The sequence below is a fragment of the Flavobacterium sp. HSC-32F16 genome, assembly GCF_024171645.1.
Lineage (GTDB): Bacteria > Bacteroidota > Bacteroidia > Flavobacteriales > Flavobacteriaceae > Flavobacterium.
Map to the genome: position 1 here is coordinate 1 of NZ_JALKAC010000001.1, position 230,686 is coordinate 230,686.

The window sequence follows — 230,686 nt, forward strand, 5'->3', positions numbered from 1 at the left end:
TAATGCTCGGATGGTGAAATTGGTAGACACGCTGGACTTAAAATCCAGTGAACAGCAATGTTCGTGCGGGTTCAAGTCCCGCTCTGAGTACTAAAACTTCAATTGGCTTTGCTGATTGAAGTTTTTTTTTGGTCTAAGCTGATTTTTTTCTACCACTAATAATCCAAAATATTAGAGTGCAAAATCTATTTTAATCAGAAATTTTATATTTTTACTTCTCTTTTTAATTTTTAATACCACTTTCAGTTATGCAAAACGTCTTTCTTAAGCATGATTGCGATCAATTTATTGCCAGAATTAATAAGCTTAAAACTGATTCTCAGCCACTTTGGGGTAAAATGTCTGTTGACCAAATGCTGGCTCATTGCAACGTTACATATGAAATGGTCTATGATAATATTCATTCTAAACCAAATTTTTTCATGAAACTTCTGTTAAAGCTATTAGCTAAAAATAAAGTGGTAAACGAAGAGCCTTATCCAAGAAATCTTAGTACAGCACCGCAATTTATCATTAAAGGAGATTGTAATTTTGAAATGGAAAAAAGCAGGTTGATTTCTTATATTAGAAAAACGCAAGAATTAGGAGAAAATGAATTTGAAGGCAAAGAATCACTTTCTTTTGGAAAATTAACTGCTAAAGAGTGGAGTAATATGTTTTCAAAACATTTAGATCATCACTTCAGACAATTTTCAGTTTAACTAAAATCTTTTTTATATGAACAATTATTTGATTCTATTTTTTCTGTGTTTAGGATTAACGTCAAATGCACAAAAACAAGAAGTTCAAAAGACTGTTGAACTATTCTTTGAAGGTTTTCAACAAAGAGATTCTATGAAAATAAAATCAGTTTGTACAGATAAAATGATTTTACAATCTATAAGTGAAAGTGTTTCAAAAGGAAATAAATTATCTGATGAAACAGCCAAAGAATTTTATAAAACAATTGCATCTATTCCTTCAAATATAAAATTTCAAGAGAATATTTTGAGTTATAACATTCAAATCGATGGTTCAATGGCTCATGTTTGGGCTCCGTATGAATTTTACATAAACGATAAATTAAGTCATACCGGAATAAATACTTTTACTTTATTCAAAGAAAAAGATTTTTGGAAAATTATTTATCTGGTAAATACTCGTAGAAAATAGTCTAATTTTTTATTACTACAGTATTATAGTATAAACAGATGTCAGTTAAAAGACATTCTTCACATTTTGGTTTTGGCCTGCAGATTTCACGACCTAAAAATGAAATCGCCATTCCTATTTCTGACCAGATGTTTTTTGGTAATACCTGCATTAACTCTTTTTCAACTTTATTCCCATCTTTCGCTTCTTTTATTATGCCAATTCTGGGTGCAACTCTTATAACATGCAAATCGGCAATAATTCCCTCTGCAGGTTTGTTGGTTTCTCTTAAAATTACATTTGCAGATTTTCTTCCAATACCTTTTAGAGCAGTTAATTCAGACATTGTTAGAGGAATGTCTTTATCATTTTCAATTGTTTTTGCAATTTCTAATAACCAATTTGCTTTAGTCGTATGATTTCGCACCTTGCTTATATAAGGAATGAAAGTTTCGAAATCAGTTTTTGATAAACTTGTAAGAGTTGGATATTTCTCAAATAAAGCTGGAGCAATGTTATTAATATTAGCATCTGAATCCTGAGCTGATAAAACAACCATTCCCAAAAGCTGATAGGTGTTTTGATAATCTAAAGGATGTCTTTTTTCTTTATATTTTTTTAAAATTGGTTTTAATTTAGTTTCCCAATCTAATGTTTCTCCAAATAAATCCATTTTTTATACTCTTTAATATTTGATATTTAAATAGTTATATGTAAAGTTAATTGATTTTAATGAATTCTAATATTTTTTTGATAACATTTTGATTTCCAAGTATTTTCCTATGACCTAATCCTTCAGTTAAAAATAAATATCCATTTTGAAGATTTTCATGAATATGAATTCCAGCTTTTACAGGAACTTCAGGATCATTATTGTCATGAATTACCAATACGGGAATTTCAATTTTTTGTGCTGCACTATAAGCCGAAAAGTCATCCATTTTGACATGATATTTTTCTTCAAATAAATTTCTTAGATTATTACTTATTTCTTTTTTTAAACCTAATTTAAAAATAAATTCATCTAAAATATCCTCCACAATATCACCACTTCCAATTATTACGGCTTTATTTACTTCCAATCGGTCTTTGATTGCATTTAGAACAGACATACCTCCTAAAGAATGTCCAATTGCAATTTCAAAAGGTCCAAATTGCTTTTCAATTTCCAGAATTGAAGCAATGAACTCAGACATTATAGTAGTTTTTCCCTCTGATTTTCCATGTGCCGGTGCATCAAAACTAACTGTTGAATAACCGTTTAATAATAGTTCATCGGCTATTTTAAATAACTGTGTTCCTCGGCCTGACCATCCGTGAACTAATAATATCTTACGATTGGTATTTCCATATTCGTAGGTTACAATACTTTTATCAATTTCAGGAATGTAAACATTTTTTTGTGTGCTTTTACGATCCATTTCAAATTCGCGTTTTGGAACTTTATGTTTTATAGGACTTGTAAACAATCTTGCAGCAAATTTTGTAACCAGCTTTGTAGAGATAAAAGCGCAAATTTTGGCAGATATAATAATTATCTGTGGTATTTTTAATGATTTAGTAGGATTAATTGCCTTTTTTGCCATTTCAATAAAACTTATTTTGAAGCAGAACTTTGCTTATTTTTTGCTAAATTTAAAAAACATAAAAGTAGCATATTAATGATTGTTTGTTAAAAAATAATCACAAATAAATTTCTGAATGGAAATATTTCATATTAGTGCAGAATGTTATCCAATGGCAAAAGTTGGCGGTCTTGCCGATGTAGTTGGCGCTTTACCAAAATACCAAAATAATGCAGGGCATAAAGTTAGAGTTGTGGTTCCGGCTTATGATACAAAATTTAAACAAGAGAATAATTTTGATTGTGTGCATTGGGGCACAGTGAAATTAGGCAATTTCGATTTTACGTTTAGTGTTTTAAAAGAAAGTACAGATAAACTAGGTTACGAATTGTATCTAATAGAAATCAATGATTTATTTAATCGTCCAAACATATATGGGTATGAAGATGATATTGAACGATTTTTATCTTTTCAAATAGCCGCTTTAGATTGGATTATAGCTCGAAATAAAATTCCAGACGTAATAAACTGTCACGATCATCACACGGGATTAATTCCTTTTCTATTGCAGTTTGCTTACAAATATGAAATATTAAAAGATGTTAAAACGGTTATAACAATACATAACGGTTTATATCAAGGCTGGTTTGGCTTCGATAAATTGTATTATCTGCCAGAATTTGATTTAAAACATGTTGGATTTTTAGAATGGAATAATTCGATTAATTCATTGGCAGTTGCTGTAAAATGTGCTAATGCTGTAACAACAGTTTCTCCAAGCTATTTAAATGAAATTAATTATAGTGCAAATGGTTTAGAATCCTTGTTTAAATCGGTTAGAAATAAATCTAAAGGAATTTTAAACGGAATTGATATCGAAGTCTGGAATCCGTTAAAAGATGAAATGATTACAGAAAATTATTCGATAGAAAACTTTGAAATTGGAAAACAGAGAAATAAAGAAAAATTATGTGAACAGTTTGAACTTGATCCATCAAAACCTTTGTTTAGTTTTATTGGGCGTTTGTTTGAAGAAAAAGGGGGAGACTTGCTGCCTCAGGCTTCTGCTTTGGCATTATCGGAACATTTTGAAGATATCAATATTTTAATTTTAGGTTCAGGAAATTCAGAAATTGAATCGCAGTTAATTCAATTGCGTAATGATTATAAAGGAAATTACAATGTTTTTATTGGGTATAATGAAGAATTAGCACATTTAATTTACGCAGGTTCAGATTATATTTTAATGCCTTCAAGAGTAGAACCTTGCGGTTTAAACCAAATGTATGCCATGCGTTATGGAACAATTCCAATTGTTAGAAGAACTGGAGGGTTACGTGATACGGTTATTGATTTTGGCGATAAAGGAAACGGAGTTTGTCATGATCAGGCTTCGGTTGGAGATATCAGTTATTCAATAAATCGTGCCGTAAAGTTGTACGACGATAAAATAAATTTCAATAAAGTTTTACTAAGAGGAATGGAAGCTGACCATTCCTGGGAAAGTGTTTGCCAAGAATATATCGAGATATACAACCTAATAATTGAGAAAAATGAAATTTAAGAAGAAAAACGTAGTTGCCATTATTTTAGGAGGAGGACAAGGATCGCGTTTGTTTCCGTTAACAGAGACAAGATCAAAACCAGCTGTTCCAATTGGAGGAAAATATCGTTTGGTCGATATTCCAATTTCTAATTGTATCAATTCTGATATTTTTAAAATATTTGTCTTAACACAATTTAACTCTGCATCTTTAAATGCACATATCAAAAACACTTTTAATTTTAGCATTTTCAGTCAGTCTTTTGTTGATATTCTTGCTGCAGAACAAACTCCTGATAATCCAACCTGGTTTCAGGGAACGGCAGATGCTGTTAGACAATGTATGTCTCACTTTTTGAAACACGATTTTGATCACGCCTTGATACTTTCGGGCGATCAATTGTATCAAATGGATTTTAACGAAATGCTTGAAGCGCATATTGCAGCCGAAGCTGAAATTTCGATCGCAACTTTACCTGTAAATGCCAAAGATGCACCGGAATTTGGAATCCTTAAAACCGATCATGAAAATAATATTCATGCTTTCATTGAAAAACCAGATGCTTCATTACTGCCTGAATGGGAATCTGAAGTAAGCGAGCAAATGCAGGAAAAAGGTAAAAAATACCTTGCTTCGATGGGAATTTACATTTTCAATAAATCATTATTGGAAGAATTAATGGCAGATCAGGAAACGAAAGATTTCGGAAAAGAAATCATTCCCCAAGCCGTTGGAAAACATAAAATTTTAAGTTACCAATACGAAGGATACTGGACAGATATTGGGAATATTGAATCGTTTTTTGAAGCAAATATTGGTTTAACAGCTGATATACCAGAATTTAATTTATTTGATGATGAAAATAAGATTTTTACAAGACCTAGATTACTGCCTCCATCAAAATTTAGAAATTCAGTAATCAATCAATCATTGATTTCTGAAGGCTGTATTATTAACGCCAAAGAAATTAAAAGCTCAGTAATTGGTATTCGTTCCAGAATTGGTGCAGGTACCGTTTTAGAAAACTGTTATGTTATGGGTAATGATTTTTATCAGGATTTAGATGAACTAAATTACGAAAGCAGTATTAATAAAATTCATGTTGGCATTGGCGAAAATTGTTTTATACAAAATGCTTTAATAGATAAAAACGTTCGAATTGGAAACAATGTTCATATTAGCGGTGGAAAGCATCTGGATAATTTTACTAACGAATTATATAGTATTAAAGACGGAATTGTAGTAATTAAAAAAGGAGTTACGTTATCGGATAATTTTAGAATAGAATAATTTAATATCAATATCAATATCAATATCAATATCAATTTTTGCCTTAAAAAACAAATATGACTAAAGTAATCACACATTCTCTATTTACTGATTTTGATATAGATTTGTTCAAAGCCGGAAAACACTTCAAATTATATGAAAAATTAGGAGCGCATTTAATTGAAGTTAATGGAGTTAAAGGTGTTTACTTTGCCGTTTGGGCACCTACAGCACATTCTGTTTCAGTTGTAGGTGATTTTAATTATTGGAATCAGGGAGAACATCTTTTAAATGTTCGCTGGGATTCTTCGGGAATTTGGGAAGGATTTATTCCTGATGTTTCAAAAGGTGCACTTTATAAATATAAAATTCAATCGAATATTGATGGAATTGTAACTGAAAAAGCAGATCCATTTGCGTTATATTGCGAAAAACCGCCACATACTGCTTCTGTAGTCTGGGATTTAGATTATAAATGGAAAGATGAAAACTGGATGCAGAATCGTCAGGATAAAAATGCTTTAGATAAGCCTTATTCGGTTTATGAAGTTCATTTAGGTTCCTGGAAACGAGCAGAACATAATCGCTTTTTGAGTTATTTAGAATTGGCAGATGATTTGGTTAAATACGTTAAAGAAACTGGTTTTACGCACGTAGAATTTATGCCAATTATGGAATATCCTTATGATCCTTCATGGGGTTATCAGTTAACGGGATATTTTGCGCCGACTTCGCGTTTTGGAAAACCACAGGATTTTATGGTTTTAGTGGATAGACTGCATCAGGAAGGAATAGGCGTAATTTTAGATTGGGTTCCATCGCATTTTCCAGATGATGCACATGGTTTAGGCTATTTTGACGGCTCACATTTATACGAACATCCGGATCGTAGAAAAGGATATCATCCAGACTGGAAAAGCTTGGTTTTTAATTATGGAAGAAATGAAGTTCGTGCTTTTTTAATTAGCAACGCTGTTTTTTGGCTTCAGAATTATCACGTCGACGGATTAAGAGTCGACGCAGTAGCTTCTATGTTATATCTTGATTATTCCAGAAAAGAAGGAGAGTGGGAAGCTAATATTTTTGGCGGAAGAGAAAATTTAGACAGTATAAGTTTTCTTAAAGAATTTAATGAAGTTATCTATGCTAATTTTCATGGAGTTCAAACTATTGCAGAAGAAAGTACTTCATTTCCGATGGTTTCAAGACCAACATTTACCGGAGGTTTAGGTTTCGGAATGAAATGGATGATGGGCTGGATGCATGATACTTTAAAGTATTTTCAAAAAGAAACGGTTTACCGAAAATACCATCAAAATGATTTGACATTTTCAATGACGTATGCTTTTACTGAAAATTTCATGCTTCCGTTTTCTCATGACGAAGTGGTTTACGGCAAAAAGTCTCTTATTTATAAAATGCCGGGCGACGAATGGCAGCGATTTGCTAATTTGAGATTGTTATACGGTTATATGTTTACACATCCCGGAACTAAATTATTGTTTCAGGGAGCTGAATTTGGTCAAACTGGCGAATGGAATTTCGAACAAAGTTTAGACTGGCATTTACTGCAATATGATTTTCATTTGGGAATAAAGAAATTAATTACAGATTTAAATCAATTGTATAAATCTCGTCCTGCTTTGTATGAAAAGCAATTTACAGGCGAAGGTTTTGAATGGATTAATTATTCAGATCATCAAAATGCGGTTTTATCTTATATCAGAAAGGGAAATAATCCAGATGAAAATGTAATTGTAGTTTGCAATTTTACGCAGGTTGTAAGAGAAAATTATAGAATTGGAATTCCAAAAAAAGGTCAAATAGAAGAGATTTTTAATAGCGATGCTTTAATTTATGGCGGCAGCGGTATTGGAAATGGTAAAACATTAAAAGTTGAATTAAAACCTTATGATGGTAGAGATTTTTCTATTGAATTAATTTTACCGCCCTTAAGTGTAACCGTATATTCTTTCGTTTAGAAAAAATCTTACATTTAATTTTTCAAGTGCCTTTTTATCATTTTAACGTTCTTAAATTATCAATTTATCGATTTTTTGAGCTGGAATTTAAAACTCAATCAGAAAAAACGTTTTCGTTAATAAACCTTTTATTCATAGGGCTTTACTAACTTTTTTCGTATGTTTGAAATAGACGATTAGCGTTATATAATTAATTCATTAGCGATATGATTACAAACACATCATTAGAATACAAAGGCGATTTATATCCATCAAAAATTGTCTCTTATGAGCATGAAGGCGATTCGATTTTTTTTAATACAGATAACAAAGTAATTTTAAAAGTCACTATACTTCGAGACAGTTTAATTCGATTTCGATTTACAACAAAAGGATATTTCAGCAATGATTTTTCGTATGCAATTGACAAAACCCAGCTTCATGGATATAATTTTCTTGAACTGACTGAAGAAGAAACTTATTTTCAAATAAGAACGAGCAAAGTGAAATGTAAAATTCAGAAAGCAGATCTGCGTCTTTCTATTTACGATTTAAATGATTTCCTTATTCTGGAAGATGAGCTTGGTTTTCATTGGGAAGAAAGCTATGAATATGGCGGCAATATTGTAAAAATGAGCAAATCCTCTAAAGATGGCGAATGTTTTTATGGTCTTGGCGACAAAGCCACTCAAATGAATTTAAAAGGTAAAAGATTAGAAAATTTTGCCACGGATCAATATGCTTATCAAAAAGATCAAGAGCCACTTTACAAAGTAGTTCCTTTTTACATTGGTTTGCACAACAAACAATCTTACGGTATTTTCTTTGATAATACTTTTAGAACTTTTTTTGATTTCTGTCAGGAAAGACGAAATGTTTCAAGTTTTTGGGCAGAAGGTGGAGAAATGAATTATTATTTCATTTATGGCCCTCAAATGCAGGATGTTGTAACGACTTATACTGATTTGACCGGAAAACCGGAATTACCACCGCTTTGGGTTTTAGGATATCACCAATGTAAATGGAGTTATTATCCTGAAAGCAAAGTAAAAGAAATTACTTCAAAATTTAGAGAACTCAAAATTCCGTGCGATGCCATTTATCTCGATATTGATTACATGGAAGGATTTCGATGCTTTACCTGGAATAAAAACTATTTTCCAGATCCAAAAAAAATGGTTGCTGAACTAGCTGAAGACGGTTTTAAAACAGTTGTAATCATAGATCCGGGAATTAAAATTGATAAAGATTACTGGGTTTATCAAGAAGCATTAGAGAAAGATTATTTCTGCAAAAGAGCCGATGGACCTTATATGAAAGGGAAAGTCTGGCCGGGAGAATGTAATTTTCCTGATTATACAAATCCCGCAGTTAGAGAATGGTGGGCGGGTTTGTTTAAAGAATTAGTTGCAGATATTGGGGTAAAAGGAGTTTGGAATGATATGAATGAACCTGCCGTGATGGAGGTTCCAAATAAAACATTCCCAATGGATGTTCGCCACGTTTACGATGGAAATCCTTGCAGCCATAGAAAAGCGCACAACATATACGGAACGCAAATGGCAAGAGCAACTTACCATGGAGTTAAGCGTTTTACGTATCCAAAACGTCCTTTTGTAATTACAAGATCTGCTTATTCTGGAGCGCAGCGTTACACTTCTTCCTGGACAGGAGATAACGTGGCAACTTGGGAACATTTATGGATTGCTAATATACAAGTGCAGAGAATGTCAATTTCGGGAATGGGATTTACAGGTTCTGATATTGGTGGATTTGCGGAGCAGCCAACTGGTGAATTATATGCTCGCTGGATTCAGCTGGGTGTATTTCATCCGTTTTGCAGAACACATTCTTCCGGAGACCACGGAAATCAGGAACCTTGGGCTTTTGATGAAGAAGTGATTAATATTACCAGAAAATTTGTCAGCCTTCGTTATCAATTATTACCTTATTTATATACTATGTTTTGGCAGTATATAGAAGAAGGAATTCCAATGCTGAAGCCTTTGGTTTATTATGATCAGGACGATACGCAAACGCATTATCGTAATGACGAATTTATCTTTGGAAATCAAATTTTAGTTTGCCCAATTCTTGAACCTAACGCTGTAGGTAGACGTATGTATATTCCAAGAGGTGAGTGGTATAACTATTGGACAAATGATTTATTTGTTGGCGGAAGAGAAATCTGGGTTGATACTAAATTTGATGAGATTCCGCTTTTTGTTAAAGCTGGAGCTGTCATCCCAAAATATCCTGTTCAGCAATATGTTGGTGAATTAGAATTTGATGAATTAACGCTTGATATTTACTATAAAAACGGAAAAGAACAGTCAGCCGTTTATGAAGATGCTCAAGATGGTTATGACTATAAAAAAGGTCGATACAGTCATTTGTCGTTAAGATCGATTGGAAAAGAAAAAGAATTAATCATTCAGCTTCATAAAGAAGGAAAATATGATACGCCATACAGCAAATACAAAATTAATTTAATAGGATTGCCTTTTCAAGTTTCTGAAATCGAAATTGACAATGAAAAAATTGAATTTGATAAAATTGCTTTCGAATCAAATAATTTCTTAATCGTTGATAAAGAGTTTAATGAACTGCATATTATAGGCGAATAAGTAAAATTCTGATAGCGTTTTGAATAATTGTGTAAAATTTCAAATAATTTTAATTGTATTTTTGTTTGTGTTTAAATACTTAAGATCATGAAAAAACATTTAATTTCAGGGCTTTTTGCAGCTATTTTGGTATGCAGTTGTGCTACAAATCCAATTACGGGAAAACAAAATTTGAATTTTGTTTCGAATAGTGAACTGTTTCCATCGTCTTTTCAGCAATACAATCAGTTTTTGACTGAAAATAAAGTAATTACAGGTACAGCAGATGCAAAACGTGTAGAAACAGTTGGTTTTAAAATTAAAGCTGCAGCTGAAAAATACTTGACCTATTTAGGACAGTCTCAATATTTAAAAGACTATCGCTGGGAATATAAATTAGTTGATAATAAAGAAGTTAATGCTTGGTGTATGCCAGGAGGGAAAATTGTAGTGTATTCTGGAATTTTACCTGTAACTCAGGATGAAGCAGGTTTAGCGACAGTAATGGGACACGAAGTTTCGCACGCATTAGCAAATCATGGCGCACAGAGAATGTCAGCTGCACAATTACAACAAATTGGCGGAGCAGCATTAGGAGCAGCAACAAGCGGAAAATCTGAAACAACCCAGCAAATTTTTGCACAGGCTTACGGAATTGGTTCAGAAGTGGGAGTAATGCTGCCATTTAGCCGAAGCAATGAAAGTGAAGCAGATAAAATTGGTTTAACTTTAATGGCTATTGCAGGATATAACCCTGATGATGCGATTGCATTCTGGACTAGAATGTCGGCTAAATCTGGAGGAGCATCATCACCGGAGTTTATGAGTACACACCCGTCTGATGCTACAAGAATTGCTAATATTAAGGCTTTAATTCCAGAAGCAAAAGCCACAGCATTAAAAGTGGGTATTATCAAATAAATTGCATTTAAAATAGTATAAAGCTATTCGTTTTTCGGATAGCTTTTTTTGTTTTAAAACCTTTATAATTTAATAATACATGAATTAGTTAATTTCTATTTAATTATCATAAAAATTGAATAAATTCGTACCGCATTAACAAAATCATTTCAATGAAAAACCTACAAAAAGGAGATAAGAAATTATTAAATGCCTGGGCGTTTTACGATTGGGCAAATTCAGTTTACACTTTGACTATTGCATCAGCAGTATTTCCAATTTTTTACGAAGCATTATTCTCAGAAAGAGATCATTATATTGATGTATTTGGACTTCATTTAAAAAATTCGGCATTAATAAGTTTTATTACCGCTTTTGCATTTTTAGTGGTTTCTTTTATTTCGCCTTTATTATCTGGAATTGCTGATTATGTTGGAAATAAAAAATCCTTCATGAAATTTTTCTGCTATATAGGAGCTTTATCCTGCATGGGATTGTATTGGTTTGATCTTGATAATATTTATGTGGGATTATTGTTTTACTTTCTTGGTTTATTAGGGTATTGGGGAAGTTTGGTTTTCTATAATTCTTATCTTCCGGATATTGCTTTTGAAGAACAGCAGGACAGAATCAGTGCTAAAGGATATTCTTTGGGATATATAGGAAGCGTTATTTTATTGATTATCAATCTTGCCATGATTATGAAACCGAAGCTTTTTGGAATTTCGGGCACAGATGGTGAAGCAGCAATGAAAGCAATGCGTTATTCTTTTATAATGGTTGGAGTCTGGTGGATATTATTTAGCCAGTATACTTATTATTATTTACCGAAAGGAAGTAGAGAAACGACTCAAAAATTGACTAAAAATGTAGTTTTTAACGGATTCAAAGAACTTAAGAAAGTTTGGGCATTATTAAAAGAAAATGTGCCGTTAAGAAGATATTTAGGAGGTTTCTTTGTTTCGAGTATGGCAGTACAAACTGTAATGCTTGTTGCTACATATTTTGGTGCACAGGAAATTCAATGGTCATCAAAAGAAGAAAGTACTATTGGTTTGATTATCTGTATTTTATTGATTCAATTAGTAGCTGTTGCAGGAGCAATATTGACTTCGAGAGCTTCTGAAAAATTTGGAAATATTAAAACTCTAATTGTAATTAATTTTATCTGGGTAGTTTTTTGTGTGCTTGTTTACTTTATTTATTTACCAATGCATTTCTACATAATGGCAACTTTGGCCGGAATTGTTATGGGAGGAATTCAGGCTTTATCACGTTCTACCTATTCTAAATTATTACCTGAAACTGAAGATACAGCTTCGTTTTTCAGTTTTTATGATGTTGCTGAGAAAATAGGAATTGTAATTGGAATGTGCGTTTACGGAATTATTGATCAAATTACAGGAAGTCCGCGTGCGGCTATTGTAATTTTAGGTGTTTTCTTTGTTACCTCTATTTTCCTTTTAAGACGAGTACATAAAAAAGACGTTTCAAATTAATTGAAACGTCTTAGTAATAGTATATCACGAATTGCGGTAATTATTGATTGATGATAACTTGTAATTCGTGATATTTTCAATAATTAACCTTTTGAAATAGTTCCAGAACCCGAAACTTTTACATCACGTTTTTCTGGATTCCCTAAATATTTAATGTTTCCAGAACCCGAAACTCTTGCTGTTATACTTTCGGCACAGGTTACTTTACTATTACCTGAACCAGAAACATTTGCATCTACAATTTTAGATTTTAAACTAGAAGCGTCAATATCTCCAGAACCGGAAAGTTTGGTAGTAAATTTATCTGCAGTACCTTTTAAATGAATATTTCCTGATCCGCTTACGTTTAATTCTAAATTATTTGCGTCAACCGGAAGATTGAAATTCCCTGAACCAGCCAGTTTAATTGAGAATTTATCGTTTTTAATAATATCTTTTGACTTAATATCTCCTGAACCGGCTAAACTTAATTCTGAGATTTTTTCAAAAGGAACTGTAATTTCAATTTTATGACCTGAACTTGTACGGATTTGTGTTCCTTTTTGCACATAAATTTTTAGTGCATTATCTTCTACTTCAACTTTTACTGCCGATAATAAATTTTCTTCTCCTTTGATGGTGATTTTTCCCTCTTTCCCTGAAACTAAATCCACATCAAAAAAACCGGCTATTTTAATATTATCATAACCTGTAGTTGTTCTGGTTTCGGTAACCACTTTCCCGTTTCCGTTTATTTTTGATTGTGCATTAGAATTTACTGCAATAAAAAATACACTTGCAAAAAGTAAAATTGATTTTTTCATTGTTTTGATTTTTAGATGATTAGTTTTTTGTTAATGAAATATTTCCATAAGTCGAAGTAATATTGACTTTATTCTGTCCTTTTTTCTTATAGAAACCACTTATTCTTTTATTGTTGCTTTTTACCTCAGAAACTGAAATGTCCAAAGAATTATCATGTTTAATATTTGTATACCTTCCAGAAATATCAAAATCAAAAGCATAATTAGCATTATAACCTAAAGAAATATCGGTGTAACCAGAATTAATATTGACGTTTCCTGATTTGTCATTCATGGTTCCAACGGTAACTTTGCTGTAATTTGTATCCAGAGTAAAGTTGCTTGAAACTTCGGCAATTGAAATTGTTAAATAATTTCCAGATCCAGTTAATGAATTGATTTTCTGAAATTTTAAATTACCATAATTACAGTCGTATTTAATATTCTGTCCGTCATTAAGAGAAACATCAGTATAACTTGCATCCAGATTTAAGTTACCGGAATCATTAATTTTTAAACCGGAATAACGTGCTTCAATGTTTCCGTTTTTGATATAATCAATACTTGAGTTTTGGCAGTATGCAATTTCAACTCTATTGCTCGAACCATTCAATTTTGCCAGTGTAACTTTACCATATTTACAGCTTATATCTGTAGCAGCTTCTAAATTAAGTGTCGAAATATTTCCGTATTTATTAACCAGTTTTACAGAACCGTTTTTAGGAATTTTGATAATGTAATTAATTTCAAAACTGTTATTGCTTCCTTTGCTTTTAAGGCTGGAATTACCAATAGAAGTTACGGCGCTTACTAAACTTTTTAGTGCAGTAATATCTACATCAATACTGTTTAATTTTTCATTTACCCAGCTTTCGTTTGTACCATTTACTTTAATCGTAATATCAAGATCAATTTTATCTTCATCCCACGTAGATACGGTGATATTTCCATATTTATTATCGATGTCAATTCCGGCATTAGAATTTACGATATACGTTTTTTTGATTGTTTTTTGTTTTGTGATATAGGTATCATCATTTGAAAATCCTAAAAGAGGAATCAAAAGCAATAGGATTACTATTTTATAATGTTTTTTCATGAGTTGTGTTTTTTAGATTTTCGTTTTCTTCAATTCGCTGTAAGACTGTCTGCAAAAAAGAAATTCTAGTTTGCAGATTGCTTATCATGGCATAAATAATTTGCTTATTTTCTCCGTTTTTCTGAACCTCCTTAATGATCTTTTCATAATCAGCATCAAAAACTTTCATTTGTTTTAAAGCATCATTTATAATTTGTTCGTTTTCCGGAGAGCTTTTTTCTTTTAATTTAACTAGCTCATTATCAATTAAAATATTGAAAATAGAATCTGTGCGTTTGGTTTCCTGCGATGCAAATTTGAATTCTTTCGGTTTCTCGTTATTATTATAAAATACAGATATTCCTAAAAGCACTGCTATAGATGCGGCAATAGCCCAGCCGGCATAATTTCTTTTCCTTGGTGTTTTTTGATTTAATTTATTTAAGAAATCAATTTGATGATCTGGATCCATTTCATGAACATCCCATTGATTCTCAAACTTGTTAAATAAGTTGTCTAATTCTTCATTTTCCTTTTTCATAAATCCTCTAATTTTTTACGTAAACTTTCTTTGGCGCGGCTTAAAGTGGTTCTGCAGTTGGCATAGCTTATATTTAAGATTTCGCAGATTTCTTCCTGATCATAACCTTCAATATAAAAGAGTGTCAAAACCATTCTGTAATTGTCTTTCAGGCCCGAAATGGTATCTAAAACCTGTTTCACTTTAAGTGAATTCAGATCAATACTTTCAGACAATATAGAATCGTTTTCTTCTATTTTAAAAAGTGTTTTGTTTAGGTCTTCCATCTGGAAAGCATTATTTTTTTTATAAAAATCGATACTATAATTAATAACAATTCTTTTTAGCCATGCTCCAAAAGCGACTTCCTGTTTGTAATCGTTAATCTTTGTAAAAGCTTTCAAAAAACCTTCCTGCATGACGTCTTGTGCAAAATGCTCGTCTTTTACAATTCTGTAAGCTACGTTGTACATAGCTTTACAATAACGATTGTAAATTTCGAATTGTGCCTTTTGGTTATTGTTTTTACAAAGCGCGATTAATTCTTCGATATTTTGATTAGTTATACTCAAGTAATGGTTGCTAGTTTTTTATAATGACTTTAGTTATTTTGATATGTTACAGTTTAGGTAATGTTATTTTTTATTTTTTTTAAAAGAATCTCAATTTATAGGCTAAAAAAGTAAAAATAAAAATTTAAGTAATTGATTGTTAGTTTTTTAATTGTATTTTTTGATTAGGAATTATTTTGTTAAATATATGTGAAATATTTCAATGGTTTTGCTATTTTTGATTTACCATAAACCAATTTTAAACTATGAAAAAACTAAAAAGCCTAGCGCTCGTGACCTTATTTGTGTCAACATCATTATTTACATCGTGTTCAAGTGATTCTGGAAGCGATGACCAAACCCCAGAAGCTTCACAAGGAGATTATTGGCCGGCAGCCGTTGGTAATCAATGGGTTTTAAACCAAAGCGGCGCCGAAACTTCGATGAAAATTATTAGTTCAGAAAAAGTGGGTGCAGATACCTATTTTAAATTTGATAAACTATTTATCTCATCTTCAGACGTTGTAGCAGGTTCCGCATCTGCATCTATAAAAAAAGTACAAGGAGACTATTTTATTAAACTGGATGAGATTAATATTAGTGCAAATGGTTTTGCCGGAAAAATCAGCGGCTATGAATTTGTTTTCTTTAAAGATTATTTAGATGTAAATAAAACCTGGACAGGAAGCTACGTACAAGAAACAACCTATACAGGAATAGCAACTATAAAATCGACAACAAAGTATACAGGTACTATTGTAGAGAAAGGCGCAACAGCAACTATAAAAAATGTAACTTATAAAGATGTTATTAAATTTAAACTAAAATTAGAAACTTCGATAGAAGGACAATCTGCGGGCTCAACCGAAGCAGAATATTGGATTGCAAAAGGGGTAGGTATTATTAAATTTGGTTTTAATAATGCATATTCTGAATTAGTCTCTTACAAAGTGAATTAAAAATATTTGCAGATTATGATTTTAAAAGCCGAAATTAATTTCGGCTTTTTTATGCTTTTATTTTTTTAATCTAGATATTCATGCAAATCATAAATTTCAAAGCTTTCGATTTTGGATTTGGCATAATGATTGTCTATTTTTACGACCTGCCTTGTAAATAGGATGCGTATTAGAAATTACAGCATTTAAAAGATTATTTACAGGTAGTTTTAAACTTTTAATGACAAAACGACTTATATACTATTATGTCAAATCATAAAATCCTTACTATTGACAATCTGTCACTTCAAGAATTTGATTCAGAAGCAGAATTAATTCCATTATTAACTCCAGAGGACGAAGAGGAAATGAACAACGAAGAACTTCCTGTTTCTCTGCCAATATTACCTCTAAGAAATACTGTTTTATTCCCGGGAGTTGTAATTCCAATTTCTGCGGGAAGAGATAAATCAATTAAATTAATTAATGATGCCAATGCAGGCGGAAAAATTATTGGTGTAGTTTCTCAAATTAATGAAGAAGATGAAGATCCGTCAAAAGATGATATCCATAAAATAGGAACTGTAGCACGTATTTTACGTGTTTTAAAAATGCCTGACGGAAATGTAACTGTTATTTTGCAAGGAAAAAAACGTTTCGAAATTGACGAAGTGGTTTCAGAAGAGCCTTATTTGACTGCAACAATCAAAGAGGTTTCAGAAGAACGTCCTGATGAAAATGATACTGAATTTACGGCGATTTTAGATTCTGTAAAAGAACTGGCAATCCAGATTATCAAAGAAAGTCCAAATATTCCATCTGAAGCTACATTTGCCATTAAAAACATTGAAAGCCAATCGTTTTTAATCAACTTTGTTTCTTCAAACATGAATTTATCTGTAAAAGAAAAACAAGGTCTTTTATCGATAAATGGTTTAAAAGAACGTGCTTTAGAGACGTTGCGTTATATGAATGTCGAACTGCAGAAATTAGAATTGAAAAATGACATTCAGTCAAAAGTTCGTTTTGATTTAGATCAGCAGCAGCGTGAATATTTCCTTCACCAGCAAATGAAAACCATTCAGGAAGAATTGGGAGGGGTTTCGCAGGAAGAAGAAATGGACGAAATGGGTTTGAAAGCGAAAACCAAAAAATGGGACGAAAAAACGCAGAAACATTTCGAAAAAGAATTATCTAAAATGCGCAGAATGAATCCGCAGTCGCCAGATTTTGGAATTCAGCGTAATTACTTAGAGTTGTTTTTAGAGTTGCCTTGGGGCGAATATTCTAAAGATAAATTTGATTTAAAATTTGCTCAAAAAATATTAGATAAAGATCATTTTGGTCTTGACGAAGTAAAGAAAAGAATGATTGAACATTTGGCAGTTTTAAAATTGCGAAATGACATGAAATCGCCAATTATATGTTTAACAGGGCCTCCGGGAGTTGGTAAAACCTCTATTGGACGTTCTGTGGCCGAAGCTCTAGGTCGTGAATACGTACGTATTTCCTTAGGTGGATTACGTGATGAAGCTGAGATTCGCGGACATAGAAAAACCTATATTGGTGCAATGCCGGGAAGAATTATTCAAAGTTTGAAAAAAGCAGGAACTTCAAATCCGGTTTTTATTTTAGATGAGATTGATAAACTATCAAGCAGCAACAGTGGCGATCCTTCATCTGCTTTGTTAGAAGTTTTGGATCCAGAACAAAACAATGCTTTTTATGATAATTTCCTTGAAATGGGATATGATTTATCTAAAGTAATGTTTATTGCAACTTCTAATAATATGGCGGCAATTCAGCCTGCATTACGTGACAGAATGGAAGTTATTAAAATGTCAGGTTACACAATTGAAGAAAAAGTAGAAATTGCAAAAAGACACCTTTTTCCAAAACAATTAGAGGCACACGGATTAACGACTAAAGATTTGACAATTGGAAAAAAACAATTAGAAAAAATTGTTGAAGGCTATACAAGAGAATCTGGCGTTCGTAATTTAGAAACAAAAATTGCTCAGGTAATTCGTAATGCTGCAAAAGCAGTAGCAATGGAAGAGGAGTACAATAAAAAAGTAACCGAAGAAGATATCGTAAAAGTTTTAGGTGTTCCGAGACTGGAGCGTGATAAATACGAAAATAACGATGTTGCAGGTGTTGTAACAGGTTTAGCCTGGACAAGTGTTGGCGGTGATATTTTATTTATTGAATCTTTAATTTCTGAAGGAAAAGGAGCGTTGACGATTACCGGAAACCTTGGGAATGTGATGAAAGAATCGGCTACAATTGCTCTTGAGTATATTAAAGCCAATGCTAAAAAATTAGGTTTAGGTATCGAATTATTCCAAAAATACAATATTCACTTACACGTTCCTGAAGGAGCAACTCCAAAAGACGGACCAAGTGCCGGTATTGCAATGCTTACTTCTTTAGTGTCATTGTTGACTCAGAAGAAAGTGAAGAAAAACCTTGCTATGACTGGAGAAATTACTTTGCGTGGAAAGGTTTTACCAGTTGGAGGAATTAAAGAAAAAATTCTTGCGGCAAAAAGAGCAGGGATTAAGGAAATTATTCTTTGCCATGAAAACAAAAGTGATATTGACGAAATTAAAGAAGAATATTTAGAAGGTCTTACTTTTCATTATGTAAAAGAAATGAGCGAAGTTTTAACTTTAGCTCTAACAGATCAAAATGTAAAAAATGCTAAAACATTGAAATAATTTTTGATTTTACATTTCAATTTATAAAATCCAGATTCTAATTTTGCTATTGGAATCTGGATTTTTTTATTGGAATTTATTTAAGCTTTAATTTTATTTTTGGTGTTATATAATTTTATATTTGCACTTGCGTTATTTCCATACACAGGAACGCTCCAAAACGAATGTTAAAACACTATGTTTTATTTTTTATGATGCTAATTTGTTCGGTTTCTTTCGGACAGATTGGAGGGCGTTACACCTATCAGTTTCTTAATTTGACAACTAATCCTCGTCAGGCAGCGCTGGGCGGGAAAACGATTACGATTTATGATGAAGATGTTAATCAGGCCATGTCTAACCCCGCAGCTTTAAACGCAGATATGGACAGCAATCTAGCCCTGAATTATGGGAATTATTACGGAGAAGCTTCTTATGGAACGGCTTCGTACGCTTATACGTATGACCGGCACGTGCAGACTTTCTATGCTGGAGTCAATTATGTAAACTACGGATCTTTTGAAGGTTATGATGAAAATGGACAGAAAACATCAGATTTTACAGGAAGTGAAGGCGCACTTTCAGTAGGTTATGCTTATAATGTTCCTTTTACAGATCTTCATATAGGCGTAAATGGTAAGTTAATAACTTCAACTTTAGAAACTTATAATTCTATTGGAGGAGCAGTTGATTTGGGATTGTTGTATATTGATGAAAGAAACGATATAAATTATGCACTGGTATTTAGGAATATAGGCACACAATTCACAACCTATTCAGGAATAAAAGAAAATTTACCTTTTGAAATTACTGCCGGAATTTCACAGGAATTAGAGCATGTTCCTCTTCGCTGGCATCTTACTTTAGAGAATTTACAGCAATGGAATATTTCTTTTTCAAACCCTGTTCGTGGAGAAACCAATATTGATGGTTCAACAAGCAGTGAGAAAGTTTCATTTGTCAATAATGCTTTGAGACACGTTGTAGTTGGTATGGAGCTTTTTCCAAAGAGAGCATTCAACGTGCGTTTAGGATATAATTTTAGAAGAGGCGAAGAATTACGTGTTGAAGAACAGCGTAATTTTTCGGGGGTTTCGTTAGGATTTGGATTAAGAATGAATAAGTTAAAATTTAACTATTCGTATTCAAGATATACATTGGCAGCAAATACAAGTCTTTTTGGTCTAATTTTAAATTTCCAATAATTGATATGAAATTATTAAGTTTATTTTTATTTATGACTGTAGGGGTTTTTACGGGTTCAAAACACTACTTCAAAGAAAAATCTTCTATTACCAGTTTAGAGATCGAAAGAATCAATAACAGGGTAAGCGAATTAAAAAACATGATAAATGTCGATCATAAATACAATACTAAAATTGCGTTTTTAGTCGACATGAAAGTACCTTCAGGAAAAAATCGTTTTTTTGTTTATGATTTAGAAAAAAATGAAGTTATTGATCAAGGTCTTGTAGCACATGGTTCTGGTTCTGAAACCGGTATTCAGGGAATGCTTAAATTTAGTAATGAGCCTAATTCTAACTGTACTTCTCTTGGCAGATATGCAATAGGTAAAAATTACAAAGGAATATTTGGAAAAGCTTATAGATTAGCGGGTTTAGAACAAACTAACAATAACGCTTTAAAAAGAGCAATTGTACTGCATCATTATTCTGCAGTTCCCGCTGAAGAACAAAATTATTACATCAGCCGCAGTAAAGGCTGTCCAATGGTTAGTGAGCAATTTTTTAAACGAATAGAAAAGATAATTGATAGTTCTAAGTCGAATATTATATTGGATATTTATTATTAATATTTCGTAGATAAAACTCAGGAATAGTACTAATTTGTAAACCTTTTATAATCGAAGTGTTTTTGTTTTTCGATTTAGAAAGGTTTTTTTCTGCCGCATTTTCCATGAAAAAGATATTTATTATTCTACTTTTTATTCTTTTCTTTTTTAGCATTTATAAAATTTTTCGGAAGGTGGAGAATGTCAATTCTAAAACCATTTCCCGAATTGATTATCAGATGAATCAGCTAAAGAAAGTAATTAAAAGTGACCCGAAATTTAATAAAGAAGTTGCCTTTTTGATTGACATGAAAATACCATCAGGAAAAAATCGATTTTTTGTTTACGATATAAAAAATAATAAAATTATCGATAAAGGTATAGTAGCACATGGTTCGGGTTCTGAAACCGGTATTCAAGGAAAACTTAAATTCAGCAATGTATCAAATTCCCTAAGTACTTCGTTAGGCAATTATTATATTGGAAACTATTATTACGGTAAATTTGGTAAAGCATATAAATTATATGGTTTAGACAAAACAAACGACAACGCTTTTAACCGGGATATTGTTTTTCATTACTATTACGATGTTCCATATGAGGAGAAAGATGGTTACATTTGCAACAGCCATGGCTGCCCTATGGTCAATAAAAATTTTTTTGAAAAAATTGCCAAAATAATAGATAAATCAGATTCAAATATTTTGTTGAGTATCTATTACTAAAGCTTTAAAATAAGAATAAAACTAAAACATAAAAAATTGAAAAAAATTACAATTGCTATTGATGGTTTTTCATCTACCGGAAAAAGTACATTAGCGAAACAGCTGGCAAAAGAACTTGAATATGTATATGTAGATACAGGTGCAATGTACCGTGCAGTGGCTTATTTTGCTATGCAGAATCAGTTAATTGGAGCTGATTTTTTTAATAAAGCGGCTTTGATTGAAGCTTTGCCTAAAATTCAATTAGAATTTAGATTTAATAGTGATTTAGGTTTTGCTGAGATGTATTTAAACGGTGAAAACGTTGAAAAACAAATTAGAACAATTGAAGTTTCTAATTTTGTAAGCAAAGTAGCCGAAGTTTCAGAAGTTCGCACTAAATTGGTTGAGCAGCAACAGGAAATGGGAACTAATAAAGCGATTGTAATGGATGGCAGGGATATTGGAACTGTAGTTTTTCCTAATGCCGAACTAAAAATATTCATGACAGCCAGCGCCGAAACCCGTGCACAAAGACGTTTTGATGAATTACAGCAAAAAGGCGATAATGTCACGTATGAAGAGGTTTTAAAGAATGTAGTAGAAAGAGATTATATAGATACACACCGCGAAGATTCTCCTTTGGTAATTGCAGATGATGCAATTGAGATTGATAATTCCTACTTAAACAGAGAAGAACAATTTGCTGCTGTTTTAGAATTAGTGAATGATGTTGTTAAAACAATATAATTTTTTGTAGATATTATTTTTAATGGTAGTTTTACTGCTTCATTTTTACTTTAAAGACAATTTCATTATATGGGAATTAAAAATAGGTTAATCTTCATGAGCTTTCTTCAATTTTTTGTTTGGGGAGCCTGGCTTATTACAATTGCAAATTATTGGTTTGGAACCAAAAATTGGGAAGGAACACAATTTGGTTTAGTATTTGGAACCATGGGAATTGCTTCTTTATTCATGCCTACATTAACCGGAATTATTGCCGACAGATGGGTAAATGCTGAAAAATTATATGGAGTTTTACATATTGTTTATGCAGTAGTTTTATTTGGAATTGCACAAGTTACAACTCCTGATAATTTTATTTTTGTAATGCTTTTGGCAATGTGCTGCTATATGCCAACAATTGCTTTAAGTAACTCGATTTCTTATACTTCACTAAAATTAAACAATAAAAATATCGTAAAAGATTTCCCGCCAATTCGGGTTTGGGGAACTATTGGTTTTATTGTAGCCATGTGGATTACGAATTTGAGCGGAAGTAAAGCAACTGAATATCAGTTTTATATTGCTGGAGTAGGTGCTTTAATTCTTGGAGTTTATGCTTTTACTTTACCTAAATGTGAACCACAGCGTTTAACAAAAGAAAATGCAACGTGGATTGAAACTTTTGGCTTAGAGTCTTTCAAATTATTTGGAAACTATAAAATGGCCTTATTTTTTGTTTTTTCTATGTTTTTAGGAGGAGCACTTCAATTGACTAATGCTTACGGAGATGTATTTTTAGATGAATTTAAACATTTTCCTAAATACGCAGATTCTTTTGTAATTCAATATTCGACTATTATTATGTCGATATCTCAGGTTTCTGAAACGTTATTTATTTTAGCAATTCCGTTTTTCTTAAGACGTTTCGGGATCAAGCAAGTTATGCTTATTAGTATGCTGGCTTGGGTTTTGCGTTTCGGATTATTTGCTTTTGGAGATCCTGTAGGAGGTTTATGGATGATTATTTTATCTTGTATCGTTTACGGAATGGCATTTGATTTCTTTAATATTTCAGGTTCATTATTCGTTGAAAGCAACACCGATTCTAAAATTCGTTCGTCTGCGCAAGGTTTGTTTATGATGATGACCAATGGAGTAGGAGCAGTTTTAGGTAGTTTAACTTCTGGCTGGGCAATTGATCGTTTTTTTACAAAATCATTTGCTAATACAGCAGAATTGGCAGGATTTTTACAAACCGATGCATCTAATGAAAAAATGACTGCATTTGTAAAAAGTCAAGGAAATTCTATTTCTGCTGATGGTGTTTTTTCAAATCCGATTTTAATGAAAGACTGGCATACGATTTGGTTGTCTTTTGCATTGTATGCTTTGGTTATTGCAATTGCTTTTGCATTATTATTTAAACATAAACATGATCCGAAGGAAATTGAGAATTTGAATCATTAAATAAATATTATATCAAACCCAACAGTAAGCTGTTGGGTTTGTTTTTTAATTTCGGAGAATAAATTTTATGAAATTTGAATTAGAGTTTGATAAAGATATCTACAATCAGCAAATGGATTTATTGTATGATCTTGCTTGGAAAAAGAAGAAAGATTATTATAAAAATTCGCAATATCTTGGTTCAATCTTAATCATTATTGGAATTGCATTAATTTATACTCGGCCAAATATATTTGGAATCGGTTATGTTTTTGTTTTTTTCGGACTTTCGAATTTCGTCCCTTTTCTCTATTATTACTTCAAAATAAGATCTTTTTATAAAAGAATGGAAGAGCATAAGGCAAAAGAAATCAGTGCTTTTCATTATATAAAATATATGAATTTGGAGTTTACAGAAAATGCATTAATAATAAGCTCTGGAGATCATTTTAATCTTATTCAATGGTCAGAATTTATACAGTATATTGTCAAAGAAAATAATTTGATACTGATAACTAAAAATTATGAACCTTTTATTTTAGGCGAAATAGAAGTTGGTTCAGAAAACTTTGAGAAAATAATATCTTTTGTTAAAACAAAATTTGAGGCTAAAGAGAAAAACAGTTAAACTTTGGTATAGATATTTCATTGTAAACCCGGCAGGTTTTTAAAACCCGTTGGATTTATTTTTAAAAGAATTAATAGTTAAATTTCGAAAATCGTATTATGAAAAATATTAAACTATTTTTTTTAATTTTTACACTTTTTAATTTTGGTGTAATTTATGCGCATAAGGACAGAGTTGAAATTCCACAAAGATTTGTCTTTATTATGAGAAGTAAAGAAGTGGTTCGTTTTGAATCTACTGATTCGAAACTGGAAGGATTCTGTGAAGAAATTGTCAGTGGGAAAAAAGAAATTTCAGAAGTCCAATTGTACTATAAAACAGGTGAAATTGTTACTGTTCAATATGACGGTAAAAACTGGAAATTATTTAAAATTACATTTAAGGGAAAAAGTTTGTATGTTCCTCAGGATAAATTAAAAAAAATTCCTGAAATTCATTTTTCTACTTTGTATTTATTCTGGTCTGGAGAAAGCAATGCGTTTAACTCTCATTATCTATGTTTGAGATTTGATATAGGAACTAAACGTTCATTTGATATTTTACCAAATTTAGAACTGCATTTTGAAAATCATAAGTTTACGAAATCTGAAGTTTGGACACAAACAAATGAAAATTCAAGACATGGGAAAGAAATTTAGTTTTCAATTTTGATAATAGAAAGTGAAACATAATAAACCCGACAGGTTTTTAGAACCTGTCGGGAAAATATAGAATGTTATATTAAATATTTCTTTTAGGTAATTATGAAAACAAAAAGTTCTAATCTAGCCCCGATAGAGCGGTTATCCTTTTGTGCCGGTGTTCGGCATAAAAGATAAGAGTGAAAGCGAGACTTAAGGTCTTGATAAAATGAAATTTTCTGCTTCTCAATAAATACACAACAATGATCTGGATGAAATATGGTGATTTTTCTCTTTGATGAATTAGTAAGAATGTTTTTAATAATATTTTTGAAATGCAACTGAAAATATTATCTTGCGGACGTTTTAAAAAACGAGTAAACATTTAATTATTAAAGTATCTATGGAGAAATATTATAAGCCATCGGGCAAATTTTCATCAATTTTTATCTTATACTTTTTGTTGGTCAGTGTTATAGTATTTCCAATTTTGGGATTAATATATGCTTGCTGTATCTGGTATATTCCTTTTATATATATTAACTTTTTTATTACGATGGGTTTTGGCTTTCTGGCAGGATTTGTAATTGCTCTGTTTGTCATTAAAAAAGGAAAGGTCAGAAATCCGCTTTTAGGACTTGTTATTGGAGTGGCAGGTGCTCTTTTGGCATTGTATTTTCATTGGGCAATCTGGATTGATCTTGTTATTAATGCCGGAGAAAGCTATGGTTCTAATAAAGTGGGTATTACAGTAAGTAATATTGATTTTTTACAAGTTTTTTCATTAGTATTTCGACCTGATTTAGTTTTTGAATATATTGGTCAGGTGAATGAATACGGTACATGGGGTATTCGAGGAGCAACGGTAAGCGGTACATTTCTTTGGGTTATCTGGTCAATAGAACTTATTATTGTGATTGCGATTTCGGGTTTTTTGTCTTATTTAGAAGCAAAGAAGCCATTTTCGGAGTCAACTAATTCCTGGTATGAAGAAGTTATACTTCCTGCTTTTAACTATATAGAAAACAAACAGCAAATTATCGCATCTATAGCGCAAAGCAATCATGCTGATTTTGATTTTTTAAATAAAGACATTAATAGCGAGACAGATAATCATAGCATATTTACACTTTATAAATCCAGATCTGGAAAAAACTACTTATCAATAGATAACAAGACATCAAAAACAGATGATAAAGGTAATGTTTCATTTGATAATGATCAAATTGTAGAATATATCGCTATTAACAGTGAATTTTCAAAAATATTACTGGATAAATAATAAGTGGCTTATCTATTTGTAATTACAAATATTTGTAGTAATTTTGCAAACCTTTTGGCAGAGAAGAGTTTCCATTAGGTATCAACCATTTATGTAAAACAACTTCTGTATTTTCTATCGCATAGAGAAACTCGAGAAAAACAGAATACAAATTTTTTATCAGCATGTCTGAACAATTAAAATCACAAGAAGAGTTTTTAGCAAATTTTAACTGGCATAACTTCCAAGAAGGAATTGATGCAGTAGATGAGAAAAACTTACAAGAGTTTGAAGAACTAGTATCTAAAACTTTCATCGCTACAGATCAAGAAGAAGTAGTTGAAGGAGTTGTTGTTAGAATTACAGATAGAGACGTTATCGTTGATATCAATGCTAAATCTGAAGGTGTTATTTCTTTAAACGAATTCCGTTACAACCCAAACTTAAAAGTAGGTGACAAAGTTGAAGTATTAATCGACATCCGTGAGGATAAAACAGGTCAATTAGTATTATCTCACAGAAAAGCACGTACTATCAAATCTTGGGATAGAGTTATTGCAGCTAATGAAACTGGAGAAATCGTTAACGGTTTTGTTAAATGTAGAACTAAAGGAGGTATGATCGTTGACGTATTCGGTATCGAGGCGTTCTTACCAGGATCTCAAATTGACGTTAAGCCAATTAGAGACTACGATGTATATGTAAACAAAATGATGGAATTCAAAGTGGTAAAAATTAACCACGAATTCAAAAACGTTGTTGTATCTCACAAAGCTCTTATCGAGGCTGATATTGAAGTACAGAAAAAAGAAATCATCGGTCAATTACAAAAAGGACAAGTATTAGAAGGTGTTGTTAAAAACATTACTTCTTATGGTGTGTTCATTGACTTAGGTGGTGTTGACGGATTAATTCACATTACTGACCTTTCTTGGAGCAGAATCAATCACCCAAGTGAAGTTCTTGAATTAGACCAAAAATTAAACGTTGTAATCCTTGATTTCGATGATGAGAAAACAAGAATTCAATTAGGATTGAAACAATTAAACGCTCACCCATGGGATGCTTTAGATGCTAATTTAACTATTGGTGATAAAGTAAAAGGTAAAGTAGTTGTAATCGCTGATTACGGTGCATTTATCGAAGTTGCTGAAGGTGTTGAAGGTTTAATCCACGTTTCTGAAATGTCATGGTCAACTCACTTACGTTCTGCACAGGACTTCGTGAAAGTTGGAGATGTTGTTGAAGCAGTTATCTTAACTCTTGACAGAGATGATCGTAAGATGTCATTAGGTATCAAACAATTAACTCAAGATCCATGGACTGATATTACTTCTAAATACCCAGTAGGTTCTAAACATACAGGTATCGTTAGAAACTTTACAAACTTTGGTATTTTCGTAGAATTAGAAGAAGGAATTGATGGATTAATCTACATTTCTGACCTTTCTTGGACTAAGAAAATCAAACACCCATCTGAATTTGTAAATGTTGGTGAAAAACTGGATGTAGTTGTATTAGAATTAGATGTTGAAGGACGTAAATTATCTTTAGGTCACAAACAAACTACTGCTAATCCTTGGGATCAATACGAAGATTCTTTCGCTGTAGGAACTATCCACAATGGTGAAATTTCTGAAATCGTTGACAAAGGAGCTACTGTAGAATTCGGAGATGATATCGTTGCTTTCATTCCTACTCGTCACCTTGAAAAAGAAGACGGAAAGAAATTGAAAAAAGGTGATACTGCTGATTTCAAAGTAATCGAATTCAACAAAGAATTCAAAAGAGTAGTTGCTTCTCACACTGCTATCTTCCGTGAAGAAGAAGAGAAAAACGTGAAAGCTGCAACTGAAAATACTTCATCTAACTCTACTACTAATGCACCAGCTGCAACTTTAGGAGATAACAATGATGTATTAGCTGCATTAAAAGCTAAAATGGAAAAAACGGAGAAAAAATAATTCTTAGTTTTCTTTAAATAGAAAGTCCCACAGAAATGTGGGACTTTTTTTTGTTTTAATACTTTTATTTTATAAAATTTAACAAAAAAAGTTGTGTTATTGTCTTAAAAAGTTACTTTTGTTTGAAAATTCCTAAATATGAAGAAACTTTACTTTTTAATTTTGGCTTTATGCTTTTTTAATGGTTTGAGTGCACAGGTTCTTAATTTTCCTGATGCAGTTTTAAAAAATATTTTGATTTCTACAAATTGTGTCGACAATAATAATGATGGTATAGCAGATAGTGATGCTGATACAAATAATGATAATGAGATTGATTATAATGAAGCTAGTGTAATTAACAATCTATATTTGGATGGAAATATTAGCTCTTTAGAAGGTTTTGATTCTAATAATTTTTCAGGATTGAAAAACTTGAGTATTAAAAATACTTCTTTAACTAAAATAAGTCTTTCCTATTTTAGTTCATTAAAGATTTTAAAAATAAATAATAATTCACAATTAAAATCTTTGCTTTTAACTTATCTGACTTCTTTATCAACTCTTGATTGTTCTAATAATCAATTGAATTTTATTAAAAGAGATTTTACCAATAATATCGTTAATGTTAATTGTAGTTACAATAATTTGACTACACTATATTTTTCAGATATAAATGCATTAACTAATTTAAACTGTTCAAATAATAACATTTCAAGTTTATTTTTAAATCGACCATATAACGTTTTTAGTTCTCTAGAGTTTAATAATAATTTAAATTTAAGCTCTATTTGTGCATATCAAAGTGATATTTCATTAATTCAAAATAAATTAGCAGAATATGGAATTTCGAATGTTACAGTAGTAAATTCTTGTGCTTTACCTCAATGTGCGGCAGGAACTATATGTTTTGATGATGAAAATTTTAAAAATTCTATTTTAAACAACACAAATATTGATTTAAACTTTGATGGTGAAATTCAGTTTTCTGAAGCATTACAGGTAACTACAATGAGTATAGCTCAAAATGCTAAGTCAATTAATGCAATTAAGTATTTTACCAACTTAAAAAGTTTAACTATTGATAACACTCAAATAGGAGGAACAATAGATTTAACCAGTTTGGTTAATTTAGAAGATTTGACTGTACAATGGAACAGTATTTTCACAACATTAAAAATTGATGATTTAGCTAACTTAAAGACTTTAAATATTAATAATAATCATAATTTGTTCGGTTTGTATGCAAATGGACTTACAAATCTTAGCAGTGTTAAATGTAATATTAATCAATATTTATCTGTTTTTCAAATGAAAAACGCCTCTAATTTATTAACTATAGACTGCTCAAACAATGCTATTACATCTTTGGATTTATTAAACGGTACAAACATAAAATCCATTAAATGCAGTAATAATAATATAACTTATTTAAATACTGGCTCTACAACAAATTTAATTGATTTAAATTTTTCCGGAAATAAAATTACCTCTTTTAATTTTTTACCATTTGTAAATTTGCAAACGCTTAATTTTTCTGCAAATCCAATATCTATTTTTGATTTAACGGGGTTAAATAATTTGCAAAAACTTGAATGTCAAAGTGCAAAACTTTCAAAAATAGATATTTCCTATTTACCTGGTCTAAAAGAATTAAATTGTGGACATAATAATATTTTAACTGATATTTTTATTAAAAATAATAATCCTAATCAGGATTTAATAGCATTAAATATAATTGGAAATTTAAATCTTAAACATATTTGTGCAGATATTATAGATTTTAATGTTATTCAAAAAAGCATAGATTTAAGCGGTTTAAATAATGTTTTATTAGATTCTAGTTGTAGCTGCGTAGGTGCTTGCAGTGATGCAATTATTAATATTCCAGATCCAATTTTTAAAGCAAAATTATTATCTGCAACTAATCAAAATTATGTTGCAAGGAATTTATCTGGTTCTTATTTTAAAATTGATGCTAATAATGATAAAGAAATACAATTAAGCGAAGCGTTTAATGTTTATTCTTTGACTTTAAATGAAAGCAATATTTCTTCTTTACTCGGAATTGAATATTTTGTAAATCTTGGAGTATTAGATTGTTATATGAATAAAATTAAATTGCTTAACGTTAGTAATTTATCAAAATTAACTTCCATTCAATGTCAGATTAATGGCTTAACTTCATTAAATATAAGTGGTTTAACAAAAATTCAACGACTTATTTGTTCTACAAATAGTTTAACATCTTTGGATCTTAGCAATTTAACCGAATTAACGCATCTTGACTGTTCAGGAAACCAATTGTCATCATTAATGATAAAAAATGGAATAGATGAAGACCGACTTTATTTTACTCAAAATCCCAATTTAAAATACATTTGTGCTGATGAATCTCAAATTCCAGCTATACAGTCACAACTTTTATCAGCAAATATTAAAGATTGTAATGTTAATTCGTATTGCACATTTAAACCAGGAGGTAAGTTTTATGCAATTAAAGGAAATAATAGATTAGATTTAAATAATAATGGATGTGACAATGGAGATATTAAATTTCAAAATATGAAAGTTAATATTGCAAATCAAACTATAACAAACAGTTCTGCATCTGATGAAAATGGTGATTACAATTATTATGTTAAATCGGGATCTTATGATGTTACTCCAATACTAGAAAACCCAGCGTATTTTAATGTTTATCCAACAACAGTTAAAGTTAATTTTCCAACAGAATCCAGTCCATTTACTCAAGATTTTTGTATTACTGCAAACGGTGTTCATCCAGATTTAGAAGTTGTTTTATTACCAATAGAACCTGCTAGACCGGGTTTTAATGCTGCATATAAAATTGTCTATAAAAATAAAGGAAATACTACGCAATCTGGTTCAGTAAATTTAAGTTTTGATGATGCTGTTTTAGATTTCGTTACAGCAAAACCAATACCGGTGACTAATTCCTTTAATAATTTATCTTGGAATTTTGTTAATTTATTGCCATATGAAACTCGCGAAATTAAATTTACTGTAAATGCAAATTCTCCAGTAGAAAAACCAGCATTAAATATTGGGGATATATTAAATTTTAAAACAACAATAGCAGGCGCTGTAACAGACGAAACTCCAATTGATAATACATTTGTTTTAAATCAAACTGTTGTTGGTTCTTATGATCCAAACGATAAAACCTGCTTAGAAGGAACAGTTGTTACACCAAGTTTAATTGGTGAATATGTACATTACATGATCCGCTTTGAGAATACAGGAACCTTTGCTGCACAAAACATCGTTGTAAAAGACATGATTGATTTATCTAAATTTGATATTTCAAGTTTAATTACAACCAGTTCAAGCCATTCCTTTGTAATTAAAATATCAGAAGTAAATAAAGTAGAATTTATATTTGAAAACATCAATCTTCCTTTTGACGATGCAAATAATGATGGTTATATCGCTTTTAAGATCAAAACAAAACCTACTTTACGAGTTGGAGATACATTTACTAATGAAGCCAATATTTACTTCGATTACAATTTTCCAATCTTAACCAATAAGGCAACATCAACTTTTAAAACATTAGGAACTCAGGATTTTGAATTTTCTAAGTATTTAACTTTGTATCCTAATCCTGTAAATAATATTTTGAATGTGAATAGAACTCAGGATATAGAAATACAATCTTTTAAAATATATGATATTTTAGGTCAGTTGGTAATTGCGGTTCCAAATGCAAAAGAAGTTTCAAGTATTGATGTTTCTAGATTAAATTCGGGTAATTACTTTATAAAAGTAAAATCAGATAAAGGAAGTTCAAATATGAAATTTATTAAGTTATAATAATAGGTAACAGAAAGTCCCGCATAATGCGGGACTTTTTTGTTTGAATTTTCGATTTGTGCTTTATCATTTAGCTGCTAATAATTTTTTCTCTTCTGAAGTATAATAGTCAACAATTGAATAAGAATTTATATTTGTTATTCGGATTTCATCCAAAATATCAACTAAATTGCCATAGTTGGAATTTTTGCTGGGTTTTATAATTGCAGTAACACCTCTTTCAGGTCTGCCAAGTGCTGCAGAGTATTGCAAAACCTTTTTATTTCTTTCAAATAATTCCTTTCGAATCCCATTTTTACCATATTGAACTTGTTTAGGAGTTTCTATTGGGGCATAAATAAGTCCCGAATAAATAATTATCTTATTATTATCATCTAAAAGTATTGTTATGGTTCGATTTTCATCGGAATGGCTGCATCCTGCAAAAGGATGTTCTTCAGTGCAGCTCGGTATACTCAAATCCATAACTTTGGGTTTGGATAATTCCCCAACAACCATAAAAAATATAATCAGTAAAAAAGAAACACTTACCATTGCAGTTAAATCAACTCTTGAACTTAACTTTTTACTTCTAACTTTTTGACGTAAATTATTCATATGATTCAGTTGAAGTTATTTTGAAGCTAATAATTTTGATTCTTCGGGAGTAAAATCATCTACAATAGCATAAGCTTCTATATTTGCTAGTCTCATCTCATCTAGTATATCCACTAAATTTCCGTAATTACTTTTTTGAGATGGTTTTATAAAAACAACGACACCTCGGTTTGATTTACCTATAGCTGCCGAATATTCAAGGATCTTTTTATTTATACTTCTTAAATCAGTGCGAAATCCATTTTTACTATAATTTGTTTCTTTTGGTTTTCCTATTGGATTTTCTAAAAGACCAGCGTACGTTATTAATTTGTTGTTATCTCCTAACAATACAGTGTAAAAACGCTCTCCTCTGTAACATCCGATAGATGGTTCCCCACCGCATCCTCGATCTCGATCTGGTAAACCAAGAGCGAGAGTTTTGGGCTTAGATAATTCACCCACAACCATAAAAAAAATAATCAGCAAAAACGAAACGCTGACCATTGCGGTTAAATCCACTTTTGAACTCAATTTTTTACTTCTTACTTTTCTAGGTAGATTCTTCATAGATATTTTGGTTAAAAGTTAAATTGATACTTATTTTAAGGCTAAAAGTTTATATTCTTCCGGAGTAAATTCTGGTACGATTGCATAAGTCTCTATTTTTGCAATAGCCATTTCATCTAAAATGTCAACCAGATTTTTAAAGTTTGATTTTTTACTTGGTTTTATAATTACAATAATGTTTTCAGGTTTCAGGTTTCTTGAAGAATAGCCAAGTATATTTTGTTTTCTGCTTAATAATTCTTTGCGGATTCCTTCCTTACCGTATTGTATTTCTTTTGGAGCTATAATGGGAGAATCTAATAATCCCATGTAATAAATCAATCTATTATTTTTATCTAAAATTACTGTTATTGATCGGTTTTCCCCTTCGCGCATTGGCCCACAAGAAATTCTTCCGTCATCGTTATGAGGTAAACTCAAATCCATAATTTTGGGCTTTGATAATTCCCCAACAACCATAAAAAATATAATCAGCAAAAAAGAAACGCTGACCATTGCGGTTAAATCGACTCTTGTATTTAACTTTTTACTTCTTACTTTTTTAGGCAGATTTTCCATAAATGATAAATTTATTTACTAAAGTTAACAATAAATTTAACATACAGGCATAGTCAAATTTAAAAATAATTAAAAATAATTTTAAGCATTAAGTCCTTGTTTTACAGTCTTACTTGATGATTTTTTAATATTTATTAAAGTTTTTTGAAAATTCAATAAAACCAAAACAAATATATCACCGTAAATGAGCTTATAACTTAAAACATTTATTATGAAAACTAGAAATTTTTTAGCCACAGCAATTTTAGCATTAACATTCGGATTTACCTCTTTCGCTCAGAAATCAGTAATGGTTGGTGGAGCAGCGATGTATCCCAATAAAAATATAATTGAAAATGCCGTTAATTCAAAAGATCATACCACACTTGTTGCTGCTGTAAAAGCTGCAGGATTAGTAGAAACATTACAAGGTGCAGGACCATTTACAGTTTTTGCTCCAACTAATGCTGCTTTTGATAAATTACCAAAAGGAACTGTAGAGTCATTATTAAAACCTGAAAACAAAAAAACACTTCAAACGATCTTGACCTATCATGTTGTTGCAGGAAAAATGAATGCATCTGATATTGCAAAAGCAATAAAAGAAGGAAAAGGTAAAGCAACTCTAAAAACAGTAAGCGGTGGTACTTTGACAGCCTGGATGAAAGGAAAAGATTTATATGTTACGGATGAAAACGGAAATAAATCTAAAGTAACAATTGCAGATGTGAACCAGTCAAATGGAGTTATTCATGTAGTTGATGCTGTATTATTACCAAAAAAATAATAAAGTTCTCCAAAAACAGAATGCCTACAATGAAGAAGCCTTGCTGAAGATGCAGGGCTTTTTTTATTTCTTGGCTGTTAAAGTGCTTCCGGCAGAAGCTATTACCACACAAACAACTGCAAGAATTTCATAAAGATTTAAATTTTCCTGCAAGAATATAAAAGCACAGATAGAAGCTGCAGCAGGTTCTAAACTCATTAAAATACTAAATGTACGAGGAGGCAGCTGTCCTAAAGCTTTCATTTCTAAAGTAAATGGAATTGCACTGGATAAAAGTGCTAAGGCAATCCCCATTCCGAAAAGTTTTGGGGTAAGATTAGTCAATCCGCTTTCGATAAAACCGAAAGGCAAAATCAAAATCGCAGCAAATAACATTCCGGTTGATACCGCTTTTCCGCCATCCATTATTTTTGAAATTTTTCCGCCTAAAATAATATAGGCTGTCCAAAAAGCTCCTGCTAAAAGGGCAAACAAAATTCCTAAAGGATCTAAGCGGTCATTTGTCCAGGGCGCAATTAGTAAAATCCCGATTGCTGCCAATAGAACCCAGCAATAATCAATTAAGCGTTTTGAAGCTGAAATGGCAAGTAATAAGGGTCCAACAAACTCTAAAGTAACGGCCAGACCAATTGGAATTCTTTCAATGGAAAAATAAAAAATCAAGTTCATTGCTCCTAAAGACAAACCATACGGAATTACAATTTTCCATTGATCAGGTGTTATGGCTCTTAAATTTGGTCTGTAAGCCAATAATAATATTACTGCCGAAACTCCAATACGTATAGATGCTGTTCCCGCTGCTCCAATTGCGGGAAAAAGTGTTTTAGCAATTGCTGCGCCGCATTGTACACTAATAATTGCTAATAATACAGCAGGAACAGGAGGAAGGTTGATTTCTTTATTTTTCATAAAACAATGCTGCAGAAAACAAAGTGTTTTTTTCTGCCTAATAAAACAAATGTATTTCTAATTGATTATCCTAAAGCTCGTTTTGTTACAAAAGCACGATAGCCAATTATTGCCATTTGCCATTTTTTTGCTTTAGAAATATCTAAACCTTGTTTGGTAAAACTAGGAAGCAGAATTTTATTTAGTTTGGCTAAGATTTTATACATGGCAGATTTTGTTTTTTCAAAGATATAAAAAAAGACTTTGCTGTTAACAAAGTCTTTTTTCTAACTGTAGTAAGATGCATTTAAGATTTTCTGTTTTCTTTCTCCATTTCTTTTATATCTTTCTCATGTTGCTTCATGTCTTTTGCATGCTGTTTCATATCTCTTTCGTGCTGTTTCATGTCTCTGGCATGTTGTTTCATATCAAGTTCATATTTTTTCATGTCTCTTTCATACTGTTTCGCACTTCTTTCATATTCTTTAGAGTCTTTACCAAATCTAATTTCAAGATCTCGATCGTATTTATCCATGTCGCCATTAAATTTTTGCATTGCAATTTCGTATTTCTCCATTTGCTTTTCAAAGATTGCTTCTCTTTCAGCCATAATTGCTTCAATTTGATCTCCATAAGCCGAAAGCTGTGGTTCAATAGCTTCCATTTTTCTTTCAAATTCAGCCATATCTTTTTCAAATTTGTTCCAGCCCGCTTTATCATTGATGTTTTTTGGTGCAACAGGCGGTTTTGGCATTTTTGACATATCTATAGCGGGTGCCGGAGGAATTGGTCCCGCAGGATAAATAGGAGCGATTGGCGCTATAGGATGAATAGGTAATGAGCCATCTTCAGCATTAGCAGAATCATTAAAGTTTCGTATTACCACATTACGATTGTTAATTACTATTGGATGATCTATTTGATCATCTGTAATTATACTAACGCTTTTTGTGCCATTTTCATCTTTATCAATTATGATAGAACAGTCTTTTAAAGCTTCAGTACTATTCATTTCAATGACTTGTGCCTTACCATTTTCTTTTGCTACTTTAAGTTTAATACTTATAAGTTCATTATCACTATTTCTTTTAACATTAGAAACTTGAAGATCAATATTATGATCGGTTTTTAGTTTTGCAGATAAATCTTTAAGCTCTTGATCTGTAGTAGATTTTGTTATTTTAATGACTTCTTCATCTTGATTTTTGGATGTTAGAGCAGCCTTATTTCGCAATTCTTTTTTCTCTTGTGCGATTGTTTTAATTTGGAATGACAATACAAATAAAGCAAGTACAGGCAGTACAGCATAATATTTCCAGTAATTCCACTTTTTTGATTGATTTTTGTTTAACATGACAATTCGTTTTTTGATTAATGATTGATAAAAATGATTGGTAATAGCAACACAAGTTTCATGTGTTGTAATTTTTAAAAGCGTGTATTGATACGCTTTTTTATCTGATATTTTTTTAGCAGCTTCACTGTCGGCGATGAACTCTAGGTTTTGAAGAATTGCTTTTTTATAAAACCAGATTATTGGATTGAACCAGAATAAAATACAGAAGATTCTGGAGATTATTACATCAACTGTATGATGTTGATCGCTGTGGACTTTTTCATGCTCCAAAATGCTTTCCAATTCTGTCTCGCTGTACATTGATGAGTTGTACACGATATAATCAAAATAAGAAAATGGAGCAATATTTTCATTCACATCTACAAATTTAAAATCGGCCTGCTGTTCAACTTTTTTACCTTTTAAAACCGAATTCAAACTGTAAAAATCAATTCCGAATTTTATCATAAAAGCAGCAAATCCAATCCCGTAAACCGCTAGAGAAACTAAGTACCAGTTTATTTCAAAAGATTCCTCTTCTATAATTTGCGGACTGTAATTTGGAACGTAATGATAGTTCGCTGTCTGCACATAAGTAACAGGAGCAGGATCTACCCAAACTACTTTTGTATAAACAATCAAAGGCAATACAACTGAAGTAACTAAACCGGCCAGTAAAAACCATCGGCTGCTATTGAAAAAAGTTTCTTTTCGAAGTAGAAAAAAATACGCAAAATAAAACAAAGCGATTAAGCCACTCGATTTGATGATAAAAATGAAAAGTGCTTCCATAACGATTATTTTTCTTCTTTTGGGTTTTCGATCATATCCAGGATTTCGCGTAATTCATCTGCAGAGATTTTTTCTTCTTTGGCAAAAAACGAAACCATATTTTTATACGAGCTGTTGAAATAATTATCAATAGCGGTGTTCATATATTTTTTACTGTAACTTTCAAGAGTTACAGCAGGATAATATTGATGGGTATTTCCAAAAGCATTATGCGACACAAAACCTTTTTCTTCCAGATTTCGAACAATTGTCGAAAGCGTATTATAATGCGGCTGATCTTCGGTAATTTCGGCCTGAATTTCTTTTACAAATGCTTTTTTTAGCTTCCATAAAATGTGCATTATTTCTTCTTCTTTGTTGGTTAGTTTTTGCATTTTTTGGTTTTTGATATTAAATAAAGTGCTTATTTACGGGTTTCAATAACGATTACGCCATTTTTTCCCTTTTCGCCAAATTTATCAGCAGCCATTTCGCCTTTGAAAACATTCATACTCTTAATATCCTCTGATTTAAGATCATCAAAACTAAAAGTAGAAGGCATTTCTACACCGTCAACAATTACAAGTTTTTTTCCTGTGTAATTAACTTTACTAGAATTAGATATAACAATATTCGATTCTCCGTCATTGGTAGTTATTCTAGTTACGGTACTATTGTTACTGTCTGTATTTGTAGTTACAGTAGTGCTAGTATTTGTGTTAGTATTACTGTTAGTTTTTGTACTAACATTAGAATTATTGTTGCCATTAGTGTTTATTTTGGTTTGTTGTTTTTTGCTGGTTGCTTTTTTAGAATCTTTTGCTGTTTTAGAATCGTTTATTTCGTCAGATGTTTGAATGCCAATAGACTTATTACCATCTTTTTCTGTTATAATAATTACTCCAAAATCCTTAATCGCATGATTAGCGGTTTGAATAGATTGTGCCACCTGTTTACCTCTGGTAACGTTAACTTTAATCGAAATTAAATCATTATCAGAATTTCTTTTTATTTCAGAGGCTTCAAAATCAACATCGTGATTGGCTTTTAATTTCTCTTTAATTTCTTTTAAATCTGCGTCTGTTGAGTTTTTCTTGATTTTGTAGACATCTACAGATTTAGTTTCTCCCGAAACTTCTTTTGCATTTTGTTGTTTTTCTTTTGCAATTACTTCAACTTGAAAAAACAATACAAACGCTGCAAGTACTGGAACTACAACATAGTACTTCCAAGAATTTCTCTTTTTTGATTGATTTTTGTTTAACATAACAATTCGTTTTTTGATTAATGATTGATAAAAATGATTGGTGATGGCAACACAGCTTTCATGTGTTGTTATTTTTAAAAGCGTGTACTGATACGCTTTTTTGTCTGATATTTTTTTTGCGGCTTCACTATCAGCTATAAACTCTAAATTTTGAGTAATTGCTTTTTTATAAAACCAGATTACAGGATTGAACCAAAAAAGCATACAAAAAGCGCGGGAAATCAAAATGTCAATCGTGTGATTTTGATCACTGTGTACTTTTTCGTGTTCAATAATATTTTCCAATTCTGATGCCGTATACATTGATGAGTTGTACACGATATATTCAAAATAGGAGAAAGGAGCAATTTTTTCGTTTGTATCTATAAATTTAAAATCGGCTTGCTGCTGCATCTTTTTTCCTTTTAAAACGGAATTTAAACTGTAAAAATCGGCTCCAAATTTTATTAGAAGAACTAAAAAACCAATGCAATAAACAGCAAGAAGTATATATATCCAATTGATTTCAAGGGTTTTATTTTCTATATTTTTATTAAGAACAGCATTCGATAAATTTAAATTTGAAATTGGATCAGGATTTACCAGTACTATTTTAGTATAAACCACTAAAGGCAGTACCAGCGAAGTAAATAAACCCGTAAGTAAAAACCATCGATTACTAGTAAAGAAAGTTTCTTTTCGAAGTAAAAAATAATAAGCACAATAAAATAGAATGATCAATCCTGCCGATTTTGCGATATATAAAAAAAGTGCTTCCATAACTATTATTTTTCTTCTTTTGGGTTTTCGATCATAGCTAAAATTTCACGTAATTCATCTGCCGAGATTTTTTCTTCTTTGGCAAAAAACGAAACCATATTTTTATACGAACTGTTGAAATAATTATCAATAGCCGTTTTCATATACTTTTTACTGTAAGCTTCCAAAGTAACAATTGGATAATATTGATGCGTATTTCCAAAAGCATTATGTGCCACAAATCCTTTTTCCTCCAAATTTCGAACAATAGTCGAAAGCGTATTATAATGCGGCTGGTCTTCGGTAATTTCTGCCTGAATTTCTTTTACAAATGCCTTTTTAAGTTTCCATAAAATCTGCATTATCTCTTCTTCCTTGTTGGTTAACTTTTGCATGTTTTCTAATTTTAATTCAAACCTACAACTATTTTTCTAGTTACGCAACTATAAAAATAGTTATTTAACTAAATTTTTCGTTTTTAAAAAATTAAAAGCATAGGAAAGTCATTCAGAATCAAAGTTAATGATTTGAATTATAATGATTTATGTAAAATAAAGAAATTGTTACTTCTTTTCCTGAAGTAAAGCCTTTTTAATCCAAAGACAACATAGTGTAGCAAAGATTCCAATGCAGGCCATAAACAGCCAGTTAATTTGATAACCAAAATCAGAGATAATTTCGAAACCAACTTTAGAACTCACAATATGAGCAAGACTAAAACTCATCGTATATAATGCCATATATCGACCTTCCTGACCGCGCGGTGCTCGACTTAATGCAAATGCATTTGAGAAAGGAAAAGTCAGTATTTCACCAATCGAAATACAAATCATAGAAATTACCAGGATTCCGGCCCAAATATTAATCATTAATAAAATGAAACTAAAAGCCATTACAAAAGACCCTATAATAATGATCCTGATTTTAGGAAATGCTTTTCTTTCCATAAAACCAACCGTTGGCATTTCTAAAGCAAAAATCAAAAGACCGTTTAACGTCATTAAAAGTCCGGTTTGTAATTCGCTTAAACCGTATTTTTCATTATGATATAAAGGTAAAGTTGTAAAAAGCTGAAAGAAAATCATGGCTGTCACAAAACTTACAAATAAGAAAACCCAGAAAATTTTATCATGAAAAACCGATTTTACATTAGATGCACTTTCTGTTTTATCATCATGATCTGCTTTTTTCTTTTCTTTAACCAGCAAAGCAAAAATAGTAATCGAAAGTATGCAAGAAGCTCCATCAACCCAGAATAATCCCGAATATCCTATTCCCATAATAATCAAACCTCCAAGCGCAGGGCCAGCAGCAAAACCTAAATTTACTGCCAAGCGCACTAATGTTAAAGCACGTGTTCTGTTTTCGGGTTTTGCGTATGCGCCTAAAGACACGAACATTGCAGGTCGAAACATATCGGCAATAGCCATTAAAACGAACATTGCAACGCATAATCCTAAAAAAGTGGTAATATATTGTACCAGAAACATTGAAATTCCAGTCGTAAATAAACTAAAAATCATGATTTTGTAAAACCCGATTTTATCAGAAAGTTTTCCACCAAGCCAGGAACCCAGCATAGAACCCAAACCAAAAGAAACCATAATCCATCCAACCTGATTATAAGTAAAATGAAGATCTTCCTTTAAATATTTAGATAAAAAAGGCAGTACCATAGTACCGGCTCGGTTTATAAAAGTAATTAAAGTAAGTATCCAAATTTCTCTTGTAAATCCTTTAAAATTGTTGATGTAGTGGTTAAAAGCGGTTTTAAGCATTATAATTTAGTGTATTGGCGCAAAGTTAGGAAACTTTGTCATGTACAACGGTTGTTGCTTTGTTACTTTTAAACTATTTTTGCAGAAAATTTTCCAGATGAAAAAAAACGCCGTCCTAATCTTATTATTGGCTTTTAATTTAGGCTTTAGCCAAAAGAAATTTAGTCAGAGTGAAGCTGAAAAATTTCAAAACCAGATTAATTCAGAATATGCTGATGCTAAAACAAGTCCGTTAATGGAAGAAGACTTAAAGACATTTAAAACTTTAGATTTTTATCCAATTGAAGAAAAGTATTATGTGAATGCAAAATTTGAAAAGGCAAAAAACGAAAAAGTTTTTGAAATGAAAACTACAGGAACAAGAACGCCGCAATACATAAAATACGGTACTTTGTTTTTTACTCTGGATGGTGTCGAAATGCAGTTAAATGTATACAGAAACATCGAACTTTCTAAAAAAGAAGAATATAAAGATCATTTATTTCTGCCTTTCTCAGATTTAACCTGCGGAAAAGAAAGTTATATTGGCGGCAGATATATAGATTTGAAAATCCCAAAAGGAAAAACAATTGCAGTCGATTTTAATCAGGCATACAATCCATATTGCGCTTATAACCATAAATATTCTTGTCCGCTAGTTCCTTTGGAAAATGACTTGAAAGTAGAAATTAAAGCAGGAGTAAAGACTTTTCATTAATGGAATTTTTTAATTTTCATACCCATCAATTTACAAATCAGTTTAATACACTAGAATTGGTAAATCAATATCCGCAGGAGTTTGATGAATCGATTCCGTATTATTCAATCGGAATTCATCCGTGGTATATTAAGGAAGACCAAATTGATTTAGAACTGAAAATTATTGAAGACAAATTACAATCTGAAAATTGTCTGGCAATTGGAGAATGTGGTTTAGATAAACGAATCGAAATTCCTTTAGAGCAACAGATTATAGTTTTTGAAAAACAATTGGCTTTGGCCGAAAAATATAAAAAACCTGTAGTAATTCATTGCGTTGCCGCTTTTCAGGAAATTACGGCAGTTAAAAAGAAACTGAAAATTTCTGTTCCAATGATTATTCACGGTTTTTCAAAAAACAAACAACTTGCAGAGCAGTTAATTAAAGACGGATTTTATCTTTCATTTGGGAAGTATCTATTAAAAAATCCCGATTTAAAAACCGTTTTTCAGAACATTCCAAACGATCGTTTCTTTTTAGAAACCGATACAATTGAAGAAAATATTGAACTGGTTTACAATCTGGCTTCAGAATATAAAGGCATAACAGTTAAAGAATTACAGGGTATTATTTCAAGTAATTATAAAATTGTATTTGAAAGTAAAATGTGAAATGTAAAAAGTTGTCAACCCGAAACATAAACCTGAAACAAATAAAAACAAAAACAACAAAAAATATAATATGGCAGAGTGGACAGAAAGAGCCGAGCTTTTATTTACAAAAGAAGGATTAGAAAATTTGCGTAATGCAAATGTGTTAGTAGTAGGTTTAGGCGGTGTTGGATCGTTTGCAGCCGAATTTTTAGCAAGAGCAGGAGTGGGAAATATGACAATTGTAGACGGTGACGTTGTAGATATTACCAATATTAACAGACAATTGCCGGCTTTGCATTCTACAGTTGGAGAACCAAAAATTAAAATTGTCGGAGATCGTTTAATGGATATTAATCCGGAATTAAAACTAACTCGTGTTAAGGAATTTTTATCGCCGGAACGTGCTTTTGAAATCGTTTCTCCAGAATTTGACTATGTTTTAGATTGTATTGACAGTATTACCCCAAAACTGAATTTAATTATTGCTGCAAAGCGTAAAAGAGTTAAAATTATCAGCAGTATGGGAGCAGGAGGAAAGATGCTGGCTTCTAAAGTTAAGGTAGCTGATATTTCTAAAACTATCAATTGTTATTTTTCTAAAACAATTCGTAAGCGTTTAAAAGCGGTAAAAATCAATAAATTAAAAGTGGTTTTTTCATCAGAAATTCAAGATGAAAACAGCTTAAAATTAACCGACGGAAAAAACTTTAAAAAATCTTTCTACGGAACAAACAGTTATATGCCAGGTTTATTCGGACTTCATGCAGCAGAAACAGTAATTCGTTATTTACTTAAAAAAGAGTAGAAGTTTTTGTTTCAAGTTTAAGTTTCACGTTCTAAACGTATAAACTTTGTGAAAGTTACCAAAGCCCATTAACTTGAAACATGAAACAAAGAAAACCTGAAACAAAAAAACGTAGAATCTTAGCAACTTAAAAGAAATGATTAAAACAGTAATTTTTGATATGGACGGCGTAATTGTAGATACAGAACCCGTTCACCGTTATGCATACTACAAACAATTTTCAGAATTAAATATTGAAGTACCAGAGGAAATGTACACTTCGTTTACTGGATTTTCGACTCGAAATACGTTTCAGGCTTTAAAAGGAAATTTTCCATCAATTGAGCATGAAGTTGAAGATTTAATTCAGCGAAAAAGAAATCTTTTTAATGATGCTTTTGATACAAAAGAAGATTTGTACTTATTAGAAGGTGTAGACGATTTAATTAAAGATTTATACAAAAGCGGAATCCAGTTAATTTTGGCTTCATCGGCTTCAAAAGTTACGATCGAGCGTGTATTTACGAGGTTTAATCTGCATCAATATTTTTCTCATATTGTAAGTGGTGAGGATTTCCCGCAGTCAAAACCAAATCCGGCCATTTTTATTCATGCTGCATCATTGTCAACTGCTCCTAAAGACCAATGTATCATTATAGAAGACAGTACAAATGGTGTAAAAGCAGCAAAAGCTGCTGGAATATACTGTGTTGGTTACAACAGCGATCATTCATTTATGCAGGATCTTACTGAAGCCGATATGGTTATCAATAATTTCAACGAATTAAATGCTGAAAAAATATCACAGATCAAAGCTTGAATTATATAAAATTTAACATTTGTTCGATAATTGAATTCGTAAATTTGAAAAAAACAAATAAACTCAATAATGAAAAAAATACTTATTGCATTAGCCATCATTTTGGCTCCTTTTGCTGCTGAAGCTCAAGTTAAAACGCCGCAAGCGAGTCCAAAAGCATATATTAAACAAGCAGTTGGTTTAACTGACGTTGAAGTTACGTATTCAAGACCAGGTGCCAGAGGCAGAGCTGTTTTTGGAAATTTAGTTCCATTTGGTAAACTTTGGAGAACCGGGGCAAACGAAAATACAATCATTAATTTTAGTGATGATGTTGTAATTGATGGTAAAACTTTGAAAAAAGGAAAGTATGCAATTTATACAATTCCTAAAATCGAAAGCTGGGAAGTGATTTTTTATCTTTCTACAGACAACTGGGGACTTCCTGAAAACTGGAACGATCAATATGTTGTTTTAAGAACGACGGTAAAAGAAAATGCATTGCCAACTCCGGTTGAAACTTTTACAATTGGAATTAATGGTTTAGATCCAAATTTTGCTTATTTAGAAATGGCTTGGGAAAACTCTCACGTTGCTTTAAAATTTGAAGTTCCAACAGCTAAAACAGCTGTGGCTAGTATTGAAAAAACATTAGCCGGACCAACATGGAATGATTATTTTGCATCTGCACAATATTTATTCTCTTCTAATGGAAATGTAGAAACAGCAAGAACTTATGTTGATAAAGCTTTAGATATGAGCACTGAAAAGCCTTATTATGTTACAAGATTAAAATCTTTAATTCAGGCAAAACAAGGTGATAAAAAAGGAGCGGTTGAAACTGCAAAAGCTTCTTTGGCAGCAGCCGAAGCTGCAAACAACCAAGATTATGTAAAAATGAATAAAGACAGTATCTCTGAGTGGAGTAGATAAGGTTTAATTTCTAATAATACTAAAAAATCCAAATTCTAAAGACTTTAAAGCTTTTGAATTTGGATTTTTTATTTTAATTTTTATCAATTTATTTCAAAATCAACTGCATGAAAACCAGATCAAGCCAATGCTCAAATTTGTAGCCCACTTCGCGAATAGTTCCTGTTACGACAAAGCCAAATTTTTCATGAAAAGCAATGCTTCCTGCGTTATCTGCATCAATGGCTCCAATCATAACGTGAAATCCTTGTTCTTTGGCTAAACGAATTAATTCCGTCAATAATTTTGATCCAATGCCTTTTCCAATTACATTATCGACTACATAAACAGAATGTTCTACAGTATATTGATACCCAATTTTTTCTCTAAATTGGCCATAACTTCCAAAACCTACTACTTCGCCATCTAAATCGGCTACAACAATAGGCAGTTTTTTCATTTTTTTATCTTCAAACCACTTAGTTTGCACTTCAAGCGTTTGAATATCGTAACTATAATTTGCAGTTGTATGCAGGATAGAATGATTTACAATTTCCAGAATTTTTTCTAAATCATTTGTAGTTGCAGGTCTAAGTATAACGCTCATGTTTTGGTTGTTTTGAAAATTCACGGATTAATTGTGAAATCCATATTTTTTAAAGTTTTATTTTGAATTTAATTCAGCAAGTAAAGTATCAACATCTTTTGTATTCCAGCCCATTTCTTTACCGATTGCTTTGGCATCTTTTGCATATTTTAATGCCTGTTTTTTATCTTTAATTTTATTGTAAAGTCGGGCTAGGAGCAAATTTCCATCGAATGAATCATTTAATTCTAACGAATGTTTTACCCAAAAAATTGATTTTTTAAGACTTTCCGTATCATTAATATGTTTTAAATACGTCTGACCAATATCTTTTAAGAAACTCGCATCTTTCCAAACCAATTTCTCAGTTTCTTCGAGAGTAACTTTTTTATAGAAATTCCATTTTTCAGTTCGTTCAGCCAGCGTCAAATCAAATTTAAAAACAAGAGAATCGGTTTTTTGTAATTTTATTGATTTAGCCACTTCTCTTTGTTTATAATAGTTTAGAGTGTCTAAATTGTCCACCAAAGGTCGAAGCAATTCATTTACAATACTTTCTATTTTTCGGTCTATACGATTTTGAGATGCTACAGCAGCAAATTCTTTTTCATGTTTTAAAACATATTGAAATTCTCTCGAATTAATATCTGTAACACCATTTGCAATTACTCTCCAGTTCGTTTCACTTACCAATTGAGTATCAGATTGTGTCTGCAGGTAAATATGGGTTGGAATCGATAATTCAGTTCTGTCTTTTCCTTTCTTTAAAGTATTCAAATAATTAAAAAACTTGTTAGAATTACTCGGATCAGCCAAAAATTCCTTTTCTAGATAAGGAAGCTGAAATTTTGGATTTAAAGCATAACCAGCTTCAGCTAAAAACTCAGGTGTTTTCATTTCGCCTTTTAAAGCATATATAAGCGTTTCATTTGAATCTAAAAACAAAAATGCAGGAAGAGAAGTTGTTTTAAATTTATTTTTAAGAGCTATTCCTTCTTCTTTCTCCACATTTTTCCAAATACAGATGTAATTTTTATTTAAAAAATCCATCACTTTAGCATCACTGAAAACTTCTTTTTTCATTTGATTACAATGCGGACACCAATCGGCATAAAGCATAACAAAAATAGGTTTTCCATCTGTTTTAGCATTTTCTAATGCCGTTTTGTATGATATTCCATCAACAGAAAATTGATTTTGAGATTGTACGGCTTGGAGCGAAACGAAAAGGAAAAGTAAATATAAGAAACGCATAAACAGTTTATTTTAATAGAGAAAATTCTGTTTTACAAATATATCCTCTTTTTCTAAAAACAGTCTTAATATCTTCCTAATATATAAGTTAAATCAGGCGCGAAGTTTGTAACTTTGTACTTGTAAAAGAAAATATTTAAGCATATATTTTTTTAGAATATTATACACCATTTAGAATGATTTACCCCAAAATAGCGCTTGCACAAAGCATTATCGAGATCTGTGCAGCAAAAGGAATTTTCAATATTATAATTTCTCCTGGTTCACGAAACGCGCCTTTAACTATTGGTTTCGCTCAAAATCCGAATTTTAAATGTTACAGTATTGCAGATGAACGATGTGCAGCATTTTTCGCCTTAGGAATAGCACAACAGACTAAAAAGCCAACGGCGGTTGTTTGTACTTCTGGTTCGGCATTATTAAATTATTATCCGGCTGTAGCCGAAGCATTCTACAGTCAGATTCCACTAATTGTAATCTCAGCAGATCGTCCGCAGAGTAAAATAGATATTGGGGACGGACAAACCATTCGCCAGGAAAATGTCTTTTTAAATCATTCGGTTTTTAATGCTAATTTAACCGAAGATGCTTCTTTGGAAAATGACTTAAAAATTAATAAAGCCATAGAAACTGCGATTCTTCAAAAAGGCCCCGTACATATTAATGCCCCTTTTGAAGAACCTTTATATGAAACGGTTTCAGAACTTTCTGTTTCACCAAAAATTACCAATTCAGAGGAGATTCTCGGAACAAAAATCATCGAAAATGAAGCCGAAATTGTGTCAATCTGGAATTCGTCAAAAAGAAAATTAATTCTTATTGGAGGAATAAACGAAGTCAATTCTGTAGATCAGGAAATTTTGGAAAATTTTGCCAAAGACCCATCGATTGTAGTACTTACAGAAACTACTTCAAACCTCCATAATCCCAGCTTTATTAACAGCATTGATAGCTTAATTACGCCATTTGATGATTTTGATTTTAAAGAATTAGAGCCTGAAATTTTGATCACTTTTGGAGGTATGATAGTATCGAAGCGTATTAAAGCTTTTTTACGAAAATATAAGCCCGTACATCATTGGCATATAGATACATTACGAGCTTATGATACATTTAATGCTTTAAGTAAGCATTTTGTAATGGAACCGAATGATTTCTTCAAAGAACTGCTTCCAAAAACAGAATTTGTTTCGAGCAAGTATTTCTCAAAAATTGATAAAATTTACGATTTAAGAAAAATCCGGAAACAAGAATATTTAGACAAAATTTCTTTTTCGGATTTTAAAGTATTTGAAAAAGTAATAGAATCTCTTCCTAAAAACAGTCAGCTTCAAATTAGTAACAGTTCTGCAATTCGATATGCACAATTAATTGAAATTGATCCTTCAATCGAAGTTTATTGTAACAGAGGAACAAGCGGTATTGATGGCAGCACATCTACAGCTGTGGGTGCAGCAGTAGCAAACGCAAAGCAAACTGTTTTTATTACGGGTGATATTAGTTTCTTATATGACAGCAATGCGTTGTGGAATTCGTACATACCAAAAAACTTTAAAATTATTTTGATTAATAATGGCGGAGGCGGAATATTCAGGATTTTACCCGGTCATCAGGAAAAACCGGTTTTTAATACCTATTTTGAAACTGCACATCATTTAACTGCTGAACATTTGGCTAAAATGTATCAATGTAATTATTTCAAAGCAAATGATTTACCGTCATTAAATGAAAATTTGGAATTTCTTTATAATTCAAACGAAACGCCGGGCATTTTGGAAGTGTTTACACCTATGTTAGAAAACGATGCAATTTTGAAGCAATATTTTAAAGAATTAATCTAATTAAAAGTAGGTTAAATATTGTTAAATATTTTGTTTGACTTTTAATATTATTTATATTTGGTTCTATATAACCAATATTAAATTTATTATGAGCAAAAGAGAAGAATTAATTCAAAAGTATGCAGCAGATCTAAAGGACAAATGCGGAGTAACTCCAAATCTGGATTTACTAACAAAAGTAACCATTGGCTGTGGTCCGTCAATTTATAATGCTGATGCTTCTACGGTAGCGGGAAGCCAGCAATCTGAATTAGACACGGTTAAAAATAACTTTTTAATCAAGAAATTAGGACTTCCTGCGGGGTCGCCCTTAGATGAAGCCATACATTCTGTTTTAGAAAAATATGGCAAATCAAATAAGCATAAATACAGAGTTGTTGTGTATTATTTGCTGACTGTACATTTTAAAAAAGAAAGTGTTTACAAATAAAATTAATGCGTCTTTTTTGACGCTTTTTTTTTGTTTATTATTGAATTAATAAATCGGTTCGATCATTATTTGCTTTTGATAAAGCTTCAAAAAAGATTTCAAATAAATCTTTACCGCTGCTAGTTAGAAAATAATTTGATAAATTAGTAATTTCAGGGTTTATGTTATCTCCCCAAGGAGGGGTTAGACTCAGATTTTCAATATCCCAAATAATCTTTGAAGGGGGAATTTTTCCAAAATCTATCTGTATTTTTTTTAATTCATCAATAGCTTTATCAATATTTTTATTTTTTAATTCTCCTTGATAAAGTTCATTCATTAAAATTGGATATATACTGCCCCAATTTTCTTTTTCTAAATGATATGCAATGTTTGAAAAGAAACAATGAAAAAAATCTCCAGTTCCAATTTCAAACCAATAGTTGCTTACTTTTAATCCTATAGCCATTGCTATTTATTTTTTTGCAAATATAATAAGAAAAAACTTATATTTAGATTCGTTAAAATTATTAGCTGGCTATATAGCGAATTTTTCGCTTTCTCATTTTCAAACTTCGTACATTTGCACTTTAGAAATTCAGCTGTTAACAGCTTAGAACCTTATTATAATGCTTGAAATAGGAAAATACAACACACTAACTATATTACGTGATACTAAAGTAGGTCTGTTTTTAGGGAACCCTGAAAAAGATCCGGAAGGAATTCACGATGTTTTATTACCAAACAAATACGTTCCAAACGAATTTGAAATAGGCGAAGAAATTATTGTTTTCGTTTATCTGGATCACGAACAGCGCCCGGTTGCGACTACGCTTGAACCTTATATTTTATTGAATGAATTTGCTCTTTTAAGAGTAAACTACATAAATAACGTTGGCGCTTTTATGGATTGGGGAATGGAGAAAGATATTCTGGTTCCGTTTAAAGAACAAGCCCGCCCGATGGAAAAAGGGAAACGTTATTTAGTTTACCTTTATAAAGATGAGAAAACCAATCGTTTAGTAGCTTCGAGTAAAACGAATCAGTTTTTAAGTAATGATAACTTAACTGTTGAAAAAGGTGAGGAAGTAGATTTAATCGTATCGCACATTACAGAAATTGGAATAAATGTAATTATCAACGAACAGCACAAAGGACTTTTGTATAAGGATGAAGTCTATGACGATGCTATTAGAACGGGTGACAGAATGCGCGGTTATATTAAAAACATTCGTCCTGATAATAAAATAGACGTTGCACTGCAAATTCAGGGTTATCAAAGCATTGAACCCAATGCCGAAAAGATTTTAGACGAACTAAGAGCCAATAGGGGATTTTTACGTTTAAATGACAATTCACATCCTGAAGACATTAAGACCGTTCTAAAAATGAGTAAAAAGACCTTTAAAAAAGCCGTTGGAGCTTTGTATAAAGAGAAACTCATTGAAATCAAAGAAGATGGGATTTATCTTGTAAAAGAATAAAATTCTGTAATTTAAGATATATAACAAGAAAGGCTGCTCATTACAAGCAGCCTTTCTCTTTTTATTCTAGTTTTAAAAAAAATTGTAATTAAAAAAAAACAGAAATAAAATAATTCGAATTCATGTTGAAAGTAATAGCTTTATTAATTTTTGAAACTACTTTCTCGATAGTATGTCTTTAAACAATTGATGCGTTTATCTTAAAAACAAAAATTAAATTTCACGGCTGATCCATTTGGTTTAATAAAATAACTTATAGATGTTTTAGTTAGCATTTTTCCTCTTTTCGTAATCAATTTGATACTAATTACTAAACAATTCTAGCGTTTAACCTTAGGTGTTACTATTTTCTTTTTGCAGTCTTGACAAACGAATAAATCATTTGCTCATTTCTAATAGGTTTACTAATTAAGACCATAAAAAAATGAGCGACAAATTTTTTAAATTTTCTCAAAAAAATCATTTTTTAGGTTAATAAATCAGTGAAAGAAAATCAATCTTATATCAATAAAATAACTCGTATCTCATTGATTTCTAGGGTGTAAAATTACTCATTATTTTCCAAAACTAATGTTAAAAAGTGTTATTTTTTAGAACCTGATATCAATTCTTAACATTGAAAGCGGTATTAATGCCGACTAAAACAAAAATGAATAGGTGAAAATGTAAAAAATGGTTTATTTTTACACTATAATTTTTTTAAATAAAACAAATAGAAATGGATTGGATTACTGCCAGAGAATTTGAAGATATAACCTATAAAAAATGTAATGGAGTTGCCAGAATTGCTTTTAACAGACCAAATGTTAGAAATGCATTCAGACCTAAAACAACTTCAGAATTATACCAGGCTTTTTACGATGCACAAGAAGATACTTCAATTGGAGTAGTTTTGCTTTCGGCAGAAGGACCGTCTACTAAAGATGGTGTTTATTCATTTTGCAGCGGAGGTGATCAAAATGCACGCGGACACCAAGGTTATGTGGGCGAAGACGGTCAGCACCGTTTAAATATTTTAGAAGTACAGCGGCTAATTCGCTTTATGCCAAAAGTAGTTATTGCCGTAGTTCCTGGATGGGCTGTTGGCGGCGGACATAGTTTACATGTAGTCTGCGATATGACTTTGGCAAGTAAAGAACACGCTATTTTTAAACAAACAGATGCAGACGTTACGAGTTTTGACGGAGGTTACGGATCTGCTTATCTGGCGAAAATGGTTGGACAGAAAAAAGCACGTGAAATTTTCTTTTTAGGTAGAAATTATTCTGCTCAGGAAGCGATGGATATGGGAATGGTAAATGCTGTAATTCCGCACGATGAGCTAGAAGATACTGCTTATGAATGGGCACAGGAAATTCTTCAAAAATCACCAACTTCAATCAAAATGCTGAAATTCGCCATGAACTTAACAGACGACGGAATGGTAGGTCAACAGGTTTTTGCTGGTGAAGCCACACGTTTAGCCTACATGACCGAAGAAGCAAAAGAAGGAAGAAATGCCTTTTTGGAAAAAAGAAAACCAAACTTCGGTGAGAATAAATGGCTGCCATAAATAATTTTAGATTTCTAATCTATAATTTTTTAATCAGAATATAATAATCTAAAATCTATATTCTAAAATCTAAAATTAAAACATGAAACATTGGATTGAAGCCGCCAGACTGCGCACATTGCCTTTATCAGTTTCCGGAATTATAGTTGGAAGTATTTATGCACTTTCAAACCCAACAGAAACAATCAATACACCAACTGAAGTTTTCAGCTGGAAAATTTTTGGTTTCGCACTTTTAACAACACTAGGATTACAGGTTTTATCCAATTTTGCCAATGATTACGGCGATGGAGTAAAAGGTACAGATAATGCTGACCGAGTAGGGCCGCAACGCGCTATCCAAAGCGGTATTATTACACCGCAAGCCATGAAAAAAGCCATAATAATTACATCTTTATTGACTTTGTTATCGGCTGTAATCCTTATTTATTTTGCTTTCGGGAAAGATAATTTCGGATATTCAATCTTTTTCTTGTTACTTGGAATCGCAGCAATTGTGTCTGCCATTCGTTATACAGTAGGAAACTCAGCTTACGGATATAAAGGTTTTGGGGACGTATTCGTTTTCATTTTCTTCGGATTGGTAAGCACATTAGGCGTTAACTTTTTATATTCAAAAGAAGTAGATCCGCTTTTAATTCTTCCGGCAATTTCAATTGGTTTGCTAAGCGTTGGAGTTTTAAACTTAAACAATATGCGCGACGAAGAGTCTGATCGTAAATCAGGTAAAAATACTATCGTGGTGCAAATGGGCGGAACAAAAGCTAAAAATTACCATTTTGCATTAATTATTACTGCAATGGTTTTAGTGGTTGTTTTTGCAATTTTAAGTGATTACAATTTCGATCAGTATTTGTTTTTATTGGCTTATATTCCTTTAACCAAACATTTAATTACGGTTTATAAAAACCAAAATCCTAAGTTGTTAGATCCAGAATTAAAAAAACTGGCTCTTAGTACATTTTTACTTTCAATCTTATTAACAGTATGTATGATTTCTTTAATTTCAGACATTATTGTTAATCTTTTCCTAGGCGGAAGATAAACTTAAGTTCAACTTTAAAATTAAAAAAATGAAAATTACATTTTACGGGCACGCATCTTTAGCGATCGAAGTTGGAGGAAAACATATTATTGTTGACCCTTTTATTTCAGGAAATCCGCAAGCAGCAGCCATCGACATAAATACATTAAAAGCCGATTATATTTTATTGACTCACGCTCACAGTGATCACGTTTTAGACGTTGAAGCGATTGCAAAAAACACAAATGCAGTTATTGTTTCAAATGCTGAAATTACAAGTTATTATGCCAAAAAAGGATTTAATGCACACCCAATGAATCATGGCGGAAGCTGGAAATTCGATTTTGGAAAAGTAAAATATGTAAACGCAATCCATTCTAGTTCTTTTCCTGACGGTACTTATGGAGGAAATCCTGGCGGATTTGTAATTGAAGGCGAACATAAAAACATTTATATCGCAGGCGATACAGCACTTACTTACGACATGAAATTGATTCCGTTAAGAACAAAGCTGGATTTAGCAATTCTTCCAATCGGAAATAATTTTACAATGGATGTTGAAGATGCTATCATTGCATCAGACTTTGTAGAGTGCGATAAAATTTTAGGCTATCACTTTGATACTTTTGGTTATATCGAAATCAACCATGAAGAATCAATTCGTAAATTCTTTGATAAAGGAAAAGATTTGATGCTTTTAGGAATTGGTGAATCTATAGAATTATAATAATAGTCTTAAAAAGATCTAATTATTATTCTGTCATGGCATTCCGTGGAATGAGGAATCTTACTAGAAATTCCGCAAAGAAAAGAACCCTCTTTGTCGATCTCCCAGTGAGATTTCTCGTTCCCGGGAATGACAAAAATAAAAGTATAAATAGCATTTATTCAGAAATATGAATTTCAAAAGAATATTTTTAATCCTATTACTTGCTTCAGTATATAATTCTTTTGCTCAAAAAGATGGTTATTGGGATAAAGATCGTGCTACAACAAAAGAGATTTTAGTTTCTGCCGGTGATCGTATTGTTGTAAAAACAGAAGATTTACCTGTAGGAACAACTGAAATTGTTTACAGAATTACACTTCTGGACAAAAACCAGCAAATGGCCAGCAGTTTAGTCTCTCTTTTAAAATCTATTCCAGATCCTTACGGAATAGGGCAGGGCTCTGCCGGAGCTGTTTTCTTAATGTCTAACATTTCTGGTGACGATCAATGTACGTATTCGCTTTTTACTTCAAACGAAAGCACTAAAAAATACATCACTGATGGAAAAGTTGATGATGCGTGTTATTCACAAAAAGAACCAATTAGTAAAGATGCAAAACGTATTTCGTTAGACAAAAATTCTTGTTTAAAAGAAAATACAACTACAATTTGGTTTGGTTTTGAAAGCAAAAACTGGTTTTTAAGTCAAAAAGTAGTTTTAGAAGTTGTGCCTTGGGTTGATATTAAATTAAATCGCGGTTGGAACAAGGATAACAAAAATGAAATTATAAGTCTTTGTAAAACATCGACAATGGCTCAAAAAATGGCTAATTCAGATGATTTTTGTGTTTGTATTCTAGAAAAAATAATGAAGCAATATCGTTATTCAGAATTTCAAAAATTACTGGCAGTCGAAAAAACAAAAGTATACAAAGACTTCGGTAATGCGTGTTATAAAGATGCCGATATTTCTAAAAACGTTTATAACGACTTAAGAAATCAGATTTCAGGCTTAATCAAACAGCAAAAATACAATGAAGCTATTCCTAAATTAAATACTATTATTAGTGACGGAAAAGCCGCAGCATTAGATTATAATTCAATTGGCTACTGTTACATTCTAACAAAACAATATGCAAAAGCATTAAAATTTTTGCAAGAAGGCGAAAAGTTAGATGATACAGAATTATTGATTAAACTAAACTTAGCACACGTTTATTTGATAAGTGATAATTATGGCGACGCAAAAGCTATTTACAAGAAATATCAAAATCAGAACGTTACAGACAGCTTAAGCTGGAAAGACAAAACAAAATCTGATTTTACTATTTTTGAAAAAGCAGGTTTACCATCAAAAGACTTCGAAAAAGTTTTAAAACTATACAATTAAAAATTATTTCACCATATAAATTATATAGGTTCATTTAAATCTTTGACATCAAAAAACTTAAATTTACTTATATCACTTTTATGGCTTAAAAAACAGTACAGTGAAAGCGACTTACCACAAATATATGCTTGAGTTTAAACGTCCTTCCGGGACGTCACGAGGCATTATGACCGAAAAAGAAACTTGGTTTATTGTTCTTGAAGAAGATGGTCAAACAGGAATAGGAGAGTGTGGTATTCTTCGCAGCTTAAGTGCGGACGATCGTGATGATTATGAAGATAAACTAAAGTGGACCTGCGAAAACATTCATTTAGGCGAAAAAGAACTGTGGGAATCTTTAATAGAATTTCCATCGATTCAATTCGGAATAGAAATGGCTTTTTTATCATTAAAAAGTAAAAATCCGTTTTTACTTTTTCCATCTGATTTCACTACAAATTCTAAATCTATAGTAATAAATGGTTTGGTTTGGATGGGCGAGCCGGCTTTTATGAAAGAGCAGATTGAGGAAAAACTAGAAACAGGTTTCAATTGCATAAAACTTAAAATTGGCGCAATTGATTTTCAAAAAGAATTAGAATTATTAGCTTTCATTCGCAGTCATTTTTCTGCGGAAGAAATTGAAATTCGCGTAGATGCTAACGGTGCTTTCGCTTTAAATGAAGCTTTAGATAAGCTAAATCAATTGAATCAATTTCAATTACATAGCATAGAACAGCCTATTAAAAAAGGAAATGTTCAGGCAATGGCTGATTTGTGTAAAACAACTCCTTTTCCAATAGCATTAGATGAAGAGTTAATTGGCATTTTTTCATTCGAAGAAAAAGAAAAAATATTACAGGAAATTAAACCGCAGTACATTATTCTTAAACCAAGTTTTATTGGCGGTTTTAGAGGGACTCAGGAATGGATAACATTGGCAGAAAAACACAATATTGGCTGGTGGATTACATCTGCATTAGAAAGTAATATCGGGTTAAATGCAATTGCGCAATGGACTTATACTCTAAATTCAAAAATGCCTCAGGGTTTAGGAACCGGAGCACTTTACACCAACAATTTTGATTGTCCGCTTGAAGTTTTAAAAGGACAGCTCTGGTACAACGATTCTCAAAAATGGGATTCAGAAATTCTTGTAAAGATACAAACTAATAAAAATACAAAGTAATAAAAATACAAAGTAATAAAAATACAAAGTGACAAAGACACAAAACCTTGAGCCTTTGCCACTCTGAACCTTTGAGTCTTTTTTACTCTTTTCCTCCAAGTAAATTTTCGTGCCATTCTTTTAATTCCTGCCATTTTCCCTGATAAGCAAATAATGCTTGTTTGGCCCATGTACTTGGATTGTGAATAGCATAATTTTCACCTCCCGCGTCAAGGATTGACTGTAGTTTTTCAGTAGAAGCTTCTGATAGGTCATACCAGGTTTTAATTCCGGCTTCGTTAAACAAAGCCTCGATTTTGGGTCCAATACCTTCCACAATTTTTAAATCATCTTGTTTTATTTTCTTTCCTAATATGTTTGCTGCAAGCGCACTGTCAAACACTACAGTTGGAACATCTGCCACAAAAGATTTAGGTACAGATTCTGAAGCTTTCACTTTAAGATGAGCAGAAACCAATTCTGCTTCCAGAGAAGCTATTTTTGCATTCAAATTCTTCGTATTTGCTTTACAGGCATCTAAATCTGCCTGCAAAGAAACTGCAAGTGAATCATCTCTTTTCGAATTCAATTTTCCAAGCAGGTAACCTAAAATTCCGCAGATTAAGCCTACTATAATTGGTATTAAGATACATGGTAAATTCATAATAGTATATTTTTTAATTATTTGATTGTAATTACAGTTCTTCGATTGCTTGCTTTTCCTTCAGCAGTTGTGTTATCTCCAATTGGTTCATCAGGACCTTTTGATTCTGTTGCAATTTTAGAAGCTTCAATACCATTTTTAATTAAATAGTTTTTAGAAAAATCAGCACGTTTTTGCGCCAGAATTATATTAGCTTCTTTATTTCCAACATTATCACTATGTCCGACAATTAAAACAGATGCATCTTTTACATTTTCTAAATACTTAGAAATATCAGATATTTTTTGTTTTTCATCACTGCTTAAATTAAAGCTGGATTTATTAGTATTAAAATGAAGCGTTAAAGGATCGGCATTAATTTTATCCTTAAGTGCAGACCATTCGTCAGTTATCGAAGAAGTTGTGTCAGAAGCCTCAAATTTATATTCAACTGGACCAAGCAGCGTATCGGCACTTGTTTTCCAGCTATTTATAATTTTTCCTTTAGTATCAAATTGAGAAGCCGTTAAACCTTTAGAAACAAAATAAATTTTAACATTATTTGCCCTCGCTAAACCAAGATTTTCAAATTTAGTAGTATTGGTTTCATCAGAAGCTGCATAACCTGTAATCGTTACTTTTTGTTTTGGATTTGAAGCTAAAAAGGTATTTAAATTTTCAATTCCAATCGTCACAGAATCACTTACAGGCTGAATTAAATCTGAATTGTTTTTTAGAAATTTAAGATTATCATTTGTCTGATATTCAAATCCGGAACCACTCAATACAAAAGGGACAAAATTATCACTCTTAATTGCCGTTGGCGGTACTTTTTCGGTATCAGCATTGGGTTCGGTCACAACGCAATTGCAGCACAATTTTATGTACAAAATAGTACCTAAAATTATGGTTAAAGCAATGCCTAATAGATAAAATGCTTTTTTAGACATAAGTATAGAAATTAAGATTTACTCAAATTTAGCTAAAATAAAAACACGCAAAACATTAATAATCAGTTAAATTGGTTTCATTTTAGACCAGTTAAGGTTTAAAATGAAACCAATTTAAAAGTTTAGATTTTTGAAAACCCAATTTCATGACTGAATTAAATTGAGTAACTTGCAGTAAAATAAATTTAGATTAAAAATGCTCGAAATAGAAAGAAAGTTTCTTGTAAAATCGGATGATTTTAAAGAACAAGCATTTGCAAAAAATAAAATTGCACAAGGGTATTTGAGCTCAGTTCCTGAAAGAACGGTTCGTGTTAGAATTAAAGGTGAAAAAGCTTTTTTAACGATAAAAGGAATTGGACATCAAGGCGGTATGTCACGTTTTGAGTGGGAAAATCAAATTCCGCTTGACGAAGCCGTTGAATTATTGAGATTATGCGAAAAAGGCAAAATTGAAAAAACACGCTATGAAATTAAATCAGGAAACCATATTTATGAAGTTGACGAATTTTATGGAGAAAATGAAGGTTTGATAATGGCCGAAATAGAATTACAATCAGAAACAGAAAGCTTTGAAAAACCAGATTGGCTGGGTGAAGAAGTGACAAATGATCCAAGATATTATAATGCTTATTTGAGCAAGAATCCTTTTAAAAATTGGGAAAAAGAATAATTTATGACAGACCAATATGATTTAATTATTGTGGGAGGCGGGCCAATTGGGCTGGCTTGCGCAATAGAAGCTCAAAAGAAAAACTTACGTTATTTAATTATTGAAAAAGGCGCAATTGTAAATAGTATTTTCAATTATCCGTTGTACATGACTTTTTTCTCCACTGCCGAAAGACTTGAAATCGGAAATATTCCTTTTAACTGTTTAGCGCCAAAACCTGGGCGTCAGGAAGCTTTAGAATATTATCGAAATATTCACCGTTATTTTAATTTCAATATTAATTTATTTGAAAAAGTAACCGAAATTAAAAAAGTAGAAAGTTCTCTTTTTGTGGTTTCAACTGATAAAAGCTTGTATCAATCTAAAAATGTAATTATTGCAACCGGATTCTATGATATTCCGATTTTGATGAATGTAAAAGGAGAAGAATTGTCTAAAGTTCGCCATTACTATAAAGAAGCGCATGAATATGCTTTTAGAAATGTTTTGGTTGTTGGAGCAAATAATTCGTCTGTAGACGCTGCTTTGGAATGCTGGAGGAAAGGCGCAAACGTAACGATGGTAATTCGTAAAAACGAAATTAACAACAGAGTAAAATACTGGGTTAAACCCGATGTTGAAAACCGAATTGCTGAAGGAAGCATTAAAGCTTATTTTGAATCGAATATTACCGAAATCCGTGAAAATGAAGTTGAGATTGAGACTCCAAACGGAAAAGTTACTATTGAAAATGATTTTGTTTTAGCCTTAACAGGTTACAAACCAGATTTAAATTTTCTTGAAAATATAGGAATTCAGCTTTCTAATGATGAACTGAAAATTCCAGCGTATAACCCTGAAACTATGGAAACAAATGTAGAAGGTTTATTTTTGGCAGGCGTTGTATGCGGTGGAATGCAGACGCATAAATGGTTTATAGAAAACTCAAGAATCCATGCCAATAGGATTGTGGATTTTATTACTTCTAAATAATAGTTTGCCACTAATTACACGAATTTTTACGAATTATATTTTGTCATATTGAGCGGAGTCGAGACTTATTATTCTCGACTCCGCTCTATGTGACAGTTAGAAAAATTCGTGTAATTTATGGCAAATAAAACTTAAGAACTGCAAGAAAGCATTGAACAGCCAACTTTAGATCGTGCCCAATCTGGTCGTTTGGCGAACCAATTTTCGTATTCAGGCTGCTCGTCGTATGGTTTTTGCAATATAGTGTAAAGCTCGTTTATCAATGAATAATCCTCTTTATCTGCAGCATCAATAGCTAATTGCGCCATATAATTTCGAAGCACATATTTAGGATTAATCAAGTTCATTTTTAGTAAACGTTCTTCATCTGGTAATTCTTCCGTATTCAATCTTTTTAAATAAACTGCAAACCATTTTTTCCAGGCATCTAAAATATCTCCCGAAAGTTCTTCGATTTTATAAAATGCAAATTGAATTTTCTCAATTGCTTTTTCAACCGAGTCAGATTTTTCAACAGAACTTAAATTTCTAAAAAAAATAGTCATATCAGTTTCTGTTAATTGTAAAACAGCTTCTAAATTGTCAATTAAATCATTGTCAGTTTCAGTTGAAGTAAATATTCCTAATTTACTTAAAAACATTTGTTTATAATCTACAATAAAATTATCCATAAATGATTCCAGAATTTTTTCTAACTCTGCTGTTTCATTAATTAAAGGATAAATGGCATTCGCTAATTGATATAAATTCCAATGTGCAATCTGCGGCTGATTACCAAAACGATATCTTCTGTTTTGGCTGTCTGTCGTATTTGGTGTCCAGTTCGGATCGTAATTTTCAAGCCAGCCGTAAGGACCGTAATCAATTGTGATACCGTGAATTGACATATTATCTGTATTCATTACGCCATGAACAAAGCCCACACGCTGCCAATTCAGAATCATTTCTCTTGTTGTATCCGCTGCTTTTTTAAAGAACTGTAAATATTGTTCTTTTGGTTCGCCTGTAATCTCAGGGAAATAATGTTTGATATTGTATTCTACGAACTGCTTCAAATTTTTAAGTTCATTTCTGGCAGCCAGCATTTCAAAACTTCCAAAGCGAATAAACGAAGGCGCAACACGGCAAACAATTGCACCATTTTCGTAAGCAGGGTTTCCGTTATACAAAACATCACGCAAAACCTGATCCCCGGACAGCATTAAAGAAAGTGATCGGGTAGTGGGAACGCCTAAATGATGCATAGCTTCAGCGCATAAATATTCTCTTATCGAAGATCGTAAAACGGCCAAACCGTCTGCAGTTCTGGAATAGGGTGTTTTTCCGGCACCTTTTAATTGAAGCGTAAAAAACTGATTGTTATTTTCTATTTCTGTTAAATTGATGGCACGGCCGTCGCCTAATTGTCCGGCCCAATTTCCAAATTGATGTCCCGCATAACACATTGCGTAAGGTTGTGTTTCAGGAAGAATTTCTTTTCCTGAAAAAACATTCAAAAATTCGTCAGACTGAATTTCGTCCTTAGATATTCCAACTAATTCTGCAACTTCTTCAGAAGCATGAATTAGTCTTGGATTTGAAGGTTTTGTTGGATTTACATATGAGAATGCCGTATTTTTAACCTGGCGAATTTCATTTGTTAAATCAGGATCTGCAGGCAGCTCGGCAGTAAATCGATTATTTATTTTTAAATTTTTCATTTGAGTTTTTATATTGGGTCACAGATTACACAGACTGAATAGATTATCCAAAAAAGAAAATCCATTTAATTTGTATAATCTGCGGCCTAAAACTTTTAGCCGATTAATTTGTCAGCATACATTTTTTTAAGTTTTTGAACTTTCGGATCGATTACAACCTGACAATATCCAGCTTCCTGATTGTTGTTGTAATAATTTTGATGGTAATCCTCGGCTTCGTAAAATACTTCAAAAGGTTTTAATTCCGTTACAATAGGCTCAGCATACACTGGCTGCACTTCTTCAAAAACTTGTTCTGCAATTTCTTTTTGCAATTCGTCATGATACAAAACGATCGAACGGTATTGTGTTCCGCTGTCGCCGCCTTGACGATTTAAAGTTGTTGGATCATGACTTGTCATAAATACCGTGATTAAATCATGATATGAAATTATGTCAGAATCAAAAGTAACCTGAATAACTTCTGCATGACCCGTTCTTCCTGTGCATACCTCACGATATGCCGGATTTTTTATAAAACCATCTGAATAACCAGATTTTATTGTTTCAACTCCTTTTAAACGCTGAATTACAGCTTCTACACACCAAAAACATCCCCCACCAAAAGTGGCTGTTGATAAATTTCCCATAAATGCAATTGTTTAAGTTTACATGCCCTATTAATCCGATAGAATATTGTGATAATTTATCTAAAAAACATCCTTTTAACTAAAGATACCAAAAGTTTATTCAATATTTAAAGTTTATAATTGATAAATTCTCAATATTATAAAAAAGCGATATATTTGCAGTCAAACACAGGCACAACAAATGAATACCAAAAATAGTACCATCAATCTTGAAACTTATTTTCAGGAATTTAGGCAGCACATAGTTGGCATAGATCAGGAATTTATGTCACCTTTTGGCAAAAAAAATATTGTTTATACCGATTGGACTGCCAGCGGAAGGCTTTACAGGCCAATTGAAGAGAAACTTTTGAATCAATTTGGACCATTTGTAGCCAATACGCATACTGAAACTACCGTGTCAGGTACTGCCATGACAAAAGCATATCATCATGCGAGACATATTATTAAACGTCATACAAATGCAAATGATGATGATGTTTTAATTACAGACGGAACTGGAATGACAGGGGTTATCAATAAATTCCAGCGTATTCTGGGTTTGAAAATTCCTGAAAACCTTAAAAATTTCACGAATGTTCCTGCAGAAAAAAAACCTATTGTTTTTATTTCACACATGGAGCACCATTCTAATCAAACGTCTTGGCTGGAAACTATTGCAGATGTTGAAATTATTCCCTCTTGCGAAAAAGGTCTTTTTTGCCTGGAGAATCTGGAATTGTTATTACAGAAATACAGTGACAGAACTATAAAAATCGCATCGATTACTTCTTGCTCGAATGTTACAGGTTTAAAAACTCCTTTTCATGAAGCAGCAAAATTAATGCATCAATATCATGGTGTTTGTTTTGTAGATTTTGCGTGTTCAGGTCCTTATGTTCAAATCGATATGCACCCAAAAGATCCTGAATCTTACCTGGATGCGATTTTCTTTTCACCTCATAAATTTCTTGGAGGACCAGGAACTTCTGGCGTTTTAATTTTCAACAAGAAACTATATAATAATATGATTCCTGATTGTCCGGGAGGAGGAACCGTTAGCTGGACAAATCCTTGGGGTGAACATAAATATATTGATAATATAGAGGATCGTGAAGATGGCGGTACTCCGGGATTTCTTCAGGTTATTAAAACTGCTTTGGCAATTGAGCTGAAGGAAGAAATGGGAATTGAAAATATCTTACAGCGTGAACACGAAATAGTTGATTTTGTTTTTAATCAATTGGAACCTGTTGAAAATATTAAAATTTTAGCCGGACAGCATAAAAATCGTTTGGGCGTAATATCATTTTTTATTGAAGATTTACATTTTAATTTAGGTGTAAAATTATTAAATGACCGATTCGGAATTCAGACTCGCGGCGGATGCAGCTGTGCGGGAACTTACGGGCACTATTTACTGCATGTAGATCAGGAAACTTCTAATAAACTGGTCAATGAAATTACAATTGGTGATTTGATTAAAAAACCGGGATGGATCAGAATGTCTATTCACCCAACTACAACAGATGAAGAAATTGCTTTTGTCTGCGAGAGTATAAAAGACGTAGCTAAAAATCATAAAATATGGGCTTTAGACTATTCTTATAACAAAGACACTAATGAATTTGTACATACAAATGCGACTTCATTTGAAGATGAATTGGTAGAGAGCTGGTTTAAATCTTAAGAATTTTTTACCGTAAAGTCATAAATGTTATATAGTAAACCCGACAGGTTTTTAAAACCTGTCGGGTTTGTTATATTGTGTATAAACCTTCACAGTTTTAAACTTTGACAAAGGTCTTTGAGAAAATGAATTTGTTGATTTTATGAAAATGATATTTCTGGTTTAGCCCCGATAGAAGTGGAAATCTTTTTGTCCCGGTGTTCGGGACAAAAAATTGAAATGGATAGCGGGACTTTGGTTCTTGAAAGAACGAGTATTTTCTGCTTCTAAAAAAAAAAACTACATAATCAAGCGTACACCTCCAAGATCTGAAACACGATAAGAAAATTTGTTTCCGGGCGAACCTATAAACATGAAGTTTTTAGGTATTTTCCATTTCTGGGATAATTCGTCTATAATTTCGGGACCAAAAACGCCTTGAATTTCAAGGTATTCAATATCTATATTATCGTAAGCCCGATCTAGAACTTCTAAGTCTTTTATCAAAGCTTCGTTTGTCTGCCCGTCAGTTTTTACATAGACAATTTTTAATTTTTTGGTTGTTTCGTTTCCTTCAACATATTGCAGTACTTTGTTTAAAATGGCAATATTATCGCCTTTGGTAAAAAAGACAAATTCCTGCGAATTAATTTCGGTGCTTAGATTTTGCAGATAGCGATTGCTGAGAATTACCATTTTGCGAAGCGGCTGATAAAAATATTCTAAAATTTCGATTAGTACTTTTATCAATATAACTCGGTTCAGCATGATTCCGATAAAAATAAGGGCGGGAACCATATATTTCAAAAAAGTATAAAATGCATTAATATTCAATTTCATGTTTCCTATGAAAGCTGCGATGATAAAAGAAACAGCTGCAAAAACAGCCAAACCGTGAGCTCGTTCTGGTCTTGGCAGTTTTCGCCTTTTAAATTTGAGCAGTAAATTTCCGATTCCGAATAAAGCCATTACAGCCAAAAATGAAAAGGTATAAACTCCAGCTAAAGATTCTAAATGACCGCTTGTTGCAAAAAGAACAGATATACAAAGAATTAAAAAACTGATTACGATTCTATAATGTGAACCTCTTTTGTTTTGTTTTAAAAAATAATTAGGAAGGATTCTGTCCAGAGTCATTCGGTTTAATAATCCTGAAACCCCAACAAATGAAGTCAAAACGGCGCCGCATAAAACCAAAACGGCATCTATAGAAATAAGCCAGGCCAGCCATGATCCGCCTGTGGTTTCTCCTAAATGTGCTAAAAGTGATTCTTTATTCTCGCCAACTTGTGCAAGCGGAATTACACTTATTAATAAAATAGCAATTACGGGATTAAAAAAACTAACTAGTGCCCACATATTACGCAGGGTTTTTGGAAAAACGCCCGACTGCTGTTCTTCTACAAAATTGGCAGAACTTTCGAAACCTGAAATTCCGAGCATTGCTGCAGAAAAACCTAGAAAAAGTGCTGTTTTCATACTTCCAAAGGCTATGGGGGTTTGCCAATTGACATGAAAAACATCTAGTCCGTGATTTAAAATAAACCAAATCGAAGCCAGAACCAGTAAGCTTAAAGTGGCAATATGAGTTACAAAAATGATTACGGCCACGAATGCCGATTCGCCGATTCCGAGGATTGCCAGAAAAGTAAATAAAACTAAAACGACTACGGTGGCGATGGTGACATTTAATCCTTCAAAAATTCCGTGGAGATAATGCATACCCTCTGAAGCCGAAATTACGGCGGTTGCCATATAGGATAAAACGGTCAGCGTGGCAGCAAGCGATGCCAGACGTTTTGTTGACGTATTTAATAAAACATTGTAAGCTCCTCCGTTTAACGGAATTGCACCCACAACTTCTCCATAAATTTTTCTGAATAAAAATAAAACGACTGCTACAATTAAAAGAGAAATCCAGGCATATTGTCCGGCATACAAAATGGTAAGCGCAGAAACATAAAGGCAGGAAGAACTAATGTCGTTTCCGCAGATTGCCGTTGCCTGTAATTGATTTAACTTTTTGTGTATTATTTCTTTCATGTTTTTTAGTATTATAACACGATTAACTCAGCAGCAAGTAATTATAATCTTTACGGAAGGCAGGTATAGTAAATGTAAACTAAAAATATACTTTTAGTTAATGTGATATTATCTATTGAAGTTATACAAATTATTTGGATTATTTGGATTCCTGAAATTTCTTTAGAGATAACAATGCCTGTTCCTGAATTTTTTTATGAAAAAATCCCGTCCAGCCTAGTAAATATCCGGTTATTCCAAAAGCTTGTTTTGACCATTTCCAAACATCAAAATTATCTGTATGTTTGATGATTAGTCCATCCTGAAAAACAAATTGGGCAGAAACGGTATTAACTACTTTACGATTTGTTTTAGTGAAATTATAAGCAGCGATCCACCTTGCAGATCCAGTAGATTCATCAGCTGCCACATCAGAAAATTCAATTTTGATATTTCCTTTGCTTCTGGATAAAAGCATTTCCCACATTTTCGAAACTTGCTCTTCTTTTAATAAACCAAACGCAGGATCAATAAAATGAACTTTTGGATGGTAACATTCAGCCATTGTTTTAGCATCAGAATTAGCAAAAGCAGTATAGAACTTTGTGATTAAAGCTTCGTTGTGAGTCATAAATTTGAAATTAAAAATATAAATATAAGATTTATTTAATAAAATATTTTATTTATAAAACACTAATTTCTTTTGCAGTGTCGTAACTCTTCTTAGATTTATCGTAAGCAGTTGAAAAATAATTCTTTTTGTTATGCGCGGTAAAGTAACCGGTTTCGTTTCCAAAATTATTTGAACCTCCGTTTATAATAAAGCGAACAGCATAAATGTCGTTTTTTTTCAGCTTTGCAAATTCTGCAGGAGTGAAGTAGTAATAAGAAGTAGTTTTACCATCGGCAGATTCTTTTACGTTTTTGTCGACGCAGGCAATAACATCGGCGTTGGCCAAATCTACATAAAGCCCGCCGGCAATTCGGGCTTTATCATTTGAAGTTGCAATAGTAATTTTTAAAATGCCGCCTTTATCTGTTTTTGCAATCTGAATATTGGTTTCGCCTGTAAAAGCATATTTTTCGCAGATAAATGTATACTCTTGTGTAGCCGGAAATTGTGAGCCTTTTACACCCATCGTTTGCTGCGCATTTACATTTAAAAAGACTGAAATAAACAGTAATAAAAGCAGAGGCATTTTTAATTTCATATAGTTGTACTTTATTGTTCGGCTAATTTGGCATCAAACTTTTCATCCCAATCCATTGATTTTATCGCAGATATTAAATTTTCTTCGTTTACAAAAATTCGAAGTTCTTTGTTGGCTACTTTTTTGCTGTATAACGCATGATAGCGGTAAATCACTTCATTTTTGGTTTTGTAAACGCCGTCTAATTTTAAATCAATAAAACTTCCATAATATTGTCTAAATCTTGTACAGGTTTTGGTCAATCGTTCTTCGGTCGTATTTTCTCTAACAGACTGAGTAACTTCAGTTTCGTTAAAAGGTTTAAATTTTGATGTATTACAGGTTTCTAAAACTCTTTTTCCTAATTCATAAGCTTTTCTTTGCTGCTCTGAACTAATATCGGTGTTAGAAACTTTTTTAATTTTTAAATCTTCAGTATCTCTGCTTACAGTTTTAGATTTACATCCAATTAATAATAATAGCAAACATATAATCAATCCCGCTTTCTTCATAATCATTTAAGTTATTTTTAATAATAAGTTAGGGTCGGGACAATTTTCTATATAAAAATTCAAATCATTTGTGTTGCAGACTCCGGGATAATCACCCCATTTATCTTCCAGATTTTTTATAATCTGAAAATGAACATGCGGTGCATAATCTCCGTTAACAGTTGAATTTCCTAGGGTTGCAATTTGCTCGCCTTTCTTAAAAATTGTCCCAACGGTAAGGTTTTCTATACTTTCTAACGATAAATGTCCGTATAAAGTATAAAATTTTTCATTTTCGGCTACATGTTCCAATATAATAGTCGGACCATAATCGCCCAATCCTTCATTGTTTTTAAAACTGTGAACTTTTCCATCCAGCGGTGCTAAAACTGCTGTTCCCGCTTTTGCCCATAAATCCAGACCAATATGAATATTCCGCTCTGGCACAGAATCATTTTTAAAAATAGTACTCCTTTTATACAAATTTCGTCCTTCGATATAACCGCCATAAGCGACTTCAGAATTATTATCTTTTAGATAGCTAAAAATAAAACGTTCAAAATCAACAGAAGTTTCGGGTTTACTTTTAACTAAATCAGTATTAGTTATTGATAAATCTAAAGGAAGGTATTTTGAAAAATCAATAGAGGCATCAATAATTTTAGTAGGTGGTAAGGCTTTTAAGATAGATACAAAGGGTTTCATAAAAAATAAAAATTTAAGACTGCTTTTCGATTATTATTAATTCATTGTGTACTTCTATGCGGGGCAGCATTTTTGAAGTATAAAATTCCTGATTTATTTCTGACATATATTTTCTGTTTCGAACGTTATGTGCTTCATCTAAAATCATAGTATTAAATAATATGAAGCCCTGATTTTTTAGAAGAAAACAAACTCGTTCGCTAAAAAACTTTTCAAACAAAAAGTTTGGCATATTGGTATCTTCAAAAATATCAATAATTATTAAATCATATCTGTCTTTGGTTTTTAAAACAAACTCAAAAGCATCGTCAATCACAATTTCAAGCTGTTTTATTTCATTCAGTCCAAAATATTGATTAGCGATCTGAATCATATCAGCGTCAATTTCAACACCGGTTATTTTACCTTTAAATTCTATTTCATCAACCAGTGTTTTAATGACGCTTCCGCCGGCAACGCCCAAAACTAAAATATGATCCATGGTCAAAACTTTGTCATAACCAATATTTCTAAGGCCATACCTTAGTATACGTTGTAAACTTCCGTATGAATAATTTGTATTTTCAGAATCTAAAACCAATTCTCCATTTGCCCAGGTAACTTCGATTATTTTACTTCTGGCCGATTTTTTTTTGAATATTTTAATTGGATAAAGGTAACTGAATATTTTTTGAATCATTTTGTAATGCTTTTACTCAAAAATACCATTTTAAATCTTTTATTTTGCAAGAAATATCAAATTTTAATGAAGAAACGATTCTACAAATTCATCTTTTTTAAGCTAATGGGCTGGAAAATAGTGGGAATGGAAAATGCTGAAGTAAAAAAATGTATATTAATGGTTTTACCGCATACCAGTAATCATGATTTTTATATTGGATTATTCACCCGCGGTATTTCTGGTTTGCAAATGAACTGGGTGGGAAAGAAAGAATTATTCAAATTTCCGTTTGGCTATTATTTTAGAAACGTTGGCGGGGAACCGCTGGATCGTACGGGCGGATTAAATAAAGTAGATTCGATTGCGGCAATTTTTAACCGTAAGGAAATTTTCCGTTTGGCGGTTGCGCCCGAAGGAACCAGAAAAGGAGTAACCGAAATTAAAACGGGTTTTTATTATATTGCGCTTAAAGCAAATGTTCCAATTGTTCCTGTAGCTTTTAATTGGGGACAAAAAGAGGTTAGTTTTGGAAAGCCATTTTATCCAACAGGAAATTATGAAGCCGATTGGGAAATTTTAAAACAACATTACAAAGGTGTCTTAGGGAAAATTCCTGAAAATGGAATTCAAATCTAAATTTTGATATTTTTTCTGATTCGTGAGAATCTCTTAAATGAAAATTATTTTTAAAAATTTTCAAATACGAGAAAATTTCGACTCATGGTACATAAGCTTTAAAAGTTCCGTTTTTGTAGAAAAATACAATTTTCTCAATTTCGTCTTCTTCAAAACTTAAATTTGACTTTTTTGGTTCAGCCAAATTTTTAATTATTGGCTTTTCTTCTTCATATTGTAATTGAGAAAATAAATCTACTCCCGGATAATTTTCATTTGATGAAGCAAGGGAGTCTTCATTTTTTAAATCCGCTTTTGATCCAAATTGTAAAGTTTCATTTTCTGACTTAGGAAAATTTCCTTTTCCTATTAGAATCCAATATAAATCTACTTCAGGAAAAACATCCAGAATTTTCATAACAAAATCAAGACTTGGTTTATTTCTTCCTGATAATAGGTGAGACATACTAGATCGCTGTACGCCAATTTTATCTGCGAAAGAAGAAGCATTTAGTCCAAAATAATCCAGTATAATTTCCAGTCTTTTTACAAAATCATCGATGTTTACCATTGTAAATTATAATTTAAATTTGGCTTGTTTACAAATGTAACTAAAAAGATTTAATAATACAATTTTACACTTGTAAATAGTTGAAACAGTGGATTTATTCAGTAACTATAACTTTATATAAATGTATATAAGTAATTGAAATTAAGAATTTTAATATTCTATATTTAAAGTAATAACAATTGTTAACCGTTTTGGGATTAAAATCTTAAAATAGACTCAAACCCATGTTTACATTTCTAAATTCTTGCTCTTTTTTAATGTTTACAATTGTAAAAATAAAGATGTTTACTTTTGTAAACTAATCAAAACACAATGAATTTAGAAGAATTATTTAACCAATACAAAGAACAGTCAATAGAAGGACGCTATTTAACTTTAGATCACATTAAGCCTTTATTAGATAAATTAAATACTAATAATCAAGTTAAGGTTATTGGAAAATCAGTTTTAGGCGAACCTATATATAGTTACGAATTTGGAACAGGAAAAACTCGTATCTATTTATGGTCTCAAATGCATGGTAATGAAAGTACAACTACAAAAGCACTTTTTGACTTTATTAATGTATTAAACAGCAAATCTGATTTTGCTGAAAAAATGCTGAGTACATTTACTTTTTACGCTATTCCAATTTTGAATCCTGACGGAGCTAGACTTTACACACGCGAAAACGCTAATAAAGTGGATTTAAATCGTGATTCTCAGAATTTAACACAACCGGAAAGTAATGTTTTAAGAGAGGTTTTTGAGGCTTTTAAACCTGATTTCTGTTTTAACCTTCATGATCAGCGTACTATTTTTGGTGCAGACGATACTGGAAAACCTGCGACAGTTTCTTTTTTGGCTCCTTCTTATAATGAGGAAAGAGAGATAAACGAAAACCGTCAAAAAGCCATTAATTTAATTGCCGGAATCAATGATGAACTACAAAAATATATTCCCGGACAAGTGGGCAGATTTGACGATTCATTCAATATAAACTGTATAGGAGATACTTTTCAGTTTTTAGGTGTTCCTACTATATTATTTGAGGCAGGTCATTTCCCTAACGACTACGAAAGAGAAGTCACTAGAAAATACATATTTTTCTCACTAATTTCAAGCTTTAAGCTTATAAGCGAAAACGATTTAGTTGTCAATAGAAATTATGATTATTTGAATATTTCACAAAATAAAGTGGTTTTTTATGATTTTATGTATAAAAATATCAAAATAAATTATGATGGTATCGAAATTATTACGAATTTTGTCGCACAATACAAAGAAGAATTGATTGAAAATAAGATTCATTTTAATGCTTATATAGTTGAAGCAGGCGAATTGGAAAATTATTTTGGTCATTACGAATACGATGGAAGAGGAGCTGTGTATTCTGATGATTATTCTAATATTCCGAAAATGAACCAAAAAGCAGATTTTTATTTAAATAAAAACATTAAATTTGTTAACGGGTTGATAAAAAGTTAATTTTTATGTGAATTTGTTATTTTTTATATATATTTTTATACTTTGTAATAGCAATTAGTAATATTAATTAAAGAATTATGAGTAAATTTCGTTTAGATGAAGTAGATCACCAGATTTTAGATATGTTAATAGACAACACGAGAGTACCGTTTACTGACATTGCAAAAAAACTATTGATTTCTGCTGGTACAGTACATGTTAGAGTAAAAAAGATGGAGGATGCCGGTATCATCATGGGGTCTTCATTAGCCTTAGATTACGATAAATTAGGTTATTCATTTATTGCTTATGTTGGGGTTTTCCTTAACAATACATCACAAACAAAATTTGTATTAGAGCGCATCAATCAAATTCCGTTCGTAACAGTTGCTTCTGTAACGACAGGAAAATTCAATATCTTTTGTAAAATTAGAGCAAAAGATACTAAACACGCAAAAGAAGTTATTTTCATGATTGATGATATCGATGGTGTTTACAGAACTGAAACTATGATTTCATTAGAGGAAAGTATTAACGATAAGAAGCGTTTGATGCATACTATTTTTAAAAATATGTAAGAATCCCTCTTGAATGCTATATTAAAATATACCTCAAGTTTATTCTTGGGGTTTTTTTATGACTAATTAACCAACCAACTATAACACAATTATGTACACGTTGCCAAAAATAGAACGTTTCAACAAAGACGTTCTTTCTAAATATCACATTTACAATAGTGTTTTCATAACATTACCATTTGATTCTATAGATAATACGGGAGTTTTACTGCCTTTATTTACAGAAACTTGCGAAACGGGTTTTAAAAAACAGGAAACACCAAAAGAAATCTTTGATTTCTTTTCGAATAAATTTTTAAATAATTCATCAGAAACTGAGAAAATCGATCTTATGTTTCGATTTATTCAATATATTGAGCGTCAGATCGTATTATTCGATGCTATTGAAGATGCCGCTTTTCCAGAGGTCAATAATATGGAAGGACGCGGGTCTTTAAGAGATATTAAAGAAAAATCAGATGCCAAAGAAAAAGACGATGAATTGGTAGATTTCTTAGAAAACTTCAATGTTCGTACGGTTTTAACGGCGCACCCAACACAGTTTTATCCAGGACCGGTATTAGGAATTATAAACGATCTGACTGAAGCAATTCGTCAAAATGATTTATTGCAGATTAAACAATTGCTGGCGCAGCTGGGAAAAACACCTTTTATTCAGCATGAAAAACCAAATCCTTATGATGAAGCTGTAAGTTTAATTTGGTACCTTGAAAATGTATTCTACGCTACAGCGGGAGAAATAGTACATTATCTTCAAAAAAATCTTCACGATGGAAACCCAATTCAGAACCAATTGATCAAGCTTGGTTTCTGGCCGGGAGGTGATCGTGACGGAAATCCATTCGTTACAACAGAGATTACGCTTAAAGTTGCAGATCGTTTACGAACTTCAATTTTAAAGTGCTATTATGTTGAAATGAGAAATTTAAAAAGAAAACTAACCTTCTCAGGTGTAGATACTTTGGTGTCGGATCTTGAACATAAACTTTATCGTTCAGTGTTTTATTCTAAAGGTGAAATTTTCATCACTTTAGATGAATTATTGACACAGTTAAATACCATTCGTACTATAATTATTGAAAAGCACCAATCTTTATATTTAGATGAATTAGAAGCTCTTTTGGTAAAAATCAATTTATTCGGATTCCATTTTGCCACTTTAGATATTCGTCAGAATAGTAAAATTCATAATGTAGTATTTAAAGATGTTGTAAATTATTATTTGAATTCTGGTTCAGATGTTTTTCCAAAAAATTACTATGAATTAACTGAAGATCAAAAAATCGATGTTTTATCAAAAGTAAAAGGAAATCTAAATCCAGCCGATTTTGAAAATGAAATTACACAATCGACTTTAGAATCTGTTCAGGCAATTAAAACGATTCAGGGAAATAATGGAGAAGAAGGTGCTAATCGTTACATTATTAGCAACAATGAAAGTGCGCTGAATGTAATGGAGACTTTTGCGATGATTCGTTTAAACAATTGGGAAAATCCAACAGTTGATATTATTCCGCTTTTTGAATCTGTAGATGATTTGCAAAATGCGCATCAAATCATGGAACAGCTGTATACTAATCCTGAATATTCTAAACATTTAAAAGAAAGAGGAAACGAACAAACTATTATGCTAGGTTTCTCTGATGGTACAAAAGATGGTGGTTATTTAATGGCCAACTGGAGTATTTATCAGGCTAAAATTTCGTTGACTGAAATTTCAAGAAAATATGGAATTAAAGCTATTTTCTTTGATGGACGCGGCGGACCTCCTGCGCGAGGCGGAGGAAAAACACATAAATTCTACGCTTCTTTAGGACCAAAAATTGAAAATAAAGAAATTCAGATTACCGTTCAGGGACAAACGATCAGTTCTAATTTTGGAACTTTAGATTCTTGTCGTTTTAACATTGAAAACTTATTAAGTGCCGGTGTTACGAATCAGGTTTTTGGTAAAGAAAAAAATGAATTAACTCCAGACGAAACTCAAATCCTGACGCAATTAGCCGATTTAGGATATGAGAAGTATTTGAGCTTTAAAAATCACCCGAAATTTATTCCGTATTTGGAAAAAATGAGTACGCTGAAATATTATTCTAAAACTAACATTGGAAGCCGTCCATCAAAAAGAAGCAAATCTGAATCATTAGATTTTGCTGATTTAAGAGCAATTCCGTTTGTAGGTTCGTGGAGTCAGTTAAAACAGAACGTACCCGGATTTTTTGGAGTAGGAACTGCTTTAAAGCATTTTGAAGAATCAGGACAATGGGACAAAGTAAGTGATTTATACCACAATTCATTATTCTTTAAAACCTTGCTCGAAAATAGTATGATGTCATTGGCTAAATCATTTTTACCATTAACGGCTTACATGAGAAAAGATCCTGAGTTTGGTGAATTCTGGCAGATTATCCATGATGAATTCTCTGAAACTAAACGTCTTTTATTAAAAATTGCAGGACACAAAACCTTAATGGAAAATTACCCTGATGGTATAGCTTCAATTCAAATAAGAGAGCGTATTGTATTGCCATTGTTAACAATACAGCAATATGCATTGTCAAAAATAAACGAATTAAACAAACAGGATTCTACAGATGAAGAGCTTGTTAAAGTATATGAAAAGATTGTAACAAGATCTCTTTTTGGTAATACAAATGCAAGTAGAAATTCAGCTTAAAAAATTAAAAAAATGAGAGCCGCAGAATTATTAGATAATGAATACTCAGGTCATTTTGGTACTTACATCAAAGAAGCCGGCGACGGAATTTTGATTGAAGAATTAGAAATTTCTCTTCATGACTTTATTCGATTTGTTCAAAATATTCCAATGGATAAATTTGATTATCGTTATGCAGAAGGTAAGTGGACGATTAAGGATATCATTCAGCATATTATTGATACTGAACGTATTTTTGCTTATCGTGCTTTAAGATTTTCCAGAAATGATAAAACGCCTTTGCCAAGTTTTGAGGAAAGTGATTATGCAGATAACACAAATTCAAACAAAAGGAGCATTCAGGATTTATTAACTGAGCTATCTGCTGTAAGACATTCAAATTTATTATTTTATAAAAGTTTATCTGAAGAACAGCTGAAACGAATTGGAACGGCTTCTAATAATCCAATTTCGGTGCGAGCTTTAGGTTTTGTTTTAATTGGACATCAAAAACATCATCAAAAAGTTTTTGAAGAAAGATATTTATAAAGTTTGAAGTTAAAACATAAAGTAAACCCGACAGGTTTTAAAACCTGTCGGGTTTGTTATTTAGAAAAGTATGTATTCAACTTAATTATGTTTTCTCTCAATAAACGCTAAACCAAAACGAATTTTATCGTAAGACATTTTTTCTTCAAAATGATCAAAATAAGGTCTTAATGCATTAGGATTTTCTAATTCTATTTGAGCTTTTCCGATTGCGTTAATTTCTTCATCAGAAACAAATTGGCTTAAATCTAAATCATGTCCGTCAACATATAATTTAGCTAAATGAGAAACAATCGTAGTTTCTCCCAGATTTCTTTGTCCGGCAATTTCTTCAATAGAAAGCCCGTTTTTAAATAATTCTAATGTTTTAGAATACGTGCTGTCTTTTTTCTCTTTTTTAACAACTGATTTATTTTTTTGAAAATCAATAATTGCTTTAATGAAATCTGAGCCGTATTTTTCAAGTTTTGCCTTTCCAACACCTTCCACAGCAAGAAATTCATCATCAGTCAGTGGTCTCAAAATCTCCATTTGTCTTAATGAAGCATCACTAAAGATTACATATGCCGGAACTTCTTCTTGCTGAGCAATTTCGTAGCGCAATTTTCTAAGAGTTTCAAAAAGAGAATTTTTAACTGCTTTTGCTTTCTCTTGTTTTATTTCATTTTTGTCAATTACTTTCTTAACAACTGTTGTCAGTTTTACTTTTTCACCTTCAAACAAAACTTTTTTAGCAAAAGACGTCAATAATATTTTATTATGCTGGTGAAAGGCAATTTCACAATAACCTAAATTGATTAATTGAATTAAATATTGATTCCAGTCGTACCAGGAAATATCAGCACCAATTCCGTACGTTTTAAGTTCTTGATAATTTTTTTCGTAGATATAAGCGTTTTTCGAGCCTCTTAAAAAATCAACGATTACAGCGAGAGGTTCAGATTCCTGTAATCTCTTAATTGCTGATAGTGCTTTTTGCGCGAGAATCGTCCCATCGAAAAAAGTTGGCGGATTTTTACAAATATCGCAATTACCGCAATTCTCTGTAACCAATTCTCCAAAATAAGAAAGCAGAATCTTTCTTCTGCAGCTTACAGCATCGGCATATTGTTTCATCCGGTCCAGCTTAGCAAGCTGAACATCTGCATTTAATCCATCTGACGCAAATTTTTGAAGCTGAATTACATCTGCGTAACTTTCAAACAAAACTGTTTCGGCTGCGAGACCATCACGACCTGCACGGCCAATTTCCTGATAATAGCCTTCAATATTTTTAGGCAGATTATAATGAATTACCCATCGTACATTTGACTTGTCAATTCCCATACCGAATGCGATTGTGGCGCATACAACCTGACAATCGTCATTTATAAATTCATCTTGTGTTTTGGCACGGGTCGTATTATCTAAACCTGCGTGGTAGGCTTTTGCTGCGATTCCGTTTTTCGCTAATTTTTCTGCAAGTTCTTCGGTTGTTTTTCGACTTAAACAATAAATTATGCCGCACTCATTTGGTTTGTTTTCTACAAAATCAATAATTTGTTTTACTCTGTCTAATGCAGGACGTACTTCCAGACTTAAATTCTTTCTGTCAAAAGAAGCTACAAATGTTTTGGGATTTTTTAAATTCAGCTGTTTTGTAATGTCTACGCGTGTCGCTTTATCTGCAGTTGCAGTCAAAGCTAAAACTGGAGTAGAAGGGAAGCGGTTTTTTAAATATCCTAAATTAGTATAAGCCGGTCTGAAATCATGACCCCAGGAAGAAATACAATGCGCTTCGTCAATGGCAATAAGACTTATGGTTAACTCGTTGAAAATCGTATCTAAATAAGATAAGCTTTCCGGAGCAATGTAAACAAGTTTAAAAGTGTTTGATTTTAGGTTGTCAATATAAAACTGTTGTTCTTGCGAGGATTGACTGCTGTTTATGTAACATGCTGAAATACCATTTGATTTCAAACTATCAACCTGATCTTTCATTAAGGCAATTAAGGGTGAAATTACAATCGTAATTCCTGGCAGCACGAGCGCCGGCAATTGAAAGCATATCGATTTTCCGCCTCCGGTTGGCATAATCGCTAATGCATCCTGACCCGATAATACTGTAGTAATAATCGTTTCCTGATTGGGTCTGAATTTTTCAAATCCAAAGTTTTCCTTTAGTTTGGCGTGTAGTAGTTCTGAATTCATAAGGCGAATATTTATATTAACTAATAATTTGAAAATATAAATATAGTATTTTTCTTATAATTATGTATTTTCTTTTTCAGTTTGATTTCATAAAAAAAGGAACCCTAAATGAGTTCCTTAGTTTTATTTTAAAACGAAATGATTAATCTTCGTCGTCTTCATCTTCATCGTCAGCTATATCGTCTGGGTCTCTGTCATCATCATCATCGTCATCTCCGCCGTCAACATCTGGCTTATCCTGGTTATCATCTTCATCGTCATCATCAGCATCATCATCAAGATCAAGACCTTTTACTGGTTCGATTGTGTCAACATCAAGATCGATATCGTCATCTTCATCATAATTTTCAATTCTGTCAGCCAGTTTGGTACTGATTTTTACTAAATAAATAGTGTCTTCAGTACGAACTTCAACAGCTTCTACTAATTCGTTTTTAGCGTTTCTAAAACGGATAACATCCGAATCATCATAACCATCAGGAAATTTTTCAACCAAAAGGTTTAAAATTTCATTTGTCAGTTTGGCGTAGTCTACTATAACTCTTTTCATAAAAATATCCTATAAATCTAATAAATATGCAAAAATTAACGGTGCAACAATTGTAGCATCCGACTCTATAATAAATTTAGGGGTTTTGATATCTAATTTACCCCATGTGATTTTTTCATTTGGAACTGCTCCTGAATAAGAACCGTAACTAGTTGTTGAATCTGAAATTTGGCAGAAATAACTCCAGAAAGGAACGTCATGCATTTCCATATCCTGATACAACATTGGTACAACGCAAATAGGAAAATCTCCTGCAATACCACCACCAATTTGGAAAAATCCGATACCGTTTTGGCTGTTTTTTGAATACCAATCCGCAAGGAAAGTCATGTATTCAATACCAGATTTCATTGTTGATGCTTTTAATTCACCTTTAATAACGTAAGAAGCAAAAATATTACCCATTGTGCTGTCTTCCCATCCTGGTACAATAATAGGTAAATTTTTCTCAGCTGCAGCATACATCCAGCTGTCTTTTAAATCAATTTCGTAGTATTCTTCAAGAACGCCCGATAATAACATTTTGTACATGAATTCATGTGGGAAATAACGCTCTCCCTTATCATCAGCATCTTTCCAGATTTTATAGATATGTTTTTGTAAACGTCTAAAAGCCTCATGTTCAGGAATACAAGTATCAGTAACACGATTTAATCCTCTTTCCAGTAAAGCCCATTCGTCTTCTGGCGTTAAATCACGGTAATTAGGAACTCTTTCGTAGTGAGAGTGAGCTACTAAGTTCATGATGTCTTCTTCTAGATTGGCTCCAGTACATGAAATAATTTGTACTTTATCTTGTCTAATTATTTCAGCGAAAATTTTACCTATTTCGGCTGTACTCATAGCTCCAGCCATACTTACCAACATTTTAGACCCATTAGCCAATTGTTGTTCGTATTCTTTGGCTGCATCTACAAGAGAAGCAGAATTAAAGTGCAAATAATGTTTTTCAATAAACTGACTGATTGGTCCTTTCATCTTGTTTTTGTTTTTTGTTTTTTTTGAATTAAAAGTTTTTAACCTTTTTACTATATATGCAAATTAATAATTTTATAGGAACTAACTTTTTAATTTGCAGTTTTTTTTTTACAATTTTTTCTTGTATCCTAAAATCTTTAAAACATCGTCAGAAGTCTGCTGTTCTGAAAAAACTTCTGTTGCCAGAATACCGTTTTCATCACGATCTATTAAAATATGTTTTGGCTGCGGAATTAAACAGTGGTGTAAACCTCCATAACCTCCAATTGTTTCCTGATATGCTCCAGTATTAAAAAAGCCAATATATAATGGTTTCTCTTTGTTATACTTAGGCAGGTAAATAGCATTCATGTTTTGCTCTGAGTTGTAATAATCGTCGCTGTCACAAGTTAAACCTCCCAGCAAAACCCGTTCATAAGTATCATTCCAGCGGTTTATAGCCAGCATAATAAAACGTTTGTTTATAGCCCAGGTATCCGGCAGAGTAGTGATGAATGATGAATCGATCATATTCCATTTTTCTCTGTCATTTTGTTGTTTTTGATACAAAATTTGATAAATAGCACCACCGCTTTCGCCTACAGTAAACGAACCAAATTCTGTAAAAATATTTGGGACATCAACTTCAGCTTCTTCGCAGGCAATTTTGATTTGATTAATGATTTCATCAATCATATATTGATAATCATATTCAAATGCTAATGAATTTTTGATAGGGAAACCGCCTCCAATGTTCAAACCATCCAGAGTAGGGCATTCTTTTTTAAGTGCAATGTATACTTTAATACATTTTACAAGCTCATTCCAGTAATATGAAGTATCATTGATTCCGGTATTGATAAAAAAGTGAAGCATTTTAAGCTCTAATTTATCATTTTCCTGAATTTGTTTTTTATAAAAAGAAACGATGTTTTTATAACCAATTCCTAATCTTGAAGTATAAAACTCAAATTTAGGCTCTTCTTCAGCTGCAATACGAATTCCAATTTTGAATTTACCTTTGATTTCTCCTTGCAGTAAATCTAATTCTTCGTAGTTATCAATAATAGGAATAGTGTTTTTATGTCCGTTATTGATTAATCTAGCAATATTACTGATGTATTCATCTCTCTTAAAACCGTTGCAGATTACGTATGTACTTTTGTTGATTTTACCATTTTCCAGTAAATTCTCAACAATATTAACGTCAAAAGCTGATGAAGTTTCAATATGAATGTTGTTTTTAAAAGCTTCATTCATAATATATTCAAAGTGCGAGCTTTTTGTACAATAGCAATAGTAATATTTTGCTTCGTATTTATTCTTTTCCATTGCTTTTCTGAACCAAGATTTTGCCTTGTTGATGTTTTCAGAAATTTGAGGCAGATAAGTAAACTTTAAAGGCGTACCATATTGTTCAACCAGTTTCATTAAATCGATGTTGTGAAACTGAAGATTGTCCTTGTTTAGTTTAAATTCTTCCTGTGGGAAATAGTATGTTTGGTTTATTAGATCAGAATATTTTGTATTCATTTAGCTTTCAATATTTTATGTTTATTATTTAAATTTAGTAAAAAAGGTTCTAAATCTAAAATTCAAACTCTAATATTGGCAAATACAATCTGCAGTTTTTCGTGTTCGGCTTTTGAATATTGGAAAACATCAAAACAAAACGGGCTTTTACTATTATAAAAACGATTCAACATTCTAAGTAAAGAACTGTTGAGACGGTTTCTGTAAGAGCTGAATTGTCTTTGTTTTTTGTTTGTTTTCATCGTGGCAAATGTAAAAAATAATATATACCAAAAGCAATGCTTTTTATTAAAAAATATTTAAGATTTATAATCTTGAAACGCTTCCAGAATCAATTTATTTTCAACGGATTGGTTAATTTTTATTTTCCCTATTCCTTCAATTAATGCAAATTGAATTAAACCGTATTCATTTTTTTTATCATGAACCAGTAATTCAAGAATAGGATTGATGTCATTTTCTTCAAATTTCACATCCTCATAAATAGATTTTATGGCTGTTTTTATTTCAGAATATTCTTTAGCAGTAATTAAATTTTTGTGAAGCGAAATGTAACTTTCCAAGATCATTCCTACAGCAATTGCTTCACCATGTAATAAGGTTGTTTTTTCTTCACTTTCTAAAAAGTAACTTTCTATTGCGTGTCCTAGTGTATGTCCAAAATTCAATGCCTTACGAATGTTTTTTTCTGTTGGATCCTGAATTACGATTTCATTTTTAATTTCGACTGAGCGATAAATTAATTCATCTAATGCATTGTAATCAATTGCGGCCAAATCAAGAAATTCCTGCCAGTAAGCAGCATCATATATTAAACCGTGTTTCAACATTTCTGCCAATCCGGAACGCATTTCGGTTTGTGGTAAAGTTTCAAGATAATCTGTGTCAATTAAAACCATCTGCGGTACATTAATAACGCCAATCTGATTTTTAAGATTTCCTAAATCAACTCCGGTTTTACCGCCAACAGAAGCATCGACCATAGATAATAAGGTTGTTGGGATATTGATAAAATCAACACCTCTTTTAAAGGTTGAAGCAACAAAACCTCCCAGATCAGTTACAACACCGCCTCCAAGATTTATAATCAAAGACTTTCTATCTGCACCAAGCTCTGTTAAAACGTGCCAGATTTCGATACAAGTTTCAATATTTTTATTTGCTTCTCCTGCTTCAAACTCAATAATTTCGATATTTAAATCGGTTTCAATAACAGGCAGTAATTTAGGAAGACAATACTCATTTGTTTCAGTATCAACAATAATAAAGAGGTTTGAGTACTTGTTTTCTTTTAAATGTTTATTTAGCGCTTCGTAAGCATTCTGGTTAAAATGTACGAGATAATTGTTTGCTTGAATAGATTGCATAATTCTGTCAGTTAATTGAAACCGCAAAATAAGGGATTTTTAAACAAATAATATTCAAACTTTGACCCTAATTTGTTTTAAAATGAATGATTCTAAGTAATCTTTTTGGATTTTAAATTCAATTTTTAAAAATGGCGTAAAATTTTACTTCTTAAATTAATTTACGGGATAATAGATATTGATAATTTCAAAAATTTTCATACGATTTCGTAAAGAATATTCAAAACACTCTATATCTTTGCACAAAAACTAAACTTAATGGAAAAAATATTCGATAACACCCAAGTTGCTTTTTCACTTAAAAGTGACACTGAACTTGACAGAGCTTATTTTCTTTTTAAAATGATTGACAGTGAGCCTTTAGTACGAATTGGAACTGCTGTAACTAACTTTGCAATTAAAGCCCATCTTCCGGTTGAAGGATTGATTCGTGCCACAGTTTTTGATCATTTTTGCGGCGGTGTAAACGAAAATGACTGTTTAACTGTAGTAGATAAAATGTTTACAAAAGGCGTTTCATCTGTATTAGATTATTCAGTTGAAGGGAAAGAAGAAGAGGCTCAATTTGATGCTGCTTTAGAAATGACCTTAAAAACTATTGAATTTGCAAAAGAGCGTCTTGCTATTCCGTTTGCGGTATTTAAGCCAACTGGTTTAGGACGTTTTGAATTGTATGAGAAATTAGGTGAGAAACAAACTTTAAATGCTGCTGAACAAGAAGAATGGAATAGGGTAGTAGATCGTTTTGATCAGGTTTGCAGTGAAGCGCATAAAAAGGATGTAGCATTATTGATTGATGGTGAAGAAAGCTGGATGCAGGATGCTGCTGATGATTTGGTTACCGATATGATGCGTAAGTATAATAAGGAAAAAGCAATTGTATTTAATACGCTTCAAATGTACCGTTGGGATCGTTTGGATTACTTAAAAGGACTGCACGAAATCGCTAAAAAAGAAGGTTTCTTTATTGGAATGAAATTAGTTCGTGGTGCTTATATGGAAAAAGAAAACAAACGTGCGGAAGAAAAAGGATATGTTTCGCCAATTTGTGTTTCTAAACAAGCTACTGATGATAATTATGATGCTGCCGTAAACTATATGTTAGATCATTTAGAAACCATGTCAATTTTTGCAGGAACTCATAACGAATTAAGTTCATACAAACTTATGGAAATGATGGCGCAGAAAGGTATTTCTAAAAATGATAACAGAATTTGGTTTGGGCAATTGTACGGAATGAGCGATAATATTAGTTATAATTTAGCCGAAAACGGTTATAATGTAGCAAAATATCTTCCGTTTGGACCTGTTAAAGATGTTATGCCGTACTTGATTCGTCGTGCAGAGGAAAACACTTCGGTTGCCGGACAAACAAGCCGTGAATTATCGATGATTAAAACGGAACGTAAACGCAGAAAAGGAAAATAATTAGTTTTCGGTTTCAGTTTTCAGTTTATATAAAAAAAGCTCCAATATTTTTATTGGAGCTTTTTTTATTCGTTTAGTCAGTATTTAAATTCAACAGGTTTTTAAAGCTGTCGGGTTGCATTCGATATATTTTAGCTTTTTTATTGAAAATTCTAAAATTGAAAAATTTTATTTTAAGAATTACTGAACTGTAGATTGCTTAAGTTTTTATAAATTCCGTTTTCAAGATTTATTAATTCCTGATGTGTTCCTTGTTCAGAGATTTTTCCGTTATCCAGAACTAAGATTTTATCAGCGTTTCTAATCGTTGAAAGACGGTGAGCGATGATAATACTTGTTCTTCCTTCCATTAATACTTCTAAAGCTTCCTGAACCAGTTTTTCGCTTTCGCTGTCTAAGGATGAAGTTGCTTCGTCTAATATCAAGATACTCGGGTTTTTAAGCAAAGCCCTTGCAATCGCAATACGCTGACGCTGTCCGCCTGAAAGTTTAACACCGCGTTCTCCAACCAAAGTTTCAAATTTCTCCGGAAAACCATCAACAAAATTGAATGCATTGGCTTGTTTTGCAGCCTGAATAATTTCTTCATCAGTTGCATCTGGTTTTCCGTAAGCGATATTTTCTTTGATCGTTCCTCCAAAAAGAATAACATCCTGCGGTACAATACTCATATTACCTCGAAGATCTTCCAGATCATAATCGTAAATATTTTTTCCGTCCACGGTAATTTCTCCCGAAGTAATATCATAGAATCTCAATAAAAGAGAAGAAATTGTAGATTTTCCGGCGCCGCTTGGTCCAACAATAGCAATTTTCTGTCCGAATTCAGCCTTGAAATTAACATCTTTTAAAACCTGTATTTCCTGACGTGTTGGGTAGCTGAAAGCAACATTACTAAATATTACGTTTCCTTTTATTTTTTCCTGATTTCTATTTGAATCTGAATTGATTTTTTCAGGGCTTTCATCTAATAATTCAAAAACTCTTTCGGTTGCACCAATGGCTTTCTGGATTTGTGCATATAATTCGGCAATTCCTCCAAAAGAAGCTCCAACAAAAGTAGAATACAATACAAATGAAATTAATTGACCAACGCTCATTTCGCCGGCAATACTTAAACGTACGCCAAACCAAACTACAGCAACGATAGCACCAAATAAACAGAAGATTATAAATGATGCAAAATAACCACGATATTGCCCTCCTTTAATCGCCAATTTTACAACTTCGCTGATTTTACCTTTATAACGTGCAATTTCATACCATTCGTTTGCAAAGGCTTTAACGATACTGATTCCCTGCATGGTCTCTTCTACAATAACCTGGCTTTCGGCAACCTGATCTTGTACTTTTTTAGAATATTTTCTAATAAACCTTCCAAAAACCACAGCAGCAATTGCCACTAAAGGAACAACTGACAACATTAGTAAAGTAAGTTTTAAGCTTTCAGTAGCTAATAAAATCACACCGCCAATAATCAATATAAATTGACGTAAAAACTCAGCTATTGTTGTTGTTAAAGTATCCTGGATTTGTGTAATATCAGCACTGATACGGCTGTTTAATTCTCCAACTCTCTTTTGAGAAAAGAAAGTCATTGGCAGTTTAACTAAATTAGTATACAAAGCCAAACGAAGGTTTGCTAATGTATTTTCAGTAAAGTTTACAAATAATGATAATCTGAAGAATGAGAAAAAAGATTGTAAAAACAAGATTGCAATTAATCCAAAAGCAATTTGATTCGCCTGACCGTTGTCTTTATTTTTTACACAGTCTACAAGCATTCCCATCAATTTAGGAAAGGCGAGGGCTGTGGCGCCTGTTAAGATCAGAAAAATTAATCCAATGAAGAATTTCCATTTGTGATTTCCTGCGTATGTAAATATTGTTTTTGCTTTGTTAAGTGAAGTAGCCGTTATTTTTGATTTTGGTAAATCATTTTCTTTAAATCGTGCCATTAGTGTATACTATTTTAGGTATGCAAATGTATGACTATAGCAAATCAATACAAAGCAATATTAAGAATTACAGAGTCAGTTTTTGTTTTTTAACTAAATTATAAGAAAACCAGAAAATTTCTTTGTTTTTTAAGAAGCTGAAAAATAGAACAGTAAATAAAAAGATTAAATTTTATTTCATTTTTTTTCAAAAATGCTTGCAAATACAAAATCTAACTGTAATTTTGCACTCGCAATCACAAACGATAGCAGCCTAATAAAATAGGGCGATTAGCTCAGCTGGTTCAGAGCACCTCGTTTACACCGAGGGGGTCGGGGGTTCGAACCCCTCATCGCCCACCATTTTAAACAACCTCTAAAGTCATTTGATTTTGGAGGTTTTTTTATGTTTCATATTCATCTGATAATTCTGATTTTGGCGCAGTAATAAACAATAGTCGAACTTTTTGATTGAATAGGGAAAAGTTTGATACACAATAGAGTAAAAGATTTTTCTCTTTTTTTTATAAAAACGCTTGCAAATACAAAATCTAGCTGTATATTTGCACTCGCAATCACGAACGATAGCAGCCTAGTAAAATAGGGCGATTAGCTCAGCTGGTTCAGAGCACCTCGTTTACACCGAGGGGGTCGGGGGTTCGAACCCCTCATCGCCCACCATTTTTAAACAACCTCCAAAGTCATTTGATTTTGGAGGTTTTTTTGTTCGAATAAATCGAATGATTTACAGGTAATTTCTTCAGTGTCTGTATTTACAGTAAAGAATTGTTTCTAACATCTTAAGGACGAATTCATTATTTTTTGGCTTACTATTTCTATTCTAAAGTAATTCCATTTTTCTCATTTTGATTAATCTGTATCTGTAGAATATTCTTTTTTTGTATCTGTATCTTATATTCTGTATGAACTACTTTTGCTAAGTATTAGAATAACAATATAATTTATGATACATGTAATTGGTTATATCGCATTACTGTTAAATACTATTTCGATAACAATGAAAAATGTATTGTATTTACGGATACTTTCTTTAATTGCAAACTTGATTTATATTATTTACGGAATTCTGCTGGGTATTCCTCCAATGATTATTGGCTGTGCAGTGGCTATTATGGTACATACTTATAGAATATATAAATTGCACAAGGAGAAAACAGTAATTGCTGGTCACTAAAGATTTTCAGAATGGAAAAACAGATTAAATATTATAAGGCTGAGAGTGGTAATGATTTTGAAAAATGCAAAGAGATCATTGTTGAATATCTCGATACATTAGGAATTGATCTTGCGTACATGAATCTTCAAAAAGAATTTGCCGAAATGAAACAGATGTATGGAGGCAGTCAAGGAACATTTTTTTATGCATTAGATAAAAAGGAAGTAATTGGCTGTATAGGTGTTCGAAGAATTGAAACAGAAATTGCAGAACTCAAAAGGCTTTATGTTAAAGATTCTCACAGAGGATATAAAGTAGGCGTTACACTTCTTCAAAATGCTCTAGAATCAGCGTCTAAGCTAGGCTATAAAAAAATCAGGCTTGATGTGATTCCAACTTTACAAAAAGCCAAACAACTTTATATTTCATTTGGATTTTATGAAATAACACCATACTTCAAAAATCCGGTTGAAGGTACAACTTACATGGAAAAGAATTTACTAGAATAAAATATATAAAAAGTTGTATCTTTTTTTATAATAACTAATACAGATGTAGTTTTAGTAACTTTACAGGGTACAGTAAATTTGTTTATATGAAAAAGGAAGTTTTATACATTAAAATAGCCAAGGTTATAGAGGAACAAATTCTGAGAGGTACATTTAAGATTGGAGAAAGACTTCCTTCAATCCGTACCGTACAAAAACTCTATAATGTGAGTTTAAATACTGCTAAGCAGGCTTTTTTAGAATTAGAAAGTAAATCTCTGATAGAATCAAGGCCTAAATCAGGTCATTTTGTGAGCAAGACTTCCCAGCGAAAATTTGCACTTCCTTCTATCAGTATATTAAACACTGTTCAAAAAGAGCGTTCATCGGAAGATCTATTAAAGACCGTTTTCGATACACTGAACGATAAGAATATTACTCAGTTTTCTCTTGGTGTTCCAGACCAAAGTCTTCTGCCTGTTGCCAAATTGAATAAAGGAGTAATCACTGCAATGCGTAATCTGGAAGATGGAGGTACAAATTACGAAACAGCACAAGGTAATATCAATCTAAGAAGAACAGTTGCCAAATGGTCTCTGGTTTTAGAAGGTAAATTAACAGAGGATGATCTGGTTACTACAGCAGGAGCAATGAATGCTATTTTTAATTGCCTTAAAGCGGTTACTTCATCTGGAGATACTATAGCAATAGAAAGTCCTGCTTATTTTGGTATCCATCAAATTATAAAATCCTTAGGTTTAAAAGCAATAGAAATTCCAACACATCCTATTACTGGAGTTGATTTAGAAGCGGTAAAAAAAGTTCTTCCTCAAATAAAAGCCTGTTATTTTATAAGCAACTTCAGCAATCCATTAGGAAGCCTAATGCCCGATAATCATAAAAAAGAATTGGTTAGAATGCTTACTGAATTCAATATACCTTTAATTGAAGATGATATATATGGTAATCTTTTTTTTGGCACTTCAAGACCAAAACCCTGTAAAGCTTTTGATGAAGAAGGAATTGTAATGTGGTGTGGTTCTGTATCCAAAACTTTAGCACCAGGTTATAGAGTGGGATGGGTAGCACCTGGAAAATTTAAAGAAAAAATTATCCGGCAGAAATTTTCACAAATGGTTTCTACACCAACATTATATCAGGAAGTTATTGCAGATTTTATGGAAAATGGAAGGTACGATCATCATTTGAGAACTTTCCGAAATAAATTGTATTCCAATTGTTTACAGTTTCAGAGAGCTATAGAAGATTATTTCCCAGACAATACCAAAATATCTCAGCCACAGGGAGGTTTTATGTTATGGCTTGAATTGGATAAATCTATTGATACAGCACAAATATATGATAACGCAATAAAGCAAAAGATTAGTTTTGCTCCCGGCAGACTTTTTTCACAGCACAACCAATTCAATAATTGCATGCGTTTAAATTTTGCACTGGAATGGAATGATAAATTAGATGATGATCTTAAACGCTTGGGAAATATTGTGAAGCACGAATTAAAAACTATATCCTATTAAACTCTGAAAACTGTATCTGTGTCTATAAAAATCAGATATCTAGTTTTGCTGAAAAAGATAATATAATGAATACGAATCAAAATAATATTTTCATTATTGGGAACGGGCTAATTGGAAAAGCTTTGGCTGTCGCTTTAATTCTGAATGGAAAGAAAGTAACAATTCTTCGCGGAAGCGTTGACAATCAGCCTGAAAATATTGAAAATATACAAGTAGAAATTGAAAATAAACTAATAGAGGCAGAGGTTAAGGTAAGTTCACTTTTTAACTACGAAAGCCTTGATGGAATTATATTGTTAACGAATAAATCATTTGGAAACTCTGTTCTTGCTGATAAACTGAAAGATAAGACTGGAAAATCTCCCATTGTTTTTCTTCAAAATGGACTGCATATTGAAAATAGTTTTATTGACAAAGGCTTTGATGAGCTTTACAGATGTGTTTTATTGGCAACGAGTGAATCTATAGAAAATAATAAAGTGCGATTTAAGTTAGTTGCTCCTTCGCCAATTGGAATCATTAAAGGTTCAAATGAAATTCTGCAAGAAATCGTTGATGTCCTGGATACTAACCTTTTTTCATTTAGAAATGAAAAGGATATACAAACCATCATTTGGAAAAAAGTAATAAGTAATTGCGTTTTTAATTCTATTTGCCCTTTATTGGAAACTGATAATGGAATTTTCCAGCGTAATAATGAAGTGTTGCAAATTGCAAAAAAAGTGATCAAAGAATGCTTATTAGCAGCAAAAGAATATGGCATTGATTTAACAATGGAAGTTGTCTTAGAAAACATACTCACCATAAGTAAGATGTCTGACGGACAAAAAATATCAACCTATCAGGATATTCTAAACAAAAGAGAAACCGAAATAGAAACTATGAATTTAGCTATAGCCAAATCGGCGGTTTTAAAAGGAAATATCAGTGTTCCCGTAACTGAGATGCTTGGTCAATTAGTAAAAATAAAGTCAGAATTAACAAGAAACTAACTATCTTGGAATTATGAATAAGAAACAAAGCAGTCCTTGGAACGAAATACCGCTGGAAGATTATGAAAAGCATATGTCTCATAATTCAGTGGGTCAGTTAGAAGTTTTAAATACATTGACCAAAAAATATCTAAGTAGGATAAAACCTAAAACATGTCTTTTTTTAGGTGTTGCAGGCGGAAATGGTTTAGGAAATATTGATAATAGTATTACTCAAAATGTATTTGGAATCGATATCAATCAAGATTATCTTAACAAAGCGAAAGAAAGATATGGGGAAACAATCGCCTCACTGGAACTTATAAATTTTGATATAACTTCAGATAAAAAAGTATTTTGTAAAGCTGATTTTATCTGGGCGGGTTTAGTCTTAGAATATACCGGAATTGATAAAAGTTTAGATTTTTCAATAAATAACCTTCAGCCAGATGGAAATTTAATTGTATCAATACAATCAAATAATGGTGTCCAGTCGGTGAGCCGGTCAGGAATTGAAAGTGTTCAAAAAGTCGGGTCAATTTTTCAACTTATAGATCCAGAAATCCTCATTGACAAAGCAGTAAAAATGGGATTAAAACTTATTGAAAATGAAGAGTCTTTTTTTCCTAACGGAAAATCACTAAAGACTTTTCATTTCAAAATATAATTCTCCCAAAATCACCTAATTTGATGTTTATTTGAGTGAAAGTTTCTTTAAATCTTGTAGAAAATGATTCGTAAACAAGTTCTTAAACCCACCAGAAACTCCTCAAGGAATTAATGCTTTTTTATATAAAAGAATAAATACTTATGAAACGTTTCGATTTTTCATCGTAAATGGTTAGAAGTTTGCCCTTTCATAGCTCACAATAAGTAAAAACCTATTTAATGGTATTTTTATATTCATTTGGTGTTTGACCTGTAGCTTTTTTAAAAGCTTTATAAAAAGTCGTTTTTGAAGTAAACCCAGATTCTAATCCCATTGCCAGCAGATTATAGTTTTCATATTCAGAATTTGCCATCATTTCTTTAACAGCTTCAACCCGGTATTGATTAATGTAATTGGCAAAGTTGTCTCCAGTTATCGTATTTATAATTAATGAGACATATCCGGGGCTTATACCAAGTTTTTCAGCGACTTTTTCTCTGTTTAATGTACTGTCAGTATAAATGTGCTGTTCTTTGCAAAGAAGTTCCAGTTTTTGAAAATAAAGATTATCTGATGCGATAGGTTCCCTATATTCTTCGGCTGAAAAATTTTCTACAATTTGCAGATTGCTGTACGAAAGAGTTAGATCTGCATTTAGAAAATTATAAACAGCCTCTTTGTTTTTGGCCAGTTTGTATTTGTAAATGCCTACATAAGCTGTCCAGTGAATTATAAATGTTGCACATAAAGCCAGAACGCTCATAGTAGAAGAAATGTCATATTGAAAAAACAAGCCCGTTAGATAAATAATAAGAAAAGCGAATACCATTGAAGAAACAATTGTTAATAAGGTAATTATCCATTTCTTTTCTTTTGAATCCTTTAAATGTTTTATCATAAAATAAGAATAAAACAGCAGGAATGGAATGAATGTAAGTGCTAAAATAAGTTGAAACAGACCCAGTATTTCGATTACATTAATGCCTGACTTGGGAATATTATAAAATCCTGCAACACCATCAAGGTCGCGTGCAATATTAAGGACCGCCGAATAAGCAAATGGAATAAAACACAAATATTTTTTTTGTTTGCTTTTTACAGCATCCTCAATCCTGTTTATAATAAAAAGAAACAGGAAAGCTGGTATAAGAAATATCCATTCGATGTGGTCAATAAAGCGAAGAAAAGGATACGGGGTAAATGCTTCCTGAATCTCAAAAACATGATTCAGTAAAATAATTGAAAGGGCAAATAGTAAATATGCCAGATATTTATTTGAATTACTATTAAATAAGGAAGTCTTTAAAATAATTAAGCCTAAAACTATTCCCTGAAAAATCGCAATATTTAAAAGTGTTATATAAATCAATTTTTTAAGATAAGATTGTTTTCAAGATTTGTTTTGCGATATCATGATAATTAGTCATTTTAAAATACAGCTTATTTCATAATGTATAGATAGGCGAATTTATATTAATAGTAATAAACTTTCTTAAGGGATTAAGAAATGATTAACTAAAATGATTTATGATTTGTATGGAAAAGGATTGAAGTTTTTTTAAAACATCTAATTTTTGAAAGACGCTGTAAAATAACCTCTTAAAAAATTAAAGAGTTCATTATGTTTTTTTTTGATTATGAAAATATTCAATTTCTCTGAAGATTTTTTTCTCACTTATTTTTAACTGATTCCTAGATAATTTTATTTCTTTATAAATCCAATTATTGTACTTATCATACTTATATTTCATTGAGGTTTCGAATATAGAACTGTCATTATGAGGAGTTTCTTTTATCAAAACTGGATTTTCATTTTTATCATAGTTCCATGTTTTCTTAACAAAATTATCTTTAAAGCTTATAAGAAGCCCTTTTTTATCATATTCAAAAAGGAACTCATAAGTAGAAGCAACAAGAGATTTTGATGGTTTATGTCGAATATATACTATTTTAAACAGCACATTATCAACATAGCTGAAAACAGCTTCGTATAAAAGTTCTGTTTTATTTTTTTGACTATACGTTTTTGATTCTAATATTTGAAAATCGCTATTATAAATAATCGTAGTTTTTGACTGTTCATCTCTATTATTCCGAATACGAAACTTGTAGACAGATCCATTTTCTTTAAAATGATATTTTGTATCTCCTTGGTTAGGGTTCACCCATTTACTAATTTCACCATTATAATACGTGTGTTCTTCAATGGTTTTAAACTCTAAGTAATCAGTATAAAAAACTTCTGTTTGAGATGAAACTTTGTTATTAAAAGATTTTCTAATTTGTTTTATTTGAGGTGCTTTTAAACTATCAAAAAATAATATACTTTCTTCAAAGCCATTTTTATCTATTAAAAGTTGATACAATTCAAGGTTTTTATTGAAATTGTAAATTGTATTTATAACTTCAAAACCAGACTGGGCGGTTTCATTATGAATATTTTGTTTTTCTGAAATTCTACAAATATTCCCCCTTAACTCACCAAATGAAGCATAATCTACACCGCTGATTTCATGATTAAATAAATGGATATGCTTTGCAAGATGATTAGCTTTTACATATTCATTTTTCAAATACTTTTGAGTATAGAATAAACGGTTTGTTAGATTAATTGTATTTATGTCGCAGATAGTATCAAACATATTTTTATTTTACTTCTGTATTTTTTTTTAAATATTACCTCGATTCAACTTTTAAAAGCGCCGCATAAAGCTCATTCACAAATATCTGCTGCTTTTCATTTTCTTTAAAATATCGTTATTTCTAATCAATTAAAATTTGAAACGAGAATTATACATAAATTACTTAACTTTAACTATCCATCTATTTACTAAATAATAATCTTATGAAAACCAGAATGATATGGGCGAATTTAGCCACTAACGATATACAAAAAACGATTCAGTTTTATACTGATTTAGGTTTCAAACAAAATGGAGCAGAAACAAATGAACTGGTAAGTTTTTCTTTTACCGACAGTAATTTTATAATTAACTTTTTTACTGCCAAAAGATTTGAATGGGCTTTAAAAGGTAAGCCGGCCAACACAGAAACTCAAAATGAAATCATCTTTTCTTTATCTGCAGACAGCAGGGAAGAAGTTGATTTATGGCTGGAGAAAGTAAAAAAAGCCGGAGGCACCATTTTCTCTGAACCTGAAGATTTTGAAGTAGGATACACATTTGGTTTTACTGATCCAGACGGACATAAATTCAATTTCCTGTATTGGCCGGGAATGTAGTTTTTATAAACTAATTATTCTCAACCAATTCAATATCCATCGTCTTTATCAAACCATTCTGAAAAGTATAAACATGTTTAACGAATCCGTCAAACATTACGTTGTTTTGCAAATCCTTTACGTTTTGATGTACTTTTACCTCAAGGCTGCCATTTTCTCTTTGATTAAAACCAACCGGGTCAACTTTTGGGTTTATTTCTGTCCATTGTCTTGTCCAGTATTGTTTAATTTCGTCGTGTCCGCTAATATACCCGCCTTCCCATGCTTTTGACCACTGAATATCTGGCTGCATTGTTGATAATGCATTATCAATGTTTCTTTCGTTAAAAGCCGTATAAGCTTTGTATATTGTGTCTTCGAATTGATTTGCCATTTTTTTATTGATGATTTAAAATTTTAATAAATTGGTTCCCAAAGTTCAATTTTATTGCCTTCCGTATCCATAATATGCACAAATTTACCATAATCATACGTTTCGATGTCATCCAAAATGGTAACTCCGTTTTCTTTCAGATTTTCCAAAAGTCCTTCGATATTCTGAACACGATAATTAATCATAAACTCTTTTTTTGACGGCGAAAAATATTCATCACCTTTCTTAAAAGGACACCATTGCGTTGATTCTAACTTTTCAGGATTATCAAAATTTCTGGATTCAAAACTGGCAGAACCCCAATCGTTGATTTCCAAACCTAAATTTTTAGCATACCAGTCTTTAGTTTCTTTCGGATTTTCAAGAAAAAAGAAAATCCCGCCAATTCCGGTCACTTTTGGTGTAGTATCGGGTTGATTTTGTGATTCTTCCATATTTTGGTTTTTAAACGCTGCGTTAGTTTTCTTTTACTAAGATAGAATTATTTTCATCACAAATGCTAAATATTTAATCCACAAATTTTAAAAACGTAAAATCCTTTTTTAGCATTTCTATTTCATTTATTCTGGTTTCTTCTTGAGCTTTCGCAGCATAGACCTGCATTTGCAGCTCATAATTATAAACAGCCTCTTGTATTGTTTCAAAATCTGTGTTCAATAGATTTTCGGATAAAATTAAAGCATCCAAAAGGCCAATATTAGCGCCTTGTCCCGCAAATGGAGGCATTAAATGTGCCGCGTCGCCAATGAGTGTAATAGGTATGGGGCGATTATTTTTCCAAGGCTTTTCGACTGATATTTTTTTAGTTGGCAGACCTGTAAAAAACGAAGTTGAATTAAATAACTGTTGGTAAACAACACTCCAGTCATTAAAACGCTCTAAAATATATTGAATGATGCGCTCCGGATTTTGAAAATCTAACTCAAGCGTTTCAGGCATTTTAAAAATCACATTATAGCTTAAAACCTTACTGTTTTTAGGGTTTGCAACTAATGAATTTCCATTATATGAAGTCATTAAAATTTTGTCATCACACAATTTATAGAAATCAGGACATTTTAGCTCTGGTTCAGATACTTCACCTTGTATCATATACGTTCCCGTAAATTCAACTTCTGTATCAGTAAGATATTTTCTAATAGCAGTCATTCCGCCGTTTGCTCCAATAATAAAATCTGCTGTTTCGACTGTACCATTTTCAAAATGCAAAATCCATTGATCTTTTTGCTTTTCAATTTTAATTAGCTTTCTGTCCCAAACAACCGTATCTTTTTCTAAACTACTGATTAATAAAGTTCTTAAATCATTTCGATTAATTTCCGGATTATTATATTGTTCTTCTTCAGAAGTTTCTTTGCTAAACAATACATTCCCCAGATGATCTGTCATAATCCTTCCCATCGGAATTGCTTTTTCATAATAACCATCGAGTAATCCTGCTTTTTGCATCGCATCTTGTCCTGAACCTTTATGTAAATCCAGCGTACCGCCCCAAATTCTTGATTTTGGATCTTTATCTCTTTCGTAAACCGTAACGTTAATTCCATTTTGCTGCAGTAATCTTGCCATGGTTAAACCAACCGGACCAGCGCCTGCAATGGCCGTTTTTTTATTTTGTAATAACATAATTTGCATCATTAAATTAGGTTACAAAATTGAAAAAGAAGTGTGGGATGAAATAGTAAAAATCAGCCGTTTTTAGGATTTGTTTTTTTTATTGCCACAATATCCATAAAACGATTGTCTGCATTTTTACTTAATTCTTTTGGTGTAACGCCAGAGTATTTTTTAATTTCCTTGATAAAATGATTCTGGTCTGAAAAGTTTTGATCCGGAAAAAGATTTCCTTCGCTGATAGATTTAAACGAAGAACCAAAACGAAGAATATTACAATAGGCTTTAAGCGAAATCCCAAATTGCTGATTAAAGTAACGATTGATCTGGCGACTGCTCCAAAACACATTTTCAGAAAGTTCCTTTACAGTTATTGATCCTTCAGAGAAATAAATAAGGTCAAATAATTTCTTTTTTCGATTATCCATATCATTTATCAAACTACCTTTTATTATTTGAGTTACTTTACTGCAAAAAATCTCAAAAGTATTCAAATCACTTTCTTGAAACTGCCATATTTTATCTGAAATATTTTTTCCTCCGTTTAAAACATCTTTAATAGAATCGCCAAACAAATACTCTACGGCCAGAAGTTTAAATCCAATAGAAAACATTTTTGTGCCAATGGGAATATGTATGGCACTTGGAATGGTATCTAAACCCCTAATTGATATTTTCCAGCCCTCAGAATTGATATTTATTGCAGCAAGATCAACCATTCCGTTTGGAAGAATAGTTGACGGAATATCTTTTCCGGTATTGTTTTCCAGCATCCAAAAGCTGTGCACAAAATGAGAAATCGAAGAATCCGGTAAAGCCGATTGAATTATTAAACCCATAAAACAAATTTAAATAAAAACTATAATGCTGAATATTTCTTTGGCTTTAAGCCGATATGCTGTTCAAAAACTCTTGAAAAATGGCTTAAATTGGTAAATCCTAATTCATATCCAGCTTCTGAAACAGATAAATGTTTTTCTTTTAAAAGTCTGGCTGCTTCCTGCATTCTCATAAATTGATAATATTCGAAAACGCCTTTTCCAAAAGTCTGTTTAAATAATTTTCGCAGTTTAGGTTCGCTCATTCCCGCTTCTTTGGCTAATGAAGCAATATCCGGCGCTTTGTCTAAATTAGACTGTAAATAAAATTTAATGCTATAAATTGCTTTTATATCTTTAATATGAATGCCGCTTGCCGGGGTTTGTTCTCGCTGCAGCAACATGGCAAAAATATGACATAAGAGTTCTTCGCATTTTAGTTTATTATAATGACTTTCTAAACTTTGAGGGACCAATTGGTGAATCATTTCGCCTGCCGTTGTAACCATTGCTGGAGAAATTCCGGTTTCGTAAGCAAAAGTATCCTGAGAAGAAAGTATGTTTGAGATAACAGGATGTTGTAGTTCGCTAAATCGTTGTTTTAAATAATCTCTTGAGGCAGAAATGGTAATGCTTCTAAAAAATGTATTTTGAGGCATTGCAATTACAGATGAAACCGACTGCATACAAATAAAAACATTGGGCTGTTCAGGTAAGAGTTTTTCCTTTTGAACAGAACTATCAAAAATACCGCTGAGAAAAAATATTACATTTTCCTGTCCTTCTGGAATTATATTTTTACGTTCAAGTACAATTTCTTCTTTTAAATAATAATTCCGAATCATCATTCGGAGATCATTTCCCCAATTAAAACCGGTCATATAACCTTCGCCTAACTTTTCCGGAATATCAATAAAACGTCCGCGGACAGAAGCGCCAATTGCATCTGCCAGCTTATTAAGAATTCCAGAACCGTCTTTATCTACAACTTCAATTTTCATTTACGACTATTTTAATATCAAAAACGGATATTTTATCTATAAATATACAAATAATTTTGTAGTAGAAATTTAAACCAAACAAAAAGAACACATTATGTTAATAGAAAATAAAAAAATAGCCATTGTTGGCGGCGGACCGGGAGGATTAACTCTTGCCCGATTGTTACAGGAAAAAGGGGCAGATGTAAAGGTCTATGAAAGAGACGAAAACAAATACATTCGCCAGCAAGGTTCTACACTTGATCTGCATGAAGATACTGGTTTAAAAGCCCTGCTAACTGCGGGATTAATGGATGAATTCAAAAAACACTACCGTCCCGGAGCTGATAAAATGAAAATTACAGATCGTACTATGGAGGTTGTTTACAATGATCATCATGAAAAAACCGAAGAAGATTTTGGAAACGAGCATTTTAGACCAGAAATTGATCGAGGTCCGCTCCGTGATTTGTTGATTTCGTCGCTTAAAGAAGAAAATATAATATGGAATTCTAAATTCATCGAAATGAAGTCATCAGGATCTGGCTGGGAAATTTCTTTTGAAAATGGAACAACCGCTTATGCCGATTTAGTTATCGCTTCTGATGGTGCCAATTCACGTGTTAGAAAATATCTTACAGATATTCAGCCTATATTTTCGGGAGTAACTGCAATTGAAATCAATGTTTATAATGCTCAAAAAAATGCTCCTAAATTGTGGAAATTGGTTAATGACGGAAAAATTTTTGCTTTAGAACAGGGAAAAACGGTTTTATGCAGTGCAAAAGGCGACGGAACACTTTCGGTCTTAATTGGTTTAAAAACAACACATGACTGGCTTGTTAAATCAGGAGTCGATTTTACTGATAAAACTGAAACTGCTCAATGGTTTAAAGAGGAATTTAAAAATTGGAATCCGGATTGGCAGGAACTTTTTGAAAGTGATGCCATTTGGCTTACGCCGCGCCCAATGTATCATTTTCCATTAGATGAGTCTTGGAAACCAATGTCAAATCTTACTATGATTGGCGATGCTGCCCATCGTATGCCGCCATACGCAGGAGAAGGGGCAAACCAGGCTTTGGCAGATGCATTAGAATTATATGAAGTTTTAACCTCTAATTTATTTGTAAATATGGAAGATGCAATTGGCTTTTTTGAAAAAAGAATGTGCGCCAGAACTTCTGAAATTACTGAAATTACCTTGCAGCAAACAGAAGCAATGCATGATGAAAATAACCTGCAGTTATTGATTGATTTCTTTAATGAAGTTTTTTAAAGTCACTTTGCATTCTCAGTATTAAGTCCTAAAAACTGAATAATGAGACTGTTACTGAATACTAAGCCTTTCTCTCAACTGGTCTAAAATACCACGATACAACAGTTAAAACTAATAATAAAGACGGACTAGTAAATAACAAAAAAAAGCCACTCTTAAAGTGGCTTTAGCTATATATATTATTCTATTTTTTTGAGAGTCAATTTTACCTCTTTGCTATCCAGAATTAATTCGTCGTTTGTTATTGTGCTTTCGCAAGGGTATGGAGTTCCTACTTCATCTTTAATCACTAAACTTTTCCCGCCTTTTGTCAAAGCGTATGTCCCATTTGTTATCTCTCTTGTCAAATATCCGGTAACATGTCCATCTTTTGTAAATGTTAGAGTCCCATCGGTTAGAATGACCGTTTTTAAGGAGTCAGACATAGGGATTTTGGGTTCTACGGCTGTTATTTTCCAAGAGTTAATCAGTTTATTTCTTCCCTTAGAACATGAAATCATTAATATTGCTGCCAATGCAAGCCCGAAGATAAATAATTTAGAATTTTTCATGATTTTGTGATTAATAATTAGACAGGAAAAAGATACAAAAAAAAGTTTTACCCCTAACATTTTATTAACATAAAAAGAATTAAAACATCTGATTTCTAATATTTTATTAAAATTAACCCGCTTTTTTAAGATTTGATCAGCCTTAAACAATCGTTCATAATTTGATAGAAGAGACGCAATTATTGGTGTCATTGCCAATCTCTTTCCAAAATGGTTTTGCTTTTAGACTTTTGATATTCCATTGTTTTTCATTTTTAAAATATTCATACAAAACCACGACGGTTTTTGGCTCTCCCAAAATATAAGCGATTCCGTTGCCTTCAATTTCAGTTTCCAGAATACTTATTTTCTGTTTTACAATTTCTGGCTGCAAAGGATTAATTATATAATGATCAAAAGGAAAACTTCCATCTAAATCTGGAAAAATATCTCTTTGATTATAAGCATAAATAAAGCTGAATACTTTTTTGTGCATAGACAGATTCCGATTAATCTCGTACAAATGAGAAAGCGATGTAACATCACCAATCAGGTAATAATAAGCTGCTGAATCGTCAACAAGTAATTTTCCTTTTGGCGGTTTAAAATATAAAATATCATCCTTTTCGAGTGTTCTTACCCAATTAGCTCCTTTTCCTTTTGAAAAAGTACATATTGCAACATCAATAATCTGATGAACCGGCTCGTAATTCCAAATAGAATATTTGCGGGTTTCGAGGTTGGGGAATGAGAGGCAGTCGCCCAAAAAAATATCTATTGTAAACCCCGGAATATATTCCATTTTCTCAAAGTCAGAACTTTGAATTTTCAAATGAAATACGTGTCTGTTGATCTGCTTAATGTCAATTAATCTGCCTTTCTGAATTTCATGGTTTGTCTGCATAATTTTTAAATTTGATGCAAAGATGAAACTTGAAAAAAGAGTAATTATTGACTTAAGTCAAAATCAGATTTTTGATTTTAACCGACTTAGAGTTTCTTGAGAAATATTTAAGTAAGAGGCTACCATTTTGTTCGGTAAACGCTGCACTAATTTTGGATTTTGGTTTAGCAGTAACTTATAACGTTCTTTAGCGTCCATGGTTATAAACGACATTAATCGCTTTGTGTTGGTTATATAAGCAACTTCCAGATAATGTCTGTAGAATTTTTCCCAAGCGGGAACTAAATCTATCAAATGATAAAAATCTTTTTGAGTAATACACAATAACTCTGTTTCTTCAAGTGCCTGAATAAATTCAAAAGAAGGTTCATTAGTAATAAAACTGACTAAAGCCGTGGCAAAATTATCTTCAAAAGCCAGATAACGTGTAGAATCCAGTCCTTCTTCATTAATAAAAAAGATACGCAGACAACCTTTGCCAACGAAAAACATTCGCTGGCTGGTTTGTCCGTGTGTTACCAAAATTTCATTTCTTTTTGGCTTTAAAGGTTTAAAAAAAGATAATATCGTTTCCATTTCGGAATCGTTTACAATAATCTCTTTTCGGATATAATTTTCTATTTGTTTATACATTGATTTTCTTTTAAAACATTTAAAAACTATATATTTATTGGTTATTAGTTACTTTTTCTGAAAGTTTTCTGGCATTTGGAATTATCAAAAAGGCTGCTATATAAGCAACCGGAAGCATAATTGTCCAGGCTTTTAGAAATTTTAAAAACCAATCTTCACCAAATCCGTAATTGCGAATTAAACCCACAAAGGCCATTATAAGTGTCATTGGAATTACAACAAATAAAGTGTTAACATACTTAAAGTGTCTCTTTTTCATTTTTTTAAATTTTAAATTAATACAAGCGCAAAGATGCGTTGGAGGTACTAATTCAAAATTGACATAAGTCAAAAAAGGCTTATTCAGAAAAGATAATTACTTTGAAAGTTTGTTAAAAAGAATTAATTCAGGGTTAAAGCTCCCAGAATTTCTTCATACATAAACGGACCGCCGGGATATTTTGCAGTATAATCCAGATTCATCCAGACTTGTCCGCGTTCATCTATATGATAATGCAGTTTTTTACCATAACTTTCTTTTTGAAAAAGAACATTTTTAATTAGATAATTGATTTTTTCAAGATCAATCATTGAACCAATTAATATTTCTGGGTAAATATGGCCTTTAGTATGAATGAGCCTTGGCGTGCCTCCGATAGAACGAATCGCCGCAGCCATTAAAATTGAATGATCATCGCAGTCTCCAGAGAAATATTCTAATGATTCGCTGGCAGTGGCAATATAATCGCCGTCTTTTGGGTCGTTTACATAATTCCAGCGTCCGTTAATTTCTTTAAAAACAGCAAAACACTGAATAATAGTTCGGTAGTCTGAGTAGCCTTTAATTCCTTTAAAATGCTTTGTAGTAGCCATAATGGCAAAATTTCGCACTTTTGGGTTTTGATATTCTATGGCGCTGATAATTTTTGATCGATTTGGAAACGGAAGCAGTTTGGCTACAATAATATCCTGCGGATACGGATTGTCTGACATGGTATAAATCATCGAATTATAATCTTCAGAAATCTCGCTGAAACCATAATTTCCAATGACCGATCCGTAGAATAAAATCAATAGATAAACTGCAACGCATAAAATAATTATGGTTCGCAGATACATCAGCAAAAAGAAAATCGCGGCAAAAACAAAAATGAATATAAAAACACGATCGAGATTGAAAGCCCATTCTAAATCGATAAGATTTTGATGCAGAATGATAAATATCGGAATTGTAATAAAAAGACTCAACACAGAAATAATAATCCTATCCCAAGGCGATTTCACCTGTAATTTGGATTTTAACTGCGGAAGGTCAATTTTAGGAAAATTTATCATAAGAATCAAAAGCAGTATTTACAGCGCTTTTACCGTTTCAACAAAAGTACTTTTTTTATCAATAATTCCCAGATCAAATAATTGATTTTGAATTTTGATAAATGCTTTTTCGGTTAAATTTTTTTGAGACCATTGCGTTAATTTCAGCCATTCCTGAATATCTTCTGTTTTTTGATTAAATAATTCGGCCAAAGTTTTGTCTATGTCAGGAATCTGAGCAAAATCATGCGTGGTTTTATTGATAATTTCCAATACTTTTTCAACCACTTTTGGATTCTTTTTTAAGAACTCATCACGAACCGTTATCACAAATGAAGGCCATGGAGTAGGGCAGTCGCCCACACGTCTAAAAATTCCCTGGTCTACTAATGGTTTGGTCATAAAGCGCTCCCACATAAAATAATCTGCAGTTCCGTTGGTTAAAGCTTCAACAGCACCGTCAATCGTATTTATAATTTCAAATTGTAAATCATCACTTTTCCAGCCTTGTTCATCTGCATTTACATACGCCATCAATTGTGATCCTGAACCAATTCTGGAAATAGCTGCTTTTTTATTCTCTAAATCTTTTATAGTTTCAAAATTAGATTTTGCAGCAACGTGTATTCCCCAAATTAAAGGCGATTGTACATAAATCTGAACAATTTTACTGGGATTTCCTGCTGTTATATCTTTTACAATTCCTTCAGTTAAAATCACGGCCATATCAGCTTCGCCTTCGCGCAGCATCTCACACATTTTACCGGTGCCTTCAGGAACGTTTTTCCATTGTAAATCGATATTTTCTGCTTCAAATTCGCCATTTTCAATGCATAAATGCCATGGCAGATTGAAGTGCTCAGGAACACCTGCAATTTTTACAGTTTTCATTATAGTTTGAGTTTAAGTTAAGTCTGGTATGCGTATGCTTAAGTTTTTGCTTTAATTTTTTAATAAATCGGCCCTGTGTTTGTCTGAAAGACAAGGTTCTGCGTATTGAATTGTATCATTTGATTCATACTCGCGTAAAACGCTTCTTAAAATCGAATAATCAACATCTCGAACAACTTCTACTGATATAAAATTATCATTTAATCCTTCTGATAAACAATTAATTGCTTTTAGTTTTTCTCTAATAATTTCTTTATCAAAACCTTTTTCTAAAATGATTACCTGAACGATTGAATTTCCTGAATTTTCTATCGTTTCTCTGTAAACCAAACGTTTTTCTTCTTCATCAAATTCGGCGTAAAATAAATCATCTGTGGCGATCAGTGGTCCAAAAAATGGAATATTATCTAATTTAAAAAGTCCTTTTTCTAAATCTACAATTTCAGCCCACATCGTTTCTGAAACCGTTTCTTCTAAATAATCACTATAATATTTAAATAATATTTTTTTATGTGTTTCCTGCATTATTCTATTTCGCTTATTACAGCTTTTAATGGTGATATAATTATGCGATAACCGTCCGGATCCTGAATCATGGTTCCGTTTTCGTTCCAAAAAGGATTTACTGCGGTTATCACTGCAATATTGTGGTGTGTAATTTTCTTAATTAATTCGTTATAATCTGAAATCGTTTTGGGATAAAGCACTGTTATGTCATCTTCATCAAAGGTATGATTCGCATTTACATGAGACTGTGTAAATTCAAAATGCCAGTCGAGACCTGATTTTCCAATAAAAATTCCGTTATAATTGTTATGTTTTTCAAAACCTCCCAAGAGTTCAAAACCTAATATATTGACGTAAAAATCCTCAATTTTATTTAAATTATTGGTATGTCTGGCAACTCTTAAAAACATAAATTTTAGATTTAAAAAAATTATCAAATTTTCTAATTAATTCCCCGCCAATTTATTTAATGTATAGGTAATCAATTCATCTACTGCTTTATAAGGATCTTCGCTAAAAGTTCCGGAAGCACGATTGGCAATAATAGCATTTAAAGATAAGGCATTATGACCTAAAAGCGAAGAAAGGCCATAAATTGCTGCTGTTTCCATCTCTAAATTGGTAATTCGGTTATCATTAAAATTAAAATTATCCATTTTACTATTCAGCTCTTCATCCTGGATATTTAAACGCAAAACGCGTCCCTGAGGACCATAAAAACCTCCGGCTGTTGCCGTTATTCCTTTAAAAATTTTGTCTGATTCGATAATTTTCTCCAGTTTTTCAGAACATGGAATCACGTAAGGTCTTCCTTTTCTAATATCCCAGTTGGTGTGATAAATAAAAGCATCTTCGAGAGCTGTATTCGAAACTTCATCAATTAAATAGGAGCGAAGCATATTGTCTAATCCCAGTCCGAATTTTGACATAACAAAGCTGTCAACAGGAATATCTTCCTGCAGCGATCCTGAAGTTCCAATTCTGATAATATTTAAAGAAGTTAGTTTTTCTTTTGGTTGACGTGTTTTTAAATCAATATTTACCAACGCATCTAATTCGTTTACAACAATATCAATATTATCAGGACCAATTCCGGTAGACATTACAGAGATTCTTTTTCCTTTATAAATTCCGGTTTGGGTTTTAAATTCTCTCTTTTGTGTCGAATATTCGATTGAATCAAAAAACTGAGTAATTTTTTCAACTCTGTTCTGGTCTCCAACAAAAATTATATCGTTGGCAATATGTTCTGGACGAAGGTTTAAGTGGTAAACACTTCCATCCGGATTAAGTATTAATTCTGATTGTTTTATCATTTTTTTTCTTTTTGAGGTACAAAGATTTAAAGAGGTAAAGGGTCATTTTTTTTCTGCAGAGGCACAGCAGTGTCTCTCATTTATTTCAAGTTCGTATAACCTGAAACTATTTTACCCTCCAACTCTTTTGGTTTTAAATCCTTTTTCTTTTAAAATAGCCATAATTTTATCTCGGTAGTCGCCTTGTATAATGATAGAATCATCTTTAAAAGTACCGCCAACGCTTAGTTTTGTTTTAATTTCTTTGGCTAGTAATTTAAAATCTTCATCGCTTCCCTCATAACCTTCGATTATGGTAGTGGCTTTTCCTTTTCGCTTTTCGAATTTACAAATCATAGGTTCTTTCTGAATATAAAGAACATGGTCCTGTTCTTGAATTTCTTCCGGTTCGTTTGATTCTACGTGATCAGGAAATAAGTTTTTTAATTGATCTTTAAAGTCCATATTTTTTTATTCTGTAAAATAAATTTCCAACCATAAAGGTATTTAAAAATTAAATTCCAAACCCCATAACAGAGTTTGGAATTTGGAATTTTTTATCCTGACAGTATCAGGATTGGAATTTGTTTAATTTTTATTTTTTAATTAAACCTAATTCCACTAAACGTTCGTGTAAAAACTCGCCCGCTGTGATATCTTCGAATTTCTTAGGATTTTCTTCATCAATACAGTTTTCAAGGCAGTCTAAACGCATATCGCTTACAGGATGCATAAAAAACGGAACAGAATAACGAGAAGTTCCCCATAATTCTCTTGGCGGATTTACCACCTGGTGAATCGTTGATTTCAACTTGTTGTTTGTATGTCTTGATAACATATCTCCCACATTAATTACTAATTCGTCATCTGCTGCAATAGCATCAATCCAATCACCGTTGTGGTTTTGAACCTGAAGTCCTTTACCTTGGGCTCCCATTAATAAAGTAATTAAATTAATGTCGCCGTGAGCTGCTGCACGAATCGCATTTTCTGGCTCAGAAGTAATTGGCGGATAATGAATTGGTCTTAAAATAGAATTTCCTTCTTTTCCAAAGTTGTCAAAATAAAATTCATCTAAACCAAGATGTAAAGCCAAAGCTCTTAAAACATAAATTCCTGTTTTTTCAAGCATTTGATACGCTTCTTTTCCTACTTCATTAAAACGAGGAAGTTCTTTTACTTCAACGTTATCTGGGTATTCTGAAGCCCATTTAGAATCTTTGTCAACATACTGACCAAAATGCCAGAATTCCTTCAAATCTCCTTCTTTACGTCCTTTAGCATGTTCTTTTCCAAAAGAAACATAACCTCTCTGGCCGCCAATTCCGGGAATTTCATAATTATGCTTAGTTTCTACTGGCAAGGCGAAAAATTTTCTAATTTCACCATAAAGTTCGTCTACCAATTTGTCATCTAAAAAATGACCTTTTAAGGCAACGAAGCCAATGTTTTCAAATGCACTGCCGATTTCATTTACAAATTTTTGTTTACGTTTCGGGTCGTCCGAAAGGAAATCACGTAAGTCTACACTAGGAATGTTTTGCATACTTTACATTTTTATTTAAGAAAAAAGGTATAAACCTTTCCAAAACAAAGGTAAATAATATTTTAGATTTGAATTTTAAATCTTTTAATAAAATTGAAAAAATCAAACCAAAACAATCGAAATTGTTTGATTTTTTTATCTTTGATAAAAACTAAACTTACCAGACCAATGATCTTTTACAGAGAAAAACTTACTGATGAAAAATTACTAGATTTATATAAAAAACTTCTGAAACCGCGCTTAATAGAAGAAAAAATGTTGATTTTGATTCGACAAGGCAAAGTTTCAAAATGGTTTTCCGGAATAGGGCAGGAAGCTATTGCTGTGGGAGTTACCTCTGTTTTAGACGATTCTGAATATGTATTGCCAATGCACCGAAATCTGGGTGTTTTTACAACAAGAGATATTCCGCTGCACAGACTTTTTTCGCAATGGCAGGGAAAAGCTAACGGTTTTACAAAAGGCCGTGACAGAAGTTTTCACTTTGGAACTCAGGAATACAATATTATTGGAATGATTTCGCATTTGGGTCCGCAGCTTGGGATTGCTGACGGAATTGCCCTAGCGAATAAACTTAAGGACAATAAAAAAATTACAGCCGTTTTTACTGGTGAAGGTGCTACAAGCGAAGGTGATTTTCATGAAGCATTAAATATTGCGGCGGTTTGGAAACTTCCGGTTATGTTTATTATTGAAAATAACGGTTACGGACTTTCTACACCAACAAATGAGCAATATTTATGCGAAAACCTCGCCGATAAAGGAATTGGTTACGGTATTGAAAGCTGGATTATTGACGGAAATAATATTGTAGAAGTTTACAATAAATTATCGAAGTTAAAAGAGGATATGATCGAAAATCCCCATCCGGTTTTATTAGAATTTAAAACTTTTAGAATGCGCGGCCACGAAGAAGCGAGCGGTACTAAATATGTTCCGCAGGAATTAATGGATCAGTGGGAGCTTAGAGACCCTGTTACTAATTATAAAAAATATTTAACTGAAATTGGAATTCTTACTGAAGAACTCGATGATCAGTTTCGCTCTGAAATTAAAAAGGAAATTGACGAAAACTGGGCGATGGCAAATGCCGAACCTGAAATCGAAGCTACTTATAGCGGAGAATTAGATGATGTTTACAAACCGTATCAATTTGAAGAAGTTAACCCAGAATCAGGTAACGCTAATATTCGATTTATTGATGCTATCAGAAACGGTTTAAGCGAATCAATGCAGCGTCATAAAAACCTCGTTATTATGGGTCAGGACATTGCAGAATACGGAGGCGCTTTTAAAATAACAGACGGATTTGTTGAATATTTTGGAAAAGAACGTGTTCGAAATACGCCAATCTGCGAGAGTGCTGTTGTTTCGACTGCAATGGGATTATCGATTAATAATTATAAAGCAATTGTAGAAATGCAGTTTGCTGATTTTGTTTCTACAGGTTTTAATCCAATTGTAAATTTACTGGCAAAATCCCATTATCGCTGGGGTGAAAAAGCCGATGTTGTAGTTCGTATGCCTTGTGGCGGCGGAACTCAGGCCGGGCCGTTTCACTCACAGACAAATGAAGCCTGGTTTACTAAAACACCCGGTTTAAAAGTGGTTTATCCTGCTTTTCCGTATGATGCAAAAGGATTATTAAATACTGCGATTAATGATCCGAATCCGGTTTTATTTTTTGAACACAAACAATTATACAGAAGCGTTTATCAAGACGTTCCAACAGATTATTACACACTTCCATTTGGAAAAGCATCTTTAATAAAAGAAGGAAATGCGGTAACGATTATTGCTTTTGGGGCTCCGGTTCACTGGGCTTTAGAAACTTTGGCTAAACATCCTGAAATAGAAGCTGACTTAATTGACTTAAGAACATTGCAGCCACTTGATACCGAAACTATTTTTGCTTCAGTTAAAAAGACAGGAAAAGCAATAATTTATCAGGAAGACACTTTGTTTGGAGGAATTGCAAGTGATATTTCGGCTTTAATTATGGAAGAATGTTTCCAATATTTAGATGCTCCGGTAAAAAGAGTAGCGAGTTTAGATTCACCAATTCCGTTTACAAAAGCACTAGAAGATCAGTTTTTAGCTAAGAATAGATTTGAGGAAGTTTTGAAGGAATTGTTAGCGTATTAAAAAATTTAAATACATAGAAACATAGTTTTTTCAAACCGATTAAAGGCGTTTCACTTAGTTTAAACAAACATAGCTATGTTTGAAAACTAGTTTCTTTTTATATTCTTTATTCAAGAAATAAAATCTATGTTTCTATGTGTTTAAAAAACTTTTTAGATTAAAATAACCAATCTTTTTCCATCAGAAACTTCTGCGTTCCACATTTTCTCGATATCGACTAAATTCACCTTTTCAATATTTACTTTTAATTTGTTTTGAGAAGCCAGAAGAAACATTTCAGGAAGTATTTCTGAAAATAAAAGTTTCACTTCATCTTTTGTCCAACTCCCTAAACCAGATCCAGATAATTGCAAATCAACACTTCGTAAAATTTGAGATGATAATTGAATTACATCTCCCGACATTGAACCAACAGAAACATATCTCGTTTTAGGAGTAAAATTTCCGTTTCCTTTTAAAACCGAAAGAATAAGCTCTGCCGAATGTCCCCATAAATAATCCAAAACAATATCAATTGGTGTATTTTGATGGATTTCTTTTAACTGAGAAATAAACGATTCGTCATTTTGTTTTAGAGAAACAATTTCGTCAGCTCCTAATTCTAAAAGACTTTGAAGTGTTTTCTCGTTTCTTCCTGTAACAATTATTTTCTTCGCTCCATAATATTTCGCAATCTGAATGGCCATTTGGCCTGTAAAACCTGTTGCGCCATTAATTAAAACCGTTTCTCCAGGTTTTATTCCGGCTCTAAATCGAAGCGCCATTGCCGAACCTGCAACCGCATTTGGCATTGCTGCAGCCGTTGCAACATCAATTCCGTATGGTAATGCAACCATTCTGTTTTTCTCTACTAAAGCTTTTTCGGCTATTGTTCCGGAAATTCCTCGTGCATAAACTGTGGTTCCATTTTCGAGCAAACCAATGGCGTCACTCCCAATTATAAATCCGTTTTGATTTTCATTTTCCGAAGAATAATGTTCACCACTTGCAATTCCTTTATCCAGATTGGTAATCGCCACGGCTTTAACCGAAATTAAAACCTCATTTTCATTTGCTGCGACTGGCTCTTGGAATTCTGCATATTTTGGCAATTCGCCCATTTTATAAACTACTGCTGCTTTCATAATTTTTATAAATATTAAATTTTATGAAGCAAAATTATACAGCCGTTTATGGACAGGCAATAACATTTGTTATCAAATGAAATAAGAAACAATTATCAAGTTTTTTTTTTTAACCATATAAGTTATATAAGTTCATTTAAATTGAAAGCTAAAACTTAAATTTTCTTATATAACTTATATGGTGAAATTTTAATTATTTTTTGTGAACCAATTTACTTTTGATTCGGCTTAAATGAACCGTACTCACACCAAGATAAGATGCAATGTAATGCTGCGGAACGCGCTGCACAATTTGAGGTTTTTCTTCAATTAAACTGAGATAACGTTGAGTAGGGGAGTCTTTTATGAAAGAAAAAAAGTGTTTCATATAATCAAATGTTCTTTGAAAAAGCATATTAATTAACCGATCCCGAAGTTCAGGGATTTCTTTTATTTCTTCCAAAATTGTGTCAACATCATTTTTAGAAACCCACCATAAAACAGAAGGTTCGATTGTTTCTACCACAACCGGACTCGGGAATTTTTTAATGAAACTTTCGATAGAAGCAACGCTCTGATTTTCGAAAAAGAACTGTGAAGTTAAATCTTTTCCGTTATTATTAAACCAAACCCTGATACAGCCTTTTTCTATTATAAAAAGCTTTTTAGAAACTTCGCCTTCTTCAATCAAAACTGTTTTGACCGGAACTTCAATACGGTTGAAATAACTGGTATATTCGTTCCATTTTTCATCAGTTAAAGGGAATTTATTTCGGAATTGTTCGAACATTTATATCAGTTTAAGTTCTTTTGCTAAAGTAAAATTTGTAGTCACAAGCAAGTTATCACTCATACCATAAACTTCATTCTGTTCTGAATCTTTAAATTTAGAAGCACTCAAAATTATTGTTTTCTCATTTTCTGTCCTAAGTAAAAAAGTCTGTGGATAAATATAATACTTCGTATTTGTATCATCTAAATTTGAAGAAGATACTTTTTCCCAATTGATTTTAAAATCAATAATTTTCTGACCAATTAAGTTAATCCACTTTTCCTCATTAGAAACATCCCATTTTTGCTCGTAATCATTAGGTTTTTCTTCTAAATCAATTTCTTTTGACAATAGTCCATAACTAAAAAAGGTATTGTCCCAAAAAACATAAATCGTTTTGTTTGTAGTTTTAAAATAAATAGAATGATCAAGAGAATCTATATCTGAATATTTTGTGTTATAAAGTGGTTCTGGAGAAAGCACAATATTTTCATCATCTAAATTGCAGTAATCTATTTCTCCATAAATAATTCCTTCAATTATTTCTTCAACAAACATTTTGCGACAATTGTTTTCATAAACAATGTGTTCATCCGTTAATAGCATAGAATAACTATTTAGAATCTGATTCAACCTCAAACAACTGCACCTGACTTTTCAATCTCTCAATCAACAAATTCATCATTCGTTTATTTAAACTTGAGGAGTTCTGAATGTAGGTTTCATATTCTTCAATTGTAAAAAGTGCCATTACTATTCCTTTTAGGGAATTTCTGAACTTAATATCTTTTTGAATGGAGTTTTCTATTGTCTGGAGTTTTTTTTCGACAGAATAGGAATAAAAATCGGCTTTGTTTTTATTGACATAATTAATAAAAACCGCTACAAACAAATCATTTTGAAGTTTCAATATAGGTCTAATGGTTTGATTTTGAAAGATTTCATCTGTAGAAGATTGAGCACTTACGGTCCCTAAAGTTTCGCCTCTGAATTCTCTTAAAAAAATATCTCTATCTGCCATGTTTTTTATTTAAATTTAGAAAAAAATCTAATACAAAAAATTAAACAATAAAAGTAATATCAGAAATTTTAAGTTTTATTCTCTTAAAAGACTGAAATTGCTTGTATGTAGAAAATAAATTAATTTAGCGAAGCACATACTATAAACTTATTAATTAGGCAGTCTAAAAAATACACTTATGAAAATAACATCTTTCTCTTTTTTTCTCTTGATTGTCACTGTTCTTATTTCTTGTAATTCAAAGGAAAAGAAAGATAACTATAAAGAAGTTTCCTATCAGGCTGTAAACAATAAAGACACTGCTGTTTTAGCGATAAAAATCAGCGATAAACGTTTTTACGGACGTTACGAAATTTCGTATTACGGAGTAGGGAAGGATTCGGGAGATGTAAGGGGAGACATAAAGGGAAATACTTTGACAGGAGATTTTCATTATATCTCTAACGGCGGCAGCTGGAAAAGAATCCCTTTAGCTTTGCTTAAAAAAGACAGCAAATTGATTTTAGGAAATGGTGTAGTAGGAACTTATATGAATCTTCCGTGTTTTATTCAGGGAACTTTAAATTACAATGATCCTAAGTTTGTTTTTGAAGAGACGGGGAGATAGTTTTTTTTTTCAAGTTTCAGGTTTTCATTTCGAGGAGTGAGAAATCGTACAAGAGATTCTATACAGAATGCCGCCAATCTTTGACGATATACGTGTGCGATTTCTCCTTTCAGTCGAAATGACAATACTTTAGACAAAGCTGAGAACATGAAACCTGAAACTTGAAACAAAAAAACTCACCTGTCCAATCGTCCAATCTGAGATGGCAGTTCGAATATTTCAAGATCGAAATAAATAACTGACGCCATAACATGATCGAAAATATCCGACATTATGTATTCGTAGTTTGCCCAGCGTTTATCACTCGAAAAAACATAAATTTCCAACGGCACTCCATGCGCCGTAGATTGCAGCTGGCGGCACATAATATGCATGTTTTTATTTAATCCCGGATGATCTAATAAATACTGCATGATATATTTTCTAAACATACCTAAATTGGTCATATTACGACCATTAAGCAAAAGTGATTTATCAATTCCGCGAAGATCATTGTACTTTTCAATTTCGGCTTGTCTGGTTTCGATATACGAAGTAATAAGCTGAATTCCTTTCATGTGATTTAAATCATCATTATTAAGGAAACGAATGCTGCTGCTTTTTATTAAAACATGTCTTTTAATACGTCTTCCTTCAGATTTCTGCATGCCTCGCCAGTTTTGGAAAGAATCTGAACTCAAGGCATACGTTGGAATCGTGGTAATCGTATTATCAAAATTGCGGACTTTTACTGTTGTGAGATTGATTTCAATTACATCTCCATCAGCACCAAATTTATCCATCGTAATCCAGTCACCAATGCGAACCATATCGTTTATGGCAACCTGAACACTGGAAACAAATCCCAAAATTGTATCTCTGAAAATCAAGATAATAATAGCCGAAAGTGTTCCTAAAATGGTTAACAATTCACCTTTTTTGATTCCGAATAAAGTCGATATAATCATGGCAACCCCAAAAATCCAAAGTACGATCATAATAACCTGAACGAAGCTGTCGATAGGTTTGTCGCTGTATTCCGGTTTTTGTTTTAAATAATCACGTAAAGCATTAAAAATCGTCCTGATGATCCATAAGCTGATCAGAACGATATAAATACCGACAATTTTTCCAAAAAGCAGTTCCCAATATTCGTATTTATCCAGAATAATAGGAACGGCTTTGTAAATAAAGAAAAACGGAATTAAATACGCTGTGTATTTTGTGGTTTTGTTGTGTATTAAATAATCGTCAAATTTGGTTTTGGTTCGCTGCGCAAAAACGGCAGTTAATGTTACCAAAACAAATTTTGCGATATAATATATTGCTAACGCCAGAAGCAGCATAATAGCAATATTAAAGACCAGACTTATATAAGACGCAAAATTGCGGCTCATTCCCCAATCTCTGAAAAGCGGATATAAAAAATTAAATATTTTATCCAAAAGCTTAAGCATTTGCTTTATTTTCTAAATATTTTTTCTCAACATAAAATGTTCCAAACGGAATAAGAGAAGCAATTAGAATGATAGCAAAGGTTTTTAAATCCCAATTTTGAGATTTTTTCAATAAAAAAGCCAAAATAATATAACCAATAAATAAAACACCATGTGTCATTCCTAATGGTCTTAATAAAGTATGATAAAGTTCAGGATTGTTAGTTTTAATAATAAGCATGTTAGCAAATAAAACCAGATAAGAGACTCCTTCTAAAATAGCGGTAACTTTGAAAATCTTAAGCATGTAGATATTTTTTGAAATTATATGGGCAAAATTAAGTATTAGGATTGGTTTTTGAGTTATGTGTCAGGAAAGTAATTTACTTTTGTATTCTTAAACTTTGATAATGAGCAAACGCGATTTAAAAAAATATTTAGCCGAATTAACCAAAGAACAACTCGAAGAACAACTTATTGAACTTTACGAAAAGTTTAGTCCTGTAAAAGTGTATTACGACTTTGTTTTTAACCCGAAAGAAGACAAACTTCTGCAGGAATCTAAAGTAAAAATTTCGCATGAATATTTTCCTGTAAAAAAGCCAAACGCAAAGTGGCGGCCAAGGGCTAAAATGCGACGTTCTGTTGCTCAAAAAATCATAAAACATTTTATTTCTTTAGGAGTTGATTCTTTTGTAATTGCCGATTTAATGTTTTACAACATAGAAATTGCGCAAACGTATTCGTCAAATAATCTTATTAAACAGGAATTGTTTTACAAAAGTATCTTCAATTCATTTGAGCAGGCAGTAAATTTTGCTATTTCTAATGGAATTTTACCTGAATTTAAATCAAGAATTGAGGCAATTTATCAAGAGACTTTGCAGCAAAAATGGAAAAACAGGTATGATTTTGAAGCAATTTTAGAAAAAATCGACTTATAAAAGCACTTCCTATAAAAAATCTTATTTAAAAAAAACATTTATTTTAGGTTAAAATAAGATGAATAACTGTTTTTTAGGTGTATTTTTGCAAAAATCCAAAAATAAACAATGTCTCAAAACACTTTAGAAATAGAAAGAGAAGAGAAAAAAGAACTTTATGCATACCAAAAAGGCGATATTGATGCCATTTTTGACCGCTTAGATAATGCTCCTCAAAAACATCATTTATTGTATCAATTGCCAACTGGAGGCGGTAAAACAGTAATATTCTCAGAAATTGTACGTCGTTATTTATCTAATAATGACAAAAAAGTGGTTGTTTTAACTCACCGAATCGAGCTTTGCAAACAAACTTCAAAAATGCTGAAAGGCTTTGGCGTAAGCAATAAAATAATCAATAGTAAGGTAAAAGAATTACCGGACCAAAATGAGTATTCATGCTTTGTAGCAATGGTCGAAACTTTGAAAAACCGTATCAACGATGAGAAATTACATCTTGATAATATTGGTTTGGTGATTATTGATGAGGCACATTACAATTCATTCAGAAAATTATTAAACTCATTCAAAAATGCTTTCATTTTAGGAGTTACAGCAACACCTTTGAGTTCAAACATAAAATTACCAATGCACCAAAGCTACGACGAACTGATCGTTGGAGATACAATTGGTTCACTGATCGACAAAGGATTTTTGGCCAGAGCAACAACTTATAGTTATGATGTTGGTTTGACTTCATTAAAAGTGGGTATTAACGGTGATTATACCGTAAAATCTTCTGATGATTTGTATACCAATTCCTTAATGCAGGAAAAATTACTTCATGCGTATACAGAGCGTTCTTTAGGAAAGAAAACACTAATTTTCAATAACGGTATTCATACATCATTATATGTATACGATACTTTTAGAGAAGCGGGTTACGATATTCGACACCTTGATAACACAAGCAGTTCTGAAGAACGTAAAGATATCCTGGCATGGTTTAAGAAAACTCCGGATGCTATTTTGACTTCTGTCGGAATTTTAACAACTGGTTTTGATGAGCCAACTGTTGAGACTATTATCTTAAACAGAGCAACAAAATCATTGACCTTATATTTCCAGATGATTGGCCGCGGATCTCGTAAATTACCTGGTAAAGACGAATTTACAGTAATCGATTTAGGAAATAACGCCGCACGTTTTGGGTTATGGAGCGAACCGGTAAACTGGCAGCATATTTTTAAATCTCCGGAATTCTATCTTGAAAATCTAAGAGATGATACTGAAATCGAAATGTTCTTTAAATACAGCATGCCACCAGAATTAAGAGCAAAATTTAGTAAAACTGCCGATGTTAGTTTTGATGTTGATGAAGAACACAAACTGGCTATAAAACAAAATTTACGTTCAAAAATTGTTTTAGATAAATCACTTGAGCAGCATGCCGCAATGTGTGTTGATAATACTGAAACACTTCAGGAAGCTAAAAGTTTATCTAAAGAACTGGAGGATGACATTGAATGCAGAATTAAACGTTATGCAAAATGTCTTAGCCAATGCAGTAAAAACTACCGCGAATGGCTTCTTGATGATTACAAGCAAAGATTAACCTTATTAGTAGGGAAAAAATATCGTGAAAAAATCATGAACGAACCGGATTGATTTTAGAATTGTTTCAAGTTTCAGGTTTCATGTTTCAAGTTGTTGGAATCTAAACATAATAAAATTTAGAAAGGAGAAATTGCGATTTAATGTGATTTCTCCTTTTGTCAAACTTATCAGGCTTCTGTGCAACTTGAAACATGAAACCTGAAACAAAAAAACTAAAAATTATGTCTAAACAATTCTCAACATTAGGACTTTCAGCGCCAATTTTAAAAGCTTTAGGCGAATTAAACATTGTTGAACCCACTGAAATTCAACAAAAAACAATTCCGCTTTTACTGTCTGAAACCCACGATGTTGTTGGTTTGGCCAAAACCGGAACCGGAAAAACAGCTGCTTTTGGGCTTCCGTTATTACAATTAATTGACACAGAATCGCCTGTGGTTCAGGCGGTAATTTTAGTTCCAACAAGAGAACTAGGTAATCAGATTTTTAGAAATTTAGAAGATTTTTCAAAATATATTCCCAACATTTCAATTGCAGCAACTTGCGGGGGAATTCCAATTAAGCCTCAAATTGAGCGTCTTACAGCGCCAACACATATTATTGTGGCAACTCCGGGACGTTTAATCGATTTAATCCAAAGGAAAGCGGTTGATTTAAAACAAACTCAGTATTTGATTTTAGATGAAGCCGATGAGATGGTTTCAATTTTAAAAGAAAGCCTTGACGAAATTTTAGCCGAAATTCCTAAAAAACACCGCAGCTTATTATTCTCAGCGACTTTACCAGGAACAATTAAACAATTGATTCAAAACTACTTAAATAAAAATGTAGTTCAGGTAAGCGCTAACATGGAAACTGTTGGTAACCAAGGAATTGATCATGAATATATTGTAGTGGATCCAATTGAAAAATTAGATGTTTTAATGCATTTCCTGAATTCAAGAGAAGGAGAACGAGGCATTATTTTCTGTAAAACAAAAGCTGCCGTTAATAAACTGGCAAAAAATCTGGCTATAAATCGTTTTTCTTCCGGAGCAATCCACGGAAGTTTATCGCAGGGAATTCGTGACAGAATTATGGAACAATTTCGCGAAGGACATATTAATATATTAGTAGCCACCGACTTGGCAGCAAGAGGAATCGACGTTAAAGAAATCTCTTATGTAGTAAATTACCACTTGCCCGATGCTTATGAAACGTATGTTCACCGAAGCGGAAGAACAGCCAGAGCAGGAGCAAAAGGACTTTCTCTAACTGTTTTGCAAGAAGAAGAAGTTGCAGAAATCGCTGATTTTGAAAAAGAACTGGGACTTAAATTTTCTAAATTCCAAAAACCTTCGGCATTGAGCATTGAAGAAAATAATACACTTTTATGGGCAAAACAAATCTTTAAAACAAAACCTAATCACGATATTTCGACAGATTTAAAAACAAAAGTAAAAACCGTTTTTCATCATCTTACAAAAGAAGAACTGATTGAAAAATTGTTAGCCAATTACGTCTTACAAAACAAGATTGAGATTACTGAAAAGCCTGTTAAAAAATTCAAAAAGTAACAAGAATGACATTTGTCATTGTTTATTAAAGTTGTATATTTATAAGGAATTATTTTATAATCCTACTTAATAAACAACATATATGAACATAGTCATAATAGGAGGTGGTTTTGCGGGAATAAATCTCGCAAAAGAACTCGTAGACCATCCAGACATACAAGTAACCCTTGTAGACAAAAACAATTATAACTTTTTTCCGCCGCTTATATATCAGGTTGCAACAGCTTTTTTAGAGCCGTCAAGCATTAGTTATCCTTTTAGAAAATTTTTTGCAGGCAAAAAAAACCTGCAGTTTCGCTTGGGCGAATTACTTTCTGTGGTTCCTGCCGAAAACAAAATAATTTTAAATAACGGCGAATTATCATATGATCATTTGGTTTTTGCTACAGGTGCAGAAACCAGCTATTTTGGTATGGAAAACGTAATGAAAAACGCTATTCCGATGAAAACCTTAAATGATGCCATCGAAATGCGAAATACATTACTTAAAAATCTTGAGAAAGCTGCTATTTGTAAAGACATGCGTAAACGTCGTAAATTATTAACGATCGTAGTCGCTGGAGGCGGGCCAACTGGTGTTGAAGTTTCAGGAATGTTTGCTGAAATGAGAAAAAATATCCTGTTGAAAGAATATCCGGAATTGGATACATCTGCCAGCAATGTTTATTTAGTTGACGGCGGCGATGCTTTGCTGGCACCAATGAGTAAAGCATCTCAAAAAGATACATTAGAAGCCTTAACCAAATTAGGCGTTGTAGTGAAACTAAACAGCCGTGTTACAGATTATGTAGATGATACTGTATTTTTAGAAAACGGCGAAACCATAAAAACTAAAAATTTAATCTGGGCAGCCGGAGTTTCTGCTAAAATATTTGAAGGTATTCCGCAAGAAAGTTACGGTCGCGGCCGAAGAATGGCAACAGATCAATACAATAAAGTAAACGGACTGGAAAATGTGTACGCTATTGGTGATACTGCAATTTTAGCCGGCGATAGAAATTTCCCTGACGGGCATCCGCAAGTAGCACAAGTTGCTATTCAACAAGGATTAAATCTGGCCAAAAACTTCAAAGCAATAGTAAAAAACAAACCATTAAAACCTTTTACTTATAATGACAAAGGTTCTATGGCAATTATAGGAAAAGCAAAAGCCGTAGTAGATTTACCAAGCCCAAAATGGCACTTTAAAGGATTTTTTGCCTGGGTAATCTGGTTGTTTATTCACTTAATCTCACTGATTACCTACAGAAATAGATTAAATACATTCTGGAACTGGATGGTAGCTTATTTTGCAAGAGATCAATCTCTTAGAATGATTATTCGACCTGATAAAAGAAATTAAAAATAAATGCTGGAATAAAAAAAATCAGAATCTTTTAGATTCTGATTTTTTTTATGTTGAAATTTAAAACTTCTAGTGCGCCATCATATTATCGTCATCAGCAGATATTTCTACTTTATTTTTGATAAATTTCTTTCCGATATTTAAAACTATAAAAGCGATAATTGTAGTAACAGTCATAATAAGAACCATTGGCGCTACAGAATCCTTAACAAAGATTCCAACAGCAAATGATGCTAAAGATCCTAATCCTAATTGAATTGCACCCATTAAAGCAGAAGCACTACCGGCATTTTTTGCAAATGGAGCCATTGTAAGTCCGGCAGTATTTGGATTTGAAATTCCCAAACAACCTAAAAATACAAACAGAATTGCTATGATTTCATACAATCCTAACAGATTGTTTAAAGAAAGCACAAGGAAAATAATACTTACAACGGATTGTAAAATTAATGCGCCAAAGATCATCTGTTCGCTAGAAAATCTTCTTAATAAAACCGAATTCAATTGACTTGAACCAATAAAACTAACCGACATAAAGGCAAAAATCCATCCATATGTTTTAGCGTCCACATGGTAAATATCCATAAAAATGATAGGCGAGGCCGCAACATAAGTAAATAATCCCGAAAAAGCGATTGCTCCGGTAAAGGCATACGTATAGAATTGCGGTTCTTTAAGGACTTTTAAAAAGTTCGAAATAATAGGTTTAGGCTTTAAAGATATATAAGTATCTGGTTTATAACTATTTGGTAAACCAATTTGAGCAGCAATCAAAATAGCAATTCCCATAAACATAAGTATAGAAAATACAGTATGCCAGCCATAATCTTCGGTAACATAACCGCCAATTGTAGGTGCCAGCATCGGCGAAAGCCCTAAAACAAGCATTAACAATGAAAATACTTTTGGAATATCTTTTACAGGAAATAAATCACGAACCATTGCTACAGAAGCAACAGTTGCAGCACAGCTGCCAATAGCCTGAACGAAACGTAAGACAATAAACACATCAATATCAGTTACATAAGAACATCCTAAAGAAGCTAAAATATAAACCATCAAACCAATAAATAAGGGTTTTTTACGCCCAAAACGGTCTAATAAAGGCCCATAAAGTAACTGTCCGGCAGAAATTCCAATAAAATAACTGGATAAGCTCATAGAAACTTTTGCTACAGAAGTATTTAAATCTTTGGCAATACCAGAGAATCCGGGTAAATACATATCAATTGAAAAAGGGCCAAGTGCAGTTAAAGAACCTAAAATAAGGATAAGTTGAATGTATTTTTTTGTTGTCATTTTCTTAAAATATTGCTTTTAATTTCGTGCAAAGATAAATATTAAGTACCTTGTTGTAAATAATAATTACTTTAATTCAAAAAGTGATATTATATAACGTTTCAAAAATGTTTTGAAACAATAACTTAAAACTAAAATTTATGAAAAAATTCACTTTACTATTAGCATTTATTTTTACAACAATTTCTTTTGCTCAAACTATTTCATCAAAACAAGAAGATGCAAATGTGGAGCAATATGCATTACTAACAAAAGTAAATCAATATTATCCGGATATTACTTTGAGCAAAATGGTTACAAATTTTTACGCTGATGGAAAAATTATTGATTCACAGCAGCAATTTGATTTAAAAGGAACAAAATTTTCAAGCTATAAGCTTGGAATTGAACCAGATAATAAAAAATTATTATTTGAATATGTTTCTGATGAAACCGGAAAAGTTTACGGTGACGTTTCGCTTTTTAACGGAAATGTATTGAGAACAACATTTACTGAAAAGACAAATCAGATTGAAGTTTCGCTTAACGGAAAATCGGTTTATTTGAAAAAATTAAATTAAATTTTCAAATACGGGAAATATGAAGCATCACAAATTTATGTGATGCTTTTTTTTGATTTATATTTGAATCATAATTCAGCATATTTAAATCCATGAAAAAAATTATTTTATTTCTGATTCTGATCAATTTTCAATCGTATTCACAAACCAACAAATTTACCGGCACATGGGGATCAGAAAAATGCAAAGACTGTAAAAAACAATATGTTTTTACCATTACAATGGCGCAGTCAAATTATATGATTTCTGGAACTGCAGAAGTTACAAGCGATTCTAAAGAATTAAATTCGGGAGTTTTAGATATTACGGGATATGTTTATCCATTGGGCGACACGGCTCAAATAAAACTGACAAATAAAGACGGATCAAGTTCAAGCGCAGTTTTAGTAGTAGAAGATAATGTCATTCAATTTAGAAAACGAGGCGGCAGTGATTTAGTGCCAAAAGAGTTAATTATAAAGAAATTAAACGAATAGTGTCGTAGTAATCTTTTTTTTATTTTCCCTGAATCAATTTTTCCAATTTATCGATCATTTCCTTTTGCTGCAATAACATGCGCTCGTAAAGCTCCACCATTTTATCTAAAGGATTGAATGTACAATTGAAATTTGCCTGTGCACCATCTGTAAAAGTATTCGCAACAGCACTGTCGTGGAAAGTATTTGCTATGATATTAATTGCTGAATCTTCGTCAAAATTTTCAATAGCTTCAACAGGTACTTTAAGAATTTTAGCAACCTGGCCTAAAATATCATTTTCTATCAATTCTTTTTGTTCCAAAAGAGAAATTTTCTTCTGATTCCAATCTTCTCCCAATTCATAGGCGAGGGCTTCTTGTTTTATGCCCAGCATTTCACGGAAACGTTTTATATTTCTGCCTTGATGTATTTTCTTCTCTGTCATATTGATATGTATCGTAAATGTCAAATATAGGATTTTTACTTAAAATAATTAAAACATATTCGATTTAATCCTCAACATGGGTTTACTTTATTGAGTGCGTATAAATGCGATATTTGAAAAAAAATATTTTTATTTTCGAAATACGAGAAATTTAAAGCTTATCAGATGATCAGTTATTGTTGAATTTTGAATTCTTATAAATTCGTTATTTCAAAAAAAATTAAATTATTTTAGAAATACGAGAAATTTAAAGCTTACCAGATGATAAGTTATTGTTGAATTTTGAATTCTTATAAATCCGTTATTTGAAAAAAAATAAATTTATTTTCGAAATATGAGAAATTTAAAGCTTACCAGATGATCAGCCAAAAAATCAATATTTGAGAAATAAAAAAATATTTTCGAAATAAGAGAAATTTGATTCAGTATCATAATACAACATATTATTTTATAAACTCAATTATGGAATCTAGATAAAGGTATCATTTCAAAAAAAAAAAAAAAATTATCATTTCAAATACAAGAAATATGAAGAACAATATCAGATTCATTAGAAACATAATTAAACGTTTACAAATGGATAAGCTATATTTAAAGCTATATATTAATGAACTATAATTTATAGTATGATTTGCAGTATGTCCAAGAAGATGTTAACAACTTTATCAACAGAATTTTTAACCCGTATTTTTGAAGAAATCTAATATATAAAAATTTGGAACATAAAAAAAGCCCCGTTTTATTGGGGCTTATTTATTGAATATTAATAGGTAAAGTTTATCCCTTTACTTCATTTATTAGTTTACCATTTATAAAATACTGCATCAATGATTTTCCTTTATCAAGCTTGTAAAGGGTTCTAACTGTATTACCATCAAACATTCTTACCTCCCCAAATGTTAACACATTATCAGGAGTAACAAATGTATAAGACAAACATCGATTATCTAAAATTGTGACATTATACAATTTAAATTTTGAAACATTCTCATAAATCAAATCAGCAGAAAGCAATTCGTTAGTTTTAAAATTATTTTTAAATTTATTTTTAACCTGTTTACTTATCATAATATCGGGATAAATAGAATTAACTTTTTTTATTAGCTCGTACTGCTCAATTGTCGCAATGTCTGATTTTTCAAGATAAACTTTCATATCTGAATCCTGAGCAAAAACTGGTATTGACAGTAAAATAAAAAGTAGTAAAGTAATTTTTTTCATGTGGTTTTTGTTTTGTGAGTTTATAATTACTAAAGATTTTCAAATATAGTGCCAATAATTTTAATTTCACTTTGTCAATTGCTATAAAAGAATAAATAATTATACCTATCTAATTACTCCACTTATGAGTAAATAGTTGTTAATAAGTCTTTAAATTAGGTGATATAGAAGCCTTGCCTGTAAGAAGTAGAATGTGTATTTTTACAAATAAGAAAAACACCCTGTTTACATGGTGTAAGCAGGGCTTAAAATTTTTCTTTGAAATCATGGATAAATTACCGCCGAAATGGATAAAATTCCAGATCATTATTTCCGCAGTCACAATTGCATGGGAAATAATTCATTACTTTATTTAATTTTAAGTTAGAGTACTACCAATACTTTAACTTTACTAAAGAGCCTAGCCATTGTGCTAGGTTTTCTTTTTATTAAATTACGGAAAACCGTATTTTATGAATTAAACTATTTGATAAACGATGTCGTTTTTCAAACAACTTGCACAAAAATACAACTTTATTTATTTATTTCTACAAGCAATAATAATTAATTTTTCACGGTTTAATTAAATTTTAACAAATTGATGTTTTGCATTAAATAGACAAGCCTTTGTAAATTAATACAAAGGCTTATCTATTATATAATCATTGAAGTATTGCCGAGAAATATAATTACCAGTCTTCCTATTGTAAATATTAATGTAGTGATAATCAAATCCGACATTTTTACACCAGTTATGAAGGTAAAATATTGACTTGCAAAACTCAATTTTAATAGGTCTTATAGATTTATCTTTATTAAAGATTGTACAGCTGTAAGGCGTTGGAGTAGTATTAGCCATAAATATTACTAATTTGAATCTCTACTTCATGGAGCAGGTTTTTAATCTTAAAACCACCGTTCACACAAACAAAGGTCGACATATCAAATTCACCCTTTTTTATGATACTTGTGCCAACTTCTATATAATTGACTAATACCCAAAATTCATTAGTTCGAATATCTGTAAAAATCCAAACTGCCAAGCCATAAGGATATGACGTTTTTGTAGTAGTCATTTTTATGTAATAATCGCCAAACTGAACAATACCACCATTATTCTGAACAGGAAAAGAACTAACTAAATCATAGCCATTTCTAATATAATTTGGACTTTCTCCCTGAAAGTCCACGCTATCCAAATGAGTCGAGTTTCTATAAGTGTCAATTCCTAGAGTGTAAAATTTATTATCTCCCTGAATTGTTCCCAATCTCATAAATGAGTAAACCCTTGTATCTACCTGATAACCTGAACCCGCAGTAAAACGACCATCTAAACGAAATTGAGGTAATTTATATTCTTTAAGGTATCTTAATGGTTTTTTTTGAAAATCACTAAAGTTTGAAATTTCGACACTACTTGAACCATTTGAATAAGGAACGCTTAAATAAATTTCCGTAAATGCAGTAGCAAAATAATTTTCTGGAATTACATTTAAATCGACATTCCCTAAATCATTAATCACCGAAAGCATAGGCAAACTATCGTAATTTATAAAGTCAACACCCTGAACACGTTTATTATCAATAAATACTGATAATATAAAAAATGGCGTTTGAATGCCTCTTACAGAATATCCCTCAAATGCTTCAAGTTCTTTGACTTTAACTGCATAAGTATCATCTATATATTGAATAAAGTTCATATCTGATTAATTAAATAACGGAACTTTTTTTAATTCCGAGGTTGATAAATATTTTTTTAAATCAGCCTTTAAATCACGTCTTGTAATAACATAATAACAGCCGATTACTAAAGGAACAGTTGTAACTTGTTTTACTTTCAATAACTCGTTAATTGTTTCCTTTTCATTTTCGAAATTAGAAAACGGCTCAGTTATCCAAGTGTACCAAGGTGAATCTTTCGTTTGCTTATTTGTTCCCAACCATACTGCCAAAGATTCTGCTATGTCATGAACTTCTTTACGAGGTGTAATTTTGTTCAATTCAATTTCTTTTGTCATTGGATTAGAAACCGCAATTTTTAAATCTTTTTCTGCATCTTCCAAAGCTTTTTCCTCAGCATCTTGTGTGAATTTAGCATACCATTTTTTTAATAATGGATAACAAACAATTATACCGACGCATAAAAGCCAGTATTTTTGCAGAAAATCAAAGAGCCAAACAGTATTGGCTTGGCTCTTTGTTCTATTAACTATCTCTCTTTGAGCCATAATTATTTTTTCTTAAATAATTTATAAGCTAAAAGTCCTGCTACAGCAACTAATACAACATTTGCAATAGTTTTATTGTTTGCGTAAAAAAGTTTGATTTTATCTAACATCTTGTTTAAATTTTGAATTAATAATTTTTATCTTTTTGGGCGTTTGTTTAGACTGTAACGCTGTAAACAGTATAAAAAAAAAGCAGTACAGGAATAATCAAATAATTGAATTTGAATTTCTTTTTAGCCGTTACCGTAACGGTTGCAAGATTGTAATCTCCCATAATGTCAATAGCATCTTGAATGTCCGAATCGTAAATCAAATTATGATCAGGCGAGCATTCATGTTTAATAATTGCCCTTGCAATGACTAAGTAAAACTTTGCATCTACAATTTTGATAGTTTGGTCAGGGTCTAAGCCTACAGCTTTTGAAATAACCTCAATGTACTTTTGAGTATCATTTTCAAATGGCGGTGCATATTCAGTTATAAGCTTCCTTACTGTATTTTTACCTTTATCGATATCATTTGTCAAATCTCGCAACATGGCACGAATACCAAATTTCACTTCTGTAAACTGTTCAAAATGTTTATCGGTATTTTGAGCATTTGGAATTTTACCCTGCCAAGCAATATTTGTCAAAACCAAGTTACCCGGATTATTATTTCGTATACCTCGAGTTAATTCTTTTCTGCCTAGATAATTACTCATTCTCTTCTGTAATTAAAGGTTTAGTAGGTGTTTGCGGTTCATCTTTTCCGAAATCAAGCTTACCTAATTCATCAGAAACGACCTGAATACCTTTTAAAATAGCAGTTACAACCGCACCATATTTAACGATAATACCAATTATCGAAACAATTCCTTTCAAATTTTTCATTACTTATTTTGTTTTAATTGTTTTCTTTTTTCTAAATACTCTTTGAGTAAATCCACCCCCTCATGGAGTATAAGAGGGAGGAACTTTAATATGACCTTAAACATTAGTTCGAGCGAATAAATGTACCTGCGTAACCTCCGTTTTTTGCACGTGGGTTAATGACAAAAGCCATGCTGTCAATTACCACTTTACCGCCATTTTTCTGCATTGTACCCCAGTGGAAAGATTGAACACCTGTTTTAGTGTTTGTAAAAGTGCATGCTACAGAACCGAACCAACCTTTTTCTGAAAGATTTGATTTAGTAGTTGTTACACATTTAATTGCAATCAATTCTCCTTTAGACAATCTCCAACCAGTTGTTAAATGCTGTTCAACACCTTTATTTGGTCCTGAAACAGGCATGTAAGTAGTAGACTTTGCGCCTGAATGCTTTACTTTTTGTTGGTTATTATTGTTACTATAATTCTGATTATTAGAATTATAATTCTTTTTATTTTGTGCCATTACTTTATAATGTGTTTAATTAATAATATGATTTCAGCCAGTTTTTTTAGTGTGATTACTGCCGAATCTATCAGAAATACAATAAGATAGATTCGATAGTAATTTTTCGGTTTGCTATCTCTTTCTAGCAACTCTTTTGCCTGAATTATTGCGGTCACGTCTTAAAAACCAAATCAATGCAATAAGACCAGCGACAGCACCTAAAACAATTTTCCAGTTTCTTTGAAACCAAACCTTAATAGTTGAACTTACTACAGTAGCACCAACCTGACCGCTTCCCTGAACAAATCCAGTACTTAAACCGTCATTAATCCCAGTTGTTACGGCTTTTGCGAAAATCTGAGAACCTGCATTTGCTACAGCACCAGCCGTTTGACTTGCTACAGCTAAAGCTTGCTGATTATTATATTCAGCTTGCGCCGCATTGTTTGCTTTTTTTGCTTCGTGAGCATCTTGCAAATTCTGCGAGATGTTTTGAACCGCTCCACCAACGAAAGGTATTGCGCCCATAATAGGAGTAGCGACCTTTACCAAATTTTTGAACGAAACATTTTTCTTAATCGCTGTTCCAATTTTTTTGAAAAATCCCATAGCTTACACAGTTTTTAAACATCTTACGACGAAATTAATAATTGAGCCTTGTGACTTATTGATTTCAATACCAACCACAGCCACTAAAGGCAAGGTTAATCTATCAGTTAAGCCTTGTAAAACTTTTCCATCTGACAAAACAGCTTGGATTGGGTCAATATCACGGCTTAAGGTTTGCAATTCGAATGGTAGATATTTTACAACCTGACCATTTGAGTACTGATAAGACAAATCACTTACTGAATCGTCAACAGTCATAACAGCCAAATCAAATCCCTGAACATCAATTTTTTTGTTGAACTCTTCTGATGCAACAGATTTTTGTTCGAAGAAAAATAAATTGTTCGTTTGTTGTGGCTCTTCAATACCATGTAATTCGTAACGTTTATCTGTAATTAAATCTTCAAGAGTAATTTTAATACTCTCTTTATCTGCAAGATAAATTGAACCTTCGTCTGCCAATTCGCATAATGCAATCAGGGCATTATCAGCATCGGATTGCGTGTTTTCAGTTCCGTAGGTACTTGCTAAAATGAAATCTTTAAGCAACACTTTGTTTGCTAAAATGACATTCGAACCGTTTCCACGTTCAATGTAAATACTAATTTTTTCAGTTGTTAAGGCTGATAAAGCCAAATCACTTGAAAGAATCAAAGCACCGATTGCTTTTGTTACTTGTAATTCTGGCGATTTTGTAACGCCTGTAATAGTTGCAATTTTCATTTGTTATAAATTTTATTTGTTTAATTTCTTTCACAAAGGTTATTGCAACTATTATTCGACGTTCCCTAAAATTCCCTATAATTCCCTATTTTTCCCTAATTTTCCCTATAATATGCCGTAGTTTATTAAGTCTTGAACGGTTAAATAGTTCCTTTTTAAAGCAAGAGAATCAATAATTGTTTGATATTCTTTACAAGCAGTTTTATAGCTTAATTCAAGAATATGCATTAATTGGGTTTTAGTTACTTTTTGGCTTGTATTCTGTGTTTTCATGGCTTATAGAAATAAAAGTTGATGTTCGTGGAATAATTCAGAATCAAAATCATTTACTAATTTTTCCTTTGTTCTAAATTCGTGTAGATAGAAATGTAATTTGTTTTGAAACCAATTCATAAGTGGTTTTTCTGTAATCATGTCTAAATCTTCAAGTAAAAGATTTAGAGCAACGATATAAGATATATCCTGATTGTTTGCGTAGTATTCTCGAAATAGAGATTTTGCAAGGCGTTTTTTAATTGTTGTCGAAGAAAGAACAACCCTTTTTAAACGTTTGATTATAGGATTGAATTTTGTTATTTGAGATTGTAAAAAATCAAAATCGAACAACACTATAAGCTTTTCTTTATTGATTTGACTTTTACCAGTATTCTCACGAAGTTCAAAAAAACCTTTATTTGCAATTTTTAATAATTCATAAAGGTTTGCTTTATCAAAAATACCCCAAGTCATTGTTTGACTGATATTTAAATCTAATTTTGAATATTCATTTAAACCTCTAAAAAACGCTGAATTTAACTGATATTCAAAACGCCAAACATTGTCATTTTTCAAACCATTATTTGCGTAATATTCGTTTATATATGGTTTTTCAGTCAGTTGCAACGACAGCGTTTTGTTATAGCATCGTATTATTTTGTCAGATGTTCTTTTCCCAATTTGGAAACCGTTAAGTATTGATTTTCCTTTATAGGTTTCAAAATAGCTTTGTAAATTTTTAGGACGCCCCGAAATAAGGTAGTTACCTGCAACAACATTACTATATAAATTACGGTAAGAATTGTTGATATCAGACTTATCAAGGCAGATATCCAGTCTATTAACAGACTTAAATATGTAGTTTGTTTCATCGCAAAAAGCGTTTATGACACCTCTTAAGGCATCGTTAGACAATGTGTAAAATAGATTGTTTTCGAATTGTAGTTGTGCAAATTGTTCGCTCATAATTGCCGAGCGTGGTCTTGCTGTATAAATTCCAATTTTTAAATCTTCATAATATAAATCTGCTCTAAGTTCAAAAATCTTAGTTCCGTATTCATAAGGTTTTAGGCGAAACTTTGAATGTTCGGGAAATTCACCAAACGGCTGTCCCTCTAGATTGATAATTAAGTAGTCTATATTTATAAGAGTAGGTTTTAAATTATTGTTCTTGAATTTAGTTTGGGCTTGATGCCTTTCTTTATATGAAATCATTGTTTTTTAGTAGGTTTGAGTGAGTTAGTTGCCGTTATACCCTACGGCAACAATTGAAAAATCGAAAGGGGAGTAGCAAAAAATTAATTTTCCGAATCCTGCCAAAGTGAATAATGATTTTTAGGTAAATCATTTATTGTAAATTCTTTCTTTGATATAGCTTCGGTTATTTTCTTTTCAACTTCAAAAAATTTGTTTTTATAGTTTGAAATCTCAGAATTAAAAAAAACATTTATCTGCTGACCAATTTTTTTAATTTCTCTAATCGTAAAATCATGCTGATGTTTAAGCCCCAGTAAGTCAACAGTTTCTACAGGATATTTTGAATACTCGTTTAAATCATGATTTAAACCAGCTAATTCCAAGATTAAATTTTCTCGTTTTTGAATTAAAAGTATAATTGTTGACATATATTAAGGTGTTAAAAGATTATGTTTAAGAAGTTTTGTAATAAGCGTTTTCTGAGAATTGCAGTAAAAAATAAATTCATGAACACAAAAAGATTGTGTTACTATAAAGCAATCCGTACAAACTTTAATTGTAATTCCTATATTTGAACCACGGATTCTTAGAAATAATGTTTTAAACTTTAAATGAGAGGTTTTGCAAAATGGGCGCATTTTTTTTAAAAATGTTTTTGCATTGAAATTCGTGTGACGCATCTTGTTTAATTCAACAAGTAATAGAGTGTAATTCTCTAATGAAGATCGTTTTAAAGCCATTTGGTATAGTTAATAAGTTATACCACAAATGAACTATAATTTATATTATGTAAAATAGAAATTATAAAAAACTTCCGGTATATCATTCAGATCCTTCATTAGTTGAGTTAGCTTATTCTCTTTCTTATAAACTGAGAAACAGTATCATTAAAAATGAATCTGTAACGAATTGAAAAAAGCATATTATTGGATTTTAAATTATAGATAATCAGATAATTATTCAAATTTGAAAGATCAAAAAAGCATTTTAAAGCCTTGAATCCAGTAATTCTTAACATTTCTTTAAAATAATCAGATTCTAATCAAGATGCTTTCATTGTACGAGTTTATTTTATTATTTTTACATTCAATATTTTAAAAAATATTATCACTTATATGAATACAATTGCTGAGCATATTGCTGATTTTTTAAAAGAATACCCGCCATTTGATAATTTAACCTTCCAGGAATTATCAGATATTGCTACAAATATTCGTGTTATCAATTTAGAAAAACATGCAGTATTGTTTCAAAATAATGATCCGCTGCACGACAGTTTCTATGTTGTAGCATCTGGTGTTATTAATTTAACGACAATTGCTGATGCTGAGGAAACTATTATTAATAAATGCCACGAAGGCGATATTTTTGGCTTACGTCCGTTTTTTGCCAAAAATAATTATATGATGACAGCAAAAGCACGTGAAGAAAGTATTATATATGCTATTCCAATTGCTGTTTTCAGACCTTTTGTTGCCAATAATTCTGATGTTTTAAACTTTTTGCTTGAAAGTTTTGCAATAAATTCAAGACATACAAAAGATAATGCGCGTTCTAACAGCAAATTAGATCCTGATAATGTATTTATTGATCAACAGTCAGAAATACAATATATTCAGTCTCTTGCTTACAACAATTCACCTTTAACAACTGAATCTCATCATGTTGTAAAAGATGTTGCGATTTTAATGACAGAATCGATGGTTGATAATATCGTAGTCTGCGAAAAAACTCATCCTATTGGTATTGTAACCCATTCTGATTTAGCTTCGAAAATAGCAACCGGCCGTTATCCAATTACTGAAACGATTGATAAAATTATGTCTTCGCCTGTAGTTACCGTAATTGAGAATGTTTCTCTTGCCGAAGCTCAATTATTAATGCTGAAACATAATGTATCGCACCTTTGTGTAACAAAAGACGGTACAAGTAAATCTGCTGTAAAAGGAATTATTTCTGAACACGATTTAGTTGTAGCTCAAGCTAGTAACCCGGGTGTTTTAATTAAAGAAATTAAACGCTCACAGTTACCAAAAGATCTAAAACAAATTCGTGATCGTTTGTCTGATTTGATTCAAAACTCAATCCAGAAAAATATACCAATTTCGCACGTTAGTAATATTGCCAGCGAAATTAATCTGGCTATAATTAAACGTGCTGTCGAATTGTCTATTTTAGATTTAGGCTCTCCTCCTGCCAGATTTGCTTGGTTAAGCATTGGAAGTCAAGGACGTAAAGAGCAGTTATTATTGACAGATCAGGATAGTATTTTGATTTTTGAAGATGTTGCTCCGGAGAAATATCGTGAAGTAAAAGATTATTTCTTAAGACTGGCAAAACGCACTACAGCTATCCTTGAAAAAGTGGGTTATGAATATTGTCCAAACGGACACATGGGAAGCAATATGTTATGGTGTAAATCATTGAGTGACTGGACAAAACAATACAACAGCTGGATGAATACTCCAGGTGAAAACAGTAATGATTTGAGCAGTATTTTCTTTGATTATGAAATAGTTATTGGTGAACCAAAAATCGAGGAAGTTATTGAAAATGTAGTATTTAAAAATGCTGTAAACAATACATTATTCTTTGATTTCTTAGGTAATGATGCGTTAAAAAGAAACTCCCCTTTAAGTTTCTTTAAAAAATTCATTGTTGAAGAAGAAGGTCCTCATAAAGGAAAATTTGACATTAAAACCCGTGCTTTAATGCCTTTAATTGACAGCGCACGTTTGTTGATTTTAAGCGCCAATATCAAAGGAATTAAAAATACATATTTAAGATTCAAGCAATTAGCTATCACAGATTCTAAAAACGCAGAAATATATTTAAGTTGTGCCGAAGCTTTTCTAACACTTTCAAAGTTTAGAACTATGGAAGGTTTTAAAAATGACGATTCGGGGCAATATATCAATTTAAGAGAAATGTCTAAAACAGACAAAGAGAAGTTAAAAAATGCTTTAACCCCGATGAAAGACCTTGAGGAACTAATAAAGAGTAAATTTCAACTTACACAATTCTCATAAATATGCTAGACTGGCTTAAAAACATCAACAAGGAATATCCGGAATTCTGGAAAGATTACTTGACAAAATTAGAGGCAAAACCAAGCAAATTTGTGGTTTTGTCTACCGAAACTTCGGGCTTAAATCCTAACAAAGATGTTATTTTATCTTTGGGAGCTTTTTCGGTTATTGATGACAGTGTTGTAATTAAAGAAAATTTTGAAGCTGTTTTACTCCAATATAAATTCTTAGAAGACAATGGACTTTCTAATGAGTTCATTATTGAAAGTAAAATGACAAAAATGCCAGAAGCTGAAGCTTTAGAGGCTTTTATTAATTTTCTGGGAAATGCTGTTCTGGTGGGCCATCATATCAATTTTGACATTGAGATGTTAAATGCTGCCCTAGAAAGATTAGATTGCGGCCGATTAAAAAATGAAGCTTTGGACATTGATGTTATGTATCGAAAATTAACTGATATTAATGACAAACAATTTTCTTTAAACGATTTATGCGAGATTTATAAAATTCCTAAAAGCGACAGAAACTCTTCTGCAGAAGATGCTTATAAAATTGGGCTTTTGTTCTTGAAACTGAAATCTCGATTAGGAATTAAATAGAATTATAATTATTTACAAAGCAAAAAAAATGCCTCTTAATTAAGAGGCATTTTTTATATTTATAAAATCGAGTATTACACTCTTTCTTTCATAATTTGTTCTACAACTTCCGGATTCAATAATGTTGTTGTATCTCCAAAGTTAGAGAAATCTCCTTCTGCAATTTTACGCAAAATTCTACGCATAATTTTTCCTGAACGAGTTTTTGGTAAACCAGAAACGAATTGGATTTTATCTAATTTCGCTATTGGCCCAATGTGATCAGAAATATATTGATTGATCTCTTTTGTTAAATTTTCTTTATTTCTAACTTCTCCAGTTTCTTTCAGAATAACAAAACCATATAATGCATTTCCTTTAATATCATGTGGGAAACCTACAATTGCAGATTCTGCAACGGCTTGATGTTCATTGATAGCATCTTCAATAGGAGCAGTTCCTAAATTATGACCAGAAACAATTACAACATCATCTACTCTGCCCGTAATTCTGTAATATCCTACTTCATCACGTAACGCACCGTCTCCTGTAAAATATTTTCCAGGGAAAGCAGAAAAATAAGTTTCTTTATAACGATCGTGATTACCCCATATTGTTCTTGCGATTCCTGGCCACGGGAATTTAATACATAAACTGCCCACAACTTGGTTTCCTTCGATTTCATTACGCTTTTCATCCATTAAAACAGGCTGAATTCCCGGTAATGGCAACGTTGCATAAGTTGGTTTTGTAGGGGTAACAAAAGCAATTGGCGAAATCATAATTCCTCCAGTTTCTGTCTGCCACCAAGTATCTACAACCGGACATCTTTTATCTCCTACGTGGTCATTAAACCAGTGCCAAGCCTCTTCGTTGATTGGCTCTCCAACAGACCCAATAACTTTAAGAGATTTTAGAGGATATTTTTGAATATAATCTAAACTTTCTTTTGCTAATGAACGAATTGCTGTAGGTGCTGTATAAAATTGTGTGATTTTATGTTTTTCAATAATATCCCAAAAACGGCTGAAATCCGGATAAGACGGTACTCCTTCAAAAATTACAGTTGTACCACCGTTTAATAATGGTCCGTATAATATATAAGAGTGACCTGTGATCCATCCAATATCAGCAGTACACCAAAAAATATCATTTTCTTCGTGGCTGAATACATTTTTGAATGTATAAGCTGTATAAACCATGTATCCGGCTGTGGTATGCACCATTCCTTTTGGTTTTCCTGTTGATCCTGAAGTATACAAAATAAATAAAGGATCTTCGGCATCCATAATTTCAGCAACACTGTTATCAAGGGCTGCGTCTAATAAAGGCTGCAACCAAACATCACGGCCTTCTTTCATTGAAACTTCTGTTTTAGTTCTTTTTACAACCAAAACTCTCGAAACAGATGGACAGGTATCTAAAGCTTCATCAACGATTGCTTTTAAATCAATTGTTTTGTTTCCTCTATAACCTCCATCAGATGTAATCACCATTTTGCATTCACAGTCATTAATTCTGGCAGACACTGCTGAAGCAGAAAATCCGGCAAAAATTACAGAGTGAATCGCACCAATTCTGGCACAAGCCAAAACAGCAACAGCTAATTCAGGAATCATTGGCAAATAAATACAAACACGGTCTCCTTTACGAATTCCCTGCTCGCGCAAAACATTCGCCATTTTAGAAACTCTTTCGTATAATTCGTTGTAAGTTATATGTAATTCACTTTCAGAAGGATCATTTGGCTCAAAAATAATAGCCGTTTTATCTCCTCTTTTGCTTAAGTGTCTATCGATGCAGTTTTTGGTAATGTTAACTTTTGCTTCGGTAAACCATTTTACTTCGGCATCAGCCATATTAAAATCAACAACTTTCTCCCACTGTTGATACCAAGTAAAATTTTCTTCAGCAATTTTTCCCCAAAATTTCCTCGGCTCTCGTATTGACTTATTGTAATGTTTAAAATATTGTTCTAAATTTTCAATTTTATAATAACTCATAGTTTTGTGGAATTTTTTTATAAATGTATTAAATATGCACGTATTCTTAAAATTATTTAATTCATAAATTTTGGCAAAAAAAAACATATAATAAATAAAATATAAGCTTTTTTTAAAGTTATCCTAAAAAAACACATTTTAAAGGAAAATGTAAATCACAAAAAAGGCATGACAAACAAATTATCATACCTTTTTATTTAACAAATTTCAATAACAATTAATTTTGTAATTCTGTATTACAATACTTTACCTATTTCGAAAATAGCAGCATCTTTATTAATTATAAATAGAAATTTCAACAAGTACATTTTCATAAAACATACCCCATTTTCGGGATCAGCTTCACTTAACTTTCTTATATAACAGAAGTTAAGTGAATGCAATATGCATCTATATCTATTAATAAGTGCTTACTAATTCAAAATATTAATTTAAAACATTGATACAGAGCAAATTCCACCTCATTCGGAATGTGTGGAAATTCCCAAATTTATTATACAATTTTTTTCATAGCCGTCATAGACTCTCTTAACCAAGCTCCTACTTCTTCAATAGGATGCTGACGAATTTCTTTATTAACTGCAATTAAAACATTATTATCTACTCCGTTTGAAGTTGAAAATGGTTTTCCAATAATATTTGTTTCTACTTTTTTCATGAATTCAGTCAACAATGGCTTACAAGCATGATCAAATAGGTAACAACCATATTCTGCAGTATCAGAAATTACACGGTTCATTTCGAACAATTTCTTTCTTGCGATTGTGTTTGCAATTAATGGTAGTTCGTGTAAAGACTCATAATAAGCAGATTCTTCAATAATTCCTGCTTCGGTCATTGTTTCAAAAGCTAACTCAACACCAGCTTTTACCATAGCAATCATTAAAACTCCGTTATCAAAATATTCCTGCTCAGAAATTGGAGCTTCTTGCGGAGCTGTTTTTTCGAAGTTAGTTTCTCCTGTTGCAGCTCTCCATTTCAATAAATTAACATCGTCATTAGCCCAGTCAATCATCATAGTTCTTGAGAATTCTCCAGAAATAATATCGTCCTGGTGTTTTTGGAATAACGGACGCATGATGTCTTTTAATTCTTCTGCTAATTCATAAGCTTCAATTTTTGCAGGATTTGACAAACGATCCATCATATTTGTGATACCACCATGTTTTAAAGCTTCAGTGATAGTTTCCCATCCGTATTGAATTAATTTTGAAGCATATGCTTTATCAATTCCTTTTTCAACCATTTTATCAAAACATAAAATAGATCCTGTTTGAAGCAATCCGCAAAGAATTGTCTGCTCACCCATTAAATCTGATTTTACTTCAGCTACGAAAGATGATCTTAAAACTCCTGCTTTATGTCCTCCAGTTGCTACAGCGTAAGCTTTTGCCTGATCTAAACCAAATCCGTTTGGATCATTTTCAGGGTGAACTGCAATAAGTGTTGGTACACCAAAACCTCTTTTATATTCTTCACGAACCTCAGATCCCGGACATTTAGGCGCACACATGATAACTGTGATATCTTCACGAATCTGCATTCCTTCTTCAACAATATTAAAACCGTGAGAATAAGCCAAAGTCGATCCTTGTTTCATTAATGGCATAATTGCAGTAACAACAGATGTATGTTGTTTATCCGGAGTAAGATTACAAACTAAATCAGCAGTTGGAATTAATTCTTCATAAGTACCTACTTTAAATCCATTTTCAGTTGCATTTTTATATGAAGCTCTCTTTTCAGCAATTGCATCTGCACGCAATGCATAAGAAATATCTAAACCTGAATCTCTCATGTTTAAACCTTGATTCAAACCTTGTGCACCACATCCAACAATAACAACTTTTTTTCCTGCTAATGCTGCAATTCCGTCTGCAAATTCTGACTGCTCCATAAATTCGCAAACTCCAAGTTGCTCTAATTGTAATCTAAGTGGTAATGTGTTGAAATAATTTGCCATTTTGTTTTAAAATATTTAATGAAATGAAATTTAATAATTGATTATTTTAATTACGGTTAAACCGTTTTTGAATGTTATTTGAATGTTTCTAATAATGTTGAAATCTCCATTTTTTGCTTAGAAACCGATATTCTTCCAGAACGCACAAACTGCATAATGCCGTAAGGTTTGAATTTTGCGTATAATTCTTCAATTTCAGAACGTCTTCCCGATTTTGAAATCACAAAGAAATCGCGAGAAACTGTTACAATTGTAGACTGGCTTTCTTTGATGATATTCTGAATTTGTTTTTCATCAAACAATAAACTTGAAGCAATTTTAAACAATGCATTTTCAAGAAAAATAGTTTCTTCATCTGTATGGTAAAATGCTTTTATAACTTCAATTTGTTTTTCGATTTGACCCACAATATTCTGAACCCATTTTTCAGTTGTATTTACTACAATAATAAATCTTGAAACATTTTCTATTTCTGATTCTGAAACATTTAGACTTAATATATTAATGTGACGCTTTAAGAATATTCCAGATATTCTATTTAATAAACCCACGTTATTTTCTGAGTATACCGATATGGTAAATGTTTTATCTTCCATTTTTGTTTTTAGTTTTATTTGTTTCAAGTTTCATGTTTCAGGTTCTGTTGAGAACGTGAAACTTAAAACTTCAAACCTGAAACTTTTTTTCCTAGCTTAATCTAATTTCTGACACACACGCTCCTGTTGGAATCATTGGGAAAACATTGTTTTCTTTTTCCACCATGACTTCTAAGAAATAAGAATCCTTTGAAGCCAGCATTTCTGCTACAGCAGCATCAAGATCTTCGCGCTGTGATACTTTTTTAGATTTAATATGATATCCTTCGGCAATGGCAACAAAATTTGGATTAATCATTTTTGTTGATGCATATCTATTATCAAAAAACAATTCCTGCCATTGACGTACCATTCCTAGAAACTCATTATTTAAGATAACAATCTTAACCGGAACCTGAGTTTGGAAAATTGTGCCTAATTCCTGAATGGTCATCTGGAAACCTCCATCACCAATAATTGCTACAACTTCGCGATCTGGTCTTCCCATTTTGGCTCCAATTGCAGCCGGAAGCGCAAATCCCATTGTACCTAAACCACCGGAAGTAATATTACTTTTTGTTGAATTAAATTTAGCATATCGGCAGGCAAACATTTGATGCTGACCAACATCTGAAACGATAATAGCATCACCTTTTGAGTGTTTGTTGATCATTTCGATAGTTTCTCCCATCGAAAGTCCCGCTGTTGCTGGATTCAATTCATCTTTAATTACTGTATCATATTCTATTTTAGCCAATTCTTTAAACTCATTGTGCCATAAATCATGCGATTTTGCATCAAGCAGCGGTAGTAATGCCGCTAAAGATTCTTTAACATCACCTAAAACAGCAACTTCTGTTTTAACATTTTTGTCAATTTCGGCAGGATCAATTTCAAAGTGAATTACTTTGGCCTGTTTTGCATAAGTTTTCAAATTACCCGTTACACGATCGTCAAAACGCATTCCTAAAGCAATTAAAACATCACATTCGTTCGTTAGTAAGTTTGGCGCATAATTTCCGTGCATACCCAACATACCTACATTTAAAGGATGATCTGTTGGTAAAGCCGAAAGTCCTAAAATGGTCCAAGCTGCCGGAATTCCTGATTTTTCAATCATTGCTTTAAATTCGGCTTCAGCCTGACCTAAAATAATTCCCTGACCAAAAACAATAAAAGGTTTTTTAGCGCTATTGATTAAAGCAGCGGCTTCGGCAACTTTGTCCTGTTTTAATTTTGGAACGGGATTATAGCTTCTGATTGCGGTACATTTTTCATAACTAAAATCAAACTCATCAAACTGGGCGTTTTTAGTTATATCAATTAATACAGGCCCTGGACGACCAGAACGAGCAATATAAAATGCTTTTGCAATAATTTCAGGAATTTGAGAAGCCTCTGTTACCTGAAAATTCCATTTTGTAACCGGAGTCGAAATTCCGATAATATCTGTTTCCTGAAACGCATCAGATCCTAATAAATGTCTTCCAACTTGTCCGGTGATACAAACCATTGGAGTTGAATCGATTTGAGCATCGGCAATTCCTGTTACCAGGTTTGTAGCTCCAGGTCCAGAAGTCGCTATTGCAACTCCTACTTTTCCCGTTGCTCTCGCATATCCCTGCGCAGCATGTGTTGCACCTTGTTCGTGACGTACTAATACGTGGTGTAACTGATCCTGAAATTTATATAATTCGTCGTAAACCGGCATTATAGCTCCTCCCGGATAACCATAAACTAAGTCTACTCCTTCTTCTAATAAGCATCTGATAACAGCTTCAGCGCCTGAAATTCTAATTGTTCCCATTTGGTAATTTTATTGTTTAGAATTTGAAATATTTATAATTTTCAAATTCCTATTTTTGTCGATTAATTATCGGTAACACAGCCTGTTGAAGCACTAGAAACCGATCTGGCATATTTAAGTAAAACTCCTCTGTCAACTTTTAGCGCTGGTTGTACCCAAGCCGCTTTACGAGCTGCATATTCTTCGTCAGATATCTTAAGGTCGATTGTATTTTTCACAGCGTCGATGGCAATTATATCTCCATCTTTTACCAGTGCAATACCACCACCATCATATGCTTCTGGTGTTACGTGGCCTACCACGAATCCGTGTGAACCTCCGGAGAATCTACCGTCTGTAATTAGTGCACAGCTGCTTCCTAATCCGGCTCCAATAATTGCAGAAGTAGGTTTTAGCATTTCAGGCATTCCCGGACCACCTTTTGGTCCACAACCTCTAATGACGACTACATTACCCGGTTTAATTTTTCCGGCCTGTAAACCTGGAATTACTTCAAATTCACCTTCAAATACAACAGCTGGTCCTTCAAAATATTCTCCTTCTTTACCGCTGATTTTTGCTACAGCGCCTTCGGAAGCAAGATTTCCGTACAAAACCTGAATATTTCCTGTTGCTTTTAAAGCTTTTTGTATTTCATGAATTACTTCTTGTCCGTCTTGTAAATCTGGAGTCGAAGCTAAATTTTCTGCTACTGTTTTTCCTGTTACAGTTAAACAATCACCATGAATAAGTCCTACTTTCAATAAGTATTTCATTACTCCGGGAATACCTCCTACTTCATGAATATCTTCCATCATGTATTTACCACTTGGTTTCATATCTGCTAACACTGGTGTTCTGTCATTAATAGCCTGAAAATCATCAAGAGTAATTGTTATACCAACAGAATGTGCCATTGCGATTAAGTGCATAACTGCATTTGTAGATCCTCCCAAAACTGCTACAATTGTAATAGCATTTTCGAAAGCTTTGCGAGTCATGATATCTCTTGGCTTAATATCTTTTTCTAATAAAACTTTAATAGCAGCTCCGGCAGCAACACATTCATCTCTTTTTTCCTGACTCAAGGCAGGATTTGAAGAACTGTAAGGCATACTCATACCTAATGCTTCAATTGCAGAAGACATAGTATTTGCTGTATACATACCACCACAGGCACCAGCTCCTGGGCAGGCATTTTGAATAACTCCTTTAAAATCTTCAGGAGTAATTTCGCCTTTTACTTTTTTTCCTAACGCTTCAAAAGCTGAAACAATATTTAGAGATTCACCTTTCCATTTTCCTGAGTGAATAGAACCTCCGTAAACCATCATTGACGGGCGGTTTAATCTTCCCATTGCGATTAGGGCTCCAGGCATATTTTTGTCACAGCCAGGAATTGCTATGATACTATCGTACCATTGTGCTCCTGCAACTGTTTCTATAGAATCTGCAATTACATCACGAGAAACCAATGAATAACGCATTCCTTCTGTACCGTTAGAAATACCGTCACTTACACCAATAGTATTAAAAATAAGTCCGACCAGACCAGCATCCCAAACACCTTTTTTAACATCTTTTGCTAAATCATTTAAGTGCATGTTGCAAGTATTTCCATCATAACCCATGCTGACAATACCCACTTGTGCTTTCTTCAAATCTTCTTCAGTTAAACCAATACCGTACAACATCGCTTGTGCCGCTGGCTGTGTTTGATCTTGAGTGATGGTTTTGCTGTACTTATTTAATTCCATTATTGTATTATTTTTTTATTTTAGTTTTATTCAAAAAAAAACCTTCCAGTATTTGGAAGGTTTATAATATAGTCTTTCAATTATATTTATACCATCCCTGATGCATATGCGCTAAACACATTGACAACAATGACAGAAGTAATAATAATTGAGATTTGCATCTTTATTTTTTTAGTGTTACAAAAGTATGGAAACTTTAAGAACTAAAAAAATAAAATCTCAACATTTTCAATACTTCTTGTTATTTAATTCATTATTTTAATAAAAACATTAAACTATTGTCGATTGACCAATACTAACATTGTCATTATTAAAATACAACAGATCATCTTTGCTAAAAATAAAGTTTGAAACAAACTCCCCTACTTCATTTGTGCCAAATTTTGAATCTGGTTTTAAATCGACCGTTACTACTTCATATTCAATTGCTTTTTCAATTGCTTTGTAAATCGCACTTGCTTCTGTAAATAATCCAAAATGTTCCAAAAGCATTCCTGCTGATAAAATTGAAGCAATTGGATTGGCAATATTTTTTCCTTTTGCCTGAGGATATGAACCGTGAATTGGTTCAAAAAGAGCATTGTTTTCTCCTAACGATGCTGACGCCAATAAACCTATAGAACCTGTAATTACGCTGGCTTCATCTGATAAAATATCTCCAAACAAATTCTCAGTCAAAATGACATCAAATTGTTTTGGATTTAAAATCAATTGCATTGCTGCGTTATCTACAAATAAAAAATCTAAAAGAACATCCGGATAACTTTCACCTACTTTTTGAACAACTTTCCTCCATAATCTGGAAGTTTCCAAAACGTTGGCTTTATCAACCATAGTTAGCTTTTTGCGTCGGTTTTGTGCCGATTTAAAAGCCAAATGTGCAATTCTTGTAATTTCTTCTTCTGAATATTCACATAAATCTGAAGCGTGTGTTCCTTCTTCATTCAAGGTTTTAGCTCCAAAGTAAGCGCCGCCTGTCAATTCTCTGAAAATAGTAAAATCTGCACCTTCAATGATTTCTCTTTTTAAAGGAGAAGCATCAAGCAATGATTTATACGGTTTTATTGGACGAATGTTGGCAAACAAACCTAATTCTTTACGCAATTTTAATAATCCCTGCTCCGGACGAAATTTTGCATTTGGATTATTATCGTATTTAGGATCGCCAATTGCGCCAAACAAAACTGCATCAGTGTTTAAACAAAGATTTAAAGTCTGCTCCGGGAGCGGGTTTCCGGTTTTATCAATAGCAATAGCACCCATGAGCGCTTCCTCAAAAACAAATTCATGATTGTACACTTCGCCAATAGCATATAATGCTTTTTTGGCTTGTGAAATTACCTCTGGTCCAATTCCGTCTCCTGGTAAAACTGCTATTTTCAAATTCATAACGTCTCGTTCTTTATGTATTTAAATCTTTTTTTTTCTCTTGCTTCTATTCTCTATTTTCTTTCCTCTTTTCTCTATTCAACTAGCTTCTGATTAAATCACCTTCAATTTTTGAAGCTTCAATAATCTGGTGAATATCTGCGTCAACGACTTCTTTTTTAATATCGGCAAATTTCAGGAACTCAATATATACAATGTCTAATTGTACTTTTGTCAACTCGTAACCTACTTTTTTAGCACGATATGCCAGTGCCGCTCTTCCGCTTCTTGCAGTCAAAATGATTGAAGATTCGTTTACCCCAACATCAAGCGGATCCATAATTTCATATGTAGCTCTGTTTTTGATAACACCATCCTGATGAATTCCAGAACTGTGTGCAAAAGCATTTGCTCCAACGATCGCTTTATTTGGCTGCACAATCATTCCCATACTTTCAGAAACCAAACGACTCATTTCGTTTAATTCTCTTGTATTGATATTTGTATCTAGATTTAAATATGGATGTTGTTTGAAAATCATTACCACTTCTTCAAGTGCAGTATTTCCAGCTCTTTCTCCAATACCATTAATAGTACATTCAATTTGTCTTGCACCATTAATCGCTCCTGCAATTGAATTAGCAGTTGCCATTCCTAAATCATTATGACAGTGACATGAAAGGATTACATTTTCGATTCCTTTTACGTTTTCTTTTAAGTATTTAATTTTTGCTCCGTATTCTTCAGGAAGGCAATATCCCGTTGTGTCAGGAATATTAAGTACAGTAGCACCAGACTTAATTACTTCTTCACAAACTTTTGCAAGGAAAGCATTGTCAGTTCTACCAGCATCTTCTGCATAGAATTCAACATCTTCTACATATGATTTTGCGTGAGCTACTGCATATTTTGCTCTGGCAATAATGTCTTCAGGAGTAGTTTGTAATTTGTGGAGTATATGAGATTGTGAAGTTCCGATTCCAGTATGGATTCTAGGTTTCTTAGCATGCTTTAAAGCAGCTGCAGCAACATCAATGTCGTTTTTAACGGCTCTTGTTAGTCCGCAGACCGTTGCATTTTCTACAATTTTACAAATCTCAGAGACCGATAAAAAATCGCCCGGACTTGACACAGGAAAACCAGCTTCGATAATATCAACTCCCATTTTGTCTAGTCGTTCGGCGATAACTAATTTTTGCTTAGTATCTAACTTACATCCTGGAACTTGCTCACCGTCGCGTAAAGTGGTGTCAAAAATTTGAACTTTCTCTCTATTCATATTCATTTATTTAATGTAATTTCACATCTTGATAACAAATATATGTTGTACTACTTCAGTACGAAATTCATTTTAATGAAATTATACTGTTCATAACACAATTTATAACGAGTTAAATATTTAATAATCAATAAGTTATATTATTATTTTTTACAATGGCTAACCATCAAAAAGATTTCTTATTTGTTCTGATAAAATCACTTTCTAAATCTGAAAAAAGACAGTTTAAAATTTTTGCAAGTCGATTAGAGACAAGTTCGAACACTAAATTCATTGAACTATTCAATATTTTAGATAAGTCTGAAACCTACGATGAAAAGCTTATTCTTAAGAGCGGTATCATAAAAAAAATACAGTTATCTAACTTAAAATCATACTTATACAAACAAATACTGGTAAGTATTCGCTTGAATATTCCGAGTCAGAATATTCGATATCAATTGCGCGAACAAATAGATTTTGCCGGTATACTATATAATAAAGGTTTGTATAAACAGAGTTTAAAGATTCTGGATAAAACAAAAATGATTGCGCTTGAAAATGATGAAAAATATATGGCGTATGAAATTGTAGAGTTCGAAAAACTAATCGAATCACAATATATTACCCGAAGTATTCAAGGCCGTGCCGACGAACTGGTTATTCAGGCAAAAGAATTGAATTACAGAAATACAATTTCAAGCAAATTATCTAATTTATCACTGCAGCTTTACGGAATTATGCTAAAAACTGGTTACGTAAAAAACGATGAAGAATATAAATATATTGACGATTACTTTAATAAGCATATTGCAAAACTAGACGAAAGTAAGTTTGGTTTTCGTGAAAAATATTGGTTTTACAATGCCAATTTATGGCGAAGTTTTCTAGTTCAGGACTTTTTGGCGAGTTATAAATTTGCCTACAAATGGGTTAAATTATTTTATGATAACCCAAATATGATTTACCAGAATCCTGTTTTCTTTTTAAAAGGAAATCATTATTTCCTGGAATCATTGTATATGTTAAAGTATACATCCAATTTTAAAAGATATCTTTCACTTTTAGAAGAAACTATTCAGGATGATAAATTTCCTGTAAACGATAACATTGCATCACTATCATTTCTATATGTTTATAATAATAAACTAAACCTGCATATTCTGGAAGGTACTTTTCCCGAAAGCGAATATTTGATTCCGGACATTCTGGAAAAACTGAAATTACACAGCGAACATCTTGATGAACATCACGAAATGTTGTTTTTCTATAAAATTGCTTCTATTTATTTTGGGAATGAGAAGTACAATGAATGCATCTTTTATTTAGATAAAATAATCAATAATAAGAACTTAACCATGCGCGAAGATTTAATGTGCTTTGCGAGACTTTTGTCGTTGATTGCACATTATGAATTAGGAAAGGATTATTATTTAGAAAACCACCTGAAAAGCACGTATAAGTTCTTATTGAAAATGAATGATTTACACGAAGTTCAAAAGGAAATCATTAAGTTTTTAAGAAACTTAAACAACTTCTACCCTGCTGATATTAAAAAGGAATTCAAAAAAATGCACGCTCGTTTTGTAGAGCTGGAAAAGAATACTTACGAAAAAAGGGCTTTCTTATACCTTGATATTATTTCATGGCTTGAAAGTAAAATTGAGAATCGAAAAATTGCAGATATTATTAAGGAAAAGGCGAAGCTTAACAGCCGTTGATTTTAAATTCCAAACTATTTACGGTACTACCTTTGTCAAAGTTTAAAACTTTGACAAAGGTTTGTGCACACAATTACGACGTACTAGTTGTCATTTCGACCGAAGGGAGAAATCGCACTAGTATTTCCGCAAAGAGAATCGCCAATCTTTGTAGAGTTTCGAGTGCGATTTCTCCCTTCGGTCGAAATGACAAAACTTTGCGCAAACAACAAACCCGACAGGTTTTTAAAACCTGTCGGGTTTACTAAACGCAAAAAATCCCAAACTCCAACAATTGGAATTTGGGATTTATATTTTGGAATTTAAAAATCTATTCGATTATATTCGAAGTCGTTACATAAAAATCTTTATCAACTTCTACTTTTCTATCTTCATTAGTTGTTTTTTCAGACTGCCATTCTGTTGTTGGTTTTAACCACATTTCTATACCATTTAACTTTACTCTAACCGGCATATCAAATTTAGCCACACAGTTTGTCCAGTGATATCCAAAAGTTCCGTTTTTAAACATATATTCAAAAACCGGAATTTGAGTTGTAGTCAAATATTGTGCGTACACTCGGTTGAAATTAATTCCAGACTGTTCATTGATATAATCCTGAATCTGTTTACCTGTAACCGTTTGATGATAAAAAGTCTTATTCATACCTCTTAAAATCGATTTCCATTTTGCATCATCATTAATAACCTGACGAATCATGTGCAGCATTGATGCTCCTTTTGGATACATATCTCCTGATCCTTCATTATTTACATCATAATGTCCTATAATTGGAGTATCGTTTTTAATATTTTTTCTACATCCAATTACATATTCAGCGCCAGCATCTTTCCCATAATAATACTCAACAAAAAGGCTTTCAGAATAGTTGGTAAAACTCTCATGAACCCACATATCAGCAATATCTTTATACGTAATGTTGTTCGCATACCATTCGTGGCCGGATTCGTGAATAATGATAAAATCAAATTTTAATCCCCAGCCTGTACCGCTTAAATCACGTCCTAAATAACCGTTTTTATATTGATTTCCATAAGTTACAGAACTTTGATGCTCCATTCCTAAATACGGAACTTCCACTAATTTGTAGCTGTCTTCGTAAAAAGGATAAGGTCCAAACCAATTTTCAAAAGCCTTCAACATCTTTGGAGCATCTTTAAACTGCTCTTTTGCCAAAGCCAGATTATCTCTTAAAACATAATAGTTACAGTCTAAATCTCCTTTTTCACCTTTGAATTTTTCTGAAAAGTTAACGTAATCTCCAATATTGACGTTTACACCATAGTTGTTAATTGGATTCGAAACATACCAATTGAATGTTTTCGTTCCGTCTTTTTCTTTTTTAACGCTTTGTAATCTTCCGTTAGAAACCTCCGTTAAATCTCCCGGAACATTCACACTTATCAGCATATTCTCAACTTCATCGTACATATGATCTTTACACGGCCACCAAACACTCGCACCCAATCCCTGACAAGATGTAGCAATAAAATCTTTTCCGTTTTTATCTTTTTTCCAGGAAAATCCGCCATCCCATGGCGCTTTAACCGCTTCTTTTGGCTTTCCATTAAATGAAATTACAATCTCTTTTGTATCACCGGCTTTTTGTTTTTCATTTAAGGTAATAAAAAACGCATTTCCTTCTCTTTCAAATTTTAATTCCTTTCCGTTCTGCGTTACTTTTGTAATATTCATTGGTTCCTGCAGGTCAATCTGCATACGGTTATTTGCTGTCAAAACAGTATAACGAACCGTGTTAAAACCCGAAATTGTTTTTTCTTTTGGATTCACTTTTACATCAAGGTGATAATATTTTAAATCCCACCAGGCTCTTTCTTTTGTGATGCTTCCGCGTAAAGTATCCTGATGTGTAAAAACGGTTTCTCCTTTATTAAGAAGTCCTTGAGCATTGGCACTAAAACCAATTAAAAAAGCAGTAAAAATGCTTCCGAAGTAATTTTTCATTAGTAAAATGGTATTATTTTGAAATCAATCTATAACAAATGTAAACATTCGAATTAAGTTTTCTAAAATTTTATGATTTCTTCATAAAAAAAGAAACCCAATAAACTTTAAAATTTATTGGGTTTCTTTTTAAATAGTTCCAAAGTTTAATTGCTGATATTAAATTCATTCACATAGAAGTTTTTATCTACAGTTAAAGTTGGGTTATCATCCTTTACATCTTCTGCTTTCCAGTCTGTTGTTGGCTTTAACCAAGATTCAACTCCGTTTAAATTGACTTTTACAGGAAGATTAAAATTCTCAACGCAATTGATCCAGTGATAAACCAATTTATGATTTTTAAAATAATACTCAAAAGTTGGAATTTGAGTTGTTCTTAAATATTGATTAAAAACCGGACTAAAATCGATTCCAGATTCTGTACTAATATAATCTTCTATTTGTTTTGTCGTAACAGTTTGATGATAAAAGGTTTTATTCATGCCTCTCAAAATAGATTTCCATTTGACATCATCATTTATAACCTGACGAATGGTATGAATCATATTTGCTCCTTTTGGGTACATATCGCCAGATCCTTCAACGTTTACATTATATTGACCAATAATAGGTTTCTTATTTGTAATCATTTTTCTAAGCCCTCTTGCATATTCATTTGCAGCATCCTTTCCGTAATAATATTCAACAAATAAAACTTCAGAATAATTGGTAAAACCTTCATGAATCCACATATCTGCAATATCTTTATAGGTAATATTATTTGCAAACCACTCATGTCCGGACTCATGAATAATAATATAATCAAACTTTAAGCCCCATCCCGTTCCGCTTATGTCGTGTCCGTTGTGACCATTTTGATAATGGTTTCCATAAGTTACAGAACTTTGGTGTTCCATTCCCAAATACGGAGCTTCAACCAGCTTATAACTGTCTTCGTAAAATGGATAAGGTCCAAACCAGTTTTCAAAAGCTTTCAGCATTTTTGGAGCATCCTGAAACTGTTTTTTAGCAATTTCTAAATTATCTCTCAAAACATAATAATTGCAATCTAAATCCCCTTTTTCTCCTTTAAATTTTTCAGAGAAATTAACGTAATCTCCAATGTTAATATTTACGCCATAATTATTGATTGGATTTGAAACGTACCAATTGAATGTTTTAGTTCCATCTTTTTGTTTTTTAACGCTTTGCAGTCTTCCATTTGAAACATCAGTTAAATGTCCAGGAACATTCACGCTGATTAACATATTCTCAACTTCATCATACATATGATCTTTACACGGCCACCAAACACTCGCGCCCAATCCCTGACAAGAAGAAGCAATAAAATCTTTTCCGTTTTTATCCTTATGCCACGTAATTCCCCCATCCCAAGGTGGATCAACGGCTTCTTTCGGTTTTCCACCAAAAGAAATTATGATTTCTTTAGTTTCGCCAACTTTCTGATTTTCCAATAAAGTAATGAAAAACGCATTTCCGTCTCTTTCAAATTTCAATTCTTTTCCATTTTGCGTTACTTTTGTGATCTGCATAGGTTCCTGCAAATCGATCTGCATTTTATTGTAGTCATTTAAAACCGTATAACGTACCGTATTTGAACCTGTTATCGTTCTGTCTGCAGGATTTACTTTTATATCCAAATGATAATATTTTAAATCCCACCAGGCTCTTTCTTTAGTAATGCTTCCGCGTAAGGTATCCTGATGTGTAAAAAAGGTTTCAGACTTATTTAAAAGCCCTTGAGCATTGGCAGTAAAACCAATAAGAAAAATTACAAAAATGTTTTTGAAATATTTTTTCATTAGTGGAAATTTGGTTTAATTAGTAGCTTTTGTTTTTAACAAATGTAAACAATCACGTTAAATTTTTATTTTCTATTTCTAAAAATTAACATTCAACTTCAGTTATTCTTCTTTATTTTAGCTTTTTATTTATACTCCTTTTTATGAAATTTCGTCTCCTTTTTTCTTTTGCACTTTTTATCAGTTCAATAACAATTTATTCGCAAACATTTGAAATTCATAAAACCTCTGAAAAAATAAATATTGATGGTGATTTAACCGATTGGAAAACTCCTTTTTTAGGTCCGTTTGTAATTCATAATTCGGGCGAAAAAGCGGTACAAAACACAATGGTTTCACTTTCGTGGAATGATCAAAACTTATATATTGCTTATAAAGTAATTGATAATAATATAATTGGCTCAAACCAGAAAAAAGATTCTAAAATCTATGAAACTGATGATTTAGTAGAAATATTCATTGATCCTGATGGTGACGGAAAAAACTATCTGGAAATTGGTGTAAATGCTTTTTCTACGAATTATGATATACTTGTAAAATGCATTTCTCCTGAATGCGGAGGCTGGAAAACAGCGATGGATTTTAATATTGCTGGATTAGAAGCCGTAAGTAAAATAAATTTTGAAGGTTTTGATACCGAAATTAAAATCCCTTTTTCAAGTTTGGAAAAAATCAAAAGCGGGAATTTTTCGAAACCAAAAATTGGAACAAAATGGAAAGCCAATGCTTTTAAAATTGATTATGGCAATACAACACAATATCTTGCTTTACAGGATTATAAAAGTTTAAATTTTGGATTTCATCAACCACAGGAATTTGCAGTTTTTGAGTTTGTGGAGTAATTTGTTTAACCGTTTATTTGGTTAATTGTTTAATTGAAATATCGCAGGCGCGTTTACTATATAATGACTAACTCCGTTAGATACTAAAAACTTAAAAAACTGATTATTTTCTGTCATTCTATAAATTTCAAAAATAGATTTATTAGACACAAAATAAACATTCTGTAAAAACCTATCGTTTAAATCCCCATAAACCTTAATAGTTTCAACAAACATCGATATTCCTTTTTTTAAAACTGTCGGATTAGAAAATTCTTTAGGAAGAAATATGCTTATAAAAGCATCATTATCAATGTATATTTCTCCAGTACTGTCATTAATCGGGGCAAAATTACCAGAAGCAGTCTTTTCTAAAAACAAAATTAGTCGCTGTCCAGCTTTTAATTCTTTTATTCTTGGATCACAAATCCATTCTTTCCAGATTGAAACTTTAATTTTTGAACCTGATTTTCCTTTTACAAATTCACTTATCGTAAACTCATATTCGTTTTGTGAAACTTTGGAAATAGTGCCATCAACAATTAAATCTGCTTTTGAAATAACAATTGAATATGGCAATTCATGTTTTTTGAATCCATAGTTTAAAATTGGAAGCAAAAATAAAAACACGTACACAAATAGTTTCATAGGATTATTATATTTCACTAAAATAATACTTTTTTGTCAGACTGAGCGAAGTCGAAGTGCCGCAAAGTGATTCAGCAAACGGAACTTCGACTTCGCTCAGTCTGACAAAACTATATCTTGAACAATCTTTGCAATTATTTTTGACGCTTCTTTAAAACATCAACAACATCATTCAATTGAAAACCTTTTGCCTGCAATAAAATCAAATAATGAAAAAGTAAATCAGCGCTTTCGCTAAGGAATAAATCATCGTTGTCATCTTTTGCTTCGATGACAACTTCTACAGCTTCTTCACCTACTTTTTGAGCAATTTTATTGATTCCTTTTTCGAATAAAGAAGCAACATAACTTTTCTCAGAATCGGCATTTTCTCTACGCGTTTTGATTGTATTTTCTAACTGGGAAATAAAACCATAGTTTTCTTTGTTTTCTTCCTGCCAGCAAGTATCAGCTCCTGTGTGACACGTTGGCCCGACAGGTTTTGCCTGAATTAAAAGGGTATCGCCGTCGCAGTCATTTTTAATACTTACTAAGTTTAAAAAGTTACCACTCTCCTCGCCTTTTGTCCAAAGCCTTTGTTTAGATCGGCTGAAAAAAGTTACTTTTTGCGTTTCAATTGTTTTCTGAAGCGATTCTTCATTCATATAACCCAGCATCAAAACATTTTTTGTTTCAGAATCCTGAATTATCGCCGGAATTAATCCGTGTGCGCTTTTTATATCGATTTCCATTTTAGATTTTAGATTTTAGATTTTAGATTTTGATTCTCTGAAATCTTATTATTTTTTTATTTTGAATCTTCTCTTTCTTCTTGCTTCTTTTTTAAAGTCTAACTTCAACACCATTATTCCTAAGTTCTTGTTTTAAAGATTTTATCTCAATTTCTTTAAAGTGAAAAACACTCGCAGCCAAAGCAGCATCTGCATTTCCTTCTTTAAACGAATCTACAAAATGCTGAATATTTCCAGCTCCTCCCGAAGCTATAATCGGAATATTTACTAATTCTGACAGTTTTGCTAAAGCTTCGTTTGCAAAGCCATTTTTAGTTCCATCGTTATCCATTGATGTGAATAAAATCTCTCCTGCACCTCGTTCTGCTACTTCCACGGCCCAATCGAATAAATTCAATTCAGTAGGAACTTTTCCTCCAACTAAATGTACAATCCATTGTCCGTCGATTTGTTTCGCATCGATTGCCACAACAACGCATTGACTACCAAATTTCTGAGCCAAATCATTTATCAGCTGCGGATTTTTTACTGCCGATGAATTAATCGAAACTTTATCTGCACCATTATTCAGCAGAATTTCAACATCTTCAATAGACGAAATCCCGCCGCCAACTGTAAACGGAATATTGATTTTCCCAGCTACACTTCGCACCATATTAACTAACGTCTTACGTCTTTCTTCCGTGGCCGAAATATCCAAAAAAACCAGTTCATCTGCACCTTCAGCAGAGTAAATTTCTGCCAGTTCAACCGGATCTCCGGCATCGCGCAAGTCAACGAAATTAACACCTTTTACGGTTCTTCCGTTTTTTATATCTAAGCAGGGTATGATTCTTTTTGCTAACATGTTTTTATGTGTCAATTTGAGAATTAGTCAATTAGATAATTTTCTGCATTTGCTAAAATAATTATCTAATTTTCTAATTAACTCATTTTCTAATTATAAAATCCTCTAGTTGTTTCAGCGAAATTCTTCCTTCGTAAATCGCTTTTCCGATTATGGTTCCTTCGCATCCTAATTCAGCCAATTTAGGTAATTCGTCGAAAGTTGAAATTCCTCCCGAAGCGATTAGTTTTATACCTTTTGCTTCTTCTAAAATTTTACCGTATAAATCAAAACTTGGACCTTCAAGCATTCCGTCTTTTGCAATATCAGTGCAAATAACATACTGAATTCCTTTATTTTGATAATCCTGTATAAACGGAATTAAATCTTCATTTGAATCTTCTAACCAGCCTGAAACAGCAATCTTTTCATCTTTTGCATCAGCGCCTAAAATAATTTTTTCTGAGCCGTATTCTGAAATCCATTTTTCAAAAATGGCTCTGTTTTTTACGGCAATACTTCCGCCGGTAATTTGATTTGCACCACTTTCAAAAGCAATTCTTAAATCATCATCCGATTTTAATCCGCCTCCAAAATCAATTTTCAAACTCGTTTGCGATGCAATTTGTTCCAAAATTTTATAATTTACAATTTTACTTGATTTTGCACCGTCTAAATCTACTAAATGCAGATATTCAATTCCGTGTGCCTCAAATGATTTTGCCACTTCAAGCGGATTTTCATTGTAAATTATTTTGGTATCATAATCACCTTTGGACAAACGAACGCATTTTCCGTCAATGATATCTATGGCTGGTATTATTCTCATTTTTTGATATTTAGATTTTAGATTCTAAAATTGATTTTGATATTTTAACTGTAATTAATTATTGCAATTGATTTAAAAATTGAAACTTTACATTTTTAAGAAATTTTCTAAAATTTTCTCTCCCACAGTTCCGCTTTTTTCTGGATGAAACTGAGTTCCGTAAAAATTATCTTTTTGCAAAGCCGATGCGTATTCAACATCATAATTCGTAGTTGCGATCGATTCCGGACAATTTGGCGCGTAAAAACTGTGAACCAAATACATAAATTCATTTTCAGAAATTCCGTTGAATAAATCGGTTTTTAAATCATAAATCTGATTCCAACCCATTTGTGGCACTTTTACTTTTGGAGTGAATTTAACCACATCAACATCAAAAATACCTAAACCTTTGGTATTTCCTTCTTCAGATGATTTACACATTAACTGCATTCCCAGACAAATACCCAAAACCGGTTGTTTCAAGTTCGGAATCAAATTATCCAAACCGCTTTCTTTCAGTTTTTTCATTGCCGAACTTGCCTCGCCAACACCAGGAAAAATCACTTTATCAGCTGATAATATTTCATCTGGATTATTGCTTAAAACCGCTTTAAAACCTAATCTTTCAATAGCAAACATAATGCTCTGAATATTTCCTGCCCCGTAATTTATAATTACTATTTTCATTCTTTTTTAGTTGTTGGTTGATGGTTATTGGTTGATGGTTGATGGCTAACAACTATCAACCAACAATCATAAACTTTAAAGCATTCCTTTCGTCGAAGGCAAAATCATTTTTTCGGTATCTCTTTTTACCGCTACTTTTATCGCTTTCGCGAAAGCTTTAAAAATGGCTTCGATTTTATGATGCTCGTTAATTCCTTCTGCTTTGATATTTAAGTTGGCTTTTGCACCATCTGTGAATGATTTGAAAAAGTGATAGAACATTTCTGTTGGCATTTTACCTACCATTTCACGTTTAAATTCGGTTTCCCAAATCAGCCAGTTTCTTCCGCCAAAATCAATTGCAGCCTGTGCCAGACAATCGTCCATTGGCAGACAGAATCCGTAACGCTCAATTCCTAATTTATTTCCAAGTGCTTTCGCAAAAACTTCACCCAAAGCAATTGCCGTATCTTCGATTGTGTGGTGTTCATCAACCTCTAAATCTCCTTTAACCAAAATTTCTAAATCCATTTGACCATGACGAGAAATTTGATCTAACATATGATCGAAAAAAGCAATTCCGGTGTCGATTTTACTTTTTCCCGTTCCATCAAGATTTAGGCTAATATAAATATCCGTTTCGTTAGTTTTACGAGTAATCGAAGCAGAACGGGCTTCTAGTTTCAGAAACTCATAAATTCGTTTCCAATCTGTGGTTTGCAAAGCAATCGTATCATTTAATTCTTCTCGTTTTGAAGAAATTTCATTGCTTCCAGCTCCATCGGTCATATTCATAAAAATAGCTTTTCCGCCTAGGTTTTTAGCCAATTCAACGTCGGTTAAGCGATCACCTAAAACAAAAGAATTTTCTAAATCATATTCTGGATTATTTAAGTATTTGGCCAGCATTCCGGTTCTTGGTTTGCGTGTCGGCGCATTTTCTTCGGGAAAAGTTCTGTCGACAAAAATTTCATCAAATAAAACGCCTTCGTTTTCAAAAGCTTTTAAAATAAAATTCTGCGTTGGCCAAAAGGTATCTTCAGGAAAACTATCGGTTCCTAATCCGTCCTGATTGGTCACCATTGCAAGCTCGTAATCTAATTCAGCAGCAATTTTAGCCAGATATTGAAAGGCTTTTGGGTAAAACTCCAGTTTATTTAAACTGTCTAATTGTAAATTTTCAGGTTCTAAAACAATCGTTCCGTCACGATCGATAAAAAGTACTTTTTTCATAGTTTATATTTTTCTGCCGCAGATTATAAAGATTAAAAATGTTTTTTTTGTTTGCCAATTGCACTAATTCAATTCGTGTTAATTCGTGCAATTCGTGGCAAAAATCTAAAACCAACAGAATAAAATAATCGGTGTAATCTGTGGCCTATCTCTTTCTTATTTCAACAACTTTAATTCTTTAATTACAGCAGCATTTTCTTCTTTTGTCCCAATTGTAAAACGAAGGCAGTTTTCGCATAAAGGCTGTGTTGTTCTGTTACGAATTACAATTCCTTTTTCAATTAACTGATCGTATCTTTTATTAGCATCATCCACTTTTGCCAGAATAAAATTAGCTTCCGTTGGATATACTTTTTCAACAAAACCAACTTCAAGTAAAACTTTAAGTAATTCTTCTCTTTGCTCAATAATTGAAGCTATTTCTTGTTTAATCTTTTCCGAATCTTTCAAACGTTCGATTGCTCTTTGCTGTGTTAATTCGTTAACATTATAAGGCGGTTTAATTTTGTTTAAAACAGAAATCACTGCTTCAGAAGCATAACAAATTCCTAAGCGAATTCCTGCCAAACCGTAAGCTTTTGAAAGCGTTTGTGTAATTACTAAATTTGGATAAGCATCAATTTCTACCAACCAGCTTTCTTTATCTGAAAAATCAATGTAAGCTTCATCAATTACAACCAAACCATTGAAGTTTTGAAGTAATTTCACCACGCTTTCATCTGAAAAAGAATTACCCGTCGGATTATTTGGCGAACACAAAAAGATGATTTTCGTATTATCATCAACCGCTTCTAAAATCTTTTCTACCTGTGGCTGAAAATCTGTTGTTAGCAAAATCTCTCTGTTTTCTACAGCATTAATATTTGCTAAAACACCGTACATTCCGTAGGTAGGCGGTAACGAAATAATATTATTTTTATTTGGCTCACAAAAAGCTCTAAAAAGTAAATCTAAAACTTCATCGCTTCCGTTTCCTAATAGAATCTGACTTTGTTTTGTCAAATTATTTTTAGCCAAAATTGCTTTAACTGAATTCTGCTGCGGATCCGGATAACGATTTACTCCATTTTGAAAAGGATTTTCATTGGCATCCAAAAAAATCATTTCGGCAGTATCAAAATCTTCAAACTCATCTCTTGCAGACGAATAGGGTTTTAAAGATTTTACGTTTTCACGTGTAATTGTATTTATATCGAATTTCATTATCTTAATTTTTAGAATATAGAAAATAGAATATAGAAAATAGAATAAAGAGAATAGAATAAAGAGAATAGACTTCTCATCTAATTTGCGAAATTTTCTATATTCTTTGTTCTATAATCTTTGTTCTATAATCTTAGTTCTATATTCTTAGTTCTATATTTCTTAGTTCTATATTCTTAGTTCTATAATCTTTGCTCTTTTATATTTATTCTAAACTCTTCAATCTTAAAGTAACAGCATTCTTATGTGCTTGCAATCCTTCGGCTTCAGCCATAGTTTCGATGGCGCGGCCAATGTTTTGAATTCCTTTTTCAGTTATTTTTTGAAATGTCATTGATTTCATGAAACTATCAAGGTTTACGCCGCTGTAATTTTTCGCATAACCGTTTGTCGGTAAAGTATGATTTGTCCCTGAGGCATAATCTCCGGCACTTTCCGGCGTGTAATTTCCAATAAAAACCGAACCTGCATTTACAATTCCGTTGCAATAGAAATCATCATATTCAGAACAGATAATAAAGTGTTCCGGACCATATTCGTTGATTAAATCTAAAGCGAGCTGGTCATTTTCGACATAAATTAATTTCGAATTTTCGATTGCTTTTGTGGCAATTGCTTTTCTTGGAAGCACTTCTACCTGTGCTTGAATTTCTTTTTCTACTTCGTCAATTAATTTTTTAGAAGTTGAAACTAAAATTACCTGACTGTCTGTTCCGTGTTCTGCCTGCGACAATAAATCTGAAGCCACAAAAGCGGGAACTGCAGTATCATCAGCCACAATTAATAACTCTGAAGGTCCTGCCGGCATATCGATTGCAACACCAAATTGAGTTGCTAATTGTTTTGCTACAGTCACAAATTGATTTCCGGGTCCGAAAATTTTATACACTTTTGGAATTGATTGTGTTCCAAATGTCATTCCGGCAATTGCCTGAATACCGCCTACTTTTAAAATTTTTGTTACACCGCATAAATTGGCCGCATACAAAATAGCAGGATTAATTTTTCCTGTTTTATCTGGTGGTGAACACAATACTATTTCTTTACATCCAGCAATTTCAGCAGGAACAGCCAGCATTAAAACGGTAGAGAATAAAGGCGCAGTTCCGCCTGGAATATACAATCCTATTTTTTGAATTGGTCTTTTTTCCTGCCAGCAATTTACACCATCAATCGTTTCAATTTCAATTCTGTCTGTTTTTTGTGCACGGTGAAATTTGTAGATATTCTCTTTTGCCAATTGAATTGCTTCTTTTAATTCATCTGGAATCGAGGCAATCGCTTCATCAATTTCTGCTGCAGATACTTCATAATTATCTAAAGTTATTCCGTCGAAAATTGAAGTATATTTGGATACGGCTTCATCTCCTTTTTTCTGTACTTCTTTAAAGATTTCTTTTACCGTTAACTCAATATCATCAATTGTTTGTGTTGGTCTTTTTAATATTTCAGACCAGGTATCTGGTTTTGGGCTATTTATCTTATTCATTATTTTTTTAGCTTTAAGCTTTATTAACGTTGTGTTTATTTTTACCGCAAAGTTCGCAAGGTTTTTTTCTGTTCTTTATCTTTGAAAGTATTAAGATCACAAAGCTGTTGCCTGCAATTGAAATTTAATATTTTTTTTTACAGCTTAAAGCCTATTGCTTACAACTTAAAGCGGGTAAAACCCTATAGGACCATTTTCTCAATTGGACAAACTAAAATTCCTTCTGCTCCGGCTTCTTTAAGTTTATCGATTACGTCCCAAAAAGTGTCTTTATCAATTACAGAGTGAACACTGCTCCAGCCTTCCTGAGCCAATGGCAAAACGGTTAAACTTCTTAAAACCGGAAGAATTTTTCCAATTTCGTCAATTTTTTCGTTTGGAACGTTCATTAAGATGTATTTTGAATTTCTTGCTCTTAAAACCGATTGTATTCTAAATTTTAAGGTATCTATGTGTTTTTGGATTTCTGGAGAAACTTTTGGTGAAACAGCAAGAACAGCTTCACTTTTTAAGATAACTTCTACTTCTTTTAAGTTATTTTTGAATAGAGTACTGCCGCTTGAAACAATATCAACAATAGCATCGGCAAGGCCAATATTGGGTGCTATTTCTACAGAACCTGAAATTTGGTGAATATCAACGCTTAATCCAAAAGAATTGAAATATTCGTTAACGGTATTTGGGTAAGAAGTCGCTATCCTTAAACCTGCCAAATCTTGTATAGAATTGTATTCTAAAGTTTTAGGAACTGCTACAGAAACTTTGCATTTAGAAAATCCCAATCGCTGCACTACTTCAATTTCTTTTCCTTTTTCTACTAAAAGGTTGTCGCCAACGATGGCTAAATCTACTACTCCGTCAATTAAATACTGTGGAATATCTGAATTTCTTAAATACAAAACTTCAAGAGGAAAGTTAGAAGCTTCGGCTTTTAACTGATCGATTCCGTTGTTGATTGAAATACCGCAGTCTTTAAGGATTTGAATGCTGTCTTCGTTTAGACGTCCAGATTTTTGAATTGCAATTTTTAAAGTACTCATTTTTTAGTTTTTTGGTGATTAATAGTTTGAGTACAAAGAATTGGTATAAAAAAACCCGTTTGATGTACTCAAACGGGTTTTAAAATATGATGATTTACATGCATACCATTAACACATCGCTTGAGAGCAATAATGAAAATGATGATGATGTAATTGATTTGAAATCATTGTTTGGTTTGTTTTATAATTCTTTGATTCGGTTGCAAATATACTAGTTAATTTCATAAAAAAGCAATTTTTAATATAACTTAACGATAGTTTATTGTTAAAAAAATATCAAGCTCTGTTTTTATTGAAGATTTTTAATTTACGATAACGTTTTCCATATCTTCATTAAAACCTAAAATTACAGTGGTTCCTATTCCTATTTCACTTTCAATTTTACATTTAATATGAAGCAGTTCCGTATTTCTTTTTACAATAGACAATCCTAAGCCAACACCTTTAATTTCAGGATGACTGGTGTAATCTGACCTGAAGAATGGATTATAAATCATCTCTAAATCCTCTTTTGCAATTCCGATTCCATTATCTGAAATTTTACAGGTTATTCTGCTGTTTTCTTTAAAAAGTAAAATCGAAACTTCTCCTTCAGTATTGGTGTATTTCAAAGCATTTGAAATAACGTTTCTTAGAATTGTTATGATTAAAAAATTATCCGACTGAATATAAAAATCGGTTCCCGCATCAAATTTAACATTGAGATTTTTATCTTTTATTTTTTCTGAATTCAATGTAAGAACATCTAAAATTACAGCATTTAAATAAACGTTTTCTGTATTTATATGCTGCTTTTGATTATCAAATCGAGCCATTGTTAATAGCTGATCAACGAGAAGATTTAAATGATCAACTTCTTTTATACAATAGTTTATTTTATCTTCGTATTCTTTATTTTCTCTAGGTTTACGTATCAGCACTTCAAGTGTTCCTTTAATTACAGTTAACGGTGTTCTTAACTCATGAGAAGCATCAGATGTAAATTGTTTTTCGCGTTCAATGGCATCTTCAATTCGGTTTAATAAATTATTTATAGTTTTTGAAAGTGTGTATAATTCATCTCTTGTTTTCGGCAGGGCAATACGTGCTTTTAAATTGTCTTTTGTTATAATTTTAGACGTATTAATAATAGCATTTATAGGTTTTATGCTTCTTCCTGCAAAGAATCGGGCAATAAAAAACAGCAAGATTAGAATTGCTAAAAAAGACAAAGACATGGTATCAAACAAATTATTTAAAACCATTTTAGAATCTGCCAGCGACATGGCAACAATAAGGTACCCTATTTTTTTATTTTGAACATTTAGTTCTACCTGAATTTGTCTAATCGCATGATCTCTTATTTTGGTATCAAACAGTTCATAGTCCTCTACAGAATCATGAAATTCAAGTGTTTGTGTTTTTAAATTGGGCGCTTTTTCAATAATTTTTTTATTCAAATCCAGAAATTCAACAAAAACCGGATTTACATCTACGGTATTGTGTTCACGTTCATCCCATTCTTCTTCATCAATTAAAATTACTTTTCCATTTTCAACTTTTATCTCTTCTAAATGATTCTGGATTTCAACTTTAATATTTTCATCAATACGACTGTAAACGGTATGTTTTACAATAGAATAAATAACCGAAAAAACGACTAAAATCAGCAAACCTGTAGTTACGATATAGTTTAAGGCAATTCTATTTTTAAAGGAAAGCTGGCTCATTTATAGTTCGTTAGCGATATACCCTACACTTCGGATGGTTTTTATGTAGTCTTCTTCTATTTTCAAATTGAGTTTTTTGCGTATAGCATTCATAAAAACATCAATTACTCCTGTATCATATTCAAAATTAATTTCCCACACGTCTTTTAAAATCTGATTTCTGGTGCAGACTTTTCCTTTATTTCTAATTAGATAAGTCAGCAGTTCAAATTCTCTCTGCGTTAAAGCAACTTCTTCTTCATTTTTTAAAACGATATGTTTAGAAAGATCAATTTTTATAGTTCCCAGCGTAAGTGTTTCATTTCCTACTCGGTTTCTAAAATGAATCTTTATTCTTTCTACTAATTCTTCAAAACTAAAAGGCTTTTTTATATAATCATTTGCCCCTGCTTTTAAACCTTCAATCGTTTCCTGAACTGTATCTTTTGCTGTTAAAAAAATAATAGGCGTCTTTTGATCTTTGATCCTGATTGCTTTACACAAATCCAAACCACTGATTTTGGGGATCATCCAATCTAGTAAAATCAAATCAAATTTATGGTTTTGGGTTAATTCAAAACCTTTGGAACCATCGCTTGCAGTGGTAATTTCATAGCCTTCTTCACGCAGTCCTTGTTCTAAAAACTGAACAATTCCTAACTCATCTTCTATAATTAAAATATGCATATTGCCTTATTATGATCCGGGATTAATCTGTTATTTTGATTTTTCAAAGATATATATTTTAAGAATCAGAAATCACTTAAAATCATAACAATAGCTCAAAACGAACCATCTTAAGCAAAGATTAAGTTTAAGCTAAGCAAGGTAAAAGCCAAACTTCATCTACCGTTAATCAATCAAATCTAATTTTGCAGAAAAACAAAGCACCATGACTTTTTGCAAAAAACTTTCTCCATTTTATAATCTGGCGATTTTCTATTTTTCTATAAGTTTTATATTGAGAATTGTCCTGATTTTCCATCCTATCACGCAAAGTTCTTTTAGTATTGTTGAAAGCATTAAAATCTTTAGTTTAGGGCTGTTTTCAGATTTCTTTGTTTTTATAATTGCCAGCTTTTTTCTCTGGCTGTATCTCATTTTTCTTTCAGAATCTAAATATACGGCTCCTTACGGATACGTTATTTTAGGATTTTTTGTTTTGTTATTGCTTTACGCAGCTTCAGGAAAAAGTGTTTTTGACGAATACGGCGGTGCTTTACCCAAAATTGTTTTAATTTTTATAGGATTAAAAACAATTCTGTTTGCGGTATTTCTTTTTTTTCCAAAGTGGAGAATACAACTAAGGTTCTGGCTTTTTTCTTTTGTGATCTTTCTTTACGTTTTATTAATTCTTCAAAACGGATTAAGTGAATATTTCTTTTGGAATGAATTTGGTGTAAAATATAACTTCATAGCCGTTAATTATTTGATTTATACCAATGAAGTAATCGGAAACATTCTGCAGTCTTATCCTGTAATTCCTATATTTTCAGCTTTATTTTTGATCAGCGGTATTGCGTCGTATTTTATTATAAAAAATTCCAAAGTTTATATTAATGAAATTCCGTCATTCGTCGAAAAAATAAAAATTTCTGCTGTTTATATCTGTTTATTTATCGTTTCTTTTTTGGCGATTCCAACTTTGGCGAAGACCGAAAACTCTAAAAATGTATTTGTAAACGAATTGCAGTCAAATGGATTATATAAGTTTTATTTGGCTTTTCAGAATAACAAATTAGATTATTTCAAATTTTATAAAACACTGTCAGCTCAGGAAGCTTTTACAATTTTACAAAAACAGTTCCCGAATATTTCAGGAGAAAATACCATTCAGAAAATATCCAGCGATTCCTTGGAAAGCCGTAAAAATGTGGTTTTAATTACCATTGAAAGCTTAAGTGCTGATTTTATGAAAACGTATGGAAATCAGGAGAACATAACACCTTTCCTGGACAGTTTATCTCAAAAAAGCCTATTATTCACTAATCTATATGCGGCTGGAAATCGAACTGTGCGCGGACTTGAAGCGGTTACTTTGTGTCTCCCGCCAACTGCAGGAGAAAGTGTTGTGAAACGCGAAGACAACAAAAACAAATTTTGTACCGGTGCTATATTTAAGCAAAAAGGCTATAATGTAAAATTTATGTACGGAGGAGATGCTTTTTTTGATAATATGCAGGATTTCTATTCCGGAAACGGCTATGAAATTATTGACAAATCTAGTTTTTCTCCAGAAGAAATCACATTTTCAAATGTTTGGGGAGTTTGTGATGAAGATATGTATAATAAAGCTATTAAAGTTATGAATGGTGAAGCAAAGCAAAAAAAGCCTTTCTTTAATCATATTATGACGGTGAGTAATCACAGACCTTTTACATATCCTAATAATAAAATTGATATTCCAGGAGATATTAAATCCCGGGACGGCGGCGTAAAATACACTGATTATGCTTTGAAAAAATTCTTTAATATGGCGCAAAAACAACCTTGGTTCAATACTACCATTTTTGTAATTGTGGCCGATCATTGTGCTTCGAGCGCCGGAAAAACAGAATTACCACTTGATAAATACAGAATTCCGGCTTTTATTTATATCCCGAATGAAAAACCTGAAAAATGCAATAAATTAATGTCACAGATTGATCTTATGCCTACTCTTTTTGGTTTATTGCATTTTGATTATCGCAGTAAATTTTTCGGACAGGATGTTTTAAAACCCTCTTACAAACCACGAGCTTTTATCGCTACTTATCAGGATTTAGGTTTGATAAAAGATAATGTTTTAACTGTTTTATCACCAAAAAAAGAAGTAAAACAGTTTCAATTAAAATTGGATTCAAAGGAAAGTGTTGCATCTGATTTTCAAATTGATTATGATCAAACGCTTTTAAAGAAACAAAAAATGAATTTGGTAAATGAAACTATTTCTTATTATCAATCTGCTTCGTTTTTATTAAAAGAAAAAAAATATCAGAAATAAGGATTTACATTCAAATTGTGATTGATGAAGCACGGAGTAAACGGTTTAAACAGATATTTTGAAATACAGAACGTAGACGCACTGCAGTACGTCTCTACAAATATGATCTAGAAAATATATCGATATGCGATTCTGCGCATCCTAAATAATGTAAAAATAAAAGCCTCAAATTCATTTGAATTTGAGGCTTTTGTGACTATAATTTTCAAACTTGAAAACTGAAAACTCTTCTTAGTCGTTTTGATTTTTCATTCCGAATAAATCTCCCTTTTTATACAATATTAAATCATCTTGTAAAGATTGATAATTTCTTTGTGTAACGGCTGGAGCGTCTAAATCGCTTAGATCTGGTTTTCCTGCATTTACCCACGCAGTATACCAAAAACTTGCAGTTGCAGTAATAGCTTTTCTCATTTGGCTCTCTACCATTCCGTTTAATTGTTCGTGCAATTTTTTAGCATATTCATCAGAGAAAACTGCTGTATTGTATTTGGTTTTCAACACGTTTCCTTGTGCATCCATTTTAAAAACTTTGTCTTGCGGCGTTGCAGTTCTCAGCTTTTTGTCGATATCCAATAAAGGCTGCGCTAAACTATGCGTATCATTAATCAAGTCCCAAATTGCTTTATGAACATCTCCATAATACTGTGCCTCAGGAACATTTAATTTGTAATTTTTAACGAATAATTCCGGCAGTCTGCTTTCCCAAAGAGAGTGAATTCCTTTTTGATCACTCAATTGTCCATCATGATTAGCAGAAGTATGCAATGGCATGTGTGCATCTCCAATATAATGACCTAAATCTGCAGAAAGGAATAAAATTTCTGCTCTGTTTTTTTCCTTAAAAGCTTTGGTCAATTTTGCCATCATATCTTCGATATACCAAGGCAAGATCCCATTATCACTTAAGAATTTAGCGTCGTATTTTTGTTTTGCTTCTTCTAATGTCTGTGGATAAGTGTCAGCTGGACCAAAGCTTTCCATATCAAAATAATGTCTTGGACCTTCTTCTTTATAATTTAAAGCATACTTACGAATATCTGGAACCGAAGCTTCTTGCGTAATAAAATCAATGTGATTATAGAAAAATATTTGCAATTGTTTTGGCAAAGCCATTACAGCTGCCTTGTTAATACGTTCATGGCCTACATTTCCCCACGATAACATAAAAAAGCCAATAATTAAAGCACCGAAAGCGATTAATCTTGGTTTCATTTGGAAGTTTTTCATTTGTAAATTTTATTTGAGGGAGCAAATTTAGCTTTAATTAAAGAAAACGCAAAGAATACTATTAATAAGATTCTAGTAATTTGACTTTTTTAATTTTTCAACTATCAAAGTAACATAATCCTATATTAACAATCATTTTCTCCTTATATTTGTTTCACAATATAAATACAATTTTATGCGCCTTTTTATTATAAATTTATTTTTGTTTTTATCTGCTTTCAGCTTTGCACAAGAAACTGATATACAACTAAAAAATGTTAGTGATACAATTTTAAACCCTAAAAGAACATTAAAAATATCCGGTTCGCTTGATCCTGTTAAAACAATGCAGAAATTGTTTCCCGGAAAATTATACAACCTTTCAGATCGTAATACTTTTATAAGCTGGAATTGTAAAAATTGTAAACCTGCCCCTTTTCTTGATGTTAATGGTGTTGAAGGAGATCAGATGTTTCCTTACAACGAAGGAGTGGCGACAAGGCTTATAACTACTATTGATTTTTCGGATTCTAAAGGAAGCGAATATAAAATTATAGCTTTTAATCATTCTAATTATGATACTGATGGAGCACAAACAGGTCGTTTTTCTGGAGGATTATTAGGTTTAGCCAAATTTGCTAAAAATGGAAATATCTGGGAAATGAGGTCTTTTCAACCAGCCGTAGCCGCTTTTGGTGCTTTTGCCCAATGCCCTACTCCTAAATTGGTTGAAATTGGAGAAGATCAATTTGCTTTTACATTAGTACATTCTAATGGCGGTGCCGGCGGTGCGTATGAAGGTTACCTTTATCTTGTTGCCGGTTTTGACGGCAAATACCAGCCGATTTTAGAAACTGATAAATACCAGTTAACTAACTCTTCATTTATTTCATGGTCAGGATCTTATACGGTTGTAAATGATAACACCAAAAAACATTTTAGAGATATTATCATTAAAACAAAAGGATCTTACAACAAAGCCGCAAAAGCTGAAGATGAATTTGATGTTGAATTTCCTCAAGAAATAGCAGTTATGGCAAAAACTAAAAAATCATTTAATTTCGAAATTGAAAGACGTTTTTCTTTTAAAGGAAAATTCTACAAACTAATTGACAAACCAATTGTAAAATTCTCAAACGTAAAATAGTTTAACCGAGATATAGTATTGAAAACAAACTTAAAACTGCAATAAATATCCACAAAAATATTCCTTGTAACAAAGGCTTCACTCCTACTGAGTTTAATGTATTTACATTTAAAGCGGCACCAATTAAGAACAAAGTTATTGTAAGTCCTATTTTAGCCAGATTTACAATACAAGGCGTAAACATCGATATTTGAGGTAGATACGAATTCAGAAGCATTGCTAAAATAAACAATGCTATAAAATAAGGAATTTTTATTTTACTGTTTTTATTTTTGAAAATCACAGCCGTTAAAAGAGAAATTGGAATAATCCACAATGCTCTAGCCAGCTTTACAGTTGTTGCAATTTGTAAAGCTTCGGCTCCGTATTTATTTGCTGCTCCAACCACAGAGCTCGTGTCATGAATGGCGATTGCGCACCATAGCCCAAAATCTTTTTGTGATAAATCAAGCTGATGCCCAATAAACGGAAAAACAAACAATGCAATCGAATTTAGTATAAAAATAACTCCCAAAGCAATTGAAGTCTGGTTTTCATTTGCTTTTACTACCGGAGAAATCGCAGCAATGGCGCTTCCGCCGCAAATTGCAGTTCCGCAAGAGATCAAATGTGACGTTTTTTTCTCTGTTTTTAACCATTTTCCTAAAAGGAGCCCGAAAATCAAAGTGCTGAAAATCGAGAATATCGTTAAAACAAAACCTTCTTTTCCTGCTGAAAATGCGCTTGATGCGTTCATTCCAAAACCTAAACCTACTACAGAAAACTGCAGCAAAAAAGTTATCGCTTTGCTATTAAATTCTACAAAAGGATTTCCAAAAACATTTACCATTATAACGCCAAGTAATAAGGCAATTGGAGGCGAAATAATCGAAAAAAGGCATAAAAGAATTATAGCCGCAAAAATTACCTGCTGCAAAAAATGATTAATTTCAAAAAGATGTGATGCAGAATGTTGTTTCGTTTTCAAAATAAGGGTATTGATATTTACCCTGCAAAGTTCCGTTGATTAAATGGATATTGCCAATCGTAAAATACAATTGACTATAACTTCAAGTTATAATGATTAGCTATATTTTGAATAAATAATTCTGATAACGGATCTGATTTCCCTAATAAAGTAATAATATAAAAATGTCTTTCGATTACTAATTTTTCGACATCTAAAACTATTAATTCTTTATTTTTCAATTCTTTGCTTACTGCATGAATGGACATAAAGGCAAAACAGTCTGAATTTAATAAATATGATTTTATACTTTCTGTACTTCCTAACTGCATTTCGATTTGCAGGTCTGAGAATTTTAAACCAACTTTTTTAAGTGCAAATTCTATAACTTCAAGTGTTCCTGATCCACGTTCTCGGGTTATGAACTTCATTGATTTTAAATCGTTTACTGAAATTTCATTTTGCTGCACAAATGGATTATTGCTATTGCAGACTAAAACCAGTTCGTCTTTTAAAAACGGAATATATTTTATTGATTGATTTTTTGACTGCCCTTCTACAATTCCAATTTCAATTTCCTTATTAATTAAAGCATTTTCAATTTGTTCTGTATTACCATTTAACAAATTGACTTTTATGTCTTTTTGTTTTTGATGGAAACGTGCCAAAACGGGAGAAATTATATATTGAGAAATGGTGGTACTTGCGCCTAATCGCAGTAATCCTTGACGTTCGCTGATAAAGGAACTCATTTCAAAATCGATTTCTCGGTAAATTTCGAAGATTTCTTTGGTATGTTTTAACAGAATTTGTCCGGCAGGAGTTAAAGCGATTTTAGAACCGTTTCGTTCGAATAATTTGGTTTTGTAGGTTTCTTCGAGTTCCTGAATATGCTTGGAAACCGCTGGCTGCGTTATATACAATTCGGTTGCCGCTTTAGTAAAATTAAGACGGAGTGCAACGGTGTAGAAAACTTTTAGCCTGAAATCCATAATCATAAATTTTTAATTCGTAACCACTTTCCTCTGTAATATTTTTTTTGCAATAAAATAATTTAAAATTTATAACAAAAGTTCTGGTCGATACTCAAAATGCATTGTATCATAATGTTTCCAATTTCCTCCCCAAATAAAGCCGTATTTTTCAAAAATTGAAACTAGCTTGAGGGGAATTTGATTTCTATACGAAAGAGCAGCTTCTTCATTCTTACATTTACAATCCCATTGCCAATAATTAGAGTTTTTGACATTAATATCTATTGTCATTCCATAACTATGCATACTGAATCGGTTTGTTCCTGAGATTTTTCTCCAACTAAATGTACCTCCAATTGCATTAATGTATTTTTTAAATTCTGGATTATTATCTAATTCTGCTGAGAGTTTTTTTACTATCTTATCAATCCCATTTACGGTTGTTACTTTTATTTTCTGATTGACTAATTTCGGGCACCAAATAATTTCAGTCATTTTTGATTCAACTTCTGATTTTGTATTTCCGTAAATTTTCTTAAAAAAAGCTTCATTTCGAATTCTTCCTGCATCTTCTTTTGGAATTGAATTCTTATGTGCTTGTTTATAAACAAACTTAAATTGATCCTCAATATCAGGATTATCTAATAATTCTTGATTCGTTTTATTTTTAAAATCATCATAAATTAAATTTGATTTATCACTAAAAATAATTTTATTGTCTTTATAACCAACAATTTGATCTGGATATGCTTTAATTAATTTTTGAACATTCAATGGAATTTCTTGAGAAAAAGCATTTTGAAATATAAGGACTAAAAAAAAGAATCGTTTCATTTAAAACGTTTTAATTGTGAGGAACTAAAAGTCCATTCGGGGGTTTTCAGAGTGGTTCCAAAATCGACAGCGTACCAAGGACTCAACGAACTATTATTTGGGTTTTTCAATATTTGAATTTCCTGTGCCGGCATATAACTTTGTGCTAAAAGCATAATTTTTTGATTGTTTTTTGGATTCACAGCCATATCAACTACAATAACAGCGTGACCTGGAAAACCTCCTTTTATAAAAACATCCCCTATTTTTATATCTAAAACATTTATTGGTTTCAGCTCTTTTTCTAACGAAGCCGTTCCTGCATACATAAAAACCGTCTCTAAGTATTTCCAATACGTTTCATAACTGTCAGATGGTTTTGCAGTTTTAACCCAACTAGTTTTGTTGCCTTTAACTGAAATTCTATAACCTGCGGCCCATTTACTAAAATCAACGCGAAAACCATTTGTAAAATTAAAATGTATTTTATCGTACTGTTTTTGGCTATAAAAATAATCCGCTCGTAAACGCATCACGGCATCAGCACATTGATGCAAATCCTGTTTTCCAATGGGTAAATCCACAACCGCTTCATAAACGTTTCGATTTGGTTTTATAGTTCCATCAAAATACAAAACATTTGAACCCAATGGTTTTAATGGAAGATTTCTTAAAAAAAAATCAAACGAAGTTTTAGATTCCTCTTCTCTCACAAATCCTTGAGGCAGTTGGAAACGTTGCTGAATAGTGTTTCCCAAAAGATTGCTTTTGTTGGGATTATTTGTCTCTGAAAATGAAAAAAAACAAAAAATTACCATCAAAATTGTTACAATAAAAAAGAATTTAACTTTCATAATTTTAGACTTTTAATTTTAACCATAAGATTATAAAATGCTAGAAGGAATTCGATTATTATTTCATCACAACAATCCGTTATATTTTCTAACAAACCATTCCGTAGTTAATAAAGCAGTAATTAAAATCAACAACCAAACCCAGTCAATTATTGGCGTTTTAGTTGAAACGTTTTTTTCGATTGATTTGTATTCTTTGTTTTCTAAAAGTGTATTAATCAAATCTTCTTCTTGATTTTCGAAGAAAGCTTTTCCGTTGGTTTGTAAAGCTAATTGTTTCATTTTTAAAACGTCAGGATTTACAAATTGCTTTTCGATATCAAAATCTAAAATTTCAAAATGACTTGAATAGGATGTGTTAGTATTTAATTCTTTTACGGTAAAATTATATTTTCCGGCTGTTAAACCTTCTAAATTTACTGAGAACGAATTATTTCCTTTTAACAAATCGTAGTTTTTAGCTTGTTTGGTTTCGGCATTTGTAACCGTGATTGTGAGTCTGGCTTTTTCGTCAAATTCATAGTTTTTATTGAAGTATTGCGCATTGATTACAATTTCTTCTCCTGAATTATAAAAACTTTCGTGTGTTACAACCAACGATTTTTTTGAAGCAGAGGTTGCCAAGAACTGAATTATCTTATCTATAAAAACATCGTATTTTTCAAATGACTGATTGTCGATATGGCTTTGTAAACGCCATTTCCAGCTGTTTTCCCCTAAAAGAAAAGCGGTTCTTTTTCCTTGATTTTCGGCGAAAGCCAATAAAGGTGCATTTGTAGAAACGTTTCTAATTTTTGAAGATAGTAAAACGGATACATTTCCGTTTGTTAAAATGGTTCCGAATGCATTTTGTAATGGCGGGAAATTTTCGAAACCTATATTATCTATAGCGAATAAATTAAACTGAGATTGAAATTCAGATAAATAATCTTCCGACTGCCCGCTCATTTTAAACATTAAATTATGCTGCTGCTGATTTAGAAAATTAAAATCGGTGCTGTTTCCAGTTATAATAAATGTATTTCTTCCGGCTGCTTTATTGTTTTCAAAAATTGATTTGAAAGAGGAATTTGGCTGATACAAAACCAAAACAGAAGCTTCTTGTAACTGAGTAATATCATTTGGTTTAACTAATATTACTTTACGCTGCGCATTAACTTCTATTGCACGTTTTAGAGCGGCAATATCTGGATGATTTATAGAAGAAACTATCGCGATTGTAGATTTTTGATCGATTATTTCGACTGCAAAATTCTTGATATTATTATAACTGTTTTTTTCTTTTGCACCTGAAGAAATATTGGCTCTAAAAATCTGTAACCCAACTTTATCAGCAGGTAAAAGTAAATTTAAAGCAGCTGTTTTTTTGGATGGAGAAAATGTAACTTTTTCTTTTGCTACAACCGAATTTCCCTGTGAAATTGTAAAATCGGCAGTTGTGGTTTTGTCTCCGGCATATTGCAGAAAAACTTCAACGGGAAATTTATTTTTATGGAATGCATATTTGTTTACGTTTAACTGATTTATTTTTAAATCAAAAAACGTGGTTGTATCTCCTACAACCAAAGGATAAACTTTATTTGCAGGATCGAATCTATAAACGTAGTCGTTTCCTGTAGTTTGATTTCCGTCAGTAATAATAACGGTAGGGAAAGTCAGGTTTTTGTTGATGCTTTTTAGATTTTTTGCAACTTCGTCCAGATTGGTTTGTTTTCCTTTGAAATCAAATTTATCTGAAGTTTTAAATTCATCATCAAATTGATAGGACTGAATTTCGAATTTTTCTTTTAAAGCGGGATTAGAAACTAGCTTTTGATATAATTCGATTGCTTTTTTATCTGATTTTAAAGCTGTAATTGAACTCGAATTATCAACTGCAATTGCTAATGGTGTTTTTGTTATTTCGAGAGAACTTTTAGAAATTATCGGGTTTATTAATAAAACCAACAATCCGAAGATGGCCAAAAAACGTAAAAAAGCCAAAAACCAAATCAGATTTGATTTGTTTTTGGCTTTATAAAAGTATTGAAAGTACGACAAACCACCCGCTATTACTAAAGAAAGTAATAATAATAAAATCGTGTTTGTAGTCATAATTTATTTAATAATTGGAAGATTTAACAATTCAAAGATTTCAAAATAAAACCTTTGAACCTTTGCAGCTTAGAACCTCAGTACCTTAAGTAAGCATTCCTCCACAAACATTAAGAACTTGTCCTGTAATGTAAGCGCTCATGTCTGAAGCTAAGAAAAGACAAGCGTTTGCAACATCTTCTGTTGTTCCGCCGCGTTTTAACGGAATTCCTTCTCTCCATCCTTTTACTACATCTTCAGATAATTTTGCAGTCATTTCAGTTTCAATAAAACCTGGTGCGATTGCGTTGCAGCGAATATTACGAGAACCTAATTCTAAAGCTACCGATTTAGTAAAACCAATTGCTCCGGCTTTTGAAGCTGCATAGTTAGTCTGACCTGCGTTTCCAGAAACTCCAACTACAGAACTAATATTGATAATAGAACCTGCACGTTGTTTTAAGAAAGTTTTTTGGATTGCTTTTGTCATATTAAAAACTGACTTTAAGTTAACATCAATAACTTGGTCAAAATCAGCTTCAGACATACGCATAAGTAAGTTGTCTTTTGTGATTCCTGCGTTGTTAATTAAAATATCAACTGTTCCAAAATCTGCCAAAACAGCATCAACAAAAGTTTGTGCTTCATTAAAATCAGCTGCGTTAGATTGGTAACCTTTTGCTTTTACTCCTAAAGCATTTAATTCTTTTTCAAGAGCTTCAGCAGATGCTGCAGATGAACTATATGTAAACGCTACGTTTGCTCCGTGTTTAGCAAAAACTTCTGCAATTCCTTTACCAATTCCGCGACTAGCGCCAGTAATGATTGCTACTTTTCCTTCTAGTAATTTCATATTAAGGTATTCGTTTTATTTTTCGAAATACAAATATAGATTATTTGGGCGTTTAATAAAATTTGTAATATAAAAAATGGTCTCGAATTTTACTTTCTAAGTAAGAAAATAGTTCAATTACCACAGCCCTCTTAAAGTTGGAGTTACCCGAATTTAATAATAAAAAAATACCGTCTTATCTCTAAAACGGTATCTTGATGATTTTTATATTAACATTCTGATATAGTTCCGTCTGCCAAAACCATTGGTTTACATGGTACTGGTTCAACTGGTTCGTAAAGATCTGCACACGGATAATTTGGATAATTCGCCTTAATTGCGCCTGGAGGAGCCCAGTTACCATCACTGCAAACTGGATAAACTCTTGTTCCTCTGCCAAAAATGTTTTTTTGCTCTTCTTTTCCAAGAACTTCTGTTCCTTTAAAATTTAAAATTGATTTCAACATAATTTAGGTTATTTTGATTTTTGATCCTCAATATCTGCCTGTTGAGTTTTCAGACAAAACCAAACTTAATAGTCTAATTTTCAGCATAAATATAGGAAAAATATTTCTTTAAATTATTTAATAATAAGATTTTATTTTCAAAATTAAAACAAAAAAAGCAACTCAAAAATTGAGCTGCTTTTTTCAAAATAAAAATTAAAACTAAAACTATTATAAGTATTTCTGTTTGGTTAAAAAAAAGAATACTACTAAGACCACCGCCATAAATACCATTCTATAAATAGAGGTCTGAAACTTTTTAGTTCCATTAAGATTATCTTCTCTTTTCTGTTTTATAAGATTATTAATCATTACGGGAATGATTATTATTATCGACAGATATAAATAATATCTCGTGTAGCTATTATACAATTGTGATATAGTAACTAGAACTAATCCCCATAAAAAGAAAATAATATTTATTGATGTAAGATATTTTTTTATCACAATATAAATAATTATCTGATTCTTCTAACAAACACCCCTCTGCGATCTGTAGTCCAGCAACTATCTAAATCACAATGTAAAGTTAATACGCCATCAATATCTGGTGTTCCTATCTCTTTTGCTCCACAATCTTTAAAGTCTCTTTTTGCTCTATTATCACAAGTAATCTTTGTAACCATACAATAAGCAGCGGCTAATAATCCAGGTGCCAGTCCAGCATATGCTCCAGCTACAGCAAATACAGCACAAGTTCCAAAATCCCCTGCACATCTACTAATACTGGTATTGAAGGCATGTGCACAATCAGGAACCAAATAATTGTTGGGATCTAAGAGTGTCACATTATTAGCGTATTTTTTTTTGGATTCTTCTGCACTAAAATTTAATAAAACACTTTGCTCTTCAACCGTAAGATTGTAAAAATCTGGATTTTCAGAGATAAATGCTTGTTGAGCCTCAACATTACTCTTTAAAATATCAATAATCTCTTGACTATTCGCTATTCCTGCTCTCTCAAAAACTATTTTTAAATCATTTTCATTTTGCGCTGCATTCAACATGTTCATTGTTTCTTCATTAAAACCAACATATAAGTTTTTATTTAACTCTGATTCCAATCTGCCAGAATTAAAAAAGATTTTATTTGAAAATGAACTGACATTACCATCAATACCTCCGGGACCATTTTCGCCAAGCCTATTTGTATTGTTACTGTTTGAATTATCAATTTTTACATTTTTCTCACTTTGCCCCGAGCTATTATTGGAAGCATCTTCAGTTGTACACGAATGAAAAATCCACATATTGACTAATGCAAAAATTCCTAAAAACAATAATTTCGAGTTAACGAATTTTAAAATTTCTGTTTGTTTTTTCATCTTCATAATTGTAATTTTTTACTTATTAATTAAAAGTAAAAATAACAATTTTAGCAATATAATACTTATTTTTAATGTTAAAATATCATATTTACTATTGTAAAAAAAGTTAAAAGCAACTCAATTTGAGTTGCTTTTTAAGGGGAATATTTTATAATTTATACGCAGTAATTCGAAAGCTACTGCCTGCACTGGTAAAAGTGTAGATTAAATTAGGATAAGACAGCTTAAATGCTTCTTTTTTCACATAAACTCCAGTAGGATCTAACAAATACTTCTCAAAATCTACAAGGAATGCTGGTACAACTCCTGATTTATGTTTTAAAATAATCTTTTTACCAGCTGCGTCTTCAACTACATCAATTCTATGGATAAATGCGGCTCTTTTTGCAAATGTGTAATAGATTAGATTTCCTAGTGTTGCATGGTTAAAGTAAATCTGCACACTGGTTATTTCGTCGCCATTTCCTAAAAGTTCATTTGCTTTAGCTAAAGCATCTTTGAATTGTTTTGTGTTTGTAGGAGCATCAGCTGTTGTGTCGTCAGAATAGTAACCAAATACAGAAGCCGGCTGTCCCGCAAGCGCGATTTTATAATCATCTGTTAAAACTGGAGGTGTAAATGTATATTTAATTGTTGCACTTACGCCATTTGTTCCAACTGCTACAAAATTTTCTGTTGCGGCATCATAAATAAAATTAGACAATTTTTGACCTTTAACTTCAATTTCCGGTTTTACAGTTATTCCGCTTGGTGTTAACTGATAAGCAATATTTATACCTTTTGAAACACCTGTTTCTAATGAATTTGCTACTGCAAAACGAGCATCATAATTAACATCAAAATCATAGTGTTGTGTTGCTGCACCATCGTTTATGTCTAATAACCTATATAGTTTACTAGAAATATTATCGCTTGAGATTGTATTTTTTTCTAAATCAGTCCAATCTTGCGCAGTTGCTTTAACAAAACGTATTTCTTTAAAGTCTCTGTTGGTTTTAAAAATGATTTCGCCGTTTTCTTGTCCATAATAAAAGAACTGAAAATCCCCCAAATATCCTTTACCTAACAATGCTGCTGTAGGATAGTTATCTGACTGCGACAAAAGGTGTATTCTGTTTGCAGTTGTAAAAACCAAACTAACTGTACTTCCTAATTGAAGTTCGTACTGGCTTCTGTAAACACCTGTATCTGCGTCAAAATCTGATGCCATATCTACTTTTCCATCAGGTAGAAATTTAAATAAATGTGTCCAGCCTCCTAATTGTGAATTATCTGTATAATAAACTAATTTCCAACCTTCTGCAGAAGACAGCAGCAAATCGTTTAATTCTTTTTTTCTCGCATTTACTCGCTCCAGAGGATTTTCATCAAATTTTGCATCCGCTTCTGTACTGGTACATGCGCCCATTATAACTGCTATAAGAACAATTAACAGGTACTTATATATATGTTTTACTTTCATAATATTGATTTTATATAAATTATTACTTGTCCTTAATTATTGATTACAGCTGTTGTATTTTTTTGTGCTTCATCTCTTAAAGCATAAAAATCCATATTAAAGTTATCTTTATAATATTGAACTACAATTGCTTCTTTTTTCTTAAGATTCGCTTTCGCATTCACATCAGTAACGCTGGCTAAAATTGCATCATACTCTGCTTTTGAACTTGTTAAAATAATTGAGGCTGTTTCGGCAAAATCTTCATAAATATTTAATCTTGCATAACTTGTAATGAATCCCAATGATCTTGAAGTTGCAGTAGGCTGAACATACCAGCTTGAAGTATATCCTGATGGTGTTAATTTAGCCCAGGCTTGTTCATCAAAAGGTTTTGTCTGATTCAAAATATGCACATACTCATGTTGAATTGTATGGATAAACTCTGTAACGTCTGCTCTGCTCTTTCTGTTTAAATAATCTAATTGAAAAAGGGTAACTCTTTGACCGCCTTCGGCCAATCCTAATGTCATTGTACCCGAAGTATTTAAGTTAGTTCCTCCCACTAAAACAAACTCCCTTGGAGAAATTTTCTTTACAAAATCAGCTCCTCCAATTGTAGAATAACTATCAATCCAGATTTTTTTTACGACTTCTAGTGCTGGTTGTACTTTATCTACCGTTGGCGGGAATAGAAAACGATTATTATCTACTAAATTTTGATTCCATTCGTAATATACTTTTATATTATATGGGTCTAAAAAACTAGTTCCTATCCAATTATCTAATTCTGTTTTATTTTGTACTGTATAATCTAATTGAGACTCTTTTGGCTGGTCTTCCTGAGCGCAGGCAACAAACAACATTGATGCTGAAATCATTGCAATCGCCTTATATTTTTGTAATATTTTCATAATCATTAATGTTAAATTTTTTATCTAGGATTTTTTTCGATTCCGTTATCAGATGCTCTTTGTGGTATTTGTAATGCCCTGCGTTTATCGTCTTTAGTCAAAATATTAGTTCTAATGGGTTGTCCATTATCTTTAGTAATATGTTCAACTACAAGATTAAAACGTTTAATATCAAACCATCTCAATCCTTCATGAATAAATTCTCTTCTTCTGGCTTCTGTAATAGCTTTAATATAGGAAGCCTGTAGAGGAGTCAAGTCATAAAACGGAGTAAATTCATTGGCAACAACCGGATACATAGCTGCAATGTTTGTTTCAGTAATTTTATCTGTAGCTGCATTATATCCTTGTGTTCTCAGGCTAAAAAGATACTCTAGTCCAGCATTTGCTTCTGCAAACTGATTTTTCATAACATAAGCTTCAATTCTATTTAAGAAAAACTCATCATTACTTAAAAGTACTACACCTGTATATGCTTCACCAATACCTGCTGTTACATTGGTATATTTAAAATACTCGTAGTATTTAGGAATAAGCACATTGTTTTCGTAAAAAGAAGAAGTAAAAATCAGCCAGTTTTTTCCCCAAATGTTTGTTTCGCTTCCTAAAATTTCATCTGCTCTGTTTTCGGCAAGATAGAATCTATTAGAATATCCTCTTCCAACAATTGAATTTGGATAAGCCACCAATAAATTTGCAGGTTGCTCTGCTTTTGAATATTCAAGAGATTTTTGAGCTGAAGGCGTAGCGTTGAATGCAACATAATCACGTAAAGTTGTTGGCTTAGCGCCTAAACCTTTTGAATACTCCAATACTTTATCCCAATCTCCTTTTACTACGTAAAAACGGCTTGCAAATGCTTTTGCCGCATCAATAGTAAAATGGTATTTAGGTTCTTTATAATTATTAGTTATGTACTTCATTCCTTCAGTAATATCCTGTTCTATAAAATCAAATACTTCTTTTACAGAATTACGTTTGTATTTAGCCAGCAATTCGTCTTCCGGCTTAGTTACATAAGGAATTCCTAAATCTGTTGATGCAGTTGAAGGATTGTATCTATTTGACCATAATGAAACTAACATAAAATGATTATAAGCTCTTGCTATTAAAGCTTCTCCTTTCTGCGGATTCAAACTAGAAGGACTTCCTAACTCTTCTATTGCTTTTAAGGCCTGATTTGCTGCTGCTATTGCTTCATAAGATGCATTCCAAAAATCTGATTCCGTATCAATTCCTAACTGAGTCTGCATTTCCCAGTTGAAACTCTGTCTGTTGTCTACGTCAGATAATTGTGTTTCACTATCAAAAGCATTATCAGACATTGTTTCGGTCATTAAGGCATAATTTTTATTAGGATATGCCGTAACCAATAATTCTGATATTTTTTCCGGGGTATCAATTTGAGTTCTATTATCTGGAATCTCTGAAAGAAATTCATCACAGCTGCTAAGACTTATCACCAATAATAATAAAAGTGTTATTTTTATATTTTTCATATTAATTATATTAGAATGAAACATTTAAACTAAATGTGTACTGAGAAGTGATTGGAAAAGCAACACCTCCTGTATTACGGAATTCCGGGTCTTGGCCGTTTAATCTTTTATCAGAATAAATCAACCATGGATTCACTGCTGAACCTTTTAATGTAAAAGTACTTAGACCTAGTTTTCTCTTGTAATCTTTAGGGAATTCCCAGCTTAATGAAACGTTTTTCAATCTTACAAAATCACCGTCAGCAATTCTTACATCAGAAAAGTTATAAGTATTGTAGGCAATTTCAAGATCTCTATCTCCGTAATTTCTATTTAATAATTCATCTGCAATAACAGGAACGTTTGTTCTATTTTCGTCTCCAGGATTTATCCAGCGATTAGAAAATTCTTTAGTGAAAACTGTTAAATCATTATACTTGTTGCTGTAAACAGGGTTTAAACGAACTTTATTTCCTCCAGAACCAACAACAAATACATATAATGACCAGCTTTTATAAGTAAATGTGTTTGCAAGACCAATAGATTTATTTGGCTCAATAGATCCTTCGTATTTTAAATAGCTGGTAACATCTTTAGTGTCTTGAAAATCAGCTCCTGTAATATTATTTTCAGCACCATCTTGTAAATTAAAAGTTGGTAATCCCTGATTATTCAATCCTGCAAACTGATAGGAATAAATAGAATTTCTAGGATGTCCAATAGAGTTTCCTCCGTTAGAGTCTACTAAATCAAAAGCCGACGGTTTGTTTGCCAGTTTTGTTATTTTTTGATCGTAAACTGAGAAGTTTAATGTAGTTGACCACTTAAAGTTATTTGTTACAACATTTTGAGTAGTAATACCAAGCTCAATACCTTTAGTTTCCATATCGGCATTATTTCCTTGTTTAATTGATTCTCCGCCCACACCTGAAGTAATTACATAATCAATCAGGTCAAATGCTTTACGTCTGTAAACATCTGTTGCTAATGACACTCTATTATTAAACATTCCTAAATCGACACCAATATTAGTTTCGAATTGTTTTTCCCATGTTAAATCTTTATTTTGTAAATCCTCAATTGTAATAGCATTTTCTCTATCAGAAATATTAAAACGATCTGTTACAAAACTTTTATAAATGGCTAATGAATTGGTTGCCGGACCGGCAGTAGCCGTAAGTCCGTAAGAAGCTCTTACTGCCAAAGTATTTACCGTTTCATTATTTTTCATGAAGCTTTCTTCTGCTACATTCCATTTACCACTCACTGTATAAGTTGGCAGCCATCTTGATGATCCCGTATCTCCTTGTCTGTTTGAACCATCATAACGACCAGTTAAAGATGCTGTATAACGACGATCGTAAGTGTATCCTACTTTTCCAAAGAAACCAACTGTTCTTTCTCTTTCTTCTCCGAAATTATAATATGAATCGCCTCCATTTACAATTTTTTCAATAATTTTTGGGTCAACAAAAGGCGTTAAACCTTTGTCATATTGAATACCCGCTGCTGTAAAATTATCATTGTTTCTATCTACAGACCTAAGCTCTGTACCGAAGAAACCTTCAACTTCGTGTTTTTCCTGAATTACATTTCGGTATGTAACACTGTTTCTAATGTTATAAGAAGTCATGTCGTTAGTATATTTTCTCAAAAATCCACCACTAGGCAATACAGATACTTTTGGTGCTGTTAAATCATTTGGATTTTGATATAAAAACACGTTGTCTTTTTGAATTTGAGTATTTACATTATCACCAACACCTGCGTTATAAGCTCCTACTACATTCGAACCTTCATAAATTTTATGTTCTCTCGAAGTATTTGCATAACGTGCAGAACCTGTAAGATTGTAAGTCAAATTTTTATTAATTTTATATTCTAAGTCCGCCTGAAAACGAATATCATTAACTTTAATATCTAAAGTATTATTTGCCAGCTCGTTTACAATATTCATTGGAGCCCAGTTATTTTGATAGTATTCTAAATTTCCATTATCGTCATAAGGTCTTAAAGTTCTGCTTGTGCTTAAAACATAATTAAATGGATTAATATCAAAATCTCTTGTTGTTTTACCAAATACAACATCTTGTTTACTCTCGTATGCCCCAGGAGCTACTTGATTACGAATAGATCCTAATGTAGATAAAGTAATATTTAATCTGTCATTTATGAAAAAAGTTCCTTTAAGGTTTGATGATAATTGTTTTACGTTATCAGCAATTGTCCAGCCCGGATCTGTGTAATATCCAAGAGAAGCATAAAAAGTATTGTTTTTTCCACCTCCGGAAAAACTTAATGAGTGATTTTGAGTAATAGATGGTCTAAACAAAACACTAAACCAATCTGTATTTGCTAATTCATATTTCTTTAAAAATTCATTAATATATGGCTGCTCATTTTTAACACCATACTGACCATTTGAACTATTATAATTATTAATTTCTCTTGCTAAAATATTATATGCTCCACCAAATCTTCCTGTATAAGAAGAACTTAGATCCAAATAACCTTTTTGTCTCATTTCCTGAAAAACACTCATTGATTCCTGAGAGTTTAAGATATCATATTGCGTATAACTTGGTACAGTTCTAACTGTATTTTCTACAGAATATGTTACTTTTAATGGAGAATCTCTTCTTCCTTGTTTGGTAGTAACAACCACAACTCCATTTAATGATCTAGAACCATAAATTGACGTAGCCGATGCATCTTTAAGAACTTCAATACTTTGAATATCGTTAGAATTCAAACCTGCAACAGAAGAACTTAATAATGTTGCAGAGTTTCCTGAAGCTAAATCTGCAAATGTCACGTTGATAATATCTTCCTGAACAACACCATCGATAACCCATAATGGCTTTGTATCTCCAAAAATTGAAGAAGATCCACGAACGGTAATTTTAGGAGCCGTACCAAAAGTTCCTGTAACATTTTGTACTGTAACCCCTGCCGCCTTTCCTTCGATCATTCGGCTTACGTCAACTACACCATCAACTTTTAATTCTGTACCAGAAATTTTACTGATTGCTCCAGTAAATGTTCTTTTAGAAGTTTTTTCATATCCTGTTGTAACAATAACTTCTTTTAAGTTTTGACCAGCTTCATTAAGAACAACAGTTGGAGTAACATTAGTAATTCCAATTTCTTTCGTTTCCATACCTACGTAAGAAATTACAAGTCTATCTGTATTTGCAGGCATTTCGATAGAAAAGTTTCCATCGTAATCTGTTAAAACTGCCATTTTTGATCCTTTTGCCATTACCGTCGCACCAGGAAGCGGACTTCCGGTTTGATCTGTTACTTTACCTTTAATGATTGGTCCTGCTGTTAGTACCTCAAAAAGTGTATCATGATTATCTGCAGTTGCAAAAGGATCTCCTCCTGCAGTTTTTTGCAAAATAATTTGATTACTAACCTCCGAAAATGTGATATTAAACGGTACTAAAATTCGGCTGAGAATGCTGGAAAGCGTCTCCTGATTCGCTTCTATGCTTACTTTACGGCTTAGTTGAGGAAGCCTTGAATTATACGAAAATTTTACATGAGCCGACTTTTCAATTTTAGACAAAGCATTATCAAGAGTCAAATTTTCAACTATAATGGTAACTTTTGTATCTAATTTTTTTTGCCCATTTACATTATTTGCCACTGCAAAGCTTGAAAACACAAGTGCTAAGACAAACTGAAATAGTGTTATTTTCATGATTCTATGGAGTAATCGTTGTTTAACAACTGGTTTTTTCATAATTTTGATTTGTTTTGATTAATACTGATTCGAGTGTATTTTAAGAAACGTATGAATTACTTTTTACAGAAAGCAATTCAATTTTATAAGTGTCGATAATGTTACAGCATTTCGGCACTTTTTTTTTGCATTAAACTTTTTACATAGGCAATGGTTATTTCTGGTTGAGTTTAGTTTTTGGTTATTTTTTTAATGAAATAAAATAGAAAATAGCTGCATTTTTAATCTAAAAAATAAGATTACACTTTAAAAAAAGAGTTATTAAAAATAGAGATTCTATGTAATTACAGTTACATAAAATTAATTACAGCCTTCTGAAGTTATTATAATCTGATTTCCATTCATCTCAAAACTGGTATTATTGCCTATGCTTTTACAGACAATTTTTAGTTTTTCTGTTAATGGCTGATCGCTCAGTGATGTTGTCAAATGACATTCTTTTAATTTATTCTGAGGATAATCTATATCTACAAGATACGCCTGTTCAATAGTTTCAAAAATTTGGGATACCGGAATGTCATTAAACTCAAAACTTAATTGTTCGATATTTCCAACACTCTGAACCAATACAGGATCTTGTGTAATATTCGTTATTTTATTGAATTTCATGTCATTTCTTAAAAATCGAAGTGCCTGATTAGGCAGCAGTACGATTTCTTCTTCGTTTGATTTAGAAACCAATTCATTCGATTTTACCTTAACTTTACCGGTACGTACCAGGATTTCTACATCTGGATGATCAGAATAAGCTTTAACTCTAAAACTAGTTCCAACAACTTTTGTAACGATCTCGTTCGCATAAACGAAAAAAGGCTTTTTGGGATTTTTACTAATTTCAAAGAAACCTTCGCCGGATAAATACACCTTCCTTTCGTTTCCGGTAAAGATTTTAGGGTAACTTAATTTACTATTTGGCTGCAGTAAAACAGAACTGCCGTCTGATAATGTAATAATTTGCGGTTTGCTGGAATTATTGGTTTGCTCTACTAATCCCTCATTGTTTTCTTCAATAAGTTCTTTGTAGGTAACCACATTATTTTCTGTTTTAAAATGATTATTATAAAACCAAGCCGACATTAAACCAATAACTAATGTTGCGGCTATTCCAGAAACGAATCGTTTTCTGAAAGAATTTAATTTTAAAGTTTTAACTGTTTTTTGATTTTCCTTTTCACGGATTTTTTGCCACGTGGTTTGCAACGCTCTATGAATATCCGATTTGCTTAATTGAGTATCCGGAATTTTCATAGCAAGAAGCATTAATCTTGCATCTTCGACCAATTTTGCGCGCTGACGGCTTTCTAAAGTCCATTCTTCCCAGCCCTCTTGATCCACTTTAGACAAAACCCACAACTGGAATGATTCATCTGATAAGAAATCTTCTATTTCGGTATATTTATTACGTTTTTGCATTTAAAAATAAGGTTACAAAAACATAGAGGACAGTTTTCTTATTATATACTCACCAAATTAAGATTTTTTTTAAACTTTTTTAACTTTTCTTAAAGAGTACTTGAAAATAGTAAAGCAATAACAGTTAAACTGCCTTTCCATTCTTTACGAAGGGTAAGTAAACCCCGATGAAGTAAATTACTAGCAGACTGATAATTAACATCCAGCATTTCTGCAACTTGCTCTACCGAAAGTGCTTGGTGATAGCGTAAATACAAGGCTTCTTTTTGTCTTGCAGGCAGCTCGTTAAGTAATTTGTTAAGATAAATTACTTTTTCTTTGGTGGCATAATCATCATCCAAAAGATCATTTTCTACAGAAAACTCCAAAAGAAAAGCAATATCATCTGTACTCGCAGTTTTTCTAAAAATATGATCACGCTCGTATAAGCGAGCGATTCTTTTTCTAACACTGGATAAAAGATAAGCTTTTACAACAACGCTGTTTTGTAAAGAATTGCGGTACACCCAAATATCAGTAAAAACATCCTGAATACAATCCTGCACTTTTTCTGCAAAAGGAGAAAGTGAATTTCCATAGCTGACTAGGTCACTGTAGTAACGCTCAAATAACAGCGAAAATGATTTCTCATCTCCTGCTATTAAATTATTCCAAAGCGTATTGTCATCAAATGAATTGATTGGTAGGATTCGGGTCTTCATACTTGAGGATGTTATTCTAAAAAGAAATAGGTTTCTTAATACAAAGAATACACTATTTTAACATTATAATTTGGTTTTGTTTGATAAATATATAAAAGCAAATATTTAAAACCAATTATTTTACACAAAAGAGACAGTTTTCTAATATAGAAAACTGTCTCTTTGTTTTGGTATAACTGGGATCTTAATGAAATGTTAAAATTATTCCTAATTAAGATATAACCTAAAATTATAAGATTTTTACATCAAGTAATAGAACACTTACATCTTAATAAATTTCATTCCGGAAGTTCCTTTGTTTGTTTTAATTTTCAAGATATAATTACCTGAATTAAGTCTCGAAACATCAATTTTTGCAGCAGTTTCAGCATTTGGTACAGCTATAACTAATTGCCCTAATACATCAAATATTTCTATGGACACTTTTTCAATTGAATCTTTAGAATCAATATTTAAAGTATCAAAAGCGGGATTTGGATAAAGGGTTAAATAATCTGAAAATTTAAAATTTTCAACACCTAAAATTGTTTCAAATTTTGATGTGGCTTTGTTTGTTAATATTGGCAGATTATAATCGAAATATATATTAGCATCATTTGTAAAGGTATTACCCGTTACAAGAGTTGATTTTGTTTTTATCTTGAAAGAAATATAACCATCATTTGATGCGTCATCAAAAGGAAGATTAATATTTTCAAAAATAAATTCTACCTTATTTCCATTAATTTTTGTTATATAAGAATGACTTGCGTTAATTGGCATTAATGTCGAAATATCAAATTTTGTTAAGTCAATCATATCTTTTACTACAATATTTTTAGCTGAATATGTTCCTTTATTTTCAAAACGAATTTGATAATGAACATATTCTCCAATCAATTCTGACTTTACCACGTTTCCTTCTAAACAAGTTTTATCATTTGGATCGAATGACCCAACAACTGTCTGATTGAATTCAAAAACGTTATCAATCGGGGTTTCATCTGTTCCTAAGGAGTTTATTTTAGCTATAAAATTTAACTTATCTCCGTTATTGACTGCAGGAGTTTCTGTTGGTGAGTTTACACTAAAAACAACTTCAATTTCTCTGGTTTGAAAAGGTTTGAGATTAATAAAATCCCAAACTAATTTATTCTCCATCGAACTCGATGCGACACTGCTGGCTCCTGCAAAATCTAATTGAGAATCATTAAATTCAAGATTTACACTTCCAGATTGTATTTGATTCCCTTTATTTTTATAAATCAATTTGTATTTTGCATCAAAACCAGGAATTGCAGGTACTAATGGCAGAATAACAACTTCTAAATCCTGATGAGATCCATTTGCAGTAACACAAAAGTTTTTGGTAAGCGGACTTATTTCTGTTGGAAAAACCACTGTTACTGATTGAGGAGATACGTTAAAATAAGCTGGGTTTTCAAGCTTTGGAGATATTGTATAGGATCCTGCTCCCATAGTTAAGGTATAATTCCCCGTATTATCAGATATGAATTCACTTTTATCTGCTCCGTTAACTACACCAAATTTAATATTCGACACGGGTACATCTTGAGTATCACAGCCATCTGAATTTAAATCAAATTTACTGCTTCCATTTATAGTGTAAAAAGTTCCCCCAGGTGTAAATGAACAATAAGAATTGACATTTTTAGCATAAAAACCAGGTCTAACAGGCATCAATTTTACTCTGTCAACTTGATTTTCATCTGTGCAAACGTAAAACAAATCATAGTTTGATGCAAAATTTAAACTTGATATTGCTTTTCCTGTTTTGATAAATAAGGATTCGAGTAAATTTGAATTACAATCTAAAGTCGATAAATTTCTGGAATTACTAACATCTAAAGTTTTTAGTTTATTACTATGACAAACTAAGGTTTTTAAATTTGCTAAATTGCCTGCATCTGTCAAACTTGTAAGCTTATTGTTGCTGCAATCCAAAATCTCTAATTTTGCAGCATTTGCTATTTTTAATTGAGTAATATTCGTAGATTGACAATAAACGTTATTTAAATTTTCAAATTCATTTAAATCTAAAGTTCCGTTATTTACAAAAGTATTTCCTCTAATTAAAAGTGACTGTAACTTTGTCAAACCTGTAAATTTTAGAGAAAACATCGTATTAACAGAAGTATTTAAATAGGTAAGATCTTTTAAGCCGGTAACATCTAGTAATTCAATTTTGTTAGAACCGCATGACAATTTGGTTATCTTTTTTAAGCCATTGATATTCAAGGTTGTTATAGCATTCTGATCACAATTAAAATCATTCAAATCTGTCAAAGTGCTTACATCCAAGCTTTTTAACTGATTAAAACCGCAGTATAGTTCTGTAATATTTGTAAATTTTAAGATTCCTTCCAAAGAGGCTATACCTGAACTTATTACATTCAATTTATACACTAACAAAGCTTCACTCAGCTCAATTTCACGATTTTTATTAACGTCTACAACAATGTATTCATTGTTTGCATTCATTGCGATTTTGTTAAAACTAACCTCTGCACTTACTAGTTTTGCTTTAAATTTTGCATCTGGAATTGTTACGATATCATTATAAGAGCAGTCTGTGTAGGTATAACAATTTAAATATCCATAAAAGGCAATCAAATTTTTTACAGCTGTATTACGTTCAGCATCAACACAAACATAACTAAGATTTGGATTACCACTAAAACTTAAGGAAGTTTCTTTAATACCATTTTTAGTATATAAACTTATAAGTAAATTGTTATCGCAATTAAAAGTATCTAATTTAGGAAGATCTGCAATATTTACAGTTGTTAGTTGATTATTGCTGCAATTTAAAGTAGTTAAATTTGTTAACCCTATGAAATCAGCTGTCTTAAGTAAATTATTAGCACAGTTTAGAGTTATTACACTTTTTAAATTAACAAAATTTGCCAATTCTAATTTTGTATCATTACATAATACTACTTCTAATTTATTGACTGGATTAATTTCTAATCGTCCAAAACTATTAAAACTACAATCTAAATATTTTAAATTTGGAAAATATGAAATGGATGTATCAGATAAAGATCTTAATTTATTTTCCTTAAAATCTAAGATTTCAAGATCAGTTAAATTTAATAAATACAATTCCGTTAATTGATTTTTACTACAGTTCAAATTTATAAGGAATTTTAAAGAAGTAACATCTAAATCTGATAACACATTATTTGAACAATTTAAAGAACGTAATGATGTAAAATTACTAATTCCCTGCAGCCATGTAATGCCAGAACCTGATACATCAAGATGATAAACAAGTTCAGCTTCTGATTTTTCAATTTGACCGTTTCCATCAATATCAATTTTAATGTTTTGGTTATTGATGTCTTTAGCAATAGAATTCGTAACATCGGCTTGAAGTAATTTTGCCTTAAAATTTTCATTTGCAAAAGAAATTGTTTGGGCATTAATAAAATTAAAAAGGCATAAAGCCAACAGTATAAAGTAATTTTTAATCATAGATTTCGTTTATTTTGGTGAGTAAATATATAAAACCAAAAAACAATAACCTACGCCCTTAATAAAAAAAGCCTTACTAAATTTCAGTAAGGCTTTTGATGTAATTTTCGTTAAGAACAGCTTTTTAAAAAGCTACATTCCATCTTGGTAATTTTGCGTTTTCATCTAAGAAATTTTGCAAAACCTGTCCTTCAACTGCAGTTGGAATTGCTTTAACATCTGCATTAAAAGTTTCATACCAAACTACTTCAAGAACAGAAATGTTCTCTAGTTTCATTTGCGCCGGCCAAGAATATTTTCTACCCGTTTTTGCAAATTGGTGTCCGTTTACAATTTTATCGTATAAACCACCGCTTTTGCTTTTAAGAGTACCATCATTCTGAACCGTTCCTGTAGAACCTACCATGATTAATTCTTTTGAATCTCCGTCAATTTCATAAACTACAAAAATCCCTGCACTTCCTTCCGGAGCATTACAAACTTCTTCTAAACTATCATTTACAGTAAAAGTAAAACTATTACTTGATTTAAATTTTTCTAATTCTTTACTCATTGTTTCTTTATTAAGTTCTTAAGATACCGAGGTACTAAGACATTACCTTTTTTCTATTTAAGCCTCAGTATTTAAAATGTAAAAAAGTCTCAACAAAATATTGAGACTTTTTTTTTGAATTTTGTTATTTTAAGACTTGAAGATTATCCAAGTACTTCTTTCACTTTTTTACCAATTTCAGCTGGTGAATCAACAACGTGAATTCCGTTATCTCTCATGATTTGTTTTTTAGCAGCAGCTGTATCATCAGAACCACCAACAATAGCACCTGCATGTCCCATTGTTCTACCAGCAGGAGCAGTTTCTCCAGCGATAAAACCAATAACCGGTTTACGGTTACCATCAGCTTTAACCCATTTAGCGGCATCAGCTTCTAATTGACCACCAATTTCACCAATCATAATGATTACTTCAGTTTCTGGATCATTCATTAATAATTCAACAGCTTCTTTAGTTGTAGTTCCAATGATTGGATCTCCACCAATACCAATAGCTGTAGTGATTCCTAAACCTTGTTTTACAACCTGGTCAGCAGCTTCGTAAGTTAAAGTTCCAGATTTAGAAACGATACCAACAGTTCCTTTTTTGAAAACGAAACCTGGCATAATTCCAACTTTAGCTTCACCTGGAGTAATAACTCCTGGGCAGTTTGGTCCAATTAATCTAGAGTTTCTTTCTTTAACATAATTATTTGCTTTAATCATATCTGCTACAGGAATTCCTTCTGTAATAGCAATAATTACTTTAATTCCGGCATCAGCAGCTTCCATAATTGCATCAGCAGCAAAAGCTGGCGGAACGAAAATGATAGAAGTATCAGCTCCGGCTTGATCAACAGCATCTTTTACTGTATTAAAAACCGGGCGGTCTAAATGGCTTGTCCCTCCTTTTCCTGGAGTAACACCACCAACAACATTAGTACCGTACTCAATCATTTGAGAAGCGTGGAAAGTACCTTCGCTTCCTGTAAATCCCTGAACAATTATTTTGGAATCTTTATTAACTAAAACACTCATGATATATATTTTATGTAGTTTTTAAATTTGTGTTGCAAAAATAAGGTTTTGTAATGTATTTTGCCTCTTTTATTGTCAAAAAAATATTAAGAAAATTGACTCATTTGATAACCTCTATAAAGTTTATCATCTTTTATTTGCCAAATAGTTGTAAAATGTGCCAATAACATCTCTTCACGAGGATTCTCAATTGTTTTTACATAATGAGAATAACGCACTGATACTAAATCATCTTCGGCAATAATATGACTAATTCTAACCTTAGAACGCACATATGCTCTGCTAAGTTCATTCGCCATTTCTAAAATCGAATCATGATTCATAACAATGAATCCTTTAGTACTATTCCACTCAATAATAACGTCTGGATGCAAATAGGTTTTCAGGACTTCACTATCAATCAAGGCATCCGACTTATAAAATTTTTGAACAAACTCTTTTATAGACATATTACTTCAATTTATTTAGAATTTCTGGAATCTTTTTGATATTGGCTAACTGTTTTAACTTTTCTCTTGATTCTTCAATTGGGGTTCCAAAATACGATTTTCCACCTTCTACTGATTTAGTTACGCCAGTTTGTCCCATAATAACAGCCTTCGCTCCTATTGTAATACCGCTGGTTGTACCTACTTGTCCCCAAATGGTAACTTCATCCTCAATAACAACACAGCCGGCAATACCAGTTTGTGATGCAATTAAACATTTTTTCCCAATAACTGTATCATGTCCAACATGAACCTGATTATCTAGTTTTGTTCCTTCTTTGATCGTTGTATCACCAGTAACTCCTTTGTCAATTGTACAAAGAGCACCAATGCCTACATTATCTTCAATAACTACTCTGCCGCCAGAAATTAACTGATCGAAACCTTCTGGACGTTTTTTATAGTAAAAAGCATCGGCACCTAAAATACTTCCGGCATGAATAATCACATTATCTCCAATTACGGTATGATCGTAAATAGAAACGTTTGAGTGGATCAAACAGTTCTTGCCGATTTTAACATGGTTACCAACAAAGCTATTGGGCTGAATTACAGTTCCCTCTCCAATACCGGCTGTAGCTGAGACAGCTACATTAGCAAATTGAAATGGTTTAAAATGTCTGGTTAAAGTATTAAAATCTCTGAAAGGATCATCAGAAATTAAAAGAGCTTTACCTTCCGGGCAATCAACTTTTTTGTTTATTAAAACAATGGTTGCTGCAGATTGTAAAGCTTTGTCATAATATTTTGGATGGTCAACAAAAACGATGTCTCCAGGTTCTACAACATGAATTTCATTCATGCCTAAAACCTCAAAGTTTTTGTCACCAATAAATTCGCAGTTAAGCAAATTTGCAATTTCTTCTAAAGAGTGAACTTTTGGAAATTTCATATTTTTTAATTAGAAAATTTGTCAATTAGAAAATGTGTCAGTTAGAAAATGAGTCAGTTAGAAATGAATGTTCAAATTTTGTCGATTCACACATTATCTAATTGACTCATTGACAAATTATCTTAATTAATAAACTACTCTTTTACACGCTCCATGTAAGAACCAGAAGCTGTATCAATTTTAATTTTATCACCTTCGTTGATGAACAACGGAACGTTTACATTTGCCCCAGTTTCTACCGTAGCAGATTTTGTAGCATTTGTAGCTGTATTTCCTTTTACTCCCGGCTCAGCATAAGTAACTTCAAGAATTACAGAAGATGGCATATCTACTGATAAAGGCAAATCAGTTTCAGTATTTACCTGAACCATTACACTTGTTCCTTCTTTCAATAATCCCGGAGCATCCAGAATATTTTTATTCAAAGAAATCTGCTCAAAAGATTCTGTATTCATAAAATGAAACTCATCTCCTTCAGCATATAAAAACTGGTAATTATGCGTTTCAACACGCACATCATCAATTTTATGTCCTGCAGAAAATGTATTATCTAATACTCTTCCTGTAGTTAAACTTCTTAATTTTGTTCTTACGAAAGCAGGGCCTTTTCCAGGTTTTACGTGAAGAAATTCAACAATTTTATAAATATCGTGGTTGAATTTAATACACAATCCGTTTCTAATATCTGATGTAGATGCCATTTTGTTTTATTTTAGATTTAAGAATGTAGATTTTAGATTAAAAAAAACCAATCTACATATTTTATGTTTTAATATCTTTTTAATTTTTACAGTTTAGAAATCCCTCCCGATAGCTATCGGGACTAAAATTAATAATTCCCTGAATAACCTTTCATAATTCCTCGAGAAGAATTTCTGATAAAATCAAGAATTTCATCTCTCTCAGGAGTAGCTTCCATTTCAGCTTCAATAATACTTAAAGCTTGTGTTGTATTGTAATTTTTTTGGTATAAAATTCTGTAAATTTCCTGAATTTCTCTAATTTTTTCAGTACTAAATCCTCTTCTTCTTAAACCAACAGAGTTAATACCTACATATGATAACGGTTCTTTAGCTGCTTTTGTATAAGGCGGGACATCTTTTCTTACCAAAGATCCACCAGAAATCATAGCATGATCTCCAATATGAATAAATTGGTGAATTGCTGCTAAACCACCAATTACAGCGTGATTACCAACTACTACGTGACCAGCCAATGCAACACCATTTACAATAATTGCGTTGTTTCCAATCTCACAATCGTGAGCAATGTGAGCGTAAGCCATTACTAAACAGTTGTTTCCAAGAATAGTTTGGCCAGAAGCCACAGTACCTCTATTTATAGTAACACATTCTCTAATAGTACAATTGTCTCCAATAATAGCAAGAGAATCTTCACCGCCAAATTTTAAGTCCTGAGGTACAGCAGAAATTACAGCTCCTGGAAAAATATTGCAATTTTTACCAATTCGAGCGCCTTCCATAATGGTCACATTTGAACCAATCCAAGTACCATCACCAATAACAACATTATTGTGAATTGTTGTAAAAGGCTCAATTACAACGTTTTTAGCGATTTTCGCGCCAGGATGAACATATGCTAATGGTTGATTCATCTATGTTTTATATTTTAAAATTAAAATAATCTAATTTGAAGGCCACAAACCTAAACAATAAATTTGATTAATTTATTATTGTTTTCTTGCAATTTGTGCCATTAATTCTGCCTCAGTCACTAATTTTCCATTTGCATATGCATTTGCCTGCATGTGGCAGATTCCTCTTCTGATTGGAGAAATCAACTCGCATTTAAAAATTAAGGTATCACCCGGCAATACTTTGTGTTTAAATTTAACATTATCAATTTTCATGAAATATGTCAAATAATTTTCAGGATCCGGAACAGTGCTTAATACTAAAATCCCTCCTGTTTGTGCCATTGCTTCCACAATTAAAACTCCTGGCATCACTGGTGCTTCAGGAAAATGACCTACGAAGAAATTCTCGTTCATAGTAACATTTTTCAAACCAACAACATGACGATCAGACATTTCAATAATTCTGTCAATCAACAAAAATGGTGGTCTGTGAGGAAGCATTGCCATGATTTTGTGAATATCCATCAATGGCTCTTGGTTTAAATCATAAACAGGAACATGATTTCTCTGTTCTATTTTAATAATTTTTGCCAGTTTTTTAGCAAACTGAGTATTTACAAAATGCCCCGGTTTGTTAGCAATAATTTTTCCTTGAATACGAACTCCAATAAGAGATAAATCTCCAATAACATCAAGCAATTTATGTCTTGCTGCTTCGTTTGGATAATGTAAAGTAAGGTTGTCTAAAACTCCGTTTGGTTTAACAGAAATCTCATCTTTACCAAAAGCCTTCTTTAAATTTTCCATTGTAGACTCAGAGATTTCTTTATCTACATATACAATTGCATTATTTAAATCACCGCCTTTAATTAAGCCATGCTCTAATAATGACTCTAATTCATGCAAAAAGCTAAAAGTTCTTGAACTTGCAATTTCTTGTTTAAAATCAGAAAGGCTTTTAAGTGTAGCGTTTTGTGTACCTAAAACTTTTGTGCCAAAATCTACCATAGTAGTTACTTGATACTCGTCGCTTGGCATTACAAGGATTTCGCTTCCTGTAGCTTCATCAGTAAATGAAATAACTTCTTTTACTACATAAACATTACGGCTTGCGTCTTGTTCTTCTATTCCTGCTTTTTCAATTGCTTCAACAAAATATTTTGATGAACCATCCATAATAGGTAGTTCAGAGGCATTCAATTCAATAATAATATTATCCAAATCGCAACCAACTACTGCCGCTAAAACGTGTTCTGGAGTTTGTATTTTAACACCTAATTTTTCTAAATTAGTTCCTCTTTGCGTATTAACAACATAATTAGCGTCAGCCTCAATGACTGGCTGGCCTTGCAAATCTACTCTTACAAAAGTGAAACCATTATTGATTGGAGCCGGTTTAAAAGTCATAGTAACTTCTTTACCTGTATGCAGTCCAACTCCAGTTAGTGAAATTTCATTTTTGATGGTCTTCTGTTTAACCATTATTTCCATTTTTTGGGTTTATTATTTGTTTTTTTATTTCTTCAACTTCGGCAACTATCTTAGGAAGATTTTTGAAATGAACATACGATTTATTAAAATCAGTATATCCAAGTGATGGTGTTCCCTGCAGAATTTCATCATCTTTAATGTTTCTTGCAACCCCAGACTGAGCCTGAAGTCTCACATTATTTCCTATCGTTAAGTGGCCTGCGATACCAACCTGCCCGCCAATCATACAGTTTTCGCCAATTTTAGTAGAACCCGCAACACCGCTTTGTGCAGCAATTACCGTGTTTTTTCCAATTTCAACATTATGAGCGATCTGAATTTGATTGTCTAATTTAACACCTTGTCTAATAATCGTAGAACCAAGAGTTGCTCTGTCAATTGTTGTATTTGCGCCTATATCTACGTTATCTTCGATAATAACGTTGCCAATTTGCGGTACTTTACTATATACTCCTTCTTCATTTGATACAAAACCAAAACCATCTGCACCTATAATAGTACCCGAATGAATGGTGCAATTATTTCCAATTATAGTTTCTGAATAAATTTTTGCGCCGGCAAAAATAAACACATTATCGCCAATAACAACATTATCGCCAATAAAACTGTTTGGATAAATTTTTACATTATTTCCTAAAACCACATTTTGACCTATATAGCTAAAACTCCCTAAATACAGATTTTCTCCGTGTTTAGTTCCTTCAGACATAAAAGACTGCGGTTCTACTCCATTTTTATTCAATTTTACCTGATTATAAAAATGCAATAGTTTAGAAAAAGAAGCATAAGCATCTTCAACCTTTATTAATGTAGTAGTGATTTCCTGTTCAGGTATAAAGCTGTCGTTAACAATTGTAACAGTTGCTTTTGTAGTATATATATAGTTGATATATTTTGGGTTAGCCAAAAAAGTAAGAGATCCTTCCTCTCCTTCTTCTATCTTAGAAAGTCGAGAAACTTCGGCATTGGGATTCCCAACAACTTCTCCTTCTAAAATTCCTGCTATTTGTTCTGCTGTAAATTTCATCGCGACAAAAATATAAAAAATAGATTTTAAATGTTAATTTTAGATAAGTTGTTTTGGAAAACAGATATAATATTTTGTCACCAATTTAGATAACGATTTCAAATTCAACTGGTCAGAAGCTTCAACAACATCCTCAATTGTTTTATCTTTTTTCAAAATTCGTATCGGTTCAGCTTCTTTACTGTATGCCTGATTCTTAATTTTACCTCTAAAAATAAAATATCCAGCATCTACAGCCGAAATATGATGTGCTTCTGCAAATTCTTCTTTCAAAGACTGAGACTCTTCCATCGGGATTTTCTCTGCACTAAGCTTAATCTTTAATAAATCTCTGTTAATGATCATTTTACTTAAAGTAGAAAGTATAAAATCATTATTCTTCTGCCAGGCTTTTAAGGCACTTATGATATCAAAATCGTCCAGTTGAGAGAATAGATCCAGTTTTTCGGCATCAAAATCTTCCAGCGTAATTTTGTTTTGCATAAAATACAAAAGCGGTTCACTACAAGGTAACTTAACCCCTTTAAGAGTCAGCTCTTTAGCACGCTTAAGAACTTTCATCAAAATTAATTCGGCTACTAAACTTGTTTTATGCAAATAAGCCTGCCAGTACATTAATCTTCTTGACAGCAGGAATTTCTCGACAGAATAAATTCCCTTTTCTTCTATAACTAAAACGTCATTTTCAACATTCATCATCTGAATTAAACGTTCAGAATTTACATTTCCTTCTGCAACTCCCGTATAAAAACTATCTCGTTTTAAGTAATCCATTCTATCCATATCTAATTGACTTGAAATCAATTGCAACATGAATTTCCTGTGATATTCGCCTTTAAAAACCTGAATAGCCAATGTAAGCTTTCCATCAAACTCCTCATTCAGCCTGTTCATAAATAACAACGAAATAGCTTCATGATTTACATCTTCTACAATACTTTTTTCCATAGCATGAGAAAATGGCCCATGACCAATATCATGCAGTAAAATAGCGATTAATAAAGCACATTCTTCATCATTGGAAATGGCTACACCCTTAAAGCGGAGTGTTTCAATAGCTTTTTGCATTAAATGCATACAGCCCAGAGCATGATGAAAGCGCGTATGATTAGCACCCGGATAAACTAAATACGATAATCCCATTTGCGAAATACGTCGCAAACGCTGAAAATAGGGATGCTGAATAAGGTCGTAGATAAGTTCGTTCGGGATGGATATAAACCCATAAATTGGGTCATTAAATATTTTTAACTTATTAATATGAGTCACTAGTTGGTTATTTTTTGGTCAACAAATATAAGTAAATAAGTAGAAACCCATTTCAGTTTTTAACTTAAAAAGTTGATATTTACTATCAGTAATTTCTTAAACATTAAAAAGAGTAAAAAAATTGTACAAAATAAATTTCATTTCATCATTCCTAATTTTATACTATTTTTAATACTTTTTAAGTTCTATACTTTTAAATTGCATTAAAATTAAAATTGTTTATGGATAAGATAAAGATACTTTGGGTCGATGATGAAATCGATCTTTTAAAGCCGCATATATTATTTCTCGAAAAAAAGAATTACGAAGTTACAACCAGTAATAATGGACTGGACGCTATTTCTTTATTTGAAGAAGAAAATTTTGATATTGTTTTTTTGGATGAAAATATGCCCGGAATGAGCGGTTTAGAAACCCTTTCAGAAATGAAAGAAAAAAAATCGGCCATCCCGATGATCATGATTACCAAAAGTGAGGAAGAATATATAATGGAAGAAGCGATTGGCTCTAAAATCGCTGATTATTTGATTAAACCAGTAAATCCGAATCAGATTTTATTGAGTTTGAAGAAAAACCTTGAAGATTCAAGATTAATTACTGAAAAAACAACTTTAGATTATCAAAAAGAATTCCGCAAAATTTCGATGGAATTAGCAATGGTTAATTCCTATGAAGACTGGGTTGAATTGTACAAAAAACTGCTTTTTTGGGAATTAAAACTAGAAGATATTAATGATCAGGCGATGATCGAAATTCTTGAATCTCAAAAAGTTGAAGCCAATTCTCAGTTTGGGAAATATATTGAAAGAAATTACGAAGACTGGTTTGCACCAAAAGCAGACAAACCAATTCAATCTCACAATTTATTTAAAGAATTAGTAGTACCTGAAATCAAAAAGAAAGACAAACCCATTTTATTTGTTGTAATTGATAATCTTCGATATGATCAATGGAAATCTTTTGAAACTGTAATTTCTAACTACTATAAATTAGAAAAAGAAGTTCCGTATTTCTCTATTCTTCCAACTGCAACACAATATGCCAGAAATGCAATTTTTTCTGGTTTAATGCCTGTAGACATGGAAAAACAATTTCCGCAATATTGGAAAAATGACGTTGAAGACGGCGGAAAAAACCTTTATGAAGCTGAGTTTCTTTCGGCACAAATAAAACGTTTAGGATTAAATATTAAGGAAGACTATTTTAAAATTACTAATTATGCCGGAGGAAAAAAACTGGCAGAAAACTTCAAAGCCTTAAAAGGAAATGATTTAGTAACGGTTGTTTACAATTTCGTTGATATGCTTTCGCATGCTAAAACCGAAATGGAAGTAGTAAAAGAATTAGCTTCTGATGATAAAGCCTATAGATCCTTAACATTAAGCTGGTTCAAAAATTCTCCATTGTTAGATATTATTCAACAGGCACAGCTTTTAGGATTCAAATTGATTTTAACCACAGACCACGGAACAATTAATGTAAAAAACCCATCAAAAGTTGTGGGAGATAAAAATACAAGTTTAAATTTGCGTTATAAAACGGGCCGTAGTTTAACCTACGAACAAAAAGACGTTTATGTAGTAAAAGAACCTAAAACAATTGGTTTGCCTGCTATAAACATGAGTAGTTCGTTTATTTTTGCCAAAAATGATTTTTTTCTCGCTTATGTAAACAACTATAATCATTATGTAAGTTATTATAAAAACACCTATCAGCATGGCGGAATTTCGTTAGAAGAAATGATTATTCCGTTTTTGGTATTTAATCCGAAATAAAAATATATCGCCGCGAATTTCACGAATTGACACTAATTTTCATTGAAATTGAAAAGAAAAACAACTGTTAATTTGTGAAAATTTGTGAAATTCGCGGCAAAAAAATCATAAAAATGACTATCGTTTTTTCATTAGATCAAATTCAGGCAGCTGCCCAGCAGATTTTAGATTCAAATCCTAAAAAAATAATTCTTTTTAATGGAGAAATGGGCGTTGGAAAAACTACCTTAATTAAGCAGTTATGCAAAAGTTTAGGAGTTGAGGACGCCACAAGCAGTCCAACCTTTTCTTTGGTAAATGAATATTATACTTCCAATAATCAAACCGTTTATCATTTTGATTTTTACAGATTAAATAAAGAAACCGAAGCACTCGATATGGGGATTGATGATTATTTATATTCTGGAAACTGGTGTTTTATAGAATGGTCTGAAAAAATTGCAAATTTACTTCCAGAAGAAACTTCAACCATTACAATTGAATTATTGGCAGATGGAAAAAGAGAATTGAAGTTAAACTGATACTATGACCTCAGATAAAAATCATAATTGTATTGATACTGATAAATTAATCAGGGATATCAAAATTAATATTGAAAAATATGGTCTTCAGGTTATACTAATAGAAGCAACAGATTACTTGCCTTCATTTGCATATAGCATTGGGCTTTGGGAAAAATACAATCATCCAGAAATTATTTGTTTTGGATTTTCAACCTCTCTGCTGCATACACTTATAAATAATGCTGCCGAGATAATTAAAAACAATGAAACAATCGTTGAAGCAAAAAACTATTCAGACATTTTTGAAAATAGCAGAGCCGAATTTTTAAAAGTTCATCCCAATAATATTTCAGACTATTTTGGCACAGCAATTAATTTCTACAAAAGAGCGGATTTTCCGGCACTTCAATTAGTTTGGACAGACAGAAATAATAAATTCCCTTGGGAAGAAAATTTCGAGGAAGAATTTCTTTACAGACAACCACTATTAGATAGAAATAGTGAGTTCAAATTTCGAGAACCTAAAAATCTCACCACTTTTACGACCAGGCAATGGCTTAGTGAAGGAAAGCCAATCATAAGGGTTATCCACGATGAAGATGGTGACTGGCAGTTTTTGACAGATGATGAAATAACAACTGAAAATGTTATAATTGTTGCCTTAGAACAATTAATAATCAAAGATAAAACGCTCAACGAATTGTTTGATCTTGAATATGGAGAAGAAGCAGAAAGAGAATATGTTGGTGATGAATGGGTTAGAAATAAATCAGAATACGATGATGATGAATAGTAAACAACGTAACGTATTTTTATCATTTCAAAAGTTTTAAGAAAACATAAAAAATTGGTACAAAAAATATCTTAACATTGAACCTTACTATTAGCAGAATTTTTGCACTAATTTTAAAACTTTTTACGTAATTTGTACCCTTAATTTTTTGCATTATCCATGTCAATTACCTTAACTCCATTTACAAAACAACAATTGATTCCGCAAGAAGAAAAACTTGAGGTTGGTCGTTTTAAAAGAGAACTTTTTATAGGAATCCCTAAAGAAACAAGCTATCAGGAACGTCGCATTTGTTTAACTCCCGATGCTGTCAATTCTTTGACCTATGAGGGGCATCGCGTAATGATCGAATCCGGAGCCGGAGAAAGTTCGAGCTATACAGATAAGGAATATGCAGATGCCGGTGCAGAAATTACAAAAGACACTAAAAGAGTTTTTGGCTGTCCGTTTTTATTAAAAGTAGAACCGCCGACATTGGCCGAAATTGAAATGATAAATCCCGAAACGGTAATTATCTCGGCTATTCAGTTAAAAACTAAAAAGAAAGAATACTTCGAAGCTTTAGCCCAAAAAAAGATTACCGCTTTGGCTTTTGAATATATTAAAGATGAAGATGGTTCTTACCCTGCCGTAAAATCTTTAAGCGAAATTGCCGGAACTGCGTCAATTCTTATTGCAGCCGAATTAATGATTACAAATGAATTTGGAAAAGGACTTTTATTCGGGAATATTACCGGAGTCCCTCCTACCGAAGTTGTAATTCTTGGAGCAGGAACAGTAGGAGAATTTGCAGCAAAAACCGCAATTGGATTAGGTGCAAACGTAAAAGTTTTTGATAACTCGATTACTAAATTACGTCGCTTACAAAATAATCTAAGCCAAAGAATTTTTACTTCTACCATTCAGCAAAAAGCATTGTTAAAAGCTCTAAGACGGTGTGATGTGGCAATTGGCGCTATGCGAGGAAAAGAGCGCTGCCCAATTGTTGTCAGCGAAACCATGGTTGAACACATGAAAAAAGGCGCTGTAATTGTTGATGTAAGTATCGATACAGGCGGTTGTTTCGAAAGCTCGGAAGTAACAACTCATGAAAAACCGACTTTCATAAAAAACAATGTTTTACACTACTGTGTACCTAATATCCCTTCAAGATACTCCAAAACTGCTTCATTATCAATCAGTAACATCTTGACTCCTTATCTTCATCAGATAGCCGAAGATGGTGGCATTGAAAGTGCAATAAGATGCAACAAAGGCCTAAAAAACGGAATTTATTTATATCATGGAATTCTAACAAACAAAGCTATTGGCGACTGGTTCGACCTGCCAGACAACGATATTAATTTACTTGTATTTTAAAGGAACTTTAATGTACCTTTGCAAAAATTTTATTTCATGAAGTTCGTACACCGTTTTGCCTATTATTTGATTGGATTAGTTATGGGATGCTTTTTTGTAGCCCTTGTATTTAGCGGTAAAGACACTCGCTGTAACTATTTTCCAAATGCCCGAGTTTTAAATAATCTAAGAACTAAACCTTTTCAATATTCAGATAAAGCAATTCAGACTTTAAATGAAAAATGGATTGATACTGCTGATATTAAAAGTACTTTAACGTATGGTGATGTTGACTTTGACAAAAGCAATGTTTCTTTTAATAAAGGAAAACTATACATCATTGAAGGAAAAACAGCTAAAAATCAAGAAATTATTCTAAAAGTCGTAAACTACGAAAAGAAAGCTGTTTTAGAAGAAATTATTAAAAAGTAAAACTTTTCATTACATCAATTTATTATTTCGAGAAACAAAAACCGCAAGTAATTGCGCTTAGAATTTCTTAAAATTTTGATTTACTTTTTTTATCATAACAAACCCGACAGGTTTTAGAAACCTGTCGGGTTTAATTTGAATTTCAATTTTTATAAGTTTACTGTAAAATTTAATTTTACCTGTACATCCTTCCTTGCTTCCTTACCTGGAAAATAACAGATAAACTAATAATTTTACCACTCAATTGCCTGAAGTCCTTTTGATTTAAGAAAAGCATTTGTCTGACTGAAATGTTTATTTCCAAACCAAAAGCCTCTATTGGCACTTAAAGGAGAAGGGTGACCTGATTTTAAAATATGATGTTTTGAAGCATCAATCAAAGCGGCTTTCTTTTGAGCAAAACCGCCCCAAAGTAAAAACACAACATTTTCCGATTCGGCAGAAATTTGTTTAATGACCGCATCAGTAAATTTTTCCCAGCCTTTTCCCTGATGGCTTCCAGCTTCAGCTTGGCGAACTGTTAAAGTAGCATTTAAAAGAAATACACCCTGATCAGCCCAACGCTCAAGATTTCCTGTTTTTGGCATTGGTTTTCCTAAATCAGTTTCGATTTCTTTAAAAATATTATGAAGAGACGGTGGAAATGGGATACCATCATTTACAGAAAAGCATAACCCATTTGCCTGATTAGGTCCATGATAAGGATCCTGACCAATGATAACCACTTTTACCTGATCAAAATGACAATGATCAAAAGCCGAAAAAATCTGACTGCCTTTTGGATAACAAACTTTAGCAGTATATTCAGATTTTACAAAATCAATTAATTCATTGAAATAGGGCTTTTCAAATTCTTCATTTAAAACTGGTTTCCAGGAAGAATGCATTTTTACGTCCATAACTTTTTTATTTGCGAATTTCAGGAATTTTTAAGTAAAATCATACTTTAACAAACAATAAAATAACACTAAAACTTTACAGTATACAATACTACAATTTTCGTATTTTTGCCTGTACTTTCTTAAAGAAAATAAATGATTAGTATTACCGAAAAAACATTACAAGATTTACAATTTCCAACCGTACTTGAAACCATTTCAGATGGATGTAACACCGATATTGGAAAAGAAAAAGCTTTACAAATAAAACCCTTTAGAGAAAAAGAAGAATTAATGTCGGCTTTAATGCAGACATCTGAATATGTGTCGTCTTTTCAAAACAATAACGCAATTCCAAATCATGGATTTGATGCCATTTCGCATGAAATTAAATTTCTTGCCATCGAAGACAGTTTTCTTGAAGTGGGAAGTTTTAGAAAAATTGCAACACTTTCTTCTACAACAAATGTTCTTCTGACTTTTCTTAAAAAATTTGATGATTATTATCCAAATCTAAATGCAAGAGCTTCACGTGTAGAATACACAAAAGACATTGTTTCTTTTATTGATTCCATTGTAGATAAATACGGAGAAATTAAAGACAATGCCTCGCCTGCTCTTTTGAGTATTCGCCAAAATATGAATTTGGTTCGCGGAAAAGTAAACCAAAGCTTTGGTGTTGCACTTACACAATATAATGGACTTGGTTATCTAGATGACATTAAAGAAAGCTTCGTTCAAAACCGACGCGTTTTAGCAGTTTTAGCTATGTATCGTCGAAAAGTAAAAGGTTCAATTTTAGGAAGTTCTAAAACCGGAAGCATTGCTTACATCGAACCTGAAGCTACTTTAAAATATTCCAGAGAACTAGCGAATCTTGAGTATGAAGAGAAAGAAGAAATCACAAGAATCTTAAAACAATTATCAAATGCAATCCGACCATTTTTGCCTTTGTTAATTGAATATCAAGATTTTCTAAGCGATATTGATGTGGTGGCCGGTAAAGCAAAATATGCAAACCGAATCAACGGAATCTTACCCACCATTACAGAAGAAAGGAGATTATTTTTTAGAGAAGCCTATCATCCAATTTTGTATTTGAACAACAAACAAAAAAAAGAAGTTACTTATCCGCAGACAATTGAATTAAAACAAGATAACCGAATTATTGTTATTTCCGGACCTAATGCTGGAGGAAAAACTATTTCATTAAAAACGGTTGGTTTATTACAATTGATGCTGCAATCGGGAATGCTGATTCCAGTTCATGAACGAAGTGAAACTTTCTTGTTTGACAGAATTCTAACAGACATTGGCGACAATCAATCTATTGAAAATCATTTAAGTACATATAGTTATAGATTAAAAAACATGAATTATTTCTTGAAAAAATGCAACAAGAAAACCATGTTTTTAATTGATGAATTCGGTACCGGTTCTGATCCTGAACTAGGAGGAGCTTTGGCGGAAATTTTTCTGGAAGAGTTCTATCACAGGGAAGCATTTGGAATTATTACAACACATTATTCAAACTTAAAAATTCTGGCCAACGAATTACCCTTTGCAACAAATGCCAATATGATGTTTGATGAAAAGTCTTTAGAACCAATGTACAAATTGGCTCTTGGACAAGCAGGAAGTTCGTTTACATTTGAGGTTGCTCAAAAAAACGGTATTCCGTTTGGATTAATTAATCGCGCCAAAAAGAAAATCGAAGTCGGAAAAGTTCGTTTCGATAAAACTATTGCAACGCTTCAAAAAGAAAGATCGAAACTGGAAAAAACTTCTCTAAATTTAAAAGAAGAAGAAACCCGCGCTCGTGAGGAAAGTAAAAAGATGGAAAACATCAATACAAGAATCCAGCAAAAGTTAGAAAGCTATCAGGAATTATATGACAGCAACCAGAAGATTATATATATAGGTCAAAAAATTGATGATATTGCGGAGAAATATTTCAATAACAAAAACAAAAAAGAGCTTATTGGTGAATTTTTGAAAATTGTTGAAATCGAAAATTCAAAACGTAAAAAAGCTACTCCAAAAGAAGTGAAGGCAAAAGTTGAAAAACAAAAAGAAGTTATTGCCGAAGTACAAGTAAAAGTGGAAGAAATTCGTCAAGAGAAAAAAGAGAAGAAACTTAAACCGGTTATAGAAAAACCAAAACCAATTTTAAAAGTTGGTGACAGAGTTAGAATGCTCGACGGAAGATCTGTTGGAAGTATTGACTCAATCGAAAAAAATAAGGCAACTGTTAATTACGGAATTTTTACTTCGAAAGTGAGTTTAGATGAACTTGAATTAGTAGAAGCTGTTAAGAAGTAGTTTTTTATTTTTAGTAACTCTCGCAGTTTTTCAGTCGTAAAAAGCATAAAAAATGAGGCTAAATTAAAATAACGCGATTTAAGACGCGATTTCAAAAAAGACAATTACGAAGATTAAAAAAATCCAAAAATGGCTTAAAAACAATTTATAAAAGCTGTTTTTGATTTATAAAATTTATTTATTTTTATTTTTCGATAAATTATAATGATAGCTATTTATGCTCATTTTTGTTATTCTTCAGGACGATAAATGACAAACTAAATATAACTTTGTCAGAGTTCAAAACTTTGACAAAGTTTTCACTATAAACAATAGAAATGCGAGATTTACCAAAGCAAAAAAAAATAATCCTATTTGATGGTGTCTGCAATCTCTGCAACGGATCGGTTCAGTTTATAATCAAACACGACAAAAAAGACGTATTTCGTTATGTAGCTTTACAGTCAGATTTAGGAAAAGAAATTTGTATTTATATAGGTGTTGATCAAACAAAAATTGACAGTATTATTTTGTATAATCCAGGAGTTGCCTATTATTATAAATCTTCTGCAGTTATAGAAATTGCTGATGATTTGGGTGGAATTTACAGTCTGCTTTCTTTTTTTAAAATTTTCCCGGAAAAACTTCGAAATTATATTTACGACTATATCGCCAAAAATCGCTACAAATGGTACGGTAAAAAAGAAAGCTGTATGATTCCTACTCCGGAATTGAAAGCTAAGTTTCTTTAAAAATTGCCAACTGATTTTACTGATCAAACGAATTTACACAAGTTTTTATTCTCATTTTTGTCATTTCGATATAAAAGAAATGACAAAAACAAAAACCCAAATTTCGAATCTATTACAATTTGAAATTTGGGTTTTTAAAAATTTAAAAATTATGCAGATTATTATCTTATTAACTTTCTGTATTTCAAACGTTTCGGAGTTAAATCACCACCAAGACGTTTCTTTTTGTTTTCTTCATAATCAGAGAAACTTCCTTCGAAGAAATATACTTCAGAGTCACCTTCAAAAGCTAAGATATGAGTACAAATTCTATCTAAGAACCATCTGTCGTGCGAAATAATTACAGCACAACCAGCAAAATTCTCTAAACCTTCTTCAAGTGCACGAAGTGTGTTTACATCTAAGTCATTCGTTGGCTCATCCAGTAAAAGTACATTTCCTTCTTCTTTCAATGTCATTGCCAAGTGTAAACGGTTACGTTCTCCACCAGAAAGCATTGATACTTTTTTGTTTTGTTCACCTCCGCCAAAATTGAAACGAGATAAGTAAGCTCTTGAATTAACTTGCTTTCCGCCCATCATAACTAATTCCTGGCCGTCGGCAAAGTTTTCCCAGATAGATTTATTTGGATCAATGTTAGAGTGTGACTGATCTACATACGCTATTTTCACAGTTTCTCCAACCGAAAATTCTCCGCTGTCAGTAGCTTGTTCTCCCATAATCATTTTGAAAATAGTAGATTTACCAGCACCGTTTGGCCCAATAATTCCAACAATACCTGCTTGTGGCAAAGTAAAATTCAAATTATCATATAATAATTTATCACCAAAAGCTTTGGCTACATTTTTTGCTTCAATAACATTTGTACCTAAACGCGGACCATTCGGAATATAGATTTCCAAGTTTTCGTCCAATTGTTTTTGGTCCTCATTTAATAATTTATCGTAATTCTGTAAACGTGCTTTTTGTTTAGTCTGACGTCCTTTTGCACCTTGACGAACCCATTCTAGCTCACGCTCTAAAGTTTTTCTACGTTTAGAAGCCACTTTTTCTTCCTGAGCCATACGGTTCGATTTTTGGTCTAACCAAGACGAATAGTTCCCTTTCCACGGAATACCTTCTCCTCTATCTAATTCAAGAATCCAACCCGCCACATTATCAAGGAAATATCTATCGTGCGTTACAGCAATTACAGTTCCGGCATATTGTGCTAAGTGCTGCTCTAACCAAAGTACAGATTCAGCATCAAGGTGGTTGGTAGGCTCATCCAGAAGCAACACATCTGGCTGCTGCAATAACAAACGACATAAAGCTACACGACGACGCTCACCTCCAGAAAGGTTTTTAATTGGCGTATCACCTTCTGGTGTACGCAAAGCATCCATTGCAATTTCTAATTTTGTATCGATTTCCCAAGCACCAAGAGCATCAATTTTATCTTGTAAAGCTGCCTGACGATCCATCAATTTATCCATTTTATCAGGATCTGAGTAGTTCTCTTCAAGACCAAATAAATCATTAATTTGGTTGTATTCTTCCAGAACAGCCATAGTTTCTGCAGCTCCTTCACGAACAATTTCGATAACTGTTTTAGAATCATCAAGAATTGGTTCCTGCTCTAAATAACCAACAGTATACCCTGGTTGAAAAACAACATCTCCCTGATAATTTTTATCAACTCCTGCAATAATTTTTAAAAGTGAAGATTTTCCAGAACCATTAAGACCTAAAATACCAATTTTAGCTCCATAAAAGAAACTTAAATAAATGTTTTTAAGTACCGGTTTGTCTGCACCCTGATAGGTTTTACTCAATTTTTGCATTGAGAAAATTACTTTCTTATCGTCTGACATTTTTATTTTTTATTTTAAATTATTTATTTTTATTAAATTTTGATATTGTTCTAAACTCTACCTTTTAACGCATTAAAAACCCAGGCATTAGCAAAAAAGCCTACACCTGTTGCAGCAAATCCCCAGCCCGAAACATCTCTGTATCTAAAAGCGCCAAGACCTATAAGCAACAATCCCATAAGTACCATTATAAAAGTAGCCCATCCTAAAACGGTATTTTTATTCATTCCCATAATTGTGTAATTATTATTTTTAAGTAGTAAAATTTTCAGAAAGGCAAATATCGTGAATTTTCACGGCTTAATTAAATATTTTGTACAGCATTTCTTTTAGTAAATCTGATTGCGGTAAAGCATTAGCTCCTACACCTTTACTTTTCACATCAATATCACGCAGCGTCCCAACAATCTGACTCACTTTTCGCATCGGGTAATTTTTAACAGCCAAATCGTATTCTTTTAAAAAATAAGGATTTACGCCAATCGCTGCGGCTACGTTTTTCGGGTTTTTATCTTTTAGTCCGTGGTATTTTAAAAGCTGTATAAAAAAACCAAAAACCAGTCCTGTAGTCATTACCAGAGGATATTCTTTCGGATTGTGAGCAAAGTTTTCAGCGATTTTATAGGCCTTAAGCTGATTGCGTTCTCCAATCGCTTTACGAAGTTCAAATACATTATAATCTTTACTAAAACCAATGTTTTCTTCAATATGCTGCGGCGTAATCATGGTTCCCTTAGGCAGAATAATTTGAAGTTTTTCTAACTCATTATTAATTTTACTCAAATCTGTTCCAAGAAATTCTACAAGCATAGCATTTGCTTTTGGATCTATCGTATATTTCTTTCCCGCCAAAACACGTTTTATCCAGTCTCCAACTTGATTTTCGTATAGCTTTTTACTTTCGTAAACCACTCCTTTTTGCGCTAAAAGTTTCGTTACTTTTTTACGCTTATCGAGGGTTTTATATTTATAACAAAAAACCAATACAGTGGTTTGCATAGGATTATTTACATAAGATTCAATTTTATCAATTGTTCTGGATAAATCTTGTGCTTCTTTTACAATAACAACCTGACGGTCAGACATCATAGGATAGCGCTTGGCCGTTGACACTATATCTTCAACAGAAACATCTCTTCCATAAAGTACCGTTTGATTAAATCCCTTTTCTTCTTCCGCCAGCACATTTTGCTCTATGTATTCAGATAACTTATCTATATAATAAGGTTCTTCGCCCATTAAAAAATAGATAGGCATTATATTTCCTGCCTTGATATCGTTAACAATCTTTACAACTTCGTCCATTCAAATATTTTTGTTTCAAGTTTAAAGTTTCAGGTTATCGTTCCAAAACTTGAAACTTTAAACCTGAAACCTGAAACTATTTTATATTTTTGCTTTATGTTAAAACTTAATTTCCCTACTTATACTTTCCGATTCAAAAATAGCGAAAATAAAGTGTCTATTTTTGATGAAATCAGGAAAAAATTTATCATTCTTACTCCAGAAGAATGGGTTCGCCAACATGTTGTTCATTATTTAATTAATGAAAAAAAATACCCAAAATCACTTATCAATGTAGAGAAGGTTTTAACGGTCAACGGATTACGAAAAAGATATGATGTAGTGGTTTTTAATTCTGATGGTTCTATACATATATTAGTAGAATGTAAAGCTCCAGAAGTTAAAATATCACAGGCAACTTTTGATCAAATTGCCCGTTATAATATGACAATGCAGGCACGGTTTTTGAATGTTACAAATGGGCTGAGCCATTTTTATTGTCAAATGGACTTTGAAAATGAAAAATATCAGTTTTTGCAAAGTCTGCCCGATTATACTATTATTAAATAAATTAAAGAATACTTTTGGATAAAATAGCAGTTGTCATTTTAAATTGGAACGGAGTAAAATTGTTAGAGCAATTTTTACCATCTGTTTTGCAATATTCAGAAGAAGCTTCAATTTATGTTGCCGATAATGCATCAACAGATGCTTCTGTAAATTTTGTTAAAGAAAATTATCCATCGGTAAAAATCATTCAAAATACCGGAAATTACGGTTTTGCAAAAGGTTATAATGATGCACTTCAAAATATTGAAGCAGAGATTTATGCCTTAGTCAATTCTGATATTGAAGTTACTGAAAACTGGTTAAAACCCATTATCGAAACTTTTGATAAAGAGAAACAAACCGCAATTATTCAGCCTAAAATTCTTGATTTTAAGAACAAGGAATATTTTGAATACGCAGGAGCCGCAGGAGGTTTTATTGATAAATATGGTTTTCCTTATTGCAGAGGAAGAATTTTTGATACATTAGAAAAAGATAATGGTCAGTATAACGACAATTGTGAATTATTCTGGGCATCGGGTGCTTGTTTTTTTATTAGAAAAGAAGTTTATCATGATCTGAAAGGTTTCGACGAAACTTTTTTTGCACATCAGGAAGAAATTGATTTATGCTGGCGTGCGGCAAATGAAGGACATATTATAAAATACAATTCAGAGTCTGTTGTTTATCATGTTGGAGGAGCTACCTTACAGCAGGGAAATCCAAAAAAGACCTATTTAAATTTTAGAAATTCATTATTAATGCTTGTCAAAAATCTTCCAAAAAAGGGATTATTTTTTGTAATTTTCTTTAGAATGGTTTTAGATGGAATTGCAGGTATTCGTTTTCTTACGCAGGGTAAATTTCAGCATACTTTCGCAATCCTAAAAGCACATTTTTCATTTTATTGTATATCTTTAAAATATCTAAAGGAGCGAAAAGATTTTCAGATACAACAATACTATACTGTAAAAAGTATCGTTTTCTTGTATTATATAAAGAAAATACGGGTTTTTAAAGAAATCTTTAACACTAATCAAAATATTAAAAACTAAATTTGTAATCAACGTTTAATTAAATATAATACCTATGAGAAAAATAGTTATCGCACTATCAGTATTAATGGCCTTAACTTCGTGTGTATCGAAAAAGGAATATGCAGCATTAGAAGCTAAGCAAAAAGAGACACAAGATTTATTAAACTCTTGCACAGTTAAATTGAATACTTGTCTAGAAGAAAAAGCAGGATTAGCAGCAACAGCTGAAAGCTATAAACAACATAATAAAGACTTAATTAGCAGCTCTAAAGATTTAACAGTTTTAACGACAAAAGGTGCTGAAAACCTTGAGAAATCTTTAGAAAGCTTGAAAGAAAAAGATTTAAAAATCTCTAGACTTCAAGATGCACTTACTAAAAAAGACAGTGTAACTTTAGCATTAGTTACAAGCTTAAAAGGTGCTGTTGGAATCAACGATCCAGATATCGAAATCAATGTTGAAAAAGGAGTTGTATTTATCTCTATTGCTGATAAATTATTATTTAAAAGTGGAAGTTATGACGTAACTGATGCTGCAAAAGGTGTTCTTGCTAAAGTTGCAAAAGTAGTTAATGACAAACCTGATTTTGAATGTATGGTTGAAGGTCACACAGATAACGTACCATACAAAAGCAACGGAATTATCTTAGACAACTGGGATTTAAGTGTTAAACGTTCTACTTCTATCGTTCGTGTCTTAACTAATGACCTTGGGGTTAATCCAGCAAAATTAATTGCAGCAGGTAGAAGTTCTTACATACCTTTAGTTGCTAATGATACTCCTGAAAACAAAGCTCGTAACAGAAGAACTCGTATCGTTGTTATGCCGAAAATTGATCAATTCTACGATATGATCGAGAAAGAAATGAAAAAACAGGCTAAATAATTTGTAGTTACTACATAATATTATACAGAAAAAGCAGGTCAATTGACCTGCTTTTATGTATCCTTAATTTTTTTAATAACCAATTAAATATAAATCAAGAATAGCATTATTTTTATTAACTAACTAAATTTTAACTATACTAAAGTTAGTTATATTTTTTTATCTTTTATACGATTTCAGTATTTATTTACAAAATATCAATATCACCTTTACCTTCTCTAACAATTATTGGCTCATGTTCTGATAAGTCAATAATGGTAGAACCAACGTTATCTCCATAACCGCCATCGATTACCATGTCTACCAAATTCTGCCATTTTTCAAAAATCAATTCAGGATCTGTAGTATATTCAATCACATCATCTTCATCACGAATCGAAGTCGAAACTATTGGATTTCCTAATTGGCGCACAATTTCTAATGCAATGCTATTATCAGGAACACGAATACCAACTGTGGTTTTCTTTTTAAATTCTTTTGGGAGATTATTATTTCCAGGTAAAATAAAAGTATAAGGTCCCGGTAATGCTCTTTTTAATATCTTGAAAGTCGAAGTATCTATCTGACGTACATAATCTGATAAATTACTCAAATCATGACATATAAATGAGAAGTTTGCTTTCTCTAATTTTACCCCTTTTATTTTTGCTATTTTCTCTAAAGCTCTCGAATTGGTAATATCGCAGCCTAAACCGTAAACTGTATCGGTTGGATAAATTACCAAACCACCATTTTGAAGCACTTTTACAACTTTTGCAATTGCAGCCTCACTTGGTTTATCTGGATATATTTTTATGAATTCAGCCATAATTTTTTTTCAAGTTTCTGTTTGTTTCAAGTTTCAAGTTTGCGTTCCAATAACTTGAAACTTCAAAAACCTGAAACCTGAAACTTTTATTTTCTATCCTACAACATCTAATTTAGCAAATCTTAATAAAAGTTTTTTAATTCCTCCTACTTCAAATTTAATTTCGGCTTTTTTATCAGCTCCAACACCTTCTAAATTAATTACTTCTCCTTTTCCAAAACGTTCATGCATAACCACATTCCCAATCGTTAATTTATTATCAAATAAATTAGCACCTGAAGCTGCAGGAGCATTTCCCGAAACAGGTTTTAATTTACGAATATTTAAATCCGGTTTGGGGTTATTATCTGTAATATGTTTTGGGGGCGTTCCTCCTACTGGTTTTGCCAGACGTAGTTTTGATTTATCAACATCTCCAAAAATATCACCATCAATAGGTGATTTATAACGGTAATTTGTTTCTGCCGGAGTTAGATATTCTAAAAACTGTCCGTCTATTTCTTCAATAAAACGAGACGGTTCACTATCTGTTAATTTTCCCCAACGGTAACGAGACTGCGCATAAGTTAAATAAGCCTGATGCTCTGCACGAGTTAAAGCTACGTAAAATAAACGACGTTCTTCCTCTAATTCACTTCTGGTGCTCATACTCATCGCACTCGGAAACAAATCTTCTTCCATACCCACCACAAAAACATGAGGAAACTCCAATCCTTTTGCTAAGTGAATTGTCATAAGCGCTACACGATCTTCATCATTTGTATCTTTATCTAAATCGGTTGCCAAAGCTACATCTTCCATAAACTCCGAAAGCGCACCTCTTGCTCCGTCAATTTCTCTTTGACCTTCGGTAAAATCTTTAATACCGTTTAAAAGTTCTTCAATATTCTGAATTTTTGCCATTCCCTCAGGAGTAGCATCTTTCTTTAATTCCTGAACTAAACCTGTTTTCTTTGCAACATGATCAGTAATATAAAAGGCATCCTGATTTTGGTCGATAACCTGAAAGCTCTGAATCATTGTCACAAAATCTTTCAGTTTATTTTTTGTACCGGTATTCAGTTTCAAATCTATTTTATCGATGTTTACCATTACTTCCCAAATCGAACGTTTGTAATGATTTGCCGCAATAGTAAGTTTTTCAACCGTAGTATCTCCAATTCCACGTGCCGGATAATTGATTACACGAATCAATGCTTCCTCGTCTTTTGGGTTTATTACTAAACGTAAATAACACAAAACATCTTTAATTTCCTTACGTTGGTAAAATGATAATCCTCCATAAATTCTATACGGAATATCACGTTTTCTTAAAGCGTCCTCCATCGCACGCGACTGAGCATTTGTACGATACAAAATCGCAAAAGATCCATTATGAAGCTGGTTCTGCATTTTCTGTTCAAAAATCGTGCTGGCAACAAAACGACCTTCTTCTGCATCTGTCAAACTTCTGTGCACCTTAATTCTAGGTCCAAAATCATTCGCAGTCCAAACTACTTTATCCAGTTTGGTTTTGTTATGTTCCATTACCGTATTTGCCGCTTCCACAATATTTCGGGTAGAACGATAATTCTGCTCTAAACGAAACATTATTACGCCTTCATAATCCTTTTGGAAATTCAGGATATTGTTGATATTCGCACCTCGGAACGCATAAATACTCTGTGCATCATCACCAACCACACAAATATTCTGAAATCTGTCTGATAAAGCCCTAACAATCAAATACTGAGAGTGATTTGTATCTTGGTACTCATCAACCAGAATATAACGAAAACGATCTTGATATTTAGCTAAAACCTCTGGGAATCTTGTTAACAACTCATTGGTTTTCAATAACAAATCATCAAAATCCATTGCGCCGGCTTTAAAGCAACGCTCTACATACTGTTGATATATCTCGCCCAATCGCGGTCGTTTTGCCATAGCATCAGCTTCAACTAATTCCGGATTATTAAAATATGCCTTAACCGTAATCAAACTGTTTTTATAACTAGATATACGTCCTAAAATTTGTTTAGGTTTGTAAATATCACGATCTAGCTGCATTTCTTTAATAATCGAAGAAATTAATCTGGCCGAATCCTGAGAATCATAAATGGTAAAATTGGAAGGATATCCTAAATGGTCTGATTCGGCACGAAGAATACGTGCAAAAATCGAGTGAAAAGTTCCCATCCAAAGATTTTTTGCTTCAGATGCCCCCACAATATCCGAAATCCTGTGTTTCATTTCACGCGCTGCTTTATTTGTAAAAGTCAGCGATAAAATATTAAAGGCATCAACGCCCTGAGCCATTAAATAAGCAATTCTAATAGTTAAAACACGGGTTTTACCCGAACCTGCACCAGCAATAATAATCATTGGCCCGTCTTTTTTCAGAACGGGTTGTCGTTGCGCTTCATTGAGTTGATCAATGTACTTTTGCATGAAATTTTTCTCCATATGATGCAAAAATAAGAATTAATGATTGAAATAGCTACTAAGATTCTAAGGTTCTAAGTCGCTAAGTTTTTTTATTTTTTTGAAGTACAACAGTGGGCGTTTTCATAAACATAGTTCCCGCTATAGGCTTTATCTCTTCGAGGATATCGCCTATATCCGTGCTAGATTCAAACATTTTTTTTGAGATGCTAAATTACTAAGGTTCTGAGATTCTAAATTTTTTATTTAGCAAAAAAAAAGAAAAATCAGCAGCTTAGCAGCTTACTTAAAAAACACATCATATGCAAATCGAATCAATGTTCCAACAACCACAACCAAAAAGAAAATTCTAATAAAACCATTTCCTTTATTGATTGCAAGTTTAGCACCAAGCCAGCCGCCAAGCCCGTTGCTTATTGCCATAGGAATTGCGATTGTCCAGATAATTTTCCCTTTTATCATAAACAAACAGATCGAACCAAAATTCGTGGCCAGATTTACCATTTTGGCATTCGCAGAAGCGTGCAAAAAGTCAAAACCTAAAAGAGCAATAAATGCTACAACAAAAAAACTTCCGGTTCCGGGTCCAATAAATCCATCGTAAAAACCAACAATTATACTAATGACTACTGCATACATTATTTGAGTTGCCTGCGAATGATCTTTGGCAACATGCTGACCAAAGTTTTTCTTCACATAGGTATAAACGAACAATAAAGACAAAACCACAAGTAATAAGGGTTTCATAAAATCATTGCTAACCAAAGTTAAAATGGCAGAACCTAAAAAAGCCGAAGGAACCGCTAAACACATCATAATTAAAAGTAATTTCCATTGAATAACTACCTTTTTAAGATATTGATAAGCTGCAAAAGCGGTACCGCTGAAAGCTGGGATTTTTAAAGTTCCAACTACTGTAGAAACCGGAAGATTAGGTAATAGAATTAATCCCATTGGCGTTTGAATCAATCCGCCGCCGCCAACAATAGCGTCAATAAATCCAGCTGCAAAAGCCGCTAAACAAAGAAAAAGTATTATGTATGAGTCCATTAAAAATATATTTCCATCGAATAAATAACAAGTTGCAAAAGTACAGCTTCATTTTGTTTATTGCGAGAAATTTAAAGTGGATTTCTCATCAAAAAGTATATTTTTGCTAAAAAATTAACCCAATGGATTTTACAAGAATTATAGAATTAGCCAGTTATACATTACCTGCAATTGTTACTGGATTTGTAGCTTACAGTTTTTTTGAACTGCATATTAAAAACAACGATAAAAAAAGAGCATTTTTATTAAATAGACAGGCTCACAAAGAATCTCTTCCAATACGTTTACAAGCATACGAGCGTATGACTTTATTCCTGGAACGTATTAATTTGACTAAATTATTAATTAGAATTTCTCCAATCTCTAATCAAAAACACGATTATGAAAACTTTGTAATTGACCAAATTGAACAAGAATTTGAACATAATCTAACACAGCAGATTTATATGTCTGACGAATGCTGGACGATAATTACAACTGCAAAAAATTCAACCATTCAAATAATTCGTAAAGCAGCCATGAGTGACCGTGTTGACAGTGCTGACAAATTACGTGAAGTAATTTTAAACGATTTATTAGAGAAACAATCTCCAAGCAATGCTGCTTTAAGTTATATTAAAAGCGAAGTTGCAGAACTTTGGTAAAAGTATCTGGCAAGATTTATTAAAGTATTTGCTGTCTTGATAAATCTTGCCAATTTGTATTCTCATAACCACCACTTAGATTTAGGTTTTATCCACCATCCATTTTTCTGATATTTATTAGAAATGCTTAATTCTCCGGCTCCAATATCAAAATCGCAATTTACATTTGGCACTCGATAATCTCCCCAATTGCATATTTTTTCTTTTCCTGAATTATTTGACTTCCAGACACCAATAAAAGTATTATTAAAATATTTATCAGAATGACTCTCGATATTATTATACTTTATCAAATCATTTTTATCAAGGTACCATAAAGATTGTATGGTTCCCTGAAATTTCCCGGAACCTTTTTGCAGCTTATTTTCGTCAAACTCATAAGAGCCAAGCAATAATCCCTGATTTTTTATTCCGGTAGTTTTATATTCGTCATCAACACCAAATCTCATTTTTTTAATTTCCTGAACTTTTGTAATTGTTATTTTTCCTGTAAAATCACAAATATTAGAATTCACCATTGACTTGCCGGCAACTATGTATTCATTATTCTTTTCAGGATTTCTTTTTACCGAAATAAATTTAATTAGTATCCTTTCATAGTTGTCACCAATAATACCATAAATTAAATTGTTATCGGTTTGAGTCCACAACTTTGCAAAATCATATTTTGAATATTTATTTAATTCGTTTTTTTGAAACAATTCTTCTTCCGGCAAAATTTGGTTTCTGCACAAATTTTGACTCCATAAATTAAAACTGAAAACAAGACAAATAAACAGAATTATTTTTTTCATATTAAGCTTTTATTATCACTCATAACCTCAGATTTATTCTGAGCATATTCATAGCCCTGCTCCCACCATTCTTTCATCACTTCTTTATTAAAAATCAAAGCATTATCTGTTAGTTTTGTTGGAGTGTAATATAAATTAAGCTTTACATCTTTACTGTTTGCCATAAGTTTTCCTATAGCAATATCATGTTTTTCAACCTGATCCAAAGCAATTCTAAACAAATCAATCATTAATGAAAATGGATTTTTACCGATAGCCATTTTAGTAGTATTTACTTCGGTTTCCAAAATAATAACATCAATTTCCGTTGCGCCGCGATTAATAGCTTCGCGAATGGGAACCAGACTCGAAAATCCGCCGTCACCATATTCATAATTATTTTTGGTAACTAAACTCATAAACGGAACATAATTGCTGGAAATCCACGACCATTCGCAAAATTCTTCATACGTACAATCTTTAACTGATTTATATTCTGATTCGTTTTTAGTGAAATTTGTAACTGTAATAATCACATCATTATCCATCTTTTTCAGCTTATTGAAATCTGATAATGAGAAATTATTCTGAATGTATTTCCTTAAACCTTTGCTTTCGCCAAAAGTTCTTTTTCCTTTAAAAAACTGACGCAGTACATTAAAATGATTAATGGTCACAATATCAATTCCTTCTTTAACTTTTACTACAAATGGGCATATATTAAAAATACTGGACATTGTAACATTGGTATATACGGAATGAATTTTTTTAATATGTCCGAGAGCCAAATGCGGAATAAGTAAACTTCCCGTTGATGTTCCTATGAATAAATCGTATTCATGTCGTTTTTCTTCTATCAAATATTGTGCAACTCCTCCGGCAAATGCGCCTTTACTTCCTCCGCCAGAAATAACTAATGCTCTCATAAAATATAAAGTAGGTTTTGTTTTGACCAGAAAATCAGAATAAATAAAATAGAGTTCAGACTTTGCTTATCTATCTATTTTCTGTGGTCTGTTTTCTTTATTCTATTCTTTTAACAAACGATTCAATTGAAATTGTTCATCGGGGTTCAAATTAGGTAAAATTCTATTAAATGAAGCACGCATTTCTGAATTTTTCAATAAAACTCTTATCGTATCTCTTCCAAATTTTGAAAACTGCCACATATGGTGTGTTGTCGCATTAACCAAATTGGTCAAAACATCATCATTTATAAATTTGAATGCAATTAGTTTCTCCAAAGCATTCTGGCGTGTGGTAGCTTCATATTTTGTAGTCGAAAAAGACACTAATTCATTTATAAGTTCATCTGGATTATTACTGTAATCCGGTGTTGATAAAGCAAGGGAAAGCCATAATGTACGAAGATTATAATCGTTAAAACCAATCCAGTTCTTCGATTTATCCAAATATTCTTTTCTATGATTTGGAAAATTTTTCCACAAATAAAACAAAGCGATTTCCTGAGTTTCATACGACTTGTCACCCAGCAAAGTTTCATATTCTGCTCTAAAATCTTCGGGAATATTAGGCAATGTTCCTGCTAAAGTCTGACGCATCTGTATATTATTCTGATGTAAAGCTTTTAGCAGTAATTCTTTTTTATCTTCGTATTTCTCTGCTTGCAATTGCGAAATAATGGTTTGTTTTACAGAATAATGAATATCTGAATCTAAAGTCTGTTTGAAGAAATCTATCTTTTCGTTCAAAGGTGCTTTTTTTAATTTATCTACTTCTAAACGAATTTTAATTGCTTTGTTTTTACTCAATAACGCATTTGCGACAGGCGTATCAAAAGCAGTTGATTCAAGCCATGTTTTTTGAAACTGAACCAAATCAAAATCAGAAACTTTTTTGATTTCGTCGAAGAAATTCTGTGTGTTTACATTCTTAAAAGCATATTTTTTCAAGTAATTTTTAATTGCTTTTTTAAACGCTTTGTCTCCAATAGATTCATGCAGAACGAAAAGTGTCCACGCTCCTTTTTCATAAAAAGTAAGAGAACTCGCTTTGGCATTTAAAACCGGAATTACATCGGTTCTCGAAGCAAATTTTATCTGCTGTGCTGTATCATACAATTTGGCATAAAAGTAATCATCTCCAAAAATATCTCTTTCGGCCAATAATGCATAATACGTTGCAAAACCTTCCTGAAGCCAATGATGTGTACTACTTTCTGCAGTGATTAAATCTCCAAACCAATGATGTGCTAATTCGTGAGCATCGACATTCGTATAATTTCTGTCAGCAAAAGCGACATCATCTACAACATAACGTGTTGTAAAAAGCGTTGTAGTCGTATTTTCCATTCCGGCGTATAAAAAGTCACGAACCGGAATCTGTCTGAAAACTTTCCACGGATATTTTACTCCGATTTCTTTCTCCAGAAAATCAAAAATGTGTTTTGAATAACGATATGTTGGCTCAAAACGTGCTGTATCTTTATTTTCTAAATAATATTCTAACGGGATTTTTGACTTTGAAGTAAAATCTTTTCTAGCATATTTTCCAGCAGAAAGTACTAATAAATAAGAACTCATTGGATTTTCCATTTGGTACTGCCAATGAATTTGATCTTCTTTTTCGACTTTACTTTTTAAAACTCCGTTTGAAATAACCTGATATTCTTTCTGATACGTAATTCCTAGATTAAAAATTACTTTTTCGTTGACATCATCAAAACTCGGAAACCAATTACTAGTGTATCTTCCTTGTCCCTGTGTCCATATTTGATGTTCATCATTTTCAATATCAACAAAATACAAGGCTTGTTTTGGTTTTACATTGTAGTTAAAAGTGAGATGATTATTTCCTTTTTGAAAATTGTTCAGGATTAGTAATTCTTTCATTGTATTCAAAAAAACAACCTCTTTTCCGTTAATTTGAACGTTCGTGAATTCCATGTTTTTCCCATCAATCTTTATAGTATCAATGGATTGTAAAACATCAAATTCATAATCGACATATCCGGAAATTGTTTTTTGGGAATCGTTTATTGTTAATTGTCCTGAAACCGATTTAAAATCTACATATTTGGTTTGCTGCGCAAAAACGAAAGTGGTTATTAAAAGGAAGATATATTTCATTGAAATTTAGAATTTATAGAGTCCGTATCCCAAGATTGCGGATTATTTTTAATGTAATGGTAAATCGTTTCGAATCTTTTATAGTTTCTAACAATATGATCGTGATAATTTTGCTCTAAACCTTTTATTTGCTTAGTTGTAATCGATTTAAAAATAGCAACAAAAGATGAAATAGAATTGGCTTTTCTTGAGAAATTTGATTCGTTTGTAAATTTCAATTCAGATTGGCATTGTAGAGGCGCACAGCAGTGCCTCTCCGCAACGTGTGTCGACATTTTTTGTAACGCCGTGTCCTGTGTGTTTTGATTTATTGTGGATATGCTGTGCGTCTCTACAATACACGACGTATCACTTTGTATCTCTTTATTTTCCTGAATTTCAATCAATAAATGAACATGATTTGGCATAACAACCCAATTATGAAAAAACCAATTTTTACAAATTTTTATTGATTTCAAAAGTTCTTTTTCAATAATTTTTCCATTTTCATTCAAAATCATTTTTCCATCCTCAACAGACCCAAAAATGCATTCTCTGTCTCTCGTAACCATTGTAATAAAGTAAACTCCTTCGCTTGAGTAATCCCAGTCTTTCAAAAAATTTGAATCTATTTTTAATTTATCTTTATATAACATCATTTTTTGGCGTGTAAAATTCCAAAGTTACAAAGGTTTGATTAACAAATCGAATGAAATTTGTAAGTTTACGATAGAAAAACAATCAAACGTGCCTACAACCAAAAAAGCCTTATTTAACTGGAGCAGCGGAAAAGATTCTGCTCTTTCTTTATATAAAATTCTTCAAAATCCCAATTTCAAAATTGAATATTTACTTACAAGCGTAAACCAGCAATATCAGCGAATTTCTATGCACGGAGTTCGTGTGGAGTTATTGGAAGAACAATCTAAAAGCATCGGAATTCCATTAAAAATTATGCAGATTCCAGAAATGCCAACAATGGAAGTTTATGAAAATGTGATGACTGAAACTTTGACAGAATTTAAAAATCAAGGCATTACCCATTCTGTTTTTGGAGATATTTTTCTGGAAGATTTGCGAAAATACCGCGAAGAACAATTAGCAAAAATAGGTTTTGAAGGCGTTTTTCCAATTTGGAAAATCCCTACACATGATCTTATTCAGGAGTTTATTTCACTTGGATTTAAAACTATTGTGGTTTGTGTAAATGAACGCTATTTAGACAAAAGTTTTGCAGGCCGAATTATCGATCAGGATTTTATAAATGATTTACCTGAAAATGTAGATGTCTGTGGAGAAAACGGTGAATTTCATACTTTTACTTTTGATGGACCACTATTTTCTAAACCTGTAAATTTTGAAATTGGAGAGATCGTATATCGCAAATATGAAAAGCCACAAAGTCCGGATTCTTCAAATACAGCATGCGATACAAATTCTTCAGATGCGTTTGATTATGGATTTTGGTATTGTGATTTAATTAAAAAATAATGAGTAGATTTTATCTTAAAAAAATAGTGTTTTTAGTATTCCTTATAGTTGTCTTTTGTTCTTTGCAAAGCTGTTTAGTAAGCCGATGCAAAAGACCTCAAATTACGGGCTATATTTATGATTTCGAATCTCACAAACCAATTGAAAATTGCAAAGTCGGCGAAACAATAAGTGGTAATAACGGTTATTTTACACTTGACGAAAAAAGATATCGTCAGTTTACATTTTTTGGTTTTGAAGCCCCGGCTTTATCAGTATATGAAAAAATTGAAAAAGAAGGTTATGAATCGCAAAGCATTCAATTTATGAATCCTTTTGGCGGAGGCGCCAGAAGAGGAAGTTTACATAATGCCGATACCATTTATTTGAAAAAAATCATGATTAAAACCAACTAATATGACTTTAAAAAAAAATGTTGAAGTAAAAAAAGTACTGCAGTTTCTTGAAGAAATAGGAATTGACGTTATCGAAAAACAATTAGAACCCGCTTTTTTGCCAGGATTGGATTTGGGTCCAAATTGTATTTATATTGATTACGATAAACTATTATATCCAGGTGATATATTGCACGAAGCCGGGCATTTGGCAGTAACGACAGCTTTGAACAGAAAATTGGCTGGTACAACTGAAATTCCTGAAGACTGGCCGACTCAAGGAGAAGAAATCGCTGCTATTTTGTGGTCTTTTGCTGCGCTGCATCACTTGCAGTTACCAATAGAATTTGTGTTTCATTCAAATGGTTACAGGAATCAGTCTGATTGGTATATTTCGAATTTTAACAGTGGTACTTATATCGGATTGCCTTTTCTTGAATGGATGGGATTATGTGTTGGAAATGAAAAAGCCGAAAAAGAAAATAAATCTCCTTTTCCGGCTATGCAAAAATGGCTTCGGGATTAAAGATTAAGTTGATTGATCAACCCATGTTTTAAGGAACCACTTATTATCTTTTAATTCAAAAATATAATCTGCATATATACCAGTATCAATACCGCGCTGCTCAATAACTGCGCTTTTTTGTTTCAGTATAATTTTTTGTTTAAACTCCATTCCTTTATCATCTAACTTTAGAATCCTATAATTCTTTTGAGTCTTGGTAACACTAATTTCTTCTAAATTATCATCAAGCGTTTTGATTACAATAGGAAATTTTACACGGCTTAATTGAAAATTTTTATCTTCATTAAATTTCTTAAGAAAAGTGTTGAAATTTTCAATGTTGGTTTTAGTTTTTTCTTGTGCTGCTGTTAACTGGCAGAAACAAGCAATAAATAAGATTGCAATTATTTTTTTCATTATTCTTCGTACATTTTAAGCAGGTTCGTAACGGTATTAAGGTTTCGCATCGTTCCTATTACATTTAATTTTTTCTCGATATATTTAAGTTCTAATCTTGTTTTTCCGGCGCCAACAGCATATTTAATAAAAATTCTGTTTTCGTCAATGCTTGCTTCATCGGGTTTAAACTGACTAATTTTTAAATCATGGATGTGTTCTTTTTTTAAAGCAATTGAAACAAAAACGATATATAATTTTTTAATATCAATGTCTTTTTCTTTCAAATAAGGATTATTGGCAAAAGACAATTCTAAATCTTTTTTTGAAAGCACTATTATAGGAACTTCATGTCCAAAAACTTTAAAGATTTCCTGTTTAATCATGAAACCAATTTTTGAAGCTTCTTCTTCGCTGTCAACAAAAACATTTCCGGATTGCAAATAAGTTCGAACGTTTTGGAAACCAATATTTTCAAGCATGGTTTTTAAAGCTTCCATTTTCATCATATTATGACCGGAAACGTTTATGCCGCGCAAAAGTGCCAAATGTGTTGTCATTTTTCTTTAATTTTATTCAAAGATAAAAAACTATTCGTCTTCGTCTTCTCCAATTTCAATATCAAACTTGGTTAAAAACTCATTTAAGCGTTTTTTATACTTTTCTTTGGCTTGATTTACAATTTCATCCGTTTCTTCGTTTGATTCTATCGGGTCAAGATTAAATTCTTTTTTAACCCAATCGTGAAACTCGGTTTTATTTTCGTTGTCTTCGTAATACTCATCATCTTTATAAAAGTAAGCCTTATCAAAATCAACTGAAATTTCGGTATCTAAAGTTAAGAGATGAATTAATTTACGGGTATTTTCTGCCACAACATGAATACCGCCTTCGTCACCAAAAACTACTATCGGACAATTATTTAAATATTTATCAATAAGCCAGTAAGCATAAGAACTTCCTGAACCATTCGCACCTGCAAATTCAATAAAACTGTTGTAGAATTCTTCTTCTTCAGACCATGTTTTTATACCGGTTTTATCTTCCGTTATGGTAAGACCAAAACATTCTGAATAGGTTTCTGATCCGTATTGCTGATCAAATTCATATAGTTTTACTAAATCTTCCGGTAAGGCATAATCACCAAATTGAACTGCATATTCTTCTAATGAAAAACTATTTTCATATTCTTCATATTCCGTTTCATCGTCGTCTTCATCAAAATCTTCTTCATCATCCTCAGAAGGTTCTGCTATAAGCACTTCAAAAGCTTCTATTACAGAGCGTTTTACGCAATACATTTCTATTCCTTCAGCTGTTTCGTTATTAGCCCATTGGTATTTTGGATTTCTATCATCATAAAGATATTCAAGAACAAGCGTAATTTCTTTATCATCATGACACCATAAAGCACGGGTTCTGATATTAAATCCATTTCCTATTTCTTCAGAAATCTGGCTGTATTTCTTTCCTTCATATTCAAAAGGAACAAACAAGTAAGTTGTTCCTGAAATATTTCTAATAATATTTTCGTTCTCTTTTAATTCTTCTTTTTCAGATAAAACTTCAATCATATTTATAAACTGATTGCGAAAATCAGCATAGCTGTATTTTTCTTTTTTATCGTAATCCAAGATTGAGACTCCTTCTTTAAAAACTTCATAATAATTACTGGCTAAAGTTTCTGTTCCATTATCAGAAATTTCAATAAAAGAATCATCTACAATATCAGATAATTTGTGTGTTGATGGAAAGTAATTTTCAATAGTTATAATTGAACCATCTGCATCTGTAACATTACTGCAAATTAACACATCGGGCCTGTTTATACTAATTATCGACTGAACATCTGTAAAGCGTTCAAAATGCATCAGCATATCGTCGCTGTAGATTAACCATGCCGTAACATCGCCTTTTACAAAAAGTTCTCCGTGATTGTATTCACCAATAATTGTATCACATTTTAAACCTCCGCCTAAATAATGCACGCTTCCAAACAAAGTAATATTTACAGATGTGGTTTCGCCTAATACAATTAATGCTGGTGAATTGTCTGTATCATAAGAACTTATCAGTTTGGCGGCGGTAAGATTTCCTTTAAAAATAAATCCTAGTATAAAAACATCAGGATGTTCTTCTGTACTAAAATCCATTTCAAATGAATCCATTTCTACATTTTCTTCTGCTAATAAAAATATGGGATTTTCTTCATAATCAGGAAAGCGCCAGGTATCTTCAAAAACATCGTAGATTTTTTCGTTATTAAAATTGGTAAGATTTCCAATAATATTGTGAGCTTCTTGTCGATTAATTACTTTAAACGTAACACCTGAAAACTCAATGGTTTCAAAAGGAACTTTTTCTTCTTTACTCATATTAGGGGCTTATATCATTTTTAACAAATGTAGAAATTATCTTCATTTATTAAAATAAAACCTACTTTAAATAAATAAAAAACTCTGCTGGAAAAACGGCAGAGTTTTTAATACTAAATCACTATGAACTTATTTTTATTTCTCTTTTTTAAAAGTATAACGGCGGTCACAAGCGCGGGCATCGTCATTTAAATAATTGGATTTTTCTAAAGTAAGACTTTCCTTTAAACCACCGCCAGAACAACTGGATATTATCATATTGTATTCGCTGTAAGTCAATATAAATTGAGTTATGTCATTATTTGTTACGATTTCAAAAGTTCCTGATAAGGTTGTAGTCTTGTTATCGTATACTCTGGTTTTTACAAAAGTATTGTCTTTATTAAATAGGTATGAAAACTGTTTTGAAGAAGGATCATCAGCAAATTTACTATCAACAAATTGCACCCATTTTCCGTAATATTCAGATGCAGAAAGCGGTTTTACCTCTTTTGAATCATCATTTGAACAAGAAATAAATAAAAGAAAAGATAAAATTAAGATTCCAATTTTTTTCATTATTAAAGTTTTAAGGTTCACTATTATTAAGATTTTATCTCTTAAAAAAGGTTGCGTTCTATTTGACTGCCTTAACAATAACTTAATGTCAAAAAACAAAATTGAGTATGTTCTAAACATTCGATTTTCAAATTTACTAATTAAAATCTATCTTCGCTTTTTAAAAGTGAAAAGAGCATAGAACAAAGAATATAGATTGTTTTTATTCAAAATCAGCAATCTAAAATCTGTAGTCTAAAATCTAAAATTCAAAATTCTTCATGTCTAATAATCTCCTTGAAACTCCTATCGAATACTTAAAAGGTGTTGGCCCAAGCCGTGGTCAATTGCTTCGTAAGGAATTAGGGATTCATAAATATGGGGATTTAGTTAACTTTTACCCTAATCGTTACATTGACAGAACGAGGTATTACAAGATAAACGAACTTCAAAACACTGGAAGCGAAGTTCAGATTATTGGAAAAATCATCAATATCAAAACAGTTGAGTTTGCCAAAAATAAAAAACGTTTGGTAGCCAGTTTTGTTGATGAAACAGGACAAATTGAACTGAACTGGTTTCAGGGTCATAAATGGATTCGCGAAAGCTTAAAATTAAACGAACAGCTGGTTATTTTTGGAAAATGTTCTTTATACGGAAGTCAGTTTAGTATGGCGCATCCGGAAATTGAATTGTTGACAGAACACCAAAAAAGTCTCCGCTCGGCTATGCAGCCTGTTTATCCTTCTACAGAAACGCTCACCAACCGTGGGATTTCTAACAGGACAATAAACAAAATGATGGAGCAGTTATTTATTGAAACCCAAGCTTTGTTTTCAGAAACTTTTCCACCTTATTTAATTGAAGAACTAAAGCTGATTCCGAAAAGAACAGCGATATTCAATATCCATTTTCCTAAGAGTGCAGATGCTTTGGCGAAAGCCCAATTTAGACTGAAATTTGAAGAATTGTTTTTTATTCAATTGCAGTTAATCACTAAAAATTTAATCAGGAAACATAAAATTAAGGGTCATCCGTTTACAAAAGTAGGCGAGCTTTTTAATGAATTTTACCAAAATCATCTTCCGTTTGATCTCACCAATGCTCAAAAAAGAGTTTTAAAAGAAATCCGTTCGGATATGGGAAGCAACGCCCAAATGAACCGATTATTACAGGGAGATGTGGGTTCCGGTAAAACAATTGTAGGTTTTATGAGTATGCTTTTGGCAATCGATAACGGCTTTCAGGCTTGTTTAATGGCACCAACGGAGATTCTGGCCAATCAGCATTTTATTGGTTTATCTGAATTTGCCAATACTTTAAATATCAGCATAAAAATATTAACCGGTTCCACTAAAACTTCTGAAAGAAAAATTATTCACGAAAATCTAGAAAACGGAAGCCTTCAAATTTTAATTGGAACTCATGCTTTGTTAGAAGACAAAGTAAAATTCAATAATTTAGGTTTGGCTATTATTGACGAACAACATCGTTTTGGGGTAGAACAAAGATCTAAATTGTGGAAAAAAAATGAGATTCCGCCGCACGTTTTGGTTATGACGGCAACGCCAATTCCGAGAACTTTAGCAATGAGCTTGTACGGCGATTTGGATGTTTCTGTAATTGATGAATTACCGCCGGGTAGAAAACCAATTCAAACCGTTCATCGTTTTGATTCAAACCGCTTAAAAGTCTGGAAATTTCTGCGTGATGAAATTGCCAAAGGAAGACAAATTTATATTGTATATCCTTTAATTCAGGAATCTGAAAAAATGGATTACAAGGATTTGATGGATGGTTACGAAAGTATTTCAAGAGATTTTCCGCTGCCTCAATATTCGATTTCAATTGTTCATGGAAAAATGAAACCTGCTGATAAAGATGCCGAAATGAAACGTTTCTCTGAAGGAAAAACCAATATAATGGTGGCAACAACGGTAATTGAAGTTGGGGTGAATGTTCCTAATGCGAGTGTTATGATTATTGAAAGTGCGGAACGTTTTGGTCTCTCACAACTTCACCAGCTGCGCGGACGTGTAGGGCGTGGCGCTGAGCAAAGTTATTGCATTTTGATGACGGGGCACAAATTAAGTTCTGACAGTAAAACCCGAATGGAAACTATGGTTCAGACCAATGATGGTTTTGAAATTGCCGAAGTCGACCTGAAACTCCGCGGTCCGGGAGATTTAATGGGAACACAGCAAAGTGGAGTTTTAAATCTTCAAATAGCTGATATAATAAAAGACAGGGAAATTTTGTCTCTGGCAAGAAATTACGCCCTGAAAGTATTAAAAGAAGATCCTCCGTTACAAAAACCGGAACACGCTGTTTTAAAAATGGTATTTCTTGAATTGACGAAGAGAAAAAATATTTGGAATTATATATCTTAATCACTTAAGCTTTAGGTTTAAAGAATCAAAGAAGCAAAGAAACAAAGGTTCATAGTTGAACGAATGTGAACCTGAGCGAAGTGGAAGGCTGAAAAATCTTTGTCCCTTTAAACTTATGTACCTCTGCACTTAAAAAAATACTTCACTGCATCTAACTTTTATAAGTTTAAAATATTCAGGTGATTTAGATTTGTTGGGGGTCAAATTTTTTTATTGAATATTAAGCCGACGCAATGAAGCATAAATTTTGATTCTTATTTCTTTGAAGGTGTTTTGTCAAAAAATCCGCTGAACAATCCCTTGCTCACTTTATTTTTATCGTCTTTTCCGGTCGCAATTAAATGATCTACATATTCCATATACGTTTTCTTGCGCTCTTCTAAAAAGCCAACCAGATATTCCTCAGAAGCAATTATACCACTCGCCTCTTCTATTTGTAAAAGCTTTTTATACAACGGCTCTATAAATTTGGTGATAATAGGCTCAGGAACTGATTTTCGGGTTCCAAAATACCCCACAATATCACCATCTCCACTTGTATCGGCTATAATTTTAAAATCGGTTACAACCCAATAATAACGGCCGGTTTTGGCCATATTTTTTATAATCACATGAATGTTCTCACTTGATTTAATACTGTCCCATAAGAATTTAAAAATAACTTTTGGCATATCAGGATGCCTCACGATATTGTGAGGCTGCCCAATAAGTTCAAATTCATCATATCCGGAAACATCTATAAAATCTTCATTGGCATACAAAATTGTTCCGTTTTTATCTGTTTTACTAAGTAATACTTTATTTTTATTCCAATCGACTTCTCGGTCAGAAGGAGTTGGACGGGTAAATCTGGTATCCATAAATTTTCTATTAAAAATTAATAAAGAATAGTGTGCTGCGCGTAAAAATGTTTTTTTTTTGGAAGTTGGATTTTTACAGTTTCTAATTTCTGGTATTGGTTGATTTTACATGAATATCATTTACTAAATCGTCTATTTTTTTGGCACTTTCGCGCATCATATCCAGATAGGTCAAAAGTTTATCATTATCTGTATGACCTTTTGAAACATCAATTAATTTTAAAACCGAATTTACCGGAAGTTTTAAATCTAAAGTTGTTCTGTGAATAAAATCATTGTATTCTTTTGTAGCCGACATTGAACTGAATTTAGCCGAAGCCAGTTTCATGTTTTCTAATTCGTATTCGTCGGAAATTTTAGAAATGTGATTGTGACTGTGTTCTTTAAAATAATACGCCCAATAGCCATTCATAAAAAACACAACTGCCGCCAAAACGGTATGAATAATAAGCGTTTCTAAATCAAAATTTACCTGAGAAAAATAAACCTGAAGTCCATTTGCATCATTATAAACGAAGTTTTGTAAATAAGCCAGACCAGCGTGATGAAGCACAACTAAAAACGTAAGCGGAATTTGTAATTTCCAGTTTTGATAAATAATCAAAATCGTGCTGGCAATGAAAACCGTAAAATGCATTTCAAACAAACCATGCATTTGGTAAATATACTGAGCCATGAAAATCGCCAGTATAACAGACAAAACATACTGATAGAATTTGGAATTCTTCATGAAAAATTTTGCCGAATAATAGGCTAAGAGATTCAGAGTTCCTACTCCTACTCCAATTTCGAATGTATCATATTTAAAGGATAATCCAATTCCGAGAAGAAAATAAATTACTAGAACATAGTTAATAATGGTATCTGATTTTTGCGTCATTGTTGACATAAAACTGTGCAGATAATCTTGCTCATTTAAACTGGCTTTTGTTTTCATAGGTTAAAAATTAAGTTAGTGATAGATTTTATTTAGTACAATTTGGTAACGAACATCCGTAAGCTCTAAGGGCCAAAGCATTAAATGAGGGTGAATTATTCTGCTTTAACAGCGAATCAATCGCCATTTGGGCATAATTACTTTCGGTATCAGTACAATATCTTGTTTTATTGTAATTACCACGGTAATATAAATTATGCGAAGGATCTAAAAGAACAGCCTGCGGAGTCGAAATTACGCCACACTTTTTAGCAATACCTTCATCAAAATAAACCGGAATTTGAGCCCCAAATTTCTTTTGGATTTCTTCAATAGAAAAAGTCTTTTGTTTATTTAAAACAACAATTTTAAAATTGATTCTATCTCCGTACTTTTTAATCAAATCACTTACATGGGGCACGTTGAATCGTGAGCAGGGACAATCTGGATTAAAAAAATGAAAGAAAACAGGTTTATTGTCGAACGCACAGCATTGAGATAAATCTATTTTACTTCCCATATCTATAGCAAGATAGTTTTTAGGAACCGGAGTGGGCAGGCTATATTTGAATTCATTCTGCCAAAAAAGATAGCTTATTGAAGCAAGTAATAATGTAAACCATAAACTCAGGAGTATTTTTTTCTTCATATAATATTTTTTAGTACTTAAGAACAAAAATTATAAACACTTGTTAATATAATTATCAAATAAATTCTTATAAAAAGCCAAAAAACTGCACCAAGCTTATTATTTTAACAATAAATTTAAGAGTATTCTTTAACAAACACTGATAAATCTATTATTTTGTTTAACATATCAATAATACAAATTAAATCGACAAACTGCAAAATAAATCCGACAAATACTAAAAAAAAATCACTAGTACCTTTTATAACGAATGGTTTTTATGATATTAAATAGAGAAAAAACGAAAAAAAATCAAGTCAAAAAAAATAGTATCTATTTGATTTAAAATAAAATACATCTAAATCCAGGAAAAAGTTATAGATTAGTTTAAAAAAACAAATCCCTCTTTAAACCTTTTGTTAAAACCGCTGTCTAATAGCAAACTTTTTACGACTATGCACTGTTTAAATATGATTTGAAATTATTGTGATGCAAATGTTAAATAAAAGCTAACGTCTTTCGGTTTCAACACAAAAAGTTAAATTTGCTGGTTGCTAAAAACATACACCAAAACACACATTCACCTAAAATTTTATGAAATTAAAACATCTAATCTACGCCCTGATAATTATCGTTTTAGGAGGGTTTATCACCTATAGAATACTATCCAATAAAGGCAAGAACGACGAGTCTAAAAAGTTTGGCGATAAAAATGCCCCTACAACAGTAAGCGGAATTGTTATAAAAACGTCAACGTTTGATAATAACTTGTCGTTATCAGGTTCTATTGAAGCCAATGAACAAATTGAAATTCATAGTGAAGTTTCGGGAATTGTAGAAGGCATTTTTTTTAATGAAGGAACTTTTGTGAATAAAGGCCAGGTACTGTTTAAAGTAAATGACATAGAGCTTAAAGCACAATTAAGACAAGCTATAACAAAAGAAGGTTTAGCAGCAGAAAACGAAAGAAGAGCAAAATTACTGCTTCAAAAAGAGGCTATCAGTCAGGAAGAATCAGACATTGCAAGAGCAGATCACGCATCGGCACAAGCCCAGACACAATTAATAAGAGCCCAAATATTTAAAACTTCTGTAAGAGCTCCTTTTTCAGGAAAAATAGGATTGCGCTCTATTTCACCAGGAACTTATATTACCCCAACCGTTTTAGTAGCTAAATTGGTGAATACAAATAAATTGAAAATCACATTCTCTATTCCAGAGAAATATGCCTCTGAGGTACAATCTGGGTCAAAAATCGATTTTACGGTTTCGGGTTCAAATAAAACCTATTCAGCAAAAATATACGCTATTGAACCAGAAGTTGCCGTTGCAACACGCACATTACAAATTCGTGCCATTACCGAAAATACAGACGGTAAACTTTTTCCGGGAACTTTTGCCGATATCAAATTACCTTTAAATATTATTAAAGACGCTATAGTTGTTCCTTCACAAGCTATTATTCCAATACAAGACGGTAAGAAAGTTTTTATTGCAGATATGGGAAAAGCTAAAGAAGTTATGGTTGATGCTACAACAAGAACTGATTCTTCAATTCTGATTTTAGCAGGATTAAAAGCCGGAGATACTTTAATTACAAGCGGTGTCATGTCATTAAAAAACGAAGCACCAATTAAAGTTAAAGTAAAATAGTCATAAGACTTGAATATAGATTAAAGACAGCGGTAAGATTTAGCGATAAATCTGAAATCTAAAATCCACGATCTAAAATTTAAAATCACACATGAGTTTATCAACTACAAGTATAAAAAGACCTGTTTTAACCATTGTACTGAATTTATTAATCATATTATTCGGTTTTATTGGTTATACTTTTCTGGGTGTTCGAGAATTTCCTTCTATTGATCCGGCACAGGTTTCTATTCGAACAAATTATACCGGAGCCAATTCGGATATTATCGAATCTCAGATTACAGAACCTCTGGAAAAAGCCGTAAATGCTATTGACGGAATCCGAAATATAACTTCTTCAAGTAATCAGGGAAGCAGTAACATTACGATCGAGTTTAATCTGGATAAAGATTTAGAAGAAGCTGCGAATGACGTACGTGACAAAGTTTCGCAGGCTATTAGAAGTTTACCGCAGGATATTGATGCACCGCCGGTTGTTTCTAAAGCTGATGCTGATAGTGATGCTATTATTTCGATGACAGTTCAAAGTGATACCAGAAGCTCTTTAGAATTAAGTGATTACGCCGAAAATGTTATTTC

Annotated in this window: 217 protein-coding genes and 3 tRNA genes (1 of these 220 cut by a window edge); 84 read left to right on the forward strand and 136 right to left on the reverse strand. The window is 32.1% G+C overall.

What is annotated here, in order from left to right; genetic code table 11:
* Positions 1-4 precede the first annotated feature (4 nt).
* The 3 genes from L1276_RS00005 to L1276_RS00015 all read left to right on the forward strand — a co-directional run bounded on the left by L1276_RS00005 (position 5) and on the right by L1276_RS00015 (position 1,152).
* Positions 5-90: transfer RNA gene (locus L1276_RS00005), tRNA-Leu, on the forward strand.
* Between the two features lie 158 nt (positions 91-248).
* Positions 249-701 (forward strand): DUF1569 domain-containing protein, encoded by a 453-nt coding sequence (locus L1276_RS00010; protein ID WP_253784196.1) that lies wholly within the window; start codon positions 249-251, stop codon positions 699-701.
* A 16-nt stretch (positions 702-717) separates the two neighbouring features.
* Positions 718-1,152 (forward strand): nuclear transport factor 2 family protein, encoded by a 435-nt coding sequence (locus L1276_RS00015; protein ID WP_253784198.1) that lies wholly within the window; start codon positions 718-720, stop codon positions 1,150-1,152.
* 1 nt (position 1,153) lies between these two features.
* Here L1276_RS00015 and nth read toward each other — a convergent pair whose 3' ends face one another.
* Complete coding sequence (gene nth / locus L1276_RS00020; RefSeq protein ID WP_253784200.1) at positions 1,154-1,804, reverse strand: endonuclease III; 651 nt, start codon at positions 1,802-1,804, stop codon at positions 1,154-1,156.
* Positions 1,805-1,850: 46 nt separating this feature from the next.
* On the reverse strand, positions 1,851-2,717 hold the full coding sequence (locus L1276_RS00025; RefSeq protein ID WP_253784202.1) for an alpha/beta hydrolase: 867 nt from the start codon (positions 2,715-2,717) through the stop codon (positions 1,851-1,853).
* A 115-nt stretch (positions 2,718-2,832) separates the two neighbouring features.
* Between L1276_RS00025 and L1276_RS00030 the strand changes: the two genes are divergently transcribed.
* The 6 genes from L1276_RS00030 to L1276_RS00055 all read left to right on the forward strand — a co-directional run bounded on the left by L1276_RS00030 (position 2,833) and on the right by L1276_RS00055 (position 12,475).
* Positions 2,833-4,260 (forward strand): glycogen synthase, encoded by a 1,428-nt coding sequence (locus L1276_RS00030; protein ID WP_253784204.1) that lies wholly within the window; start codon positions 2,833-2,835, stop codon positions 4,258-4,260.
* The gene (locus L1276_RS00035) at positions 4,250-5,530 is read left to right on the forward strand and encodes a glucose-1-phosphate adenylyltransferase (RefSeq protein WP_253784206.1); all 1,281 of its coding nucleotides are present in this window, start codon (positions 4,250-4,252) and stop codon (positions 5,528-5,530) included. The genes L1276_RS00030 and L1276_RS00035 overlap by 11 nt, the downstream gene beginning before the upstream one ends.
* Positions 5,531-5,586: 56 nt before the next feature.
* Positions 5,587-7,491 (forward strand): 1,4-alpha-glucan branching protein GlgB, encoded by a 1,905-nt coding sequence (gene glgB, locus L1276_RS00040; RefSeq protein ID WP_253784208.1) that lies wholly within the window; start codon positions 5,587-5,589, stop codon positions 7,489-7,491.
* Between the two features lie 206 nt (positions 7,492-7,697).
* A complete protein-coding gene (locus tag L1276_RS00045) occupies positions 7,698-10,097 on the forward strand; it encodes a glycoside hydrolase family 31 protein (RefSeq protein WP_253784210.1) in 2,400 nt (799 codons plus the stop codon).
* Between the two features lie 87 nt (positions 10,098-10,184).
* Positions 10,185-10,997 carry a M48 family metallopeptidase gene (locus L1276_RS00050; RefSeq protein WP_253784212.1) on the forward strand — a complete coding sequence of 271 codons (813 nt, stop codon included), beginning with the start codon at positions 10,185-10,187 and terminating at the stop codon, positions 10,995-10,997.
* A gap of 152 nt (positions 10,998-11,149) precedes the next feature.
* The gene (locus L1276_RS00055) at positions 11,150-12,475 is read left to right on the forward strand and encodes an MFS transporter (RefSeq protein ID WP_253784214.1); all 1,326 of its coding nucleotides are present in this window, start codon (positions 11,150-11,152) and stop codon (positions 12,473-12,475) included.
* An 83-nt stretch (positions 12,476-12,558) separates the two neighbouring features.
* Here the strand turns inward: L1276_RS00055 and L1276_RS00060 are convergent, their stop codons facing one another.
* Genes L1276_RS00060 through L1276_RS00075 form a run of 4 tightly spaced genes read right to left on the reverse strand, consistent with a single transcriptional unit; the run spans position 12,559 to position 15,427 of the window.
* Positions 12,559-13,278: a head GIN domain-containing protein gene (locus L1276_RS00060; protein WP_253784216.1), complete on the reverse strand. Its 720-nt coding sequence runs from the start codon at positions 13,276-13,278 to the stop codon at positions 12,559-12,561.
* A gap of 19 nt (positions 13,279-13,297) precedes the next feature.
* The gene (locus L1276_RS00065; RefSeq protein ID WP_253784218.1) at positions 13,298-14,356 is read right to left on the reverse strand and encodes a hypothetical protein; all 1,059 of its coding nucleotides are present in this window, start codon (positions 14,354-14,356) and stop codon (positions 13,298-13,300) included.
* Positions 14,340-14,876, reverse strand: coding sequence for an anti-sigma factor (locus tag L1276_RS00070; RefSeq protein WP_253784220.1), 537 nt, complete (start codon positions 14,874-14,876; stop codon positions 14,340-14,342). The genes L1276_RS00065 and L1276_RS00070 overlap by 17 nt, the downstream gene beginning before the upstream one ends.
* Positions 14,873-15,427: an RNA polymerase sigma factor gene (locus L1276_RS00075; protein WP_253784222.1), complete on the reverse strand. Its 555-nt coding sequence runs from the start codon at positions 15,425-15,427 to the stop codon at positions 14,873-14,875. Before L1276_RS00075 ends, L1276_RS00070 begins: the two co-directional genes overlap by 4 nt.
* Before the next feature lie 245 nt (positions 15,428-15,672).
* Here L1276_RS00075 and L1276_RS00080 point away from each other — a divergent pair, with 245 nt between their 5' ends.
* The 12 genes from L1276_RS00080 (at position 15,673) to L1276_RS00135 (ending at position 32,003) form a co-directional block, all read left to right on the forward strand.
* The gene (locus tag L1276_RS00080; RefSeq protein ID WP_253784224.1) at positions 15,673-16,365 is read left to right on the forward strand and encodes a hypothetical protein; all 693 of its coding nucleotides are present in this window, start codon (positions 15,673-15,675) and stop codon (positions 16,363-16,365) included.
* A gap of 245 nt (positions 16,366-16,610) precedes the next feature.
* Positions 16,611-19,064 carry an endopeptidase La gene (gene lon / locus L1276_RS00085; RefSeq protein ID WP_253784226.1) on the forward strand — a complete coding sequence of 818 codons (2,454 nt, stop codon included), beginning with the start codon at positions 16,611-16,613 and terminating at the stop codon, positions 19,062-19,064.
* A gap of 164 nt (positions 19,065-19,228) precedes the next feature.
* Positions 19,229-20,248 (forward strand): type IX secretion system protein PorQ, encoded by a 1,020-nt coding sequence (porQ, locus tag L1276_RS00090; protein WP_253784228.1) that lies wholly within the window; start codon positions 19,229-19,231, stop codon positions 20,246-20,248.
* A gap of 5 nt (positions 20,249-20,253) precedes the next feature.
* Positions 20,254-20,856, forward strand: a complete 603-nt coding sequence (locus tag L1276_RS00095; protein ID WP_253784230.1) for a murein L,D-transpeptidase catalytic domain-containing protein — start codon at positions 20,254-20,256, stop codon at positions 20,854-20,856.
* Between the two features lie 173 nt (positions 20,857-21,029).
* A complete protein-coding gene (locus tag L1276_RS00100; RefSeq protein WP_253784232.1) occupies positions 21,030-21,560 on the forward strand; it encodes a murein L,D-transpeptidase catalytic domain-containing protein in 531 nt (176 codons plus the stop codon).
* Positions 21,561-21,596: 36 nt separating this feature from the next.
* Positions 21,597-22,289 carry a (d)CMP kinase gene (gene cmk, locus L1276_RS00105; RefSeq protein ID WP_253784234.1) on the forward strand — a complete coding sequence of 231 codons (693 nt, stop codon included), beginning with the start codon at positions 21,597-21,599 and terminating at the stop codon, positions 22,287-22,289.
* A gap of 69 nt (positions 22,290-22,358) precedes the next feature.
* Positions 22,359-23,735: a nucleoside permease gene (locus tag L1276_RS00110; protein ID WP_253784236.1), complete on the forward strand. Its 1,377-nt coding sequence runs from the start codon at positions 22,359-22,361 to the stop codon at positions 23,733-23,735.
* A gap of 67 nt (positions 23,736-23,802) precedes the next feature.
* On the forward strand, positions 23,803-24,342 hold the full coding sequence (locus L1276_RS00115; RefSeq protein ID WP_253784238.1) for a hypothetical protein: 540 nt from the start codon (positions 23,803-23,805) through the stop codon (positions 24,340-24,342).
* A gap of 98 nt (positions 24,343-24,440) precedes the next feature.
* Positions 24,441-24,980, forward strand: a complete 540-nt coding sequence (locus L1276_RS00120) for a hypothetical protein (protein ID WP_253784241.1) — start codon at positions 24,441-24,443, stop codon at positions 24,978-24,980.
* Positions 24,981-25,518: 538 nt separating this feature from the next.
* Positions 25,519-26,244: a hypothetical protein gene (locus tag L1276_RS00125; protein WP_253784243.1), complete on the forward strand. Its 726-nt coding sequence runs from the start codon at positions 25,519-25,521 to the stop codon at positions 26,242-26,244.
* A gap of 164 nt (positions 26,245-26,408) precedes the next feature.
* The gene (rpsA, locus tag L1276_RS00130; protein ID WP_068840655.1) at positions 26,409-28,187 is read left to right on the forward strand and encodes a 30S ribosomal protein S1; all 1,779 of its coding nucleotides are present in this window, start codon (positions 26,409-26,411) and stop codon (positions 28,185-28,187) included.
* Between the two features lie 138 nt (positions 28,188-28,325).
* Positions 28,326-32,003, forward strand: coding sequence for a T9SS type A sorting domain-containing protein (locus tag L1276_RS00135; RefSeq protein ID WP_253784245.1), 3,678 nt, complete (start codon positions 28,326-28,328; stop codon positions 32,001-32,003).
* A gap of 66 nt (positions 32,004-32,069) precedes the next feature.
* Here the strand turns inward: L1276_RS00135 and L1276_RS00140 are convergent, their stop codons facing one another.
* Genes L1276_RS00140 through L1276_RS00150 form a run of 3 tightly spaced genes read right to left on the reverse strand, consistent with a single transcriptional unit; the run spans position 32,070 to position 33,707 of the window.
* Positions 32,070-32,600: a biopolymer transporter ExbD gene (locus tag L1276_RS00140; protein WP_253784246.1), complete on the reverse strand. Its 531-nt coding sequence runs from the start codon at positions 32,598-32,600 to the stop codon at positions 32,070-32,072.
* 15 nt (positions 32,601-32,615) lie between these two features.
* Positions 32,616-33,149, reverse strand: coding sequence for a biopolymer transporter ExbD (locus L1276_RS00145; protein ID WP_253784249.1), 534 nt, complete (start codon positions 33,147-33,149; stop codon positions 32,616-32,618).
* A gap of 30 nt (positions 33,150-33,179) precedes the next feature.
* Positions 33,180-33,707: a biopolymer transporter ExbD gene (locus L1276_RS00150; protein WP_253784251.1), complete on the reverse strand. Its 528-nt coding sequence runs from the start codon at positions 33,705-33,707 to the stop codon at positions 33,180-33,182.
* Positions 33,708-33,918: 211 nt separating this feature from the next.
* Here L1276_RS00150 and L1276_RS00155 point away from each other — a divergent pair, with 211 nt between their 5' ends.
* Positions 33,919-34,473, forward strand: a complete 555-nt coding sequence (locus L1276_RS00155; protein ID WP_253784253.1) for a fasciclin domain-containing protein — start codon at positions 33,919-33,921, stop codon at positions 34,471-34,473.
* 63 nt (positions 34,474-34,536) lie between these two features.
* On the opposite strand, the gene L1276_RS00160 is transcribed toward L1276_RS00155, so the two are convergent.
* The 7 genes from L1276_RS00160 to L1276_RS00190 form a co-directional block, all read right to left on the reverse strand.
* Positions 34,537-35,382 carry a DMT family transporter gene (locus tag L1276_RS00160; protein ID WP_253784255.1) on the reverse strand — a complete coding sequence of 282 codons (846 nt, stop codon included), beginning with the start codon at positions 35,380-35,382 and terminating at the stop codon, positions 34,537-34,539.
* A 65-nt stretch (positions 35,383-35,447) separates the two neighbouring features.
* Entirely contained in the window at positions 35,448-35,588 is a 141-nt protein-coding gene (locus L1276_RS00165; protein WP_253784257.1) for an SsrA-binding protein, read from the reverse strand.
* Positions 35,589-35,668: 80 nt separating this feature from the next.
* Entirely contained in the window at positions 35,669-37,489 is a 1,821-nt protein-coding gene (locus L1276_RS00170) for a M56 family metallopeptidase (RefSeq protein ID WP_253784259.1), read from the reverse strand.
* 5 nt (positions 37,490-37,494) lie between these two features.
* Positions 37,495-37,863: a BlaI/MecI/CopY family transcriptional regulator gene (locus L1276_RS00175; RefSeq protein WP_253784261.1), complete on the reverse strand. Its 369-nt coding sequence runs from the start codon at positions 37,861-37,863 to the stop codon at positions 37,495-37,497.
* A 29-nt stretch (positions 37,864-37,892) separates the two neighbouring features.
* Positions 37,893-39,494 (reverse strand): M56 family metallopeptidase, encoded by a 1,602-nt coding sequence (locus L1276_RS00180; protein ID WP_253784263.1) that lies wholly within the window; start codon positions 39,492-39,494, stop codon positions 37,893-37,895.
* Positions 39,495-39,499: 5 nt separating this feature from the next.
* Entirely contained in the window at positions 39,500-39,868 is a 369-nt protein-coding gene (locus tag L1276_RS00185; RefSeq protein WP_253784265.1) for a BlaI/MecI/CopY family transcriptional regulator, read from the reverse strand.
* Between the two features lie 168 nt (positions 39,869-40,036).
* Positions 40,037-41,251 (reverse strand): MFS transporter, encoded by a 1,215-nt coding sequence (locus L1276_RS00190; protein ID WP_253784267.1) that lies wholly within the window; start codon positions 41,249-41,251, stop codon positions 40,037-40,039.
* 97 nt (positions 41,252-41,348) lie between these two features.
* Between L1276_RS00190 and L1276_RS00195 the strand changes: the two genes are divergently transcribed.
* The 5 genes from L1276_RS00195 (at position 41,349) to L1276_RS00215 (ending at position 45,099) form a co-directional block, all read left to right on the forward strand.
* Positions 41,349-41,948, forward strand: coding sequence for a DUF1684 domain-containing protein (locus tag L1276_RS00195; protein WP_253784269.1), 600 nt, complete (start codon positions 41,349-41,351; stop codon positions 41,946-41,948).
* A complete protein-coding gene (locus L1276_RS00200; protein ID WP_253784271.1) occupies positions 41,948-42,601 on the forward strand; it encodes a TatD family hydrolase in 654 nt (217 codons plus the stop codon). The genes L1276_RS00195 and L1276_RS00200 overlap by 1 nt, the downstream gene beginning before the upstream one ends.
* A gap of 70 nt (positions 42,602-42,671) precedes the next feature.
* The gene (locus L1276_RS00205; protein WP_253784273.1) at positions 42,672-43,388 is read left to right on the forward strand and encodes a ThiF family adenylyltransferase; all 717 of its coding nucleotides are present in this window, start codon (positions 42,672-42,674) and stop codon (positions 43,386-43,388) included.
* A 136-nt stretch (positions 43,389-43,524) separates the two neighbouring features.
* The gene (locus L1276_RS00210) at positions 43,525-44,187 is read left to right on the forward strand and encodes an HAD family phosphatase (RefSeq protein WP_253784275.1); all 663 of its coding nucleotides are present in this window, start codon (positions 43,525-43,527) and stop codon (positions 44,185-44,187) included.
* Between the two features lie 69 nt (positions 44,188-44,256).
* Positions 44,257-45,099 (forward strand): DUF2911 domain-containing protein, encoded by an 843-nt coding sequence (locus tag L1276_RS00215; RefSeq protein ID WP_253784277.1) that lies wholly within the window; start codon positions 44,257-44,259, stop codon positions 45,097-45,099.
* Between the two features lie 88 nt (positions 45,100-45,187).
* Here L1276_RS00215 and L1276_RS00220 read toward each other — a convergent pair whose 3' ends face one another.
* Positions 45,188-45,685, reverse strand: a complete 498-nt coding sequence (locus tag L1276_RS00220) for a GNAT family N-acetyltransferase (RefSeq protein WP_253784279.1) — start codon at positions 45,683-45,685, stop codon at positions 45,188-45,190.
* Between the two features lie 57 nt (positions 45,686-45,742).
* Entirely contained in the window at positions 45,743-46,918 is a 1,176-nt protein-coding gene (locus tag L1276_RS00225; RefSeq protein ID WP_253784281.1) for a thioredoxin fold domain-containing protein, read from the reverse strand.
* A 176-nt stretch (positions 46,919-47,094) separates the two neighbouring features.
* Here L1276_RS00225 and menD point away from each other — a divergent pair, with 176 nt between their 5' ends.
* Both menD and L1276_RS00235 read left to right on the forward strand, forming a co-directional pair.
* Entirely contained in the window at positions 47,095-48,759 is a 1,665-nt protein-coding gene (gene menD / locus L1276_RS00230; protein ID WP_253784283.1) for a 2-succinyl-5-enolpyruvyl-6-hydroxy-3-cyclohexene-1-carboxylic-acid synthase, read from the forward strand.
* A gap of 88 nt (positions 48,760-48,847) precedes the next feature.
* Positions 48,848-49,189: a DUF2853 family protein gene (locus tag L1276_RS00235; RefSeq protein ID WP_253784287.1), complete on the forward strand. Its 342-nt coding sequence runs from the start codon at positions 48,848-48,850 to the stop codon at positions 49,187-49,189.
* Positions 49,190-49,226: 37 nt separating this feature from the next.
* On the opposite strand, the gene L1276_RS00240 is transcribed toward L1276_RS00235, so the two are convergent.
* Positions 49,227-49,637, reverse strand: a complete 411-nt coding sequence (locus tag L1276_RS00240; RefSeq protein WP_253784289.1) for an immunity 70 family protein — start codon at positions 49,635-49,637, stop codon at positions 49,227-49,229.
* A 160-nt stretch (positions 49,638-49,797) separates the two neighbouring features.
* Between L1276_RS00240 and L1276_RS00245 the strand changes: the two genes are divergently transcribed.
* From L1276_RS00245 to L1276_RS00270, 6 genes are all read left to right on the forward strand, one after another.
* On the forward strand, positions 49,798-50,652 hold the full coding sequence (locus L1276_RS00245; RefSeq protein ID WP_253784291.1) for a S1 RNA-binding domain-containing protein: 855 nt from the start codon (positions 49,798-49,800) through the stop codon (positions 50,650-50,652).
* A 718-nt stretch (positions 50,653-51,370) separates the two neighbouring features.
* On the forward strand, positions 51,371-52,204 hold the full coding sequence (locus L1276_RS00250) for a 1,4-dihydroxy-2-naphthoyl-CoA synthase (RefSeq protein WP_035681238.1): 834 nt from the start codon (positions 51,371-51,373) through the stop codon (positions 52,202-52,204).
* Positions 52,205-52,286: 82 nt separating this feature from the next.
* Complete coding sequence (gene menA / locus L1276_RS00255) at positions 52,287-53,249, forward strand: 1,4-dihydroxy-2-naphthoate octaprenyltransferase (RefSeq protein WP_253784292.1); 963 nt, start codon at positions 52,287-52,289, stop codon at positions 53,247-53,249.
* 28 nt (positions 53,250-53,277) lie between these two features.
* Entirely contained in the window at positions 53,278-53,955 is a 678-nt protein-coding gene (locus L1276_RS00260; RefSeq protein WP_253784293.1) for a metal-dependent hydrolase, read from the forward strand.
* A 169-nt stretch (positions 53,956-54,124) separates the two neighbouring features.
* Positions 54,125-55,327, forward strand: coding sequence for a M48 family metallopeptidase (locus tag L1276_RS00265; protein ID WP_253784294.1), 1,203 nt, complete (start codon positions 54,125-54,127; stop codon positions 55,325-55,327).
* A 100-nt stretch (positions 55,328-55,427) separates the two neighbouring features.
* Complete coding sequence (locus L1276_RS00270; protein ID WP_253784295.1) at positions 55,428-56,495, forward strand: o-succinylbenzoate synthase; 1,068 nt, start codon at positions 55,428-55,430, stop codon at positions 56,493-56,495.
* A gap of 82 nt (positions 56,496-56,577) precedes the next feature.
* On the opposite strand, the gene L1276_RS00275 is transcribed toward L1276_RS00270, so the two are convergent.
* Complete coding sequence (locus tag L1276_RS00275; RefSeq protein ID WP_253784296.1) at positions 56,578-57,138, reverse strand: hypothetical protein; 561 nt, start codon at positions 57,136-57,138, stop codon at positions 56,578-56,580.
* Between the two features lie 17 nt (positions 57,139-57,155).
* Positions 57,156-58,067, reverse strand: coding sequence for an OmpA family protein (locus tag L1276_RS00280; protein ID WP_253784297.1), 912 nt, complete (start codon positions 58,065-58,067; stop codon positions 57,156-57,158).
* A gap of 196 nt (positions 58,068-58,263) precedes the next feature.
* Between L1276_RS00280 and L1276_RS00285 the strand changes: the two genes are divergently transcribed.
* Both L1276_RS00285 and L1276_RS00290 read left to right on the forward strand, forming a co-directional pair.
* Positions 58,264-58,740, forward strand: a complete 477-nt coding sequence (locus L1276_RS00285) for a CYTH domain-containing protein (RefSeq protein WP_253784298.1) — start codon at positions 58,264-58,266, stop codon at positions 58,738-58,740.
* Positions 58,741-58,743: 3 nt separating this feature from the next.
* On the forward strand, positions 58,744-59,712 hold the full coding sequence (locus L1276_RS00290; RefSeq protein ID WP_253784300.1) for a YpdA family putative bacillithiol disulfide reductase: 969 nt from the start codon (positions 58,744-58,746) through the stop codon (positions 59,710-59,712).
* A gap of 131 nt (positions 59,713-59,843) precedes the next feature.
* On the opposite strand, the gene L1276_RS00295 is transcribed toward L1276_RS00290, so the two are convergent.
* Both L1276_RS00295 and msrA read right to left on the reverse strand, forming a co-directional pair.
* Positions 59,844-61,412, reverse strand: a complete 1,569-nt coding sequence (locus L1276_RS00295; RefSeq protein ID WP_253784302.1) for a YdiU family protein — start codon at positions 61,410-61,412, stop codon at positions 59,844-59,846.
* Positions 61,413-61,507: 95 nt separating this feature from the next.
* Positions 61,508-62,041 carry a peptide-methionine (S)-S-oxide reductase MsrA gene (gene msrA / locus L1276_RS00300; protein WP_253784305.1) on the reverse strand — a complete coding sequence of 178 codons (534 nt, stop codon included), beginning with the start codon at positions 62,039-62,041 and terminating at the stop codon, positions 61,508-61,510.
* Between the two features lie 181 nt (positions 62,042-62,222).
* Here msrA and L1276_RS00305 point away from each other — a divergent pair, with 181 nt between their 5' ends.
* A complete protein-coding gene (locus tag L1276_RS00305) occupies positions 62,223-63,710 on the forward strand; it encodes an aminotransferase class V-fold PLP-dependent enzyme (protein ID WP_253784308.1) in 1,488 nt (495 codons plus the stop codon).
* A 279-nt stretch (positions 63,711-63,989) separates the two neighbouring features.
* Here L1276_RS00305 and L1276_RS00310 read toward each other — a convergent pair whose 3' ends face one another.
* The 6 genes from L1276_RS00310 to L1276_RS00335 form a co-directional block, all read right to left on the reverse strand.
* Entirely contained in the window at positions 63,990-65,732 is a 1,743-nt protein-coding gene (locus L1276_RS00310) for an APC family permease (protein WP_253784311.1), read from the reverse strand.
* Between the two features lie 139 nt (positions 65,733-65,871).
* Positions 65,872-66,342, reverse strand: a complete 471-nt coding sequence (locus L1276_RS00315; protein ID WP_253784313.1) for a nuclear transport factor 2 family protein — start codon at positions 66,340-66,342, stop codon at positions 65,872-65,874.
* Positions 66,343-66,394: 52 nt separating this feature from the next.
* The gene (locus L1276_RS00320) at positions 66,395-66,922 is read right to left on the reverse strand and encodes a hypothetical protein (RefSeq protein ID WP_253784315.1); all 528 of its coding nucleotides are present in this window, start codon (positions 66,920-66,922) and stop codon (positions 66,395-66,397) included.
* A gap of 11 nt (positions 66,923-66,933) precedes the next feature.
* The gene (locus L1276_RS00325) at positions 66,934-67,413 is read right to left on the reverse strand and encodes a hypothetical protein (RefSeq protein ID WP_253786287.1); all 480 of its coding nucleotides are present in this window, start codon (positions 67,411-67,413) and stop codon (positions 66,934-66,936) included.
* A 6-nt stretch (positions 67,414-67,419) separates the two neighbouring features.
* Positions 67,420-68,097 (reverse strand): peptidoglycan DD-metalloendopeptidase family protein, encoded by a 678-nt coding sequence (locus L1276_RS00330; RefSeq protein WP_253784317.1) that lies wholly within the window; start codon positions 68,095-68,097, stop codon positions 67,420-67,422.
* Positions 68,098-68,110: 13 nt separating this feature from the next.
* The gene (locus tag L1276_RS00335; protein ID WP_253784319.1) at positions 68,111-68,776 is read right to left on the reverse strand and encodes a spermidine synthase; all 666 of its coding nucleotides are present in this window, start codon (positions 68,774-68,776) and stop codon (positions 68,111-68,113) included.
* A gap of 66 nt (positions 68,777-68,842) precedes the next feature.
* On the opposite strand from L1276_RS00335, the gene L1276_RS00340 reads away from it, so the two are divergent.
* Positions 68,843-69,394, forward strand: coding sequence for a 1-acyl-sn-glycerol-3-phosphate acyltransferase (locus L1276_RS00340; RefSeq protein WP_253784323.1), 552 nt, complete (start codon positions 68,843-68,845; stop codon positions 69,392-69,394).
* Between the two features lie 82 nt (positions 69,395-69,476).
* Here the strand turns inward: L1276_RS00340 and L1276_RS00345 are convergent, their stop codons facing one another.
* Positions 69,477-69,944 (reverse strand): helix-turn-helix transcriptional regulator, encoded by a 468-nt coding sequence (locus L1276_RS00345; protein ID WP_253784325.1) that lies wholly within the window; start codon positions 69,942-69,944, stop codon positions 69,477-69,479.
* 312 nt (positions 69,945-70,256) lie between these two features.
* On the opposite strand from L1276_RS00345, the gene L1276_RS00350 reads away from it, so the two are divergent.
* The 4 genes from L1276_RS00350 to L1276_RS00365 all read left to right on the forward strand — a co-directional run bounded on the left by L1276_RS00350 (position 70,257) and on the right by L1276_RS00365 (position 75,173).
* Positions 70,257-71,411 carry a M14 metallopeptidase family protein gene (locus L1276_RS00350; protein ID WP_253784327.1) on the forward strand — a complete coding sequence of 385 codons (1,155 nt, stop codon included), beginning with the start codon at positions 70,257-70,259 and terminating at the stop codon, positions 71,409-71,411.
* 77 nt (positions 71,412-71,488) lie between these two features.
* Entirely contained in the window at positions 71,489-71,968 is a 480-nt protein-coding gene (locus L1276_RS00355) for an Lrp/AsnC family transcriptional regulator (protein ID WP_008468989.1), read from the forward strand.
* A 91-nt stretch (positions 71,969-72,059) separates the two neighbouring features.
* Positions 72,060-74,645: a phosphoenolpyruvate carboxylase gene (locus L1276_RS00360; protein ID WP_253784330.1), complete on the forward strand. Its 2,586-nt coding sequence runs from the start codon at positions 72,060-72,062 to the stop codon at positions 74,643-74,645.
* Between the two features lie 12 nt (positions 74,646-74,657).
* A complete protein-coding gene (locus L1276_RS00365; RefSeq protein ID WP_253784331.1) occupies positions 74,658-75,173 on the forward strand; it encodes a DinB family protein in 516 nt (171 codons plus the stop codon).
* An 81-nt stretch (positions 75,174-75,254) separates the two neighbouring features.
* Here the strand turns inward: L1276_RS00365 and recQ are convergent, their stop codons facing one another.
* From recQ to aroB, 6 genes are all read right to left on the reverse strand, one after another.
* Entirely contained in the window at positions 75,255-77,363 is a 2,109-nt protein-coding gene (recQ, locus tag L1276_RS00370) for a DNA helicase RecQ (RefSeq protein WP_253784333.1), read from the reverse strand.
* A 142-nt stretch (positions 77,364-77,505) separates the two neighbouring features.
* On the reverse strand, positions 77,506-77,913 hold the full coding sequence (locus L1276_RS00375) for a DNA primase (protein WP_253784335.1): 408 nt from the start codon (positions 77,911-77,913) through the stop codon (positions 77,506-77,508).
* Positions 77,914-77,922: 9 nt separating this feature from the next.
* The gene (locus L1276_RS00380) at positions 77,923-78,891 is read right to left on the reverse strand and encodes a deoxyhypusine synthase family protein (protein ID WP_056209248.1); all 969 of its coding nucleotides are present in this window, start codon (positions 78,889-78,891) and stop codon (positions 77,923-77,925) included.
* A gap of 108 nt (positions 78,892-78,999) precedes the next feature.
* Positions 79,000-80,403, reverse strand: coding sequence for an arginine decarboxylase (locus L1276_RS00385; protein WP_253784336.1), 1,404 nt, complete (start codon positions 80,401-80,403; stop codon positions 79,000-79,002).
* 62 nt (positions 80,404-80,465) lie between these two features.
* Positions 80,466-80,645 carry a hypothetical protein gene (locus L1276_RS00390; RefSeq protein ID WP_253784338.1) on the reverse strand — a complete coding sequence of 60 codons (180 nt, stop codon included), beginning with the start codon at positions 80,643-80,645 and terminating at the stop codon, positions 80,466-80,468.
* Positions 80,646-80,702: 57 nt separating this feature from the next.
* Complete coding sequence (gene aroB, locus L1276_RS00395) at positions 80,703-81,770, reverse strand: 3-dehydroquinate synthase (protein WP_253784340.1); 1,068 nt, start codon at positions 81,768-81,770, stop codon at positions 80,703-80,705.
* Between the two features lie 258 nt (positions 81,771-82,028).
* Between aroB and L1276_RS00400 the strand changes: the two genes are divergently transcribed.
* Positions 82,029-83,198, forward strand: coding sequence for a proline dehydrogenase family protein (locus L1276_RS00400; protein ID WP_253784342.1), 1,170 nt, complete (start codon positions 82,029-82,031; stop codon positions 83,196-83,198).
* A gap of 173 nt (positions 83,199-83,371) precedes the next feature.
* Here L1276_RS00400 and L1276_RS00405 read toward each other — a convergent pair whose 3' ends face one another.
* Positions 83,372-85,156: an ABC transporter ATP-binding protein gene (locus L1276_RS00405; protein WP_253784344.1), complete on the reverse strand. Its 1,785-nt coding sequence runs from the start codon at positions 85,154-85,156 to the stop codon at positions 83,372-83,374.
* Positions 85,157-85,420: 264 nt separating this feature from the next.
* Between L1276_RS00405 and L1276_RS00410 the strand changes: the two genes are divergently transcribed.
* From L1276_RS00410 to L1276_RS00440, 7 genes are all read left to right on the forward strand, one after another.
* A tRNA-Val gene (locus L1276_RS00410) sits at positions 85,421-85,498 on the forward strand.
* 240 nt (positions 85,499-85,738) lie between these two features.
* Positions 85,739-85,816 (forward strand) — tRNA-Val (locus L1276_RS00415).
* Between the two features lie 283 nt (positions 85,817-86,099).
* Entirely contained in the window at positions 86,100-86,330 is a 231-nt protein-coding gene (locus L1276_RS00420; protein WP_253784346.1) for a YgjV family protein, read from the forward strand.
* A gap of 11 nt (positions 86,331-86,341) precedes the next feature.
* On the forward strand, positions 86,342-86,821 hold the full coding sequence (locus tag L1276_RS00425) for a GNAT family N-acetyltransferase (RefSeq protein WP_253784348.1): 480 nt from the start codon (positions 86,342-86,344) through the stop codon (positions 86,819-86,821).
* Positions 86,822-86,907: 86 nt separating this feature from the next.
* Complete coding sequence (locus L1276_RS00430) at positions 86,908-88,338, forward strand: PLP-dependent aminotransferase family protein (protein WP_253784350.1); 1,431 nt, start codon at positions 86,908-86,910, stop codon at positions 88,336-88,338.
* 65 nt (positions 88,339-88,403) lie between these two features.
* Entirely contained in the window at positions 88,404-89,330 is a 927-nt protein-coding gene (locus L1276_RS00435; protein ID WP_253784352.1) for a ketopantoate reductase family protein, read from the forward strand.
* Between the two features lie 13 nt (positions 89,331-89,343).
* Positions 89,344-89,976, forward strand: coding sequence for a class I SAM-dependent methyltransferase (locus tag L1276_RS00440; RefSeq protein WP_253784354.1), 633 nt, complete (start codon positions 89,344-89,346; stop codon positions 89,974-89,976).
* 214 nt (positions 89,977-90,190) lie between these two features.
* Here the strand turns inward: L1276_RS00440 and L1276_RS00445 are convergent, their stop codons facing one another.
* Positions 90,191-91,327, reverse strand: coding sequence for a helix-turn-helix domain-containing protein (locus L1276_RS00445; protein WP_253784356.1), 1,137 nt, complete (start codon positions 91,325-91,327; stop codon positions 90,191-90,193).
* A gap of 250 nt (positions 91,328-91,577) precedes the next feature.
* Positions 91,578-92,531, reverse strand: a complete 954-nt coding sequence (locus tag L1276_RS00450) for a hypothetical protein (RefSeq protein ID WP_253784358.1) — start codon at positions 92,529-92,531, stop codon at positions 91,578-91,580.
* 272 nt (positions 92,532-92,803) lie between these two features.
* Between L1276_RS00450 and L1276_RS00455 the strand changes: the two genes are divergently transcribed.
* A complete protein-coding gene (locus tag L1276_RS00455; protein WP_253784359.1) occupies positions 92,804-93,199 on the forward strand; it encodes a VOC family protein in 396 nt (131 codons plus the stop codon).
* Between the two features lie 10 nt (positions 93,200-93,209).
* Here L1276_RS00455 and L1276_RS00460 read toward each other — a convergent pair whose 3' ends face one another.
* The 5 genes from L1276_RS00460 to L1276_RS00480 form a co-directional block, all read right to left on the reverse strand.
* Positions 93,210-93,572 (reverse strand): nuclear transport factor 2 family protein, encoded by a 363-nt coding sequence (locus L1276_RS00460; RefSeq protein WP_253784361.1) that lies wholly within the window; start codon positions 93,570-93,572, stop codon positions 93,210-93,212.
* 23 nt (positions 93,573-93,595) lie between these two features.
* On the reverse strand, positions 93,596-94,006 hold the full coding sequence (locus tag L1276_RS00465; protein ID WP_253784363.1) for a VOC family protein: 411 nt from the start codon (positions 94,004-94,006) through the stop codon (positions 93,596-93,598).
* A gap of 73 nt (positions 94,007-94,079) precedes the next feature.
* A complete protein-coding gene (locus tag L1276_RS00470) occupies positions 94,080-95,207 on the reverse strand; it encodes an NAD(P)/FAD-dependent oxidoreductase (RefSeq protein WP_253786288.1) in 1,128 nt (375 codons plus the stop codon).
* Positions 95,208-95,260: 53 nt separating this feature from the next.
* Complete coding sequence (locus tag L1276_RS00475; protein ID WP_253784365.1) at positions 95,261-96,025, reverse strand: AraC family transcriptional regulator; 765 nt, start codon at positions 96,023-96,025, stop codon at positions 95,261-95,263.
* 20 nt (positions 96,026-96,045) lie between these two features.
* Entirely contained in the window at positions 96,046-97,005 is a 960-nt protein-coding gene (locus tag L1276_RS00480) for an AraC family transcriptional regulator (protein ID WP_253784368.1), read from the reverse strand.
* Positions 97,006-97,099: 94 nt separating this feature from the next.
* Here L1276_RS00480 and L1276_RS00485 point away from each other — a divergent pair, with 94 nt between their 5' ends.
* The gene (locus L1276_RS00485; protein ID WP_253784370.1) at positions 97,100-98,263 is read left to right on the forward strand and encodes an NAD(P)/FAD-dependent oxidoreductase; all 1,164 of its coding nucleotides are present in this window, start codon (positions 97,100-97,102) and stop codon (positions 98,261-98,263) included.
* Between the two features lie 179 nt (positions 98,264-98,442).
* Here the strand turns inward: L1276_RS00485 and L1276_RS00490 are convergent, their stop codons facing one another.
* The 11 genes from L1276_RS00490 to L1276_RS00540 form a co-directional block, all read right to left on the reverse strand.
* A complete protein-coding gene (locus L1276_RS00490; protein ID WP_253784373.1) occupies positions 98,443-99,006 on the reverse strand; it encodes a hypothetical protein in 564 nt (187 codons plus the stop codon).
* Entirely contained in the window at positions 98,969-99,697 is a 729-nt protein-coding gene (locus tag L1276_RS00495; protein ID WP_253784374.1) for a hypothetical protein, read from the reverse strand. The genes L1276_RS00490 and L1276_RS00495 overlap by 38 nt, the downstream gene beginning before the upstream one ends.
* A 63-nt stretch (positions 99,698-99,760) precedes the next feature.
* Positions 99,761-100,330 carry a Crp/Fnr family transcriptional regulator gene (locus L1276_RS00500; protein ID WP_253784376.1) on the reverse strand — a complete coding sequence of 190 codons (570 nt, stop codon included), beginning with the start codon at positions 100,328-100,330 and terminating at the stop codon, positions 99,761-99,763.
* A gap of 34 nt (positions 100,331-100,364) precedes the next feature.
* Positions 100,365-100,589, reverse strand: coding sequence for a DUF2798 domain-containing protein (locus tag L1276_RS00505; RefSeq protein WP_253784377.1), 225 nt, complete (start codon positions 100,587-100,589; stop codon positions 100,365-100,367).
* 122 nt (positions 100,590-100,711) lie between these two features.
* Positions 100,712-101,644 (reverse strand): transglutaminase family protein, encoded by a 933-nt coding sequence (locus L1276_RS00510; protein WP_253784378.1) that lies wholly within the window; start codon positions 101,642-101,644, stop codon positions 100,712-100,714.
* A gap of 18 nt (positions 101,645-101,662) precedes the next feature.
* The gene (locus tag L1276_RS00515; protein WP_253784379.1) at positions 101,663-102,514 is read right to left on the reverse strand and encodes a substrate-binding domain-containing protein; all 852 of its coding nucleotides are present in this window, start codon (positions 102,512-102,514) and stop codon (positions 101,663-101,665) included.
* 51 nt (positions 102,515-102,565) lie between these two features.
* Complete coding sequence (locus L1276_RS00520; RefSeq protein ID WP_253784380.1) at positions 102,566-103,039, reverse strand: DUF4265 domain-containing protein; 474 nt, start codon at positions 103,037-103,039, stop codon at positions 102,566-102,568.
* Positions 103,039-103,431, reverse strand: a complete 393-nt coding sequence (locus tag L1276_RS00525; protein WP_253784382.1) for a VOC family protein — start codon at positions 103,429-103,431, stop codon at positions 103,039-103,041. The genes L1276_RS00520 and L1276_RS00525 overlap by 1 nt, the downstream gene beginning before the upstream one ends.
* A 36-nt stretch (positions 103,432-103,467) precedes the next feature.
* Positions 103,468-104,337, reverse strand: a complete 870-nt coding sequence (locus tag L1276_RS00530; protein ID WP_253784385.1) for a nucleoside phosphorylase — start codon at positions 104,335-104,337, stop codon at positions 103,468-103,470.
* 111 nt (positions 104,338-104,448) lie between these two features.
* Positions 104,449-104,781: a translation initiation factor gene (locus tag L1276_RS00535; protein WP_253784387.1), complete on the reverse strand. Its 333-nt coding sequence runs from the start codon at positions 104,779-104,781 to the stop codon at positions 104,449-104,451.
* A gap of 130 nt (positions 104,782-104,911) precedes the next feature.
* Positions 104,912-105,862: an isopenicillin N synthase family oxygenase gene (locus tag L1276_RS00540; RefSeq protein ID WP_253784389.1), complete on the reverse strand. Its 951-nt coding sequence runs from the start codon at positions 105,860-105,862 to the stop codon at positions 104,912-104,914.
* A gap of 168 nt (positions 105,863-106,030) precedes the next feature.
* Here L1276_RS00540 and L1276_RS00545 point away from each other — a divergent pair, with 168 nt between their 5' ends.
* Entirely contained in the window at positions 106,031-108,007 is a 1,977-nt protein-coding gene (locus tag L1276_RS00545; RefSeq protein ID WP_253784391.1) for a thiamine pyrophosphate-dependent enzyme, read from the forward strand.
* A 152-nt stretch (positions 108,008-108,159) separates the two neighbouring features.
* Here L1276_RS00545 and L1276_RS00550 read toward each other — a convergent pair whose 3' ends face one another.
* The 4 genes from L1276_RS00550 to L1276_RS00565 all read right to left on the reverse strand — a co-directional run bounded on the left by L1276_RS00550 (position 108,160) and on the right by L1276_RS00565 (position 110,903).
* Positions 108,160-109,131, reverse strand: coding sequence for a zinc-binding alcohol dehydrogenase family protein (locus tag L1276_RS00550; RefSeq protein WP_253784393.1), 972 nt, complete (start codon positions 109,129-109,131; stop codon positions 108,160-108,162).
* A gap of 193 nt (positions 109,132-109,324) precedes the next feature.
* A complete protein-coding gene (locus tag L1276_RS00555; protein ID WP_253784396.1) occupies positions 109,325-109,900 on the reverse strand; it encodes a Crp/Fnr family transcriptional regulator in 576 nt (191 codons plus the stop codon).
* Positions 109,901-110,488 (reverse strand): hypothetical protein, encoded by a 588-nt coding sequence (locus L1276_RS00560; protein ID WP_253784398.1) that lies wholly within the window; start codon positions 110,486-110,488, stop codon positions 109,901-109,903.
* A gap of 7 nt (positions 110,489-110,495) precedes the next feature.
* A complete protein-coding gene (locus L1276_RS00565) occupies positions 110,496-110,903 on the reverse strand; it encodes a glyoxalase (RefSeq protein ID WP_253784400.1) in 408 nt (135 codons plus the stop codon).
* 178 nt (positions 110,904-111,081) lie between these two features.
* Here L1276_RS00565 and L1276_RS00570 point away from each other — a divergent pair, with 178 nt between their 5' ends.
* On the forward strand, positions 111,082-111,510 hold the full coding sequence (locus L1276_RS00570) for a hypothetical protein (protein WP_253784402.1): 429 nt from the start codon (positions 111,082-111,084) through the stop codon (positions 111,508-111,510).
* A 176-nt stretch (positions 111,511-111,686) separates the two neighbouring features.
* Here the strand turns inward: L1276_RS00570 and L1276_RS00575 are convergent, their stop codons facing one another.
* Positions 111,687-112,946: a mechanosensitive ion channel family protein gene (locus tag L1276_RS00575; protein ID WP_253784404.1), complete on the reverse strand. Its 1,260-nt coding sequence runs from the start codon at positions 112,944-112,946 to the stop codon at positions 111,687-111,689.
* Positions 112,939-113,232 carry a DUF3817 domain-containing protein gene (locus L1276_RS00580; RefSeq protein WP_253784406.1) on the reverse strand — a complete coding sequence of 98 codons (294 nt, stop codon included), beginning with the start codon at positions 113,230-113,232 and terminating at the stop codon, positions 112,939-112,941. Before L1276_RS00580 ends, L1276_RS00575 begins: the two co-directional genes overlap by 8 nt.
* Before the next feature lie 103 nt (positions 113,233-113,335).
* On the opposite strand from L1276_RS00580, the gene L1276_RS00585 reads away from it, so the two are divergent.
* The 4 genes from L1276_RS00585 to L1276_RS00600 all read left to right on the forward strand — a co-directional run bounded on the left by L1276_RS00585 (position 113,336) and on the right by L1276_RS00600 (position 118,363).
* Positions 113,336-113,869, forward strand: coding sequence for a DUF6155 family protein (locus L1276_RS00585; RefSeq protein ID WP_253784408.1), 534 nt, complete (start codon positions 113,336-113,338; stop codon positions 113,867-113,869).
* Between the two features lie 108 nt (positions 113,870-113,977).
* The gene (locus tag L1276_RS00590; protein WP_253784411.1) at positions 113,978-115,516 is read left to right on the forward strand and encodes a DEAD/DEAH box helicase; all 1,539 of its coding nucleotides are present in this window, start codon (positions 113,978-113,980) and stop codon (positions 115,514-115,516) included.
* Positions 115,517-115,686: 170 nt separating this feature from the next.
* Positions 115,687-117,021, forward strand: coding sequence for a DEAD/DEAH box helicase (locus L1276_RS00595; protein WP_253784414.1), 1,335 nt, complete (start codon positions 115,687-115,689; stop codon positions 117,019-117,021).
* Between the two features lie 82 nt (positions 117,022-117,103).
* Complete coding sequence (locus tag L1276_RS00600; RefSeq protein WP_253784416.1) at positions 117,104-118,363, forward strand: NAD(P)/FAD-dependent oxidoreductase; 1,260 nt, start codon at positions 117,104-117,106, stop codon at positions 118,361-118,363.
* Between the two features lie 72 nt (positions 118,364-118,435).
* Here the strand turns inward: L1276_RS00600 and L1276_RS00605 are convergent, their stop codons facing one another.
* Positions 118,436-119,665, reverse strand: a complete 1,230-nt coding sequence (locus tag L1276_RS00605; protein WP_253784418.1) for a multidrug effflux MFS transporter — start codon at positions 119,663-119,665, stop codon at positions 118,436-118,438.
* Between the two features lie 140 nt (positions 119,666-119,805).
* Here L1276_RS00605 and L1276_RS00610 point away from each other — a divergent pair, with 140 nt between their 5' ends.
* Positions 119,806-120,225, forward strand: a complete 420-nt coding sequence (locus L1276_RS00610) for a hypothetical protein (RefSeq protein WP_253784419.1) — start codon at positions 119,806-119,808, stop codon at positions 120,223-120,225.
* Between the two features lie 92 nt (positions 120,226-120,317).
* Positions 120,318-120,701, forward strand: a complete 384-nt coding sequence (locus tag L1276_RS00615) for a hypothetical protein (protein WP_253784420.1) — start codon at positions 120,318-120,320, stop codon at positions 120,699-120,701.
* Positions 120,702-120,720: 19 nt separating this feature from the next.
* Here the strand turns inward: L1276_RS00615 and L1276_RS00620 are convergent, their stop codons facing one another.
* The 11 genes from L1276_RS00620 to L1276_RS00670 all read right to left on the reverse strand — a co-directional run bounded on the left by L1276_RS00620 (position 120,721) and on the right by L1276_RS00670 (position 129,130).
* Positions 120,721-121,128 (reverse strand): helix-turn-helix transcriptional regulator, encoded by a 408-nt coding sequence (locus L1276_RS00620; RefSeq protein WP_253786289.1) that lies wholly within the window; start codon positions 121,126-121,128, stop codon positions 120,721-120,723.
* Positions 121,129-121,905: 777 nt separating this feature from the next.
* Positions 121,906-122,349, reverse strand: a complete 444-nt coding sequence (locus L1276_RS00625; RefSeq protein WP_253784421.1) for a hypothetical protein — start codon at positions 122,347-122,349, stop codon at positions 121,906-121,908.
* 830 nt (positions 122,350-123,179) lie between these two features.
* Positions 123,180-124,031, reverse strand: a complete 852-nt coding sequence (locus L1276_RS00630; RefSeq protein ID WP_253784423.1) for a hypothetical protein — start codon at positions 124,029-124,031, stop codon at positions 123,180-123,182.
* Between the two features lie 6 nt (positions 124,032-124,037).
* Positions 124,038-124,559: a hypothetical protein gene (locus L1276_RS00635; protein ID WP_253784424.1), complete on the reverse strand. Its 522-nt coding sequence runs from the start codon at positions 124,557-124,559 to the stop codon at positions 124,038-124,040.
* A gap of 157 nt (positions 124,560-124,716) precedes the next feature.
* Entirely contained in the window at positions 124,717-125,262 is a 546-nt protein-coding gene (locus tag L1276_RS00640) for a hypothetical protein (protein ID WP_065450150.1), read from the reverse strand.
* On the reverse strand, positions 125,255-125,431 hold the full coding sequence (locus tag L1276_RS00645; protein WP_253784425.1) for a hypothetical protein: 177 nt from the start codon (positions 125,429-125,431) through the stop codon (positions 125,255-125,257). Before L1276_RS00645 ends, L1276_RS00640 begins: the two co-directional genes overlap by 8 nt.
* Positions 125,432-125,534: 103 nt before the next feature.
* Positions 125,535-125,936 (reverse strand): hypothetical protein, encoded by a 402-nt coding sequence (locus L1276_RS00650; protein WP_253784427.1) that lies wholly within the window; start codon positions 125,934-125,936, stop codon positions 125,535-125,537.
* Between the two features lie 114 nt (positions 125,937-126,050).
* Positions 126,051-126,527, reverse strand: coding sequence for a hypothetical protein (locus L1276_RS00655; protein WP_253784429.1), 477 nt, complete (start codon positions 126,525-126,527; stop codon positions 126,051-126,053).
* 3 nt (positions 126,528-126,530) lie between these two features.
* Positions 126,531-127,250, reverse strand: a complete 720-nt coding sequence (locus L1276_RS00660; RefSeq protein ID WP_253784431.1) for a hypothetical protein — start codon at positions 127,248-127,250, stop codon at positions 126,531-126,533.
* Between the two features lie 276 nt (positions 127,251-127,526).
* A complete protein-coding gene (locus L1276_RS00665; protein ID WP_253784434.1) occupies positions 127,527-128,720 on the reverse strand; it encodes a hypothetical protein in 1,194 nt (397 codons plus the stop codon).
* Between the two features lie 83 nt (positions 128,721-128,803).
* Positions 128,804-129,130: a hypothetical protein gene (locus tag L1276_RS00670; protein WP_253784436.1), complete on the reverse strand. Its 327-nt coding sequence runs from the start codon at positions 129,128-129,130 to the stop codon at positions 128,804-128,806.
* Between the two features lie 687 nt (positions 129,131-129,817).
* Between L1276_RS00670 and L1276_RS00675 the strand changes: the two genes are divergently transcribed.
* Together L1276_RS00675 and L1276_RS00680 are read left to right on the forward strand one after the other, a co-directional pair.
* Positions 129,818-131,731, forward strand: coding sequence for a DUF294 nucleotidyltransferase-like domain-containing protein (locus tag L1276_RS00675; RefSeq protein WP_253784438.1), 1,914 nt, complete (start codon positions 129,818-129,820; stop codon positions 131,729-131,731).
* A gap of 2 nt (positions 131,732-131,733) precedes the next feature.
* Positions 131,734-132,330: a 3'-5' exonuclease gene (locus L1276_RS00680; RefSeq protein WP_253784439.1), complete on the forward strand. Its 597-nt coding sequence runs from the start codon at positions 131,734-131,736 to the stop codon at positions 132,328-132,330.
* 74 nt (positions 132,331-132,404) lie between these two features.
* Here the strand turns inward: L1276_RS00680 and acs are convergent, their stop codons facing one another.
* The 7 genes from acs to L1276_RS00715 all read right to left on the reverse strand — a co-directional run bounded on the left by acs (position 132,405) and on the right by L1276_RS00715 (position 143,040).
* Positions 132,405-134,312, reverse strand: a complete 1,908-nt coding sequence (gene acs / locus L1276_RS00685) for an acetate--CoA ligase (RefSeq protein WP_253784442.1) — start codon at positions 134,310-134,312, stop codon at positions 132,405-132,407.
* A 493-nt stretch (positions 134,313-134,805) separates the two neighbouring features.
* Complete coding sequence (gene ilvC, locus L1276_RS00690; protein WP_253784443.1) at positions 134,806-136,275, reverse strand: ketol-acid reductoisomerase; 1,470 nt, start codon at positions 136,273-136,275, stop codon at positions 134,806-134,808.
* 74 nt (positions 136,276-136,349) lie between these two features.
* Positions 136,350-136,871 (reverse strand): acetolactate synthase small subunit, encoded by a 522-nt coding sequence (gene ilvN / locus L1276_RS00695; RefSeq protein WP_253784444.1) that lies wholly within the window; start codon positions 136,869-136,871, stop codon positions 136,350-136,352.
* A 91-nt stretch (positions 136,872-136,962) separates the two neighbouring features.
* Complete coding sequence (gene ilvB, locus L1276_RS00700) at positions 136,963-138,657, reverse strand: biosynthetic-type acetolactate synthase large subunit (protein ID WP_253784445.1); 1,695 nt, start codon at positions 138,655-138,657, stop codon at positions 136,963-136,965.
* A gap of 62 nt (positions 138,658-138,719) precedes the next feature.
* The gene (ilvD, locus tag L1276_RS00705) at positions 138,720-140,393 is read right to left on the reverse strand and encodes a dihydroxy-acid dehydratase (protein WP_253784446.1); all 1,674 of its coding nucleotides are present in this window, start codon (positions 140,391-140,393) and stop codon (positions 138,720-138,722) included.
* 270 nt (positions 140,394-140,663) lie between these two features.
* Entirely contained in the window at positions 140,664-141,782 is a 1,119-nt protein-coding gene (gene leuB, locus L1276_RS00710; protein ID WP_253784447.1) for a 3-isopropylmalate dehydrogenase, read from the reverse strand.
* A gap of 82 nt (positions 141,783-141,864) precedes the next feature.
* Positions 141,865-143,040, reverse strand: a complete 1,176-nt coding sequence (locus L1276_RS00715; protein WP_253784448.1) for a 2-isopropylmalate synthase — start codon at positions 143,038-143,040, stop codon at positions 141,865-141,867.
* A 155-nt stretch (positions 143,041-143,195) separates the two neighbouring features.
* On the opposite strand from L1276_RS00715, the gene L1276_RS00720 reads away from it, so the two are divergent.
* The gene (locus L1276_RS00720) at positions 143,196-144,740 is read left to right on the forward strand and encodes a hypothetical protein (RefSeq protein WP_253784450.1); all 1,545 of its coding nucleotides are present in this window, start codon (positions 143,196-143,198) and stop codon (positions 144,738-144,740) included.
* A 310-nt stretch (positions 144,741-145,050) separates the two neighbouring features.
* Here the strand turns inward: L1276_RS00720 and L1276_RS00725 are convergent, their stop codons facing one another.
* Both L1276_RS00725 and L1276_RS00730 read right to left on the reverse strand, forming a co-directional pair.
* Positions 145,051-146,706, reverse strand: a complete 1,656-nt coding sequence (locus tag L1276_RS00725) for a M1 family metallopeptidase (protein ID WP_253784451.1) — start codon at positions 146,704-146,706, stop codon at positions 145,051-145,053.
* A gap of 146 nt (positions 146,707-146,852) precedes the next feature.
* A complete protein-coding gene (locus L1276_RS00730) occupies positions 146,853-148,508 on the reverse strand; it encodes a M1 family metallopeptidase (protein WP_253784452.1) in 1,656 nt (551 codons plus the stop codon).
* Between the two features lie 143 nt (positions 148,509-148,651).
* Between L1276_RS00730 and L1276_RS00735 the strand changes: the two genes are divergently transcribed.
* Positions 148,652-149,350 carry a carbohydrate-binding family 9-like protein gene (locus L1276_RS00735; protein ID WP_253784454.1) on the forward strand — a complete coding sequence of 233 codons (699 nt, stop codon included), beginning with the start codon at positions 148,652-148,654 and terminating at the stop codon, positions 149,348-149,350.
* Positions 149,351-149,371: 21 nt separating this feature from the next.
* Here L1276_RS00735 and L1276_RS00740 read toward each other — a convergent pair whose 3' ends face one another.
* The 11 genes from L1276_RS00740 to L1276_RS00790 all read right to left on the reverse strand — a co-directional run bounded on the left by L1276_RS00740 (position 149,372) and on the right by L1276_RS00790 (position 160,351).
* Positions 149,372-149,908: a hypothetical protein gene (locus tag L1276_RS00740; protein ID WP_253784456.1), complete on the reverse strand. Its 537-nt coding sequence runs from the start codon at positions 149,906-149,908 to the stop codon at positions 149,372-149,374.
* Between the two features lie 203 nt (positions 149,909-150,111).
* Positions 150,112-150,708 (reverse strand): bifunctional phosphoribosyl-AMP cyclohydrolase/phosphoribosyl-ATP diphosphatase HisIE, encoded by a 597-nt coding sequence (hisIE, locus tag L1276_RS00745; RefSeq protein ID WP_073481261.1) that lies wholly within the window; start codon positions 150,706-150,708, stop codon positions 150,112-150,114.
* Positions 150,709-150,799: 91 nt separating this feature from the next.
* On the reverse strand, positions 150,800-151,555 hold the full coding sequence (hisF, locus tag L1276_RS00750) for an imidazole glycerol phosphate synthase subunit HisF (protein ID WP_253784458.1): 756 nt from the start codon (positions 151,553-151,555) through the stop codon (positions 150,800-150,802).
* 82 nt (positions 151,556-151,637) lie between these two features.
* A complete protein-coding gene (gene hisA, locus L1276_RS00755; RefSeq protein WP_253784460.1) occupies positions 151,638-152,363 on the reverse strand; it encodes a 1-(5-phosphoribosyl)-5-[(5-phosphoribosylamino)methylideneamino]imidazole-4-carboxamide isomerase in 726 nt (241 codons plus the stop codon).
* Positions 152,364-152,450: 87 nt separating this feature from the next.
* Positions 152,451-153,032, reverse strand: a complete 582-nt coding sequence (gene hisH, locus L1276_RS00760) for an imidazole glycerol phosphate synthase subunit HisH (protein WP_253784461.1) — start codon at positions 153,030-153,032, stop codon at positions 152,451-152,453.
* Between the two features lie 75 nt (positions 153,033-153,107).
* Complete coding sequence (gene hisB / locus L1276_RS00765; protein WP_253784463.1) at positions 153,108-154,244, reverse strand: bifunctional histidinol-phosphatase/imidazoleglycerol-phosphate dehydratase HisB; 1,137 nt, start codon at positions 154,242-154,244, stop codon at positions 153,108-153,110.
* Positions 154,245-154,400: 156 nt separating this feature from the next.
* A complete protein-coding gene (gene hisC / locus L1276_RS00770) occupies positions 154,401-155,447 on the reverse strand; it encodes a histidinol-phosphate transaminase (RefSeq protein WP_253784466.1) in 1,047 nt (348 codons plus the stop codon).
* Between the two features lie 205 nt (positions 155,448-155,652).
* The gene (hisD, locus tag L1276_RS00775) at positions 155,653-156,936 is read right to left on the reverse strand and encodes a histidinol dehydrogenase (protein WP_253784469.1); all 1,284 of its coding nucleotides are present in this window, start codon (positions 156,934-156,936) and stop codon (positions 155,653-155,655) included.
* Between the two features lie 182 nt (positions 156,937-157,118).
* A complete protein-coding gene (gene hisG, locus L1276_RS00780; protein WP_253784471.1) occupies positions 157,119-157,976 on the reverse strand; it encodes an ATP phosphoribosyltransferase in 858 nt (285 codons plus the stop codon).
* Positions 157,977-158,278: 302 nt separating this feature from the next.
* Positions 158,279-159,685 carry a cell wall metabolism sensor histidine kinase WalK gene (locus tag L1276_RS00785; RefSeq protein WP_253784473.1) on the reverse strand — a complete coding sequence of 469 codons (1,407 nt, stop codon included), beginning with the start codon at positions 159,683-159,685 and terminating at the stop codon, positions 158,279-158,281.
* A complete protein-coding gene (locus L1276_RS00790; RefSeq protein WP_253784476.1) occupies positions 159,686-160,351 on the reverse strand; it encodes a response regulator transcription factor in 666 nt (221 codons plus the stop codon).
* A 205-nt stretch (positions 160,352-160,556) separates the two neighbouring features.
* Between L1276_RS00790 and L1276_RS00795 the strand changes: the two genes are divergently transcribed.
* Positions 160,557-162,647 carry an alkaline phosphatase family protein gene (locus tag L1276_RS00795; RefSeq protein ID WP_253784479.1) on the forward strand — a complete coding sequence of 697 codons (2,091 nt, stop codon included), beginning with the start codon at positions 160,557-160,559 and terminating at the stop codon, positions 162,645-162,647.
* A gap of 231 nt (positions 162,648-162,878) precedes the next feature.
* On the opposite strand, the gene L1276_RS00800 is transcribed toward L1276_RS00795, so the two are convergent.
* The gene (locus L1276_RS00800) at positions 162,879-163,877 is read right to left on the reverse strand and encodes a zinc dependent phospholipase C family protein (protein WP_253784482.1); all 999 of its coding nucleotides are present in this window, start codon (positions 163,875-163,877) and stop codon (positions 162,879-162,881) included.
* A gap of 175 nt (positions 163,878-164,052) precedes the next feature.
* Between L1276_RS00800 and L1276_RS00805 the strand changes: the two genes are divergently transcribed.
* Complete coding sequence (locus L1276_RS00805; protein ID WP_253784484.1) at positions 164,053-165,003, forward strand: hypothetical protein; 951 nt, start codon at positions 164,053-164,055, stop codon at positions 165,001-165,003.
* 1 nt (position 165,004) lies between these two features.
* Here L1276_RS00805 and L1276_RS00810 read toward each other — a convergent pair whose 3' ends face one another.
* The 24 genes from L1276_RS00810 to L1276_RS00925 form a co-directional block, all read right to left on the reverse strand.
* Positions 165,005-165,970: a YeiH family protein gene (locus tag L1276_RS00810; protein ID WP_253784487.1), complete on the reverse strand. Its 966-nt coding sequence runs from the start codon at positions 165,968-165,970 to the stop codon at positions 165,005-165,007.
* 74 nt (positions 165,971-166,044) lie between these two features.
* Positions 166,045-166,941, reverse strand: coding sequence for a LysR family transcriptional regulator (locus L1276_RS00815; protein WP_253784491.1), 897 nt, complete (start codon positions 166,939-166,941; stop codon positions 166,045-166,047).
* Between the two features lie 69 nt (positions 166,942-167,010).
* Complete coding sequence (locus L1276_RS00820) at positions 167,011-167,757, reverse strand: M15 family metallopeptidase (protein WP_253784493.1); 747 nt, start codon at positions 167,755-167,757, stop codon at positions 167,011-167,013.
* Entirely contained in the window at positions 167,754-168,590 is an 837-nt protein-coding gene (locus L1276_RS00825; protein WP_253784495.1) for a DUF4846 domain-containing protein, read from the reverse strand. Before L1276_RS00825 ends, L1276_RS00820 begins: the two co-directional genes overlap by 4 nt.
* Positions 168,591-168,656: 66 nt before the next feature.
* Complete coding sequence (locus tag L1276_RS00830; protein ID WP_253784498.1) at positions 168,657-170,684, reverse strand: hypothetical protein; 2,028 nt, start codon at positions 170,682-170,684, stop codon at positions 168,657-168,659.
* Between the two features lie 85 nt (positions 170,685-170,769).
* A complete protein-coding gene (fabG, locus tag L1276_RS00835) occupies positions 170,770-171,516 on the reverse strand; it encodes a 3-oxoacyl-[acyl-carrier-protein] reductase (RefSeq protein ID WP_012024948.1) in 747 nt (248 codons plus the stop codon).
* 209 nt (positions 171,517-171,725) lie between these two features.
* Positions 171,726-171,962, reverse strand: a complete 237-nt coding sequence (locus tag L1276_RS00840; protein WP_253784501.1) for a hypothetical protein — start codon at positions 171,960-171,962, stop codon at positions 171,726-171,728.
* Positions 171,963-172,459: 497 nt separating this feature from the next.
* Positions 172,460-173,332, reverse strand: a complete 873-nt coding sequence (locus L1276_RS00845; protein WP_253784504.1) for a hypothetical protein — start codon at positions 173,330-173,332, stop codon at positions 172,460-172,462.
* Positions 173,333-173,477: 145 nt separating this feature from the next.
* Positions 173,478-174,791, reverse strand: coding sequence for a DUF4302 domain-containing protein (locus L1276_RS00850; protein ID WP_253784506.1), 1,314 nt, complete (start codon positions 174,789-174,791; stop codon positions 173,478-173,480).
* Positions 174,792-174,823: 32 nt separating this feature from the next.
* Positions 174,824-175,684 carry a putative zinc-binding metallopeptidase gene (locus L1276_RS00855; protein ID WP_253784510.1) on the reverse strand — a complete coding sequence of 287 codons (861 nt, stop codon included), beginning with the start codon at positions 175,682-175,684 and terminating at the stop codon, positions 174,824-174,826.
* A gap of 20 nt (positions 175,685-175,704) precedes the next feature.
* The gene (locus tag L1276_RS00860; protein WP_253784513.1) at positions 175,705-177,183 is read right to left on the reverse strand and encodes a RagB/SusD family nutrient uptake outer membrane protein; all 1,479 of its coding nucleotides are present in this window, start codon (positions 177,181-177,183) and stop codon (positions 175,705-175,707) included.
* A gap of 10 nt (positions 177,184-177,193) precedes the next feature.
* Positions 177,194-180,910 (reverse strand): SusC/RagA family TonB-linked outer membrane protein, encoded by a 3,717-nt coding sequence (locus tag L1276_RS00865; RefSeq protein ID WP_253784516.1) that lies wholly within the window; start codon positions 180,908-180,910, stop codon positions 177,194-177,196.
* A gap of 300 nt (positions 180,911-181,210) precedes the next feature.
* Positions 181,211-182,323 (reverse strand): FecR family protein, encoded by a 1,113-nt coding sequence (locus L1276_RS00870; protein WP_253784518.1) that lies wholly within the window; start codon positions 182,321-182,323, stop codon positions 181,211-181,213.
* An 89-nt stretch (positions 182,324-182,412) separates the two neighbouring features.
* Positions 182,413-183,024, reverse strand: coding sequence for an RNA polymerase sigma factor (locus tag L1276_RS00875; RefSeq protein WP_253784520.1), 612 nt, complete (start codon positions 183,022-183,024; stop codon positions 182,413-182,415).
* Positions 183,025-183,285: 261 nt separating this feature from the next.
* Positions 183,286-186,501: a T9SS type A sorting domain-containing protein gene (locus L1276_RS00880; protein ID WP_253784523.1), complete on the reverse strand. Its 3,216-nt coding sequence runs from the start codon at positions 186,499-186,501 to the stop codon at positions 183,286-183,288.
* 124 nt (positions 186,502-186,625) lie between these two features.
* Complete coding sequence (locus L1276_RS00885) at positions 186,626-187,054, reverse strand: hypothetical protein (protein WP_253784525.1); 429 nt, start codon at positions 187,052-187,054, stop codon at positions 186,626-186,628.
* A gap of 143 nt (positions 187,055-187,197) precedes the next feature.
* On the reverse strand, positions 187,198-188,070 hold the full coding sequence (gene sucD, locus L1276_RS00890) for a succinate--CoA ligase subunit alpha (RefSeq protein ID WP_133523977.1): 873 nt from the start codon (positions 188,068-188,070) through the stop codon (positions 187,198-187,200).
* Between the two features lie 86 nt (positions 188,071-188,156).
* Complete coding sequence (locus L1276_RS00895; RefSeq protein ID WP_253784528.1) at positions 188,157-188,519, reverse strand: nuclear transport factor 2 family protein; 363 nt, start codon at positions 188,517-188,519, stop codon at positions 188,157-188,159.
* A 1-nt stretch (position 188,520) separates the two neighbouring features.
* Complete coding sequence (locus L1276_RS00900) at positions 188,521-189,450, reverse strand: UDP-3-O-(3-hydroxymyristoyl)glucosamine N-acyltransferase (protein ID WP_253784531.1); 930 nt, start codon at positions 189,448-189,450, stop codon at positions 188,521-188,523.
* 134 nt (positions 189,451-189,584) lie between these two features.
* Positions 189,585-190,151, reverse strand: coding sequence for an elongation factor P (gene efp / locus L1276_RS00905; protein ID WP_047775112.1), 567 nt, complete (start codon positions 190,149-190,151; stop codon positions 189,585-189,587).
* A 128-nt stretch (positions 190,152-190,279) separates the two neighbouring features.
* Positions 190,280-191,065 carry an acyl-ACP--UDP-N-acetylglucosamine O-acyltransferase gene (lpxA, locus tag L1276_RS00910; protein ID WP_029270176.1) on the reverse strand — a complete coding sequence of 262 codons (786 nt, stop codon included), beginning with the start codon at positions 191,063-191,065 and terminating at the stop codon, positions 190,280-190,282.
* Between the two features lie 75 nt (positions 191,066-191,140).
* Positions 191,141-192,529, reverse strand: a complete 1,389-nt coding sequence (locus L1276_RS00915; RefSeq protein ID WP_253784533.1) for a bifunctional UDP-3-O-[3-hydroxymyristoyl] N-acetylglucosamine deacetylase/3-hydroxyacyl-ACP dehydratase — start codon at positions 192,527-192,529, stop codon at positions 191,141-191,143.
* Positions 192,522-193,565, reverse strand: a complete 1,044-nt coding sequence (gene lpxD / locus L1276_RS00920) for a UDP-3-O-(3-hydroxymyristoyl)glucosamine N-acyltransferase (RefSeq protein WP_253784536.1) — start codon at positions 193,563-193,565, stop codon at positions 192,522-192,524. Before lpxD ends, L1276_RS00915 begins: the two co-directional genes overlap by 8 nt.
* Positions 193,566-193,604: 39 nt before the next feature.
* Positions 193,605-194,834 (reverse strand): HD domain-containing protein, encoded by a 1,230-nt coding sequence (locus tag L1276_RS00925; protein WP_253784539.1) that lies wholly within the window; start codon positions 194,832-194,834, stop codon positions 193,605-193,607.
* 221 nt (positions 194,835-195,055) lie between these two features.
* On the opposite strand from L1276_RS00925, the gene L1276_RS00930 reads away from it, so the two are divergent.
* The 5 genes from L1276_RS00930 to L1276_RS00950 all read left to right on the forward strand — a co-directional run bounded on the left by L1276_RS00930 (position 195,056) and on the right by L1276_RS00950 (position 199,675).
* A complete protein-coding gene (locus tag L1276_RS00930) occupies positions 195,056-196,609 on the forward strand; it encodes a bifunctional response regulator/alkaline phosphatase family protein (protein WP_253784541.1) in 1,554 nt (517 codons plus the stop codon).
* A 113-nt stretch (positions 196,610-196,722) separates the two neighbouring features.
* Entirely contained in the window at positions 196,723-197,130 is a 408-nt protein-coding gene (gene tsaE, locus L1276_RS00935; protein WP_253784544.1) for a tRNA (adenosine(37)-N6)-threonylcarbamoyltransferase complex ATPase subunit type 1 TsaE, read from the forward strand.
* Between the two features lie 4 nt (positions 197,131-197,134).
* Positions 197,135-197,905, forward strand: coding sequence for a DUF4262 domain-containing protein (locus L1276_RS00940; RefSeq protein ID WP_253784546.1), 771 nt, complete (start codon positions 197,135-197,137; stop codon positions 197,903-197,905).
* 159 nt (positions 197,906-198,064) lie between these two features.
* Positions 198,065-199,264, forward strand: a complete 1,200-nt coding sequence (locus tag L1276_RS00945; RefSeq protein WP_253784548.1) for an alanine dehydrogenase — start codon at positions 198,065-198,067, stop codon at positions 199,262-199,264.
* 36 nt (positions 199,265-199,300) lie between these two features.
* A complete protein-coding gene (locus L1276_RS00950) occupies positions 199,301-199,675 on the forward strand; it encodes a DUF4258 domain-containing protein (RefSeq protein ID WP_253784550.1) in 375 nt (124 codons plus the stop codon).
* A 233-nt stretch (positions 199,676-199,908) separates the two neighbouring features.
* On the opposite strand, the gene L1276_RS00955 is transcribed toward L1276_RS00950, so the two are convergent.
* A complete protein-coding gene (locus L1276_RS00955) occupies positions 199,909-200,574 on the reverse strand; it encodes a uracil-DNA glycosylase (RefSeq protein ID WP_253784552.1) in 666 nt (221 codons plus the stop codon).
* 135 nt (positions 200,575-200,709) lie between these two features.
* Between L1276_RS00955 and L1276_RS00960 the strand changes: the two genes are divergently transcribed.
* Both L1276_RS00960 and L1276_RS00965 read left to right on the forward strand, forming a co-directional pair.
* Positions 200,710-202,875: a DNA mismatch repair protein MutS gene (locus L1276_RS00960; RefSeq protein ID WP_253784554.1), complete on the forward strand. Its 2,166-nt coding sequence runs from the start codon at positions 200,710-200,712 to the stop codon at positions 202,873-202,875.
* Positions 202,876-203,192: 317 nt separating this feature from the next.
* Complete coding sequence (locus tag L1276_RS00965) at positions 203,193-203,606, forward strand: thiol-disulfide oxidoreductase DCC family protein (protein WP_253784556.1); 414 nt, start codon at positions 203,193-203,195, stop codon at positions 203,604-203,606.
* Positions 203,607-203,767: 161 nt separating this feature from the next.
* Here the strand turns inward: L1276_RS00965 and ettA are convergent, their stop codons facing one another.
* From ettA to holA, 3 genes are all read right to left on the reverse strand, one after another.
* Positions 203,768-205,459 carry an energy-dependent translational throttle protein EttA gene (ettA, locus tag L1276_RS00970; RefSeq protein ID WP_113678734.1) on the reverse strand — a complete coding sequence of 564 codons (1,692 nt, stop codon included), beginning with the start codon at positions 205,457-205,459 and terminating at the stop codon, positions 203,768-203,770.
* 50 nt (positions 205,460-205,509) lie between these two features.
* Positions 205,510-205,692, reverse strand: a complete 183-nt coding sequence (locus tag L1276_RS00975; protein WP_253784558.1) for a CAL67264 family membrane protein — start codon at positions 205,690-205,692, stop codon at positions 205,510-205,512.
* A gap of 67 nt (positions 205,693-205,759) precedes the next feature.
* Positions 205,760-206,764 carry a DNA polymerase III subunit delta gene (gene holA, locus L1276_RS00980; RefSeq protein ID WP_253784560.1) on the reverse strand — a complete coding sequence of 335 codons (1,005 nt, stop codon included), beginning with the start codon at positions 206,762-206,764 and terminating at the stop codon, positions 205,760-205,762.
* 96 nt (positions 206,765-206,860) lie between these two features.
* Between holA and L1276_RS00985 the strand changes: the two genes are divergently transcribed.
* Genes L1276_RS00985 through L1276_RS00995 form a run of 3 tightly spaced genes read left to right on the forward strand, consistent with a single transcriptional unit; the run spans position 206,861 to position 209,215 of the window.
* Positions 206,861-207,313, forward strand: a complete 453-nt coding sequence (locus L1276_RS00985) for a type I restriction enzyme HsdR N-terminal domain-containing protein (protein ID WP_253784562.1) — start codon at positions 206,861-206,863, stop codon at positions 207,311-207,313.
* Between the two features lie 14 nt (positions 207,314-207,327).
* Positions 207,328-208,347, forward strand: coding sequence for a glycosyltransferase family 2 protein (locus tag L1276_RS00990; RefSeq protein ID WP_253784564.1), 1,020 nt, complete (start codon positions 207,328-207,330; stop codon positions 208,345-208,347).
* Positions 208,348-208,381: 34 nt separating this feature from the next.
* Entirely contained in the window at positions 208,382-209,215 is an 834-nt protein-coding gene (locus tag L1276_RS00995) for an OmpA family protein (RefSeq protein ID WP_253784566.1), read from the forward strand.
* Between the two features lie 187 nt (positions 209,216-209,402).
* Here L1276_RS00995 and L1276_RS01000 read toward each other — a convergent pair whose 3' ends face one another.
* The 3 genes from L1276_RS01000 to L1276_RS01010 all read right to left on the reverse strand — a co-directional run bounded on the left by L1276_RS01000 (position 209,403) and on the right by L1276_RS01010 (position 213,497).
* Positions 209,403-210,023 (reverse strand): L-threonylcarbamoyladenylate synthase, encoded by a 621-nt coding sequence (locus L1276_RS01000; protein ID WP_253784567.1) that lies wholly within the window; start codon positions 210,021-210,023, stop codon positions 209,403-209,405.
* A gap of 93 nt (positions 210,024-210,116) precedes the next feature.
* A complete protein-coding gene (locus L1276_RS01005) occupies positions 210,117-212,453 on the reverse strand; it encodes an ATP-dependent helicase (RefSeq protein WP_253784569.1) in 2,337 nt (778 codons plus the stop codon).
* Positions 212,454-212,729: 276 nt separating this feature from the next.
* On the reverse strand, positions 212,730-213,497 hold the full coding sequence (locus tag L1276_RS01010; RefSeq protein WP_253784571.1) for a TSUP family transporter: 768 nt from the start codon (positions 213,495-213,497) through the stop codon (positions 212,730-212,732).
* Positions 213,498-213,619: 122 nt separating this feature from the next.
* Between L1276_RS01010 and L1276_RS01015 the strand changes: the two genes are divergently transcribed.
* Positions 213,620-214,141 carry a hypothetical protein gene (locus L1276_RS01015; RefSeq protein WP_253784573.1) on the forward strand — a complete coding sequence of 174 codons (522 nt, stop codon included), beginning with the start codon at positions 213,620-213,622 and terminating at the stop codon, positions 214,139-214,141.
* Positions 214,142-214,203: 62 nt separating this feature from the next.
* On the opposite strand, the gene L1276_RS01020 is transcribed toward L1276_RS01015, so the two are convergent.
* The 4 genes from L1276_RS01020 to L1276_RS01035 all read right to left on the reverse strand — a co-directional run bounded on the left by L1276_RS01020 (position 214,204) and on the right by L1276_RS01035 (position 218,641).
* A complete protein-coding gene (locus L1276_RS01020; protein ID WP_253784575.1) occupies positions 214,204-214,935 on the reverse strand; it encodes a hypothetical protein in 732 nt (243 codons plus the stop codon).
* Positions 214,932-215,840: a patatin family protein gene (locus tag L1276_RS01025; protein WP_253784577.1), complete on the reverse strand. Its 909-nt coding sequence runs from the start codon at positions 215,838-215,840 to the stop codon at positions 214,932-214,934. Before L1276_RS01025 ends, L1276_RS01020 begins: the two co-directional genes overlap by 4 nt.
* Positions 215,841-215,942: 102 nt before the next feature.
* Complete coding sequence (locus L1276_RS01030) at positions 215,943-218,003, reverse strand: M1 family metallopeptidase (RefSeq protein ID WP_253784579.1); 2,061 nt, start codon at positions 218,001-218,003, stop codon at positions 215,943-215,945.
* Positions 218,000-218,641: a transposase gene (locus L1276_RS01035; protein ID WP_253784581.1), complete on the reverse strand. Its 642-nt coding sequence runs from the start codon at positions 218,639-218,641 to the stop codon at positions 218,000-218,002. Before L1276_RS01035 ends, L1276_RS01030 begins: the two co-directional genes overlap by 4 nt.
* 88 nt (positions 218,642-218,729) lie before the next feature.
* Between L1276_RS01035 and L1276_RS01040 the strand changes: the two genes are divergently transcribed.
* From L1276_RS01040 to L1276_RS01050, 3 genes are read left to right on the forward strand one after another with little or no spacing between them, the layout of a single operon-like run.
* Entirely contained in the window at positions 218,730-219,473 is a 744-nt protein-coding gene (locus L1276_RS01040; RefSeq protein ID WP_253784583.1) for a diphthine--ammonia ligase, read from the forward strand.
* Entirely contained in the window at positions 219,473-219,868 is a 396-nt protein-coding gene (locus tag L1276_RS01045; RefSeq protein ID WP_253784585.1) for a hypothetical protein, read from the forward strand. Before L1276_RS01040 ends, L1276_RS01045 begins: the two co-directional genes overlap by 1 nt.
* A gap of 1 nt (position 219,869) precedes the next feature.
* Positions 219,870-220,373 (forward strand): hypothetical protein, encoded by a 504-nt coding sequence (locus L1276_RS01050; protein ID WP_253784587.1) that lies wholly within the window; start codon positions 219,870-219,872, stop codon positions 220,371-220,373.
* A 3-nt stretch (positions 220,374-220,376) separates the two neighbouring features.
* Here L1276_RS01050 and L1276_RS01055 read toward each other — a convergent pair whose 3' ends face one another.
* The 4 genes from L1276_RS01055 to L1276_RS01070 all read right to left on the reverse strand — a co-directional run bounded on the left by L1276_RS01055 (position 220,377) and on the right by L1276_RS01070 (position 223,681).
* Positions 220,377-220,769, reverse strand: a complete 393-nt coding sequence (locus tag L1276_RS01055; RefSeq protein ID WP_253784589.1) for a hypothetical protein — start codon at positions 220,767-220,769, stop codon at positions 220,377-220,379.
* Positions 220,769-221,308: a DUF1697 domain-containing protein gene (locus L1276_RS01060; RefSeq protein ID WP_253784591.1), complete on the reverse strand. Its 540-nt coding sequence runs from the start codon at positions 221,306-221,308 to the stop codon at positions 220,769-220,771. The genes L1276_RS01055 and L1276_RS01060 overlap by 1 nt, the downstream gene beginning before the upstream one ends.
* A gap of 30 nt (positions 221,309-221,338) precedes the next feature.
* Entirely contained in the window at positions 221,339-223,123 is a 1,785-nt protein-coding gene (locus L1276_RS01065; protein ID WP_253784593.1) for a hypothetical protein, read from the reverse strand.
* 135 nt (positions 223,124-223,258) lie between these two features.
* Positions 223,259-223,681 (reverse strand): hypothetical protein, encoded by a 423-nt coding sequence (locus tag L1276_RS01070; RefSeq protein ID WP_253784595.1) that lies wholly within the window; start codon positions 223,679-223,681, stop codon positions 223,259-223,261.
* Between the two features lie 260 nt (positions 223,682-223,941).
* On the opposite strand from L1276_RS01070, the gene recG reads away from it, so the two are divergent.
* The gene (recG, locus tag L1276_RS01075; RefSeq protein ID WP_253784596.1) at positions 223,942-226,050 is read left to right on the forward strand and encodes an ATP-dependent DNA helicase RecG; all 2,109 of its coding nucleotides are present in this window, start codon (positions 223,942-223,944) and stop codon (positions 226,048-226,050) included.
* Positions 226,051-226,304: 254 nt separating this feature from the next.
* Here the strand turns inward: recG and L1276_RS01080 are convergent, their stop codons facing one another.
* The 3 genes from L1276_RS01080 to L1276_RS01090 form a co-directional block, all read right to left on the reverse strand.
* Positions 226,305-226,910, reverse strand: a complete 606-nt coding sequence (locus L1276_RS01080) for a PAS domain-containing protein (protein WP_253784598.1) — start codon at positions 226,908-226,910, stop codon at positions 226,305-226,307.
* A gap of 82 nt (positions 226,911-226,992) precedes the next feature.
* Positions 226,993-227,847 (reverse strand): hypothetical protein, encoded by an 855-nt coding sequence (locus tag L1276_RS01085; protein WP_253784600.1) that lies wholly within the window; start codon positions 227,845-227,847, stop codon positions 226,993-226,995.
* A 28-nt stretch (positions 227,848-227,875) separates the two neighbouring features.
* The gene (locus tag L1276_RS01090) at positions 227,876-228,475 is read right to left on the reverse strand and encodes a peroxiredoxin (RefSeq protein WP_253784602.1); all 600 of its coding nucleotides are present in this window, start codon (positions 228,473-228,475) and stop codon (positions 227,876-227,878) included.
* A gap of 573 nt (positions 228,476-229,048) precedes the next feature.
* Between L1276_RS01090 and L1276_RS01095 the strand changes: the two genes are divergently transcribed.
* Positions 229,049-230,107 carry an efflux RND transporter periplasmic adaptor subunit gene (locus L1276_RS01095; RefSeq protein ID WP_253784604.1) on the forward strand — a complete coding sequence of 353 codons (1,059 nt, stop codon included), beginning with the start codon at positions 229,049-229,051 and terminating at the stop codon, positions 230,105-230,107.
* Between the two features lie 91 nt (positions 230,108-230,198).
* Positions 230,199-230,686 carry the beginning of an efflux RND transporter permease subunit gene (locus tag L1276_RS01100; protein ID WP_253784606.1) on the forward strand. It continues 2,611 nt past the right edge of the window, so the window shows 488 of its 3,099 coding nt (coding positions 1-488); it begins with the start codon at positions 230,199-230,201; its stop codon lies beyond the right edge, outside the window.

Coding starts and splice junctions, on each gene's coding strand:
- L1276_RS00010 (WP_253784196.1), top strand. CDS start 249: ATGCAAAACGTCTTTCTTAAGCATGATTGCGATCAATTTATTGCCAGA.
- L1276_RS00015 (WP_253784198.1), top strand. CDS start 718: ATGAACAATTATTTGATTCTATTTTTTCTGTGTTTAGGATTAACGTCA.
- nth (WP_253784200.1), bottom strand. CDS start 1,804: ATGGATTTATTTGGAGAAACATTAGATTGGGAAACTAAATTAAAACCA.
- L1276_RS00025 (WP_253784202.1), bottom strand. CDS start 2,717: ATGGCAAAAAAGGCAATTAATCCTACTAAATCATTAAAAATACCACAG.
- L1276_RS00030 (WP_253784204.1), top strand. CDS start 2,833: ATGGAAATATTTCATATTAGTGCAGAATGTTATCCAATGGCAAAAGTT.
- L1276_RS00035 (WP_253784206.1), top strand. CDS start 4,250: ATGAAATTTAAGAAGAAAAACGTAGTTGCCATTATTTTAGGAGGAGGA.
- glgB (WP_253784208.1), top strand. CDS start 5,587: ATGACTAAAGTAATCACACATTCTCTATTTACTGATTTTGATATAGAT.
- L1276_RS00045 (WP_253784210.1), top strand. CDS start 7,698: ATGATTACAAACACATCATTAGAATACAAAGGCGATTTATATCCATCA.
- L1276_RS00050 (WP_253784212.1), top strand. CDS start 10,185: ATGAAAAAACATTTAATTTCAGGGCTTTTTGCAGCTATTTTGGTATGC.
- L1276_RS00055 (WP_253784214.1), top strand. CDS start 11,150: ATGAAAAACCTACAAAAAGGAGATAAGAAATTATTAAATGCCTGGGCG.
- L1276_RS00060 (WP_253784216.1), bottom strand. CDS start 13,278: ATGAAAAAATCAATTTTACTTTTTGCAAGTGTATTTTTTATTGCAGTA.
- L1276_RS00065 (WP_253784218.1), bottom strand. CDS start 14,356: ATGAAAAAACATTATAAAATAGTAATCCTATTGCTTTTGATTCCTCTT.
- L1276_RS00070 (WP_253784220.1), bottom strand. CDS start 14,876: ATGAAAAAGGAAAATGAAGAATTAGACAACTTATTTAACAAGTTTGAG.
- L1276_RS00080 (WP_253784224.1), top strand. CDS start 15,673: ATGAAAAAACTAAAAAGCCTAGCGCTCGTGACCTTATTTGTGTCAACA.
- lon (WP_253784226.1), top strand. CDS start 16,611: ATGTCAAATCATAAAATCCTTACTATTGACAATCTGTCACTTCAAGAA.
- porQ (WP_253784228.1), top strand. CDS start 19,229: ATGTTAAAACACTATGTTTTATTTTTTATGATGCTAATTTGTTCGGTT.
- L1276_RS00095 (WP_253784230.1), top strand. CDS start 20,254: ATGAAATTATTAAGTTTATTTTTATTTATGACTGTAGGGGTTTTTACG.
- L1276_RS00110 (WP_253784236.1), top strand. CDS start 22,359: ATGGGAATTAAAAATAGGTTAATCTTCATGAGCTTTCTTCAATTTTTT.
- L1276_RS00115 (WP_253784238.1), top strand. CDS start 23,803: ATGAAATTTGAATTAGAGTTTGATAAAGATATCTACAATCAGCAAATG.
- L1276_RS00120 (WP_253784241.1), top strand. CDS start 24,441: ATGAAAAATATTAAACTATTTTTTTTAATTTTTACACTTTTTAATTTT.
- L1276_RS00125 (WP_253784243.1), top strand. CDS start 25,519: ATGGGTTTTGGCTTTCTGGCAGGATTTGTAATTGCTCTGTTTGTCATT.
- rpsA (WP_068840655.1), top strand. CDS start 26,409: ATGTCTGAACAATTAAAATCACAAGAAGAGTTTTTAGCAAATTTTAAC.
- L1276_RS00135 (WP_253784245.1), top strand. CDS start 28,326: ATGAAGAAACTTTACTTTTTAATTTTGGCTTTATGCTTTTTTAATGGT.
- L1276_RS00140 (WP_253784246.1), bottom strand. CDS start 32,600: ATGAATAATTTACGTCAAAAAGTTAGAAGTAAAAAGTTAAGTTCAAGA.
- L1276_RS00145 (WP_253784249.1), bottom strand. CDS start 33,149: ATGAAGAATCTACCTAGAAAAGTAAGAAGTAAAAAATTGAGTTCAAAA.
- L1276_RS00150 (WP_253784251.1), bottom strand. CDS start 33,707: ATGGAAAATCTGCCTAAAAAAGTAAGAAGTAAAAAGTTAAATACAAGA.
- L1276_RS00155 (WP_253784253.1), top strand. CDS start 33,919: ATGAAAACTAGAAATTTTTTAGCCACAGCAATTTTAGCATTAACATTC.
- L1276_RS00160 (WP_253784255.1), bottom strand. CDS start 35,382: ATGAAAAATAAAGAAATCAACCTTCCTCCTGTTCCTGCTGTATTATTA.
- L1276_RS00165 (WP_253784257.1), bottom strand. CDS start 35,588: ATGTATAAAATCTTAGCCAAACTAAATAAAATTCTGCTTCCTAGTTTT.
- L1276_RS00170 (WP_253784259.1), bottom strand. CDS start 37,489: ATGGAAGCACTTTTCATTTTTATCATCAAATCGAGTGGCTTAATCGCT.
- L1276_RS00175 (WP_253784261.1), bottom strand. CDS start 37,863: ATGCAAAAACTAACCAACAAAGAAGAAGAAATAATGCACATTTTATGG.
- L1276_RS00180 (WP_253784263.1), bottom strand. CDS start 39,494: ATGGAAGCACTTTTTTTATATATCGCAAAATCGGCAGGATTGATCATT.
- L1276_RS00185 (WP_253784265.1), bottom strand. CDS start 39,868: ATGCAAAAGTTAACCAACAAGGAAGAAGAGATAATGCAGATTTTATGG.
- L1276_RS00190 (WP_253784267.1), bottom strand. CDS start 41,251: ATGCTTAAAACCGCTTTTAACCACTACATCAACAATTTTAAAGGATTT.
- L1276_RS00195 (WP_253784269.1), top strand. CDS start 41,349: ATGAAAAAAAACGCCGTCCTAATCTTATTATTGGCTTTTAATTTAGGC.
- L1276_RS00200 (WP_253784271.1), top strand. CDS start 41,948: ATGGAATTTTTTAATTTTCATACCCATCAATTTACAAATCAGTTTAAT.
- L1276_RS00205 (WP_253784273.1), top strand. CDS start 42,672: ATGGCAGAGTGGACAGAAAGAGCCGAGCTTTTATTTACAAAAGAAGGA.
- L1276_RS00210 (WP_253784275.1), top strand. CDS start 43,525: ATGATTAAAACAGTAATTTTTGATATGGACGGCGTAATTGTAGATACA.
- L1276_RS00215 (WP_253784277.1), top strand. CDS start 44,257: ATGAAAAAAATACTTATTGCATTAGCCATCATTTTGGCTCCTTTTGCT.
- L1276_RS00220 (WP_253784279.1), bottom strand. CDS start 45,685: ATGAGCGTTATACTTAGACCTGCAACTACAAATGATTTAGAAAAAATT.
- L1276_RS00225 (WP_253784281.1), bottom strand. CDS start 46,918: ATGCGTTTCTTATATTTACTTTTCCTTTTCGTTTCGCTCCAAGCCGTA.
- menD (WP_253784283.1), top strand. CDS start 47,095: ATGATTTACCCCAAAATAGCGCTTGCACAAAGCATTATCGAGATCTGT.
- L1276_RS00235 (WP_253784287.1), top strand. CDS start 48,848: ATGAGCAAAAGAGAAGAATTAATTCAAAAGTATGCAGCAGATCTAAAG.
- L1276_RS00240 (WP_253784289.1), bottom strand. CDS start 49,637: ATGGCTATAGGATTAAAAGTAAGCAACTATTGGTTTGAAATTGGAACT.
- L1276_RS00245 (WP_253784291.1), top strand. CDS start 49,798: ATGCTTGAAATAGGAAAATACAACACACTAACTATATTACGTGATACT.
- L1276_RS00250 (WP_035681238.1), top strand. CDS start 51,371: ATGGATTGGATTACTGCCAGAGAATTTGAAGATATAACCTATAAAAAA.
- menA (WP_253784292.1), top strand. CDS start 52,287: ATGAAACATTGGATTGAAGCCGCCAGACTGCGCACATTGCCTTTATCA.
- L1276_RS00260 (WP_253784293.1), top strand. CDS start 53,278: ATGAAAATTACATTTTACGGGCACGCATCTTTAGCGATCGAAGTTGGA.
- L1276_RS00265 (WP_253784294.1), top strand. CDS start 54,125: ATGAATTTCAAAAGAATATTTTTAATCCTATTACTTGCTTCAGTATAT.
- L1276_RS00275 (WP_253784296.1), bottom strand. CDS start 57,138: ATGAATTTACCATGTATCTTAATACCAATTATAGTAGGCTTAATCTGC.
- L1276_RS00280 (WP_253784297.1), bottom strand. CDS start 58,067: ATGTCTAAAAAAGCATTTTATCTATTAGGCATTGCTTTAACCATAATT.
- L1276_RS00285 (WP_253784298.1), top strand. CDS start 58,264: ATGCTCGAAATAGAAAGAAAGTTTCTTGTAAAATCGGATGATTTTAAA.
- L1276_RS00290 (WP_253784300.1), top strand. CDS start 58,744: ATGACAGACCAATATGATTTAATTATTGTGGGAGGCGGGCCAATTGGG.
- L1276_RS00295 (WP_253784302.1), bottom strand. CDS start 61,412: ATGAAAAATTTAAAAATAAATAATCGATTTACTGCCGAGCTGCCTGCA.
- msrA (WP_253784305.1), bottom strand. CDS start 62,041: ATGGGAAATTTATCAACAGCCACTTTTGGTGGGGGATGTTTTTGGTGT.
- L1276_RS00305 (WP_253784308.1), top strand. CDS start 62,223: ATGAATACCAAAAATAGTACCATCAATCTTGAAACTTATTTTCAGGAA.
- L1276_RS00310 (WP_253784311.1), bottom strand. CDS start 65,732: ATGAAAGAAATAATACACAAAAAGTTAAATCAATTACAGGCAACGGCA.
- L1276_RS00315 (WP_253784313.1), bottom strand. CDS start 66,342: ATGACTCACAACGAAGCTTTAATCACAAAGTTCTATACTGCTTTTGCT.
- L1276_RS00320 (WP_253784315.1), bottom strand. CDS start 66,922: ATGAAATTAAAAATGCCTCTGCTTTTATTACTGTTTATTTCAGTCTTT.
- L1276_RS00325 (WP_253786287.1), bottom strand. CDS start 67,413: ATGAAGAAAGCGGGATTGATTATATGTTTGCTATTATTATTAATTGGA.
- L1276_RS00330 (WP_253784317.1), bottom strand. CDS start 68,097: ATGAAACCCTTTGTATCTATCTTAAAAGCCTTACCACCTACTAAAATT.
- L1276_RS00335 (WP_253784319.1), bottom strand. CDS start 68,776: ATGATTCAAAAAATATTCAGTTACCTTTATCCAATTAAAATATTCAAA.
- L1276_RS00340 (WP_253784323.1), top strand. CDS start 68,843: ATGAAGAAACGATTCTACAAATTCATCTTTTTTAAGCTAATGGGCTGG.
- L1276_RS00345 (WP_253784325.1), bottom strand. CDS start 69,944: ATGGTAAACATCGATGATTTTGTAAAAAGACTGGAAATTATACTGGAT.
- L1276_RS00350 (WP_253784327.1), top strand. CDS start 70,257: ATGAATTTAGAAGAATTATTTAACCAATACAAAGAACAGTCAATAGAA.
- L1276_RS00355 (WP_008468989.1), top strand. CDS start 71,489: ATGAGTAAATTTCGTTTAGATGAAGTAGATCACCAGATTTTAGATATG.
- L1276_RS00360 (WP_253784330.1), top strand. CDS start 72,060: ATGTACACGTTGCCAAAAATAGAACGTTTCAACAAAGACGTTCTTTCT.
- L1276_RS00365 (WP_253784331.1), top strand. CDS start 74,658: ATGAGAGCCGCAGAATTATTAGATAATGAATACTCAGGTCATTTTGGT.
- recQ (WP_253784333.1), bottom strand. CDS start 77,363: ATGAATTCAGAACTACTACACGCCAAACTAAAGGAAAACTTTGGATTT.
- L1276_RS00375 (WP_253784335.1), bottom strand. CDS start 77,913: ATGAAAAGAGTTATAGTAGACTACGCCAAACTGACAAATGAAATTTTA.
- L1276_RS00380 (WP_056209248.1), bottom strand. CDS start 78,891: ATGAAAGGACCAATCAGTCAGTTTATTGAAAAACATTATTTGCACTTT.
- L1276_RS00385 (WP_253784336.1), bottom strand. CDS start 80,403: ATGAATACAAAATATTCTGATCTAATAAACCAAACATACTATTTCCCA.
- L1276_RS00390 (WP_253784338.1), bottom strand. CDS start 80,645: ATGAAAACAAACAAAAAACAAAGACAATTCAGCTCTTACAGAAACCGT.
- aroB (WP_253784340.1), bottom strand. CDS start 81,770: ATGCAATCTATTCAAGCAAACAATTATCTCGTACATTTTAACCAGAAT.
- L1276_RS00400 (WP_253784342.1), top strand. CDS start 82,029: ATGGAAAAAATATTCGATAACACCCAAGTTGCTTTTTCACTTAAAAGT.
- L1276_RS00405 (WP_253784344.1), bottom strand. CDS start 85,156: ATGGCACGATTTAAAGAAAATGATTTACCAAAATCAAAAATAACGGCT.
- L1276_RS00420 (WP_253784346.1), top strand. CDS start 86,100: ATGATACATGTAATTGGTTATATCGCATTACTGTTAAATACTATTTCG.
- L1276_RS00425 (WP_253784348.1), top strand. CDS start 86,342: ATGGAAAAACAGATTAAATATTATAAGGCTGAGAGTGGTAATGATTTT.
- L1276_RS00430 (WP_253784350.1), top strand. CDS start 86,908: ATGAAAAAGGAAGTTTTATACATTAAAATAGCCAAGGTTATAGAGGAA.
- L1276_RS00435 (WP_253784352.1), top strand. CDS start 88,404: ATGAATACGAATCAAAATAATATTTTCATTATTGGGAACGGGCTAATT.
- L1276_RS00440 (WP_253784354.1), top strand. CDS start 89,344: ATGAATAAGAAACAAAGCAGTCCTTGGAACGAAATACCGCTGGAAGAT.
- L1276_RS00455 (WP_253784359.1), top strand. CDS start 92,804: ATGAAAACCAGAATGATATGGGCGAATTTAGCCACTAACGATATACAA.
- L1276_RS00460 (WP_253784361.1), bottom strand. CDS start 93,572: ATGGCAAATCAATTCGAAGACACAATATACAAAGCTTATACGGCTTTT.
- L1276_RS00465 (WP_253784363.1), bottom strand. CDS start 94,006: ATGGAAGAATCACAAAATCAACCCGATACTACACCAAAAGTGACCGGA.
- L1276_RS00470 (WP_253786288.1), bottom strand. CDS start 95,207: ATGCAAATTATGTTATTACAAAATAAAAAAACGGCCATTGCAGGCGCT.
- L1276_RS00475 (WP_253784365.1), bottom strand. CDS start 96,025: ATGGGTTTAATAATTCAATCGGCTTTACCGGATTCTTCGATTTCTCAT.
- L1276_RS00480 (WP_253784368.1), bottom strand. CDS start 97,005: ATGAAAATTGAAGTTGTAGATAAAGACGGTTCTGGAATTCTTAATAAG.
- L1276_RS00485 (WP_253784370.1), top strand. CDS start 97,100: ATGTTAATAGAAAATAAAAAAATAGCCATTGTTGGCGGCGGACCGGGA.
- L1276_RS00490 (WP_253784373.1), bottom strand. CDS start 99,006: ATGACACCAATAATTGCGTCTCTTCTATCAAATTATGAACGATTGTTT.
- L1276_RS00495 (WP_253784374.1), bottom strand. CDS start 99,697: ATGCAGACAAACCATGAAATTCAGAAAGGCAGATTAATTGACATTAAG.
- L1276_RS00500 (WP_253784376.1), bottom strand. CDS start 100,330: ATGTATAAACAAATAGAAAATTATATCCGAAAAGAGATTATTGTAAAC.
- L1276_RS00505 (WP_253784377.1), bottom strand. CDS start 100,589: ATGAAAAAGAGACACTTTAAGTATGTTAACACTTTATTTGTTGTAATT.
- L1276_RS00510 (WP_253784378.1), bottom strand. CDS start 101,644: ATGATAAATTTTCCTAAAATTGACCTTCCGCAGTTAAAATCCAAATTA.
- L1276_RS00515 (WP_253784379.1), bottom strand. CDS start 102,514: ATGAAAACTGTAAAAATTGCAGGTGTTCCTGAGCACTTCAATCTGCCA.
- L1276_RS00520 (WP_253784380.1), bottom strand. CDS start 103,039: ATGCAGGAAACACATAAAAAAATATTATTTAAATATTATAGTGATTAT.
- L1276_RS00525 (WP_253784382.1), bottom strand. CDS start 103,431: ATGTTTTTAAGAGTTGCCAGACATACCAATAATTTAAATAAAATTGAG.
- L1276_RS00530 (WP_253784385.1), bottom strand. CDS start 104,337: ATGATAAAACAATCAGAATTAATACTTAATCCGGATGGAAGTGTTTAC.
- L1276_RS00535 (WP_253784387.1), bottom strand. CDS start 104,781: ATGGACTTTAAAGATCAATTAAAAAACTTATTTCCTGATCACGTAGAA.
- L1276_RS00540 (WP_253784389.1), bottom strand. CDS start 105,862: ATGCAAAACATTCCTAGTGTAGACTTACGTGATTTCCTTTCGGACGAC.
- L1276_RS00545 (WP_253784391.1), top strand. CDS start 106,031: ATGATCTTTTACAGAGAAAAACTTACTGATGAAAAATTACTAGATTTA.
- L1276_RS00550 (WP_253784393.1), bottom strand. CDS start 109,131: ATGAAAGCAGCAGTAGTTTATAAAATGGGCGAATTGCCAAAATATGCA.
- L1276_RS00555 (WP_253784396.1), bottom strand. CDS start 109,900: ATGTTCGAACAATTCCGAAATAAATTCCCTTTAACTGATGAAAAATGG.
- L1276_RS00560 (WP_253784398.1), bottom strand. CDS start 110,488: ATGCTATTAACGGATGAACACATTGTTTATGAAAACAATTGTCGCAAA.
- L1276_RS00565 (WP_253784400.1), bottom strand. CDS start 110,903: ATGGCAGATAGAGATATTTTTTTAAGAGAATTCAGAGGCGAAACTTTA.
- L1276_RS00570 (WP_253784402.1), top strand. CDS start 111,082: ATGAAAATAACATCTTTCTCTTTTTTTCTCTTGATTGTCACTGTTCTT.
- L1276_RS00575 (WP_253784404.1), bottom strand. CDS start 112,946: ATGCTTAAGCTTTTGGATAAAATATTTAATTTTTTATATCCGCTTTTC.
- L1276_RS00580 (WP_253784406.1), bottom strand. CDS start 113,232: ATGCTTAAGATTTTCAAAGTTACCGCTATTTTAGAAGGAGTCTCTTAT.
- L1276_RS00585 (WP_253784408.1), top strand. CDS start 113,336: ATGAGCAAACGCGATTTAAAAAAATATTTAGCCGAATTAACCAAAGAA.
- L1276_RS00590 (WP_253784411.1), top strand. CDS start 113,978: ATGTCTCAAAACACTTTAGAAATAGAAAGAGAAGAGAAAAAAGAACTT.
- L1276_RS00595 (WP_253784414.1), top strand. CDS start 115,687: ATGTCTAAACAATTCTCAACATTAGGACTTTCAGCGCCAATTTTAAAA.
- L1276_RS00600 (WP_253784416.1), top strand. CDS start 117,104: ATGAACATAGTCATAATAGGAGGTGGTTTTGCGGGAATAAATCTCGCA.
- L1276_RS00605 (WP_253784418.1), bottom strand. CDS start 119,665: ATGACAACAAAAAAATACATTCAACTTATCCTTATTTTAGGTTCTTTA.
- L1276_RS00610 (WP_253784419.1), top strand. CDS start 119,806: ATGAAAAAATTCACTTTACTATTAGCATTTATTTTTACAACAATTTCT.
- L1276_RS00615 (WP_253784420.1), top strand. CDS start 120,318: ATGAAAAAAATTATTTTATTTCTGATTCTGATCAATTTTCAATCGTAT.
- L1276_RS00620 (WP_253786289.1), bottom strand. CDS start 121,128: ATGACAGAGAAGAAAATACATCAAGGCAGAAATATAAAACGTTTCCGT.
- L1276_RS00625 (WP_253784421.1), bottom strand. CDS start 122,349: ATGAAAAAAATTACTTTACTACTTTTTATTTTACTGTCAATACCAGTT.
- L1276_RS00630 (WP_253784423.1), bottom strand. CDS start 124,031: ATGAACTTTATTCAATATATAGATGATACTTATGCAGTTAAAGTCAAA.
- L1276_RS00635 (WP_253784424.1), bottom strand. CDS start 124,559: ATGGCTCAAAGAGAGATAGTTAATAGAACAAAGAGCCAAGCCAATACT.
- L1276_RS00640 (WP_065450150.1), bottom strand. CDS start 125,262: ATGAGTAATTATCTAGGCAGAAAAGAATTAACTCGAGGTATACGAAAT.
- L1276_RS00645 (WP_253784425.1), bottom strand. CDS start 125,431: ATGAAAAATTTGAAAGGAATTGTTTCGATAATTGGTATTATCGTTAAA.
- L1276_RS00650 (WP_253784427.1), bottom strand. CDS start 125,936: ATGGCACAAAATAAAAAGAATTATAATTCTAATAATCAGAATTATAGT.
- L1276_RS00655 (WP_253784429.1), bottom strand. CDS start 126,527: ATGGGATTTTTCAAAAAAATTGGAACAGCGATTAAGAAAAATGTTTCG.
- L1276_RS00660 (WP_253784431.1), bottom strand. CDS start 127,250: ATGAAAATTGCAACTATTACAGGCGTTACAAAATCGCCAGAATTACAA.
- L1276_RS00665 (WP_253784434.1), bottom strand. CDS start 128,720: ATGATTTCATATAAAGAAAGGCATCAAGCCCAAACTAAATTCAAGAAC.
- L1276_RS00670 (WP_253784436.1), bottom strand. CDS start 129,130: ATGTCAACAATTATACTTTTAATTCAAAAACGAGAAAATTTAATCTTG.
- L1276_RS00675 (WP_253784438.1), top strand. CDS start 129,818: ATGAATACAATTGCTGAGCATATTGCTGATTTTTTAAAAGAATACCCG.
- L1276_RS00680 (WP_253784439.1), top strand. CDS start 131,734: ATGCTAGACTGGCTTAAAAACATCAACAAGGAATATCCGGAATTCTGG.
- acs (WP_253784442.1), bottom strand. CDS start 134,312: ATGAGTTATTATAAAATTGAAAATTTAGAACAATATTTTAAACATTAC.
- ilvC (WP_253784443.1), bottom strand. CDS start 136,275: ATGGCAAATTATTTCAACACATTACCACTTAGATTACAATTAGAGCAA.
- ilvN (WP_253784444.1), bottom strand. CDS start 136,871: ATGGAAGATAAAACATTTACCATATCGGTATACTCAGAAAATAACGTG.
- ilvB (WP_253784445.1), bottom strand. CDS start 138,657: ATGGGAACAATTAGAATTTCAGGCGCTGAAGCTGTTATCAGATGCTTA.
- ilvD (WP_253784446.1), bottom strand. CDS start 140,393: ATGGAATTAAATAAGTACAGCAAAACCATCACTCAAGATCAAACACAG.
- leuB (WP_253784447.1), bottom strand. CDS start 141,782: ATGAATTTGAAAATAGCAGTTTTACCAGGAGACGGAATTGGACCAGAG.
- L1276_RS00715 (WP_253784448.1), bottom strand. CDS start 143,040: ATGAATAGAGAGAAAGTTCAAATTTTTGACACCACTTTACGCGACGGT.
- L1276_RS00720 (WP_253784450.1), top strand. CDS start 143,196: ATGGCTAACCATCAAAAAGATTTCTTATTTGTTCTGATAAAATCACTT.
- L1276_RS00725 (WP_253784451.1), bottom strand. CDS start 146,706: ATGAAAAATTACTTCGGAAGCATTTTTACTGCTTTTTTAATTGGTTTT.
- L1276_RS00730 (WP_253784452.1), bottom strand. CDS start 148,508: ATGAAAAAATATTTCAAAAACATTTTTGTAATTTTTCTTATTGGTTTT.
- L1276_RS00735 (WP_253784454.1), top strand. CDS start 148,652: ATGAAATTTCGTCTCCTTTTTTCTTTTGCACTTTTTATCAGTTCAATA.
- hisIE (WP_073481261.1), bottom strand. CDS start 150,708: ATGGAAATCGATATAAAAAGCGCACACGGATTAATTCCGGCGATAATT.
- hisF (WP_253784458.1), bottom strand. CDS start 151,555: ATGTTAGCAAAAAGAATCATACCCTGCTTAGATATAAAAAACGGAAGA.
- hisA (WP_253784460.1), bottom strand. CDS start 152,363: ATGAGAATAATACCAGCCATAGATATCATTGACGGAAAATGCGTTCGT.
- hisH (WP_253784461.1), bottom strand. CDS start 153,032: ATGAAAATAGTAATTATAAATTACGGGGCAGGAAATATTCAGAGCATT.
- hisB (WP_253784463.1), bottom strand. CDS start 154,244: ATGAAAAAAGTACTTTTTATCGATCGTGACGGAACGATTGTTTTAGAA.
- hisC (WP_253784466.1), bottom strand. CDS start 155,447: ATGAAATTCGATATAAATACAATTACACGTGAAAACGTAAAATCTTTA.
- hisD (WP_253784469.1), bottom strand. CDS start 156,936: ATGAATAAGATAAATAGCCCAAAACCAGATACCTGGTCTGAAATATTA.
- hisG (WP_253784471.1), bottom strand. CDS start 157,976: ATGAGTACTTTAAAAATTGCAATTCAAAAATCTGGACGTCTAAACGAA.
- L1276_RS00785 (WP_253784473.1), bottom strand. CDS start 159,685: ATGAGCCAGCTTTCCTTTAAAAATAGAATTGCCTTAAACTATATCGTA.
- L1276_RS00790 (WP_253784476.1), bottom strand. CDS start 160,351: ATGCATATTTTAATTATAGAAGATGAGTTAGGAATTGTTCAGTTTTTA.
- L1276_RS00795 (WP_253784479.1), top strand. CDS start 160,557: ATGACTTTTTGCAAAAAACTTTCTCCATTTTATAATCTGGCGATTTTC.
- L1276_RS00800 (WP_253784482.1), bottom strand. CDS start 163,877: ATGAAAAACTTCCAAATGAAACCAAGATTAATCGCTTTCGGTGCTTTA.
- L1276_RS00805 (WP_253784484.1), top strand. CDS start 164,053: ATGCGCCTTTTTATTATAAATTTATTTTTGTTTTTATCTGCTTTCAGC.
- L1276_RS00815 (WP_253784491.1), bottom strand. CDS start 166,941: ATGGATTTCAGGCTAAAAGTTTTCTACACCGTTGCACTCCGTCTTAAT.
- L1276_RS00820 (WP_253784493.1), bottom strand. CDS start 167,757: ATGAAACGATTCTTTTTTTTAGTCCTTATATTTCAAAATGCTTTTTCT.
- L1276_RS00825 (WP_253784495.1), bottom strand. CDS start 168,590: ATGAAAGTTAAATTCTTTTTTATTGTAACAATTTTGATGGTAATTTTT.
- L1276_RS00830 (WP_253784498.1), bottom strand. CDS start 170,684: ATGACTACAAACACGATTTTATTATTATTACTTTCTTTAGTAATAGCG.
- fabG (WP_012024948.1), bottom strand. CDS start 171,516: ATGAAATTACTAGAAGGAAAAGTAGCAATCATTACTGGCGCTAGTCGC.
- L1276_RS00840 (WP_253784501.1), bottom strand. CDS start 171,962: ATGTTGAAATCAATTTTAAATTTTAAAGGAACAGAAGTTCTTGGAAAA.
- L1276_RS00845 (WP_253784504.1), bottom strand. CDS start 173,332: ATGAAGATGAAAAAACAAACAGAAATTTTAAAATTCGTTAACTCGAAA.
- L1276_RS00850 (WP_253784506.1), bottom strand. CDS start 174,791: ATGAAAGTAAAACATATATATAAGTACCTGTTAATTGTTCTTATAGCA.
- L1276_RS00855 (WP_253784510.1), bottom strand. CDS start 175,684: ATGAAAATATTACAAAAATATAAGGCGATTGCAATGATTTCAGCATCA.
- L1276_RS00860 (WP_253784513.1), bottom strand. CDS start 177,183: ATGAAAAATATAAAAATAACACTTTTATTATTATTGGTGATAAGTCTT.
- L1276_RS00865 (WP_253784516.1), bottom strand. CDS start 180,910: ATGAAAAAACCAGTTGTTAAACAACGATTACTCCATAGAATCATGAAA.
- L1276_RS00870 (WP_253784518.1), bottom strand. CDS start 182,323: ATGCAAAAACGTAATAAATATACCGAAATAGAAGATTTCTTATCAGAT.
- L1276_RS00875 (WP_253784520.1), bottom strand. CDS start 183,024: ATGAAGACCCGAATCCTACCAATCAATTCATTTGATGACAATACGCTT.
- L1276_RS00880 (WP_253784523.1), bottom strand. CDS start 186,501: ATGATTAAAAATTACTTTATACTGTTGGCTTTATGCCTTTTTAATTTT.
- L1276_RS00885 (WP_253784525.1), bottom strand. CDS start 187,054: ATGAGTAAAGAATTAGAAAAATTTAAATCAAGTAATAGTTTTACTTTT.
- sucD (WP_133523977.1), bottom strand. CDS start 188,070: ATGAGTGTTTTAGTTAATAAAGATTCCAAAATAATTGTTCAGGGATTT.
- L1276_RS00895 (WP_253784528.1), bottom strand. CDS start 188,519: ATGTCTATAAAAGAGTTTGTTCAAAAATTTTATAAGTCGGATGCCTTG.
- L1276_RS00900 (WP_253784531.1), bottom strand. CDS start 189,450: ATGAAATTTCCAAAAGTTCACTCTTTAGAAGAAATTGCAAATTTGCTT.
- efp (WP_047775112.1), bottom strand. CDS start 190,151: ATGGCATCTACATCAGATATTAGAAACGGATTGTGTATTAAATTCAAC.
- lpxA (WP_029270176.1), bottom strand. CDS start 191,065: ATGAATCAACCATTAGCATATGTTCATCCTGGCGCGAAAATCGCTAAA.
- L1276_RS00915 (WP_253784533.1), bottom strand. CDS start 192,529: ATGGTTAAACAGAAGACCATCAAAAATGAAATTTCACTAACTGGAGTT.
- lpxD (WP_253784536.1), bottom strand. CDS start 193,565: ATGAAATTTACAGCAGAACAAATAGCAGGAATTTTAGAAGGAGAAGTT.
- L1276_RS00930 (WP_253784541.1), top strand. CDS start 195,056: ATGGATAAGATAAAGATACTTTGGGTCGATGATGAAATCGATCTTTTA.
- tsaE (WP_253784544.1), top strand. CDS start 196,723: ATGACTATCGTTTTTTCATTAGATCAAATTCAGGCAGCTGCCCAGCAG.
- L1276_RS00940 (WP_253784546.1), top strand. CDS start 197,135: ATGACCTCAGATAAAAATCATAATTGTATTGATACTGATAAATTAATC.
- L1276_RS00945 (WP_253784548.1), top strand. CDS start 198,065: ATGTCAATTACCTTAACTCCATTTACAAAACAACAATTGATTCCGCAA.
- L1276_RS00950 (WP_253784550.1), top strand. CDS start 199,301: ATGAAGTTCGTACACCGTTTTGCCTATTATTTGATTGGATTAGTTATG.
- L1276_RS00955 (WP_253784552.1), bottom strand. CDS start 200,574: ATGGACGTAAAAATGCATTCTTCCTGGAAACCAGTTTTAAATGAAGAA.
- L1276_RS00960 (WP_253784554.1), top strand. CDS start 200,710: ATGATTAGTATTACCGAAAAAACATTACAAGATTTACAATTTCCAACC.
- L1276_RS00965 (WP_253784556.1), top strand. CDS start 203,193: ATGCGAGATTTACCAAAGCAAAAAAAAATAATCCTATTTGATGGTGTC.
- ettA (WP_113678734.1), bottom strand. CDS start 205,459: ATGTCAGACGATAAGAAAGTAATTTTCTCAATGCAAAAATTGAGTAAA.
- L1276_RS00975 (WP_253784558.1), bottom strand. CDS start 205,692: ATGGGAATGAATAAAAATACCGTTTTAGGATGGGCTACTTTTATAATG.
- holA (WP_253784560.1), bottom strand. CDS start 206,764: ATGGACGAAGTTGTAAAGATTGTTAACGATATCAAGGCAGGAAATATA.
- L1276_RS00985 (WP_253784562.1), top strand. CDS start 206,861: ATGTTAAAACTTAATTTCCCTACTTATACTTTCCGATTCAAAAATAGC.
- L1276_RS00995 (WP_253784566.1), top strand. CDS start 208,382: ATGAGAAAAATAGTTATCGCACTATCAGTATTAATGGCCTTAACTTCG.
- L1276_RS01000 (WP_253784567.1), bottom strand. CDS start 210,023: ATGGCTGAATTCATAAAAATATATCCAGATAAACCAAGTGAGGCTGCA.
- L1276_RS01005 (WP_253784569.1), bottom strand. CDS start 212,453: ATGCAAAAGTACATTGATCAACTCAATGAAGCGCAACGACAACCCGTT.
- L1276_RS01010 (WP_253784571.1), bottom strand. CDS start 213,497: ATGGACTCATACATAATACTTTTTCTTTGTTTAGCGGCTTTTGCAGCT.
- L1276_RS01015 (WP_253784573.1), top strand. CDS start 213,620: ATGGATTTTACAAGAATTATAGAATTAGCCAGTTATACATTACCTGCA.
- L1276_RS01020 (WP_253784575.1), bottom strand. CDS start 214,935: ATGAAAAAAATAATTCTGTTTATTTGTCTTGTTTTCAGTTTTAATTTA.
- L1276_RS01025 (WP_253784577.1), bottom strand. CDS start 215,840: ATGAGAGCATTAGTTATTTCTGGCGGAGGAAGTAAAGGCGCATTTGCC.
- L1276_RS01030 (WP_253784579.1), bottom strand. CDS start 218,003: ATGAAATATATCTTCCTTTTAATAACCACTTTCGTTTTTGCGCAGCAA.
- L1276_RS01035 (WP_253784581.1), bottom strand. CDS start 218,641: ATGATGTTATATAAAGATAAATTAAAAATAGATTCAAATTTTTTGAAA.
- L1276_RS01045 (WP_253784585.1), top strand. CDS start 219,473: ATGAGTAGATTTTATCTTAAAAAAATAGTGTTTTTAGTATTCCTTATA.
- L1276_RS01050 (WP_253784587.1), top strand. CDS start 219,870: ATGACTTTAAAAAAAAATGTTGAAGTAAAAAAAGTACTGCAGTTTCTT.
- L1276_RS01055 (WP_253784589.1), bottom strand. CDS start 220,769: ATGAAAAAAATAATTGCAATCTTATTTATTGCTTGTTTCTGCCAGTTA.
- L1276_RS01060 (WP_253784591.1), bottom strand. CDS start 221,308: ATGACAACACATTTGGCACTTTTGCGCGGCATAAACGTTTCCGGTCAT.
- L1276_RS01065 (WP_253784593.1), bottom strand. CDS start 223,123: ATGAGTAAAGAAGAAAAAGTTCCTTTTGAAACCATTGAGTTTTCAGGT.
- L1276_RS01070 (WP_253784595.1), bottom strand. CDS start 223,681: ATGAAAAAAATTGGAATCTTAATTTTATCTTTTCTTTTATTTATTTCT.
- recG (WP_253784596.1), top strand. CDS start 223,942: ATGTCTAATAATCTCCTTGAAACTCCTATCGAATACTTAAAAGGTGTT.
- L1276_RS01080 (WP_253784598.1), bottom strand. CDS start 226,910: ATGGATACCAGATTTACCCGTCCAACTCCTTCTGACCGAGAAGTCGAT.
- L1276_RS01085 (WP_253784600.1), bottom strand. CDS start 227,847: ATGAAAACAAAAGCCAGTTTAAATGAGCAAGATTATCTGCACAGTTTT.
- L1276_RS01090 (WP_253784602.1), bottom strand. CDS start 228,475: ATGAAGAAAAAAATACTCCTGAGTTTATGGTTTACATTATTACTTGCT.
- L1276_RS01095 (WP_253784604.1), top strand. CDS start 229,049: ATGAAATTAAAACATCTAATCTACGCCCTGATAATTATCGTTTTAGGA.